182 protein-coding genes, 1 rRNA gene and 3 pseudogenes (2 of these 186 only partly in view) are annotated in these 211,431 nt (G+C 41.8%); 145 read left to right on the top strand and 41 right to left on the bottom strand.

The features are described from left to right. Positions 1-814 carry the 5' portion of a hypothetical protein gene (locus QPK24_RS03205; protein WP_285746111.1) on the bottom strand. 158 nt of this gene lie to the left of the window's left edge, so only the first 814 of its 972 coding nucleotides appear in the window; the start codon lies at positions 812-814; the stop codon falls past the left edge of the window. 186 nt (positions 815-1,000) lie between these two features. On the opposite strand from QPK24_RS03205, the gene QPK24_RS03210 reads away from it, so the two are divergent. Continuing rightward, a complete protein-coding gene (locus tag QPK24_RS03210; RefSeq protein ID WP_285746112.1) occupies positions 1,001-3,796 on the top strand; it encodes a stalk domain-containing protein in 2,796 nt (931 codons plus the stop codon). Between the two features lie 122 nt (positions 3,797-3,918). Here QPK24_RS03210 and QPK24_RS03215 read toward each other — a convergent pair whose 3' ends face one another. Beyond that, on the bottom strand, positions 3,919-4,944 hold the full coding sequence (locus QPK24_RS03215; RefSeq protein WP_285746114.1) for a PocR ligand-binding domain-containing protein: 1,026 nt from the start codon (positions 4,942-4,944) through the stop codon (positions 3,919-3,921). Positions 4,945-5,113: 169 nt separating this feature from the next. Here QPK24_RS03215 and QPK24_RS03220 point away from each other — a divergent pair, with 169 nt between their 5' ends. The 3 genes from QPK24_RS03220 to dhaK are packed head-to-tail and all read left to right on the top strand — an operon-like array spanning position 5,114 to position 8,181. After that, on the top strand, positions 5,114-5,248 hold the full coding sequence (locus QPK24_RS03220; RefSeq protein WP_285746116.1) for a hypothetical protein: 135 nt from the start codon (positions 5,114-5,116) through the stop codon (positions 5,246-5,248). Between the two features lie 36 nt (positions 5,249-5,284). Then, positions 5,285-6,418, top strand: a complete 1,134-nt coding sequence (locus QPK24_RS03225; RefSeq protein ID WP_285749062.1) for a glycerol dehydrogenase — start codon at positions 5,285-5,287, stop codon at positions 6,416-6,418. Between the two features lie 5 nt (positions 6,419-6,423). Beyond that, the gene (dhaK, locus tag QPK24_RS03230) at positions 6,424-8,181 is read left to right on the top strand and encodes a dihydroxyacetone kinase subunit DhaK (RefSeq protein WP_285746118.1); all 1,758 of its coding nucleotides are present in this window, start codon (positions 6,424-6,426) and stop codon (positions 8,179-8,181) included. Positions 8,182-8,251: 70 nt separating this feature from the next. Here dhaK and QPK24_RS03235 read toward each other — a convergent pair whose 3' ends face one another. Next, the gene (locus QPK24_RS03235) at positions 8,252-9,004 is read right to left on the bottom strand and encodes a DUF1129 family protein (protein WP_285746120.1); all 753 of its coding nucleotides are present in this window, start codon (positions 9,002-9,004) and stop codon (positions 8,252-8,254) included. A gap of 195 nt (positions 9,005-9,199) precedes the next feature. On the opposite strand from QPK24_RS03235, the gene QPK24_RS03240 reads away from it, so the two are divergent. Together QPK24_RS03240 and QPK24_RS03245 are read left to right on the top strand one after the other, a co-directional pair. Then, on the top strand, positions 9,200-10,030 hold the full coding sequence (locus QPK24_RS03240; protein ID WP_285746122.1) for an alpha/beta hydrolase family protein: 831 nt from the start codon (positions 9,200-9,202) through the stop codon (positions 10,028-10,030). A 102-nt stretch (positions 10,031-10,132) separates the two neighbouring features. Then, positions 10,133-10,915, top strand: coding sequence for a DODA-type extradiol aromatic ring-opening family dioxygenase (locus QPK24_RS03245; protein WP_285746124.1), 783 nt, complete (start codon positions 10,133-10,135; stop codon positions 10,913-10,915). Between the two features lie 72 nt (positions 10,916-10,987). On the opposite strand, the gene QPK24_RS03250 is transcribed toward QPK24_RS03245, so the two are convergent. Both QPK24_RS03250 and QPK24_RS03255 read right to left on the bottom strand, forming a co-directional pair. Then, positions 10,988-11,200: a hypothetical protein gene (locus QPK24_RS03250; RefSeq protein WP_160033759.1), complete on the bottom strand. Its 213-nt coding sequence runs from the start codon at positions 11,198-11,200 to the stop codon at positions 10,988-10,990. A 177-nt stretch (positions 11,201-11,377) separates the two neighbouring features. Beyond that, positions 11,378-11,905, bottom strand: a complete 528-nt coding sequence (locus QPK24_RS03255) for a DoxX family protein (RefSeq protein ID WP_285746128.1) — start codon at positions 11,903-11,905, stop codon at positions 11,378-11,380. 316 nt (positions 11,906-12,221) lie between these two features. On the opposite strand from QPK24_RS03255, the gene QPK24_RS03260 reads away from it, so the two are divergent. From QPK24_RS03260 to corA, 4 genes are all read left to right on the top strand, one after another. Next, positions 12,222-13,313: a DUF3048 domain-containing protein gene (locus QPK24_RS03260; RefSeq protein ID WP_285746130.1), complete on the top strand. Its 1,092-nt coding sequence runs from the start codon at positions 12,222-12,224 to the stop codon at positions 13,311-13,313. 458 nt (positions 13,314-13,771) lie between these two features. After that, entirely contained in the window at positions 13,772-14,389 is a 618-nt protein-coding gene (locus QPK24_RS03265) for a DUF47 domain-containing protein (RefSeq protein ID WP_285746132.1), read from the top strand. A gap of 20 nt (positions 14,390-14,409) precedes the next feature. Beyond that, positions 14,410-15,396, top strand: coding sequence for an inorganic phosphate transporter (locus QPK24_RS03270; RefSeq protein ID WP_285749064.1), 987 nt, complete (start codon positions 14,410-14,412; stop codon positions 15,394-15,396). Between the two features lie 306 nt (positions 15,397-15,702). Continuing rightward, a complete protein-coding gene (corA, locus tag QPK24_RS03275; RefSeq protein WP_285746134.1) occupies positions 15,703-16,662 on the top strand; it encodes a magnesium/cobalt transporter CorA in 960 nt (319 codons plus the stop codon). A gap of 151 nt (positions 16,663-16,813) precedes the next feature. Here corA and QPK24_RS03280 read toward each other — a convergent pair whose 3' ends face one another. Continuing rightward, on the bottom strand, positions 16,814-17,515 hold the full coding sequence (locus QPK24_RS03280; protein WP_285746136.1) for a hypothetical protein: 702 nt from the start codon (positions 17,513-17,515) through the stop codon (positions 16,814-16,816). 409 nt (positions 17,516-17,924) lie between these two features. Here QPK24_RS03280 and QPK24_RS03285 point away from each other — a divergent pair, with 409 nt between their 5' ends. The 4 genes from QPK24_RS03285 to rlmD all read left to right on the top strand — a co-directional run bounded on the left by QPK24_RS03285 (position 17,925) and on the right by rlmD (position 22,099). Beyond that, a complete protein-coding gene (locus QPK24_RS03285; protein ID WP_160033767.1) occupies positions 17,925-18,215 on the top strand; it encodes a YerC/YecD family TrpR-related protein in 291 nt (96 codons plus the stop codon). Position 18,216: 1 nt separating this feature from the next. Further along, complete coding sequence (locus tag QPK24_RS03290) at positions 18,217-18,990, top strand: sirohydrochlorin chelatase (protein WP_285746138.1); 774 nt, start codon at positions 18,217-18,219, stop codon at positions 18,988-18,990. Between the two features lie 272 nt (positions 18,991-19,262). Next, complete coding sequence (locus tag QPK24_RS03295; protein ID WP_285749066.1) at positions 19,263-20,144, top strand: diacylglycerol kinase; 882 nt, start codon at positions 19,263-19,265, stop codon at positions 20,142-20,144. A 56-nt stretch (positions 20,145-20,200) separates the two neighbouring features. Then, complete coding sequence (rlmD, locus tag QPK24_RS03300; RefSeq protein ID WP_285746140.1) at positions 20,201-22,099, top strand: 23S rRNA (uracil(1939)-C(5))-methyltransferase RlmD; 1,899 nt, start codon at positions 20,201-20,203, stop codon at positions 22,097-22,099. 299 nt (positions 22,100-22,398) lie between these two features. Here rlmD and QPK24_RS03305 read toward each other — a convergent pair. Then, a pseudogene (locus QPK24_RS03305) lies at positions 22,399-23,352 on the bottom strand (IS30 family transposase); the annotation flags it as partial. 787 nt (positions 23,353-24,139) lie between these two features. Beyond that, positions 24,140-24,292, bottom strand: a complete 153-nt coding sequence (locus QPK24_RS23560) for a recombinase family protein (protein ID WP_407082987.1) — start codon at positions 24,290-24,292, stop codon at positions 24,140-24,142. 982 nt (positions 24,293-25,274) lie between these two features. On the opposite strand from QPK24_RS23560, the gene QPK24_RS03310 reads away from it, so the two are divergent. The 4 genes from QPK24_RS03310 to QPK24_RS03325 all read left to right on the top strand — a co-directional run bounded on the left by QPK24_RS03310 (position 25,275) and on the right by QPK24_RS03325 (position 32,485). Then, positions 25,275-26,612, top strand: a complete 1,338-nt coding sequence (locus QPK24_RS03310) for a hypothetical protein (RefSeq protein WP_285746142.1) — start codon at positions 25,275-25,277, stop codon at positions 26,610-26,612. Further along, on the top strand, positions 26,605-28,629 hold the full coding sequence (locus QPK24_RS03315) for an McrB family protein (RefSeq protein WP_285746144.1): 2,025 nt from the start codon (positions 26,605-26,607) through the stop codon (positions 28,627-28,629). The genes QPK24_RS03310 and QPK24_RS03315 overlap by 8 nt, the downstream gene beginning before the upstream one ends. Further along, complete coding sequence (locus QPK24_RS03320; protein ID WP_285746146.1) at positions 28,613-30,463, top strand: DUF2357 domain-containing protein; 1,851 nt, start codon at positions 28,613-28,615, stop codon at positions 30,461-30,463. The genes QPK24_RS03315 and QPK24_RS03320 overlap by 17 nt, the downstream gene beginning before the upstream one ends. Positions 30,464-31,267: 804 nt before the next feature. Beyond that, entirely contained in the window at positions 31,268-32,485 is a 1,218-nt protein-coding gene (locus QPK24_RS03325; RefSeq protein ID WP_285746147.1) for a glycoside hydrolase family 27 protein, read from the top strand. Positions 32,486-32,722: 237 nt separating this feature from the next. Here QPK24_RS03325 and QPK24_RS03330 read toward each other — a convergent pair whose 3' ends face one another. Then, positions 32,723-33,535 (bottom strand): AraC family transcriptional regulator, encoded by an 813-nt coding sequence (locus QPK24_RS03330; protein WP_285746148.1) that lies wholly within the window; start codon positions 33,533-33,535, stop codon positions 32,723-32,725. A 358-nt stretch (positions 33,536-33,893) separates the two neighbouring features. Here QPK24_RS03330 and QPK24_RS03335 point away from each other — a divergent pair, with 358 nt between their 5' ends. From QPK24_RS03335 to QPK24_RS03360, 6 genes are all read left to right on the top strand, one after another. Next, positions 33,894-34,997, top strand: coding sequence for a DUF1648 domain-containing protein (locus tag QPK24_RS03335; protein WP_285746149.1), 1,104 nt, complete (start codon positions 33,894-33,896; stop codon positions 34,995-34,997). Positions 34,998-35,482: 485 nt separating this feature from the next. After that, positions 35,483-36,691, top strand: coding sequence for an MFS transporter (locus QPK24_RS03340; RefSeq protein WP_285746150.1), 1,209 nt, complete (start codon positions 35,483-35,485; stop codon positions 36,689-36,691). 324 nt (positions 36,692-37,015) lie between these two features. Continuing rightward, on the top strand, positions 37,016-38,413 hold the full coding sequence (locus QPK24_RS03345; protein ID WP_285746151.1) for an MFS transporter: 1,398 nt from the start codon (positions 37,016-37,018) through the stop codon (positions 38,411-38,413). A 62-nt stretch (positions 38,414-38,475) separates the two neighbouring features. Beyond that, a complete protein-coding gene (locus QPK24_RS03350) occupies positions 38,476-40,104 on the top strand; it encodes a glycoside hydrolase family 43 protein (RefSeq protein ID WP_285746152.1) in 1,629 nt (542 codons plus the stop codon). 118 nt (positions 40,105-40,222) lie between these two features. After that, a complete protein-coding gene (locus QPK24_RS03355) occupies positions 40,223-41,389 on the top strand; it encodes an ROK family transcriptional regulator (RefSeq protein ID WP_285746153.1) in 1,167 nt (388 codons plus the stop codon). Positions 41,390-41,816: 427 nt separating this feature from the next. After that, positions 41,817-42,785 (top strand): tRNA dihydrouridine synthase, encoded by a 969-nt coding sequence (locus tag QPK24_RS03360; RefSeq protein ID WP_285746154.1) that lies wholly within the window; start codon positions 41,817-41,819, stop codon positions 42,783-42,785. Between the two features lie 298 nt (positions 42,786-43,083). Here QPK24_RS03360 and QPK24_RS03365 read toward each other — a convergent pair whose 3' ends face one another. Beyond that, on the bottom strand, positions 43,084-43,686 hold the full coding sequence (locus QPK24_RS03365; RefSeq protein WP_285746156.1) for a hypothetical protein: 603 nt from the start codon (positions 43,684-43,686) through the stop codon (positions 43,084-43,086). A gap of 237 nt (positions 43,687-43,923) precedes the next feature. Between QPK24_RS03365 and QPK24_RS03370 the strand changes: the two genes are divergently transcribed. Both QPK24_RS03370 and QPK24_RS03375 read left to right on the top strand, forming a co-directional pair. Then, positions 43,924-45,081 carry a cobalamin-independent methionine synthase II family protein gene (locus QPK24_RS03370; protein WP_285746158.1) on the top strand — a complete coding sequence of 386 codons (1,158 nt, stop codon included), beginning with the start codon at positions 43,924-43,926 and terminating at the stop codon, positions 45,079-45,081. Between the two features lie 290 nt (positions 45,082-45,371). Next, positions 45,372-45,941 (top strand): SF0329 family protein, encoded by a 570-nt coding sequence (locus tag QPK24_RS03375; protein WP_285746160.1) that lies wholly within the window; start codon positions 45,372-45,374, stop codon positions 45,939-45,941. Positions 45,942-46,111: 170 nt separating this feature from the next. Here the strand turns inward: QPK24_RS03375 and hcp are convergent, their stop codons facing one another. Further along, positions 46,112-47,800, bottom strand: a complete 1,689-nt coding sequence (gene hcp, locus QPK24_RS03380) for a hydroxylamine reductase (RefSeq protein WP_285746162.1) — start codon at positions 47,798-47,800, stop codon at positions 46,112-46,114. A gap of 212 nt (positions 47,801-48,012) precedes the next feature. Between hcp and QPK24_RS03385 the strand changes: the two genes are divergently transcribed. The 3 genes from QPK24_RS03385 to QPK24_RS03395 all read left to right on the top strand — a co-directional run bounded on the left by QPK24_RS03385 (position 48,013) and on the right by QPK24_RS03395 (position 53,285). Further along, positions 48,013-49,035, top strand: a complete 1,023-nt coding sequence (locus QPK24_RS03385; protein WP_285746164.1) for a 2-oxoacid:acceptor oxidoreductase family protein — start codon at positions 48,013-48,015, stop codon at positions 49,033-49,035. After that, positions 49,032-51,329, top strand: a complete 2,298-nt coding sequence (locus tag QPK24_RS03390) for a thiamine pyrophosphate-dependent enzyme (RefSeq protein WP_285746166.1) — start codon at positions 49,032-49,034, stop codon at positions 51,327-51,329. Before QPK24_RS03385 ends, QPK24_RS03390 begins: the two co-directional genes overlap by 4 nt. Positions 51,330-51,650: 321 nt before the next feature. Continuing rightward, complete coding sequence (locus QPK24_RS03395) at positions 51,651-53,285, top strand: formate--tetrahydrofolate ligase (protein ID WP_285746168.1); 1,635 nt, start codon at positions 51,651-51,653, stop codon at positions 53,283-53,285. Between the two features lie 233 nt (positions 53,286-53,518). On the opposite strand, the gene QPK24_RS03400 is transcribed toward QPK24_RS03395, so the two are convergent. Beyond that, entirely contained in the window at positions 53,519-54,061 is a 543-nt protein-coding gene (locus QPK24_RS03400) for a GNAT family N-acetyltransferase (protein ID WP_285746170.1), read from the bottom strand. Between the two features lie 309 nt (positions 54,062-54,370). On the opposite strand from QPK24_RS03400, the gene QPK24_RS03405 reads away from it, so the two are divergent. The 7 genes from QPK24_RS03405 (at position 54,371) to QPK24_RS03435 (ending at position 60,837) form a co-directional block, all read left to right on the top strand. After that, entirely contained in the window at positions 54,371-55,537 is a 1,167-nt protein-coding gene (locus QPK24_RS03405) for a DUF4317 domain-containing protein (RefSeq protein WP_213535433.1), read from the top strand. A gap of 200 nt (positions 55,538-55,737) precedes the next feature. Then, positions 55,738-56,253, top strand: coding sequence for a DUF4241 domain-containing protein (locus tag QPK24_RS03410; protein WP_285746173.1), 516 nt, complete (start codon positions 55,738-55,740; stop codon positions 56,251-56,253). Positions 56,254-56,417: 164 nt separating this feature from the next. Continuing rightward, entirely contained in the window at positions 56,418-56,834 is a 417-nt protein-coding gene (locus QPK24_RS03415) for an Imm7 family immunity protein (protein WP_285746175.1), read from the top strand. Positions 56,835-57,221: 387 nt separating this feature from the next. Next, complete coding sequence (locus QPK24_RS03420) at positions 57,222-58,235, top strand: WXG100 family type VII secretion target (RefSeq protein WP_285746177.1); 1,014 nt, start codon at positions 57,222-57,224, stop codon at positions 58,233-58,235. A gap of 5 nt (positions 58,236-58,240) precedes the next feature. Next, positions 58,241-58,747, top strand: a complete 507-nt coding sequence (locus QPK24_RS03425) for a hypothetical protein (RefSeq protein ID WP_285746178.1) — start codon at positions 58,241-58,243, stop codon at positions 58,745-58,747. A 340-nt stretch (positions 58,748-59,087) separates the two neighbouring features. Further along, complete coding sequence (locus QPK24_RS03430) at positions 59,088-60,320, top strand: cation:proton antiporter (RefSeq protein WP_285746181.1); 1,233 nt, start codon at positions 59,088-59,090, stop codon at positions 60,318-60,320. A 28-nt stretch (positions 60,321-60,348) separates the two neighbouring features. Beyond that, a complete protein-coding gene (locus tag QPK24_RS03435; protein ID WP_285746183.1) occupies positions 60,349-60,837 on the top strand; it encodes a cation:proton antiporter regulatory subunit in 489 nt (162 codons plus the stop codon). A 134-nt stretch (positions 60,838-60,971) separates the two neighbouring features. Here the strand turns inward: QPK24_RS03435 and QPK24_RS03440 are convergent, their stop codons facing one another. After that, entirely contained in the window at positions 60,972-61,913 is a 942-nt protein-coding gene (locus tag QPK24_RS03440; protein ID WP_285746185.1) for a helix-turn-helix domain-containing protein, read from the bottom strand. A 225-nt stretch (positions 61,914-62,138) separates the two neighbouring features. On the opposite strand from QPK24_RS03440, the gene QPK24_RS03445 reads away from it, so the two are divergent. The 5 genes from QPK24_RS03445 to QPK24_RS03465 all read left to right on the top strand — a co-directional run bounded on the left by QPK24_RS03445 (position 62,139) and on the right by QPK24_RS03465 (position 68,951). Continuing rightward, positions 62,139-63,158, top strand: a complete 1,020-nt coding sequence (locus QPK24_RS03445; RefSeq protein ID WP_285746187.1) for a glycoside hydrolase family 88/105 protein — start codon at positions 62,139-62,141, stop codon at positions 63,156-63,158. Between the two features lie 12 nt (positions 63,159-63,170). Then, positions 63,171-65,345 carry a 1,3-beta-galactosyl-N-acetylhexosamine phosphorylase gene (gene gnpA, locus QPK24_RS03450; RefSeq protein WP_285746189.1) on the top strand — a complete coding sequence of 725 codons (2,175 nt, stop codon included), beginning with the start codon at positions 63,171-63,173 and terminating at the stop codon, positions 65,343-65,345. Between the two features lie 973 nt (positions 65,346-66,318). Then, the gene (locus QPK24_RS03455) at positions 66,319-67,473 is read left to right on the top strand and encodes a beta-ketoacyl-ACP synthase III (RefSeq protein ID WP_285746190.1); all 1,155 of its coding nucleotides are present in this window, start codon (positions 66,319-66,321) and stop codon (positions 67,471-67,473) included. A 271-nt stretch (positions 67,474-67,744) separates the two neighbouring features. Further along, positions 67,745-68,281, top strand: coding sequence for a sigma-70 family RNA polymerase sigma factor (locus QPK24_RS03460; RefSeq protein ID WP_285746192.1), 537 nt, complete (start codon positions 67,745-67,747; stop codon positions 68,279-68,281). Beyond that, complete coding sequence (locus QPK24_RS03465; RefSeq protein WP_285746194.1) at positions 68,265-68,951, top strand: DUF3600 domain-containing protein; 687 nt, start codon at positions 68,265-68,267, stop codon at positions 68,949-68,951. Before QPK24_RS03460 ends, QPK24_RS03465 begins: the two co-directional genes overlap by 17 nt. A 253-nt stretch (positions 68,952-69,204) precedes the next feature. On the opposite strand, the gene scfB is transcribed toward QPK24_RS03465, so the two are convergent. Both scfB and scfA read right to left on the bottom strand, forming a co-directional pair. Beyond that, positions 69,205-70,596: a thioether cross-link-forming SCIFF peptide maturase gene (gene scfB, locus QPK24_RS03470; protein WP_285746196.1), complete on the bottom strand. Its 1,392-nt coding sequence runs from the start codon at positions 70,594-70,596 to the stop codon at positions 69,205-69,207. An 18-nt stretch (positions 70,597-70,614) separates the two neighbouring features. After that, a complete protein-coding gene (gene scfA, locus QPK24_RS03475; RefSeq protein ID WP_160033811.1) occupies positions 70,615-70,764 on the bottom strand; it encodes a six-cysteine ranthipeptide SCIFF in 150 nt (49 codons plus the stop codon). A gap of 341 nt (positions 70,765-71,105) precedes the next feature. Between scfA and QPK24_RS03480 the strand changes: the two genes are divergently transcribed. From QPK24_RS03480 to QPK24_RS03505, 6 genes and pseudogenes are all read left to right on the top strand, one after another. Then, positions 71,106-72,449: a Dyp-type peroxidase gene (locus tag QPK24_RS03480; protein ID WP_285746198.1), complete on the top strand. Its 1,344-nt coding sequence runs from the start codon at positions 71,106-71,108 to the stop codon at positions 72,447-72,449. Between the two features lie 24 nt (positions 72,450-72,473). Then, positions 72,474-72,968: a hypothetical protein gene (locus QPK24_RS03485; RefSeq protein ID WP_285746200.1), complete on the top strand. Its 495-nt coding sequence runs from the start codon at positions 72,474-72,476 to the stop codon at positions 72,966-72,968. 166 nt (positions 72,969-73,134) lie between these two features. Beyond that, positions 73,135-73,965: pseudogene (locus QPK24_RS03490) on the top strand (catalase family peroxidase); the annotation flags it as partial. A gap of 241 nt (positions 73,966-74,206) precedes the next feature. Next, positions 74,207-74,824: a sugar O-acetyltransferase gene (locus QPK24_RS03495; protein ID WP_285746202.1), complete on the top strand. Its 618-nt coding sequence runs from the start codon at positions 74,207-74,209 to the stop codon at positions 74,822-74,824. Positions 74,825-75,118: 294 nt separating this feature from the next. Then, complete coding sequence (locus QPK24_RS03500) at positions 75,119-76,669, top strand: acetamidase/formamidase family protein (protein ID WP_285746204.1); 1,551 nt, start codon at positions 75,119-75,121, stop codon at positions 76,667-76,669. Positions 76,670-76,831: 162 nt separating this feature from the next. Then, the gene (locus QPK24_RS03505; protein WP_285746206.1) at positions 76,832-77,305 is read left to right on the top strand and encodes a hypothetical protein; all 474 of its coding nucleotides are present in this window, start codon (positions 76,832-76,834) and stop codon (positions 77,303-77,305) included. A 101-nt stretch (positions 77,306-77,406) separates the two neighbouring features. On the opposite strand, the gene QPK24_RS03510 is transcribed toward QPK24_RS03505, so the two are convergent. Together QPK24_RS03510 and guaD are read right to left on the bottom strand one after the other, a co-directional pair. Next, a complete protein-coding gene (locus tag QPK24_RS03510) occupies positions 77,407-78,759 on the bottom strand; it encodes a uracil-xanthine permease family protein (RefSeq protein WP_285746208.1) in 1,353 nt (450 codons plus the stop codon). 39 nt (positions 78,760-78,798) lie between these two features. Then, positions 78,799-80,163 carry a guanine deaminase gene (guaD, locus tag QPK24_RS03515; protein WP_285746210.1) on the bottom strand — a complete coding sequence of 455 codons (1,365 nt, stop codon included), beginning with the start codon at positions 80,161-80,163 and terminating at the stop codon, positions 78,799-78,801. 401 nt (positions 80,164-80,564) lie between these two features. Between guaD and QPK24_RS03520 the strand changes: the two genes are divergently transcribed. From QPK24_RS03520 to QPK24_RS03540, 5 genes are all read left to right on the top strand, one after another. Further along, positions 80,565-82,373 carry a sensor histidine kinase gene (locus tag QPK24_RS03520; RefSeq protein WP_285746212.1) on the top strand — a complete coding sequence of 603 codons (1,809 nt, stop codon included), beginning with the start codon at positions 80,565-80,567 and terminating at the stop codon, positions 82,371-82,373. Then, positions 82,351-83,547: a helix-turn-helix domain-containing protein gene (locus QPK24_RS03525; protein WP_285746214.1), complete on the top strand. Its 1,197-nt coding sequence runs from the start codon at positions 82,351-82,353 to the stop codon at positions 83,545-83,547. The genes QPK24_RS03520 and QPK24_RS03525 overlap by 23 nt, the downstream gene beginning before the upstream one ends. 30 nt (positions 83,548-83,577) lie before the next feature. Further along, positions 83,578-84,855, top strand: a complete 1,278-nt coding sequence (locus tag QPK24_RS03530; protein WP_285746215.1) for an ABC transporter substrate-binding protein — start codon at positions 83,578-83,580, stop codon at positions 84,853-84,855. 104 nt (positions 84,856-84,959) lie between these two features. Next, on the top strand, positions 84,960-86,591 hold the full coding sequence (locus QPK24_RS03535; RefSeq protein WP_285746217.1) for a glycoside hydrolase family 68 protein: 1,632 nt from the start codon (positions 84,960-84,962) through the stop codon (positions 86,589-86,591). A gap of 157 nt (positions 86,592-86,748) precedes the next feature. Further along, positions 86,749-88,278, top strand: coding sequence for a glycoside hydrolase family 32 protein (locus QPK24_RS03540; protein WP_285746219.1), 1,530 nt, complete (start codon positions 86,749-86,751; stop codon positions 88,276-88,278). A 147-nt stretch (positions 88,279-88,425) separates the two neighbouring features. On the opposite strand, the gene QPK24_RS03545 is transcribed toward QPK24_RS03540, so the two are convergent. Beyond that, positions 88,426-89,175, bottom strand: a complete 750-nt coding sequence (locus QPK24_RS03545; protein WP_285746221.1) for a class I SAM-dependent methyltransferase — start codon at positions 89,173-89,175, stop codon at positions 88,426-88,428. Positions 89,176-89,531: 356 nt separating this feature from the next. Here QPK24_RS03545 and QPK24_RS03550 point away from each other — a divergent pair, with 356 nt between their 5' ends. From QPK24_RS03550 to QPK24_RS03560, 3 genes are all read left to right on the top strand, one after another. Beyond that, on the top strand, positions 89,532-90,071 hold the full coding sequence (locus QPK24_RS03550) for a GNAT family N-acetyltransferase (protein WP_285746223.1): 540 nt from the start codon (positions 89,532-89,534) through the stop codon (positions 90,069-90,071). A 64-nt stretch (positions 90,072-90,135) separates the two neighbouring features. Next, complete coding sequence (locus tag QPK24_RS03555; RefSeq protein WP_285746225.1) at positions 90,136-90,528, top strand: iron chaperone; 393 nt, start codon at positions 90,136-90,138, stop codon at positions 90,526-90,528. Between the two features lie 185 nt (positions 90,529-90,713). Next, positions 90,714-91,913: a copper amine oxidase N-terminal domain-containing protein gene (locus QPK24_RS03560; RefSeq protein WP_285746227.1), complete on the top strand. Its 1,200-nt coding sequence runs from the start codon at positions 90,714-90,716 to the stop codon at positions 91,911-91,913. A gap of 80 nt (positions 91,914-91,993) precedes the next feature. Here the strand turns inward: QPK24_RS03560 and QPK24_RS03565 are convergent, their stop codons facing one another. Beyond that, on the bottom strand, positions 91,994-92,419 hold the full coding sequence (locus tag QPK24_RS03565; RefSeq protein WP_285746229.1) for a GNAT family N-acetyltransferase: 426 nt from the start codon (positions 92,417-92,419) through the stop codon (positions 91,994-91,996). Between the two features lie 251 nt (positions 92,420-92,670). On the opposite strand from QPK24_RS03565, the gene QPK24_RS03570 reads away from it, so the two are divergent. The 3 genes from QPK24_RS03570 to QPK24_RS03580 all read left to right on the top strand — a co-directional run bounded on the left by QPK24_RS03570 (position 92,671) and on the right by QPK24_RS03580 (position 95,540). Next, complete coding sequence (locus tag QPK24_RS03570) at positions 92,671-93,780, top strand: RNA-guided endonuclease InsQ/TnpB family protein (protein WP_285746231.1); 1,110 nt, start codon at positions 92,671-92,673, stop codon at positions 93,778-93,780. A 256-nt stretch (positions 93,781-94,036) separates the two neighbouring features. Then, complete coding sequence (locus tag QPK24_RS03575; RefSeq protein WP_285746233.1) at positions 94,037-94,927, top strand: phosphotransferase; 891 nt, start codon at positions 94,037-94,039, stop codon at positions 94,925-94,927. 43 nt (positions 94,928-94,970) lie between these two features. Further along, positions 94,971-95,540, top strand: a complete 570-nt coding sequence (locus QPK24_RS03580; RefSeq protein WP_285746235.1) for a GNAT family N-acetyltransferase — start codon at positions 94,971-94,973, stop codon at positions 95,538-95,540. 55 nt (positions 95,541-95,595) lie between these two features. On the opposite strand, the gene QPK24_RS03585 is transcribed toward QPK24_RS03580, so the two are convergent. Both QPK24_RS03585 and QPK24_RS03590 read right to left on the bottom strand, forming a co-directional pair. After that, positions 95,596-98,700, bottom strand: coding sequence for an MMPL family transporter (locus QPK24_RS03585; protein ID WP_285746237.1), 3,105 nt, complete (start codon positions 98,698-98,700; stop codon positions 95,596-95,598). Positions 98,701-99,200: 500 nt separating this feature from the next. Next, positions 99,201-99,827, bottom strand: a complete 627-nt coding sequence (locus tag QPK24_RS03590) for a TetR/AcrR family transcriptional regulator (RefSeq protein ID WP_285746239.1) — start codon at positions 99,825-99,827, stop codon at positions 99,201-99,203. A gap of 184 nt (positions 99,828-100,011) precedes the next feature. Here QPK24_RS03590 and QPK24_RS03595 point away from each other — a divergent pair, with 184 nt between their 5' ends. From QPK24_RS03595 to QPK24_RS03670, 16 genes are all read left to right on the top strand, one after another. Beyond that, positions 100,012-101,388, top strand: a complete 1,377-nt coding sequence (locus QPK24_RS03595; protein ID WP_285749068.1) for an MATE family efflux transporter — start codon at positions 100,012-100,014, stop codon at positions 101,386-101,388. 217 nt (positions 101,389-101,605) lie between these two features. Continuing rightward, complete coding sequence (locus QPK24_RS03600) at positions 101,606-103,225, top strand: Na/Pi cotransporter family protein (protein ID WP_285746242.1); 1,620 nt, start codon at positions 101,606-101,608, stop codon at positions 103,223-103,225. 158 nt (positions 103,226-103,383) lie between these two features. Beyond that, a complete protein-coding gene (locus QPK24_RS03605; RefSeq protein ID WP_285746244.1) occupies positions 103,384-104,421 on the top strand; it encodes an aminoglycoside phosphotransferase/kinase family protein in 1,038 nt (345 codons plus the stop codon). An 83-nt stretch (positions 104,422-104,504) separates the two neighbouring features. Beyond that, entirely contained in the window at positions 104,505-105,233 is a 729-nt protein-coding gene (locus QPK24_RS03610) for a CPCC family cysteine-rich protein (protein ID WP_285746246.1), read from the top strand. A 357-nt stretch (positions 105,234-105,590) separates the two neighbouring features. Further along, positions 105,591-105,905, top strand: coding sequence for a DUF2628 domain-containing protein (locus tag QPK24_RS03615; protein ID WP_285746248.1), 315 nt, complete (start codon positions 105,591-105,593; stop codon positions 105,903-105,905). A gap of 225 nt (positions 105,906-106,130) precedes the next feature. Continuing rightward, the gene (locus QPK24_RS03620; protein WP_285746250.1) at positions 106,131-107,159 is read left to right on the top strand and encodes a helical backbone metal receptor; all 1,029 of its coding nucleotides are present in this window, start codon (positions 106,131-106,133) and stop codon (positions 107,157-107,159) included. A 60-nt stretch (positions 107,160-107,219) separates the two neighbouring features. Further along, a complete protein-coding gene (locus QPK24_RS03625; RefSeq protein WP_285749071.1) occupies positions 107,220-108,173 on the top strand; it encodes a FecCD family ABC transporter permease in 954 nt (317 codons plus the stop codon). A gap of 2 nt (positions 108,174-108,175) precedes the next feature. Further along, the gene (locus QPK24_RS03630) at positions 108,176-108,949 is read left to right on the top strand and encodes an ABC transporter ATP-binding protein (protein WP_285746252.1); all 774 of its coding nucleotides are present in this window, start codon (positions 108,176-108,178) and stop codon (positions 108,947-108,949) included. A gap of 21 nt (positions 108,950-108,970) precedes the next feature. Then, positions 108,971-109,492, top strand: a complete 522-nt coding sequence (locus QPK24_RS03635; RefSeq protein WP_320416906.1) for a HugZ family pyridoxamine 5'-phosphate oxidase — start codon at positions 108,971-108,973, stop codon at positions 109,490-109,492. Positions 109,493-109,545: 53 nt separating this feature from the next. Further along, the gene (locus QPK24_RS03640) at positions 109,546-110,007 is read left to right on the top strand and encodes a DinB family protein (RefSeq protein WP_285746254.1); all 462 of its coding nucleotides are present in this window, start codon (positions 109,546-109,548) and stop codon (positions 110,005-110,007) included. Between the two features lie 306 nt (positions 110,008-110,313). Continuing rightward, positions 110,314-110,697: a hypothetical protein gene (locus tag QPK24_RS03645; protein WP_285746255.1), complete on the top strand. Its 384-nt coding sequence runs from the start codon at positions 110,314-110,316 to the stop codon at positions 110,695-110,697. 103 nt (positions 110,698-110,800) lie between these two features. After that, entirely contained in the window at positions 110,801-111,064 is a 264-nt protein-coding gene (locus QPK24_RS03650; RefSeq protein ID WP_285746257.1) for a B-box zinc finger protein, read from the top strand. A 61-nt stretch (positions 111,065-111,125) separates the two neighbouring features. Beyond that, positions 111,126-111,923, top strand: coding sequence for a prolipoprotein diacylglyceryl transferase (locus QPK24_RS03655; protein WP_285746260.1), 798 nt, complete (start codon positions 111,126-111,128; stop codon positions 111,921-111,923). A gap of 27 nt (positions 111,924-111,950) precedes the next feature. Next, positions 111,951-113,393 (top strand): radical SAM protein, encoded by a 1,443-nt coding sequence (locus QPK24_RS03660; RefSeq protein WP_285746262.1) that lies wholly within the window; start codon positions 111,951-111,953, stop codon positions 113,391-113,393. A gap of 146 nt (positions 113,394-113,539) precedes the next feature. After that, positions 113,540-114,115 (top strand): RNA polymerase sigma factor, encoded by a 576-nt coding sequence (locus QPK24_RS03665; RefSeq protein WP_285746264.1) that lies wholly within the window; start codon positions 113,540-113,542, stop codon positions 114,113-114,115. Then, complete coding sequence (locus tag QPK24_RS03670) at positions 114,112-115,233, top strand: DUF4179 domain-containing protein (RefSeq protein WP_285746266.1); 1,122 nt, start codon at positions 114,112-114,114, stop codon at positions 115,231-115,233. Before QPK24_RS03665 ends, QPK24_RS03670 begins: the two co-directional genes overlap by 4 nt. Positions 115,234-115,372: 139 nt before the next feature. Here the strand turns inward: QPK24_RS03670 and QPK24_RS03675 are convergent, their stop codons facing one another. Both QPK24_RS03675 and QPK24_RS03680 read right to left on the bottom strand, forming a co-directional pair. Further along, entirely contained in the window at positions 115,373-116,305 is a 933-nt protein-coding gene (locus tag QPK24_RS03675) for a HEAT repeat domain-containing protein (protein WP_285746268.1), read from the bottom strand. Between the two features lie 11 nt (positions 116,306-116,316). Then, positions 116,317-117,441 (bottom strand): ROK family transcriptional regulator, encoded by a 1,125-nt coding sequence (locus tag QPK24_RS03680; RefSeq protein ID WP_285746270.1) that lies wholly within the window; start codon positions 117,439-117,441, stop codon positions 116,317-116,319. 249 nt (positions 117,442-117,690) lie between these two features. Here QPK24_RS03680 and QPK24_RS03685 point away from each other — a divergent pair, with 249 nt between their 5' ends. The 7 genes from QPK24_RS03685 (at position 117,691) to QPK24_RS03715 (ending at position 124,390) form a co-directional block, all read left to right on the top strand. Further along, entirely contained in the window at positions 117,691-118,467 is a 777-nt protein-coding gene (locus tag QPK24_RS03685; RefSeq protein ID WP_285746273.1) for an SDR family oxidoreductase, read from the top strand. A gap of 47 nt (positions 118,468-118,514) precedes the next feature. Further along, the gene (locus QPK24_RS03690) at positions 118,515-120,044 is read left to right on the top strand and encodes an FGGY-family carbohydrate kinase (RefSeq protein ID WP_285746275.1); all 1,530 of its coding nucleotides are present in this window, start codon (positions 118,515-118,517) and stop codon (positions 120,042-120,044) included. 73 nt (positions 120,045-120,117) lie between these two features. Then, positions 120,118-121,446, top strand: a complete 1,329-nt coding sequence (locus QPK24_RS03695) for an MFS transporter (protein WP_285746277.1) — start codon at positions 120,118-120,120, stop codon at positions 121,444-121,446. Between the two features lie 304 nt (positions 121,447-121,750). Beyond that, positions 121,751-122,026 carry a hypothetical protein gene (locus QPK24_RS03700; protein WP_285746278.1) on the top strand — a complete coding sequence of 92 codons (276 nt, stop codon included), beginning with the start codon at positions 121,751-121,753 and terminating at the stop codon, positions 122,024-122,026. A gap of 276 nt (positions 122,027-122,302) precedes the next feature. Next, on the top strand, positions 122,303-122,623 hold the full coding sequence (locus tag QPK24_RS03705) for a nucleoside triphosphate pyrophosphohydrolase (RefSeq protein ID WP_285746280.1): 321 nt from the start codon (positions 122,303-122,305) through the stop codon (positions 122,621-122,623). 166 nt (positions 122,624-122,789) lie between these two features. Then, on the top strand, positions 122,790-123,863 hold the full coding sequence (locus QPK24_RS03710; RefSeq protein ID WP_285746282.1) for a WXG100 family type VII secretion target: 1,074 nt from the start codon (positions 122,790-122,792) through the stop codon (positions 123,861-123,863). Positions 123,864-123,883: 20 nt separating this feature from the next. Further along, a complete protein-coding gene (locus QPK24_RS03715; protein WP_285746284.1) occupies positions 123,884-124,390 on the top strand; it encodes a hypothetical protein in 507 nt (168 codons plus the stop codon). Positions 124,391-124,516: 126 nt separating this feature from the next. Here QPK24_RS03715 and QPK24_RS03720 read toward each other — a convergent pair whose 3' ends face one another. Both QPK24_RS03720 and QPK24_RS03725 read right to left on the bottom strand, forming a co-directional pair. Continuing rightward, positions 124,517-125,962, bottom strand: a complete 1,446-nt coding sequence (locus tag QPK24_RS03720) for a methyl-accepting chemotaxis protein (protein ID WP_285746286.1) — start codon at positions 125,960-125,962, stop codon at positions 124,517-124,519. Positions 125,963-126,272: 310 nt separating this feature from the next. Beyond that, a complete protein-coding gene (locus QPK24_RS03725; protein ID WP_285746288.1) occupies positions 126,273-127,091 on the bottom strand; it encodes a DUF4097 family beta strand repeat-containing protein in 819 nt (272 codons plus the stop codon). Between the two features lie 307 nt (positions 127,092-127,398). Here QPK24_RS03725 and QPK24_RS03730 point away from each other — a divergent pair, with 307 nt between their 5' ends. Genes QPK24_RS03730 through QPK24_RS03740 form a run of 3 tightly spaced genes read left to right on the top strand, consistent with a single transcriptional unit; the run spans position 127,399 to position 128,794 of the window. Continuing rightward, the gene (locus QPK24_RS03730; RefSeq protein ID WP_285746290.1) at positions 127,399-127,782 is read left to right on the top strand and encodes a hypothetical protein; all 384 of its coding nucleotides are present in this window, start codon (positions 127,399-127,401) and stop codon (positions 127,780-127,782) included. Next, positions 127,779-128,267, top strand: coding sequence for a hypothetical protein (locus QPK24_RS03735; protein ID WP_285746292.1), 489 nt, complete (start codon positions 127,779-127,781; stop codon positions 128,265-128,267). Before QPK24_RS03730 ends, QPK24_RS03735 begins: the two co-directional genes overlap by 4 nt. Beyond that, positions 128,234-128,794, top strand: coding sequence for a GNAT family N-acetyltransferase (locus QPK24_RS03740; RefSeq protein ID WP_285746294.1), 561 nt, complete (start codon positions 128,234-128,236; stop codon positions 128,792-128,794). Before QPK24_RS03735 ends, QPK24_RS03740 begins: the two co-directional genes overlap by 34 nt. 141 nt (positions 128,795-128,935) lie before the next feature. Here the strand turns inward: QPK24_RS03740 and QPK24_RS03745 are convergent, their stop codons facing one another. Then, a complete protein-coding gene (locus tag QPK24_RS03745) occupies positions 128,936-129,520 on the bottom strand; it encodes a GNAT family N-acetyltransferase (protein ID WP_285746296.1) in 585 nt (194 codons plus the stop codon). Between the two features lie 88 nt (positions 129,521-129,608). Here QPK24_RS03745 and QPK24_RS03750 point away from each other — a divergent pair, with 88 nt between their 5' ends. After that, positions 129,609-130,127, top strand: coding sequence for a hypothetical protein (locus QPK24_RS03750; RefSeq protein ID WP_285746298.1), 519 nt, complete (start codon positions 129,609-129,611; stop codon positions 130,125-130,127). A 185-nt stretch (positions 130,128-130,312) separates the two neighbouring features. Here the strand turns inward: QPK24_RS03750 and QPK24_RS03755 are convergent, their stop codons facing one another. Then, complete coding sequence (locus tag QPK24_RS03755; RefSeq protein WP_285746300.1) at positions 130,313-131,284, bottom strand: aldo/keto reductase; 972 nt, start codon at positions 131,282-131,284, stop codon at positions 130,313-130,315. A gap of 221 nt (positions 131,285-131,505) precedes the next feature. On the opposite strand from QPK24_RS03755, the gene QPK24_RS03760 reads away from it, so the two are divergent. Then, positions 131,506-131,697 (top strand): hypothetical protein, encoded by a 192-nt coding sequence (locus QPK24_RS03760; RefSeq protein WP_285746302.1) that lies wholly within the window; start codon positions 131,506-131,508, stop codon positions 131,695-131,697. A 127-nt stretch (positions 131,698-131,824) separates the two neighbouring features. On the opposite strand, the gene QPK24_RS03765 is transcribed toward QPK24_RS03760, so the two are convergent. Continuing rightward, positions 131,825-132,160: a nuclear transport factor 2 family protein gene (locus QPK24_RS03765; protein ID WP_285746304.1), complete on the bottom strand. Its 336-nt coding sequence runs from the start codon at positions 132,158-132,160 to the stop codon at positions 131,825-131,827. 253 nt (positions 132,161-132,413) lie between these two features. Between QPK24_RS03765 and QPK24_RS03770 the strand changes: the two genes are divergently transcribed. Both QPK24_RS03770 and htpG read left to right on the top strand, forming a co-directional pair. Beyond that, positions 132,414-133,730 (top strand): Imm26 family immunity protein, encoded by a 1,317-nt coding sequence (locus QPK24_RS03770; protein WP_285746306.1) that lies wholly within the window; start codon positions 132,414-132,416, stop codon positions 133,728-133,730. Positions 133,731-133,831: 101 nt separating this feature from the next. Further along, a complete protein-coding gene (gene htpG, locus QPK24_RS03775) occupies positions 133,832-135,718 on the top strand; it encodes a molecular chaperone HtpG (RefSeq protein WP_285746308.1) in 1,887 nt (628 codons plus the stop codon). A gap of 72 nt (positions 135,719-135,790) precedes the next feature. Here the strand turns inward: htpG and QPK24_RS03780 are convergent, their stop codons facing one another. From QPK24_RS03780 to QPK24_RS03800, 5 genes are all read right to left on the bottom strand, one after another. Next, on the bottom strand, positions 135,791-136,213 hold the full coding sequence (locus QPK24_RS03780) for a DUF1796 family putative cysteine peptidase (protein WP_285746310.1): 423 nt from the start codon (positions 136,211-136,213) through the stop codon (positions 135,791-135,793). Positions 136,214-136,406: 193 nt separating this feature from the next. After that, positions 136,407-136,673 (bottom strand): hypothetical protein, encoded by a 267-nt coding sequence (locus QPK24_RS03785; protein ID WP_285746312.1) that lies wholly within the window; start codon positions 136,671-136,673, stop codon positions 136,407-136,409. A gap of 133 nt (positions 136,674-136,806) precedes the next feature. Then, positions 136,807-137,340 (bottom strand): hypothetical protein, encoded by a 534-nt coding sequence (locus QPK24_RS03790; protein ID WP_285746314.1) that lies wholly within the window; start codon positions 137,338-137,340, stop codon positions 136,807-136,809. 299 nt (positions 137,341-137,639) lie between these two features. Then, positions 137,640-137,795, bottom strand: a complete 156-nt coding sequence (locus tag QPK24_RS03795; RefSeq protein ID WP_285746316.1) for a hypothetical protein — start codon at positions 137,793-137,795, stop codon at positions 137,640-137,642. A gap of 99 nt (positions 137,796-137,894) precedes the next feature. Beyond that, positions 137,895-138,872, bottom strand: a complete 978-nt coding sequence (locus tag QPK24_RS03800; RefSeq protein WP_285746318.1) for an NAD(P)H-binding protein — start codon at positions 138,870-138,872, stop codon at positions 137,895-137,897. A gap of 276 nt (positions 138,873-139,148) precedes the next feature. Here QPK24_RS03800 and QPK24_RS03805 point away from each other — a divergent pair, with 276 nt between their 5' ends. The 24 genes from QPK24_RS03805 to QPK24_RS03920 all read left to right on the top strand — a co-directional run bounded on the left by QPK24_RS03805 (position 139,149) and on the right by QPK24_RS03920 (position 165,560). Further along, positions 139,149-139,856 carry a response regulator transcription factor gene (locus QPK24_RS03805; protein WP_285746320.1) on the top strand — a complete coding sequence of 236 codons (708 nt, stop codon included), beginning with the start codon at positions 139,149-139,151 and terminating at the stop codon, positions 139,854-139,856. A 5-nt stretch (positions 139,857-139,861) separates the two neighbouring features. Next, positions 139,862-141,082 (top strand): sensor histidine kinase, encoded by a 1,221-nt coding sequence (locus QPK24_RS03810; protein WP_285746322.1) that lies wholly within the window; start codon positions 139,862-139,864, stop codon positions 141,080-141,082. 192 nt (positions 141,083-141,274) lie between these two features. Next, positions 141,275-142,528, top strand: a complete 1,254-nt coding sequence (locus QPK24_RS03815; RefSeq protein WP_285746324.1) for an ArnT family glycosyltransferase — start codon at positions 141,275-141,277, stop codon at positions 142,526-142,528. Further along, positions 142,503-143,255 carry a glycosyltransferase family 2 protein gene (locus tag QPK24_RS03820; protein ID WP_285746326.1) on the top strand — a complete coding sequence of 251 codons (753 nt, stop codon included), beginning with the start codon at positions 142,503-142,505 and terminating at the stop codon, positions 143,253-143,255. The genes QPK24_RS03815 and QPK24_RS03820 overlap by 26 nt, the downstream gene beginning before the upstream one ends. Continuing rightward, positions 143,239-143,790, top strand: a complete 552-nt coding sequence (locus QPK24_RS03825) for a DUF2304 domain-containing protein (RefSeq protein ID WP_285746328.1) — start codon at positions 143,239-143,241, stop codon at positions 143,788-143,790. Before QPK24_RS03820 ends, QPK24_RS03825 begins: the two co-directional genes overlap by 17 nt. Position 143,791: 1 nt before the next feature. After that, the gene (locus QPK24_RS03830) at positions 143,792-144,136 is read left to right on the top strand and encodes an EamA family transporter (RefSeq protein ID WP_285746330.1); all 345 of its coding nucleotides are present in this window, start codon (positions 143,792-143,794) and stop codon (positions 144,134-144,136) included. 229 nt (positions 144,137-144,365) lie between these two features. After that, a complete protein-coding gene (gene hemG, locus QPK24_RS03835) occupies positions 144,366-145,760 on the top strand; it encodes a protoporphyrinogen oxidase (RefSeq protein WP_285746332.1) in 1,395 nt (464 codons plus the stop codon). A 125-nt stretch (positions 145,761-145,885) separates the two neighbouring features. Further along, positions 145,886-146,053, top strand: coding sequence for a DUF3934 family protein (locus tag QPK24_RS03840; RefSeq protein WP_285746334.1), 168 nt, complete (start codon positions 145,886-145,888; stop codon positions 146,051-146,053). 286 nt (positions 146,054-146,339) lie between these two features. Beyond that, positions 146,340-147,989, top strand: coding sequence for a catalase (locus tag QPK24_RS03845; protein ID WP_285746336.1), 1,650 nt, complete (start codon positions 146,340-146,342; stop codon positions 147,987-147,989). 197 nt (positions 147,990-148,186) lie between these two features. Further along, on the top strand, positions 148,187-148,405 hold the full coding sequence (locus tag QPK24_RS03850) for a hypothetical protein (protein WP_285746337.1): 219 nt from the start codon (positions 148,187-148,189) through the stop codon (positions 148,403-148,405). Between the two features lie 70 nt (positions 148,406-148,475). Continuing rightward, positions 148,476-149,012, top strand: coding sequence for a hypothetical protein (locus QPK24_RS03855; RefSeq protein WP_285746339.1), 537 nt, complete (start codon positions 148,476-148,478; stop codon positions 149,010-149,012). 113 nt (positions 149,013-149,125) lie between these two features. Next, entirely contained in the window at positions 149,126-149,293 is a 168-nt protein-coding gene (locus tag QPK24_RS03860) for a hypothetical protein (RefSeq protein ID WP_285746341.1), read from the top strand. Between the two features lie 191 nt (positions 149,294-149,484). Beyond that, the gene (locus QPK24_RS03865; protein ID WP_285746343.1) at positions 149,485-150,006 is read left to right on the top strand and encodes a GNAT family N-acetyltransferase; all 522 of its coding nucleotides are present in this window, start codon (positions 149,485-149,487) and stop codon (positions 150,004-150,006) included. A 194-nt stretch (positions 150,007-150,200) separates the two neighbouring features. Continuing rightward, positions 150,201-150,824 carry a deoxynucleoside kinase gene (locus tag QPK24_RS03870; protein ID WP_285746345.1) on the top strand — a complete coding sequence of 208 codons (624 nt, stop codon included), beginning with the start codon at positions 150,201-150,203 and terminating at the stop codon, positions 150,822-150,824. Further along, positions 150,821-151,474 carry a deoxynucleoside kinase gene (locus QPK24_RS03875; protein WP_285746347.1) on the top strand — a complete coding sequence of 218 codons (654 nt, stop codon included), beginning with the start codon at positions 150,821-150,823 and terminating at the stop codon, positions 151,472-151,474. The genes QPK24_RS03870 and QPK24_RS03875 overlap by 4 nt, the downstream gene beginning before the upstream one ends. A 289-nt stretch (positions 151,475-151,763) precedes the next feature. Beyond that, complete coding sequence (locus tag QPK24_RS03880; RefSeq protein ID WP_285746349.1) at positions 151,764-155,171, top strand: pectinesterase family protein; 3,408 nt, start codon at positions 151,764-151,766, stop codon at positions 155,169-155,171. A gap of 232 nt (positions 155,172-155,403) precedes the next feature. Next, positions 155,404-157,761 (top strand): helix-turn-helix domain-containing protein, encoded by a 2,358-nt coding sequence (locus tag QPK24_RS03885; protein ID WP_285746351.1) that lies wholly within the window; start codon positions 155,404-155,406, stop codon positions 157,759-157,761. A 324-nt stretch (positions 157,762-158,085) separates the two neighbouring features. After that, positions 158,086-158,994 (top strand): ABC transporter permease, encoded by a 909-nt coding sequence (locus tag QPK24_RS03890; RefSeq protein ID WP_285749075.1) that lies wholly within the window; start codon positions 158,086-158,088, stop codon positions 158,992-158,994. 18 nt (positions 158,995-159,012) lie between these two features. Next, the gene (locus tag QPK24_RS03895; protein WP_285746353.1) at positions 159,013-159,885 is read left to right on the top strand and encodes a carbohydrate ABC transporter permease; all 873 of its coding nucleotides are present in this window, start codon (positions 159,013-159,015) and stop codon (positions 159,883-159,885) included. A gap of 28 nt (positions 159,886-159,913) precedes the next feature. Next, positions 159,914-161,410 (top strand): extracellular solute-binding protein, encoded by a 1,497-nt coding sequence (locus QPK24_RS03900; protein ID WP_285746355.1) that lies wholly within the window; start codon positions 159,914-159,916, stop codon positions 161,408-161,410. Positions 161,411-161,709: 299 nt separating this feature from the next. After that, on the top strand, positions 161,710-163,062 hold the full coding sequence (locus QPK24_RS03905; protein WP_285746357.1) for a sodium-dependent transporter: 1,353 nt from the start codon (positions 161,710-161,712) through the stop codon (positions 163,060-163,062). A gap of 191 nt (positions 163,063-163,253) precedes the next feature. After that, on the top strand, positions 163,254-164,294 hold the full coding sequence (locus tag QPK24_RS03910) for a hypothetical protein (protein ID WP_285746359.1): 1,041 nt from the start codon (positions 163,254-163,256) through the stop codon (positions 164,292-164,294). A 37-nt stretch (positions 164,295-164,331) separates the two neighbouring features. Then, positions 164,332-164,853, top strand: coding sequence for a hypothetical protein (locus tag QPK24_RS03915; protein ID WP_285746360.1), 522 nt, complete (start codon positions 164,332-164,334; stop codon positions 164,851-164,853). A gap of 71 nt (positions 164,854-164,924) precedes the next feature. Then, the gene (locus QPK24_RS03920; protein WP_285746362.1) at positions 164,925-165,560 is read left to right on the top strand and encodes a DUF975 family protein; all 636 of its coding nucleotides are present in this window, start codon (positions 164,925-164,927) and stop codon (positions 165,558-165,560) included. Positions 165,561-165,641: 81 nt separating this feature from the next. On the opposite strand, the gene QPK24_RS03925 is transcribed toward QPK24_RS03920, so the two are convergent. Then, positions 165,642-166,682, bottom strand: coding sequence for a serine hydrolase domain-containing protein (locus QPK24_RS03925; protein WP_285746364.1), 1,041 nt, complete (start codon positions 166,680-166,682; stop codon positions 165,642-165,644). 231 nt (positions 166,683-166,913) lie between these two features. On the opposite strand from QPK24_RS03925, the gene QPK24_RS03930 reads away from it, so the two are divergent. The 4 genes from QPK24_RS03930 (at position 166,914) to QPK24_RS03945 (ending at position 172,964) form a co-directional block, all read left to right on the top strand. Beyond that, the gene (locus QPK24_RS03930) at positions 166,914-167,786 is read left to right on the top strand and encodes a polysaccharide deacetylase family protein (RefSeq protein ID WP_285746366.1); all 873 of its coding nucleotides are present in this window, start codon (positions 166,914-166,916) and stop codon (positions 167,784-167,786) included. A 24-nt stretch (positions 167,787-167,810) separates the two neighbouring features. Then, positions 167,811-168,488 (top strand): YkyA family protein, encoded by a 678-nt coding sequence (locus QPK24_RS03935; protein ID WP_285746368.1) that lies wholly within the window; start codon positions 167,811-167,813, stop codon positions 168,486-168,488. A 171-nt stretch (positions 168,489-168,659) separates the two neighbouring features. Then, on the top strand, positions 168,660-169,541 hold the full coding sequence (locus tag QPK24_RS03940) for a radical SAM/SPASM domain-containing protein (RefSeq protein ID WP_285746370.1): 882 nt from the start codon (positions 168,660-168,662) through the stop codon (positions 169,539-169,541). A 93-nt stretch (positions 169,542-169,634) separates the two neighbouring features. Beyond that, a complete protein-coding gene (locus QPK24_RS03945; RefSeq protein ID WP_285746373.1) occupies positions 169,635-172,964 on the top strand; it encodes a DEAD/DEAH box helicase in 3,330 nt (1,109 codons plus the stop codon). Between the two features lie 197 nt (positions 172,965-173,161). Here QPK24_RS03945 and QPK24_RS03950 read toward each other — a convergent pair whose 3' ends face one another. Then, positions 173,162-173,398 (bottom strand): DUF896 domain-containing protein, encoded by a 237-nt coding sequence (locus QPK24_RS03950; RefSeq protein WP_160033935.1) that lies wholly within the window; start codon positions 173,396-173,398, stop codon positions 173,162-173,164. Positions 173,399-173,620: 222 nt separating this feature from the next. Here QPK24_RS03950 and QPK24_RS03955 point away from each other — a divergent pair, with 222 nt between their 5' ends. The 13 genes and pseudogenes from QPK24_RS03955 to QPK24_RS04015 all read left to right on the top strand — a co-directional run bounded on the left by QPK24_RS03955 (position 173,621) and on the right by QPK24_RS04015 (position 185,860). Continuing rightward, positions 173,621-174,688, top strand: coding sequence for a Delta(5) desaturase DesA (locus tag QPK24_RS03955; protein ID WP_285746377.1), 1,068 nt, complete (start codon positions 173,621-173,623; stop codon positions 174,686-174,688). A gap of 124 nt (positions 174,689-174,812) precedes the next feature. Beyond that, entirely contained in the window at positions 174,813-175,934 is a 1,122-nt protein-coding gene (locus QPK24_RS03960; protein WP_285749077.1) for a sensor histidine kinase, read from the top strand. Positions 175,935-175,950: 16 nt separating this feature from the next. Next, positions 175,951-176,550, top strand: a complete 600-nt coding sequence (locus QPK24_RS03965) for a response regulator transcription factor (RefSeq protein ID WP_285746379.1) — start codon at positions 175,951-175,953, stop codon at positions 176,548-176,550. Positions 176,551-176,772: 222 nt separating this feature from the next. After that, entirely contained in the window at positions 176,773-177,525 is a 753-nt protein-coding gene (locus tag QPK24_RS03970; protein WP_285746381.1) for a methionine ABC transporter ATP-binding protein, read from the top strand. Next, positions 177,522-178,193 (top strand): methionine ABC transporter permease, encoded by a 672-nt coding sequence (locus QPK24_RS03975; protein ID WP_285746383.1) that lies wholly within the window; start codon positions 177,522-177,524, stop codon positions 178,191-178,193. The genes QPK24_RS03970 and QPK24_RS03975 overlap by 4 nt, the downstream gene beginning before the upstream one ends. Positions 178,194-178,240: 47 nt before the next feature. Beyond that, positions 178,241-179,101: a MetQ/NlpA family ABC transporter substrate-binding protein gene (locus QPK24_RS03980; protein WP_285746385.1), complete on the top strand. Its 861-nt coding sequence runs from the start codon at positions 178,241-178,243 to the stop codon at positions 179,099-179,101. Positions 179,102-179,123: 22 nt separating this feature from the next. Then, positions 179,124-179,276: a hypothetical protein gene (locus tag QPK24_RS03985; protein WP_285746387.1), complete on the top strand. Its 153-nt coding sequence runs from the start codon at positions 179,124-179,126 to the stop codon at positions 179,274-179,276. Positions 179,277-179,337: 61 nt separating this feature from the next. After that, positions 179,338-181,242, top strand: a complete 1,905-nt coding sequence (locus QPK24_RS03990; RefSeq protein WP_285746389.1) for a PAS domain S-box protein — start codon at positions 179,338-179,340, stop codon at positions 181,240-181,242. A gap of 435 nt (positions 181,243-181,677) precedes the next feature. Next, on the top strand, positions 181,678-182,289 hold the full coding sequence (locus QPK24_RS03995; RefSeq protein ID WP_285746391.1) for an ECF transporter S component: 612 nt from the start codon (positions 181,678-181,680) through the stop codon (positions 182,287-182,289). Positions 182,290-182,325: 36 nt separating this feature from the next. Further along, a complete protein-coding gene (locus QPK24_RS04000; RefSeq protein ID WP_285746393.1) occupies positions 182,326-183,783 on the top strand; it encodes an ABC transporter ATP-binding protein in 1,458 nt (485 codons plus the stop codon). Next, the gene (locus tag QPK24_RS04005; protein WP_285746395.1) at positions 183,774-184,568 is read left to right on the top strand and encodes an energy-coupling factor transporter transmembrane component T family protein; all 795 of its coding nucleotides are present in this window, start codon (positions 183,774-183,776) and stop codon (positions 184,566-184,568) included. Before QPK24_RS04000 ends, QPK24_RS04005 begins: the two co-directional genes overlap by 10 nt. Before the next feature lie 122 nt (positions 184,569-184,690). Then, positions 184,691-184,890 (top strand): annotated as a pseudogene (locus tag QPK24_RS04010) (family 4 glycosyl hydrolase); the annotation flags it as partial. 541 nt (positions 184,891-185,431) lie between these two features. Further along, positions 185,432-185,860: a helix-turn-helix domain-containing protein gene (locus QPK24_RS04015; protein ID WP_285746397.1), complete on the top strand. Its 429-nt coding sequence runs from the start codon at positions 185,432-185,434 to the stop codon at positions 185,858-185,860. Positions 185,861-185,968: 108 nt separating this feature from the next. Here QPK24_RS04015 and QPK24_RS04020 read toward each other — a convergent pair whose 3' ends face one another. Further along, positions 185,969-186,763: a formate/nitrite transporter family protein gene (locus QPK24_RS04020; RefSeq protein ID WP_285746399.1), complete on the bottom strand. Its 795-nt coding sequence runs from the start codon at positions 186,761-186,763 to the stop codon at positions 185,969-185,971. A 512-nt stretch (positions 186,764-187,275) separates the two neighbouring features. Between QPK24_RS04020 and QPK24_RS04025 the strand changes: the two genes are divergently transcribed. From QPK24_RS04025 to QPK24_RS04060, 8 genes are all read left to right on the top strand, one after another. Beyond that, positions 187,276-188,211 (top strand): metallophosphoesterase family protein, encoded by a 936-nt coding sequence (locus QPK24_RS04025; protein ID WP_285746401.1) that lies wholly within the window; start codon positions 187,276-187,278, stop codon positions 188,209-188,211. Beyond that, positions 188,204-188,860, top strand: coding sequence for a glycerol-3-phosphate responsive antiterminator (locus QPK24_RS04030; protein ID WP_285746403.1), 657 nt, complete (start codon positions 188,204-188,206; stop codon positions 188,858-188,860). Before QPK24_RS04025 ends, QPK24_RS04030 begins: the two co-directional genes overlap by 8 nt. A gap of 273 nt (positions 188,861-189,133) precedes the next feature. Next, positions 189,134-190,462, top strand: coding sequence for an ABC transporter substrate-binding protein (locus QPK24_RS04035; protein ID WP_285746405.1), 1,329 nt, complete (start codon positions 189,134-189,136; stop codon positions 190,460-190,462). A 14-nt stretch (positions 190,463-190,476) separates the two neighbouring features. After that, the gene (locus tag QPK24_RS04040) at positions 190,477-191,592 is read left to right on the top strand and encodes an ABC transporter ATP-binding protein (RefSeq protein WP_285746407.1); all 1,116 of its coding nucleotides are present in this window, start codon (positions 190,477-190,479) and stop codon (positions 191,590-191,592) included. A 4-nt stretch (positions 191,593-191,596) separates the two neighbouring features. Then, entirely contained in the window at positions 191,597-192,484 is an 888-nt protein-coding gene (locus QPK24_RS04045; protein ID WP_236570554.1) for a carbohydrate ABC transporter permease, read from the top strand. A gap of 91 nt (positions 192,485-192,575) precedes the next feature. Next, entirely contained in the window at positions 192,576-193,403 is an 828-nt protein-coding gene (locus QPK24_RS04050) for a carbohydrate ABC transporter permease (protein ID WP_285749079.1), read from the top strand. Positions 193,404-193,449: 46 nt separating this feature from the next. Further along, positions 193,450-193,725, top strand: a complete 276-nt coding sequence (locus QPK24_RS04055) for a hypothetical protein (protein ID WP_285746410.1) — start codon at positions 193,450-193,452, stop codon at positions 193,723-193,725. A 186-nt stretch (positions 193,726-193,911) separates the two neighbouring features. Continuing rightward, positions 193,912-194,145: an excalibur calcium-binding domain-containing protein gene (locus tag QPK24_RS04060; protein WP_407082988.1), complete on the top strand. Its 234-nt coding sequence runs from the start codon at positions 193,912-193,914 to the stop codon at positions 194,143-194,145. Between the two features lie 107 nt (positions 194,146-194,252). On the opposite strand, the gene QPK24_RS04065 is transcribed toward QPK24_RS04060, so the two are convergent. The 4 genes from QPK24_RS04065 to QPK24_RS04080 form a co-directional block, all read right to left on the bottom strand. Further along, positions 194,253-194,450, bottom strand: coding sequence for a hypothetical protein (locus QPK24_RS04065; RefSeq protein WP_160033967.1), 198 nt, complete (start codon positions 194,448-194,450; stop codon positions 194,253-194,255). 370 nt (positions 194,451-194,820) lie between these two features. After that, positions 194,821-195,969: a mannitol-1-phosphate 5-dehydrogenase gene (locus QPK24_RS04070; RefSeq protein WP_285746412.1), complete on the bottom strand. Its 1,149-nt coding sequence runs from the start codon at positions 195,967-195,969 to the stop codon at positions 194,821-194,823. A gap of 38 nt (positions 195,970-196,007) precedes the next feature. Continuing rightward, complete coding sequence (locus QPK24_RS04075) at positions 196,008-197,975, bottom strand: PTS mannitol transporter subunit IICBA (protein ID WP_285746414.1); 1,968 nt, start codon at positions 197,973-197,975, stop codon at positions 196,008-196,010. Then, positions 197,972-200,107 carry a BglG family transcription antiterminator gene (locus QPK24_RS04080; protein ID WP_285746416.1) on the bottom strand — a complete coding sequence of 712 codons (2,136 nt, stop codon included), beginning with the start codon at positions 200,105-200,107 and terminating at the stop codon, positions 197,972-197,974. Before QPK24_RS04080 ends, QPK24_RS04075 begins: the two co-directional genes overlap by 4 nt. A 473-nt stretch (positions 200,108-200,580) precedes the next feature. Here QPK24_RS04080 and QPK24_RS04085 point away from each other — a divergent pair, with 473 nt between their 5' ends. Continuing rightward, complete coding sequence (locus QPK24_RS04085; RefSeq protein WP_285746418.1) at positions 200,581-201,000, top strand: organic hydroperoxide resistance protein; 420 nt, start codon at positions 200,581-200,583, stop codon at positions 200,998-201,000. Positions 201,001-201,153: 153 nt separating this feature from the next. On the opposite strand, the gene QPK24_RS04090 is transcribed toward QPK24_RS04085, so the two are convergent. After that, on the bottom strand, positions 201,154-201,318 hold the full coding sequence (locus QPK24_RS04090) for a hypothetical protein (protein ID WP_285746420.1): 165 nt from the start codon (positions 201,316-201,318) through the stop codon (positions 201,154-201,156). A gap of 166 nt (positions 201,319-201,484) precedes the next feature. Between QPK24_RS04090 and QPK24_RS04095 the strand changes: the two genes are divergently transcribed. From QPK24_RS04095 to QPK24_RS04125, 7 genes are all read left to right on the top strand, one after another. After that, on the top strand, positions 201,485-201,862 hold the full coding sequence (locus QPK24_RS04095) for a hypothetical protein (RefSeq protein WP_285746422.1): 378 nt from the start codon (positions 201,485-201,487) through the stop codon (positions 201,860-201,862). A gap of 427 nt (positions 201,863-202,289) precedes the next feature. Then, entirely contained in the window at positions 202,290-202,760 is a 471-nt protein-coding gene (locus QPK24_RS04100; protein WP_285746424.1) for a GNAT family N-acetyltransferase, read from the top strand. 346 nt (positions 202,761-203,106) lie between these two features. Next, the gene (locus tag QPK24_RS04105) at positions 203,107-204,660 is read left to right on the top strand and encodes an acetate--CoA ligase (protein ID WP_285749083.1); all 1,554 of its coding nucleotides are present in this window, start codon (positions 203,107-203,109) and stop codon (positions 204,658-204,660) included. Positions 204,661-205,010: 350 nt separating this feature from the next. Continuing rightward, positions 205,011-206,747: an ABC transporter ATP-binding protein gene (locus QPK24_RS04110; RefSeq protein ID WP_285746426.1), complete on the top strand. Its 1,737-nt coding sequence runs from the start codon at positions 205,011-205,013 to the stop codon at positions 206,745-206,747. Then, positions 206,740-208,581, top strand: a complete 1,842-nt coding sequence (locus QPK24_RS04115; protein WP_285746428.1) for an ABC transporter ATP-binding protein — start codon at positions 206,740-206,742, stop codon at positions 208,579-208,581. The genes QPK24_RS04110 and QPK24_RS04115 overlap by 8 nt, the downstream gene beginning before the upstream one ends. Before the next feature lie 725 nt (positions 208,582-209,306). Further along, positions 209,307-209,702: a hypothetical protein gene (locus tag QPK24_RS04120; RefSeq protein ID WP_285746430.1), complete on the top strand. Its 396-nt coding sequence runs from the start codon at positions 209,307-209,309 to the stop codon at positions 209,700-209,702. Between the two features lie 529 nt (positions 209,703-210,231). Then, positions 210,232-211,431: ribosomal RNA gene (locus tag QPK24_RS04125) — 16S ribosomal RNA — on the top strand; it runs 353 nt beyond the window's last position.

Genomic DNA, 211,431 nt, shown 5'->3' on the forward strand with positions numbered 1-211,431 from the left:
GAGCATTTGGCTGCATTGTGTTTTCCTCATAGGAGAAGAGAGGGGTATTGTTAAGTCCATAAAATACATAAAGTTTATAGTCGTTGAACAAGGTCTTTACCTGTCCTGAACGATTGGATGTTGGATATTCAAGCAGGAAATTCTCCTGAATTAACGCTCGGTTCACCAGTTCTTGATATCCGATGGTTAGAGCTGCATCACTTGAAGCATATTTGTCCGTTTCGGTCATCTGAATAGTGATATAGGCTGCTATATCGTCTTTTACATTATTCTGATATCGCTCGAATCTAGAATAGTCCATAGTCAAGTAATACATTCCTTCTGAAGTCCTCATTTTATAACCGCTGTTTTTTACTTCGATGAGCAGTTTTTTTAACTTTTGTGTCTTCGCCTTTTTTATAAGATTGTCTATATGATCATTTCGCTTATAAATTGAAGAAAGCTCTTTCTGAATCTCTTCGGGATAAAATTTCTGATCGAGGATGGGCAGTGCCTTAATCCGTGCATTTTCTAAATATAAGACCATCAGGCTGGCGTGATGCTGGGTTGTCTTTTCAATATTCTTGTTTAGATAAATGTCAGCGTCCCTTAGGTTATTTGCTTTGAGTAAGGATTGGAAGTTGTTCAGAACCTTGTCAGAATCTGAGGTGGAGACGGATGAGGCGTTTGAGGCGTTTGAAGCTGCTAGTGCAGCTTGAGTACCGATGAATTCTGCTCCAGGCAACAACAGTGCGGCACTGCTCAGCAGGATGATGGCTGTTTTTACTCTCTTTTTTTTCCGGTCAGCAACCTTACTTGGGATTTGAATCTTCATAATGGTCCCTCCTGAAAATGGCTTGCTGTTCATCTATTAACCGATAGACACACGATCGAAAGGGATAGGAAGAAAATATTTTTATGTTTTCCATTCCTTTTATGGAACTTTATCCCATCTACTTGCGTTATAAGATTGCTAAGCCATACCAAGTTAATAATCCAAATACTGGAGGTAACAATAATAATGAAAAAATGGATCTCCACAGCAGTCATTGCTGCCTTAATTACAGCAAGTGTTCCGCCTGTCGTGTCTCATGCAGCAGTCGCCATACAGATTTACATTGATAATGAGAAATTATCAGCTCCACAGCCCCCTATTATGAAAGGTGCCAGAGTACTCGTTCCACTTCGGTCTATTTTTGAAGGGCTGAACGCCAGGGTCGTATGGAACAATAAGTCGAAGACGGTTACGGCAACAAAAGGTGATCAGACCGTATCACTAAAGATCGGATCAAAGACGGCTACTATTAATGGCAATACGGTCTATCTGGATATTCCCGCCTCTGTAGTTAAGGGGAATACGATGGTTCCCATTCGTTTTGTAACGGAAGCATTGGGAGAAGAAGTGTACTGGAACTCACAGGCCAAACGTGTAGACATCGTAACAAAGAGTGATGATTTGTCTACTTCGACCATTACAACGAGTGTAGGTACTCAGTATGGTGACGGCCGGGATATAAAAGTAGACTTCACACCTTCGCAGAACGAAGGGGGAGTATACGAATACCGTGTCATGTTAGTCAAGGATACGAGTGCAGGCAACTTTACACTTAATGCAGCTATGAATATAACCTCTGCGAACTATACGGAAGTAAGCAAAAGAAATGGAAATGTGAGTGTCACTTTAGGAGAGAACACAAGAGATGTGAGCGGAGAAAAGATCAGAACCGGCGTAACTTACAAAGTGTATGTATTAACCGTTGGAAACGATGCTGCTAACTATGCCTCAATTCTTTCGTCCGCACGAAATTCAATTACCCTGACAGCAAAACCAGCGGTTCAAGCGGTAAGTGAACTGCGTGTCAAAGATGTTGCAAATAACGGAGATGGCCGTGATCTTCAGATTAGTTTCAAACAGCCTGGAACGACATCGGATATTAACAGCTACCGTGCCTTTATCGTCAAGACCAAAGACGCCTCCTCTTTTGATCTAAATGCAGCGAACCGTGCTTCGAGCAGTTACTCGACAGTCATCGGTAAATCAGGAAGTTCCGTGATTACGACTACACTTTCTTCTTCATCCCGTGATGTATCAGGGGATCTTATCAAGAATGGAACGGCATATACGCTGTTTGTTCTCTCAACTAGCACGAATACGAATGATAAACAGAATCGACTGTCCTCTGGTTCTTCGAGCATCACTTTGGACGGAAGTACAATGACTGCTCCTTCCATTACATCGGTAACTGACCGAAGTGATTACGGCGATGCACGAGACCTGCAGGTTTCATTCAACAAAACAGGTGACGAGTCAAAAGTAGGATTTTATCGGGTATTCGTAGTTCGTAATAATAACAGCTCTGCATTTACCATGACTGAAGCGAATAAAGTATCTTCTGGAAGCTATTATGATATTTCGAAGAATGGAAAAAATCAGACGATTACACTGCCGCAAAGCCTAAAAGATACGAGCGGGATTACGGTTCGTGAAGGAGAAAGCTATCGTGTGTTTGTAGCAGCGATGGGGAATCAGCAAGGAGGATATGAGAACTTATTATCATCTTCCTCTAATGCAATCTCCTTAAGTAACAACTCAGTATCACAGCCGGCAACGAATGTAGCGGTAAGTGATATTCAGGATTACGGAGACGGACGGGACTTACAGGTTACTTTTAACAAATCATCTGAAGAATCTCGCGTAGATCATTACCGTGTATTTGTAGTGAAGTCAGGCAATGCCGGAAGTTTCGACCTTTCTAGAGCGAATGGGATGAGCAGCGATCGGTATACAAGAGTAAATAAAACAGGCGGAAATCTGAAGGTTACACTCGCATCGGGAGCAAAAGATACAGATGGATCAGCGATCCGCAGCGGGGTGAGTTACCGGGTATTCGTACTTGCCGTAAGTAACCGCGGAGATAGTAAGCTAAATGGACTGTCATCTGCTTCTTCAGCAGTACAGTTGTCTTCAAGCAGTGTTAGACCTGCTTCTAATGTATCTGCGAATATCAAAGGAAATAATGGGGACGGCCGTGATGTGACGATCTCCTTCCAAAAAGCTTCAGATGAAACCGGAATATCCCGTTATCTGATTATGCTTGTGAGAGCAGATGAAGCAAGCCGCTTTGATCTTTCCGCAGCAAATCGTGTATCGTCAAGTAATTACACAGCAGTAAATAAAAACGGATCAAATATCTCAAAGCTTCTTGGAGAAGGAACTAGGGATATTAACGGCAATAAACTCGCTGCAGGTATCAGCTATAAAGCGTTTGTTCTCTCACTAGCAGATGGTTCAACCCGTTCGGACAATGCTTTATCTGATGGATCAAGTAACTTTACACTGAGCCAGCCTGCAGTTCAGGTAGATCAAGCGAGTATTACGAAGGTAGAGAATAGGCCAAATGGAAACCCCGCAATCCAAGTGAATTTCAATAAAGCCGGGGATGAAAAAGGTCTTTCTTTCTATGCAGTAATTGCTGTGAAAGCAGCTTCAGCTAGTCAGTTTACTTTGGATCAAGCGAATGCCTTGCCAAGATCACAATACACCTCCGTAAGTAAAACGGGTGGAAACGGAGTCGCCACGATAGATACTTCGGCGCTGGATTCAGAGGGGAGTTCACTGAAACCAGGAGTTAGTTACCGATTCTTTGTTCTATCTGTAGCCGATGGAGATAAAGCAACGATTAACAGTTTATCCCGAGCTAGCGATTCCATTGTCCTTGAAGAAATAACACCGATGAAAGAAGAAAAGAAAGAAGAACCGAAAGAAGAGCCGAATGGGGATAAGAAAGAAGAACCAAAGGAAGATAAGGGCAACTAGGGAGATTAGAAATAAGGTGATTTGAATACGAATTTGAATAGGGAATGAGGAATAAAAGCCGGGACCATGGACTATGGTTCCGGCTTTTATGCTTGCCTGTGTTTTATGAAAAGGGCGCGAGATCACCGAATCATCCTGCGATACACCGCTGGCGTTAGACCTTCTAATTTCTTAAATGTTTTAATAAAATATCCCGCATCCGTATATCCCAGATCCTCGCTGATTTGATGGATGGGAAGATTGGTTTCTTCAAGTAGCTGCTTTGCCCATTCCATTTTCAGCCTAGGTACAAAAACAGAAAAATTCTCTCCCGTTTCTTTTGTAAAGATTCGGCTGAAATAGCTTGGACTCACATGACATAACTTTGCCATTTCCTGCAGCGTAATATTCTCATTCTTGTGATGATAAATATACTCAAATGCCGGGGTAAGCAGTGGATTCATTGTCTGAAAATCATGGGTTGTGAATTTCTTGATTTTGCTGTCAATCATCGTGTTAACTAGCTCATGCTGCATGGCTTCCATATTTTTAAATGCTTTTACGGATGGAACGTGAGCCGGAACTGTAAGCGGCATGTCCTGTGACAGCGCCTTTTTATACATCTCAATGGTAGCATTCTTCTGAATGGATTCCTCAACAATATAAGTAGAAAGCTGAAGCAGCATCTCTGCCGCTTTGGCTACTTCATCGTAAGTAAGCTGCGGCAGTGCATTATATTCTTTTTCAAGTGCTTTAAATTTAGCCCGGCTTTCCGTATTCTCAGGACGATTCACAATCTGTTCAAGATATAATTCCTGATCCGTCAGTTTAATCTGTCCTGCCATAATTGCACCCACATACTGACCATCAACAAGGATCGGAATGGCTATATCCACGATATTGAAATGACAAGAATAAATGTAGGGTTTGTTCGTTCGAACCGCCTCTAGCCCGCCTCTGGCATCACATTTCTGGCAGTACTCAGACAGCACCTTGTCTTTGCGCACAGTTTGACAGAAAGGCTGACAATGACTGTGCTTCGTGACAGGGACACCTTTGTAATCCACCGTAATGATCGCCATTTTAGTTACAAGCGAGAGGGAGTCTTGAAGTCCATGCCATTTATCAATATCAATGATCTGACTCAGATGAAAGTGTACTGGTTTCATAGTGGTGTACTCCTAAAAATGAAAAATTGAAGTTAGATGCTTAATTTCTTCTTATAGTATAACTTTTTACAGGAGTGAAGTACATAAAAGTACAATTTATGACCGTTTAGTGCAAAAAAACACAATAAGAAAACGCTTTAATTAGTAATCGGAGTTCAATGTAATGTGATTGGGTAAAAAATATAATAGAGATATAGAAACCGGAATGATAGAGAAATCGAAAAAGGTAGAGGCAAAAAAGGAAGAGAAGCAAAAAGAAGATAGTGAAGGCAGAAAAGAAGATATTGAAGCAGAAAAAAGATAAAAGATAATTGAACTATTTTCCTAGGAGGTAATAATGATGAGAAGAGCTTTTATTAGTCCAACGAAATATGTACAAGGTGAAAATGAACTTTTAAATTTAGGGTATTTTATTCGCACATTTGGTGAATCCGCGTTACTGATTGCTCATCCCGATGATATCGCTCGTGTAAAAGAACAACTAAACACAACCGCAGATAAATTTAATGTGACTTTTGTTGAAGGTGGATTTGGCGGTGAATGTACCCGCGAGGAGATCGCTAGACTACAAGAACTTGCGAAAGAAAAGAACTGTGACTGTACGATTGGCCTTGGCGGAGGAAAAGCCATTGACACAGCGAAGTGTGTAGCTGAAGGGGAAGCTCTGATTATCGTACCAACCATTGCTGCAACTGACGCACCTACAAGCCATTCGGCAGTACTTTATACGGAAGATGGAGCATTTGATGATTACGCTTACTTCAAACAAAGTCCAAGTGTAGTCATGATTGATAATACGATTATTGCGAATGCACCTACTCGTTTCCTCGTTTCCGGAATGGGGGATGCTCTATCCACTTATTTTGAAGCAAGAGCAACAGCTAGATCCTACTCTAGTGTGAACGCAGGTCTTCCTTGCGGCGTACTTGACGGAAGCGCTCCAAAAGTAGTCGGTACAAAAGCAGCGCTTGCGCTTGCAAAACTATGTTATGAAACCCTGCTCGAAGATGGACTGAATGCGAAGGTGGCATGTGATTGCAACTTAGTAACTCCAGCGCTTGAGAATATTGTAGAGACAAACATCTTGCTGTCCGGACTTGGTTTTGAAAGTGCAGGACTTGCAGCAGCTCATGCGATCCACAATGGACTTACGGCACTGGAAGGCACACATCATTATTTCCACGGTGAAAAAGTAGCGTTTAGTACCATCGCTCAATTGGTGCTTGAGAATGCACCGAAAGAAGAGCTGGACGAAGTCCTTGCTTTCTGTGTATCCATCGGACTTCCCGTATGTCTTGCTGATATCGGCGTTGATACAGTGACAGTGGATGAACTGAAAGAAGTGGCAAGAAAAGCATGTATTCCAGAGGAATCGATTCACTCCATGCCATTCCCGGTAACCGAAGAAGCAGTGGTTGCTTCCATCATGGTTGCTGACCAAATTGGACGAGAATATAAACAAAAGTTAGGGTGAGCGATATGAAAAAAATAATGAATAAACCGGAAACACTTGTAAGAGAAATGGCGAATGGTCTCATTCTTGCTCATCCAGAACTTACATTTGATTCAAGATATAAAATCATTGCGAAAAATGAACTTAACCCGAACAAAGTCACGCTGATCAGCGGCGGAGGAAGCGGTCATGAACCGGCACACGCAGGTTTTGTTGGGAAAGGGATGCTTGATGTAGCCGTCTGCGGAGACGTATTTGCTTCTCCATCTCAGATTCAAGTCTACCAAGCGCTTCGCGGGTCACGCAGTGACAAAGGTACGCTGCTTATTATTAAAAACTACAGCGGAGACATCATGAACTTCCGTAATGCTGCCCATCTGGCAAGAGAAGACGGAATTACGGTTGACTACGTAAAAGTAGAAGATGATATTGCAGTGGAAGACAGCCTGTACACGGTAGGTAAGCGCGGTGTAGCAGGTACTGTATTTGTTCATAAGATTGCAGGAGCTGCCGCAGAACTGGGCAAATCACTGACAGAAGTTAAAGAAGCAGCACAAAAAGCAGCGGATCGTACGAAAAGTATTGGCTTTGCTCTAACTTCTTGTACCGTTCCTGCGAAAGGAAGCCCTACGTTCCAACTGAACGAGGATGAGATTGAATATGGAGTAGGTATTCATGGTGAGCCAGGGATTCGGCGTGAGAAAATGCTTTCTGCTGATGAACTCGCCGGCCGGATGGTTGAAGACTTGCTGAAACATATGGATCCAAATGGTCAAGATGAGTATGCTGTTCTCGTTAATGGCTTTGGAGGTTCACCCCTTCAGGAGCTGTACTTGCTGAATAACGCAGTCATGAGAGAGATGAAGGCGAGAGGCAAAAAGGTGATGAAGGTTCTCGTTGGTGACTATATGACAAGTATTGATATGGCAGGTGCATCTTTGTCACTGATGCAGCTTGATGAGGAACTGAAAAATCTGCTTGCTGTAGAGTGTGAGACACCGGCGCTGACCATGAGAGGACCTCTAACAGAAGTAATCTATACAGACAAAGTCGAAGAAGTTCAAGCAGATGCAGGTAAGAAAGCATCTTATACGGTGGAAACTTCCGAGGAATATTCAAAGGTAACTAATGAGCAATTCTCGCTGAATAATCTGATCTATTATATCGACAAGATGAGTGAGATCATTATTAAAAATGAGGGACCGTTCTGTGATCTCGATTCTCATGCTGGAGATGGTGATTTCGGTACAAGTATTGCGACCGGATTTAAACAACTCAAAAAAGAATGGGATCACGTACTAGAGAAAAGTTCCAGCATGTCTGAATTCCTTGATGCATGTTCTCTTATTATTATGGAGAAATGTGGCGGGGCTTCAGGTCCGATCTGGGGATCGGCTTTCCGCGCAGCAAGTAAGAGTGCAGGCGAGAAAGAAGTTCTTGGGGTGCAGGACGTTGCTGATCTGTTCTCTGCTGTAGTGAAAGGGATCCAGGATACTGGAGAAAGATCATTTGGACGCGGAGCAGTGGTGGGTGACAAGACACTCATTGATGCGCTTGTACCAATGGCAGATTCCTGGCAGAAGAGTGCAGAAGCAGGAGAAGATTTGAAGACGGCTTCCGAAAAAGCTGCACAAGCTGCGGTGGAAGGTGCGAAGAAAACCGAAGAAATCGTTGCTCGTATGGGAAGAGCAGGAACGGTCGGAGAACGAAGCATTGGATATCCAGATGCCGGAGCATATGCCATCGGATTTATTTTCACCGAACTATCTGAAGCAATAAAATAACGAGATCTTATCCTATATTAAGAGGCTGTCAACGTATCATTACCTATTGATACGTTGACAGCCTTTTGTTTTATTTTTTCCGTTTACGAACAAAGATGGGATAGATCAAGAAGAGAGCAATAAGTCCGATGATGAGAAATGTGATAGAAGAAAGCTCGATAATCGGAAGGACCTTTCCGAGTGTATATCCTAGTAGTAGAATCACTACAACGACGATGAGATATTTGAGCATAGATGCAAGCTGAAACCCTTTTTTTCTTACAGAGGATTGAACATCATCGGTCTCGTTATTGAAAGAAAGCAGTACCTGAATCAGTACAATGGCTCCGCCTGCGATAAGAGTTAACGTAAATAAGCTGATCCGAGTATAGGGAGCCGGGTCCTCACCGCTCCATTTTGTTACGAATCCGATAAATCCCATAAGTACAAAAACAATCGAAATTGCTGCCCAAGCTATCAGTAAATTGAATGAAATACCTCGGGTTTCTCCCTCTGTCGCAGAAGATGGATTTTCAGATTTCGTATCCTTTGGTGAAGTCTGATCCGTATCCGTTTGCGGTCTGTATTTCTGTTCTCGTTCTTTTATGTATCCTAGCGGATTACCTTCATAGATGGATTCAGGTGCATCCCCTTTGTTTTGTGCTTCTACAAGGCGCTTAGCAGCATCGAGGAGTAATTCTTCCTGCTTCTGTGCTGGAATAGACGTGTCACTGACATTCCTAGAGAAAGTCTCATAAAAGGCTAAGGTACTTTCCTTCATCTGTCCAAGGAACGTATTCCTGCGATTACGGAGCAGCATGATCTGTTTGTTGTTCGGTTTCATTTGTGTTCTCTCCTTCGGAGTACAGGCTCTGCTCATAAATTATACGGGAGGATATCTTAATTCGCAAAAATGGATACAGAAAAAGGTTTGATTGACTTTTTTAGCAGGTGGATGCTACACTAATTTTACCTTAATTCATATTAAACCTATCGGATTTAAATAAATAGATATATTTCATGCTTAGGAGGCATTTTTATGGAAAGACAAATCGTTATTCGTCACGGTGAGGAAGAACTGGCTGCAACGATTCATTATCCTGTTGTACCTGAACTGCAAGAAGGAGAACATCCTTCACGTGTACCGCTGATTATCATATGTCACGGCTTTGTAGGCAGCCGGATTGGTGTGGATCGTCTTTTTGTAAAAACGGGCCGAGAACTTGCGGAAGATGGATATTTAGTGCTTCGTTTTGATTACATTGGGTGCGGTGAAAGCAGCGGAGAGTATGGAGCAGAAGGTCTTGAATCGATGATTAATCAGACACGCACGGTTCTTGATTATGCCATCCAGTGCTGTGACGTTGATCCGAAGAGAATTACGCTTTTGGGACACAGCCTTGGCGGAGCAACAGCACTGCTTACAGCGGTGAGAGATAACCGTGTGAATAGATTGATCATGTGGTCCGCAGTAGGTTACCCGTTTAGTGATATCGTGAAAATTACGGGCCGCAGTACTTATGATCAGTCTGTAAAAGAAGGAAGCGCAGATCATCTTGGTTATAATTTTAGTCCGGTGTTTTTCAATTCGCTTGCTCAGTTCCAGCCGTTTCAGGAGGCTGTTAAATTCTCTGGAGATGTCCTTATTGCCCATGGAACAAGTGATGATACGATTCCGGTCGATTATGCTTTTTTGTATCAGAAAATATTTTGGATGCGTTCCACGGGGCGCTGTGATAAAGATATTATTTTTCAGGGGAATCATACCTATTCATCGGGACCAGAACGTGAGCAGCTTATCAAACGTACCCGTGCCTGGCTTGCTGAACAGAATCGGATCGATGAGGATTGGCAGCACTGGATGATCTGATGAAAAATTATGAAATTTTACCTGAAAATGATTGGAATTCTTACATTCTAGCGTTAAAATAAAGGGGCAACCATTATACCTGTGTCTGGAGGCTTGGCAGCGATGACCTTACCTACATTGTTTATAGCTCACGGTTCACCTACCCTGGCGTTAGAGGATAACGAGTATACGGCTTTCCTTAGAGAACTCGGTGCCCGTATGCCGGTTCCCAAAGGTATTGCCGTTTTTTCAGCGCATTTCGATGAGCCTGTGCAGACCGTATCGATGGACGAGCATCATTCCACGATGCATGATTTCTATGGTTTTCCTAGCGAGATGTATGAACTGGATTATCCGGCTCAAGGTGATCCTGAATTATCTACGAGAATATGCGAAATTTTTAAGGAAGCAAACCTTCCTGTAAAAGCACTCAAAGACAGAGGACTCGATCATGGGGTTTGGGTCATTCTTCGTCATATGTTTCCGGAAGCGAACATTCCGGTCGTTGCCTTATCTGTAGATTCACAGCGTTCTCCGGAGGAACAGTATCATATTGGACGTATGCTGGCCCCGCTTCGAGATGAAGGGATTTTACTGATTGGCAGCGGAGGACTAGTTCATAATTTGAGAAAGCTGAGACAGCAAAACGAGCCTGAAGCCTGGGCAGTGGAGTTTGATGAATGGGTTGCAGAGCGTCTTGAACAGTGGAACCTTAGAGAGCTGTTTGCTTACGAGAGAAAAGCACCTAATGCTCAGGATGCCGTTCCTTCCTATGCTTCAGAGCACTTTGCTCCTTTGTTCTATGTACTGGGCGCAGCGGATGCAGATCGAAAGGCGGAAAGAAAATTTCAGGCCTATCAATATGGCAGTCTCAGCCTCAACTGCTGGCAGTTTGGAACAACATAAGTCTTACTTTTATAAAATAAAACAAGGCATCCCGAATCTAAAGGGATGCCTTTCTTATCATTAACAACAGAATTACTTTTTGATCTCGAAGAATTCACATTCATTCCGTCCATGATAAGCAAGGTCGCTGACACTGGACTGAATCACAATCGTCTTCTGATCAAACCGAATAATCTGTCCTCCGTTATTGATCTGATGATTATCTTGAAATACTCGAATTTGCCTCTTGCCGTTCATGGCTTCTTCGAAATCAGCATCGGTATTCAGGCGGCGATTGACAGCCATATACACACCTCCGGGTGGTTTATTAGGAAACGTTAGATTTTTCTTTAACAGAAATTATAACATAGGCAAAGCGTGTTTATAGGCAAAAAAACAAGCTCCCCTATGCAGGGAACTTGTTTACTAAAAGATATGGTGATGTAAGGGAATCAATTCACAATAAAGTGAGTATTATTTTGATTAATAATTTTGCTGTGGTTTAATGTGAACTGCTTTGTCTTTATTTCTAAATTTACCAAACAGACCGCGGATGTAAGGAACCACCCAGTGATCAAGACCGATTTTACCTGCGTTAAATCCAGCAACCAGGATAAACATTTCAAGCAAGATCAGCTGTGCATTCGTGCTTACCGTACCCGAGAAGAGGAAAGCGAAGTTCATGACCATTGCCATCAGTACAGCGAAAGTAGTGAAACATCCAAGGATAAGACCAACACCCACAAGGAACTCACCAAGCGGTACAAGGACGTTGAATAGTCCTACATTCGGCAGAGCAAAGTTTTGGAGGAAGCTTCCCCACCAACCTTGAACGGTTGCACCCTCACCAGTCGAATTCGTGATCGCATAGCCGATAAAGCCGCTTGCATCAAAACCGCCGCTGGTAAGTTTAGCCCATCCGTGAGTCATCCAATCATATCCGATATAGATACGCAGTACCGTTAGTAACCACATTGCTACTTTATTTTCTCTAATCCACGTTGTAAACATAGAAACCACTCCATTCATTTTTTTAGTGTATTTAGTTATTACCGAGCATCCACGTTGCGGTTGCTTTATTGCTGAACTACTTTTTCTTTTTTTTTGCTATAAAAGTGATCACTCTTTCGATGTCTTTATATTAAAATAAAATCATCGTCATAGTTGTGATAATTTTCACAAACACAAAAATAAATTATTTACCCTCATCATTCATCCTTATTATTCTAAATTTACAACAAATAGGGACAAAACCTCTGCTGGTGTGCTTAAATAAATGTGATAACCATGTCCACTGAGGTGGACAAACGGAGGGGGAAAAGTCAGTTTGCATATAAAATGGAGACTTGCGGCATTATGGACGTTTTTATTGGTAGTGATTCTAACGACAGCCTGCGGCGCAGAGACACCAGAACTCGCAGAACCTTCAGACCTGGAATTGGCAGCACCAACGGAATCAATAGATTCAACAGATCCAACAGATCCGCCCCAAGAGAATCAAGAACAAGTCTATGCTTATACGGCTCCTTTAACGGGTATGAAAATAGAAGAACCTGCAGAGAAAAGGCCCGTTGCGGTGATGATTAATAACGCGCCCGCTGCTAGACCCCAGTCGGGACTAAGTCATGCCGATCAGATCTATGAAGTGCTTGCTGAGGGCGGGATCACCCGGCTGATTGCTATTTTTCAAAGTGACGGTACGACAGAAACGGTAGGTCCGATCCGCAGTATTCGCCCTTATCTAATAGAGATTGGAGAAAGCTATGGCAGTATTCTTGCTCATGCCGGAGGAAGTCAGGCAGCCTACTCTATTTTGCAAAACCAGGACAAGCCTTATCTCGACGAAATTTCGAACGCAGGTCCCTACTATTTCCGAAGCAGTGATCGCAAGGCACCTCATAATTTATATTCATCCCTGGATCAGCTGAGAGAAGCTGCTGCGAAACGGGGATATTCAGAAGAGAATAAATCACCTGTGTATAACTATTTAGAAGAAGGAGCCCAGGTGGAGGGAGAAGAAGCTCTCCATTTTGATATTACCTATTTAACTAACAGTTATAAGGTAAGTTATGATTATGACGAATCAACGAATACGTATCTAAGAAGCGTAGAGGGAAAAGAGGATATCGATGCAGATAATGGGGAGAGACTCGCCGCTTCCAACATTATCGTACTATCCACAGCGCATAAAGTACTCGACGATGTTGGAAGACTGAGTGTTGATCTTACTTCTGGCGGAGATGCGATGTTATTTCAGCAAGGGAAAGTGATTCATGCGAAATGGTCTAAGAAAACGGGGGATCTCATCCGTATAACGAGAGAAGGTAAGGAACTGCCGCTTGTGCCCGGAAAAACCTTCATAAGCATTGTGACAAATGTACCGCCGCTTAATGAACATGTCCTAATCCGTACACCTTAATATAAAGTAGAATCGAATCAATTTCATAATACCTTTAGTTGCTTTAATCAGGGGTATATATAGATCAAAATGGTTTTGTTTGTCTATATATAGTTACAAATTCATCATTTTAATGAGTTATGAAATTGATTCAATCACAAAAAAAATTATTCAATTTATTCATAAAACATGTTCTTTACAAAGCTAAGCCTCTTAGGTCCTGACGGATTAAAGGATTAGCTTATTTTCTTTGAAAGGAAGAACAAAGGGGAATAGATAGAAGTCAATGTTATACGTTATAAACAGTATTTGGATAATATGTGTCAGCACTGGTCAGTCTATGACAAAAGTTGAGGAATTCAATTGTAAAAATCGTTCGTTTTTGATGTAAACACAATGAAAAGTGTGATAAGATATCACTTGTTGTCATTTCTTTTCATTAAAATTTCACGTAATCTTTCTGTGAAGGGGATATAAAAATGGCTTTTAAGAAGAAAAAAGATATTTTTTTCGAGTCACTCGAAAATATGGCGAATACCGTTGTACAAGCTGCTGACTATTTTGCGCAGAACACCGGCGATTTAAGTAACATGGTTGAGTTCACTGACCAAATGAAAAAGTACGAGACCGAGTGCGACAACTATACGCATACGATCATCAAAGAGCTTAACAAGACATTTATCACACCGATTGAACGTGATGATATTATGGCTCTGGCGACAACACTTGACGATGTACTCGATGGACTTGAAGCTACGGCTTCGCGTTTCTATATGTACGATCTGAAAGAAGCGGACGAGTATATCATTCAGTTCTCCGAAATCCTTCGTGAGTCTGCTTACGAAATTCAGAAGGCAGTTCACCTCTTGTCACAGAAAAAACTGCTCGCGATCCGTGAGTATACGATTCGTCTGAACGATCTAGAGAATCAAGGAGATGAACTTCTTCGTATCTGTACTAAAAACTTGTTTGCTTCCGTACAGGATCCAATCGAGCTGATTAAGCGTAAAGAAATCTACGAGCGCCTTGAGACGACTACAGATTCCTGTGAACACGTTGCAAACTGTCTTGAGTCCATCATTATGCGGAATTCATAAGGAGTATGTGAGATATGGATATGGTAACTCCACTATGGATTCTAGGGATCGTCGTCTTCTTGGCTTTGGCCTTTGATTTTATCAATGGATTTCATGATACAGCCAATGCCATTGCAACTTCGGTATCTACCCGTGCATTGACGCCGCGTCGTGCGATTCTTCTCGCAGCCAGTATGAACTTTATTGGAGCCCTGTTATTTACAGGGGTAGCGAAAACGATTGGGGGAAGCGTAGCTGATCCCACGAAACTAGATAACGGAATTAATATTGTTATAGCGACGCTCATTGCCGCAATTATTTGGAATCTGGTCACTTGGTGGTTCGGACTTCCGTCTTCCTCTTCCCATGCACTGATTGGTGCACTAGCGGGGGCTGTATTTATCAGCGAACCTGGCAAACTGAACTGGTCAGGTTTTACCAGCATTGTAGAAGGGTTGATTCTGTCGCCGATTATCGCGTTCGCGATTGGATATGTGGTGATGACGGTTCTAAAATATATTTTTGCGAAGCGCAGTCCACATTCGGTCAATAAGGGATTCCGTACGGTACAAATTTTCACAGCTGCCCTGCAATCTTTTACGCACGGAACGAACGACGCACAAAAAGCGATGGGGATTATTACATTTGCCCTTGTTGCTGGCGGTGTTCAGGATAACATGGAAGTTCCGCTGTGGGTTAAAATTGCAGCTGCAACAGCGATGGCGGGCGGTACAGCCATTGGTGGTTGGAAAATTATCAAGACGATGGGTACGAAAATCTTCAAAATTGAGCCAATTAACGGATTTGCAGCTGATTTATCAGCAGCTTCTGTTATTTTCACGGCTACACTGCTTCACTTACCTGTAAGTACAACACATGCGATAACTTCTTCTATTCTCGGTGTGGGTTCTGCAAAACGTTTTTCTGCTGTTAAATGGTCCCTTGCAGGACGGATTGTAGTTACTTGGTTTATTACGATCCCGATTTCCGGGGTTCTTGCAGGTCTAATTATGTACTTGTTCTTCTAAACATCATAACTGCGATTTTATATATAGGAAGAACCCAAATCACTCGTAAAGTGTGGATACTTTATTACGAGTGATTTGGGTTCTTTACGCCTTTATGTGGAAAATGTTCATAACTCTGTGAATATGGGGACATTTTCCTGAAGATAATAGCATTATAGAAGTTATCCACTTGTGGACAGCCAGGGTGGGCTAGAGATCTTGTTAGTTTGTGAATAACATAGTGTTCAATTACAGGTTTATAGAGTGAAAGTAAAAACGAGTACATAACTTCTAAGAATGGACACGGGAAATGGAGGGGAAGCTCCCTTGATTCGTACACTGGCAATAACTCAGGAGCATGAGGTTGTCATGAATCAGCCGCTGCAGGAGATGAATCTTCAGGATTACACGTTTGTATGGGCTGACTTTAGCCGTCCAACGGAAGAAGAAACTCGGCTGCTTGCTGATTATTTTCATTTTCATCCTCTCGCTGTTGAAGATTGTCTGCATGTACTTCAGCGTCCTAAGCTTGATTATTATGATGATGTCTATTTTCTTGTACTGCACGCTCTTCGCATGAATGATGCAGAGCCGCTTGAGGTGGATTTATTTCTAGGCCCGAATTACTTGGTCTCCTATCATCATGATGAACTGGAGGAAATAAATCAGGCATGGGATTGGATTGCAGAACATGCGGGGGAACGAACCATTTGGAGTAAACCGACGGTTGCTGTAGCTTATACGGTGATGGATAAGCTGGTAGATGGGTATTTTCCGATTCTCTTTGCTATTGAGGATGAGCTTGGTGAGCTGGAGGGGCGAAGCAGTAATGAACCTGTTGATGAGCTCATGAATCAGGTGTTTATGCTCAGAAGCAGGTTACTGCGGCTGAGAAGGACTTTTGTACCGATGAGAGACTTGTTATATCGGGTAGTTCATTCCCACAGGATCCAAGGTGGAAGTGAGCATAAGCTTTATTTTATAGATATCTACGATCATCTGCTCAAGCTTACCGATATGCTCGAAGCAGACCGGGAAATGACAGCGGACCTCAGAGACAGTTATATCTCACTGAATTCGAATCGTATGAATAATATTATGAAAACACTCACTGTAATTACCACGATATTTATGCCGCTTACTTTGATTGCCGGGATTTATGGGATGAACTTTGATCACATGCCAGAGCTGAGGATGAAGTATGGGTATTTGAGTGTGCTACTGTTTATGGGACTGCTTAGTGCAGGAATGATTTTCTGGTTCAAAAAACGAGGATGGTTTCATTAACTCAGTAAAACTCTGCTACGAAGATAAATAGTAGAGTTTGATCGATCATTGATTGCTGTATGAAAGAAGGCTGGAAAATAGCACAAGAGCACCCATCTCTTAAGGTAAAAGAGGGTGCTCTTATGAGCTGTCTAGCAGGGAACCGCGAATCTTAATATCTTCGGGTTGCTGAGGGGTAGTACGCCTTTGTTTTGGCTTCTTTATTCTTTTTTTTACCGGAAGAGTTACTGCCCGATTTCTTAGAAGAACCACTTTTGTTTTTGGAATTTGATTTTTTTCTCTTTTTTCGCCGTTTCGGAGTATAATATTCTTCCTCATACAGCGGGGGCGGAGGGGGTGTGTTCTCTTGGGCTGCTTTTGCAGCTGCCGCAGCGCCGAACGGCAGAAGACCGGTAACCAGTTTGAACATAGGAGCCATCTGCTGAACACCGTTAACAACCCTTTGAACTTTACCCATTCCATCCATAATGCCGTCAATGCCGCCCATACGATCAATGAATCCTTTGATCTCTTTGAGATTGCCGCCGAGTCCGCTTAAGCTGTTAAGAATTCCGCTTCCTGCAGCAGCTTCTGCTGTTTCTGTAACCGCGGCCGCATCCTCTTGCGCTGTCTGATTTGCAGGATATACAGGGGGCTGCTGAGCATACATTTGGCTTGGATATAAAGGGGCTCCCTGTTGTTGAGGTACGACTTGGGGCTGATTATAGGACTGTAGAGAGTAAGGGGGCGTCGCGGGAACAGGCACGGGCTGAGTATTATTGTATTGTGGAATACCTGGATAGGGGGTATATTGCTGCGGGTCTCGTAACGCACGAGCCTGCCGGCTGCGTCTTCCATGGTATTGCTGAGACATGTTCATCACATTCCTTTGCACATGATTTACCACAGTATATGTAACAATCACCTATAGGGTTTTAGAAAAGCCGCCTTTTTCCGTGATAATCGCGGATTTGGGCCGCTGCCTACTAGATTGTGATGAGATCAAAACACACTCTTAACGGTCTAGATACACACAGGATGTGCACATCATGAACTGTGGATAAGAATTCTCGTATTAAGTTACAAGAAAAATGTGGACAAGTTTTTAAATACATTCGCCAGCAGAATTATTGTGTTATAATGTGTAGTGGTGCTGTGACAGGGAAAACCGAGTTACTAACGGTTTTATTCTGTAGCGCGTGAAACCGTTAACGCTTGAAATACCTACATAGGGTAGGTACAATGGAGAAAGTAATCAGATAACCTTAGGGGATGATAAAATAATGCAGCTGAAAAAGCTAGATGATAGAAGTATAGATCAATTATTTGAAGCGATTTTGACACTTAAAGATATCGAAGAATGTTATGTATTCTTTGATGACTTGTGTACAGTGAACGAAATTCAGTCACTGTCTCAGCGTCTGGAAGTGGCACGTATGCTGGGCAAAGGAAATACGTATAACCAAATCGAATCCGAGACAGGAGCAAGCACGGCGACAATTTCTCGTGTGAAACGCTGCCTGAACTACGGAAATGACGGGTATAAAATGGCGCTGGAGCGCCTCGGACGCTAGGATGAAACAGGGCGTTCTCATTATCAGCCATGGATCTAAGGATGCAGGCTGGACAGAACTTGTAGACGAGGCGGTAGGGCAGCTTACGTTTATGCAGCCTGCTCTTGTGGAAGCTTCTTTTCTCGAGAATGTAGAAGGAAGAGGAATTCAAGATGGGATTGACCGATTGGAAGCAGCAGGGGTAACGGATATTCTAGCAATTCCTTTGTTTGTTTCGGCGGGAAGTACGCATGTGGATGAGATTGGGTATGCTCTTGGCGCGAAGCCGTCCCCTGAGAAGGAGACGGATCTTGCTCCTTTTCGAATTTCAGCGAGACTGCATTTCGGATCTCCGCTTCATGATGATCCTCTGCTAGCTGATATGGTCTGGGACAAAGTGAAATCCTTCTCGGAGGACCTAACTCGCGAAGTTATTCTGCTCATTGGTCATGGAAGTCGCCATGATGGTTTCTTGCAGCGCTGGGAACAGGGTCTAGGAACACTTGCAGAGCGAGTGCAGAAGATCAGCGGCGCTGCAAAAGCAGATTATGCACTACTGAATCCAGATCAGGTCAAAGAACGTGCAAGTTACTGGCGAGAACAAGGATACCGCGTGATTGCGGTTCCGCTGTTTCTAAGTGCGGGTTATTTTACCAATGTAGTGATTCCAAAACGTCTTGATGGGGTGGAAGTCATCTACAGCGGGGAACAAACCTTGCTTCCGCATCCGCTGCTTCATACCTGGATTGAGAGACAAGTTGCCGCGATGCAGCAAGACATGATCTCTCATTCATAGAAAAGCACGGACAGCAGAATGAACCATAGAAGCAGTATTTGAATATAGTGAATACAAAATATAGCCTGGCTGATTGTCCTGACGTGATTACACGAATCAGATTTGTGACGACAGCTGGGTTTTTGTTGTATAATGAACTATCTGTGTCTGTACGTGGGATATAAGCATATAGGACACTAAAGAGCGTTTTTATTGGGAATACTTTAGAAGAAACTATGCTGCACAAAAGGAACGGATATTTGCTAAAAGTAGGTGGCGTAAGGATCATGACGATGAAAAAAGCGAGATTAATTTATAACCCGACTTCGGGCCGGGAAGAAGCGAAGAGAAGACTTGTATCTATTTTACAGCGTCTTGATGAAGGTGGAATTGAAGCTTCCTGCCATGCAACGACGGGCGAAGGCGATGCAACGAGGGAAGCCTCGGAAGCAGTCGATCGCGGCTATGATCTTATTATTGCGGCCGGTGGTGACGGTACACTCTATGAAGTGATTAACGGAATGGCTCAAAAAGAAAATAGACCGCCGCTTGGTATTTTTCCGCTGGGAACAACCAATGATTTCGCAAGAGCGCTGGGAATTCCCCGTCACTGGGAAGATTACTGCGACATGGTTATTCGTCAAGAGACCCGTCCCGTGGATCTTGGACTTGTGAATGATCGTTATTTTATAAATATAGCCGGCGGCGGAACGCTGACGGAACTCACATATGAAGTACCAAGCAAACTGAAGACAATGATTGGTCAGCTTGCTTATTATATGAAGGGCATGGAGAAAATGACGAACCTGACACCGCAGGAGCTGTATATCCGTGCGAATGGACAGGAAGATATCCATGATGAATTTATGCTCTTTCTCATCGCAAATACAAACTCGGTAGGCGGTTTTGAGAAACTTGCTCCCGGAGCTACGATTGACGATGGGCTATTTGATGTTATTGCTCTCAAGAAGTGTAATCTCGCGGAGATGATTCGCCTTGTTAGGCTTGCACTGCGCGGAGAGCATCTGAACGACAAGAAGATTATTCATTTTCAGACGGATTATATGGAAGTAAACTCCCCAGGTGAAGTACTGCTGAATCTGGATGGAGAACTGGGCGGACAGCTGCCCGCAACCTTCCGTAATCTGCCGCATCACATTCAAATTTTCAGATAAGAAAGATATGAAGAGAAAGTTGATCAATTTTACTATAGAAAGAGGAATTAACTTATATGAATACAAACCGCAGCGGACGTGGAAAAAGCCGCCGGAACACAGAGCGTGAGGGCCAGGAAATGACAAGTGCAGGGAAATCGAAAAATAATGCAGTTCGTCAGGACAGAGGGCGCGATAAGGCTGAGAAGTCAGGATACGTAACAGAGAAATCAGGTAACAAGGAAGTTCTAAGAATAGAGATGCGGCCGGAAGGCGAGGCATCTTTTTCTGCTGCTAAAGCGAGGGCAGAACATTTGGATAGTAGAGAAAGCCGTAAGACCGAGAAAAGAAGATCTGGAAGAGGACGTTCGGGCAGTAATCGCGGAGGCAAGGACAGGCCTGCTAGAGATATTGCGGCTGAGCTCGGTTTGCCGGTAGCGAAGAACGACGAGACCGTGATCGATATCATCGGTATGAATCATGACGGCGAAGGAGTTGGCCGTGCAGAAGGGTATACCTTGTTCGTAGCGGGCGCGCTTCCTGGTGAGAAAGTTCGCGTTAAAGTACTGAAAACAAAAAAACAGTACGGATATGCGAAACTGCTTGAGATTGTAGAAGCGAGCAAAGACCGTGTCTCTGCCCCTTGTCCCATCTACGCACAGTGCGGCGGCTGTCAGCTGCAGCATATGAGTTACGAAGGACAGCTTCACTGGAAACGCCAGATGGTGGTAGATAATCTGAAGCGGATCGGAAAGCTGAATGTAGCAGGGGAAGACAGAGGTAACGAAGTACGAGCTCACCAAGATGTGGATAATGTACTAGATACCGACAGCAGTCATCCACAAGTGGATAACCTTGGAGAAGGAACCAAAACTGTACACAGCAGTGGGGATAAAGCTGTGCATGAATGGATAAATACCCCAAATGCGTCTGCTGGAATTACCGTTCTCCCTACGCTTGGTATGGACGAGCCGTGGCGTTACCGGAACAAAGCACAGGTGCCGATGGGCGAGATGGAAGGCGGCTTAATCGGTGGATTTTATGCGAAAGGCAGTCACCGGATCGTTGATATGGAGCGCTGTTTAATTCAGCATGAGCATAACGATGAAGTTGTAGAGCGGGTCAAAGAAATCGGCCGCCGCGTTGGAATTAGAGCATATAACGAAGAGACAGGGCGCGGACTGTTGCGGCATGTTGTCGTGAAGAAAGCGTTCCGCACCGGGGAAATGATGCTGGTCCTAGTTACCAATGGAGACAGCATCCCTGAGAAGGATGAGTGGATTCGCGGTATTCGTGAACAGCTTCCGCAGGTGACAAGTATCTGTCAGAACGTCAATACGAAGAAGACGAACGTGATTTTTGGAGATGTGACCCGCGTCCTATGGGGCAGTGAAGTGATCTATGATTATATCGGAGATGTGAAGTTTGCGATCTCGGCGCGTTCCTTCTACCAAGTAAACCCGGTACAAACCGAGGTGCTTTACGGTAAAACGGTAGAATATGCGGGTCTTACCGGCAAAGAGACCGTTATCGATGCGTACTGCGGGATTGGGACGATCTCTCTTTTCCTAGCACAGCATGCCGAGCATGTGTATGGGGTTGAGATTGTGAAGGAAGCAATCGAGGATGCGAAGAAGAATGCTGAGCTGAATGGCATTACGAACGCAACCTTTGAAACAGGCCCATCTGAGGATGTTATTCCGCAGTGGAAAGAACAAGGCATTACGCCAGACGTGATCGTTGTCGATCCGCCGCGTAAAGGCTGCGATCCGAGACTGCTGGATACGATTCTAGAGATGCGTCCGGAACGGGTCGTGTATGTATCCTGTAATCCTTCGACACTGGCGAGAGATCTGCGTGTGCTGGAGGATGGCGGGTACCGGACGACTGAAGTTCAGCCGGTTGATATGTTCCCGCACACGGTGCACGTAGAATCCGTGGCGGTGTTGGTTAGGGATTTTGTAGATAATGAATAAACTCGTGTTATTCGTAATAAACTCGTGCTAAAAATCGAATAAAGACGTGATAAGATCGAGGAAGGGATGAATGGAGAAAGGGAAAAACCCAGACCCATCAAGCCTTTCCTCTGTTTTTATATCAAGACATTATTCAGATTATAATAAAGTCGTGATATAAAAAGTGGGGGAAGAAATCGAGAAAATGAGTGTTTTGTAGCAAGGGCTTATTTATACTGAAAAATGGGGCAGGATTTAATTCCTATGCCCCTGTATAAGTTTTTGATGAGCAGTATTGTAATATATTTGACGGATTGCCAATCCAAGTGCGACACTTCATACTCAAAAGATTCGTGGGCTGTTTTCCATCCTAAACATTTTCTTGGTCTGTTGTTAATGAGATGGAGGGCATGTTCCAATTCTTCATCACATACCTCTGCGAAGTCTTTTCCTTTTGGAAAGAACTCTCGTAACAAGCCGTTTCCATTCTCATTGGAACCTCGTTGCCAAGAAGAATAAGGATCTGCAAAATACACCTTCATACCGTGTGTTTCTTCTAGATTTCGAAAGCATGCAAACTCTTTACCTCGGTCCACAGTAGCACTCTGAAAGGTACCCACTGGGTGCTGTGCAGCGGCTACACCTACAGCAATTTCCATGGATAGTGCGGTACGATCAGGCATGCTGATGGTAGTGTATAGCCGTGTTTTTCGTTCGATAAAAGTAGCGACACAAGCTTTGCTTTTTCCTCGGCTAGAGACAACCGTATCCAGTTCCCAGTGGCCGAAGGTTTCGCGAGAACGAATCTCTGTAGGACGCTGTTTAATAGAAGTGCCTACAAGGAAGCGGCCTCGTTTTTCCTGAGGTTTCTGTCTCTTACCTTTATGTCTTAACTGCTGAACTGTAGTGCGAGTTAAACGGCCGTCATACAGCCACCGGTAAATCGTTTTGAATGAAACCATGGGCATATCTTTTTGAACATAGCTCATTGAAATTTGCTCAGGTGACCAGGTTTCCTGAAGTCTTCTCTCTATCTCTTCACCAAGTGCCTCAGTCCACTTTCCGCGTGAACTTTGGGCTTGGCGAAGGCACTGATACCGCTCATTTGAATCTACCGCTTGATAACCTTCTAAACGGTGATTTCGTTTTAATTCTCGGCTGATGGTAGAGTGGTGGCGGTCCAATTCACGAGCAATAGCTCGAGCAGACAATCCTATCTGAGAGAGTGCTTCTAGTTTACTGCGTTCAATTATGCTAAGATGTGAATAGCTCATGGACTGATTCTCCTGTGTGAATTTGGTGTGGTAACTTAATTCTACACGAATCAGGCCATGGGCCATTTTTATTTATTGAGTAAGGTGTCGCACTTCATATTACAATCCGTCATTTTAATGCTCCATCAGAAAGGACTTCAATCTTCTGAATAAGCTTCATTATAATTCGCTTTTGTATTATTCGCTTATCCTCGAAATCGAGATGTAGCAAATTCTTCACTTTATTTTCAAAGACTTGGATGTTTGTATCTAGGTCTTTTTCATATTTTACCTGTGTAATCAATTCGGCCTGGTGTTCAGAAAGTAATGCATTCTCATTTCTAACCAGAGCATTTTGAGTGCGTCATTCTTCTTGTGTAAGCTTTCCCTCATTCAGGTAATCAAGTAACCTACTCTATTCTTTGTTAGTAAGACTAGTGTGCTTTCAATTTTTCGTAACTCTTTGTCATGATTGTAAGCACTATATCCTGATTCTTTTTTGAACATCTCTACAAGCGTATGGGTATCAATCTTGTTTCCAGAAATCAACAACTTTAGAATTTTCTTGCCAAAGAGCTCCTGCATTGTTGCCCTCGACTACTGGCCTAGGTGTGGGGATACCTGTGTTATTTAGATATCTCGATAACTTATATGGTCCCATATTTTCGTAGAGATAAAGGTGGAATAGCTCCTTTACAATAGGGAAGTATCTCGGAACAAGCTCTAAGTTATTTCCATTCTTAATATAACCGAACGGAGGAAGGGAACCGTTAAAGTTGCCTTTAGCTGTCTTTTCACGCCTACTAAACTAAACTCTTTTCAAATTGACTTCACTTTCTTGCTGAGCGACAGACAAGTGAATTGAGAACATCAACTCTCCATCGGCTGTTCTAGTATCAATGTTTTGTTTTATGAAAATCATCCCGAACCCCAGATTGTCTAGTTCAAGCTTTATGTTGATTCCATCTTATAAGCTTTTTTAATTACTAAAGGATCTAGTTCCCTAACATTCCCGTTGTACTGGCTTTGACCACCAATCCATCCAATGACAACACCTTCATCATTGATTAATACACGACTTATTCTATTATCTTGTAATGATTCAAAAACTTCATTAATTGCCACTTCAAATTAGGACCAAGATTCAAAACTTTCCTGTAATAGAGTAGCTGTTTGATTAAATTTCTTTTTGTCATCTTTCAATAAATCAATAATTTTCATCTGTACTATGATGAGAGGAACTTTATTTTTCGTATGCACCATCATCTGCTTTGTCTCTACGATCTTTTTCGATCTAGCATTCCACGACCAAAATCTGCACAAGTGAGAGTTTAGTAGTACTGATTCGTTGAAGAACAGCTAAATGCTCATCCAAGCTTCGAAAGTTCTTTTGCCAAATCATATTGAACTTTTTATCCTTAACATTGGTTATAAGTCCCTTTATAACGAGTTTTTTTGAAGTTGTTCCTGACGTGATTCGACAAAAGTCGGAGACAGTCCAACCTCTTTCCAAAGTATATTTGAGAAAAGTCCTTACGATTTTCAAACGAATATTTCTGTTCTTCTTTGTCTGTAGTACATATATTACGTATTTCATGCTTTATTAGGTACCTAATTTACAGAAAACTGTCTTGTTTGGTGGGGTGAAAGGAGGAGTGTACGGTTCATATGTACTAGCGAAATCTTATATATGAAAGTGAACTCATACGCATCTATACAAGCTTAGCTAAAGATATTCCATGAAAACTGACAAAATGATATTTTAGGAAAATATCCGATATACAAATTATAACAAATAAATGTTTTGATTACATTTTCTTTATGAATTAGTATAGTTAAAATTACCCACAAAAGAGGTATAATAGAAACAAGGAGGTGTTCAAATTAATAAGATATTATTGATAGAAAACGAAATGTAGAGGGAACTGGGAGGATGGTAGTAGTTGTCAGAAGTAATTGATTTTTATGTCAGTCTCTTGGACGATAAAAGTGCAAATGAAATCATTAATAAATTTAAGGAGACAGTTCCAGGGTTTTCAAAGCAGCCGCCATTAAAGTTGAAGAAGAAATATATCAACCAGATATTTAAACGTCAAACACCTAAAACAAAAAAACTGAAAACGGACCCATTTCTTCAACACTTTTATAATGGTCATGATCTTAATGATTTATCGGAAGCGACATCAAAGGAAGAGTTTTTAGCACGCATATCTTCTAAAGAAATACCTGATCATTTAAAGGTAGCTTTGACTATTAAATATGATATTAAGCTTGTTGAAGAGATATTGCCTGAGCTGCAGCGAAAAGTAGAAAACAGTGAGAAACTATTCGATTTTACTTTAGAGGTTAAAACAGATGAGGAAGCACTTAAGTTATTAAGTCAGGATCTATATCTTAATGATCAGCAAAAAGAATATCTTTTTAAGTCAGCTTTATTATTGTTGTCGAGTGAACAAACTAAACAATATAAGATAGAGCTCAATAAAGTGAAAAAAATGTCGCCCAAGGAATTTTACGCTTACTATCAGAATATTCAGAATCAAGGTTTATCGTCAATTGCTTATGCAGTTCAACATGATAGTTTGGATTATCTTATTAGTTATGGGTTAGTTTTTAAGTTTTTATATGAAATAGCTAGAAAAGGGAAAGAAGCGGTAGACGAATTAGAACAATTACAGATTCATAAGACTAAACTTCAGGAAGTAGAAAAATCATTAAAAGAACTTAAAGTGAGATTCAAAGCTGCGGATGAAGCGAATAAAAATATTGTTGTTGTAAAAAAAACAGTTAATACCCTCCAGAAAGAACTCGAGAATATGAAGGATATGCTTGCTGATAAAGAATTGGAGATTGCACAGTTAGGTGACAACAATAAGTCTCAAATGGAAGAGCAAAAGGTGCTATATCAATCTATGATGCAAACAAAAGATCAAGAAATTCTTAATCTACGTCGTCAATTAGAGAGTTGGAAGGTAGATGTAGCAGAAAAAATTAATGGTTTTTGTGTGCTTTACGAGTCATCAGACGTATCATTAGCTCAATATCTATTTCCAGAGGTGATTTTTGTTACTTTTAAAGATTGGGAAAAACAAAAAGATTCTCTTATTAAGAATGGTCTTACCCGAATATACATTCAACAAAATGGAATATCATCAAAAAAAATGTTTGCTCTACAAAAATCGTTAAAGGGAATGCTCTATTCCACTTTTGTTATACATGATCATAAATCATTAATTGAACTTTTATCCATTTGGAAGCGGGGAGAAGAATCGAATGTTTAGACTTGATCCAGAAGAAAAAAGACGTTATTCTAATATATCCCAATGCCTAATGCTTGGTACGTTGACAAGTAAAGACAATTTGAATGGTCCAACAGATGAACCGGTTATGCCACGGGGACATTCCAACAATCCGCAATTTTTTATTAAACCAGTATCTCCAGAACCAGTTCCATTATTAGAATTAAACGATATGTTACTTGAACGTAATTTAAGTCCACTCTATATCGGTTTAACTGATAATAACCTCAGGTTTCCACGTAATTTTTATCCGGCGGGATATACCTATACTTATGATATAGACAAACGTATTGAGTCATTAAGAAGTCGATTAGAAAACAAATTAATTGTATTTCGCCCCCAGGTTAATTATATGACGGCTGCGGATGGGTACTCGGAGAAAATATTTAAAAATTTGGAGATAAAAAATATAGATGAGGGTTATAAAGAAGGGGCCGAGTATGTATCTGTTCCAAAACTGACGATGGGTATAAGTTCATGGGAATCATCTCTTCAGTCCGGTAAGGCTCTTCGCTTTCAGGATTATTATTTTCATGCGGAAGGACCGAAGTATGTAATTTGTGGAGAGTATCTATATAAGCTGAATGGTAATTGGAAAGATTCAGTTGATCAAGGATGGGCTTACGAATCATCACTTGAAACCGTAGAAAGAGTTAAAATTGATCCGGATGCTATCTCTGAGTTTCAAATTTATGGTAGTGATAATTTAGTTTTCCTAGATAGAAAGTATTTATATGAAACAAACTCTACCTTTACTCAGGTTGGAAACTCAGAAAAGGAACGTTTGGATGTTAAACAAGACATTACAATCGGTACTTCTTCTCAGCAGAATAATGAGAATGAGGTTGATCAAGATGAAATTAATTATGATGATCTAGAAAGTCAGTTCCTCGAGCACTTAAAAACACTAGGAGAATCGAAGGGACTTTTCTATCATATGAATGACCTTGTGAATTTCCATGTGAGTGTGAAAACTAATCCTATAACCGTTCTTGCTGGCATGTCGGGTACAGGGAAATCTCAACTAGCTTTACTATACGCAGAGGCCATGGGACTTAAACAAGAGAAAAACACTCTTCTAGTATTACCTATAAGTCCAAGTTATACAGAACCAAGTGACTTACTGGGATATCTAAACGCTTCTACAGGTCTGTACGTACCTTCAGATACAGGCTTTGTAGAGTTTTTAAAACATGCCAAAGATCACCCTGAACAAATGCATATAGTTGCTTTTGATGAGATGAATCTAAGTCAGGTAGAATACTGGTTCGCTCCATTTATTAGCATTTTAGAGTTACCAGAAAACCAGGAACGGAAATTGAGACTATACAATAAGGAAACGGCAACCTGTCACAATCGATCTAATTATCCTGATTCGATTGAAATAGGTGATAACATTGTATTTATCGGTACTGCGAATATAGATGAAACAACAAAAAATTTTTCGGATCGTTTTTTAGATCGTGCTAATATCGTAACACTACGGAAATTATCTTTTAGCTCTCTGTTGGAGCGGGAGTTAGTCGAGCCTACAAAGCCCCTTATTTCATTTGGGTCAAAAGATGTCTTTACAAATTGGAGTAGTAAAGATCTTGCGATAAGTGCATTTAGCTTAGAAGAGTTGAAATTCTTCGACGAGATTCATGACATAATTCAACTGTATGATTATCAAAAGGGAGTATCACACCGTGTTATTAGAAAAATAGGGGAATACTTAAATTCTATACCACTAAATCAACAAGGCAAGCCATACCTAGATCGTAAGATAGTAATTGATCTCCAATGTAAACAACGTATTCTTACTAAAATCCGTGGTTCTTCTGAACAATTCCAGAAGTTAATTGGAGTTGCGAGTGAAAATCAAGGTAATGTGCAACAAAGTGAATTGTTTGATCTTTTCACGAGTGATAGAGCAAGAGAAATTAGCGATTTTGAGTTTACACTTTTAGAAATACATCGGAAAGCTCGGGAGATGGCGATCCATGATTATGCATCCTAAAGTGTTCATTGGTAGACGCTTTAATCATGAGAATTGGAGAGACGCTGAACTTACATTAATAAAATATGAAACCGAAAGTTTATTTCCATCTGTGGAAATAAATGAATATCAGGCGATCCGGATTAGGTTTGAATCAGAAAGTACTTCTGATCGGTTATATGTTGATCGATTTGACAGTGACGATATATTAATTCTTGAACCTGGAAGTGAAGAAGAGTTAGTTCAAATCCGTGATATTGATCACATGCCGGCCCCTGGTCATTACATGGTTCGCCTTGAAACAACGCAAGGAACTTATCATGGAATGTATACTATTAGAGGTAGCAACTTCGATGAAGATCGTTTATTTTTTCTTAGAAACTATTTAGAACAAAAGGTTTCAGGTCTATCTTATGATCTTGTAACAAGACGTTTTGGTGCCTACATAGACGAAGGTCAATCTTCTGTTCATATACTCAATGTATATCGGCACATACAAGAAAATTACTCAAAATTAAAGCACGCTCTTGAATCAATAATAGAATCGCCTTCTGAACACATCATGCAGCAATATAACATTCGCTCCGTTTCTAAGAAGCCAGATATAAAAAGTCAACGTTGGCTTGCTATGAAGGGTGGTCGGAATAACTCTAATCTAGACCGTCCTGAACATTATTATGAAAGACATGCCGTATTAACAAAGAATGTTCCTGAGAACCAATGGCTTAAATGGTTCCTTGTATTCTTAAAACGCAACTTAAAGGGCCTTGAGAATGGATTTAGAAAGCGTTATGAATTGCAAATTAATAAAATAGACCAATCAAAAAGTCGTCTTCAGCAAGTAAATGATAGTTTATATCGTTATGATCAAACTACGGTGAAATACGGAAATGAGAAAGTGGTGAGACAACTTAGGAATGAAAGAGATGGTATTACAAGAACGTTAATACAACAGAAAGACGAAATTGCTAAAACAAAAAATGAACTTCATAAAATATTGAAAATGGTCAGTATGTTCTCAAGGTACTTAGAAGATAGTTGGTTAAGCGATATAAAATATATACCAGTATTTAAAAAGCCTCCCACATTTGTGCTTCGAGATCAACGTTATTCAGTGATGTATCGTTTGTACAAAGAAATTCATCTTCAGATGAAACGGAATTCCTCAAATAGGGAGAGCACGTATCCATATAATCGCTCTTCAAAATTGATGGAGGTTTACTCTACTTGCTTAGTAATTGATATTTTCAATGATTTAGGTTTCGAATGGGAGACAGGATGGCTTGCCGACCACTCCCAGGAGCGATTTATTGGAGAATTGCTGACAGGTGAGAAGATGACCTTTGTTAAAAATGGCTACAGAGTGGATCTTGTATATGATCAAGAGTTACCAAGGCGTCTTAATGAAGATGAATATGGGTTTATAGCAAATATTCATAATAGACCTGATATTCGGTTGGATATATATGATAAGACTGGTAAGCTTGTTAAGGCCTTAGTTATTGAAGTCAAATATCGTAAGTACAGATATTTGTGGAATACACAGTTCAATCGGGAGACAGATGATTTTATTCAAATAAGTGATTACAACCGGATACTATATCGTTGTCCCATTGAAAGGAACCGTACCAGTAAAATAAGTAAGGTTATTGCACTCTATCCCAAACAATTAAATGGGGTTGCTTTTGAACATAAGCACGATGGAAGTGTAACTTTTATTCAAATAGAACCCGTTGATCCAACTACGAAAGAATTACCTTTTGGATATGAATATCTAAAGGCTGAGATTAGTCAATTTATCAATCAAAACATGCTCATACACAAAAATGAAGAGGTAGGGGCAATTTTACTGTAGGTCTATAATATTAAAGGGATACCCAGTATCAAGGCTAACTATTAAATTAGCTGGTAAAGTGATACGGTGGACTGTATCCCACAGAAACGCCCAATTTGTATAAATAGAAGCAAACAAATATTGGCTATATTAATTTAGATAATTTTAGACCTAACAAAAGCTAGATCATTGCAAAAGTACGATTTGGCAGACTTACGGGGCATATTGTATAAGATTTGTTCTCACTGTCGAATCGAAACATGTGGAATCGGTGGCTTTGTTGGTGAGGGATTTTGTAACCAGTAAATAAACTCATGCTATTCGCTATAAACTCGTGCTAAAAATCGAATAAAGACGTGATAAAAGAGAGGAAGGGAAGAATGGAGAAAGGGAAAAACCCAGCTCCTTCAAGCCTTTCCTCTGTTTTTATATCAAGACATTATTCAGATTATAATAAAGTCGTGATATAAAAAGTGGGGGAAGAAATCGAGAAAATGAGTGTTTTGTAGCAAGGTTTTATTCATACTGAACAAATATAAAAAAGAACGAATTTCATAGAGTGGAATTCGTTCTTTTTGTTTTTCTAAGTTTGAATAAAAGCATGCTTTCAGTTCCACTTTTATATCCCATAACTGCTTGTAATTTTTCGCTGAACTAAACTTAGTCATAAAAAAACTGCACCTCAAATGTTAGATAGATGACTAACATTTGGGGGCATTTCAATAGACGGGTGGTTTTGTTTTTCTTCATCGCTATTAAAGAAGATTCAAAGCAATAAATGTCCATATAGAAGCAACTTCTTGCTATAGGCATGGATAGGAGGAAATGATTAGACTAGTGGCATACATACGGAATTATACGCCGGAAAGGGATGGAGCCACTATGGATAAAATGCTTGGCTTGACACCAGCAATGGGATGGAATTCTTGGAACACGTTCACTTGGGATATCAATGAACAACTGATCCGAGATGTAGCGGACGTATTTGTGTCGGAAGGCTATAAAGATGCTGGGTACGAATACATCGTCATAGACGATTGCTGGAGCTTAAGGGAAAGAGATGAGGAAGGAAGATTGGTGCCGGACCCTAAGAAATTCCCTAGCGGAATGAAGAGTCTATCTGATTATATTCATTCCAAGGGGCTAAAGTTCGGCATGTACTCTTGTGCGGGAACCCATACCTGCGCCGGATATCCAGGAAGCTTCGAGCATGAGTTTCAGGACGCAACAACCTTTGCAGAATGGGGCGTAGATTTTCTGAAATACGATTATTGTTTTAAGCCACGCAATATGTCTGGGGAATTACTTTATAAAAGAATGAGTCTGGCCCTTAAAAACTGCGGTAGAGACATTCTTTTCTCTGCATGTAATTGGGGGGAAGACGACGTATATCAATGGATTAGGGAATCTGGCGCCCACATGTACCGTTCTACCGTTGATATACAGGATAACTGGGAGTCCATCAAAAATTTGGCGATTTCCCAGCTTGGCAAGGAATGCTACACGGGGTCCTTCTGCCACAACGATATGGACATGCTGGTCGTAGGGATGTACGGCGGCAGCAACAGCGGTTTTATCGGCAACAAGATCGGCGGTTGTACGGACAATGAATATAAAACCCACTTTGCCTTATGGAGCTTAATGGGATCCCCGCTAATGATCGGTAGCGACATACGCAAAGCGAGCCAGGCTACAAAAGACATTCTGCTGAACAAAGATATTATTGCGATCAATCAGGACTTGGAAGCTCGCGGGGCCTACCGTATTAAGCCGGAACCCAATTGGTTCCATACGGATGAAACTTTTATGCTGGTAAAGGCATTAACTAACGGGGATGTGGCCGTAGGTCTTTTCAACCTGAGCGATAGCCAAAGGGAACTGCCTTTGTTATTCTGGGATATCGGGGTTCCTTATGCATCCGGCGTTTCACTTTCACTGTACGATTGTTGGGAGCATAAGGAACTTGGCGTATTCAAGGAAAGATTCAATGCCATCGTGCCGGCTCATGATTGTATGATCATCCGCGCAAAGCTGGTGAATTAACCTTGAATCCCCAGATATGCAAAGAGTGTGGAGCCCCATTGATGGCAGATGATATCGCCATTTATTCCAAACTTGTGACAAGGTATGCGAAGCAGTTTCTATGTATCGATTGCCTGGGCAAAGAGTTAAAATGTGGCCGGGAACCCATCGAAAAGCTGATCAGATATTTCCGGGAATCGGGAAATTGCGTACTATTCCGCTGATGCCTCGGGTCAGGGGGGGCGTTGTGCATCATAGTCAAGCTTCCTCTTTCCCACTGGAGGCAAGAGCATTCTTCTTCATATACTCGGAAGGAGAGTAAGAGGTTGCCTTCTTAAACACCTTGGAGAAGTAGAGTTGATCCTGATAACCTACAGACCAGGCAACAGCCTTAATCGAAAATTTCGATGAATGCAGCAATGTACAGGCTCGCTTAATTCGAATGGCCTTCAGATAGCTTAATATGGACATTCCGGTGGCATCCTTGAACAAACGAAACAAGTAGCTTCGTTCAATACTGACGTACTTGACGATATCAGAAACCGTCAGCGTCGCTTTCCAATAGTTGTTCTCGATATATTCCTTGGCAGATACTACATAGTCGTTTTTCTGGAGGACCTTCTCCTGGGGATAGTGCTCCATGTAATAAGATAATAACAAGTGCAGGCAAGCACTCGACCGTTCTCTTTGAAACGGCGCCATACCTGTAGCCTCGACCTGATGAAAAAGCGGCTCCAGGTCGACGGGACTTTCCGTCACTACCGGCTTTTCGTGGGTAAGCTTGGTCATGGATAAAAGGCGCTGCGATTCGGTGCCTTTGAAGTCTACCCATACATATTCCCATGGATCCTGGGGATCGGGATAATAGTATACTTCGGTATTCGGGAAGATCATGAAGCTTTCGCCCCGAGTCAACTTATAGGTGGCATGGCCAACCTCATAAAACCCAGTTCCGCGGACCACGTAATGCAGTGAGAAAATATCACGGACACCCCTCCAATGATGTTGATTGGGGGGTTTTTGTCCGCTGTCTGTACATATCAAATCCTCAGGGAGAAAGACCGAATTCATAAGAAATTGCCTCCGTGTCGTTTTCATGTATACATATCTTTTGCAAAGAATTATACCTAGACGGCTCATTGTTATGCGTTGCGGAGATAAGATTTTTACTGGCTCGGTGTTTTCCTAGAAATTTTTTCGAATTGCTTCATGAAGTGGGTCTCGTTCTCATATCCGTAATCTTTGGTTTTAGCATAAACAGGGAGTGAACTATTTTCAAGCAGGTATTTGGCATACTCTAGACGGCCGTTAATCATATCAAGCGAAACCGGGCATTCGATATTCAGATATGGAAAAATGTTGAATTTCAACCTTGTATTCACTAAAAACGATTATAATTAAATTTATTGTAGATGAGGAGGCAAGTGATATGACGATAATGCCTGTTTTAATAATGATTTGTGTATTTATACCTGCCATTGTACTCATGGTAAGCATGCCTTATTTAACAAGAGAAACGATTAGTTTTGGAGTCACCGTGAGCGCTGTGCAATTCCACAGTGAGCCTCTGCGCCAGACGCGGAGATCTTATGTTAGGATTAGTGCGATTTTACATACCATCCTACTCATTGTTTGTATGATCAGCCTAATATACAGTGATGAACAATCCAAACAACAAAGCTGGGTCATAACCACTTATTCACTCACCATGGTCGTAATCTCCCTAGTCATAAACATTAGTTATCATTTTAAAATGAAAAGTCTACTACCTGCGCTGCCTATTGCTCCAGAATCTTCGATCTTGGCAGTAGACACTGGTTTTCGGAAAAGAAACATTGGTTTGTCTAGTAAATGGTTCCTTATTCCTGTCTTAATTATTGTAGTTAGTATGGTAACAGTGCAACGCAACTACGATTTAATTCCTGATCAAATTCCAATCCATTACAACAGCAGTTGGAAGGTCGACCGCTATGCCGATAAATCATATAGTTCTGTGTTTATGCCTACATTAATGCAAGTGTTTATCACACTTTTGTTCCTATTTGAGAATTGGAGTATTCGTAGAGTGAAGCAGCAGGTTCAACCCAAGGATCCGAGCCCTTCCATCAGACAAGACGTAACTTTCCGTCGTGCTTGGTCCTGTTTTATGCTTACAGCAAGCATTTTAATCGTTATCCTGCTTTCCGCCGTGCAGCTAAACATGATCTCTCTGCTTAACATCAATTTTGCTATCTCTATTATCTTAATTAGTATAGCCTTTATTAGCCTATCCTTCTTCGCTTTATCGTTCTGGGCTGGTCAAGGCGGAAGCCGCTTGGAGCAATCTGCCGATAGATCTAATGTCAGACCTGTCCATGATGATGATAAATGGCTGTTAGGTATGATTTATTTCAATCGCAAGGATTCAAACCTACTCGCTCAGAAAAGGTTCGGAGTCGGATGGGGATTAAATTTTGGTCACCCAGTAAGCTGGCTGACTTTGATCGGGATTATCGTACTGCTAGTTATGGTGAGAACAAGGTTTGGAGGATAGTACTCACCGGACTGATATAAAAAGTGGGGGAAGAAATCAAGAAAAAGACCGTTTTGTAGTGGGAGTTTATTCATAATTGAACAAAAAGAAGGAAACTAAACATGCACTGGTGCCTTGTATAAAACTTCAACCGATTTCAAAGGGAATTGGTGTCTATAAAATTTTTATTGAGAAATATAGATGGCTCTGATAAAATAACTTTTGAAATAATTACCTTTAACACAGTCCAGAGAGGCTGAAAAGGGCTACTTGATATATTAAGTTATTAGATTATTAATATCTTTGTTTATTCATGCCCTTTTGTCTATCTGATGAAAGGGTATTTATTTTGCTCGTTAGCTGTGATGATACAACTAACGTATCTCTTTTAAAGGAAGTCCAGAGAGGCTGAAAAGGAGAATGAGGAATTTATACATAAAAAGATAAATCCATTCATTCAAATGAAGAGAATTATTTCATCTAGAACACACTTGGAGGATTGTAGAATGGATTATCGTAAAAAAACCGTGGTCGCATCGGTAGCAGGTTTAACATTAGAAGGCATGGACATCATGTTTATCTCATTTGCGATGACAATGATTATTTCAGAATTTAACATTGATTTAGCAACGGGAGGACTTATTTCTTCTATAACGAATGTAGGGATGTTATTAGGAGGAATTATTTTCGGAATTTTAGCAGATAAGTATGGAAGGGTAAAGGTCTTTACGTATACCGTTATCTTGTTTGCAATCGGTACAGCTTTAACTGGACTCGCCACTAGTATTGAACAAGTATATTTATTTAGATTTATTGCAGGAATCGGTGCCGGAGGAGAATATGGAATTGGTATGGCACTGGTTGCAGAAGCTTGGCCCAAAAATAAACAAGGACGTGCATCTTCATATGTCAGTGTTGGTGCTCAATATGGTGTGATTTTAGCGGCATTACTAAGTGCGATCATTCTTCCTACTTTAGGATGGAGAGCATTGTTCTTTGTTGGTGTAGTACCTGTTATTTTCGCATTTATCGTTAGGAAGAACTTAGATGAATCACCTGAGTGGCTCGCTGCTCAGAACAATAAAAAGGCTAGTATGAAAGCTGAAAAGAGTAAGCTGACACAATTGTTTGAAACGCCACGAACAGCAATGACGACAATTTCTTTAATCATCATGGCAACTGTTCAAATTGCCGGTTATAACGGATTAATGATTTGGCTGCCATCGATGCTGCAAAAGTCACAAGGTTTATCTGTTTCAGGCTCTGCTATTTGGACAATTAGTACGGCCGTTGGCATGATTATTGGTATGTTAACCTTTGGACTATTCTTAGATCGATTCGGAGCGAAGCGTGCCTTTGGCCTCTTCCTGATCGCCTCTGCATGTGCAGTGTTTTTATACTCTTATGCGACGGGTAGTATAGGGGTATTACTTGGCGGCGCGATTGTCGGTTTCTTCTCCAATGGAATGTTCGCTGGATATGGAGCGTTGATCGGTAGTCTTTATCCCGTTCAAATTCGAAGTACGGCAACAAACACAATCTTTAATTTTGGCCGAGCAATAGGCGGTTTTTCACCAATACTTGTTGGCTACATTCTACAGAATTATGATATGAAAGTTGCAATGCTCTACTTAGCAGGTTTATATTGTATTTCCTTTATTGTCATGCTAATGCTTAAAAAAGATGATTTAGGGAAAGTGAACGAAACTATATAACAAAGTAAGTTTTTAAACCATCAATTGAAAGGCATCTGCTTTTTAATTGGTGGTTTTTTGAATGGGTTCCGCATAAGAAGAAGTAATAGCGATTCCTATGAGTGGTACGGATGCATTGATGATGACCTTGAAATATGGGAGAAAAACGCTGGAAGTCAAATGTGATTATATTAGAGATTCAATAACGTGTAAAAATACTAAGGCCGTTTAAGCAGGTAAGCATACCATATCAGAGGTATTTAGTTGCTCCGTCGAACCAACTATGGTAAAATCAAATTGCAGAAAACGCTTTCCAGCATCATGATGAGCTAAGGAGGACAACTTATGGAATCGAGTATGACAAGAAACAATGAAAGGGGCTTTTATAAACTATCCAGATTGCAACGTATAGGATTTGGTTCTGGTGATTTGGCACAGAATCTCATTTATAATACGGTATCAACGTATTTATTGTTCTTTTACACCAATGTATATGGACTAGATCCTAGAGCTGCAGCTGCGATGTTCTTAGTTGTACGAATTATTGATGCTATTTGGGATCCAATTGTTGGCGCAGTTGTGGATAAAAATACCACACGCTTTGGTAAATATAGAGGTTACTTAGTATTTGCTGGATTCCCGTTATCAGTGTTGGCCGTATTAGTATTTTGGAATGGTTATTCCGGTAGTTTAATTTATGCGTATGTGACTTATGTTGGGTTATCTATGCTTTATACCTTATTGAATGTACCTTATGGTGCACTAAATGCTTCATTAACTCGTGACAATGACGAAATTACGAAATTAACTTCAACACGTATGTTCCTTGCTAATCTTGGTGGTCTTGCAGTTGCCTATGGAGTGCCCGTACTCGTTAAGTTGTTCTCTTCCGATGGTACATGGGATACGAAATCAAGTGCTTCTGGCTGGCTCATAACAATGGCTATATATGCAGGTGTCGGTTTTCTTATCTTATTGTTTTGTTTTACTCAGTCGAAAGAAAGAGTTGTAATGGATGATTCAAAGCAAGATGAAGTCAAGATTTCAGATTTGGTGACTGAATTTAAACGAAATAAACCATTGCGAATTCTAGCCTTCTTTTTTATAACCGCTTTTGCCATGATGTCGATCGGTAATGCAGGCGGAGCCTATTATATGCAGTATGTTGTACAAGCATCAGATTATGTTCAGTGGTTTAATGCACTAGGGTCCATACCGGCATTTATCTTTTTACCTTTAGTTCCTAAAATCAAGAAAGCAATCGGTAAAAAAAGTATGTTCCTGGTGTTCTTAAGTATAGCGATTATTGGGATGTTCTTTATATACTTTATTCCAAATCCACAAGATCATATTACATGGGTTCTAATTGCTCAATTCATTAAATCTACGGGCGTAATTGTTGCAACCGGATACATGTGGGCATTAGTGCCAGAAGTGATTTCTTATGGTGAGCTTCAATCAGGACGGCGTATTTCGGGAGTTGTGAACGCTTTAACTGGATTCTTTTTCAAATTTGGTATGGCGTTAGGCGGTGTTGTTCCTGGCTTTGTTCTAAGCTTTACAGGGTATGCAGCTGGAAGTGAAGTACAATCTAGCTTTGCTCAACAAGGAATATTATGGTTAGTTGCTGTTCTGCCTGCTATCTTGTTAATTCTTGCTATGATTATTATTTCTAAATACGATTTAACGGATGAACAAGTTTATGAAATTAATAAAGAAATTGAGGCTCGCCATAGTATCTAAGAAATGGTCAATATTTTAGTCGATTTCTTACTAAATAATAGAGGTATAGGGAGGAAATTTTCATGCAAATTAATAATCCAGTATTAAAAGGGTTTAATGCAGATCCCTCAATTATAAGAGTTGATGATACTTACTATATTGCAACTTCTACATTTGAATGGTTTCCAGGCGTTCAGATTCATGAATCTAAAGATTTGGTCAATTGGCGGCTTATCACTCATCCGCTTTCCACGAAGGTGCTGCTAGATATGAAAGGAAACAAGGATTCAGCAGGTATATGGGCCCCTGATTTATCCTATGCTGACGGAAAGTTTTGGCTTGTTTACACTGATGTAAAAGTTACTGAAGGCGCCTTCAAAGATATGACCAATTATTTAACTACTGCTGAAAACATTAACGGTCCATGGAGTGATCCAATCAAGTTAAATGGAGTGGGTTTTGACGCTTCCCTGTTTCATGATGACGATGGAAAAAAATATCTTGTCCAAATGGAATGGGATCATCGAGAATATCGTCATCCTTTTAACGGAATTAAACTTACGGAATATTCGGTTGAAGAAAAGAGAATGCTTCCTGAGACTGCAAAGATCATTTATATGGGAACCGATGTTAAATTAGTAGAAGGTCCTCATATCTATAAGTTGTTTGGACAATATTATCTATTTTGTGCGGAGGGAGGTACGGTTTATTCTCATCAAGAGGTAGTTGCTAGGTCTGCAGAATTATTTGGTCCTTATGAAACACAACCTGGTGATGTATTTTTGACTGCATTTGATGCGCCTAATAATGAGCTTCAAAAATGTGGACATGGATCGTTAGTAGATACTCCATCAGGAGAATGGTATTTTGCACATTTGACGGGACGCCCATGGCATCATGATACAGAATCGATCCGTGATCCGCGCGGCTGGTGTACATTAGGAAGAGAAACAGCAATTCAAAAGGTAGAGTGGGACGATCATAAATGGCCGCATATCGTAGGCGGCAAGCAGGGAAGTCGTTTTGTTGAAGCCCCTAAAGGGTGTGTTGAAACAAAATATGCTCCGACCTATCCAGAGAAGGATGATTTTGACTCCGATACTTTAAATATTAATTTTAATACCTTACGAGTTCCATTTGATGAGAAAATAGGTTCACTTACAGAAAAGCCTGGAAATTTGCGCTTATTTGGCAAAGGCTCTTTAACAAATGAACATGAACAGTCTCTTGTAGCAAGACGTTGGCAATCCTTTTATTTTGATGCTCAAACAGCAGTAGCGTATTCCCCTTTTACATTTCAGCAGATGTCTGGACTCGTAAATTACTATAATACGAAGCATTGGTCTATGATTCACGTAACTTGGAATGAAATCAATGGACGAGTCATTGAAGTGACTCAGAATGATCGAGGAGTACTCACAAGTTTCCTTAAGGATAAAGCCATTAAAGTACCTGATCACGTTGATTATGTGCATTTTAAAGTGAAAGTTAGAAAAGAGACCTATACCTATGCCTATTCTTTTGATAATGAGCATTGGACTGATATTGACTTGACGTTGGATGCAGCAATTTTGTCTGATGATTATGTGGTTCAATCCTATGGAGGATTCTTCACTGGAGCTTTTGTTGGAATGGCTAATGTTGATTATTCCGGTTATGAATTGCCAGCAGACTTCGACTATTTTATGTATAAAGAAATTGAAGAAAAATAAAATAGAATCGTGAAACTAAGAAATAGTTGGGAGAGTAATCTTTCAACTATTTTTTTAGATAACTTGTCCAATATGCTATACTTCTAACTGAACAATATTTGAAAGGAATTATAATTAAATGATTAAGAAAACTGATCAGGATGTAATGAGAGAAAATAATAAAAAATTAGTATTAAAAACTTTATTTGATACTGATCAGACATCTAGAAGTTCAATAGCTGACAAAATCAATCTTCAAAAATCCACAGTTTCTTCTATTGTTCGTGAGCTTCACAACGAGGGTTTAATTGAAGAGTTAGGAATAGGTGAAGCGTCTAATATTGGCGGGCGAAGACCAAACTTAATACGCTTTAATCGCAAATATGGGTTTGTACTGGCGTTTGATATGGGAGTTAAACATTTAAGATACTCCATAAATTATATCAATGGTGAGCTCATTCATCATGATTCCATCAAAATTTATACGAACAAAGCTAAAGATATCTTTGCAGTCATGAAAGATATTATTGTAAATTTGAAAATTGATGATACCATTCATGGATTAATAGGAATCGCTATTTCTGTGCATGCGCCAGTTTTTAATAATCAAATTTTGTATAGTCCCTTCTTAGATTTTCAAACCTTTAATTTAATCGATGCGTTAAAGGAACTTATCGATGTTCCTGTCATTATAGAAAATGAAGCAAATCTCACTGCTATTTATATCCGAGACTTTTATCAGCATGCTCATAAAGTTCAATTTGATAATATTCTAGCCATCAACATTCATAACGGAATCGGTGTAGGAACGATTATCGATAGGAATTTGTATAAAGGCTTAAATGGTTTGTCTGGTGAGATTGGGCGATCGATTATCATTTCAGATAATAAAAAGAAACGCCGATTAGAAGAAGTATATTCTGAAAAAGCAGTGCTCGACCAGATTAGTAAATTGAAAAACATCCCGAACTTTACTTTAGAGGACTTTATTATACTAATGGATAAAAAGGATGAGCAAGTAACTGCGATTATGAAGGAATGGGCCTCAGCTATCGCACAAATTACTTACAATTCAGTACAATACAGTGCACCAGACGCGGTGTTTCTTTCATCTCGGTTTATTGCCTTCTTCCCATATTTATTAGACGAGATCAATAAAGAATATATGGCACTTGACCCACGCGGCGCAACTCAAGTTATTTCCATTGATGACCATATTCATAGATTAACATTGCTCGGCGGAGTGGCTTTAATTTGTAGAAAAATTCTTGGTTTAGAATTGTATGATTTATTTTTCACGGAGTAATCTGTCCGTACTTTATCATAAGAAATGTTTTCTAGGATTTTGAAACAGTAGCTGTATACAGAAAAAGCTACATATAACTCGAAAATTCAAAAAATGAAGAGTCCTGGTAAGGGCTCTTTTTCACTTTTGAAAAAAACGGATAAGAGATGAGAGGAATTCAGAGGATATGCTTCTGTTTTTGTGGGATTTTTTTTCGACATGACGACGATCGCCTGAAGAGGACCTTGTTGATGATAAATGAATAAAGCTAGGGTATACTGTAAAATGATCTAATACATTAACTTGAAAGTTCACATAGATGCTAGTTCCTATTAGGGATGATCGCTTAGTCTATTAAGTATGTGTTAAAAATATAAAAAGTTTCCGTATTTATTTTGAAATATCATTTGGAGAGGTACCTATAAATGAAAGGATATGAAATTTAGATATGTCAGATAATTTTTGGAATGATTTACCTAAACCTTTTTTCGTATTAGCTCCAATGGAAGATGTAACGGATGTCGTATTCCGTCATGTGGTAGCTAAGGCAGGCAGACCTGATGTGTTTTTCACGGAATTCACAAACGCAGAGAGCTACTGTCATCCAGAAGGAATGAAGAGTGTTCGCGGACGCTTACTGTTTACAGAGGATGAGCAGCCGCTAGTTGCCCATATTTGGGGGGATCAACCTGAGAATTTCCGGCGAATGAGTATCGGCTTAGCGGAGATGGGCTTTAAAGGAATTGATATTAACATGGGCTGTCCGGTCCCAAATGTCGCACAAAGAGGGAAAGGCAGCGGCCTCATTCTTCGTCCAGATCTTGCGGCAGAACTTATTGAGGCGGCAAAAGCGGGCGGACTGCCGGTAAGTGTGAAAACACGCCTTGGCTTTAAGGAAGTAGACGAGTGGAGAGAATGGTTAACGCATATTCTAAAACAAGATATCGCGAACCTTTCTATTCATTTGCGTACAAGAGATGAAATGAGCCAGGTCGATGCGCACTGGGAGCTCATTCCGGAGATTAAGGAATTACGTGACCAAATCGCACCGAACACATTACTTACCATTAACGGCGATATTCTTGACCGTCAAATGGGTCTGGACCTGGCCACTAAATATGGTGTGGATGGCGTGATGATTGGGCGCGGTATTTTCAAAAATCCATTTGCCTTTGAGAAAGAACCAAAAGAGCATAGCAGTAAGGAGCACCTGGATCTCCTAAGATTGCAGCTGGATCTGCATGATCAATATATAGAAGTATTACCTCGTTCCGTATCAGCGCTTCATCGTTTCTTCAAAATATATGTCAAAGGATTCCGTGGTGCAGGCGAACTCAGAAATCAACTGATGAATACGAAATCAACAGATGAAGTACGTGCATTGCTTGATCATTTTGAAGCAAACCATATGGAATGATACCGGACGGTAGTTTGAATTGATTATAGTAATTTTTTTCTCAAAAATATGGTTTTTCGTCCTGTGATAACGGTTATGAGCTCTCAGAAGATGTACGATGGGCGACGATTAAACAAGGACAATGTGCTGCTCAGTAATTTGGGTAAGTAATATGTAACTAAGTTAAAGAGAAAGTAACTTCTCTCACTCAGACTGTCGATGTATTTATCGGCAGTCTTTTTTATGAATAGAAATTGCACCGATTATACTCATCGTTTTTCACATATTTACTATAGAACACTCTTTCGAGCAAATCTTATTATACGCTGTTCTTAAATCCATCAAGCATTCTCTTGGTCTCTGCTAAGGATCGAAGCTGAACAATATCTCCTCTTTCATCTAGTGTAAAATGTCCCTTGAAAGCATCTGGCATGGCGTGATATTGTTTTTCCTCCTGTTCATACGCCTGAATAAAACAATCATATCCATATTTATCTACTAAATAGGGTAAACCAAAAGCAGAACGAAGCAGCTCATATTCTTGATAGTTATATGGTGTGCTTTCAGGGCGCTTCATGAGAATTTCTGTGAATTTAGACATCAGTTTCTCGACTTCGTTCTCAGTCGCATACTTTGCATATCCTCGAATTGCAGTCAATCTCATATCTAGATAACGCTCTTTTTTAAAAGCTTTGAAGAAAAAATCTTTTAAATTGATTTCCTCACAAAATACAAGAACCTTCAATATGGTGTTGCGAATGTACAAATTTTTGGCTGAAAAATATAGTTCTGTTAAAAAATCAACATCTGTACTTGTTAACTCTGTATCCTTACATTTTTCCAATAATTTTTGAAAATCGCCTTTGTTTTCAAAGCCCTTTTTGTGAGACATTTTCTTAAGTTCTACAATGATGTTTGTCATTTGTGTTCCTCCCATCCTATGTTTTTCCTGAGTATACAGCATTTATGTGGAACAAAACAGTTCGTCTATATTACTTGTCCTCCAAGAAAATGATAATAGCTATAAGGTAATCTCAGTTTCTTGTTATAGCTTTTAACTATAACCAGGTATTCCTTTTAGGTGTTATGTGGATCGTATTCCTCCATGCTAGAATCAGAGCAATACATAAAGAGAGATGTTAACTAAGGAGGATTTTACATGTGCAATAGATTTCAAATCGTAGGCAGCTTGCTGCGTCCATCGGACTTATTAGAATATAAACATGAGATTGAACACCGTGATGATATCACTTATCCTTTTTACCAAGATTTCGAGGGATATGAGCAGTGTGAGACGGATGCAATTAAAGCCGTAGTTGATAAAGAAATTAAAAATGGTGTATCCATTCTTACCGATGGAGAGTATTCCAAATCGATGTGGCATTTAGATTTTGTCTGGGGCTTTGAAGGAGTTGACCGCTATATTGCGGATCATGGATACTTTTTCAGAGATACGGATGGAGCTTCCAAATATGAGACTCGAAAAGATATTGGACTACGTATTACAGGCGAATTAAGCGGTAAAAACCATCATTTCATTCAAGTGTATAAAGAGCTGCAAGCCGCTGCGGGTGACCATGAAACGAAACTGTGCGTACCATCACCATCCCATATTTTTGGGGAATTGTCTTGGTCAGATAACATTGGCGGTGCGGAAGCTGTTTATAAAGATCGACATGAGCTTAAAGAGGGTCTCGTTAAAGCTTATAAGGAATTTGTAGAGGATTTTGCTGCTGTAGGAGGAAAAATTCTGCAATTCGACGATTGCCTATGGGAGCTATTTGCAGATGATAACCCGAACTCTCCTTATACGGGTGAGAACATTGATCAAGAGGAAGTGCAGGCTCTTGCTGCGGAATTTATCGACATTAACAATACCATCATTGATTATGGTCACAGCTTAGGTCTCAAAATGTGGACACATAACTGCCGCGGTAATTATGATTCCCGGAATATGGGCGGCGGCTCGTATGCCAAGATTGCGAATCTGTTCTTGAAGCAGCTGAAATACGATCGCTTTTTCCTTGAATGGGATGATGAACGTGCAGGCTCGCTTGAGGCACTTGCCGTATTCAAAGATAAGCCTGAAACAGAAATTGTACTTGGATTGTTGTCTTCCAAAACGAATACGCTTGACGATGAGGCTCGTGTGATCAGAATGCTTGATGAAGCATCGAAAATCATTGATAAAGATCGCTTATTACTTTCTCACCAATGCGGATTTGCGTCTTGTGATGGCGGTAATGAACTCACGGAAGATGAACAGTGGGCGAAAATTAATCAAGGACAACGTATTGCAGCGCAATATTGGGGTTAGTTGAACCATTTTCATTATACCTTGGGTTGCTTTAATCCTATGTAAACTAATGTAAAGAGGGAAGTGGATCCTCTCACGCGGACTGTCGATGGTACTTATCGGCAGTCTTTTTTCTATGCATAGACGAACGTGCTGTAAATTAAATAAAGATATGATAGAATCGGGGGAAGGTCTGAATGGACGATACAGTGTGTTTAAGTTAGAGAATGTCTCGTCATACGACAAGAAAGCATAGAAAGCCGGGCAACCGCAAAAATAGGTAGGTTAGGATTTAAGGAATAGGAGGATCTATGTCCTGGAGTAAATTGAAGAAAGAACTGGAGAGTTTTCTCTCTCCTGCGTTAGTTGGAAGGGTCGAATACCGTGCAACAAGTTATCATTATTTACTTGGTAAATCAGGGAATTGTTACATTGCCGTTGATAAAAAGAATGTGCTCAACATGAGTGATCCAAATAACACGATCAGATGGTATCAGACAGACCAAGAAATAAAAAGTGATTCAACTCTGGAAGTCCCCGTTAGCAATGAAGAGATTGAAGCGGTCAGACAAGATACGAAGGGAACCGTTCCCGAAGATCGTTTAATCGTAATTGCAAGAAAGAGGAAGATATCTGAACTTGCTAAGGAGCTTATGACAGCCCAAGCAACTTTAACTAAATCTAATTTTGTCGTTGCAGCGACCAAGTACTTATCTACTTCCATAGAGGATAACCTAGAAAGTAATGATATCTTATTGAATGTATTCGCATTAATCGATAGACGAGTTGGGAAGAAACGAATTCTAAACATGTCTGAGAAGATAAAGTTAAAGCATCCCATTGTGCAGTATTTTTATGAACTGCGGCGCAGTACATTATAATAAATAACATTCATTAAAGAATAAAAAGAAGACAACAAGAGGGTTAACTGTCCCCCAATTGGATAGATTTTTTTCAATGGTCTATTCTGCAGGGGACAGTTTAAGTCCTGTGTGTCTTCTTTTTTTGTGTTCGTTTAGAAAATTGTTTGGCAATAAATACAGGTTTTTTATTAGGCACCTAGGAACATTTTCATGTCATCTTCTACATTAGTAATCCCGCCGATTCCGAAGTTCTCTACGAGTACTTTGGCAACGTTAGGTGATAGGAATGCAGGAAGCGTAGGGCCAAGATGAATATTTTTGACGCCAAGATACAACAGGGCAAGCAGCACGATCACTGCTTTTTGCTCGTACCAGGCAATGTTATAGGAAATCGGCAGTTCATTGATATCCTCAAGTTCGAATACTTCTTTTAGTTTCATAGCGATAACGACCAGGGAGTAAGAATCATTGCATTGCCCAGCGTCTAGAACCCGCGGAATTCCGCCGATCTCGCCTAGATCCAGCTTATTGTATTTGTATTTAGCACAGCCTGCGGTCAGGATGACTGTATCTTTCGGAAGCTCGGCTGCAAAATCGGTGTAATAATTGCGGGATTTCATCCGCCCGTCGCAGCCGGCCATGACGAAGAAACGGCGAATCGCACCGGTTTTTACAGCATCGACAATTTGATCAGCCACGTTCATCACAGCAGCATGAGCGAAGCCGCCAATGATCTCGCCTGTTTCAAGTTCGGTTGGAGCTGGGCATTGTTTTGCTTGTTCGATCAGCGCAGAAAAGTCCTTTGGAGCACCATCCGCTCCTTCTGGAATATGACGGACGCCTGGGAATCCGGTGTTGCCTGTTGTATAAATACGTTCCTTATAACTATCCTTCGGCGGAACGATACAGTTGGTTGTCATGAGAATCGGTCCATTAAAGGCTGCAAACTCGCTAGTCTGCTTCCACCAGGCATTTCCGTAATTGCCTACAAAATGCTCATACTTCTTGAACGCTGGATAATAGTGAGCAGGGAGCATTTCACTGTGCGTATACACGTCCACGCCGGTTCCTTCCGTCTGCTTAAGCAGTTCTTCTAGATCTTTCAGATCATGACCGCTGATGAGAATGCCGGGCCGGTTTCTAACCCCGATATTTACCTTCGTTATTTCGGGATTTCCGTACACGGAGGTGTTTGCTTCGTCAAGCATCGCCATGGCGTTTACACCGTATTTCCCCGTTTCCATCGTCAAAGCTATGAGATCCTGCATTTCAAGGCTGTCGTCAAGCGTAGCTGCAAGTGCACGGCGCATAAATCGGTTGAGTTCGTTGTCATCCCTCTCCAGATGAAGTGCATGGTACGTATAAGCTGCCATCCCCTTGAGTCCGTATGTAATTAATTCGCGCAGCGAGCGGATGTCTTCGTTACGCGTGGAGAGGACACCAACCGTACGTGCTTTTTCATCAAAAGCAGCCTCGGTATCCGCTTCCCACACAGCAGCATCCGGGAGACTCGCAGCCTGGTCTGGAAATTGTTCATTATAATAGCCACGCACCTCGCCGCGGAGCGCAAACGATTCTCTTATTTTTCCTACAAAAATCTCGCGATCAAAGTTGGCGTTTGTAATCGTTGCAAACAAGGAGTCCATGATAAACAGCGATACGCGCTGTTCAAGCACTTCTGGCAGCCGAACATCTAGACTGAGAAAAGAGATACCTTTCAGCAGATAAATCAGCAAATCCTGCAGGTTCGCCACGTCATGCGGTTTACCGCATACCCCGATAAGGGTGCAGCCTGTTCCTTTGGATGCTTCCTGGCATTGAAAGCAGAACATGGATGGCTGATGCTGTATGGTCTGCTCTGTCACGTTGTTATTCATTATCTTTCCTCCTGTTTTCATGTCATTCTTTATCGTTTGATTCAGTATACGCTTGCCCTTCAATTGGACTGTCAAAAGTCAGTATACCCTGCTGCCAAGGCTGTATGGGTGATTGGAATCACTATTTCTAAGGCTGTGACTAAAATCACAACCCCTGCTCGTTTCTTCTTTTAAACTGGTATCATTGACCCTAGAAGAAATGAGGAGAGAAGATGTCGATTTTACCTCAAAAAAATGAACTGGGATTTTACGAGATCCGTCTTGAATCCATCGGCGGGCTTGGTGCCAACTTAGCTGGAAAAATGTTGGCCGAAGCTGGAGTGACTGGCTCTGGTCTGAACGGTTCCAATTTTTCTAGCTATGGTTCGGAGAAAAAAGGTTCACCGGTAAAGAGTTTCGTAAGATTCTGTGATCCAGACGTGGAAATCCGCGATCACAGTCCCATTGAACAGCCGCATGTAGTCGGCGTATTTCATGAGGCATTATATAAAACAGTTGATGTAATAAGCGGATTAAGACCGGACGGAACGGTGCTTGTGAACACAGCGCGAGAACTATCCGAAGTCGCCGCAGATCTGAACATGACGCAAGGTACGGTGGCTGCGATCGATGCGCTGAGAATAGCTGTTGAGGAAAAAACGAAAGTCAATACAGCGATGCTTGGTGCCCTGTTCCGGATTTGCAGTTTCCTTAACCCGGACGATATGCGGCAGGTTATCCGTAAAACGTTTGAGAAAAAGCTGCCACATCTCGTGGAAGCTAATTTGCGTACTTTTGATAGAGGATATAATGAAGTCCAGTTTCTTTCTTTAGGAAATGGCACAGAGCTTATGGATGAGGCGGCCTTCGTAAGACCGCAGCCCATCCTCGGATATGAAACCCAGGAGCAGGGCGGAATACTGAAGGTTACAGCAAACAGCGTACTGAAGGATCTTAGCAGCTCAAGGCAAGGTTATTTGCCGGAATACAAGCAGGAAAACTGCATTAGCTGTGCCGCCTGCGATACGGTATGTCCGGATTTCTGCATCGTATGGGAACAGAAACCGGATAAACGCGGCAACCTGCAGATGTTTATGAAAGGGATCGATTATCAGTACTGCAAAGGCTGCCTAAAATGTGTGGAAGCTTGTCCAACGAGCGCTTTGTCCGCCATGTTGGAAGAGCCATATTATGCGAAGCAACACCGGGTGCCGCAATCATTCCCCTATATAACTGCGGAGGGAGTTAAATCATGAACATGCAAATGACAGAAATAACGGGGCAAAAGATGCCGGCCGCTCAAACTGCGGTCTTTGAATCAGGCAACGAAATGGCAGCTATGGCTGCTGCCCAGATCAACTATCATATCATGGGTTATTTTCCAATAACGCCGTCTACAGAAATCGCTCAATATCTTGATATGATGGGTACGCGAGGTGAACACGATATCAAGCTGATTCCAGCTGACGGTGAACACGGCTCTGCCGGGATCTGTTATGGTGCAGCTGCTGCCGGAGCACGGGTATTTAATGCCACTAGCGCGAATGGGTTCCTTTATATGATTGAACAGCTTCCTGTACAGGCAGGTACTCGATTCCCGATGGTGATGAACCTGGTAACGCGAGCGGTCAGCGGGCCACTGGATATCCGAGGGGACCATTCCGATCTTTATTACGGCCTGAACACCGGCTGGGTAATACTGACGGCGCGTTCGCCGCAAGCAGTATATGACCTTAATATCATGGCGCTGCGTATTGCTGAACATGAAGACGTACGTCTGCCGGTTATCGTGGCTTATGACGGATTTTTCACATCGCATCAGAAACGCCGGGTGCAGATATTTACGAACCGGGAAACCGTGCAGGAGTTTGTAGGGGAGCAGGCGCCAGCATTCCCGCATGTGCTGGACGAGAACAATCCGATCGTCGTTGGAGCTTATATGAACGGTGACGATCTGATCAACAACCACTATCAGCAGTCAAACGCGATGTACCGTGCGGGCGAGGTGTTCAAGGAAGTGGCGGAGGAGTATGCGGCATTGTCCGGAAGATCCTATGCGCCGCTAGATTTGTACCGCATGGAAGATGCGGAGGTAGCTTTGTTCCTGCTCAATTCGGCAGCAGAATCCTCTAAAGACGTCGTAGACCGGCTGCGTGAAAAAGGGATTAAAGCGGGCGTAATCAGCCCGAATATTATTCGTCCATTCCCGGCAAAAGAAATCCGCGACGCGCTGACAGATGTCAAAGCGCTGCTTGTGGGTGAACGTGCCGATTCTTATGGTGCGAATGGCGCTAATCTGACGCATGAGGTCAAATCGGCCTTGCAAGATTTACGCGGACCACAGCCGATTGTGCTTTCCCGCATATTTGGCCTTGGCGGGAAAGATTTTTACGCAGATGATGCGGAAGCTTTCTTTGCCTTAACGATCGAGGCAATGGAACTGGGCTATGCAAAGGTGCCGTTTGATTATTACGGCCAAACACCGGGAGATGAGGCGAAAAGACTGCAGCCGGTTATTGCGCCAATGAATGGCGACAGCTATAAATCCGGTCTAATCACCGTAAAGGTGGATGAAGCGACAAACAAGCTGGCTGTTAGAGTACCGCCGATGCGGGCGCTTGCCGCTAAACCGAAGCGGTTTGCTTCGGGTCATGGAGCCTGCCCGGGCTGTGGTATTTTCCCGGCACTGGAGCTCTTTTTCAAAGGGATTGAAGGCAATGTCGTTACTTTATTCCATACCGGCTGCGCTTATATCACCACAACAGGTTATCCGTATAACTCGCATAAACAGAGCTTCATTCATAACTTGTTCCAGAACGGGCCGGCTACATTATCCGGTACAGTAGAAGCGTTCCTGGAGAAGAAACGCCGGGGAGAAATTGAAGTTCCCGAGGATTTCACATTTGTCATGGTCACCGGGGACGGCGGCATGGACATTGGAATGGGTTCAGCAATCGGGACGGCGCTGCGGGGCCATAACCTGATCATTCTAGAATACGATAACGAAGGCTACATGAATACGGGAGCACAGCTTTCATATTCCACTCCTTTAGGACACATGACCAGTACGTCTGGCGTTGGCAAACAGCAACAGGGGAAACACTTCCATCACAAAGATACGGTGCAAATGATGGCAGCAGCGCATATCCCTTATGTATTTACTGGGACAGAAGCATTCCCTCAGGATCTTGTGAAAAAGGCGGCAAAAGCACAGTGGTACGCCCAGAATGTAGGTACCGTCTACGGCAAGCTGCTAATCACATGTCCGCTGAACTGGAAATCGAGCGACAAGGATGGAGAAAACATCGTCCGTGCGGCCGTCAATTCATGCTTCTTCCCGCTGTATGAAGTGGAGCAGGGAGAAACGAATATCACGTATGATCCTGACGCGAAGAAGAAACGCATTCCGCTCGCTGACTGGCTGAAATATATGGGCAAATCAAAACACCTGCTTAAGGATGAAAATAAAGAAATGCTTGGCGAATTTGAAAAAGAGGTGGAGCGTCGCTGGTCGATTCTGAAAGCGAAGCACGAGAATCCGCTGCTTTAATGGCCGGTAGAACATTCGCGGAGTACCAACGGTGAGTGGCTAAAGTGCTGGTTACAGCTGGGGCTAAATCACTGGCTAGGTATAGTAGGGGAGGTAGCTAGCTAGCTTTATTCCTAATCTGTGCCCTCTCTTTAAAAATGAGCCTGTACTAAAATCGCCTCAAGATGGTTACCTATCTTGAGGTGTTTTTTTTATAATATAGGAGGAATAACGGTAAAGATAGAGAACGACCGGATGTAGAGAAAGCAGTACTTTGAGGGCTTGTGCATTCATGTTAACATTTGGATAGTGAACTTAAACAGGAGAGGTATGAAGGCATCTATGAAACCAATTACAGAAGTTGCAGCAAAGCTAGGGCTGGATATGGATCAGCTTGAACTTTACGGAAAGTGGAAAGCAAAGTTATCCAAGGATGTATGGGAATCCATCTCACACCGCCCAGACGGAAAGCTTATTCTTGTGACTGCGATGAATCCAACGCCAGCAGGGGAGGGCAAGACGCTCACAACGATTGGACTCACACAAGGATTGAACCGAATTGGACGAAAAGCTGCTGCCGCACTGCGTGAGCCATCACTCGGACCATGCATGGGAATGAAAGGCGGAGCGACCGGCAGCGGAAAAGCACAGATTGTGCCGGCGGAGGACATTAATCTCCACTTTACAGGAGATATCCATGCAATTACAGCCGCCCATAATCTGCTCGCAGCACTCATCGATAACCATATTTTCCAAGGAAATGATCTCCGTCTTGACCCGGCTCGTATTGTCTGGAAACGGGCCCTTGATATGAATGATCGGCCGCTGCGTCAGATCGTCATTGGTATCGGTGATAACAACGGCACTGTGCGCGAAGATGGCTTCCTTATTTCGACGGCTTCGGAAGTAATGGCGGTGCTGTGTTTAGCTGAAGATATGGATGATTTAAGAGAGCGGCTGAGCAGGATCGTCGTGGCATACGATATGGACAAACGGCCAGTAACGGCGGGTGAGCTTCGGGCAGTAGACGCGATGTGTGCCCTGCTTAAAGATGCAATCCATCCAAACCTGGTACAGACAATTGAAGGCGACCCAGTGTTTGTTCACGGCGGGCCGTTTGCGAATATTGCCCACGGATGCAGCAGCATACGGGCTACTCGTCATGCTCTCAAGCTTGCGGATTACGTCGTGACTGAAGCAGGATTTGGTGCGGATCTGGGCGCGGAAAAATTCATGGACATTAAGTGTCGTATGGGGAATCTGCAACCTTCAGCTGCGGTCATTGTCGCGACTGTACGTGCGTTAAAATACAATGGTGGTGTGCCCAAGCAGGAACTCCTCACGGAGAATGCCGAGGCGATACATACCGGATTCAGTAACTTACGCCGCCATGTGGAGAACATGCGTACTTTCGGTGTACCGGTAATCGTTGCAATTAACCGCTTTGCGGCAGATACAGAGGCAGAGCTGGCGCAGGTTATGGATCTCTGTGCAGAGCTTGGTATGAAGGCGATTGTCTCCGATGCCTGGGAGCTTGGCGGGGAAGGCTGCCGCGAGTTGGCGCAGGAAGTGGCGGAGCTGGCTGACGGATCGGCAGCGGATACGTTCGAACTGCTTTATCCTGAGGACATGCCAATTACGGAGAAGATTGAGACGATCGTTACGCGAATTTACCGCGGAGCTGGAGTCAAATATCGTCCGGCTGCGAGGCGAGCATTGCAGGAATTGGAACGGCTAGGCGTGCATGACCTTCCTGTCTGCATGGCGAAGACACCATACTCGTTTACAGACCGTCCTGCCGTGCTTGGAGCGCCGGAACAGTTCACGATCGAGGTGCAGGATATCCGGTGGTCGGCCGGCGCAGGATTCGTTGTCGTTCTGACCGGGAAAGTAGTTACGATGCCGGGGCTGCCTGAAGAACCAGCAGCATGGCGCATAAGGCTGGATGAGGCGGGACATATCGAAGGTTTGTATTAATATATAGGCAGGGTTAGACAGCTGTCCTTCGTAAGTAACGATTTTGAATTTGAATAGATAATTTTGAATAAACGATTTTGGTAGACAGTTTAATGCTTTCTGCACACATTGGCATATAAAATGAGGTGTTTCATAGCAAAACGGGGAAGGATGAATGGAGTTGGGATAAGCCAAGATCCATTCATTTCTTCCCCTATTTTTTATAGCAACATATGACTTCAGTACACCCACGTTTATCTATTTGCAGTTTCTAACCATTCTTTTTTAAGTATCGCATACTGGAAGGTGTTTTCGTATTTAGGTGTTCCGTCTTCGTATTTGGTGAACGAAATGAATTCCAAGAAACAGCCCTCTTTTCGCATACCTAATCTCTCACATAACTTCTGGGATCTATAGTTGTCGTCTTCCACGTAGGCATACACTCTTCTCGCTCCTTGTTGTTCGAAGAGATACTGTAATAAGGCTTTCGCGCTTTCACTTGCATACCCTTTACCCTCGTATTTCTGATTAAAATTCCATCCCACATTATAGGTGTCAGGTTCTTCTTTCATAGTGAATAACTCCCCGATCAGATCGCCGCCATCCTTCAGGCAGACAGCAATATAGGAGTCATCTTCACTCTTTTTATTAGCATTAGAGATGGCTTCTTCCCATGTTGAAATTTTATCGCCAAGGAAACAATTCACTCTGGGATTGGATAAATACTCAAGCATGCTCTCCGCATCTTTTTCAGAGAAATTTCTTAATAATAGTCGGTCAGTTTCTATATTTTGCATAAAAAGGCTCCTTTTGAAGTTGAATATATCAATTATAATACTACTATTGATCCAATTGTGATGCCCGTACTATTTACCTCCTATGAGTGTGTTTTTATATGATTTTCGATAAGGGTAAATAACATGCGATCTTTAACATATTAATTCATTTTGACTGTCTTGGACTTACGGCATACTTGGTAATATTGGATGGAAAGCCTCTGTTACATTCCTGAAAAGAAGTAACATAAACCCCGCTTCTAGCGAAGGGGAGGTATATCGTTTATACTGATAAAACCAATTTAGTTCTTAGGAGATGTTTGACGAACCATGAACAAGAAAGAAGTCGCGCACATACGTAAGCAGTTTAAGATGGACCATGATTTACTGAATATTTACGATATTCTTAACGTGTACATTATGAAGGAAACAAACGAAGTATATCACTGGGAGCGGAATCCTTTTGAATTAGTCGAGCGAGAGAAACAGGAGCTGCACATGGGTAATTTTAAAAAACTGCTCACTGGTGAATTAGATCAGAAGTTGTTCGAACTTAAATTTCAAGAAGAAGCAGAGGAACCAGCGCAGGTGCTGTTACACCAAGCTTTAGTAACAGGTGATCCCGAAGAATGGCAGGACCTTATGCTCCTGCTCGTAGATAAAATGTTGGTCGATGCCAAATATGAACGGGATACCGTAATTACGTTCGTGCGTGGACAGTACTACTTGCCGACCAAAGCCAGAAATGAAGAAGCTGAGGAGAGCGGGAAAGACGAGGTGTTCGCACATCCGTTCATCCTATGCAGTGTGAATTCTACGGAGAAGCAGAAGAAAACACTCTTATTTGACTATGTGGAGAGAGAATATAAGTACAATGTGAATGTAGATCCGATTATCAAGCTCAGTTCGCCGGAGCAAGGGTTCTTTTATCCTAGCGTGACAGACAATTACTCCGATGTGAACCGTATTTTGTACTGTACGGGGAAATCGAACTTTCCAGATCCGCATTTCATCGAACAGGTCTTAACTGCCGAAAGGTCAGTGACGGCGCTGGAAGAGAGAGCGATCTTCGAGGACATCGTGAAGGAAGTAGCGGGTGAAGAACTTGATGCTTCTACCATCGCACAAGTATACGAAGAGATTCAGTATGTGATTGAAACGAACGAGGAAGAGGAAGAACCACCGAAGCTGGATTATAAAGATTTAGAACGTGTCCTGACGGTAAGCGGCGTAGAGGACGTAACACCGGAGAAAGTGGAGCGGGCATTTGAAACAATTATTGATGATAGGAACTATGAGCTGAAAGCGAGCAGCGTTATGCCGAAATATACCACAAAATCGATTAAAATCGATACCAAGGTAGCCACGATTTCGGTGAGCCCGCAGGATTTAAAGTATGTGAAACAGGTGAATTTCCAAGGGAAACGATGCATCATGATTGAGGTCGATGAAGATGTCGTGATCGAAGGATTCACGCTTAGTACGGAGACGTTGTAGATTAGTTTTTTATGTCAGATGTAAAGTTAACAGCATGAATAATTCCAAAGCGATGCTTTAAATAAATTTTTTAAAAATAAAACGGAGCTCCCTCACGAGGTTGCTCCGTTTTTTCGTCTATATTCTGAAGGGAATATTAAGGAGGAAGATTATGTTAGAATAAAAATCATCAAATCGCAATTATTTGGAGGTAATCTCTCTTGATCATTCAACTAGGTAATTTCGAAGTGAATTCTGGGCAACTGGTTGTTGCTGACCCTTGTTATGAACTAGATACCAATACCGTTATCATGGGTGTGTTAGAGCTTGCTGCGAATGGTACTTGGAACACGGAAGTAGAGAAGGTGGAAATTCCAGATTGGGGTGAAGCTAATGCTAAACTGACGGCTTATCATCAATCGGTTGCTGAACAGGGAACATTCTTGGAGTGGATCAAGTGTCCCTTTGTGGTTGGGGTGGATAGCGGACAGGCTGGGATTTTTGATAGTAACCATTACCGAATTCCTGATGTGGCTAATCACAGCGGTAATGCTGATACAGATAGCGAATGGTATTTAGCCTGTTGTGATATCACCGACAATGGGGAAGAAGCGGGTGTTCTGACGGGTGGCGTTGTATCTCGTACCGGTATGGGTGATGGTGCTTACGGTGTGTATAAAGCAGTTAATGGGCAGAGTCAGGTAGTTGGTGTGAAGATTGTGTTTATTAGGAATTAACTCTCTACTAATAAGACTAAATAAAAAACAAGCGCAAACGGCCATGGAAGGGTATCCTTGTATGGCCGTTTTATTAGGATACACGACAATAAGTGCAACCCATGACTGCCAATCTGTAGAAGGAAAAGATATCTATTTTAATGAAGGGCTAGAGAGGTGAAAATATGTACCAATATCATGGTTGGGCAGTCATATTAGAAAGTACTGGTGACGAGGTAAGTAATGAAAAAGAAATAAAGATTGTTGAAGCAATTAAAAAGTACATTGAAGATTTGCAGCTGAATGTAGATGTATTAGATATGAAGGCGGTAAATGGACAATATCATCTTTGGATGACGGGATTATGGAATCGTGAGCCTTCATTAAAATTTAGCCCTGTAGAAATAATGAAGGATATAGGGATTATTGCACCTGGCTCATATGGAATGCTCTATGTATTTAATGATGAGCATCCAAAACATTTTAATGAGTTTAGAGTATATGCTCTTGCAAGGGGGAACGTGGAAGAGAAAGGTGACCCATTTTTGTCACCACTAATACCCGTTGTAACTGATGACATTGAAGCAGCTGACACGGAGTAACACGAGAAACTGCAAGATGCCCTCCACCTCGTTATCATCAGACCCTAATAATATTTAGAATGGAAAACAGCTTACGAATCTTTTGAGTACGAGGTGTCATCCTTGGCTTGACTCTGCCAACTGAATAAAAAGCAAGCGCAAACGGCTATGAAAGGGGAATCCTTTTATGGCCGTTTAGTTAGGTATATATCATACTGAGAAATCGTGGTGCCACTATAATAAGCAGTATAGGGCTACTTAGCTCTTCAGAACTATTATTGAAATAAAAAGTCTGAATCTTTCAGAATCTCCTCTTCAATTCCATCAATATGAAGGACTCCGGAATCTTTCGCTGATTCCATATTATGGATAAAATATAGAATTAATGAAATGTTGGAGAGGATGCGGATGTCTAGAATACTTGTTCCGCCTGAGGTGCTGATCCGAGTTTCGGATGAAGCTGCAAGGGCTGCGGAAGAACTAGAAACGATCAAAAGCTTTTTGGACCAACAGATTAGGGGCTTGATGGCATCCTGGGATGGGACGGCAAGTGCCCGATTTTTCGTGGATTTTCAGCGAATCAACTTCGAAATGAATAAAACAATTGAACAACTTAGAATCATTAGCCAGGATTTGAAAAGCATTGCCCTCCGATTTATTCAGGCAGATGAAAGCATAGAACATTGGAATACAGCATCTGCTGCAAGCAACAACACCGAAGTAAACACGTTTCAGGATCATGCAGAGGATTTTTGGCAGGGGTTTCAGTCTGGAGCAAAGTCTATAGGGAGTTCGTTGATAGATACAGCTACATCTTTGGTTGAAGACCCACTTAGCACAGTGGGAGATATGGCCTATAATGCAACCATTGGAACCGCAGAAGAAATCATCGATACTGCGGTTTGGGGAGGCAAAATGATCTTCGATGCAGACACGCGGGAGAAGTTCGCCGAAGATGTTGAAGATTCGGGCGGTACATCCAACTATTTGGGACAACAGGCTGCCGTTTTTCTGGCTGGCTTGACCACGCGACGGATTGGCCTCAAGGCTCATCCTAATTTCAAGCATGATTCGGGTGGAGATGGAGGGAAGAGTACTGGGGGGATGATGGGTACTGGTGTTAGTCATGAAACCATTATTAACTCAGCAACACAGGCTAAAAAAGGTGGAGAGACTGTTGTAGGACATGCTCTTCAAAAACATGCAGGGAGAAATCCTGAAATTTGGGGTAAAGTTAAGGGTGGTTCAGACCAAATTAATCAGACAGCAAAGAAGCATTTGGAGGGAATTATTAATGCTCCGGGGGATTTTGTTAAAGTTACAAACGATAGGGGAATCACATTCCTAGAAAAGAAATTACCTGATGGTCGGGGAGTAAGACTAAATAAAGACGGAACATTTAAGGGCTTTATTGACCAATAGAGGGAGTGGTTCGTTTGGAAAACGTTGAAATTATACTAGAGGACTTCCGAAAAGATGAGTTAGATAAGTTAATTTCTGATGAACTTAATATTGACTTAGTGGAGGTGAAGTCCTCCCATTTCTTTGACAACAAAAGTGGAGCAGATATTGAATTTCATCAAATCAAAAGTTTCAAGGACGTACTTTCACCAATTGGAACGGGAAATGTTTTTCTGAAACAAATGGAAATAGGATGTAGTTTAAAAGATGTGCTGATAATATTTTCCTTTGATGAAGAAATTGGAGATATTACATTTAATTTTTCCGAGAATGAGCTATACGAGGGCAAGAGTTCAGATGTAAGGCTGAACGTCAAAAAAATATTAGAAACTCTAGTAGATCTAAAAGATAAATTCAATATTCCAAATATCAGGATCGGTTTTGAGCCTGCATCTGACGATGATACTTGCTTAGTGAAAATTGGTCAGGAAGTAGTTGATTTTGAGAGTGCCGTAGAACGTATTTTGAGCTAATACCCGAGACCTTGAAGGACATACACACCCTATTATGATTCTTTTATTGGTGGGGCTACCCAGTGCCGACTGAACCCATCATTCAACCTATAATGCATTTAGAGAAGTACTTGATATCCATATCATGATGATAAACTTTCAAAGGCTTATTCCAACTTATAATGAGTAAAGAATAAGCTTTTTTGCATTGTTAATAAAAAAATCAATGTCCACCCGATTTCAGCCTCTAAAAAAGTTTACAAAAGTTCACTAATTTATAAAATGGGTGGAAAATTTAATGTTATAATGGAAGTTGGTCTGCTGAACATGAACATGATACATAGGAGGGAGATGAAGTTGTATGGACCATATGATTTTCGAAGTTGGAACCGCTTTATTACTTATTGCGATCTTTTCACTGATTGCAGGTAAATTCAAGTTTTCAATCATACCCTTTTTAATTGTGTTAGGGATGATCGTTGGGCCGCACGCCCCGACACTAGGGTTGATTGATTTGACCTTCATTGAAAGTAATGAAGTGATCGCCTTTTTAGGTCGGATCGGGGTTCTGTTTTTATTATTTTATATAGGACTCGAGTTCTCCGTATCTAAATTAATTAAATCAGGCCGCAATATTGTGTTTGGTGGAACGGTCTATGTTCTGATCAATTTTATTATCGGTTTAGCTTATGGTTTCATGGTGAGCTTCCCGTTATATGAAACGTTAATTATTGCAGGGATGTTATCTGTATCCTCTACGGCCATTGTGGCAAAAGTACTCGTCGATTTCAGACGGACGGGTAACTCTGAGACAGAGCTTATCCTGGGTATGATTTTGTTTGATGATTTGTTCCTCGCTGTTTTCCTATCCGTGATGTCTGGTCTACTCCTAGGGGGAGCAACGTCTATTGGTGGTATTCTGCTATCTGTAGCACTCTCAATGGGGTATATGTTACTATTCTTCGTCATTGCAAGAAAAGGAACGCCTTTGCTAAATAAGCTGCTTAATATTACATCCAATGAAATATTCATTATCGTTGTATTCTCACTTTTGTTCTTTATCGCTGGTTTTTCCGAGACTCTGCATGTAGCAGAAGCGATCGGGGCTTTATTATTTGGGTTAGCTCTATCGGAAACAACCCACAGTAAGAGGATCGAACAGCTCGTGGTTCCGTTCCGAGATTTCTTTGGTGCCATCTTCTTCTTCAGCTTTGGTCTAAGTATTGACCCGTTAACACTGGGTGATGCGGCATGGATCGCCATTGGGGCTGTTGTGTTAACAATGATAGGGAATATTCTAGCAGGAATGATCGCTGGACGAAAAGCGGGACTATCTCATAAAGCTTCGACCAATATTGGTCTTACGGTGATGGCTCGGGGAGAGTTCACGATCATAGTAGCTAATTTAGGGATATCAGCTGGTTTGTTACCGATTTTAAAACCATTTTCGGCACTATATGTGTTAATATTGGCTATTCTTGGTCCACTACTAGCGAAAGAATCAAAACATATCTATAATGGCTTAAATAAACTGTTTAGATGGAACCAAGTAAAGGAAAAACCGAAAGAGGAAAAATGGAACGAATCCATCTGATCTTTTTAAATAATGGAGGTATATAAATATGGGAACTATAAGAGAATCTGATCTTCCTGGAATAGGAAAAAAGTATCAATTGGAAGCGAATTCAGGCAGTAAGATCGTGGTAGTCATCCATAATGATGGAAGAAGAGAACTCTATCATTTTTTAGATGAGGATCCAGATGAATGCATCTCTCAAGTAAGCTTGGATGATGAAGAGTCCAGACAGATTGCTTCGATTATTGGAGGCATGCAGTACAAACCGAAGGCACTTGATACGGTTCAAGTAACGCTTGATGAACTCGTCATTGAATGGTGCAAAATAGAGCCGCACTTTAAAAGCATTAATAAAACAATCGAAGAATTACATGTTAGAGCCCGCACGGGTGCAACGATCCTTGCTATTGTAGAGAAGGGAAAACAGAAGATTAATCCTGGCCCGCAAGATAGACTGATGCTCGGGATGACGCTTGTTGTAGCGGGAGAGAGAAAACAAATTAAGCAGCTGAATGATCTATTGTTAGAAGGGTAATGAAGGCTTGGTGGCACTGATATGAAAAGTCGATATACGCTAGTTAATATCGTCATAAATGAACGACAAAAGACGCTTAGGAATCAATCCCTAGAAGCGTCTTTATTTTGTATATTTTACTTTTTACCTTTAGACTATACCCACCCCGTAAACTCAAGTATAGACGCATTCGCGGATTGTGCTTCTGATTGCACCCCTTTACGCCACTGTTTAGGAGACTTCCCCATAAGTTTGGAAAAACAACGATTGAAGCTGGATATGGACTGAAATCCGACTTGCTCAGATATAGAAAGAATGGAATCATCCGTACGTTTTAACTGCTTGCAGGCTTCTTCAATCCGGGTACTGTTTAGAAAATCGAGAGGAGAGGTTCCCATCATTTCATGGAACTTTCTACGGAAATGAGTAGGGCTTAAATGGCATAAATCGGCTAGAAAATTGATAGTGATCGGTCTCATGTAATTTTTCGTGATATATTCCAGAACCGGTGAAATAACAAAATCACCTTTCACATTTTGCTCGGTTTCTTGATTTGCCAAGGGGAGACTCATGGAGTGAATTCTAAGAAGTTCGATATATAAAGATAATAGTAAGCCTAAGGCACTTTCCTGATAGTGAGTATTCTGCTGTTTCAGTTCTTCTACAACCGACGTCGCAAGGGTATAAATCTTCGGATGGTTCTCTTTGTTAAATATACAGTTCATTCCCTTTAGCATCTGCAGGTTGGGTTCGAAGTTATGGTATGCACCTTTAAATGAATACCTAAAGAGGTCTTCCGGCGAAAAAAAGAGATAGGACCAGCGACTGGCTGTATTTGGTGAACTATACGTCGTATGAGGGAGATACCTCGGAATGAAGGTTACATCGCCGGCTTGAAAAGGGATAGACTCTCCTTTGATCTCCATAAAGCCGCTGTCTGAATGACAGATTCCAATCTCCAAATGGTTATGAAAATGGAGATGCTCGCTTTTGATATCAGAAATCTTCCAGCGTTCACCGCTTAACAGCAAGATCGGGAAGTTGAGAGGCAAGCTGTAGTGACGGTATTCAATGACCGGTTTCTTTTTTCTGGGCATACTCCATACTCCCATTCCGTTGATTTGTGCCTAGTATAGGCTAACAATATTCCAATTTCAACCTTATATATGCTATAAAGGGTTGAAAATGCGTAGTTTTTATTTGAATATGCTTAGATATAGCCCAACAAAGCGGTTTACAATAGTTATATTAAAGCGCTTCCATTGGTGTCGGATCGCTCTCACTCACCACTTAAGATGTGTACGAACGAGAGGAGAATACAGATGCTTCAATTAAACTATGACAGAGAAGAGATCATAAGGATCATCGACAACGTCGTCAAAAAAACAATGGCAATGGATTTAACATGGGACTGGCCTTGCGGTGTGGCTTATTATGGGGTATCCAGAGCCTATCAAACAACAGGGAATAAAGAGTATCTGAATATGCTGATTCATTGGGCAGATGAATATATCGAGCTTGGCCTGCCGCATTGGACGGTAAACACATGTGCTATGGGGCATATGCCGATCACATTGTATGAAGAAACAGGGGATCAGAAATATTGGGATATTGTGATGAGCAAGGTAGATTATCTCCAGAACCATGCGCTCAGGTTTGGGGACAATGTTCTGCAGCATACGGTATCGGCGAATAATGATTTTCCAGAACAAGCTTGGGCGGATACTTTGTTTATGGCGGCATTTTTCCTGCTCCGTGTAGGAACCAAATTGAAAGATGAGGCAATGATCCAGGATGCCCTCAATCAATATTACTGGCATATCAAATACCTGCAAGATCCTAGCACGGGTTTTTGGTACCACGGCTATAACAATGTCAATCAGGATCATATGTCTGGATTTTTTTGGGGAAGAGCGAATGCTTGGGGAGCTTATACGATGTCACAAGTGAAGATACTTTTGAAAGACTGGTATTTGTATCCTCAGTGCATGGACGTGGAGTGTTCGCTTCGAGATCAACTTGCGGGGCTAAAGCTTGTCCAGACGGAGAACGGCTTGTGGCGGACCATACTTGATGATATGGAATCTTATGAAGAAGTGTCTGCCTCTTGCGGTATTGCAGCTGCAATGATTAATAACGGTAACCCGCTGCATACCAAATATGTGCAAAAAGCCTTGAATGGCATATTAAACCATATTACCGAAGACGGCCGAGTACTCGGTGTATCAGGCGGTACAGCGGTGATGAAAGACCGGGAAGGGTATCGTAATATTCCAAAAGACTGGATTCAGGGCTGGGGCCAAGGCCTCGCACTTTCTTTTCTATCCGATATGCTTACATAGGAGGAATTAATCTTGTCTAAAAAAACAACGGGATCCTTTACTCTGCCAGGAGAATCAGGTTATGAGACACTTACGCTACAGTTAGCGGAGCGGTGGGGCGCTGATGTGATCCGTGATAGTGACGGTACGAAATTATCCGATGAGATTATTAACGCAGGATACGGTATTTATTCGACGATTTGTATCATCAGAGATCATAACGAATGGGCAAGAAAGAATCTCGATAAGCTGCAGCAATGTTTTTTAATTACGGGTGCGAAGGTCGCTGTACAAGATTATATCTCGATTTATCTAATGGAAGATTTCTTTGACGAACAATTCCGAGTAAATGACTCCAAAGAAGCGCTGAAGTATTGGCAAGTGTATGACCGGACAACAGGGGAAGAAGTTCCTAGAGAACAATGGAATTATGAAAGAGAATCAGGAAATGTAGTCATCAGCGGAATTACCCCTTGGCATAAATACACAGTAAGCTTCATGGTCTACCGGATCTGGGAAGAGATCTCCATGTACAATCACACAACGAATCATTGGGACAAAGAGCATTTGATGCAGATCGATCCGATGTATGCGGATACGCAAAAGTATCTGCTGGAGTGGATGGAAGCTTGGTGCGAGCAGCATAAGGAGACAACCGTTGTTCGGTTCACCTCTTTATTTTATAATTTCGCCTGGATTTGGGGCAGTAATGAACGCAATCGCCATCTGTTCACAGACTGGGGGGCCTATGATTTTACGGTAAGTTCAAGAGCACTGGATCTTTTTGAAAAGAAATATGGATATTCGCTTACAGCCGAAGATTTTGTGAATGGCGGAAAATATCGCGTCAGTCATATCCTAGCGGAGCAGCGGAAGCTCGACTATATGGCATTTATCAATGATTTTGTCATTGATTTCGGGAAGCAATTAATTGATATTGTCCATAAGCATGATAAGCTTGCGTATGTTTTTTACGATGACAGCTGGGTGGGGATGGAACCGTACAATGATCGCTTTCAGGAATTTGGATTTGATGGAATGATTAAATGTGTATTCTCTGGTTATGAAGCAAGGCTTTGTTCCGGTGTGAAAGTAGATACGCATGAGATACGGCTGCATCCTTATCTTTTCCCGGTTGGTTTAGGCGGGCTTCCTACTTTTATGGAAGGCGGGGACCCAACGCTTGATGCCAAAAAGTATTGGATCAATATCCGGCGCGCTTTGCTGCGTGAGCCGATTGACCGGATTGGACTTGGCGGATATTTGCATCTGGTAGAGCCGTATCCCGATTTTTGCGATTACATTGAGAAGATTGCGAATGAATTCAGAGAGATTAAAGAGCTGCACGATAAAGGAAAACCGTATCATATCAAGACAAAAGTAGCGGTTCTGCATAGCTGGGGCAAGCTGAGAGCCTGGACATTGTCTGGACATTTCCACGAAACCTATATGCATGATTTGATTCATATTAATGAAGCTCTATCGGGACTGCCGATTGAAGTTCAGTTCATTGATTTTGAAGATATCCGTCAGGGCGTATTGCAAAATTGTGATGTAGTCATTAATGCGGGATCTGCCGGTTCAGCGTGGAGCGGTGGAGGGAACTGGCATGACCACAAGTGTGTGGACTTACTGACGAAATGGGTGTATGAGGGCGGTACTTTTATTGGAGTTAATCAGCCATCGGCAGTAGAAGGGCACGATACCTTTTTCAGAATGTCACACGTTCTCGGTCTGGATGAGGATACCGGCGCAAGGGTGGCTCATGGAAAATGGACTTTTGAAGCTTCGGACGAGCATGGCTTCGTACCTGAAGGAGCAAGTATAGCACCAAAGAATAACATTTATCTCACGGACGGATCAGCTGCAGTCGTGGGTGAAGTGAGTGGAATGGTAACTCTGTCTACGCATACCTTTGGAAAAGGGAAAGGGATTTACCTTCCTTCCTTTGAATTCAGTTTGGAAAATACAAGATTACTGCTGAACATCATTCGTTATGCCGGAGATGAGTTACATGAGACGAAATATATTACGGATAATTTATATACAGAATGTACTTATTACCCAGAGAGTAAGATATTAGTTGTGATTAATAACAGTGATGAGGTTCAGAGGACAACGATTGATACGGAATATGGAAAACAAACCATGGAGCTTGAGCCGTATGACACGATTATTAGAACGATTGGTGAATTAGTGATTAAATAAACCGATGAAAAGTGATCGGATAGGAATACACGTTGATTAATCCAAAGTCTATCTATAAGGGATGTGCTTCACATTCAAGTAAAGCCTTATAGGTAGACTTTTATTATGTAGGTGATTCTCCTCCTGTTGCCAGCTATCTTCACAGATTTTTTTGCAATATCTATTTTATAGATGATGATTTCTTCTTATCGCTAAAACAGAACGTAAACTTAGACAAGCCATTTGAATAGACAAAGAGGGTAAACCGATCTAGTGCCAGCAATTAACAAAGTTAATAAGATGCGATGTACTTTGTTTTGTATTAATGAGGTAGTAATGAGAGTGAGCAAGTGTAGTGATCTTTTTGGTTATTAGGTATATAATTATAAAAAATATATGTAAAAATATACTTAAATGGTTTTAATTTTAAAATGTAGAGAAGGGAAATGTTTATGAAGAATAGAGCGGCCTACGTTATAATTGCATTGATTCCGTTTCTGATGATAACCGGAATTTTGTGGATGCGGAATCTATCCGAAAAAGGAATTCAAATCATGCCGTATTCGATTGCTTTTTGTGTTATGCTTACCGTTTTATTTTTCTCCTTGATGTATTTGTTACGAAGAAAAGTTTGATGTTGGAGATTATTAGAGCTGTAAAAAAAGGTGAAATAATAAAAGAGAAATCAGGTAGGGCGGAGAGAAGGCGGATGAGCTCCATGCAGGCCTTTGAAAAGGATTTACAGGTTTAAGAACTCCATTGTTGCGAGACAAGTATTTGGACAAACTATTTTCAGCTCTACTATGCTATTAAATCGGATAAGGACATGTTGGTACGAATTAGGTACTGTCATGTCCTTTTATCATTTTGATGAAATAATACGAATGATGCTCTCTCATATACTGGAAGACTACTTCATTTGGAATAAAGAGTGATATTTTTTCTTGAGAGGGAATATCTATAACTAGTAATAAATTTAATAGTGAGGTGCTATATGAATTCTGTCTATATTACAAGTTTAGGTAAGTTCCTTCCAGGCTCTCCCGTTAGCAATGATGAAATTGAAGATTATCTTGGCAAAATAGGAGGTAAGACATCCAAGACCAAGCGGATTATTCTGGAGAAGAATCAAATTCGTTATCGCTACTATGCGATGAATAAGGAACAAAAGAGTATATATTCCAACACAGAAATGGCTTCCTTGGCTATTCGTGATGCACTCAATCGGAATGGGAATGTGGAAGAACATCAGATTGGATTCCTAGCGGCCGGTACAACAAGAGCTGACTTACTCCTCCCTGGATTTGCAAGTATGGTACATGCCGAGACTGAATTACCTGTTATGGAAATTTCATCGCATACGGGGTTATGTGCCAGTGGAATGCACGCCCTCAAGAATGCTTATTTACATATAAAATCGGGTGAGAATACAGTAGCAATCTCATGTGCCAGTGAGTTTCTGAGCCGGGAATTTAAACATACAAAGTTTGAAGCACAAAAGAATTATGCGAACGGTCGAGTACCATTTGATACGGATTTCTTAAGATTTATGCTGTCAGATGGTGCAGGTGCAGCGGTACTGCAAAATGCTCCTTCCCAGGAAGGTCAGTCGCTGCGAATTGAATGGATAGACAACAAGTCTTATGCGAATCAATACGATGTTTGTATGTATTCAGGAATGGATAAAGAGAGCGGTATCTCTTCCTGGCTTGATTATCCATCTATTCATGAAGCGGCAGATCAAGGAGCCCTTAATCTGAAGCAAGATGTGAGGCTTGTTAATGAAATTACAAAGGTGGGAACGAATCAAATCCTGGAGCTGATAGAGGAAGGTAAGATTAATCCCGAAGCAATTGACTGGATGGTCTGCCATTATTCATCTCATTTTTTCAAAGAGGAAATATTTCGGTTGTTTGAGCTGGGTGGAGTGAACATCCCTGAAGAGAAGTGGTTTACGAATTTATATACGAAAGGTAATACCGGATCGGCTTCAATCTATATTATGCTTGAGGAATTGCTGAATTCGGGTCGTTTAACAGAGGGAGAGCAGGTGCTGTGCGTCGTTCCCGAAAGTGGGAGATTTCAAAGCTGTATTATGATGCTGACCGTTATGGGATCTCCATTGGAAATGAACGATTACAGAAACTAAACGATGGCATGAAGTAAAGGGATAGAATTTACAAAAAGAAAAGAAGGTAAAGGGAAAAGGATAGATGAACAGGAGTAAAACCTGTATTCATCTATCCTTTTTTGCTCAGTGATAACCTTGTTTATTACAATGCTATTTATTGACCTAGTAATAGGTTAGGTTATATTAAATGTTAAATAAGGGAAATACATAAAAATTTTCAAAAAAATAAGCCAAATTACCTTCCCGTCTATCTAATAGATGTAAAACAAAAACGAAAGGAGGAAATGCGATGAAACATGAACGTTTAGTAAAGAAAGCGCAAAAAGGAAACGATAAAGCCTTTTTACTTCTTTTTCAGCAGTATGAAGCAGATATTTATCGAATGGCCTATGTTTATGTGAAAAATAAAGAAGATGCACTAGATCTTGTTCAAGAAGTGGCCTATCAGTCGTTTAAGAATATCAGTACTTTGAAAAAACCAGAGTATTTTAAGACTTGGCTCATGAAAATTACAATCAATTATGCACTGAGCTTAATCAATAGAAATAAAAAAGTGATCCCGTTACATGCAGACTTTGAAGTGCCTGCTGGGACAGAAGATGAAGATATTGCACTTACGATATCTTTAAATAAGCTGATTGATACGTTGAAAGAGGATGAGAAGAGTGTCATTTTACTAAAGTATTACGATGATCGCACACTAAAGGAAATTTCAGAGATATTAGATATTCCGCTTGGAACCGCAAAGTCTGTTCTTTACCGCGCTCTAGGTACGCTTCGTCAACAATTAAAGGAGGAGGCAGGTATTTATGGGTCATCATATTAAGCAAGAGTTATCTAATATCGAAATCCCTGTGGAGCTTCATGAAAGAAGTAAATTGGGTGTTCGTAAGGCAAAATCTGAAATGGGCAGTATACGGAAGCGTTCTTCTAAAAAAAGATGGGTGATCGCTGGTATTGCTGCTTGCTTAGTGATCCCAACCAGTGCATTTGCTTATCAAGCATTGCTAGTAGATGATATCTATGGTTCCTTTGAGAATCTGAAAAAACATGGGATTCATATTACAATGGAAGGTTACTTATTAGCTAATGCAAAATTAAATCAAGCAAAAGGTAACCTAGGAAAAGAAGAATTCAAACAATTTAAAGATGCATTACACGTAATTACAAATGCAAAAATTGAATATGGCGATAAAAATGGAAACATCGATTATTCTCAAGTACCTGCAGAACAATTAGAGAAAATGAAAGTATTATTGAGCGAAATTCAACCCTACTTTGACAAAATAAACGGACTGCCCTCAAGTAAAGAGGTGCTAACAGCAGAAGAATACGAACAGTACATGCAAACTTTAATCACTTATGAAACGATTCAGGCAAAACTAGGGCTCTCTAGTATTAAAGAAATCAATGCAGTTCCTGCAGAATTCAGAGAGGAATTCAGGAAAGCTCGAGACTACTTAACTTATGTATACGAAAAACAAGCTGGAAATTGATGATCCTAGCCTTCTTTTCGGAACTCTGCTTGTAAAGTTTTTATATCAAGACTGAGAATTTATCATCAAGCCAATGCCCATCACTAATCTCCTTTGTGTGGCTGCAGCAGCAGCCTTTTTTCTTCGTGTAGAGCATTAAATTCAGGACATGGAATAGCTAACAAAAAAACAAAGTACACCACATATAAAGTGTGATGCACTCTGTTATCTTTTCTATTATTTCCTCTATCTAGTTAAACCCAAAGATGTAACTTTAGGAGGTACTCTCCATTGCTCTCATCGACTCAGCAACCTTCACCATCATGGAGCATTCCACCCGCTTACGGAAGACGTCACAGCTAAAGTCATAAGTGCCGTTGATCGAACCTGTTGCATGCAGAGCATTGGCAGGACAGCCGCCGCTGCAATAAAGTTTCGCCCAGCAATATTTGCATTCTGGTTTTGAGTAGCAGTTGCTCTCTTTGAACTGACACTGCAGATCTGTCCGTGTGATGCCATCCCACAGATTGCCCATGCTGTACTCTTCATCTCCGACGAACTGGTGACAAGGGAAAAGCTCGCCCCATGGCGTTACCGCAAGATATTCCGTTCCCGAACCGCATCCCGTAATTCTTTTCTGGATACAAGGTCCTTCGGAGAGGTCCAGCATGTAATGATAGAAGGTGAAGCCTTCGCCTTGTTCATCACGGTTGATCATTTCTTTAGCGAGAATTTCATACTGGTTATAAATTTCCGGGAGATCTTTTTCGGTTAGTGCATAAGGCTCCCGGGGATCACAGATAACCGGCTCCATCGAGATTTTATCAAAACCAAGGTCTGCGATATGAAAAATATCATTTGTGAAATCCACATTGTTCCCCGTGTAGGTTCCCCGCACATAGTATTCTTGGTCTCCGCGCTTTTGAACGAATTCCTGAAACTTCGGCACAATATGGTCATAACTGCCTTTTCCATTCACCGTTGTACGCAGCCGGTCATGAACTTCTTTTCTTCCGTCCAGACTGAGTACAACGTTGTACATTTCCTGATTTAAAAATTCGGTAACTTCATCGTTCAGCAGCATGCCGTTTGTCGTAAAGGTGAAGCGGAATTTTTTCTTATATTCTTTTTCTTTGCTTCTGGCATAAGCGACAATCTGTTTAACGACTTTCCAGGCCATAAGCGGTTCGCCGCCGAAAAAGTCTATGTCTAGGTTCCGGTGATGACCTGAATTCTCTAGAAGGAAATCAATCGCTTTTTGCCCAACCTCATAACTCATGATTGCCCGGTTGCCATTATATTTCCCTTGACTCGCGAAGCAATAATCGCATGATAGATTACACGTATGTGCGACATTGAGGCATAGCGCTTTCACATATGTTTTTCGATTTTTTAAATCCATGGAGAGATTCTCATACGGATCGCTTGTAAAGAGCTGTCCTGAATCTTTGAGTTCCTCAACAGCGGCGATTGTATCCCGGATGTCTTCCTCTGTAATATCCGCATCCTGTTTATATTCTTCAAGCATTAACCTCAGAATTTCTTCTGGAGGTGTCTGCTCATATAGCTCAATAATTTTATATGCCAGGTCATCAACAACATGCACCGAACCGCTGTAGGTATCGAGCACGATATTGTATCCGTTCAGTTGATATTGATGAATCATTCTTAGTATCCAAGCTCCTTACTTGTTCATTGGGTTTTCACAACGCTGGTTAGCAACCCCGCAAGAAGTCTTGCAAGCGGATTGGCAAGAGGTTTGGCAAGCGCCGCATCCGCCGTATTTTTCAGTATCCATTAGTCTGCGAGTACTTAGTGTTACAATTCTTTTCATCATGATAACTCCCTTGTCTTAGATTCATTCAAAAGTAACAAAATGATATGTACTTCAGTGAATTATGGTATCTATAACGAAGGGGAGAGATCAATCAAATAAATCACACCTAGAAATCATTAGTATGGAAGCTTCCTGAGAAGATGAGCCGGTCCGTTGGGATCGGCTTTTTGGCATGGTGCCCCCCGGAAGTCAGGGTTCTAACTCGTCTTGCATACCGCTATGTAGGGAGTCTTACCTGGTTAACTATCTGAGGGAGGTTTAATTAAATAGAAGAATTGATGGGAAAATTGGCGCTCTTTTTAAACATTATGATTACGCATCTAAGAACAGAGGGAGGGGTGAACGTCATAGACACAGAACAAAAAGAACTAAATTACGATGACATTCAAGGAATCGTTTTACAAGAACGGCCAACCCCTTATGTAGGAACTTATGTACTGTTATCCATCGACCACCTGCAGGATGGGAAAGCGATGCTGCAGCGGCTTCTCGATGAAGTAACATCAGCTGGAGAGTGGAGTAAACCTCACGAAGGTGCTTGGGTCAATGTTGGTTTTACTTTTCGCGGGCTGCAGAAGCTAGGGGTTCCTCAGGATTCGTTAAACAGTTTCGACAAAGAGTTCCGGGAGGGCATGGCTGCCCGGGCCGCAAAGCTAGGCGATGTGAACGAAAGCAGCCCGGAACACTGGGAAGACCCGCTCGGTACTGACAAAGTTGACGTGGCGCTTGCTCTGTTTGCGTCTACTGAGGAAGCGCTCCATCAGGCAGAAGAAGCAGCTCATCGAATTCATAGCGACTTACGGGGTATATCGGTTATTTACAGGCTTGAGGTCGGTATGAATCCTGACGGTCGTACGCACCTTGGCTTCATGGATGGAATTAGCAACCCGAGAATCCAAGGAAATCATATACCGAATGCGGTGGGACAGGAAGATGAGATTAAAGCCGGTGAATTCCTGTTCGGATATGTAAACGAATCCGGTACCGTAACCAAGGGCCCGGAACCGGTAGAACTGGGTCATAACGGTTGTTACCTCAGTCTTCGTAAACTCCATATGAGAGTTGCGGCTTTTCGCCGTTATTTGCGGGAGCATGCCGATCATCGGGATGATGAAGAACTTTTGGCTGCAAAAATGGTGGGTAGATGGCCAAGTGGTGCCCCTTTAAGTCTGGCCCCGGAAACGGATGATCCAGCACTCGGGGAAGATATCCACCGCAGAAATGCATTTACGTATGCGGATGATCCGAAAGGTTTCAAATGTCCGGTAAGCTCGCATATTCGGCGTGCTTTTCCACGGGACAGTTTGCAAGATTTTGTAGTTAATGTGAACATTCATCGGCTGCTTCGGCGGTCGACAATGTATGGTCCTGTACTGCCCGAAGGGGTCATGGAGGATGACGGACAGGATAGAGGAATTATTTTTGCAGGAATATGTAGCTCATTGTCTCGGCAGTTCGAATTTATCAAAACGGATTGGTTAAATGGAGGCAATTTCGCCGGCATATCAACCGAAAAAGACCCGATTACCGGAAAAAATGAAGGGGAAGGGATATTTACGATTCCAGACAAGCCTATTCGTCACCGAGTAAAGGAACTTCCCAGTTTCTCCATTACTAAGGGCGGCGAGTACTTTTTCATTCCCAGTATGACGGCAATACGGTGGATGGTGGAGCTGGATTAACATCATATCTAAGGAGGAATTAACATGAAAGAAGAACAAAATCAGACGAATCCGATTACTAGCGCTGGACGAGCAGGTTTGCGGGAAGGTGAGATATCCGAACTTACGATTATTGCGCCGCTTAAAGAAGGGGGTGCAGATCGTCTTCGTGAGAAGTTGAAAAAAAGCGCTTCGAGACAAGCCGAGACAATGGCGCGGATCGCGACCGTTCACGATATGCGTTTTGTGATTTTTGATAATGACACACGCTTGCTATTTGCGACAGCTTACGATGGCGATTGGGATAGTTATATTGATGACTTTGGAACCGAAATTCCGGATTTGTTAAATAATATGTTTAATGAAGTGGTAGACTTTCCGGGAATTGAATCTGCGGAAGCGAAAGACTACATCGCCAAATATCAGGTAACTGCATCCGGTTGGTACAGTGCTTATCCTGATGCTACGGTCAAAGATATTTGGCGCGGTCAGCGTATGATGAAGTCCTGGAATGACCTATTAGACGCTTCACAAAGCTAGAAAAAAGGGGATGATGATATCCCCTTTTTTGTTTTGATAAATGACAAAGAGGTGAACGAAAATGGATAATAAAAATGTTGAACCATCTGGACTTGCTGCTGAAGCCGTAGACTCCATTGAGGAAGTAGCAGGTAAATATCCAAGTTACTGACGTGCGCACGCGAAAGGAGTCGTTTATCATGCGGTATTTACTCCTAACGGACAAGCGGTATCTTTAACGACTGCTCCCCATCTGCAAAATCAAGAGGTGCAAGCTCTTGTGCGCTTCTCCAACAGCTCGACGAATCCATCCATACCGGATGTTTTTTCACCCGCGAAAGGGATGGCTGTTCAGTTTGAATTGCCTGATGGGGGCGTGACAAGTTTGGTCACGATTACATTGCCGATCTTTTTTGCCAAGACACCCCAATCCTTTATTGATATCTTAGGCACGATTAAAGAAAATTCAGTTGAGGGTGCGACAACGGCAGACAAATTTAAAGCGGTCATGGAGAAATATGAGGAAAGCCGAGCCGGGCTTCAAGCTGTTAAGATGCTGCAGCCTCCGCTCAGTTTTGCTACCAACCGGTATCATTCCATTCACGCTTACTATTTCATCAATGGCAATGGCGAGCGGCAGGCTGTTAAATATGAGTGGGAACCGGAAGCGGGGCTGCATTTTTTAACGAATGAAGAAGTCAAAGCGCAATCGCCCAATTACTTGGAGGATGAACTAGCTGAGCGGCTGTCAAAAGGGCCTGTAGCATTTCAATTATCTGTAGTTCTAGGGCAGGAGGGAGATCCGGCAGATGATCCAACCTCTGCTTGGCCGGAGGACCGAGAACGAATTGTGGTGGGTGAGTTATCAATCACCGGTATAGCAGACGAGAAAGCCCAGGATCGTGTTTTTGATCCAACGGAAGTTCCTGCGGGTATCGAATGCTCGAAAGATCCAATTTTAAACTTCCGCCACGATGCTTATTCGGTGTCACATGACCGCAGGAGTCAGGGTCAATAATTGTATAAACGAATTATTACATGAGGTACGTGCCAGAACAGACTATTTTTCTAACGATAGGGATGCCCTTCCTTTTGAAGTGCATCCTTTATTTTTAGAATGTTTTTATTTTAGCGATTTACTCATTGTAGGTACTTTCATTTATTCGCAACTCAGAAGATTTTTAGAAAGAGTTGTAATGATCCTACTATTCAAGATAAGCTTATCCAGAGTACATATTCACCAAGAAAGGCGTGATCATATGAATATATATGAGAAAATGCATTCAGGCGAAATTTATAGTTGCACCGACGAAAATTTGATGAATAAACAGATGAAATGCTTAGAAAAGCTCTATGATTTTAATGCAACCCGTCCATCTGAAGGTGAAAAGCGCCAAGCGCTTTTGAAAGAAATGTTTGCTGAGATTGGAGATGACTGCTATATCGAGCCTCCATTTCATGCGAATTGGGGTGGGAAACATGTGCATTTTGGAAGCAATGTGTATGCTAACTTTAATCTGACGATGGTAGATGATACGCACATCTATGTGGGAGATTATACGATGTTTGGTCCAAATGTAACGGTTGCTACGGGAGGCCATCCCGTTCTGCCCGAGCTGCGTGAGCCTGTAACACAGTTCAACATACCCGTTCATATCGGCAGGAATGTATGGATTGGTGCAGGTGCTGTGATTCTTCCAGGTGTAAAGATTGGTGATAATACCGTGATCGGTGCGGGCAGTGTGGTAACCAAGGACATTCCAGCAAATGTGGTTGCTGTTGGGAATCCTTGCCGTGTGCTTCGCGAAATCAATGAGCATGACAAGGAGTACTATTATAAAGATAGAAAAATCAATATAAAAATGGATACCGTTTAGCAAAACGAATAAGAAGTCACCAATAAGAGAAGTCGCCAATTGGGCGGCTTCTTTTTGTCTTAAGATTAGAATTCCTTGGCTCAAACCACATTTTAGAAAAGCTCACATACTCGTATTTCCGTCTCTTAATCACTTTCTTCATGCTTAGAACCCTTCGAAAACAAAGTAGTTGATCAAAAATTAAATTCAGCCTAATAAAAATGTTTATATTGTTCATGGAAAAACCGTTTGATATAATCAATCCCATATTAAGTAAGAAAAAGTAACATATACTAAATATTGAGGGGATGAATTATGAAAAAACGTCATTTATGCAAATTTTATGTTGCCTTATCCATGTTTCTTTTGGTCAATCCCAGTTATGGAGTTAGTAATGCTAACGCAGATAAGGTGAGCAGTATCCCTAAAACCCACTATCTCGCAGCAAATGCAGATAATATCCGCTGGGGGAACATCGGAGTAGGCAAGCCTGTCCTTACCGTAAACTCCGGGGATATGGTTACCGTCGAGACAGTGACCCATCATTCTGGGGATGATTATGAACGAATGATCCAAGGGGATGAAGGAGTAGAGGATATTTATCACTGGAACGAAACAGAACAAAATGTGGAAAATCGTGGACCGGGTGTACATATTATGACAGGGCCCATTGCCGTCGAAGGAGCAGAGCCTGGAGATGTACTTGAAGTAAAGATACTCGATATGAAGCTGCGTCCAAATGGGAATGAGCAGTATGCAGGTAAGACCTATGGTGCCAATGTTGCTTCAAAATGGGGGTACTTATACGGTGAGATGATCGAAGAACCAATGAAGCGTGAAGTGATAACGATCTATGAGATGGATTCCGCTGGGGGAACAGACTATGCAAAAGGATTGTACAGTTATAAATGGACACCTCAAACAGATCCGAATGGAAAAATACATCAGACGATGGATTATCCCGGCCTTATCGTTGATCCGAATACAATTGAAAGAAACAATGACGTATTAAAAGATGTTCAGATTCCGGTAAGACTTCACTTTGGAACGATGTGTGTAGCACCAAAAGAAGCAGATATTGTGAACTCCGTTCCTCCATCCTATTATGGCGGTAATATTGATGATTGGCGTGTTACCGAAGGAGCTACCATGTACTATCCCGTTTCTGTTCCTGGAGCACTCTTGTCTATCGGTGATCCGCATGCGGGGCAAGGAGATTCAGAACTGAATGGAACTGCAATTGAAACTTCATTAACAGGCGATATTCAGATTATTTTACATAAAAAAGCATCGCTAAATAACAAGTTAAGTGACCTTAACTTCCCGCTGCTTGAGAATGAGAACGAGTGGGTCATCCATGGATTCAGCTATGCGAACTACTTAGAAGAACTGGGAGAAAATGCTCAGCAGGATATTTATAATAAATCATCCATTGACAAAGCAATGAAAGATGCGGCCTTGAAGACGAAGGCTTTCCTGATGAAAGGAATGAACTTAACCGAAGATGAAGCATACTCTTTTATGTCCATATCCACCGATTTCGGCATAACACAAGTCGTGGATGCCAACTGGGGCATTCATGCGGTAATTCAGAAAAAAGTGTTTGGAGAATCAGAGCGTAAACTCGTGCAGCTGCGCACAAGTTTTGAGCAATTCGGTTCAGTCGTGGAATGGGAGCCAGCAGCAAGAAAGATTACCATCCGTTATAACGGGAATACGCTGACGGCGGAAATAGGAGAAAAGACAGCCGATTTTAATGGAGAGAAGATTCAGTTGATTGCACCTATTGAAATGATAGATAAACAGGCTCAAGTTAGCGAGTATTTTGTGAGTTTTTATAAAGCGAAAATGACCATCAAGATGTGAACGATAACCGTTGGATTGCTGTTTCAACGTGGGGGCGAAGAGAAAGTATTAATTATCGAATACACTTCGATGCAATGAAAGCTTTCGAAGGAATGATCGGTTCGACCGGGAATAATATACTTATCTAAGAAAGTTTCTTTTACCATTGAAGGAGGGGGTGGCATGCGTCAGTCTATTATCATCCTGCTTTGCTGTACATTGCTTATAGTAACGGGATGTGCTCCTAGTAAAGAAATTCGTAGCGATAAAGTGAAAGTGTTTAAAGAACGTATGCTGTCCACCTATGAAAATATAGAAGAGCTGTCCATCCTGTTTACGGAGACGACAATGGTATTTCGTTACGTGATAAATAATGAGGATGAAAAGAGACAAATTTTCGAGGACAGTCGTAATTTTTTTCTGAGCAGTGAAGTTCAGGAAGGAATCGTAAAGGGACTATTTGTAAAAGAGCATGCTGAACGAAATTTTTCATATCCAGATGTGGAAATTTCTTTTTCGCTAGGCAGCAAGCAGTTGACTGATTCCAAGTATACGGCGAGCTACTATGGTTCGAATACGGACCCGGCCGTCGTTGATCATTATGACACTTGGTATTATTTCACTAGTGATGGTGAAGTAGCGCAGGTAAAAGAATAGGAAAACGCGTAAGAAGCTAATCGTATGGAGCAGCTTCTTACGCGTTTTGAAGTTAAAGAGTATAAATTAGATACATTTTTAAATTGGTATAGTATTCTATCTTACTTTGCACTCGGCAGTATTTTATTAAGAACAATCGCGGTAACCGAGGCAACCAGAATAGGAGAGCCCAAGATATACTGCACGAAAGTAGGCATGGAAGATAAGAATTCATCAGGAATGAGCACTAAAGCAAGTGTGAAAATCATCGGAATCGCAATAATATACATTTCTTTTTCGCCCATGGTTTGATTCTTGATTACTTGCAGTCCGTTAATAGCGATAATTCCGCAGATGATGGCGAATACGCCGCCGATAACTGCTGATGGAATCGAAGAGATGAGAACTGCAAGTTTACTGAGACAACCGAAGAGGACAAACCATCCTCCTACCGCGAGAAAGACGCGGCGGCTTGCAATACCGGTGATCGAAATAATTCCTGCATTTGTGGAATAACCAGTAACCGGAGTCGAACCGAGCAGGGAAGCAACCAGGCAGCTGATTCCTTCGCCTACTACACCTTGGTTAATATTCTTATCCGTTAACGGCCGATCAATGACGTTACTGATGGCAAACCAAGTACCTGTTGTTTCTGCCATGAGTACGAGATAAACAATGACCATTGTAATAATCGCTGAAAGATTGAAAGAAAATCCGAAATCTTTAAAAGGAATCTGCGGCATGCTGAACCATTTCGCATTAGCGACTGCTGAAAAATCCAGAACGCCCATAAAGCTTGCTGCAATACATCCAGCGATTAATGCCATAAGTACGGATGTGATTCGGAAGAAAGCACCTTTTTTACCTAAAAGAGAACCGAGAATAACGAAAAACATAAGTACAGCACCAGTAATCAGTGCTAGCAGAACATTTTGCTGAATGGTAGCACCGGAAGCATCATAAATATTATCTTGCAGTGCAACAGGCAGTAGTGAAAGTCCTACGTTAAAGATAATCGTACCGCCTACGACAGGCGGAATGAAGTTTTTGACAATCGTATTATAAACACCGGTAAATCCTAGTCCGATCACAAGCAGCGAACCGACCAAACTTGCACCCAGCACGGAACTCCAACCTAATTCCCCGCCGCCGCTAGCAGCATAAATACTGATGATCGCACCCAGCGGAACATAAGAAGGTCCCTGGGCCATAGGCAGTTTCATACAAAAGTAGGATTGTACGATCGTTCCGATCCCCGCAGCAATAAAAGTAGATTGAATCAAAGCACTCGACTGATTGGATTGTAATCCAAGTAATATTGCGATCAGAAAAGGCACCACATAGATATCCATAGCCAGTACGTGTTGTAAACCTAGGAAAGCAGATTTTAAAAATGGTACTTTTTCATCGGGTAAGACAGTTAGATGTTGCGACTTCATTTCAGTATTACCTTGATGCTCTACTTGTGTTTTCACTCTGATGCACACCCCGGATTTTCTCTATTTTTTCAATGCTTAGCGTGTATGAACTTTCTCGCCTTGTACCCAAACTTCACGGATATGTTCAGGCCGTACAAGGTACATCATTTTTTGGAACACATCATGTAAGTCTTCATTTTCATTAAAAATAGGCAATCTAGCCGTAGGTAACTTCGTATCGATAACTTGTACATCCCATACATAATTCTCTTCAATACGACCGATCGGCAGGCTGAGGCTTTCTCCGCCGCCGGCTGTCGCCAGATAGAATGCTTCGTTAACTGTAATCCGTGAGTCCGGAACGCCGCGATTCTCCGCAGGAATGCTAGGATTCACACCATCTTCCAGCATTCGGGATGAAATGACCGCTTGTCTTATGTTATCGAACAGACTTGGAGAGAAGCCTCCGGAAATATCAGATCCGAGGCCGATCTCAACACCCTTGGAGTGGAACTCTTTAACAGGGATGACGCTGTTCGCAAAATAAGCATTAGACACAGGACAATGGGCGATCGCCGTTCCGGTCTCAGCGAATAATTCGACATCATCGTTATCCAGGAAATTGCAATGAGCCATGACCGATTTATCACGAAGCAAGCCAAAATCATTCAGAGCAAAAGCATCGTTTTTATTAAAACGATCTTGTACATAACCATGTGCCCAATCACTTTCACTGCAGTGGGACTGAACATAGGTATCGTATTTCGCTGCAAGCTCTCCGAGGCCTTTTAACCCTTCATCTGTACAGCTTGGAATAAATCTTGGTGTCACGACAGGATAAACGCCTTGTTTAGTTGTTTTGGCTAGTTCCTGTACAGCGATAATAAATTCTTCCGTATCAGCTAAGGCTGTCTCAGTATTAGCGTCCCGATAGATTTCTGGATTGCCTTCTGGGTCATCCATGACGACTTTCCCTACGAGACCACGCTGACCTTTACTAGCGCAGATTTCTGCAAGCAGAATACTTGCTTCCTTGTGTACCGTGGCGAAGTAAAGAGCAGTGGTTGTTCCATTAGCCAGCAAGGTGCTTACCACATCATCATAAACTTCCTTCGCAAAATCGAGATCCGAGAATTTAGACTCCAGCGGAAAGGTGTACGTGTGTAACCAATCATATAGCGGGATGTCTAGCGCAGTTCCTGATTGAGCCCACTGCGGCGCATGTACATGCAGATCGACAAAACCAGGCAAGAAATATTGCCCTTCCTCTAGGGAATGGAAGTTAGGTTTTCCTTGATATGCATCTAGTATGGTTTGATATTCTGCGTCATGAGGCGCTACAATATTTTTGATAATTCCATCTGTATTAATACAGAAAAGGTGATTTTTTAAGATCTCAATTTCTTTAGGAGACTTACTGGTAAATGCAGTGCCTTGAAATATTTGCTTATAATTCTTCATACTTACCGCCTTAATGTTCGTTTTTATGATGTATTTTGTTATTATAATCTGTGAAAAATGATTAGTCTATAATAATAGACTGTCAGGGAGAAGTTTCGTCTTGTGAGCAGTAATGGTAATTACCATTGGCCGGTTGAGGGTTTTAAATACCCCATCTAGTGAACTTTTAATAGGGTGCGTTGTTTCATCTGAATTCGAATTGGGTAATGAATCGTAAAAGTTTGTCCGGAGACAGTTGTAATAGATCGGGTGAGTGTCACATAAACACGTCATAACTATGGCTATGAGAATAGTAGAATTCTTTGTGAATACTTGCTGCGTGCAGCAAGTATTTATTTGGATACACCGACCATTTTAATCAACTAGACATTAGAACATGTCTTCATATAAAGGAGTATGTATTGTTGAAGAGCATCCAGAATCGCTTACTAATCTTGCTGCTTGTATTTATCATTCTTCCTTATTTCCTCTCCGTCCTTCTGGTCTATCGGCAGACAAAGGAAAACGTGGAGCGGCATGAACTCCAGAACAGCACAGAGCAGATGCAGCAGGCATCTATGGATTTAGCAGCATATTTTGATGAAATTCTGAGTCTTCCTTATCTCTTATATCGAAATCCGGATTTATTTCGCTTCTTTGAAGCGGGATTTGAAGACTCACCTTATCTAAAACTGCGTGATATTAAAAAAGATATGATTCATTTTTACCTGATGAGAAGTGAGTTTCGTCAGATTCGATTTTATATCGAAGCAGAACAGACCTCTTATTCCGTCTATAACGCTATGCTTAGTTCGGGCAAACGCGATCCGGAACTATTGAAACAAGCCTCCATTCAGAAGCTCATGGATTCAGAAGTGCACTATGTTATTGAGCCCCCTCATCCAATTGTGAACTATAACAATACTTCCATTTTGCCAGAATCTGATCAAACGATGGTACTTACCATACACCACAAAATTATGGATACCCTGACGAATGAGTTTCTTGGAATCATTACAATAGATATGGATCTGGACCAAATCGCGAGTCTGGCAAATCATGTGCTTGCAAAAAATGAAGCGGTGGTTTTGTCTGATAGCGAGGGGCACATTATATACACGAGTGAAGATAACTGGACAGGCAGGGCAGTTCCGGCTGAACTAGCAAATATTATTTATTCTTCTTCATCTGGAACAACATTTTCTGATGGAAATATTATTTTTACTAATTCACTTCAAGTGCCAATTGAAGATTGGTATTTTACAAAAATCACCTCAAGTCAATTATTATTTGAGAGCGTGAGAACAACAGCCTATACCAACATTATGGTTGGTGTCCTTGTGGGAGGTCTCGGTATGATTATGGTAGCCGTTATTTCCTACTATGTTACACGTCCGATCAAACTGCTCAGCCAAAAGGTACAAAGCATAGAAGCAGAGAATCTGAATGCTCCATTTAACGATAAACGAGAGGATGAAATTGGGATCCTGGAGCGAAATATCAAAGATATGATGAACCGAATTAATCGACATATTGACCGGGAATACAAACTTGAGATAGAAAATAGAAAGAATCAGCATCGGGCATTAAAGTCACAGGTTAATCCGCACTTTCTATTTAATGCACTGCAATCTATTGCAACGGTTGCTCTTCTATCTGATTCACCTAAAGTCTACCAGCTCATCAACTCTCTATCTAGAATGATGCGCTACTCTATACGAGTCGATCAAAAAGCAACGATTCAAAGTGAAGTAGAGTATGTCAAAGCCTATCTGCATCTTCAAGAGGAACGTTTTCAAAATGACTTTAGTTACTCACTTGAGATTCCAGAAGAAATTCTGAAAGTGCCCGTTCCGAGTATGATTTTGCAGCCACTCGTTGAAAACTTTTTTAAACATTGCTATGACAAAGGATATGAACAAGCCTGCTTACATATATACGGCGAAATTCAGGGCGAGAATATCCATCTAGTCGTTGAAAATAACGGAAATAGTATGACAGCGGAGGAACTGGAATTATTACGAAATAATATTTATGCAGTCGTAAGTGAAGAGAACTATGCACTACAACATATCGGTTTAAAAAACATTCATGATCGCTTGGTTCTTCATTTCGATCAGTCAGCAGGAATCACAGTAGACAACTTGCAGGGAGAAGGGTTCTCCGTACGGCTGGTGATTCCACTTAAGTATGAAGGAGGAGTAAGACATGAAGGCTCTTATCGTAGATGATGAGAATAATGTAAGAAAAATCATTCGTTTCTTGGGACAGTGGGAGAAACATGGAATCACAGAAATTTTTGAAGCGAAAAATGGGTTCGAAGCGCAGCGGATTATTGATCTGGAATGTCCAGAGATTATTCTGACCGACGTGAAAATGCCTAAGAATAATGGTATTGAATTTATCGAATGGCTGGGAACTATATCTTACCCGGGGAAAGTAATCATGATTTCCGGATTTGATGACTATTCTTATATGAGAAAAGCGTTACAGCATGGATGCGTCGATTATTTAATGAAGCCGATCGAAGATCAGTTATTGAATGAAGCTTTAACAAGAGCGGTAAATGCCTGGAAACTGGAAGAGGAAGAACGCCGCAATGTAGAATCCGGTTTTTATGAAGAGGTAAAATCATTTCGTTTGAACAGAGAGATTACCTCCGCTTGTCACGGAGAAAGTTTCGATTTGAATGCAATTGCTTCCTCTCTTCCACAAGCGGATGCGTACGATCTTACGTTATTGTATTTTCATCAAACGCATCACTCGGAACCTTACATACAGCATCTGAGCCGTGAACTAGATGCTCGAGGACTGGGGAATGCATATACCCTGCAGAATGACCCGCATGTGAGTATGATTCTATCGGTAGTGGGTGAGTTCTTTGAGGTGGAAGAATGGATTACACAACAGTTTGATATTCCCGTACGTTTGGTCAGTGGGTATTCCATCCGTTCATTACAAGAGATTGCTTCCTCCTATCAATCTGCACAGAGGTCTATGGCAGAACAAAATTACAGAGCAATTCACCGTTTAGCAGATCTTGATGATGCAAGACGCATGCAAGATATTGTGACTTTTGTTGAAGAACACTATACAGAAGAATTAAGTTTGGATAAGCTGTCCACCCGGTTTTTCCTAAGCCGTGAACACATCTCGCGGCGATTCAAACAAAAGGTAGGGGTGACACTCTCGAGTTACGTAATCCAGTTACGAATTAATCAAGCAAAACAGTGGTTAATTGAAACGGACGAGAAGATGTACTCGATTGCTCTGAAGCTCGGATACCAAGATGAAATTTATTTTTCTAAATTGTTTAAAAAGCACGTAGGTATGACACCTATTGAATATCGAAATGTGGAGCGGAAAAATAGGATAACCAGCGAAGTCAGAATGGCGAATGTATAAGTATAGACAAGCAGAAGTAATGGAGGAAACATGAAGCGAATAGGAATTCTGATTATGGCAGGGTTTATTACCCTGTCTCTTTGTTCATGTGGAAGGGACCTCGTTTCACAGAAGGAAGCAAAACCTCTCGAAGCAGAACAGACAATCACTTTAGAGATCCTGAATCCCAAAGTAGAGATTGCGACCGAGTTCGAGAAGATGGCAGAGGTATACGAAAAGGAAAATCCACATGTAAACGTTGAAGTTTTAACTTATGGCGGGGGTGCAAGCTACCTTAGGGAATTGAGAGCGAGATTTGCTGCTAATGCAGGCCCTGATATTTTTCCAAACGGTGGTTATGAAGAAGCTAAGGCATGGCAAAGGTATCTAGAGGATTTATCGGATCAGCCATGGGTGGATCAAGCCTATGATCAGGCACTTGAGCCGATGACAATAGATGGGAAAATATATGGAATACCGATCAATTTTGAAGGCTACGGCTTCATCTACAATAAAGACCTTTTTGCTAAGGCCAAGATTGATACACTTCCTACTACATTTACCGAATTAAAAGAGGCAGCTGAAAAATTACAGGCCGAAGGGATCACGCCTTTTACCGTGGGATACGGAGATAATTGGTTTTATATCCTTATGCTCAATATTGCTTTTGCTCAGCAGGACAACCCAGACGCTTTTATAGAGGCCTTAAATGAAGGGAAACAGACCATCCGTGGGAATAAAGAGATCCAGGATGTCATTCAAATGCTGGACCTCACCATGGAGTATGGTAACCAAGATTATGAGACGATTGATTATAATACCGAGGTGGAGCGGTTTGCAACAGGTAAATCAGCGATGTTAAAACAGGGCAACTGGGTGGAGCCTAAAATCAAGGGAATATCACCTGATATAAATATTGGATTTATCCCTATGTCGATTAATGATCGTGAGGAAAATGATGCTCTGCCATTTGGAGTTTCGAATAATTGGGCTGTGAATAAGCTGTCTTCACCCGAAGAGAAAAAAGAAGCAAAGAAGTTTTTGAACTGGATGGTATCTTCGGAACAGGGGAAAAAGTTTATGAGAGAAGAATTTCATTTTATTCCTGCATTTAAAAATATAGAAACAAATGACTCAGATTCACTCGCGAAGGATCTAATGCGTTATGTAGAGGATAAAAAAACCTTGTCCTGGAATTGGTTTAAATTTCCGGAAGCGACAAGAGATGAGTTCGGCTTTGCGATGCAAGCTTATGTTCGGAAGCAGATAAGCAGAGATCAGCTGCTTGATGAGCTTCAATCTTCATGGGAAAAGTATACGAAGAAATAGACAAATCAATATAAGCCGCAAAAGGCATCAATGTAAGACATGTTTAAGATGACCCGCTTTTATTACAATGAGTTTAAAGTTAATTTATAAAAGAGGAGTCAGTTATGAATTTTAAAAAGATGATGAAACAATCAGTAGTACTATCCTTGTCCGCTTCTTTATTGGTTAGCGGCGGGACATTGGCATTCGCAAAAGGAAACAATACGGATGCAGGAGAAACATACGGATTTTCCCATATCACTCGTGCCGATATGCTGAAAATACCTGCACAACAAAACAGTGAACAATTTAAGGTTCCTGAATTTGATGCGTCCACGATTCAAAACATTCCTTCAGCAGTGAAATATGATGAGAACGGCAATAAAATTGAAATGGACGTTTGGGACTCTTGGCCGCTGCAAAATGCGGATGGGACTGTAGCGAACTACAAAGGGTATGAAATTGTGTTTGCTTTAGCGGGTGACCCAAAACGTGGATCAGATACATTCATTTACATGTTCTATAAAAAAGCAGGCGAAACTTCGCTTTCCAGCTGGAAGAATGCCGGCCGAGTATTTAAAGATAGCGATAAACTTGTACCAGGCGACACTCTTCTAAACGATCAAGCGGAAGAATGGTCTGGATCTGCAACAATGACTTCCGATGGTAAAATTCGCTTGTTCTACACGAATCGCCAAGCATGGGCTCCAGAACGCGGTTTTTACGGAAAACAAATTTTGACTACAGCTCAAGTCAATGTATCAGCGCCAAATAAAAACACGCTGAAGATTGATGGTGTAGAAGATCTTAAATCGATCTATGATGGAAAAGACGGCGAGATCTATCAAAACGTGGAATCTACTGGTTTTAGCCAAGGTGACTACAACGATAACCATACCTTAAGAGATCCTCACTACGTAGAGGACAAAGGTCGTAAATATCTTGTGTTTGAAGCAAATACAGGGAAAAAGACAGGATATCAAGGGGCAGAATCTCTCAATAATCCAGCTTATTACGGTGGAACGAAAGCTTTCTTCGAAGCGGAAAGAAAGAAACTGCTGGAAAGCCCAGTAAGAGCATTTGCGGAAATCGCGAATGGAGCACTTGGTATTATTGAACTTAATGATGATTATACATTCAAAAAAGAGTTGAAACCTCTGATCGCTTCTAATACCGTTACAGATGAAATTGAGCGTCCGAATGTATTTAAATTAAGAGGTAAATGGTACCTGTTCACAAGTTCCAGAGGATCTAAAATGTACATTGATGGAATCGATGATGAAGACATCTACCTGCTAGGGTATGTATCTAATTCATTAACGGGTCCTTATAAACCACTGAACGGTACTGGACTTGTACTGCATCAAGATCTAGATCCTAATGATATTACTTGGACATATGCTCACTTCGCAATTCCACAAGTGAAAGGTAATAATGTAGTCATCACAAGTTACATGACGAACAGAGGATTCTTTGAAGATCATCACTCTACTTTTGCGCCAAGCTTCTTATTGAACATTAAGAATTCTACAACTTCTGTAGTGAAGGACAGCATTCTAGAGCAGGGTCAAATTACAATTTCTACAGATAATCCAAACAAACCGAATGGTAACTCAAACGGAAATGGTAACTCAAACGGAAATGGTAACTCAAACGGAAATGGTAACTCAAATGGAAATGGTAACTCAAACGGTAACTCAAATGGAAATGGTAACTCAAACGGAAATGGTAACTCAAACCATAACCATTCAAAATAAACCAAATAAAAAAGAAATGTAAGTAGTGAAAAGTAAATGCGGATTCTATATCGCATTTACTTTCTTTTTATCTATGGGTTTTAACAGCAATAGTTCAGAGGCAAAAGTGGGGATATAGTTGAATGTAATTGAGAAATTGAGGAGAAGTAAGACGGGGATGTTCATTTTTTTCGCTTGTTGTTTAATCGCATTAGCACTAATCACTTATACCGCAGTTAATAACGATAAGGAAGCTACTATTCATCCGTTTCCAGAGGGAAGTGTTCGTCCCGGATATCATTTTACCGTGCCTGATAAATGGAAAAACGACCCTCAGAAGCCGATCTATTTTGATGGAGAATACCATTACTATTATCTTTATAATAGAGATTATCCTGAGGGAAACGGTACAGAATGGAGGCATGCGACTTCTGTAGATTTAGTGGAGTGGGAAGATAAAGGCGTTGCCATTCCCAAATACACGAACCAAAATGGAGACCCATGGTCAGGCTCAGTTGTTATAGATGATACAAACACAGCAGGGTTTGGTGAAGGTGCAATTGTAGCAATCCTGACACAGCCCTCGGCAGATGAAGGAAAGCAGGAACAATTTTTATGGTACAGTACAGACCGCGGTCAAACGTTCCAACCGTATGAAGATACTCCTGTTCTCGCGAATCCGGGAGTGAAAGATTTCAGAGATCCAAAAGTAATATGGGATCATGAATCACATAAATGGGTGATGACGCTGGCAGAAGGCACAAAAATTGGATTTTATGAGTCCGATAATTTGAAAGAATGGCATTATACAAGCAGTTTCCATGCCGAAAATATCGGAGTTTTAGAATGTCCTGATCTTTATCAGTTACGAGCGGATGATGGCAACCTAAAGTGGGTTCTTGGTGTCAGTGCCAACGGCAAATCTACTGGTCAACCGAATACGTATGCCTATTGGATTGGAGATTTTGATGGTGAACAGTTTATCCCGAATCAGACTGAGCCTCAGTGGCTCGATTACGGTTTTGACTGGTATGGTGCGGTAACGTTTGAAGACGGAGTGGAAAGAGATCCATATAATCATCGGTATGCGTTAGCTTGGATGAATAATTGGGATTACGCACAGGTTACACCTACCCTCGAAGAAGGTTTTAACGGTACAGACTCCATTGTCCGTCAGATTAAGCTACAGGCAGAAGGAGATAACAAGTACTATTTAGTATCCCAACCCATTGAAGTATTAGAGGAGTTAACAAGTTCAGCGGATGCATTTGAACATATCGAAGTGGATGGCTCTACAACACTTAATGTAACAGGAGACATGTATCAGCTGGAGACAGATATCTCTTGGTCGGAGATGAAGAATGTAGGACTCAGACTTCGAGAATCCAGTGATAAGACGCGCCATGTAGACGTCGGTGTTTTTGTAGAAGGCGAGTATTCTTATGTGAACCGAGCTTCAACAGGGCATCCTGATGAGAGTAACCGATATGTAGAAAGTACCGCACCATTTAATGGGAACAACAAGAAGGTGCATTTAAAAATCCTCGTTGATAAAACAAGTATTGAAGTTTTTATTGATGATGGCAGGGTCGCTTTTACGAATGAAATTTTTCCAAATGCAGGTGATCGAGCCATTACCCTTTTTACAGAAGGCGGGACTGCCGTTTTTAGCAATGTAGTCATCAAGCATTTTAACAAGATGAAATAAGAAAAAAGACCGCAGCAAACTAGGCAAAGCTAGTTTGTCTACAGTCAAAGAGGGACGGGGGACTTATGCGAGTACCCCCACGAGTACCCTTTTTATCATGAGCGCTTTTATGATCTCTTGAGTGTTTTTATGCTCTCCTGAGTATTTTTATTTCCGAGCTGTGATCATAAATCGTGATGAATTGGTCATTATTCCTATGTCGGTCTGATTGTCCCTAATCCATTGCTCCAAGATTTGAAAATCATCTTCGGTTTCTCCAAAGTTAGGAATAATCGGCGTATGCTTCAGAAGAAACAATAAGTCTTCCGGCGTCTGATAATATTCGGTAACGCTAGCTTCAACGGCCTTGATATCCGTAAAGCCAGCTTCCCTTAGTTCCGTAATATACTGATTTTTTAAAGTCCCGTTTTTCTTACCGAATGCCTGACCTCTCCCAAATGCCTCTTTTATATTCACTTTATCATTTTCGCTTACTTGTTGAGTTAGAAAAATACCGCCTGGAGCTAACACTTTAGCGATTTCATTTGGATCGAAGCATGAGTGTCTAGAAGAGACGACCTGAAAGAAATGGTTAGGAAAATCAAGCTGTTCTGCATCCATCTGCAGAAAACGGACATTAGGTATGCCGGAACTTACCGCATTTTTAGTTGCGGTCTCCATCATTCCTGTGGAACGGTCAATCCCGACGAGAAGGAGTGCAGCATCCGCGATGGAGAGGATTGCTTCGCCGCCGCCCGTTCCGATATCAAGCAGGAGATCTGACTTCTTCGTTACTTTTGTTACTTCATTATAAAAGTCCCACGGTAATCCTTCGGAGACACATTTCATCTTACTAAAATCCCAGCCAATGCGTTTTCCTACTTTATCATAAAAATCTTTGTATTCGAGTGTATTCATTGTTTTCTTCCACCTTTCAAATGGAGGTTCATAACAAGCTAGAGAAAGAACAGCCCCATATCGTTCAAATACTTAGTTACTGTGGACAAAAGGACAGACGTGTCCCTTGACAGCTGGTACGCGTTTTTATCCAGCCCGGCAACTAATTACTTCGAACCCTGCGGAAGTTCATCCCATTCACCTCATTCAAAAGATTCATTCCATTATATCTTATTTAAGTTTCTTTAATCCAGTAAATTACTTCTCCTTGTTCGGTTTTACCCAAGTATTCGTGAAAGCAGGTCTTATTCTTCGGGTATACTTTTAGAGTACGATGAAGAGTAGGGAGATTGTCCCCAAAAAGGAGATATGGAAATATGCATATGATCATTAGAAAAGAAGAAGCGAAGGATTATGAAGCCGTAAAGAAGATAGTACAACGTGCGTTTGAATCTATGGAATTCAGTGATAAAAAAGAGCATGAACTCGTTGCCAGGATCCGTACATCGGAAGCGTTCATCCCTGAATTATCTTTAGTAGCGATAAATAAAGAGAATGATGAAGTCATCGGGCATATTCTTTTTTCAAAAATTAAAATCGTGGGTGAAGGAAAGACAGCAGAATCTCTAGCACTTGCTCCTGTTTCTGTACTACCCCAATATCAGAATCAAGGTGTCGGTAGAAGGCTTATTGAAGAAGGAATACAAGTAGCGAAAGAGTTGGGGTACGGTTCGGTTATTGTTTTGGGTCATCCCGAATATTATCCGAAGTTTGGATTTAAAAAAGCATCCCTATGGGGAATAAAGGCACCATTTGAAGTTCCGGATGATGCATTTATGGCACTAGAGCTTAGTGTAAATAGTCTTAAGGATCAATCCGGCGTAGTAGAATATTCGGTAGCATTTTTTGAAGCATAACAATAACGTCTGTAAGGTATTACGTTATAAGTAACTATTATAGGGATTGGGGGCGATATCTATCATGGATGAAAAGAAAACGAAGGTTGAGTCGGTTGATGAATATATTTCTCAGTTTCCAGCTGAGATCCAAGAAATCCTTCAGAAGCTCAGAAAGGTAATAAAAGGAGCTGCCCCAGAAGCAGTGGAAAAGATAAGTTATCAAATGCCTACCTTTGCGCTGAGTGGGAATCTAGTTCATTATGCTGCTTTTAAAAATCACATTGGCTTTTATCCGGCTCCAAGTGGTATCGAGGCTTTTAAAGAGGAATTATCCGGATATAAGGGGGCAAAAGGTTCTGTCCAATTTCCGCTGAATCAGGAACTTCCCTATGAATTAATCAGCAGGATTGTACAGTTTCGAGCCGCTGAGAATAAAGAAAAAGCAGCAGCTAAAAAGAAAGGTAAGGAAAAGTAAGATTACGGCTGTATGGACAGTTGACCTATTGTCATATTTTACCTCTATGTAAAAAGTTACACAAGTGTTGAAATCTCTTTTGTGTGAGGTTACGATGGCTTATGATGGGCTCGTTTCATTATTTTGGAATGAGAGGAGAGAGTTCTCTTTCCCTGAAAAACTTACAACTTAGAGGAGAAGACTGCATGATGAGAAAGAAATTTGGGCTTCTTATGTTATCTCTGCTGATGGTATGTACCGTCCTTAGTAACGTGGCCCCTGCCAGTGCGGCAACTAAAAAGATCCAGGTATATCTAGATGGGAAGGTAATGAGCTTTTCTATTTCCCCTGAAATCAAAAATGGAGTCACTTTCGTACAGTTCCGTCCCTTATTTGAAGCCTTCAATTACACTGTCGCTTATAATAATGCGGCTAAACGAATTAATGCCAATAACGGTTCGACGAAAATTCAGCTGACGGTTGGACAGAAATCAGCTTATATTGATGGAATGAAGACAAGCCTTTCCGCGGCACCTTACATAACCAAGGGAAGCACGCTTGTTCCGCTTCGATTCGTAGCAGAAGCAACGGGTTATGATGTGAAATGGAATCAGCAGAACAAAACGATTCACATCTCAACTGGAATTGCGGATAGCAAGGTAAAAGCACAAGTCACCGAATTTTTCAAAAAACAGCAAGCGGCAGAAAATGAACGGAGTTTGGCGAAAGCGATGCAGCTGATTCACCCTGATGCTCCTTATTATGAGGAGATTAAAGAAGAATACCGCGATCAATTTCTTTCCAAAGCAAAAGTGGTCTACAGCAATGTAAATAACATTGAGGCGTATGGGGATGACATTTACGCGACCGTTACTCGAACACGAAGTTATATCAGCGGTCCATTCTTCTGGGATTCGGTAGAAACCTATGAAGTGAACTTGATGAAAATGCCGAATGGTACGTTAAGACAGTATGATTTGTACTACGAGGACTACTATTATGCAGCTGAGGATCTCATCGGCACTCAAGTTCAAGTACCAGTAGATACGGAAAAAGCAATCATGGAGACCATAAATAACCAATACCAAGGATTTAACGAAAAAAATACAGCGTTACTTCTCTCCTCGATGGACCCTTCATCTGCACTCTATGAGATGATGCAAGCTATGATTGATGAGGGTCTCCTAAAAGCAATTAATTTTGATATGTCTGCGAAATTTATGAGTGTCATTAAGTACACCGGGAATACTGCGATTCTGTATGCAGAAGAAACAGACAAAATTTTGAAATTAGATATGGAGAGCTTGTACTATCTCGTGAAAAATAAAGAAGGAAACTGGCTCATTTATGATACCGTTGATATTTCAAGCGTTGAAGATGAATTCAAATACGACGTACTTTCGTAATTATTGAAATCTGAATCTTGGAGAAAGCCCTGCAGAACTGCAGGGCTTTTCTTATAATGATTAGGAAGTTGCGTATCCTGCTAACTTTTCAAATCCTTTTTTAAGTAATAGTGAGTATGACCGCCTGCATTATTGATAGATCCGTATACTTCATAGCCATATTTCAAATAGAAGTCGAGTGCTTGGAAGCTAAGGGTATCGAGTTTAATGAAATCGCATGATTTCTGCCTGGCTATTTCCTCGATCTCTAACAATAACTTCGAGCCATAACCAAGTCCGCGAATCTGTTCATCCAGAATTAGATAGTGGATCTCCAGCCAGTTCCAGCAAATATCTCCCACAATTCCACCCAGCGTTTCCCCGTCTTCGTTTTTTACAAATAGGTTCAATTCTTCATACCGATTACTCAGTTCTTTAGAAAAGTGAGCATGATTAAATGCAATCAGCTTATTACGTACATGGGTCCTATCTTCATGACTATGTTCAGCAGAAATCTGCAGTTCCATGATTCATCACTCCTTTGTATCATAATATCAGATCTTTCAAATCTCATAAGAACTTACCTTATTTCGAGCGTAACGGGAAAGTAAAAAATGTTTTATATTCATGTTTCGGCGTAGATACCCGTGACTTTAGTCATGGGAGGAAGCGCCGTTGGTGGAAGCCAACAGACCTTCTGTAATTTGGCTGTAATTTTTTTATTTTCTTTCACTAAAGTATCTGATATCGTATTATTAGTGAAAGATGGTGAATCTAGTTGTCTACAATTACTGCAAAGATACAAATTTACGTTTCAAGTGAACAAGTTAACTCACTTTCAATTACGACAAATGCATATCGCAAAGCCTGTAATTGGTTATCTGCGAAGGTGTTTGAAACAAAAGAATTAAATCAAGCTAAGCTCAATTCAAGTTTTTATTCTACCTTGAGAGAAAATTTTCACTTAAAAAGTCAAATGGCGCAATCGGTTATGAAAACAGTTATTGCTCGTTATAAATCCGCTAAATCCAATGGCCATGAGTGGTCGTTAGTCACCTTTAAGCAACCTGAGTATGATTTAGTTTGGAATCGTGATTATTCCCTTAACGAGAATCGATTTTCTGTAAACACGTTAGACGGACGTTTGAAATTTCACTTTGAAAAACAAGGCATGAAGCATTACTTCGATGGCACTTGGAAATTTGGAACTGCAAAGTTAGTCCACAAATATAACAAGTGGTTTTTGCATATTCCTGTGACAAAAGACTTTGAAAAAATTAGCAACACAGGCATTAATAACGTTGTCGGTATTGATTTGGGCTTAAACTTCTTAGCTTCAACTTATGACAGTAAAGGGAAAACTGAGTTTTTTAAAGGCAGAATCATTAAGCACAAACGAGGACAATTCAAAACACTTCGTAAGCAATTGCAACAACGTAAAACCCCTTCTGCTCGTAAACGTCTAAAAAAAATTGGTTCAAGAGAAAACCGTTATGTTCGTGATGTTAATCATCAAGTAACAAAGGCACTCGTTGAACAATATCCAAAAGGGACGTTGTTTGTATTAGAAGATTTAAGCGGCGTTCGTAACGCTACCGAAAAGGTGAAAGTGCGCAACCGGTATGTAAGCGTCTCATGGGCATTCTATCAATTTCGTGAACTACTTGAATATAAAGCCGTATTACACGGACATAAAGTAATGATAGTAAACCCTAAGTACACTTCTCAAACATGCCCTAAATGCGGACATGTTGATAAGCGCAACCGTAACAAAAAACAGCATACTTTCGAGTGTCGTAATTGCCATTACAAATCAAATGATGACCGTATTGGTGCTATGAACCTGTACAGAAAAGGCGTGGAAGCCATGAGTGCAGTTACTAGTTAAGCATGTCTTTTCTAGTAGGGGCGAAGTCAACCGTCCTTATGTTCCAACATTCTAAGGTAGGAGTACCAATAGGTACGTCTGCACTACTGGTTAGGAATAAGTTTAAAAGGCTTGTATGAAATACAAGCACCGTCTACATTGTAGACGGAGACAAGCTCGTGACTTTAGTCATGAGTTGTTGACTTGTACCTGATTTTCAAAGGTATCCTAAACTCTCTAAGCGAATGTAACAAGGATACGACAAATAGGCTATAACATGGAGAAAAAAAAGGAGCTGAGATCTCTGTTACGTGACATGGAATGGATACAGAAAGACCCTTTACTGGATGAGTTGTTAGCTCAAAATCCACCGATTATTGTACAGCCCATGACTCAAGGAATGGAAGCAGAAGTAACCAAACTATGTATACAGGATAATCGTTTTATTCTGAAAGTGTGGAACAAAGTTTCTAAGCCGAATATTGATTATCAGTACCGATTGTTATCAGGATTATATGAGCAAGGTTTACCTGTATCGAAGCCTCTGGGGTGGGGAAGAAAACGTTCTGAACAAAAGGAACAAGTACTGTTTACCTATGATGATGGCGGAGAACTACAAGATTATAGTGAAAAGAAAATGCAGGAGATCGCGGCTCTTTTATATCAGATTCACCAGGTGAATGTGGAGAAACTACTTCCGCTGACACTTCCTAAATACGATTTTTTTGCTTATTATTTTCCCGATCTTGATCAGCATCCGGATCTATTAGCTGTGGTAACTGAAGTGGCATCCGTAACTTCTATCGAACACTGTCATTTCATTCATGGTGATTTTCACTTAAATAATTTGGTAGAGAAGGATGGACGTATGACGATCATTGACTGGACGAATGGACAGCTTGGTGATCCGAGGTTTGACTTTTCCTGGTCTCTTTTTCTAAAGCGAATCTATATGCCTTCTTTCCTTGCCGAAGCTTTCTCTAATGCTTATCTCTCCTTACATCCTATTCAAGAGGAAGACAGAACTACATTTGAAGCTATCGCTTATTTGCGCTGGATTCTGCTTAACCGGTTTGCACAAGGACCGGAAGGAATAGACCTCATGAAGAAAGCAAACGACATTGCTGCCCGTAATCCGTTCTTAAAAGATCTAAACTTGCAGGGATAGGCCGGAACGTAGGAAGAATAAGATGAATGACAAGGAGGAGAATATGGATCCCATTTTTGACTCGTTTCCTATTCTGAAATCAGAGATTCTTGTACTTAAGAAAGTAGAAGAGGAACATGTGGATGAATTGTTCGAAATATACAGCAATGACGTGATATTTAGATACTGCGGAATCCTTCCGAGACATAACAAAGACACGGTAAGGAAAATGGTCGGGCACTTTGAGCGAGACTTCAATAAACAGACCCGTGTAAAGTGGGGGATTTTTGCTAAGGATCAGCAGGATCGGCTGGTTGGTATTATTGAGGTATTTGATCTTAATCGCAAGGTGAACATGGCCATGATGGGTTACTTCTTAGCAGAGGCTTATTGGGGCAGGGGATATGCAACGGAAGCGGTTCGCTTGGTGCTTGAATTCCTGTTCCTGCGCGCAGGTATTAACCGAGTTCAGGCAGATGTGATGCCGCAGAATGAAATCTCCAAAAAGGTGCTCCTGAAAAACGGTTTTATAAAAGAAGGTACTCTCAGACAAGCAGCACTTTGGTCCGGCAAAGGGGTAGTGGATCGGGAAGTATTCGGTATATTAAAAGAGGAGTATTGTCTCTCAAAATAAAACAAAGAAGCAGAGCCTATGATAGGCATCTGCTTCTTTTAACAACTGTATGTCGTTATTGATGCAACGTATATTTCTCATTTGCAGCTGTGTTTTTTCTCTTGCTGAATGCGTTAGGCAGCATAATTAAAGCAGGTACCAGCATCGGAAGTAAAATGAAGCAGAGTACAAGGAGACCCGCAATGACTGCAGAAGCCAGTTCAATCAGCAGGACAAGTCCTGATGGGATGAGTGTGGCAAAGGTGCCGCCGAGTATAATCATGGCGGAGATGATGACGCCGCCAATATTTTTGGCTGATTCCACGAGTGCTTTTGCAGGGTCCAGTTCCCCGTATTCTTTGTAGCGCATCATGAAGAAGATACTGTAATCGACTCCGACCGCCACAATAATGATGAAGGAGAAGAAGGGAACAAAGGATGATACGCCGTCAGCACCGAGGATCTGATAGGTAACCAGGTTCGTTGCAGCCATGGCAACAAAGTAAGAGACAATTAGAGACAATACAATATAGATGGATGGCAGAATGGAACGAATGACAAACAGCAGTACAAGGAATACCCCGATTATTACGATCACTGCTGTTCCGTTAAATGACTCCAGCTGTACTTTATTGGTGTCATAAGTTGTTGAGCTTGGTCCTGCTGCTCCAAATACTGCTCCGTCTAGTACGGTTCCTTTAAGTCCCGAAGCAACGGTATCGTTAATCTCTTCAATGGTGTCCATCGCTTTCTTGGAATAAGGATCATCATTTAAAATAACCATCAATTTCGTAATTTTACGATCTTCGGACATGAAATTATCAAGTACCTGGGCAAAATCTTCTCCTTCGAGCGCTTCTCTAGGAATGAAGAATGTTTTCGAAGATTCAAACTGCGTTAGGAATTCATTGGTTTTTCCAAGTCCCTCCGAAATATCTTCAAGCCCATTTCCACTTTGATGAAGTCCATCTTTTAATGAAGTTAGACCGCCGGAAAACTGAGATAAACCGTTACTCAGTTCTTTTTGTCCCTGGTTCACTTTAGCCAAAGCGGCATTTAATTTATTCATATTTGCAGCAATCTCATCCGCGCCGCCAGCGCCTTGATTCAGGCCAGTGCTCAGTTGTTTTGCTCCGTTTTCTAATTCCTTGAGGCCGCTGAGGATTTGTCCCTGAGCACTGTTAATTTGATTCAGACCACCAGCAGCTTGTTTGAAGGCACTATTAAGCTTGCCATAGTTCTCGTTGAGCTGTGTCAGTCCACCAGCCCACTGGGCGATGCCGCCTTCGAGTGCCGCACCCTGTGTCTTCAGCTGCACATAGGTATCATCTGATGTTAGTTCACTATGGGCAGCACCGAGGGCCGTAATCAGTCCGTTAATCCCTGTCATACCTTGCTGAATAGCGGGCAGCTGCTTCGCTAGTGATTCATATCCACTGCCAAGCGCCGTATATTGTTTTTGGATCTCACCGAGTCCGCTAGAGACTTGTGCTGAGCTCTTTTGTATGGAAGATAGTCCAGTGCGAATCTCGGAAATCCCCGAAGAAAGTCCGGTTGCTCCGGAAGCACTGTCACTTATACCGCCTCCAAGCTCTTTCACCGCATCTGTCAGCTGCTGATAGCCTGATGTAATCTCTCCCGAACCGGAAACTAGCTGATCTACTTCGGAAAAGTCAGGTGTAGTGAGTCCTGCTTCCATCTGTGAAATTCCATCTTGGATCTGATCGACCCCGTCCCTAGAAGCTGAGATTCCATCCGTTATAGCTGAGGTCTGGTTATCGGTATACAAATCCGGAATTTCCTCAAACTGCGGCTGCGTTACACTCGATACGCTGTCAACTCCTTCAAGCTGATTAAGGGAGTGGGTAATGGAATCAATTACAGCCAGGGCATCATTGTTATCCAGCCTCTCATCATTTTGAATGACTACATTCGTAGGCAGCGCCTGACCTTTACTGAAGTTTTCTGCGACAAGGCTGAACCCTTTTGTTGAAGGGTAGGCATTACCGAGTTCTTTCAGCTGATCAAAAGAAAGCGTCTGTTTGCTGAACATGAGCACAGGAACCATGATAATTATAATAAGCGCGGTAGTAATCACCGGATATTTTACTGATATGGTAGCGAGCTTGGTCCAGAACTTGCTGTCTTTATGGCCGTTATTTTGTTTGGCAGGCCAGAATAGCTTTTCCCCAAGTGTCTTCATAAAGAAGGGGGTCAAGGTATAAATCTGCACAATTAATACAATCGCACCAATGGCAACCACGTTCGCGGATTTGTAAATCCCAAAGTTTGAGAAACTGAGTGCAGCAAACGCAATAAATACGGTTAATGTACTGTAAAGAATGGTTTTGCCTGCCGTTCGGAACGTAGTGAAAATAGCTTCATCAATCGTTGCACCATGAGCAAGTTCCTCTTTAAAGCGGTTGAATAAAAGAATGTTGTAGTCGGTACCGATCCCAAACAGAATGAGGACAAGCAGCATCTGCGTTACGCTGGTGATCGGGAAATTCAATTTTTCAATAATTTGTGCTGCAATGCCCATGGATACGAGATAGGTAATCCCCACCGTTAGCAGCGAGATAAAGGGTATGAGCAGTGAACGGAACATAATAATAAGAACGGCCAGAATGAACACAACGGTCAATAAAGCACTTTTTTCTACACCTGCCGTTGTTGCTTCTAAATAATCGTTCTGTATAAAATCTTCACCGCTTAGATAATAATCAGTATCTATCTCAGCGAGTTCTTGTTCAAGTTGTTCCTTAATAACGGCAACTTCACGATCTCCTTTATCGAGACTGAAGCTGACCATAAGGGTCGTTCCATTCTCGGAGAGAAGAGAGGATTTCGCCTCTGGGGTAGAAAAAGGATCGATCATATCGTGCACACCGAGTTCAGCACTATGATCTCGTATGTTCTCTATACCTGCTTCAATCTGAGTCAGATCCGTATCAGACAGTTTATTTTCATTATGAAAAACAATAATATCGCTTGTGCCTTGATCTCCTGTCATTTCTTTTAGCAGCTCACTTGCTACTTTGGAAGGACTGTCTTTGGTGAGCGGATCTTGGCCTCTCTCATGCAGAATCGCGTTGACATCTGGCTGAAATACAGTGAGTAAGCTTGCGCTAACCAGCCAGATGGCTAGAATAAGCCAGCGCCACTTTAGTATCTTTTGCATTCGAACATTAACTCCCTTGATTATGGAATAGTGGCATTGCTTGAGGTATAGAACATTAGTAAACAGGCGTTCATTATAATGCTAAAAAAAGAGATGTGCTTTCTATTAAAGATTAAATCATTTGAGACGCACCAATAGATTAGGATTTCTCCCCATCCTTCATTCACTCTGAAGAGGTGAATCCAAAAGATTGGAATAGAGCCCAATTATCCGCTCGGCAGAGGTGGACCTATTGGCTTGGAGATACCCCTAAACAATGATCCACTCAGCTGAGATGAACTATTGTTTAGGAGTACCGCAGTTGGAGAGAAATTCGGGTACTTCTAAACCTTCACTCACTCGTAGAGAAGAGGCTAAGATTTGGAAGTACTCGCAAACCTTCATTCACTCGTAGAGATGAATCTAAGCTTTGCGAGTACTCGCAATTTTTTTATCACTAATTAAGATGATTAAAAGAATTGCGATTACTCGCAAACCTTCATTCACTCGTAGAGTTGAATCTAAGCTTTGCGAGTACCGCAATTAATTTTCTCCGCAATCCCCACGGAGAACACCTGCAGCAGCTCATCAACAAGATATTTAATAGTTGCTCCATCCCGGTGATCACGGAGAATTAGGCATACCCCTTCAATGATGGTGACGGCTAGCATTTGGATAGTTAATTGATCTTCAGGGACCAAGTCCGTTGTTTCCCGAGTAACCTTAAATACCTTCTCAAGAATCTGAATAACAATCGCAATAAGATCCTGTTTTGCCGATGCGTAAGCCGAACCTTCACTTAAGGTTAATAAGATTTTGATCTCTGTACTTGAGTCTTTCAGCAGTTCTACAATGGTCTCATCCACCATTTTGATATACTCGAATACCTCGTCACTGTGAATGGTGAAGGTATTCTCTATTTCTTCCTTAATTGCAATGGTGTACGAAATAAACTGCTCATGTGCACTGCCCATCAGGGCCTGGAATAAATCATCCTTGTTCTTAAAATAGCGATAAATGTTACCGGTTGTTATTCCCGCTGCAGTCGCAATTCGTCTCATCGAGGACTGCGCATACCCATATTGTTCAAATTCAGATAGGGCTGCGCTTAGAATATTATTTCGGATTTCTTCTTTTAAGATTTGCATTAATGAACACCTGTTTACTTTTATTGGAATAACGAAAGTATAGTCGAAAAATGGACTTTCTGCAATCATTACCACAAAAAAAGAAATACTTCACGACCCATACTCGCATAATCATGCTATACTATTGGGCGATGTTGTAAATACACAATGAAAAAGAGATGATCCTTTGAGTAATCTAGTTCCTATGTATAGAGAAAAATCTAATACATTCTTGAATAAATATTTTACTGGAAAGACGCTTGATTTCAGGCAGATTATCGCGATTATTATCCCGATATTTGTGGATCAGGCTTTTATTATTTTAATGGCGCTGCTAAATACAGCGATGATTGCATCATCGGGCGTTGCTGCAGTAAGTGCCGTGAGTATGGTCGATTCGATCAATATTTTTCTCGTTAACGTATTTGTTGCGGTAGCCACAGGGGGAACCGTCATTGTTGCTCAGTATAAAGGGAGCCGCAATGAGGAGATGGTATCGAAATCGGCTACACAGGCCATTACGGCAATAGCGATTCTTTCCATAGTCATATGCGGGCTGGTCATTACTTTCCATAACCCTATCCTGAATTTATTATTTGGTAAGGCGGAGGCAGAAGTTTTTGAGAATGCTCGAGTCTTTCTTATAGGCAGCTGTATTTCTTATCCGTTTATTGCGATATTTCAGGCCGTAACCGGTGTTCTACGCGGGGTAGCAGAGACGAAGGCTTGTCTAGGCTTGTCACTCATCATGAACCTTACGTATCTTGGACTGAATATTTTGCTTATTACTATATTCGATATGGGAATTATGGGTCTCGTTATTTCCATGATTACAGCACGGGTGCTGGGCATGTGTATCTCGATGTATTATCTGATCAAAATAAACCAGACTCTAAAATACAAGATCAAAGAAGCTCTAAAACTGGATTTTTCAATTCTCAAAAGGATTATGGCGGTAGGCATTCCATTTGCCGCTGAGCAGATGTTCTTTAACGGCGGGAAACTGCTTACTCAGACGTTTATTGTTCAGCTCGGGACGTTAGCTATTACCGTAAATGCAATCAGCGGCTCCATATCGCTCTTGTTTCAAATTGGGGGCAGCGCGCTTAGTATCGCCATTGTCACCGTAGTTGGGCAGTGTATTGGTAATGGCAATATACCGGACGCAAGGAAATTTATTAAGTCGTTCATGGGCTTGTCGACAGCATTTTTTATTTTGGTTGCTGCTATAATCCTTCCGCTGTTTCCGTTCATCGTGGGATTATTCTCGCCGCCGGCTGAGATTGTACCTGATATCTTTGCACTTACACTGCTGATTGCAATTGTTCAGCCGATCTTTTGGTCTATTAGTTTTATCCTTCCTTCTGCACTGCGTGCAGCTGGAGATTCAAACTTTACTTCTTTAACTTCGTTATTGTCAATGTGGGTTCTCCGTGTATTTTTAGGATACTTCCTAGGAATTACGCTAGGACTTGGAATTATGGGGGTATGGATTGCTATGGTCACGGAGTGGAGCATTCGTGGGGTGATTTTCTGGATTCGTTTCCGCGGGGACAAATGGTATCGTCGTAAACTGATCTAATCTGATATTTTCATTGGAGAGGGCTGAATTGTCAGCTCTCTTTTTTTGCATTCAATAACATTTATCACACTCATATTAACAACATCTTAAGTATTTTCCTTATTTTGTACTAAAAATATCATAAAATGTCTAAACTTGAATTATTCATTTCGATTCGTGAGTATGATAAATTAAAAAAGGTTTGTACGGACCAATAACTGAGGGAGGCTTTCATATATTGGATTGGCAAGAGATATTGTTTAAGTTTGTCGGGGGACTCGGCATCTTTCTATTTGGTATCAAATTTATGTCAGACGGACTGCAGAAATCAGCCGGAGACAAAATGCGCGGGATTTTGGAAAAGTACACCACAAATCCGATATTGGGCGTTCTAGTTGGAATTATCGTTACTTGTTTAATTCAGTCCTCTTCTGGGACGACAGTAATGGCAATTGGACTTGTAAACGCTGGACTTATGACACTTAGACAAGCAATTGGGGTTGTACTTGGTGCGAATATCGGTACAACAATGACTGCTTTTATCGTCGGGATCAAAATTGAAGAGTATGCGCTGCCTATTATTGCAGTAGGTGCCTTCTTTTTATTTTTCCTGAATAAGAAGAAATTTCAATACATTGGCCAAGTCATCTTTGGTTTCGGGATGTTGTTCCTTGGACTATCTACCATGAGTGGTGGAGTGAAACCGCTTAGGGAATTGCCCGCTTTTACTGATTTTATGATTCAAATGGCAGATCAGCCTGTACTTGGACTTCTTGTCGGTACCATCTTTACGATGGTCGTACAGAGTTCAAGTGCAACGATCGGAATTCTGCAGACGATTGCGGATGAAGGGATGATCAGTCTCAGCGGATCTTTGCCGATCCTGTTTGGTGACAACATCGGGACAACGATTACAGCGGTGCTCGCATCTATTGGTGCGTCGATCGCAGCAAGACGTACGGCGTTAGTACACGTTATTTTTAACGTTTGCGGAGCCATCATCTTCACGCTTCTGCTGCCTGTCGTACTTTGGGTCGTGCTGTGGATTGGAGAAGGCGTGAATATTCGGATGCAGATTGCATATGCCCACGGATTGTTTAACGTGACGAACACCCTTATCTTCCTGCCGCTGATTCCTGTACTCGCATGGATTGTAACCAAAGTCATTCCAGGCAAGATGGATGAGATTCAGTTTAAACCGATCTATCTCGATGATCGTCTACTTGCCACACCAGCGGTCGCATTAGGACAAGCTCAGCATGAAATTGTGCGTATGGGTCAGTATGCAAGAGAATCGTTGCAGGATGCAACGAAGTTCTTCTTTGATCGGGATACGAAGTATGCCGACCTTGCCTTGCAAAAGGAAGAGCTTATTAATGAGCTCAATCGCAAAATTACGGATTATATCATTCGAATTCACCAGAAGAACGGACTGCCGGCAGGGGAGTCGGAAAAAGCTTCTGGTTGGTTCCAAACCGTTAGTGATATTGAGCGAATCGGTGACCATGCGGAGAATGTAGTAGAACTTGCGGAGTTCAGTATCAATAACAAGATTTTGTTCTCGGAAGCGGCTACGAAAGAACTGCAAGAAATGATGGAAGTGGCAGATCAAACGGTAGAGAAGGCGCTCGTTGCTCTGGAAGGACAGGACACCGAGGCAGCTAAAGCCGTGTTGGAACTGGAAATGAAGTTGGATGACCTTGAAGTTGTGTTCCGCAAAAATCACATCATTCGTCTAAACCAAAATATCTGCTCAAGCAGTGCAGGAACCATTTATTTGGACTTGCTTACGAACCTTGAACGGATCGGAGATCATTGTAAAAATATTGCTCAGTTCGTGCTTCACGAACAGCACTAAAGAAGAAGGAAACCGTTCTTTCGGCGATAGCTGAAAGGGCGGTTTTTTGTGTCGATCTTTTCTATGCTAGACGACAAATATCAAGTCCTAAAAAGAAGGAGATCTATATGATGAAAGAGAAATAGCAGCTAATATAGTACATAGGGGGTTATTACATTATGAAGATAGAACGGAATCATATTTCCGACATCTTAGCTTTATATCGTATGACGGATCCCATTACAGAACTAACCTATTTTATTGAACGATATTATATCGATCCGAATACTTCTACCCCTTGTGTCAAAGTGATTGTAAAAGCTAATTTTGAAAATGCTGATTCGGTTGTAGTGAAATGTATTAATGAGGAAGAACATCCTGGTCATATCATTGAACAGCAAAGTGTTTTCTCCGAACATATGCGCACGAACGGGATCATTACGCCAAGAAGATATCCAGCAGCTGGAGAAGAACAGGCGTTATGTTTAACTTACTTTATAGAAAATACTCCTCTCATCGTATCAGTGGAAGAATATATTGGAGAGGAAATTCGAAAAATTGATCTCCGCACCGCTTATAAAATCGGAAGATTAATGGGGGAAATGCACCGAATTGCGGAGAGAGACAATCTACATATGGAAGCAAACTCTATCTTTGACGTCATCGGATACAATGAAGCCAGTGGATATAATCGTTTCAAAGAGCTTGGAGAAGCAGGTCATCTACAGCTGGATAAGTATCAACAAATTACAGAGATGTACGAGCATAGAATGAAGAATTTACATACCGTGTGGTCAGGACTTCCAAGATTTGCAACGCAAGGAGATTACTCTATTAACAACTTAACATGGGTCGGAGAAGAGATCGGAATTTTTGATTACAATATTGCTGGTGAAGCGACTTTGGTTGGAGACATGGTAACAGAAGGATTGCTCACTGCATATGAGATGGATTTAGCAGAAGGGCTGACCAGGGAAGATAAGCTGAGGTTATTTGATTCATTTATTGATGGTTACCGAGACATGAGGAAACTACATGATGCTGAGCGGAGAGTACTAAATGATCTATATGCGGTGGTGTCCTCCATGTGGTTTACGAGCATTCGTTACCATGAAGATTCATTGGAGAAACTGTTGGAACGTGCGGAGCTAGATAAAATAAATACTCTTCTCGAAGAGATGAAGCAGATACTCAGCCGAGATTATTTTAGAGTTTAATACCAATATATTCATGGTTATTCATGTCCTCATTCGGTAAAATGTTGTCTTTAGCAAGATTTACTTCAGGGGGAATTAGAGTATTGGTAATCAAGTGGCTTGTAATTGCAGTTTGTGTGTACATATTGATTGGTGTCATTTACGCTTATCGATTTATATCTAAAGAACTTCCAGAGTTTTTGGGGAATGAGATGAATGAAGATGACGAGTATTTTGCGATAATGAACAAGACTCAGAACGAAACGCATGTTTATATGGAAGAATTAAATCAAATGATCGGAAAAAAGGGGAGTAAGGTTGTTCACTTTCTAATAGGTACGATTCTCTGGCTTCCATTAGTAATTGATACGGAGATAAATTCGAGAAGAGATGCTGCGAAGTGGATGGAGGATGAGGAGTTCTATAACCATGATGAAGAGGAAATAGATCCGAAACGGTTCCCTTGTCCATGTTGTGGTTATCCCACACTTGAAATCCAGAATTATGGATACGAGGTTTGTATGCTGTGCGGATGGGAAGACGATGGTCAGCGAGATGATCAGGCTGATAAGGTATGGGGTGGAGCTAATCAGGAGTATTCACTTACAACTGCGAGAGGAATTTTCAAGCAATATTTCCTTGGTTACTATGATAATAAAGTCTTGAAATCACAAAAAAGAGAAGCAATTATTCATGCTAATAAGAGACTTATGGAGGCCTATGATCAGCTTGAGAAGCCGGAAGATTGGGCTACTGAAGGGATTCCATTAGGAACCGATAAGAAGTGGGAAGAAGTATTTAAATATGAAGCAGCTCTCTGCACAATCAAGTAGCAAATAGTTAAGATAAACACAAAATAATATAATTCTAATGGATCCCTCAGATGATCGGCTGATTGCGATGTTTACAAACATGCAAACACAGATGATGATGAGGGGTTTTTGTAGTTTTTAGGATCTAATAGAAATAAAGATATGGGGGAGATAACTGAAATATTTTTACATGTTTTAATGAATTATTAGGGTGGTGTTTCTAAAATTACAGATTGATAAAACCGATATATTAGGAGAATTAACTATAAAAAGATGTGTTTCGTCATTTAGTTATACATAAGGCCTATATTGATTGAAATGAGATCAGTTTTATTTCAAATGACAAGCCGCTTTTTTACAAGAACAGGGGTGCACGTGGTGAGAGTCGTGGTAGCTAATGAAGCAGGAGTAGGAAAAGACGTTAAAGTAGGTTTTAGCTGGACAACATTTTTCTTTGGTTTCTTTCCTGCATTATTTAGAGGAGATTTAAAGTGGGCAGCTATTATGTTCATTCTTGAAGCTATTTTTGGATCCTTTACACTGGGATTTGGAGCATGGGTTTGCGGCATTGTATTTTCTTTTGTTTACAACAAGATTTATATTAAAGAACTTTTGGAAAAAGGATATCGCCCTGTGAATGAGTCCGACCGTGTAGTCCTTGAGAGTAACGGTATTATCTCTAGAATAGCGTAAACACCATAAAAACCTTCTAACGAATCCATCGTTAGAAGGTTTTTTGCATTTTATTCATGTACAGAGAAAGAACAGGTGTGAAGAACATAAAAACATAGTGAGATTAATCCATGGGTAAGCAGGAAAAAGTCCATTGATAACCATTATCAACCAACATATAATGATAATCATTATCAATTACTCGTCTACATAGAGAGATAACAATAAATCAGGGGGCATGAAGGTATGAAGAAGGTTTCGTCGTTGAAATTAGGAATTATCGCTTTAACCATGGTTGTTATGGTGGCGTGTGGGAATCAGGAAGGGGCCGGCAGTGAGACCAGTTCTGATGCTCAGCAGCAAGCAGCCGCAGATACAACAGTAACAACGGGATCGGAAGATACTACTCCAGCAGCAGATGAAGCTGCTGCAACGGTTGCGGTAGACGAAGCATTAGTAGAAGAAATCTTGTCTCAATTTGATAATAAAACACCGAGTACGACCGTAACTTTGTCAGTAGCCATCACAGAGTTATTTAATGACTTAGGATTATCGCTAGAAGGTGTACCGACTACACAAAGCGAACTGCCAGCAGCTTATCAAGATGTACAGAAAGTAGGATCATCTCATCAGCCGGATCTTGAAATGATCGCAAGTCTAACCCCTGATGCGGTACTGGCACCGGAATCGATTAAAGACAGCATTAACAAAATGCTGGAGCCTTCTGGTTTGAAGGGGGCATATCTCCCTGTTGATTCATTAGATGGACTCAAAGCTTCACTGGTTGCCATAGGACGTCTTTATGGCAAAGAAGCCGAGGCAGAGCAGGTGCTGAGTTCTTTTGCTGAGCAGGAATCGGAGATTTTGAAATCAGTAGAAGGAAAAGAAGCTCCATCTGTTATGTTCTTATTCGGTTCCACCGATTATCTCATGCTGATGAATGAAGATACGTTTGCCGGCAGTCTCGCTAGAAATCTGGGAGCAACGAATGTACTTACGGATACAATGCAGTCCACCGAGACGTATGTTCCTTTTAATATGGAAAGTGTAGTAGAAGCCAACCCGGACGTGATTTTACTTGTAGCCCACGGCGACGCTGAAGCGGTAGCGAAGAAGTTCGAGGAAGATGTGAAGAAGAACGGCGCATGGGAGAAAATGAATGCTTTCAAGAATGGAAAAATGAAAACACTGGATTACAACTTGTTTGGTGTTGCTTCCCTGTCCAAAACGCCTGACGCTTATCAAGCACTTTCCTCCGTTTTGTACGGGGAATAGGGGGATTATGAGCTTGTGAATACAACAGGGCAGCAGAGAAGTCGGAAGTTCCTTCTTGCAATGACGTATCTCATCTTACTGATCATTATTATTCTTGCTATCGGCATCGGAAGCGTGAGGTTGTCTCCTGCGGAAGTCCTTCAGACTTTAACCGGATCGGGAAGTGAACAATGGAACACCATCCTATGGAATATACGTATCCCCCGCGTGATCCTCGCACTCATCATCGGGGCCAATCTAGCAGTTTCGGGTGCGCTGCTGCAAGCGGTAATGCATAATCCGCTGGCAGACCCTGGACTGACTGGCGTTTCCAGCGGTGCTGCGGTTACTGTGCTTTTTATCATGCTGGTCATGCCAGAGTTATCTTCGCTTATTCCTATTGCAGCTATTGTCGGCGGAGGGATCGCTGCAGCGATGGTTTATGGATGGGCCTGGACGAAGACGCATGGGATAACGCCCATACGCATTATTTTATCAGGGGTAGCGGTGAATGCAGTATTTGGCGGAGTTATCGGACTGTTGTCTATTCTCTATAGTGATAAATTACCTGCTGCGCTCTCATGGATGAACGGGAGTTTATCGGGAAAAGGGATGGATACGGTGTTAACAATTCTACCTTATTCTGCGGTGGGATGGATTATGGCACTCCTATGTATACGGCAGGCGAATATTTTACGGCTTGGAGAACAGGCAGCACATAATCTCGGTCAAAACATAAATCGGGTGCGGATTACGCTTTCTTTTGTTGCTGTCTTTCTTGCTTCTGTCTCTGTCTCCATGGTAGGGCTTGTCGGCTTCGTTGGACTCATCGTTCCGCATATGGCACGTATGATGATCGGTTCGGATTATAAATACAGCCTTCCTTTTAGCTTAGCACTGGGAGCTGTCGTATTGATTGTAGCCGATACCATCGGCAGATCGATGTTTAGTCCGCTTGAAATTCCGGCGGGTATTGTAATGGCGATGGTCGGAGGGCCTTATTTTCTCTATCTGATGCGTAAAGGAGGGGCATAGCATTGCTGCAAGTAGAATCGGTACATGTACATTACGGAGAACGGCCAATTGTTCAGAACCTGTCGCTTACCGTTCAAAAAGGAGAAGTTGTCTCCATCATCGGACCGAATGGGTCAGGGAAATCAACATTGCTCAAAAGTATATCCGGCCTTATTCCTTACGCAAGCGGCACAGTGACCATTGATGGTAAGGAACTCCAAGAGATGAATGTCCGAGAAGTGGCGAAGCAGCTATGTATGTTGTCTCAATCAAATGTAAGCCCTATGGATATGACCGTTCGAGATTTGGTTGGTTTTGGACGGATGCCGCATAAAAAATGGTACGAACAACTCACTCAGGAGGATCGTGAGATCATTCAGTGGTCACTTGAACAGACAAATATGACAAGGTATGAACACCGTTTGGTTCATTCCTTATCAGGCGGGGAGTCAAGAAAAGCTTGGCTTGCCATGGCTCTCGCCCAGCGTCCCAAGCTGCTATTACTCGATGAACCGACTACCTATCTGGATATTGCGCATCAACTGGATGTTTTGGAGCTTGTGAAGACACTGAATAAGGAACTTGGGATCACGGTAGTTATGGTGCTGCATGATCTGAACCATGCGAGTCTATACAGCGATAAAGTATGTGTCATTCAGAACGGGGAGCGAAAAGCATACGGAACCCCGAAGGATGTACTAAACCAGGATTTAATTCGAAGTGTATACGGTGTAGAAGTGGAAGTAGAGATAATGAACGAGAGAAAACCAAGAATACACGTACTTCACAAAATATAAATAGAGCAGGTGGAGAATTAGATGATGAATATGAATCGAATCAATATGGAAGAAGTGAAAAATAACTATTTACAATTTGCAGGTGAGCTGAGATCGCTCATGTTAAGTACGTTAGATGAGGAAGGGAAGCCTTTCATTTCTTATGCTCCTTTTGTAGCGCATGACAATAAAATGTACATCTATATCAGCCGCATTGCAAATCACTATCATTATATGGATAAACGTCCGCAAGTGGACGTGATGCTAATTGAAGATGAAGCAGCTTCGGGTAATTTATTTGCAAGACAGCGGGCTCGTTTCCCTTGTACAGCGAAAAATGTGGGAAATGAGGGATACCCGGAAGTATTTGCTCTGTTCGAAGAAAAGTTTCCAGCGAAACTTGTAACGATGCTGCGGGGACTCGATTTCAACTTGTTCGAGCTTACTCCCAAGACAGGAAGATACGTGGCAGGCTTTGGTCTTGCTTTTGATCTAGACCTTGCCGGAGAACAGATTGAACATGTAGCCCGCGATGGTCATGCCAGCAGTGCAGCAGCGAAATAAAGGAATAACCCGGTAATATGATATCAAATTGAAACAAGGAGGAGAGAAAGAAAATGTCTACCTTTGCTACGGTCATGCCCGTATGGAATGCAATTCAAAGCCGTTTTCTAAATACGGTGAAGCAGCTAACTACAGAGGAACTCGCACTTCAAATGGACGATACTTCGATTGGATATATGCTCAGGCATAATGCCGAGGTAGAGTATATGTTTGCCGCATGGTTTTTTAATAAGCCGATGCCGGAAGATCTTGTGATTCATACCCACCGAGGGGCTGCACGCAGTAAAGAAACATTTACAAATCTTGCAGAGCTCGTATCGTTTTTAGAGGAGTCTCAAACCTGGCTTATTGCGGGAATGTCGGAGCTGCCTGAATCTGAGTGGAACGAGATAAAAAAATGTCCTATTGGCGACTCCACACCACTCGAAGCCGTAGGAAGGCTTATGTATCATACAGGAATTCATGCAGGACAGATTTCATTTATAATGAAGCTGCATGCAGCAAAGCAGGTATAGGAATAGAGAAGATTAGGAATTGAAGTAAGTATGGTCTAGACAGATAAAAGTTGGTAAAGAGTGAGAGAGCCTATAGATCAGGCAGATTGATGAAAATAAAAAGATAGATAGATTGAGCCCGGGAGAACCATCTCTCGGGTTCTTTTGTATATTCAAGCAGAATAATTATTTACAGGTAAATCCATTTTACAACTCATGAAAATATGGAAATAAAGCTTTTATATATCCAGTATATGGATTATTATGGTACATAATCTGTTAGCTCTAGCTAGGTTCATAGCCTATAGGAATGAAAAGGGGGTGATCGTGATTGTATTCAAGTTTCGGCCCATCATGGTTGTGCTTGGCATCATTATAATTATCCTGCTCGCATTAGGATTTCAAAAAATATACAACCATAACATGGAGAAGAAAATGAATAATCAAGTCATTATTGATCAGGCCAAAATTACAGCGGTGGAGCATCTAAAAGAAAAATATGAACTTGATGTGGAAATAACGGGAGAACAAATACTGCCGACTTATGTAAGTTACAGAGTTAGTTTTGAGGGGAATGTAATCGGGAATAAGGATCAACACTTTAACATATCTGTCAATTACAAAACAAATGAGGTTTCGAATTTTGCGATGAGTCCTGAGCTGGTTGATGCGATCAAGGCGAAAGGATACGATCCTTTTATTAAAAAATAAATGGAAGGCTTCTCATTTGAAAACGAAAGGCACACCATTTTCAGCGTAATATCAAAAGTAAAGTTCCATTGAATAACAATACTTATCAAATAGAGGTGAAGTGATGGCGGAATTTCTCTGTATGAACCATCCGGATCAGCAGGCTGTTGCTCAGTGTAGAAGATGTGGTAAGCCGATCTGTGAGAACTGCTATGACCCAGCGACGGGGTATTGCCGTGATCAGTGTATCAATAATGGAGCAGTTTCTTCTGTTCATGAGCCTAAGAAAAATATTCTTTTGCAAGTCATTGTGGCAATCTTAGCAATCATTGGAGGACTTGCCATACTCTTAATTACGATATGCGGTGCCTTTTTGTTATCGTACTAAAGGTATTATGAAAATGATTCGCTAATGTTAGTTATTACTATCGATGTCTAGGAGTGGACTGATGGATTTTCCTGTGTATCTTACTATTGGGTCCTTACGGATTCACCCCCATGTACTATTTGAGTCCCTTAGCTATTTTATTGGATTTAGGGTCTATCTATGGACAAGAAGACCGAGCGGGATGTCTGCCCTGATGAGCCTGCAAATCTTAGCAGGTACGATTCTGGGTGCAGCGATTGGTGCCAAGTTGCTGTTTTGGCTTGAAGACCCGGTCGCTACTTGGGAGCATCTTAGTCAAGGACAACTCTTATGGGGCGGAAAGACGATTGTCGGGGGGTTACTCGGAGGACTGATCGGGGTGGAACTTACCAAGCGCTGGGTAGGATGGTCCCAATCGACGGGGGATGATTTTGTGTATCCACTGATGCTCGGTCTTTGTATAGGAAGGATCGGATGTTTCCTTACCGGCCTTACAGATCATACCTATGGTACGCCGACAACATGGATTACGGGTGTGGATTTTGGAGATGGGGTGGCTCGTCATCCAGCGCAGCTCTATGAGATTTTCTTTCTTATTATCTTAGCTATACTGCTGATCCCGCTTAATCGTCAGAGTCGTGGTAAAAGCAGCACATCTACTCAAGTAAAGTATGTATCTGGACGGATGTTTCAGTGGTTTATGGCAGGATACCTATTGTTTCGTCTAGGGATTGAATGGATCAAACCAACGCCGCATCCGTACCTCGGACTGAACAATATTCAGCTTGCCTGCATCGCTGGTGTGCTTTATTATGCTTGGCTTATTTATGGCAGGAAGAAGGTAGGTCATCAAATAACGAGTACGAATATGCAAGCCTAATCTGTATTTAACAGGAGGAGCGATTTCATGCCTAACCGTCCTTATCTCTATCACGAACTGACCAACAGTATATGTACGACCTGTTATCGCAAAGTAGAAGCCAAGGTAATTGAAGAAGACGGTAAAATCTACATGGTCAAAAGGTGCCTCATTCACGGACCGGAGAAAGTGCTGATCTCCACCGATGTAGAGTATTATCACCGGACTCGTCAGTTTATTAAGCATTCAGAAATGCCGCTCGTGTGGAATACTCCGATTAAGTACGGATGCCCTTATGACTGCGGATTATGTCCAGATCATGAGCAGCATAGCTGCCTAACCTTACTAGAGATTACCGATCACTGTAATCTGCAGTGTCCGATCTGTTTTGCAGAATCTTCACCGCATCGTACCTCGTACCGGTCACTTGCACAGATTGAATTTATGTTAGACCGCATTATTGAAAATGAAGGCGAAGCAGACATCGTGCAAATCAGCGGCGGCGAGCCGACGACACATCCTGATTTTTTTGAAATTTTGGATATGTGTAAATCGCGGCCCATCAAACATATTATGGTGAACACGAATGGAATTCGCATTGCACAGGACCGGGAATTTGCCCGTAAGTTATCTGAATATGCTCCTGGATTTGAGGTTTATTTGCAGTTCGACAGTTTTGAAGCACATGTACTAAAAGAGCTGCGCGGGGCAGACCTGAGACGGATACGCCAGCAGGCAATTGACCATTTAAATGAATTTAACATCTCTACAACCTTAGTTGTTACGCTGAAAAAGGGCCTTAATGACGGAGAGATCGGTGACATTATTCAGTATGGTCTTCAGCAGAAAGCCGTTCGCGGAGTCACCATTCAGCCTATTCAGGCGGCAGGGAGACTCGAAGGATATGACGCTGCAACAGATCGTTTGACGGTGAGTGAAGTGAGGCAGATGATCATTGACCAGTCGGGAGTATTTGACGAAGATGATATTTTGCCGGTTCCATGTCACCCGGACTGCCTCGCCATGGGATATGCGCTGAAGCTTGGCGGACAAGTTATTCCGCTGACCGGAATGATTGATCCTGACATTTTACTTGAAGGGGACAGCAATACGATCGTATTTGAACAGGACCCGGTGATCCGAGATAAAATGTTCGAGCTATTGTCGACCGGCCACTCGCCGGAGTCTTCTGCTCTTTCGCTGAAAAGCCTGCTTTGCTGCCTGCCGCTCGCTGCTGTTCCTGAAGAGATTACGTATGACAACGTGTTCCGGGTGATCATTATGCAGTTCCTTGATGCACACAACTTTGATGTGCGCTCTGTCAAAAAGTCCTGTGTTCACATTGTCCATCCTGATGGACGAATCATTCCTTTTGATACTTATAATTTGTTCTATCGGGACGATAAGGAAGAGCTGCTGAAAGAACGGAAAAATGAGATTGTAACCGCATGGGATCGAGATACCAAGGTCGTACCAGTGAGTGAGAATTAGATTTTAGGATAGAGTAGGGTCGGAGAGCAGAGATGCGATCCGGCTTTTATTTTTGTGTGAAGATTTTATCGGAATTATTTTAATGTAATGTCACATTTCAGAACTATGAATTGTTATATAGGCGTGGAAAGGAGGGAGAGGCACCTTTGAACTCTATACAGCGGAACAGTGCAGATGATCGTGAACAATTACATTTAGATCATATGATCCAGAGGATACAGCAGGGAGAGACCGAGCCCTATAGAGTCATTGTCGAGAAGTATCAAAGGCAAATCTATGTATATTGTTATTACTTATTAAAGCAGACCGAAATGACACAGGATGCAGTCCAGGACATTTTTATTAAGGCGTATGAGAACATAGCAAGCTACACGAGACCTGGTTCCTTTTCAGCATGGCTCTACAAAATTGCGTACAACCACTGTATGAATCTCAATAAAAAGAAATTCCGAGATGTAGAGCTGCTCCAATTCTTTAAGAATACTTACTCGGCAGAACTGGCATACAAGAAGGATACCCAAAGCAGTGACAGATTAGAAAAACTAATGGATCATCTTTCTTTTGATGAAAAACATATTCTGCTGCTTCGTGCAGTGGAAGACTACTCTTATGATGAGATCGGACAAGTCATGAATATTAAAGCCGCTACGGCGAGGAAGAAATTTGAGCGCATACGTAAAAAACTGATCAAAAGGAATGGGGAAGGGGGGCTGCGTGTATGAAGAATCATTTACATAAAAAAGAGGAACCCATAGATCAGGTCATCCGAATGATACGAGAAAAAGAGGCTCCTATCGATCTTACGGATCTAGTGATGGAGGTGATTTATCAAAATAAAACAAACCGCAGGGGGCGAAAGAAGATGTGGAGGAAAATCACGGTTTCAACGGCTATAGCGGCTTCAGCAGTCATGGTGATAGTAGGGAGTGGATTTGTGTCACCAACGATGGCGGGTTCGTTGCAGCAAATTCCGGGAATAAAGAGTATCTTTGCATTTGTGGATGATCTTGGACTGAGAACAGCATCAGAGAAAAAATTAGCGGCTACCCCAAATGTTAGTGTGGTTCGAGGGGATACCACATTTACGGTCCCTGAAATCATCTATGACGGCACGAGGGTATCCCTCAGTCTAGTACGTACGACGCAGGATAATTCAGATGAGACAGGAGAGAAGCTGAACGAAGATCTAAGCGGCTATACGCTGCAGATCAACGGTAGAGATATCCATGAGTTTGCGCCTAAATATGGTGAGATACCTAGATTTTTTCATCCTGGAGCATCTGAGAATTCTGTGATTTTGGAATTTTCCGATTTGCGAAATCAAGAAGGAACACCTTTTCCTGATTCGTTCATTCTTACATTAAACCTGGAAGTTAAACCATTTGAGGATCCTGTTGTTATACATATCCCCGTTGAGAAGACGAAACAGGACATCGTTGATATTTCTCCTAATGAGACCAAGACCCATGGAATCTATACCATAACTTTAGAAAGAGTAGAACTAACACCAATAACGACAAATATCACGACTCATTTCGTTCTTCCGGAAGGAATGAGATATGATCCGCTAACAAACGATTTGGGTTACGATGTGTATGATGATGAAGGTAATGAGCTGAGAATAGTTAGTGGAAATGGGAGAGGTCAGGCAAATAGCTCTGGAATGATTTCAGATCTCCGGCTAGAACCTTTTACTACGCTCCCGTCTAAGATCATTATCAAACCTTATCAAAATATATATAGTGACACCGAAAAAGGTAATTATAAGTATGATGAGGAAGGGAATGTGATGAAAACCTATTTTCCTGAACTAGAGTTTGAAGTGGAAATTGAGAAATAGTTAATCCGAAGATGGGATAATGACAAAACACCCAAAAAACCTGTCCGCACAATAGCAGAAAAAGAGCAATCTATAAAGAATAGGTTGCTCTTTTTCGTTGGTGTTTTCTTTTTTATAAACAAGACGGTTTGATTTTTAATTATGTGACGATCTTCTTAACCATGTCTTTCTCTTCATCAAAAAGATAGTCCCACTTTTTCGATATAATCCATTCAAATAATTCTTGAATGTGGTTATATTTTTCTCTATATCGATTTAGAAATTCAAACGCAGGCACTAATTCATTGCTTTCTATTGATCGCATTCTTTTTAACATCGTTTTTACTCGTTGATAGACAGAGTCTATCGCCGTTTCATCTCCATGATTCTGAATTGCTAACAAAGCATAATATTTAACAGCAGGAGAGCGATCTTTCATCGCTTCAATAAAAAGAGGCAGAAATGTGGAATCTCCCAGTTGATCTAGGGCACTAAGAGCAGAGCGTCTCACTTCGCCTTTTGGATGTTTCATTAAAGGAAGAAGATAAGGGACCGAGCGGGTTGCCCCAAGATCACAGAGAGAACCGATTGCATAAAAAAGATCATATTCATCTTGTGATGTAGTAATAACTTGGATTAAAGCCTCTTCCGCGGCAGAACATTTACATTTACTTAAAGCTTGAAAGGCGGAGTGACGGACTAACCAGCGAGGATCATCAATAAATTGAAGGATAGGCGCACAGTTAGAAACTTCCTTTTGCTTGGCGAGTTGAGAGAGAATACTGTCTAAAGTATACTTGTTTTTTTCTGCTTCGAGTCGTTTTAAAAGAATATGGACTACGCGTGGATCACCTGTATTTACTCCAATGTTACCGAGCACAAAATAAATATCTTGTTTCAAGGTTTCTTTTTTTGCCTTTTCTAATAGGTTACAGAGGATCGGAATAAGTGCAATACGATCTAATTTTTCTGCTTTTCTAGTTGCATTCCAAGCAGGTGCACCTTCACTCGTGGAATATCCTTCCTCTTCTATATAAACGAGTCCATCTCCCGCCATATCGTTCAATAGGTTTAATAGTTGTTGTTCATTCATTGTTGAAACTCCTAAATCTCATTTAAAAAGGATTGAATAAAAGTAATGGCAGCGCCATTAGAAACTCCATTTTCAGATGAACGGCTAATATAAATAAATGGCTCATTGCTAGGAAAAGCGGTGCGCTCATAAACTTTCTCATGAAGAAGTTGAATATCATGTTCTGTTAAGTAAGGAGATATATGACCGCCCAGAATAAATTCTCTATTAATGACAAGATGAATATTGTTGATCGATAGTGCTAAATGATCTAAGAATACATTCCATCTTTCCATATAGGAAGGGATTCCAGAACGTAACTGTTGGAAGAAAAATTCTAACGATTCATCTTCTTTTAATAGCGCACTAACAGAACATAGTGTTTCCATACATCCTGTTTTTCCGCAGTAGCAAAGAGAACCACGTGGATCGATTGTCATATGTTCTACCGTGCCGCTATGTCCTTCATTCCCCATATAAATTTGGCCATTGATAATGATGGCTCCCCCAAGATGCGTACCAATCGACAGATAGACAGCATCGTCAATATCTTTCCTGATCCACAGTTCCGTGGTTGCAGCACATTTGGCATCATGAAAAAAACGGCAAGGATAATCAAGGTGCTGTGAAAAAACAGAAATGTGGAGCCCCGTACAATTTAATATTTTTCCGTAGGTAATGTTTTGTCCATCTGCTGATGTTAATGCTTGTATTGCAAAACCAACACCCAAGACTTGCTCTTGTTCGATCATAAGAGAGGAGATGAAAGCTTGTACAGCTTGACTTACTTGTTTAAAGTAACTCTCTTCATTTGCGTATGTAAGTGACAGGTTGGTTTTATGAAAAACAACACCGAGCAAATCTACTGCGGAAATACAAATTGTATTTCTTTGAATTTCAACCCCTATGCTGACACGAGCCTGCGGACATAATGCATATGCCGTTGCACGTCTTCCAACCGAGGATTCAAATTGCCCGTTCTTTTCAATCAGTTTTTCCTTTTCTAAGCGAACTAAATTTTGAGTTACAGTTGGCAGACTCAGATGAAGTTGATTTGCGATTTCTTGTTTTGAAAGCTTCTCATTTTGATAAATAAGATGATAAATCGATGAGTAATTACTTTTCTTTATATCCCTAAATGTAATGTTATGATCCATAACTAAACCCCATTATACAAACGACTTTTATAAAATTCCTTTAAATATAACATAGCTATCGGATAAATAACAATTTAGAGCAAAATGATGTGACTAACGAATCATAAAATTCATACAATGAGTGTGAAATAAGTCGCTGTTTTTTTATGGAAGGTTGACTTGTCTTATAAAGCGGGTATATTATGTAAATTGATTTTATTAATCTATTTAATAAAACAGCTTTACAAAATAGAAAGGGGAAATAGATTTATGGGAATTATTGAAAAAATGAGATTAGACGGAAAGAAGATCTTCGTTACAGGCGGTGCGAGAGGAATTGGCAAAAGTGTTGCAACCGCTTTCTGTGAGGCAGGAGCCGATGTAGCTATCGTGGACCTGGATTTTGAAGAAGCAAAGAAAACAGCTGCCGAACTAGAAAGTAATCATGGAATTCAGGCGATTGCTATTAAAGCGGATGTCACAGATCCAGAAGATGTGAATGCTATGATGGAAAAAGTGCTGGATGCCTTTGGACGGTTGGATGTTGCTTTCTGTAATGCTGGAATCTGCATGAATATACCTGCTGAGGATATGACATATGAACAATGGAAAAAAGTAATCGATATCAATCTTACCGGGGTGTTTTTAACGGCTCAAGCTGCTGGAAAAGTGATGTTAAAGCAAGGCGGGGGTTCCATTATTAACACGGCTTCGATGTCAGCACATATCGTAAATGTACCGCAGCCGCAGTGTTCTTATAATGCTTCTAAAGCAGGTGTCATCCAATTGACAAAATCTCTAGCGGTAGAGTGGGCGACTAGAAATGTGCGCGTGAATAGTATCAGTCCAGGCTACATAGGAACAGAACTTACGTTAAATTCCCCAAGCTTACAACCATTAATTGAACAATGGAATCAAATGGCTCCTCTTGGCAGAATGGGAAGACCGGAAGAACTACAATCCATTTGTGTTTACCTTGCAGGGGATACGAGCAGCTTTACTACGGGAGCAGACTTTGTAGTGGATGGCGCTTTTACTTGCATCTAATCTAATAGACTTAAATAAAGAAACAATTACATCAGGAGGCGACATCCTTGTTCTATTTACTCGGCACAGATATTGGAACATCCGGTACCAAAACCATCTTAATGGACACAGAAGGCAACCTCATTGCCCAAGATTTACAGGAATATGATGTGCTTACACCAAGACCTTTATGGGCTGAACAGTGGCCGGATGTATGGCTCGAAGCAGCGAAGCTTTCTATTAAAAACACAGTGAAGAAGGCAAATGTTCCGGCAGATAAAATACGCGGAATCGCGATTAGCGGTCTGTACGGAGGTTCTGGAATTCCGTTAGATGAAAATATGGAGCCTGTTAGACCTTGTATGATCTGGATGGACCGTAGAGCGGAAGAAGAAACCAAATGGGTTCTAGACACGATTGGAGAAGAAAAACTATTAGATATTACCCACAATGGAGCAGATCCTTACTATGGCTTTACCAAAATATTATGGATGAAGAATAATGAACCGGAAAACTGGAAAAAAACGAAATTATTTTTGCCACCAAATGATTACGTTATTTATAAATTGACCGGAAACATTGCGATTGATTATTCCTCAGCGGGGAATATTGGCGGTATTTTTGATATGAATAACAGAACATGGTCTAAAGAAATGATGGATGCCATGGGTATTCCTATGTCGATGATGCCGGAAAACATAGTAGAATCGACAGATATTATTGGAGGACTGACAAAGGAAGCTGCATCTGAATTAGGGCTCTCTGAAGGAATGCCAGTGATTGCAAGCGGTATTGACTGTGGTGCAGCGAATATTGGTCTTGGTGTATTTGAATCTGGTATTTATGCAGCCGCAATTGGAACTTCCATGTGCGCAGCGTTAATTTCGGACAAACCCATTAAGGGAAAGAATCTCATTGTCTGGCCTTATCTATATGATGCTCAAAGACTTTCTTATTATTTTGCCGGAGGTGCCACAGCAGGAGCAATTGTGAAATGGTTCCGTCAAACCATGTGCCAATTTGAAGTGGAAGCCGAGAAAAATGGTGGAGAAAATGCCTATGATGTATTGAATAAACAAGCAGCTGCGATTCCAGTTGGCAGCGAGGGCCTTATTGTTCTTCCTTACTTCATGGGGGAAAGAAGCCCAATCTGGGATTCAGATGCAAAAGGAACGATGGTTGGACTTACGCTGGCACATACAAAGGCTCATATCTACCGTGCATTTCTGGAAGCGGTTGCGTTCTCACTGCGTGATGCAATGGAAGCAACGGGGGAGAACTTAGGTGAATCTATTATCATCGCCGGCGGTGTAACGAAGTCAAAACTCTGGAGACAAATCTTTGCCGATGTGACGGGTTATTCCGTTGTCTGTCCGATTCATGATGTGGAAGCCAATATGGGGGATGTAATGCTTGCCGGAATTGGTACAGGACTTCTATCGTATGAGGACGTGAAAAAGTGGCAGGTACTGGATCAGAAGATTATGCCCGACCCGCAGAACCATGAAAAATATAATGAATATTACCGTGTATATAAATCGGTATATCAGAATTTAAAGCAAGATATGAAAACGTTATCAAGATTATCGAAAATATAGAGTAGTTCACATGGATTTTTTCATGAGATCAGGGAAAGTGACATCGATAGATTAGTAGGGACGGAGTGAAAATATGTCTAAGTGGAAAAAAAGAATTGGTTACGGGATTGGCGATCTAGGATGTAATCTTGTGTTCAGCACCATGGGTTCCTATCTGCTCTTCTTTTATACTGACGTTTTTGGAATAACAGCAGCAGTGGCAGGTACGTTAATGTTATTAACGAAAATAATTGATGCTTTTGCAGATACCGGCATGGGATTATTAGTAGATCGAACACATACCCGATGGGGTCAAGGAAGACCTTATTTTATCATAGGTGCTATTCCTTTTGCTGTATTCACGATTATGACTTTTATTGTGCCTGATTTCAGTATGACAGGGAAAATTATATGGGCCTATGTCACGTATACCTTGCTGAACATTGCCTACTCGGTTGTTAATATACCATTAAATACAATCGTACCCAGATTAACTTCAGATAACCATGAACGTAACTGGTTAGTATCGACAAGAATGATCTGCGCATTACTTGGAACCGCTTTAGTCATGTCCATTACCATGCCGATGGTAGATTTCTTTGGACAAGGTGATGAACAAAGAGGTTACTTAATCACAATGAGCATCTATGGCATCATGGCGCTTATCATATTTGTGATTACTTTTATGAGTACCAAAGAGGTTGTTCCGCCAACCATCCATCCTGGGAAATCTTCCTTCAAAGAAGACTTTAAGGGATTGACCGGTCAAGCTGCCATATTTTTTATCGTGAATTTTCTCTACTTCGCTCTTTTTGTTATACGAAATACGACTGTAATTTATTATTTTACTTATAATTTGAATCGTCAAGATTGGCTTACTTTTGTTGGGCTATTCGGAATTTTATCGGGTCTGCCTATGCTCATTATTTTACCTTGGCTTCAAAAGAAGATGTCAAAAAGAAATATACTGCTATTAAGCACGATCATTTACATCGTAGGAGATTTGCTTATTTATTTCGGAAAATCCTCATCGTTTTTAGTCATAGCAGGGCTTGCGATCACAGGGCTTGGTATTTACGGGATTTTCGGAGTTACATTTGCTATCCAGCCCGATATTATTGATTATTCAGAGTATAAAAAGAATAAAAGTATATCTGGGATGATTGCAGCGATTCAAGGTTTCTTTGTAAAAGTAAGCTTGGGACTCGGGAGTTTCTTAATTGGGGTTGTTCTAAAAATGGGGGGCTATGTTCCCAACGCCACACAAAACTCAACAGCACTCAGCTATATTGAACTCTGCTTTATTTGGGTGCCGCTAATCATTTGTCTGTTGATTGGAATTACCATGTGGTTCTACAAACTGGATGATCAGCGGGCAGCGATGGATGTAGAGCTTGAAAGACGACGTGCACTTATTCAATAAAATGTTTATATAAAATTATTACTAGCTTCCTTGAGTATAAATCAAGGAAGCTTTTTCCTTTTTATGAAGTACATAAGATAGAGATTGAATAGAAGTTGAAGGAATAACGACCGATGTAATATTTTCCATTATTTGATAGGATTTATTCACCTTAACTAACAGTGAGAGTGAAATCCTTATGGTGAAAATAATGGTCTCACCTGACCAGCTGATGGAAGTTGTCAGACACTTCTTAAACCAATCGTCAGGAATTTAGAATTCTAACTAGCTTCCCAATCATTAAATAATAGTAGGCGGGATAATCTTGAATGACGAAATGAACTTTATAACTTTTAAGTATTTTCTTGAATGTTATTTTAATCCAAGTGCTAACTATGATGAGTTAGATAAACTCATGGTTGATTTTAACTCATTTGAAAATGTGGGACACCGTAAAAATCTTCATTCAGAGTTATTAGTTCTTCAGCTAGTGAAGTTCAGTATTATGCAGGAGTTTGTAAGAAAATATGGTATGAGAAAAATGGATGACGAGAAACTGAAATGGTTAATTCAGCGGATGTTAGAAAAGTTAACACGTTGAAAGCCAAAGCACAGTTGAGCAAAAATCGCTCTCTGTGTTTTTGTGTTACATTCATAATAGAAGTGAATTTTTTTAACATCCAAATGGAGGTGTCCATATGAAGGCAATGAGAGTTACTAGTACACTTAGTTGATCGAACAACTATAGAATCTTGATAATACGTACGAGACTTGCTTTTCATTGATAGATAGGAGTGGATTTTTAGGAAACCATGTTTTAATAATTTCATGAGTAAGATTAATGTTAGATTGAGATCGAGAGGAGACTGATATAAACGTGCCAACCTATAATAAGCTAGTAAGGGATTTAATTCCGAATATTATCCAATCTCAAGGGAAACGATGTAAGACTTTAATTCTAGACCAGAAAACTTACAAATCAGCGCTGAGAGCAAAGCTGGAAGAGGAACACAGGGAATATCAAGAAGCGGAAACAGATGTACTAGCTAATGAAGAATTAGCGGATTTGCTAGAGGTTATTTACGCACTGGCTTCGGTTCATGGTATTAGTGAAGAGGAACTAAATAAGATTCGTAAAGAAAAGGCGGATCAGCGAGGTGCATTTAAAGAAAAGATATTTCTCGTGGAGGTGGATTAGTAGAGTCAGTGATGAAAGACGTATCTATTAATTGTCTGAATTTTCCTTTTTATGAAGTACATAAGATAGAGATTGAATAGAAGTTAAAGGAATAACGGCCGATGTAATATTTTCCATTATTTGATAGAATTTATTCACCTTAACTAACAGTGAGAATGAAATCCTTATGGTGAAAATAATGGTCTCACCTGACCAGCTGATGGAAGTTGCCAGACACTTCTTGAGCCAGCGTCAGGAACTGGAACGGATGTGCAATCAATTAGACAAGCAAATTTACTTTATAAGTGAAGGCTGGTCAGGGGCGACAAAAGAAAGGTTTTTTCATGAGTATTTATCGGCCAGGCAATCCATGGGTGTGACGATGGAGAAAATTTCGTCGATTGCCCAGCAGCTGAACTTTATAGCCAGGAGTTTTGCTGAGGCGGATGGAGAAGGAGGATCGGCGATCGTTATGCCTAGCTTACCCCCAAAAGTGGAGGCAAAGCTAGAAAGTGCTGTTGACTATATATTTTCTGGTTTTAGGGGAGTAGGAGCTACAATAGAAGGACTCTTTAATAATGTAGTAGGTACGGGAAAGAGTTTATGGGAGAACCCCTTTGGAACAGCATATGATATAGGATATGCATTTACAGTTGGGAGAGTAGTCGATGTTTGTATAGGTGCACGCTTCGCATGGGATTACGCCTGGGGGAGTGGAACCGCAAGAGCTGATGCAGAACAGTTTGTAGAACAAATGAAGCAAGATATAGAAGAAAAAGGTACAGGGTATTATGCTGGCTATGTAGCAAGTCAAGCTGCTGCTTATTTAACGATAGGGAAGCTGTTGAAGGGCAAGAATAGTGAAATAGGCGGTTCGGGTGGAAAAGGTAAGACCAAAGACTCTAGTGAGGCAAGAAATACTGAATTATCGGATGTTGAAATAAAATATCCATTAAGTACAACGAATAAAAAGCATATTAACAAACATAATATTGAGTCTATTGCGCAACAATCAAAATATCTATCTGATGACCAATTGGCAGATAAATTAGAATCTAGTTTTTTCAATCCTAAATGGAGTAAAGAGGAGATAAATAAATATGCTGAAATAGCTTATAACCATCTAAAAAGTCAAGGAAAAACAGGTCATCTGACTTATGAAATAGAAGGAGAAATAATAGAAGTTTTTATTCATCCCGATGGTCAATTTGGTACAGTGTATGGAAGACATAAATTCACAGTAGGGGATATAAAAAAATGACTCGATAGGGTGGAGAATAGATGTTCAAAATCAGTTATAAGTTATTTGAAAGTGAGGATGTAGAGGGAAACGAATTAAACGGGACAGAGGGATATTTTCAGTTTGAAATTGATAATGAAACTTACGGTATTTTTATAACTGAAGAGATTGATAATTTTACAGTTTCAGTTTATTGGTGGTTGTACTATTTTTTAGAAGCCGTAAGACTTCTGAAAACAGAGAGATATGTTTTAATAAGTGATATCGAAAAATCTAATATTTGGATTGAACTAAAAATGGAAAAAAATATAGTGGAGATAAGTAAGGTATCTGCTGATAAACCTGAAGGAAGTGGAGCAATAGAAACGAAAAAAGTGCCGAATTTAACATATCCGTATTGGAAAGAAAAAAGAGTTATTTATGAGGACTTGAAAAAAGAAGTAATAGATAAAACTAAGCTATATGTGGAAGAGTTAAGAGTATTAAATAATGAAAGTAATAAAGAAATTTTGAAAATGGAAAAATTAATTCTAGAGATTGAAAAATAAAGAGGGAATTTATATAGAATGACCGAAAGGTAGCGAGACCGATGAGAGTCTAGCCTAAGACTACATGAAAAAAACTCTTTCCAAAGCAAATAACGTGGAAAGAGTTTTTCTTATTCATCAACACACTTATCCCTGCAAAACCTTATTCAAACTTTGTGTCGTTTCATTGAGCTTTACAATACTCTCCACCATATTAGTAACTCGTTCCTGCTGCAATTCAGCGCTGGCAAGTACTTCTTCTACAGAAGCAGCAGATTGCTCCGTCACAGAGGATACTGAATTTAGTTCGTCATTAATTCGAGCAGAAGCCTCTTGCAGCTGACTATTGAGGTTCTGCAGGTGAACAGCTTGCTCCATCACTTCGGTAGTGTTGAGGTCAATATTCGTGAAGAGTGCTTCAATAATATCAGTAGAAGTCGTTCCTGCCATCGATGCTTCTTTGCCTTCGGAAATACGTAGGGCGGCACTGCTTACATCTTTCTGAATGGAGGACAAAATTTCGGCAATATCGGCTGATGACTGCTGGGTAGACTGGGATAACTTACGAATTTCAGCAGCAACAACGGCAAAGCCTTGTCCATGTTCACCTGCACGTGCGGCTTCAATGGATGCGTTTAGAGAGAGCAGGTTTGTCTGTGTGCTGATCTCCTGAATAGCGGTGAGAATCCCGCCAATTTTCTTATTTTCATTATTTACTTTTTCAATCATGTGTGTTGTATCTTCGACGATTTCAGACACGAGGTGAATCAGAGAACTGAGCTCAGCAACTTGAATCTTTCCATCCTTCGTTAACTCCGCGGCTTTACGAGCCCGGTCGCTCGTTGTGTTTGAAGCATCAGATGTTCTTTGCACGGATTCATTTAACTCATGCATTGCGGAACTAATGTCAGATACACTGCCGGCTTGCGATTCCATTCCCGTTGATATTTCTTGAAAAGCAAGCAGCACCTCATTATTAATCTTTCCTGCCATATTTGCATTTTCGTTAAGTTCTGCTCCCGACGTCGTAATTACATTAGATACTTGCCGTACTTCGGTCATGAGTAGTTCCATCTTTTGTCGTGCCTGCTCCGATTCTTGCATGCTTGATTTTATATTTTTCAACATTCGTTTTCCAATGGTGCTTTGACCGAGCATAGTTAGCCAAGTGACCCAGTAATAAGCATTGGAGCCGATCGTATCTTCACCCACATAGATAGCGTAGCAGAAATAGTTAAGCACGATGAGTCCAATGATTCCATTGAGCAGCAGCGGTTTCATATCCATATAAAGAGAGGTAAGAGCCAGTCCTAGAAACATAATGACATAATCTGAAGGTGATTTACTTGCATACATAAAGGTAAAACAAATCACATTAAATCCAACAGCCACAAAATACATCGTTTGTTTCACATACCACTTCTTGAGATAGAAGAGAGTGCATATTGCTGCTACGGGAATGGCTGTGCACAGGATCGCGAGAATGATATCCAAACTTCGGTAACTTGCGGCGAGCCCAAGAGCAGTGCAAATCCATAACAACCTAACCATAAGTCCATTTCTTTTATGCAATTCACTTAATTCTTGCGTCATTTCTTTTTCCTCCCGCGTTAGGTGATGATTTATATTAGGGACCACTTGTTATAGAAATGTTCCTGCAACGTTTACGCGTTAGTTTCGCTCTTGTGAAAGGTTCGCCATATTCGTAGGTAAAACGAACTCTATAATAAAGGCCTATGTTACTATATCGTCTAATTCACCCTCACATCTTAGTGTAAAAATTTAACTCTGCAATGAGATTTTATATAGAGGAATGAGTAATTAAAATCCTTCTATGTATTTATGCAAAAAAACACCTAGCCCTTTCATTTAAAAGGGTTAGGTGTATAACGAATTATATATTTTACTGATATACTCGGACAATTCCTGCTCCTGTTACGAGTCTTGCCTCATTAGCTCCGCTGCCGATGGTATGGTCTGGTTCAGATGACGCTGTTTGTTCGATCACTTCTCCAAGCAATTCAAGTTTGCCTGAGCCTGTTCCGGCAAGGAAGGTAAATGCTTCTGGGGTATCTGTTTGAAAGAAGATATCGCCTGCACCCGATTCGGCATTCAGCTGACTTGTACTCACTTGTTTCATATCAAGGTTACCTGCATCCGTTTTGATCTCCATCGTTTTGGTGTTTAACCGTTCCACTGTAATATTACCGCTTTGTGTAATGAGTGAAATATGTTCATATGCTTTTTCAGGGATAATAAGCGTGAGATTAAGTTTTACATGATTCGGATTCGCACCTGTATGATTGGAATTGGCATCGATGTCACCCGGTACTCGTACCTCTGCAATCAGCGTTTGGCTGTTCGTTGACAGAACTAGTTCGGGGGCAGTCTCTGCATTTATCTCTTCATTATTTAGTGTAGCTGTAATGTGGTCCGTATTTTGCTCCATTTTGATGAAAATATTACCTATGTAGTGCTGACTTACTTCAATTGAATGAATATCTGCTGCATTTAATTCTTTGGTATACGTACTTCGTCCAGCAGATGAAGTGGTAGGAGGATTCACTGCGTTATCCTGATTCGAATCTTGGCTTGGATGAACAGCGGTATCATTTTGAACGGAAGAGTCGTTCTGAACAGGAGAATCGTCATTAGTATTCTCTTTATCGCAGGCACTTAGGAGCAGCATTGTGGCGAATAGGGCAAAAAATAACTTCTTCATGTCACTTCACTCGTTTCGTATGTAATTAGTTGGGGCTCATTGTTTACATCTATCAATGTCTATCAATGTATACCCATAAACGACAGATTTGATTGGCTGTACCTACAGAGGAAACTTGGAGAATTAGCGGATAACGCAGATACCCCAATTTCTTCTAAACAAGGAATCATAGGAAGAAAATAAGATAGTGATAAAGATAGCGACCCGTTTTGCAAGGGTGTTTTTTTGAGGGTTTAAATTCCAAACCAACAATATAAATGTATAATAATGGAATATAGATTGTGGATCAGGAAAGGAGAGGGATCGTATGGAACAGCAGAATGAAGAGAAGCCTGAGCAGCCTGGCGAAACCATACCGAAAAAGGTTGAACCGCTTACGGTCAGTGAACTATTCACCTTGGGGCGAAAACCAGCAGAGGATTTGGTATATCTCTTATTTTGGACTGGAATGATTGGGGTTTTATACAATGCTTTTGTATTCGGAAAATATATCTCATTGACCTTCACCCTCATGAATACATTTTCAAGTGATTTTTATGAAACTACGACTACAGGGGGAGATCATGTTCTTCTAGGTTTTGTTGCAGGTGCAATTGGTTTTGGTGTTCTGTTCGTTCTATGGAAAGTATGTTGTGAGCTGTTGCTCCTTATATTCAAGTCTCTTCAGAAATATGTAGGATCGAATGATTGAAAATGAGAGGTCTCACATTACTAATCATTTTGGTATTTATGACGACGGCATGCAGTAATCACACATTACCAAAGGTAGACTCCCCAGCTGGTGAATTTCTAATAGAACAAGGTTATGAAATCATTCAGCAAGAAGACATAGTGTATGAACATAGGCTTGAAAAAAAAGACCTGACGCAGCTGCCGCATCAAATGTATTGGAGTGTTCAATCTGTCGATGCCGCTTCGTATATCGGGAAAATAATTTATACTTCTAAATTCTATGTTAAGAATCATCCGTTAAATCAAGCTCCTTCTAACCTTAAGGGCCAAACAATCGTATATGTAATGCAGACGGAGAATGAGGTAATTGGCGGGTACAGTTTACCTGACCTTGATGATCCTACAGATGGCTCGGTGTATTCACTAGATGGACGGACACTGGAGGAGTTCTCGGGGATGGACTTTGGAACATGGAAACAACAGTGGGACAGCAAGTACAAGTAATTACTTACTATATAAATACGCTCTGCGTAGATGTAAAGGATGGCCTACCTATGAACCATTTAAAATTTATACCAATGAGTCAAAAGCACGCAAAAACCATCGCCACATGGACATACCCTGAACCTTATTCACTGTACAACATGGATGACGATGAAGAGACTATAGAGGAACTAACGGGGGGCAATTACTACGCCGCACTTGATGAAGAAGAGCAACTTATCGGGTTTATTTGTATAGGAGAAGCGGCAAGGGTTCCGGGAGGATATGCAGCCAGAATTTATAATAATGAACAGCAAATCGATATAGGTTTAGGGATGAGACCTGATCTGACGGGAAACGGGCAGGGTGGATTGTTTTTAAAAGAGAGTATTTCATTCATCCGTAATCTCTCGAATTATTCGTCATTACAGCTCGTTGTTGCCACATTCAATGAACGGGCTATGAAAGTATATGAGCGAGCTGGATTTCATAAGGGACAAACCTTTCTTAGCAGAGATAGAGAATTTTTAGTCATGAATCAAATATAATTATCAAAAAACTGCACCTCTATGTTAGAAGCGTCTAACATAGAGGTGCAGTTCAGCCCATTAACGACTCTTTTTACTTAGATACCGCTTTAGCATATCGATAACATGGACTATTTATGGTCTGTTTAGCGGGGGAAATCTTTAAAATTCTTTCCCTCGTATTTTTGAGAAAAGCATGGTGTCCGACAACTTCCCATAGACATCCAGACTGTCTCCGCGTAAAATTCCTTCAAGGACAAACCCGTTCCGCTCGGCTACCTTCGCGCTTTTCACATTTCTTGCGTCACAGCGAATTTCGATCCGGTTAGCCGCGAGTTCACGAATTGCGTAGTTGGTTATGGCTTCTACAGATTCACTCATATAGCCTTGACCTGCATAGGAGCTTCTAAGCCAGTAACCAATTTCAAATTTGCGAACATCCCAGTCAATCCGGTGCAGTCCGCTGCTTCCGACCAATTGTCCATTTTCTTTGGAGAACAGCATGAGTCGTAAATCGGATCGCTTCAGAAATTTCAGATGTGCCTGCCTGATATTAATTTCCGAGTTCTCGGGGGTAAGCGAGTCATTCGCAAAAGGCATCCATGGACGCAGTTCTTCCATGCTCTCCTGAACCGCTTCATAGGAGGCAGCGCCATCCCCATATTTAGGTGCACGGATGATCAGCCTTTTACTTTCAAAGGATTCTGGAATCGTGAGCATGATCTTTTCTGTAGTTTCATGGGTCATATTGCTAGCCTCCAGTGGAAAAATTTCTCATAAACATAACATGGAATGTATTTTACTGGCAATTAAATTATTTAGGAGAGTTGATAAGTTGTATAAGTACGCAATTACAAAATATAATCCTCATTTCCGCGATGAAGAGGGAAGATATCTAAAGGAAGATTGGATTGCTATTAGTGACATAGGTAAGTTGTTTGATGGTGAGATGCTGACAGCTGACCATTATATGAAAATAGAAGACAGTTATATTCAAGCCATACAGATGGTTATGGAATATATGAAAATACCATTTTTGATGGTTAATCAAGTCGCGAGAAGTTTTTCTTACGATACTTTTATGGAAATGAATGAACAATATCGTGAACTCTATTCTAAGGAATTACTAGAAACTTATACTCATATAAAAGACTTAGATGAGCTTGATAAAGAGCAGGTGGGTTCTTTTTGCAGATTAGTTTTGCGTGAAGATATGTGGGCTAAAGTATATTATCCTAGAAGAATGAAGGTCTTTATCGCATATGACTATCTGATGGGAATTCATACCTCAAAGTCGATTGAGACTATAATTCCGTTAATCGAGCAACTGGGATTGTTTGTTGAAGAACACTAACCCTTCTAATAACTTGAGGGCAGCAAAATCATGTATCAAATAAAATGATTTCTTTCGTTAGATTCACCCGATGTTATACATAACCAAAGCAAAGTAACCCACTCGCTAGTTTTCACTGGAGTAGGTTACTTTTTTTGATTACAATGCTAATTCAAATGCATCAAAGGCACTTTGTGCAGATCTACCTAAATACGATACGTCGCAAAAGGTTTAGCATGAATAAACGGTTCACTGATCTGATCCAGCTCAGCACCGAGATCTGAATTCATATCAATCTCAAGGCTTTTGATATTATCGTCTAGCTGCTCTGTCTTTGTCGCACCCACAATAACGGTAGAGACCGCTGGACGGTTCATAAGCCAAGCAACAGATAAAGCACTCGGGGAGTAACCATGGGAAGCGGCAAGATCACTTACCTTACGTCCAAGCTCCAAATTATGCTCTTCTAGGAAACGGTTAAAGTTCGGATCCGTCTCGGCACGGGAACCAGATGGAGCGCTGTTTTTGTTCGTATACTTCCCTGTCAGAATTCCCCCTGCAAGCGGGAAGTAAGGGATGATTCCAACACCTTGGTTAAGACACATCGGAACGAGTTCAAGTTCGGGTGTACGATCCGCTAGAGAGTAACTGGTCTGAGTAGATACATAGCGCACGAAATTCCGCATCTCGCTAATACCGAGTGCCTTCATAATCTCCCAAGCAGCATAGTTAGAAGCGCCGATGTAGCGTACTTTACCGGAACGTACCATGTCGTCGAGTGCCCGAAGGGTTTCTTCTAGAGGTGTGTTAGGATCAAAGGTATGAATCTGATAGAGATCCACATAATCGGTTTGGAGTCGTCTCAGGCTGTTCTCCAGCTCAAGCTGTAGATGATAGCGGGAAGATCCACGCCCGTTAGGCTTATCGTCTTTGACAAGACCTGCTTTTGTAGCGAGTACGACTTGATCTCGCTTCCCTTGCAGGGCTTGTCCAATGATTCGTTCTGATTCGGTTCCTGCATAAATATTGGCTGTATCAATAAAGTTGATACCATGATCGATGGCGTGATGGAGAATACGGGCAGAGGTTTGCTCATCCGCTCTCTTACCAAAAGAATTCGTGCCAAGCCCAAGCTGTGAGACTTGAAGTCCACTTTGACCTAGATAGTTATATTTCATTAGAACAATGCCCCTTTCAAGATCTTCGGTAGGATTAGTCAGAAATGATCTATAGACATTAAGTATATTATTTCCAGAGAACGAGAGCAAAAGAGATAAGAAGAATAGGGAAATAAACCCTCATTTATAGCAGGAAGAAGCTCTTTAATAGAGTCCACTTATGAATTGATTCAGTAGATCATTAATTTTTAGTATAGAATGGAAAAAAGGAGGGTGTATGTATGATAATCGTAATTCCCTTACTTATTATATTTTTAACTATGGGCATCAATTTCCTTGTGAAGTCAAAAAAGGATTCTGCAAATAAAGGCTTCTATCAATGGATAGGAATTTCTTTAATTGTAATGGTCATCTTTTTTGTTCTGCTTTCTTCCTATCAATTCATTGCTCCGGATGATCATATAGGACATTAGCAGCTACCAGCATCTTTAAGTGGAGTAATCGATGTTCTGAAATGAAGAAATTCTTACAAAGAAAGGTAAGCCCCCGATCATTTATGACTGGGGACTTACCTCTTTATTTTATATCTAGCTTGATGAATTAACCGATAAAACGTACATGTGTGATCAGACCATCTTCAACACGGTAGACAGGAACAGCATACAGCAGATCTGTTCTTCCGCTATGTCCGCTGACTTCTTCATGATCGATGACATAAGGACCGTTCACAATCCGAGTCAGAATCTTCGCATGCAGCTCAGGACTTACTTCAAATGTCTTCGTATATCTAGCGCGAATCTCTTCTCTGTTCGTTTGTTGCACGTTGCCCGCAGCATCTTCAATAACACAATTGGGATGATAAGTACGGAGTAAAGCTTCAATATCACGTGCATTGTAAGCTTCAAGCTGAGCATCAATAACTTGGGTGATCGACATAGGAAAGTCTCCTTTACGTATGGGAAGATGGGTAGATAAAGAGTTCATTTGTTCAGAATATAACAATTTTTACCACACCAATCAACTACTATTTTAAAGTGGTAAAGTTAGCTTCAATAAACTTTCTAATCTTTTCATTCTTCTTCGTAGTCTCATGATACTATGGACATTAAAGGTGCAGTGTATTAATGACATTCAGCTTTATGAAAATACTTACACAGGCATTAGGACAATAATAAGGAGCTGGATTTACATGATCTTATCAAAAGATACCCATAAGCATATTACAATTGGACACATGACGTTATTTATTCCTGATTATGACCTGGATCGCTACATATTCATAACAAGACTTGCGAACCTATTCGGAGTACAGACGAATACACAAGCGGGTCTCCAATTGTTAGAGAAGATTCAGGAAGAGGAAGAAGGGTTGCTGGACCGAATTACCTTTGAATATGACGATGGGGGAATTATGGTTCATGCTAGCGAGGACCAAGCGGAGGCAATCCTTCAAGTCATTTTCTTGGCGCATGATCTCATGGTTCCGCCTTATCAGATGAACCTATCTAATGAAGAAAAGAATAGTGTAATCGAGTACTGCAGAAATTGGGTTAGACCAACCCTGCAAACATGCAAGACTGGTGACGTATTTACGATCCCTTTGATGAATGAGGACTATGCCTACGGACAAGTAATAGGGGAGACAGCGGAGAAGAATCCGGTATGTGCCCTTTTTGAATGTTGCTCGGAAGAGGTGTTAGATCCTTCTTATATCGTAAATCAGCGTCCCATTGCCATTTTACCGTTAGCAGGCGACAAAATACATAATTTCACCTTTCAGGTGATTGGAAGTGCTCCCGTACTTATTACCGGAGAAGGAGCCGTATCCGAATATCAAGGAAGAAAGATCAAACGTTTCTCCGATTCTTATTTTACCGAATTAGCAAATGCTTATTATGGACTTACAGATTGGGATGATCCAATGCAAGACTATAAGGCGTTTCTCTTACCAGGAGTAGAAGGGCCATACAATAACGCTTTAAGACCAGTGCCGAATACGGTGATTGATGTCATTCCCGGTGAGCGCATTGGAAATCTCTATCTTGGGATGAGCGAGAAAGAATGCAGTGAGGTGTTGGAATCCTATAGGAAAGAGCATCTAAAAGGTCTTTGGAATTATTCGCTTAATGATGTTTTTCGTATCGACTATGATCCGGAGGGAAAGATCTCTTTTATAGAGATGGTCACAGGTTATGAACCGGAACTTCTTCAAGTCCGTATCCATTTGCCGGAACAGAAGGTGGATGCTTTTCACACGAAAGCTAAGATACTGATTCCGATGATTGATAATGTATCGCCTTATGATCGGTCCGAAGAGGATAATGGGTATGCTTATTATTTTAAAGAGTTAGGACTGGCATTGTGGCGAGGAAATGTAGTTGAAGAAGAACAGATGGAGGAAGCATGGTATAAGGAAATGGGTGCTGAAAATCAGCAGGACGAGCTGCGGTTTATGTACTTTGAGACGGTCAGTGTGATGGTACCAGGTTACTATAATCAGTCCTAAAACTTGACATTAAAAAATGGAATATGGTATATAAAAGGAAGACTTAGCACTCTCTTTATTAGAGTGCTAAAATAGGTTAACGAGTAGAAGGGAGACTATTCATGGCAACGAAACAATTCCAAGCGGAATCCAAGCGTTTACTTGAAATGATGATTAACTCCATTTACACCCAGAAAGAAATTTTCTTACGGGAACTGATTTCTAACGCAAGTGATGCGATTGATAAAATGTACTATAAAGCTTTGGTGGAAGATCAACTGACTTTCCAGTCCGAAGACTACTTTATTAAGATTACGGCGGACAAAGAAAACCGCACTTTAACAATTTCCGATACAGGAATCGGGATGACACAAGAAGATCTGGAGAATAACCTCGGGATCATCGCGAACAGCGGTTCTTTTGCGTTCAAGAACGAGAACGAACTGAAGGAAGGACACAATATCATTGGTCAGTTCGGGGTTGGTTTTTACTCTGCATTCATGGTGGCTGACAAGATTACCGTGATTACAAAAGCATGGGGAAGCGAGCAGGCTTACAAATGGGAGTCCGAAGGCGCAGATGGATATACCATTGAATTAGCAGAGAAAGACAGCGTGGGAACCGATATTATTCTTCACATTCGTGAGAATACAGAAGAAGATTCTTACGATGAATACCTTGAAGAGTATCGTCTTAGAACCATCATCAAGAAGTATTCTGATTTCATTCGCTATCCGATCAAGATGGATGTGAAGACGCAGAAGCCGAAAGAAGATGCTGAGAACGAGTTCGAGGAAGTTATCGAAGAACAAACCGTGAACAGCATGGTACCGATCTGGCGCAAAAATAAAAATGAGCTCACAAATGAAGATTATGAGAACTTTTATTTTGAAAAACGCTATGGTTTCGATAAGCCGCTGAAACACGTTCATATCAGTGCAGACGGTGCAGTTGTATATAATGCCATCCTGTTTATACCGGAAAAAACACCGTTTGATTACTACACAAAAGAGTACGAAAAAGGTCTTGAACTCTACTCTAACGGTGTTCTTATTATGGACAAATGCGGTGACTTGCTGCCAGATTACTTCAGCTTCGTGAAAGGGATGGTAGACTCCGAGGATCTATCACTCAACATTTCCCGCGAACTTCTGCAGCATGATCGTCAGCTGAAACTGATTGCGAAGAACATTAAGAACAAAATCAAATCCGCACTTCAAACGATGATGAAGGATGAGCGCGATAATTACGTGAAGTTCTATGAATCCTTCGGCAGACAATTGAAATTCGGTGTATATAACGACTACGGTATGAATAAGGGTGATATTCAAGATTTGCTCCTGTTCTACTCTTCTAAAGAGAAGAAGCTTGTGAGCTTGGCTGAATATGTATCCCGTATGCCGGAAGAGCAGAAGTATATCTACTACGCAACAGGTGAGTCTGTAGAACGTATTGACCGCTTGCCGCAAACGGAGCTTGTAGCCGATAAAGGATACGAGATTCTGTACTTCACAGATGATGTGGATGAGTTCGCCATCAAGATGCTTCAGAACTACCAGGAGAAAGAGTTCCGTTCGGTATCGAGCGGTGATCTTGGATTTGAAGCGGATGCAAGTGAGCAGGAAGCGGAAGCGAAAGAAAATGAGAACAAAGAATTGTTCGAACAAATGCAAGAACTGCTTGGCGGTAAAGTGAAGAAAGTCAAAGCTTCCAAACGTCTGAAGTCTCATCCGGTTTGCTTGTCTGCTGACGGTGAGATTACGATTGAAATGGAAAAAGTGCTGAACGCGATGCCAAATGCAGATGGACAGCAGGTGAAAGCCGATAAAGTGCTGGAAATCAACGCAAACCATGAAGTGTTTAATTCACTCAAACAAGCATTTGAGAACGATAAAGAGAAGTTTGCTGTGTACACTAGCGTACTGTACAATCAAGCACTTCTAATTGAAGGCTTGCAGGTTGAAGATCCTGTCGCTTTCACTAATGATATTTGCAAAATTATGGCGTAAAATCAATTCATCAAAAGCCCTTCCTTTATGTAAGCATAAGGAGGGGTTTTTCCTTTTATATGTCTAATCAGCTTAATCTTTAAATGGCGGATAGCTTACAGACCAATGTTGATTCGAAAGAACCGGAAAGTCATGGACTGAAATGATGTTATACAGCGTATCCCGGACAAAATAAGACTTCACTAAGGTATTGTCATTATCGGCTGAGAAGGCAGGCAGGCCATCCTTTAGATAATAATGTGTTTCTTCCAGTAAGGTCAGGTTTTCTAGTTTCATAAAGTTCTGAAATTTGTTTTTATATAGTTTATTAACCTCAGTTAATGAATAAGAAATCATCCAATCGAGAGGCATAGAGAATTTTCTCAAACTAGTTCTTTGTAGATTTATAGCGGGGGCACAAGACATGCCTAAACTTACGATGAGTTCATAGCTTTTCTTTACGTCTTGTAAGTTCATGGAGTCACCCATTTTCTGTGAAATTTCGTTTCTATTCAATTATATACAAAACCCCCAATAATGTTTGGGCATTCAGAACAAGGGAGCTTCGTTATCCGGACCTAGATCATGCCAGACGGTTCGGCGGAAATAGACGAAGCTTATACGATAGAGAGCTTGAAACCAACGCAAACCAAGGCTACGCGGCAAAACAGCCCTGTCCTTAGCAGGACGGGGCTGTTTATCATGAGAACTAACTATTATCAACGATAAAGAAGGCGATAACGAAGATGACAATATAAAGAGTAATCCCAATTGCCATCCATAGTAAGGATGCTTTCGCATAATTGGACTTGTTCGGGTTGGTAGAGCTGCTAAAAGCCCAAATAAATAAAAATATGAGGTTCACGAGCGGGATAGCCATCAGAAAAGCAACAAGCATCCAACTTTTCACGCCTACCACTGGGGCTTCCGGAGCATCATACGTTTTCGGTGTAACATGAGGATCATTATCTAACACTTTTCTTCATCTCCTAACTTATGTATTTTTCTGTGTATGACCAATTTCATATGCACATTAAAAATTCTATGAAATCAATCCGTTATATAAAATACCACTTAATTGTAAAAAATGACAATACTTTTCACTTATTTTATTTTAACCTCAGGGCGTGTTCTCCTGATGCTGTATGGAAAATAAGATGTTTTTTATCTTTCCACGTAGGATCATTCATTCCAAGTACATCTTCAGCGGAGTCGTATTGTCTAAAATCCATATAACTATAACGGTTGTTGAGTTCTTTCAATAGGAGGCCCCCCAGCATGGACTGATAAAAGTCATAAGAATACATGGTTTCTCCTAGACTAGTTGCAGAGTATAGAACGACTACAGCTTCATTTCCGATCGGTGAGTGAATGGTTGTATAATGTTCATCATTGATTGCATGGCTGAAGTACAGAATGAGAAAAACAATAATAACTCCAGGCACAAATGCAGCAACAATGGTATAAATCTTAGCTATGATTCCCATCGACAACAGCACAATACTGTTGAAAATAAACATAGATAATACTAGACTGTCCGGTGGAAATAAGCGGAGATAATAGCCCATGCTATGTAGTACAATAAGCATCACATCTATACCAAGAAGTATGGAAATTATTTTACAAGTCCCCTTACGGGTCATAGGATAGGATGTGCCCTCCGTCTTATGATCTATATCTATATCTTGCATGTGCTCTTTTGGTGATTCATTTTTGCTGCTTTATACTCCAGATGATCTCGCTTGTTCAGAGAACCCAGCACCCTTCGCTGTAAATAACATGATCTTAAGATATAAACACTACATACAGAAAATGGTTACACTAAAAATACATAGCTGTTTTATTCTTTTAGAGCTTAGATATGATATTGACGCGTAAAACAACGTCAAAAAGACCGCACTATTTAGATAGGCGGTCTTGTATGAAAACTTATGATTTGGAATTAATTCTTTTTGTTCGGATCAGGAAGGTCACGAGGGTTCCAGTTCTCCGCTTGAGGCTCAATATCCTCATGTTTTTTCACTTTTTCCTGCTGCTCAGGGGAATTGTTTTTGCTATCGTCTTGATTGCGTACTTGATCTCCTGTTTGTTGTTGCATCTGAATTACCTCCTTAACATGATTAACGTTGATTTCGACATAATAATAGTTACCCGATTAGACAGTACTCAAACATGAAGGGCACTTACCTGAAGGGTGTCATTTGTTATGCTGGCTAAGCTGCTTAAGGTGAAGATCAAAAGCTTTCATAACCCACAGATGAATGGCAGCCTGAGAGTACTTATAGATAAACCAAGGTAATGAAGGTACATAATCATGAATCGCTGCGATACATTCTCTCGAGTTTGGCAACTGTAAAAATTCAAGTCTCCCCTTATCAACTTCCCGCCTATTCACCAAAATTCCGCCTGTAATTCGGTATAGAGCATGAGATGAACTGCTTTTCGTTTGATCATAGGTTAGTTCGAGCATTGGAACTTTTATGGCCCTAGGAAAAATGCGGACATTCTGATCTTCACTTCTTGTAATCCGAAGGAACGGTTTCGTAATACGTGACAGCCACTCGGTGTAATAATGTAGAACCCACTGTGCATTTTTTCCTTCCGGTAAACAGAGCCGCTGTACGGATCTCACATCTGATTTCATAGATTTTTTCGCTAAACCCATCATTGAATAAGGAGTAATCGACGGACTATCAAACGGTTCTATCCAAAAGGTAACAGCAGGTACACCCGATGAGCTTAAGATCTGCTCTACTTCAAGTCTGCTTTGCAAGTGACGGGATCTGTCGTCTTTGTTATCTATCTCCGCCGGGGGCATGGTGCTGATATATATGATTTTTTTCATCTTGTTCCGCTGTGCTGCTCTGGCAAAATGCCCTGCTAAGATCGCATCCATATCCTCAGATCTGCCCTGAGTTAGTTTGGCGGAAGAATAAATGAATTGACTAATATAAATGGCATAGTCAGCTCCTCGCAGTGCTTCTTCCACATCGTCATAGGAGAAAAAGTCACAAGGGCGCCAAGTAACATGCTCTGTATCTTTATGTAGGTCAGCCCGTCCAGATAAGGCGATGATATGGTAATTCTTTTGTAGCTCGGTCATTAGATACTGGCCGATATGTCCTGATGCGCCGGTAAGGGCAATGACGGGACGATAATGCTTTTCTTGATCCATTGGGTTGTTTCTCCTTTGTTATTGCTTAACTGTTGATTTCACTACCTTTGTTTCCATCTTAACTTCCGATGAGCGGTATAAAAAGCGTGAGATTGCTTATTCTAAAGAGAATCATCTACAGGAATTTTAAGCTAATATTAAGATGTTTGTGACCGTAATATTAAGGTTTCTGGTTTATAATGCGATATGAGACAATTTCATAACTCATTCAAATGAGAGTCATTTATTAAAGTTTAATCATAGATTTTAGAATATTTAAAGAGGTGTGAATGCAACATGTCCAGAGAAGCAATCTTACTTGTTGATGATGAGAAGGAAATTATTGAACTTATTGAAATTTATTTAAAGAATGAAGGATACATAATATTTAAGGCTTTTAATGGGGTGGAAGCCCTCGAAATACTGCGCCACAACCCAGTTGATTTAATTATTCTTGATGTCATGATGCCACAAATGGACGGAATTCAAGCATGCATGAAAATACGAGAAAAAAATAATACTCCCATTATTATGTTATCTGCAAAAAGTCAGGATATGGATAAAATTTCAGGCCTAAGCATTGGTGCCGACGACTATGTTACTAAGCCTTTTAACCCGCTTGAACTGGTTGCCCGGGTTAAATCACAGCTTCGCCGGTACAAGATGCTCAATAACCGCAGTGATTCGGGCGATGATGAGATTGTGATTGACGATCTTGTCATTAATACGGCTACGCATACCGTGACGGTGGGGGACCAGGAAGTGAAGCTGACGCCCCGCGAATTTGATATCTTAAAGCTTCTGGCCGTTAATCAGGGAATTGTCCTAAGTATGGACAAAATATATGAGGAAGTCTGGAATGAGCCATTTATGGACTCGAAAAATACGGTCATGGTACATATCCGTAAGCTCCGTGAAAAAATTGAAAAGGATACGCAGCATCCTGCTTATATTAAAACGGTATGGGGCATCGGCTACAAAATGAGATCTGCAAAGGAGATGTAAGGGATATGAATACCAAAGTATACATCAGTATTCGTTGGAAATTCCTTGCCCTTTTTCTTGGATGCATGGGACTCACACTGCTGTTTGTGCTGATTGGGGGGCTGCTTGCTTCCTATGTTCTCAAACTAAACCCCTATAACGTGCCCCTGGCATGGATCATCAACCATGTTGGTTCTCAACCTACCATGCTTATTTTTGGAACAATATTTTTCATCACTTTATATATCTTTGTGACCCGCCCGCTTGTCTTACGTGCGAAGGAGCTTGCAAGCGTTCTTGAGGAGATGGCGGACGGACGGCTTCATACGACTGTAAAGGTGAAGGCTTCTGATGAACTGGGTACAATCGCAGGTAACATCAACAGCGTATCTGAACAGATTCATACGTATCTGGAGGAGATTAACCAAGGCCTTGCGAAAATCGCTAAGGGGAATTTCGAGCATGAAATTCCGGTTAGAGAAAACCATGAGCTTGGCCTAATTGCACAGAGTATCAACGCGATGAGCGAACAGCTGAATCGTTCCATTCAAGAAGAGCGAAACGCGGAGAAAACGAAGAATGATTTAATTACTGGTGTTTCCCACGACCTTCGAACCCCGCTTACTTCCATACTCGGATTCTTAGAAATCATTGATAAAGACCGTTATACGAGCGAGGTGGAACTTCGCTATTACATGAATATTGCGTATGAAAAATCACTTAGTCTCAAAAAACTCATCGATGATCTATTTGAATATACCCGTATTAACAATGGCATGCCTCTTCATTTACGTGAACTGGATGTAACAGGACTCATTGAGCAGCTGGCTGAAGAATTCGTTCCGAGTCTGGAGCAGGCGAACATGGTCATTCGCACACATGTACCGGATCATCGGGTGATGATTAAGGCAGACGGGGACCAACTTGTTCGGGCCTATGAGAACCTCATTTCTAACGCAATTAAGTACGCGAAGAGCGGTAAATATATAGACATTTATATTGAAAAAAAAGATGGACAGGTTGTTGTACGTATCTGTAACTATGGGGAACCTATTCCGAAGCGGGACCTTCCTTATATCTTTGAACGTTTCTACCGCGTCGAACAGTCTCGTTCGAAAGAAACGGGTGGAACGGGTTTAGGACTCGCGATCACCAAGAGTATCTTTGATGTGCACGGGGGTGAAATCTCCGTAGAAAGCTCGCCTAGACAGACGGTGTTCGAGACTCGACTGCCCATCTTGGAATAGCCTAACGACTGTTTAAAATAAATCAATGAAAAACTTAAGAGTTTGTTAAGCATTTAGATAAAAACCGTTAAGAAGTGTCTTGTAGTCTTGACTTTAACAAGAGGAAAGAAAGCAAGCGGCGAACGCCACTTCCTCTGACATATTTACTTCAGGAAGGAGCAAGACTTACAAATGGACAAGGTGGCATCTAAGATGCTTACACATAAAAGAATACTGCTGATAACGATGATCGTATTGATCTTCGCACTGGCTGCTTTTGTAAGACTCGACTTTCTCGTCTCGGTCAATCATAAAGTGTCGCATGATACAGTGAATTACGACATTATGGTTCGGCAGCTGCTGGAAGATGGAATTTATGCTTATAAGGATACGGAGCCAAACGCCCAGGTTACGCCGGGTTATCCGCTTTTTATGGCGGCAGTTTATAAGATGGTCGATTATCAGCATAATGATCCCTTTCCGTACATTCGGTATATCCAAGTCGGTATTAGCCTTGTTACCTTGGGGCTGATTTATTCCATTGCCCGAAAACTGGCGGGCCAAACGGTGTCGATCATTGTACTGCTCATAAGCGCAGTATATCCTCCGTTCATTTGGAGTAACGGCGCAGTGCTGACGGAGGTGCTGGCATGCTTTTTCTTAATGCTTTATATCCGCCTGCAGCTTCAGGCGTTTGAGAAGAAAACAAGAACCCTCGCTCTGCTTAGCGGTGCGGCAATGGGCTTGCTTGTGCTGACGCGTCCGGAATTTTTAATTCTAATTCCAGCGGTTTATGTGTTTTATTACTTTTGGAAAAAGAACTTTAAGCTCACACTGAAATTACTGCTGTTCACCTGTATTGGTACCGGGGTTGTTCTCTCACCTTGGGTGATCCGCAACATGGTAACACTGAACGAGGTCGTTATTGCTTCCACACAGGTCAATCCATTTGCGGCAGGTACTTATCCAGATAAAAACTATGATGATGGACTGGTAGACCGTCACGGTAAGACTCAAATGGAGGTCGCAAAAGAGCGGCTGAAGATCGGTTTTACTGAACACACCTGGACCTTTGTAAAATGGTATACCGTTGGCAAGATAAAATATATCTACTCCAATATGTATTTTGGCAGCGGTCATACCCCAACTTACAGTGTACTTCCAAGTCCGCTCGGCAGTATGCTTCATTTAGCACTTGTCTATTTTTGTCCGGTCGCTTTGATTGCTGCTGTTCGGAAATGGAGAAAGCCGCTCACGCTGCTTACGCTGATCGTTGTGGTTATGACGGTGACACGCTTAGCATTTGTACCAGAATACCGATATAACTACACTTCCATGCCACTGATTATTATGCTGGATACGGTGGTCGGCGTCGCGATCATACGCTGGTTTTGGAATAAATACGTAAGACCCTCACATTCACAGAAAGGAGCTGTTATCTATGACGAATCAACCAACCATTCATAATTCTTCGCTCAAAGTACTTGTCATCGTTCCTGCTTATAACGAGGCGGAAGGCATTGGGCAAGTGATTCGCCAGATTCGTCAAGATATCCCTTATGTGGACGTGCTGGTCATCAATGACGGATCAAGTGACGACACCAGTCGGATCGCGAGAGCTGCAGGTGCGAGCGTTATCGATCTGACCTGCAATCTGGGCATCGGTGGAGCCGTGCAAACGGGTTACCGCTATGCGGCTGAACATCATTACGATTATGCGGTGCAGATTGACGGGGATGGGCAGCATAATCCGAGTGATCTGAATCGGCTGCTGGATGCGATCCTTGAGACAGGAGCGGACATGGTCATTGGTTCTCGCTTTATTACAAAGGAAGGGTTTCAGTCGACCTTTGCCCGTAAAATGGGTATCGGTCTACTGTCTGCCCTTTTGACCCGGCTTACCGGTCAGTCTGTAACCGACCCAACTTCAGGGTATCGTTTTTGCGGGAAACGGGCGATTTCTCTGTTCGCTCGCGAGTACCCGACCGACTACCCAGAAGTAGAAGCACTGATGCTCTTGTATAACCGGAAACTCACCTTTGCTGAGATTCCTGTCATCATGAAGGAACGTCAAGGCGGGGTATCTAGTATCTCGGCGATGAAATCCGTGTACTATATGTCCAAGGTGATCCTATCTGTCTTACTCATGAAAACCATGAAAAAGAGAGCGTGGGAACATGGCTATGAATCTTAATGTTTACTTTGTCAGCTTTTGTATCAGCTTAGCGTTTGCCGCTACGATTCTATATTTAATTCGCAAGCGAAAACTGAAGGAGCAGTATGCACTGCTTTGGCTTTTGATGAGCGCGATCATGATGGTGTTATCTTTATTTCCGTCCATTTTGGATAGGCTGGCGGTACGCATTGGTATTTTCTATGCTCCGTCGCTGCTTTATTTGCTGAGTGTGGTTGCCATACTATTCATTCTGCTGCATCTGACGATCACCGTATCTTCTCTAACGAACCGGGTCGTCGTACTGACGCAAACGCTTGGGCTTACGGAGGAACGTATTCAAAAGCTCGAAAAGCAGGTCGAAAAAGCAGCAGTGGTACAGGGATTAACTACAGCGGAAGAGGAGGAACAAGGGATAGCCATACCTGACTTCTCGCCATCTTCTGAGCTGCACCTTAAACGTAAACAATCCTATGACCAAGTTTGCCCTTCATCTCTAGCCCCTGATGTTCATGGTGTTCCCCCACAGGATCCGAGCAGGGAGGAGATCCGGTAAGATGGCTTATATTATGTTATTGCTCAATATATTACTGCTTGTCTCTGGCCAGATTGTTTGGAAAATGGGGCTTGAACAGCAGGGAGGCATTCAGCTCGGCAATTTCGTGTCCGTCTTATTTTCACCTCTAATCCTGCTAGGCATTCTGTTTTACGGCTTGGCTACAGGGCTATGGTTTATTGTTCTCTCCAAGCTGCCGCTAAGTGTAGCCTATCCGCTGCAAAGCCTTGCTTATGCGATTGGAATCGTGGCCGCCTGGTATATCTTTGGGGAAAGTGTCCCCCTGAATCGCTGGATCGGAGTGGCAGTCATTGTGATCGGTGCGGCTATCATTGCTGCAAAATGACGGTACCGCTAGACTAATTAGTGCTTGCGCGGAGCATTTATTCATCGAGAGAATCTGCATCTGTCTAATCCTTACGTTGAGAAAGCAATCAACATGATAGGATGGGCAGATGCTTTTTTATGTTCCATTACGTTTTGTCCTAAGAACGAACAGGCAGGGTATGGTATACTTTATTCCATCATTTAGATGTTAAATAACCATATACTTTAGATATAGTAGGTGAGCGTTTGTGAAGACAATAGCTGTAATTGGAGGCGGCATTACCGGATTATCCGCAGCCTATACCTTGCAAAAAGAAATGGAGAAAAGAGACTTTGCTGCTCGTGTTATTTTACTTGAATCGGGCAGTCAGCTGGGCGGCAAGATTTGTACTGCTCACGATGACAGCTTCACGATGGAGACGGGAGCAGATTCTATTGTCACTCGTAAAAAACATATTTTCGAAGTCATTGAAGAGTTAAAGCTTACAGAAAAAGTGGTTTATAACGAGACAGGGACTTCTTTCATCCACACGGATGGAGAGCTCAAGCAGATTCCGGAAGATGCGATGTTTGGGATCCCGATGAGCATTGAGTCTCTTGCAGAGACCACACTGATATCTCCCGAAGGAAAAGTTGCCGCTATGAAAGACCTTTACACGCCCAATGAGACGTTTACAAAACAGGACTCGCTTGGGGATTTCCTTGAGGCATTTCTTGGTACGGAATTTGTGGAAAAGCAGATTGCACCGGTGATTTCCGGGGTGTATTCGGGCAATATTCATGAACTGACTCTTGCATCAACGATGCCTTATTTATTGGATTACAAAAATCAGTATGGGAGTCTCATCCGTGGCCTGGATGCTCATCGAAGCGAGCTGAAAGGTCCCAAAGAAGGCAAGAAATTTTTATCTTTTGAAGGCGGAATGTCTGAACTTATAGATGCCTATGAGCGAGAACTGACGGATGTAACCATCTGTAAGAATACGGCCGTTACCAAAATCGTTCATGGACCGCAGGAAGGAACCTATACTATTTCCATTTCTGATGGAGAAGATATAAGTGTAGATCAGATCATTCTAGCTGCGCCCCATAAGGCAGTAGCAAATATGCTTCAGCATGAAGAACTAAATCACGATTTTGAACAGCTGCGCAGTTCTTCGATGATCAGTATCTATCTCGGGTATGATGTACCAGATGAGCGGCTTCCGGCGAATGGGACCGGATTTATTACTTCTGATAGCAGCGATCTCATCTGCAACGCCTGCACTTGGACGAGCCGTAAATGGAAACATACTTCGAAGAAGAGTAAGCTGCTAGTCAGACTCTTTTATAAAAGCATAAATCCAGCCTATGAACAGATGAAGGATATGTCACAAGAAGAACTGCTGCAAGCAGCAGCAGAAGATGTACGGAAAAGTCTTGGTCTGTCCGAAAATCCTGTTTCTTATAATGTAAAAGTATGGCATGAGGAAATGCCGAATTATCACCGGACTCATCATCAGTTGGTTCGTTCACTGGAAGAGAAAATGTCAGCACACTATCCAGGTATTTTTCTCGCTGGTTGTTCTTATTACGGCGTAGGTGTTCCAGACTGTATTGCAAATGGGGAGAAGACTGCTGCGAAGGTAATAGAACAGCTATAGAAGGACACAAAACTCATGGTTTGGCAGGGGAAGAAGAATCCTAGATCTTCATGTCTTTACTGTACTTATCGCTATTTTTCCTGTATAGTTCAGGCATAACATAGGAATAGAGCTGGAGTGATTCGATGAGTAAGGCAAAAGGTAAGGGCGGAACAGGAAGAGGTACAGGAAAAAAAGGATGGAATCGTTGGCAAGCAGGCGAACGCCGCGCTAACAATTCTCCTAAACCATACAAGAGTAAAGGGACAAAGAAAACAGAGAATAGTGAAGCCGGCTCAGCCGATCATCGCTAATTTTTATGACATATGAGATTGATAGACATAAACTAAAGAACTCGCCGTTTCGGCGGGTTTTTTTTGTATGAGCAGACAGTGAATGTGACCTTTATTAAAGAATGATGAAGATCCGGTGTAGAAGGAGAATTTTTGATGAATTAGCTTCTGTGAACGGTTCATCTATAACGGAGTCAGTGTAATGAATATTGCAGAATAATAAGTATGAAATGGGACTCGTTATTCTCGTTAGCATCCTTCATTCTACAAGGCTTGAGGGACTATTTTAATTAGGGAGGTTTACATTTTGGCAGAAGATAAGAAACAGAACAAGACAACCGGACAAGATGTGAAACGAGAGACACTAACCACCCGCCAGGGACATCCGGTGACGGATAATCAAAACATCCGTACCATCGGCAATAGGGGCCCTGCAACACTTGAAAACTACCACTTTATTGAAAAAATATCTCACTTCGATCGAGAAGAAGTGCCAGAGCGTGTGGTTCACGCGCGTGGAGCCGGCGCATTTGGATATTTTGAGACCTACGGTAAAGTAGGAGATGAACCTGTAGAAAAATATACGCGTGCGAAAGTTTTTTCGGGTGCAGGTAAGAGAACACCGCTTATGGTTCGTTTCTCCACGGTGGCAGGATCCAAAGATTCACCCGAGACAGCACGAGATCCGCGCGGATTTGCCGTAAAAATGTACACAGAAGAAGGTAACTGGGATTTGGTAGGGAATAACCTGAAGATTTTCTTTATCCGTGATGCAATGAAGTTTCCAGATATGATTCACGCCTTCAAAGCAGATCCAGCTTCCAATGTAGCGAATCCTCAGCGGATGTTTGATTTTGTTTCCCGTTCGCCTGAAGCTACTCATATGATTACTTTCTTATTTTCACCATGGGGTATCCCGGCTACATACCGTCATATGCAGGGCTCTGGTGTAAATACTTATAAATGGGTGAATGACAAGGGTGAGGCAGTTCTCGTGAAGTACCATTGGGAGCCGAAACAAGGCATTCGTAACCTAACGCAAGAAGAGGCAGATGCTATCCAAGGGAAAAATGTGAGTCATGCGACACAAGATTTGTATGAAGCGATCGAGCGCGGGGATTATCCTGAATGGGAGCTGTATGTACAAATCATGGAGGATGATTACCATCCTGAACTGGATTTTGATCCGCTTGATGATACCAAACTTTGGCCGGAGGACAAGTTCCCGTGGCTTCCGGTAGGCCGCATGGTTCTAGATCGTAACCCGGTAGATTATCATGCAGAGATTGAGCAAGCTGCTTTTGGTACGGGAGTTCTGGTTGATGGCATGGACTTCTCGGATGATAAAATGCTGCAGGGACGTACCTTCTCCTACTCGGATACGCAGCGCTATCGTATAGGTGCGAACTATCTTAAATTACCAGTAAATGCACCGAAAGTACCTGTACGGACGAACCAACATCGCGGACAAATGGATATTCGTGATCCAAAAGAGTCGGGTGACAATCCGAATGTTAACTATGAGCCATCCATGATTGGAGGCTATCAGGAGGCAACTAGTGAAGGTCGCCCTCAGCACCGCCCAACGTATAATGCGGAGGCGATGAGTGCTCCTATTGACCGGCCGAACAATTACGGTCAAGCAGGTGAAACCTATCGCAATTTTGAGGACTGGGAACGTGATGAACTCATTAAGAACTTATCCGAAGCACTTGCCGTCTGTGACAAACGAATTCAAGATGCCATGATTGAACACTTTACTGAGGCGGATCAGGACTATGGCCGTCGTGTGCGGGAAGGGCTTGAGAAGAAACGAAAAGAACTTGAGGATACGAAAATGGATAACAAGCTTCCGGGCCGTGAAGCAGGCCAATCCAAATATCGTCAAGGTTCCCTAGCCGAGAATGAAGCGACAGCAGATGCAGTGAAAAACAGCCGCGAAGCGGATCCATATTAAAATTGTAGAGAGCAAGTTATAAGTGGTTGCCATATTATCAGTTAACTGATAATGTTGGCGGCCATTTTTTTGTTTTGAATTTTACTCTGATGAACATGAACCCTTAGTTCAGGTAACAACAGAATCCGCTTTTTTATTTGCTTTAGGTTGTAAAATAGCCATTCATATTTCCTTTCTTAGTAAAGGAGGAATGAGCAATGGAAAATCTAACCTTGGAGGAAATGGTCTATCTTATTACGAATATAGGTTTCCCAATGGCGGTGTGTGTTATTCTACTTCGCTATGTGCTGCAAACCATCGGGTCACGTCTTGATAAACTAGATAGTTCTTTACTAAGACTTAACCGGAGCATCAGAGAGCTGGATACCGAAACGAAGGCAAAACATACAGCGTCTGAACGGAAAAAGGAAGAGTGATGAGACTCATTTCTGTTATACTGGGTCTTTGACTAACGTACTCCATTCCGAAAGGTTGATATAAAACAAGATGAGAAAACCATTCCTACAAATAAGTTTAATGGCAGCAGGACTGATTTTGTGTCTGTCGTTCCTGTCCGCATGTGACAATGAAGCGGCTGAATCAGATGTTCAGGCTTCTCCTGCGCAGCAGGATAAAATCATTTATAAGCTGGAAGAAGAGAATGAAGTGGACCTTGCTAAAAGGGATGAAGAAAAGGAGCAGATCAATAAAGTAAGCACCCTTGTGTATTCACATATGGAACAGGAGGGGAAAGAATTTACAGGAATAGCTGAGTTCTCAAACGAATCGAATGAGCCGATCACTATTGAGATGAGACTGCCGCAAGAAGCAAAGCAAGCACTGTCGAAGCCAAGCATCTCCGTGCTTGAAAGAAAATTAAAAACAACTGTTTACGAAGTTTCATTTTCGGCTAATGAAGATTTCTTTAAAGATAAACCGAATACAGAAGTTTTTTATGAGCTCAAATGGAAACAGCTTATAGGCGATACGATGCATACGATTGTAAGGTTTGAAAGTTCGGTAGAGACAAGCGATTTATTCTAGTCTGTTTCCATAATATTACAGAAGGTAATCAACTCTTTGCGTTTCGAATTCTGTAAGAAGGGTAATTTTCAAACAAGAAGGTAACCATACTACTTACGAAGGAGGAAATGATCATGTTGAAAAAAAGAGGATTGTTGTTAACAGCTGTTGGTGCTGGAGTGACATACTTGATGAGAAATAAAACGGCACGTGATAAAGTGTTTAACACGGTATCCGGTATGATGAGAAGTTCGCGTTCTTCCCACGGTGGACGAAAATCACCGCGCATTGACTTGAACTAGTTCGTTGACTTGAACTAGTTCGTTGACTTGAGCTGGGAAGATCGGTAAAAGATAACTCGGCCACACTCGTGGTACGGGTTATTTTTTTGCTTCCGTACTCGGCAGAACTGGATAAGCTGCACGTCAAATGGTAGACTGGTGCTAACTTACGTGAGGAAGAATGAAGGGAACAACAAGAAGGAAGTGACTTTATGAGCAAGATTCAGCCCCCTGTGTTTGAACAGGTGTATAGCATTATGGAGGAATCGTTTCCTCTGATTGAATATCGCACGTTTGAAGGACAGCAAGCTTTGCTTGCGAATCCAAGCTATCGACTGCTCACCAAAGAGAATGACCTGGGTGAGGTCATCGCCTTTCTGGGCGGGTGGGAATTTGATGAATTCTGTTTTGTAGAGCATATCGCTGTAAAACCATCTATTCGCGGCGGCGGGCTGGGTAAGCAGCTGATGATGGACTTTATAGCACAGATGAATAAGCCGGTCGTGCTTGAAGTGGAACTGCCGAATGAAGAAATAAGTAAGAGAAGGATTGGATTTTATGAGCGGCTTGGTTTTCATCTGAATTCTTATCCCTATGTGCAGCCGCCGCTTCGAGCGGGACAACCCGATTTTCCTCTGATGGTAATGAGTTATCCAAATCTGCTTACAGAGGAGCAGTTTCAGTCTTACCGGGATACCCTGTACGCAGAGGTATATCAAGTAGAACCAAAGTAGAGAGCAACTAACTTTCAGACCATTTTCCAGTGTAACTGCATGGGGAATGGTTTTTTGCTGTTTATATCATTTTTGTGGATTGGGAATTGTCATGTTTTCTTCCTTTTTTTAATCGGTCCGAAAAGAGATATTCTGTGATACAATAAACTCTCTATGACGGTAATATCGGTTACGAATATAACAGGAGGATTCACATGACAAAAGGCATGTTTATTGCGGTTGAGGGTCCAATAGGAGCTGGAAAAACGACGCTGTCGTCCATGCTTTCCAAGGAACTAGATATCCCTTTATTAAAAGAAATCGTAGAAGAGAATCCGTTTCTCGGAAAATTCTATGAAAATATAGATGAATGGAGCTTTCAGCTCGAAATGTTCTTTTTGTGTAATCGGTATAAGCAGTTGGAAGACACGACGACGAACTATATCCAGCATCACAAAAGAGTTATTTCCGATTATCATATCTATAAAAACTTGATTTTTGCACAGCGCACGCTGAAGGGTGTCAAAAGAGAGAAGTATCGCAAGATCTATCACATCCTTACTGATGATCTTCCGAAACCAGATCTTATTATATATATCAGAGCGAATCTTGATACGCTGCTTAAACGTATTGCGAAACGCGGTCGCTCTTTTGAACAGAAGATGGACCCTGCTTATCTTGAACAGCTTATTATAGATTACGATGAAGCAATGACGTCTCTTGCTGAGAGAGAGCCAGATACAAAAATTATTACAATTGACGGTAATCAGATCGATTTTGTCGCAAGTCCGGAGCAATTTGACCTGATTGTGTCTGAGATAAAGGAGTACATTCAATGAACGACTATAACATCCCGCAAAATGCTTTGATTACGGTGGCGGGGACGGTAGGTGTAGGAAAATCTACCTTAACTGCTGCACTTGCGGATCGACTTCATTTCAAAACCTCTCTAGAGAAGGTGGATCATAACCCTTATTTGGAGAAGTTTTATCATGATTTTGAGAGATGGAGCTTCCATCTGCAAATTTATTTTTTGGCTGAACGTTTTAAAGAGCAAAAAAATATTTTTGAAGCAGGAGGAGGATATGTTCAAGATCGTTCGATCTATGAAGATACCGGTATTTTCGCTCAAATGCATGCAGATAAAGGCACGATGAGTGAAACGGATTTTGAGACTTACACAAGCTTATTTGAAGCAATGGTGATGACTCCTTATTTCCCTCATCCCGATGTACTTATCTATCTCGAAGGAAGCCTTCCATCGATCTTGAACCGGATCAAAGAACGCGGCCGCGAGATGGAAATTCAGACAGATCCGTCCTATTGGGAAGAGATGCATGGACGCTACGCGAAATGGATTGGTGAATTCAGCGCTTGTCCTGTGCTCAAATTAAACATTGATGAGTATGATGTGCATGATCCTGCTTCCTTAGACAGCATACTCACGGAAGTTGGTAAGACGATTACTAAGCATCGAAACAATAAGTAAATCTAGGAATAGGCTCCTCTCGGCATACGGGGTATGAGAGGGGTCTTTTTTTGTCCTAATGTAGTGATGTGCAGATAGGAGCAAGAAGTATGCAGTAAACAACTTATTTGATAACGCTTACATAAAAAACCGTATTCTAATTCGGGAGGTTGCTTTAGATATATAGCTTGTAAGTGTTGTCTGACGGATAATGAGGAGAATCTCTGAGACAACAATCATGGATAGTCAGATCAGGGAGGTAAGGAGGATGTAAAGCAAAGAAGCTATTCATTTGAGGAGGGATTGTTTAATGAAGAAAAAATTCAGTGTGCTGCTTGTTCTATCGCTTATTGCATCAATGCAGCCAGCTGCTGCGAAAGCGTCTGATGTTTCGTCCGAAGCATCAGCTCTGCGGTCAGTGAACGCAAGCAGTGACAGCTTCCGTTCTTCGGAAAAAAGCGAGATACCGACTGACTCAGTCGGAACGATCTATGTGGTAGATGATAACTTTGAAGAGGTTGAACTCGGTGCTACCCCTGCAGATTACGTAGTTCTACCCGATCCACAGGATGCCGACCATACCGTGACGGTGGTAGATACTCCAGCAAGTTCAACAGGGAATTCATCAGCAAAGAGTCTAAAAGTTTATGATAATGCGCCTGTAAATACAGAGTTCACTCGGCAGTTTACAAAACAGACAGGTGCCTTTGTTGTAGAAGCTGACGTCATGTCCGAATCATGGCCGGGGACTTCCATTTTGCTTCAGCTACAGGATGAGACAGGTACTAAGATTCCGCTCTCTATTGAAATTCGGAAACCAACGCAGCCAGCGGCAGAAGGGACGGATACTTTCGTATATAAACGCAGTGGAGCCGACTATAAGCTTGCAGACCATCCGGAAAATAACCGCTGGTATAACATGAAGATCGCGGTGGATATCACGGCACAGACCGCCGATATCTATATTGATCATGTGCTTAGTGCAGACGATGTACCGCTTCAAGCGGATATGCGAGATAGTGGAATCAGCCGCATTATGGGGAAAATGCCGGGAAGCGGCAAGGGTACGATCTATTATGACAACCTAAAAGTGTATAACGAACCTGTAGCATCTCCAAAGGGACTTAAAGCTTTGCCTGGCAATGGAAAGGTTCAACTCGATTGGCAGCCGGCTGCTGGAGCTGCTTCTTATACAGTGAAACGCAGTCAAAAAGATGGCGGTCCTTACGAGATCCTAGCAAAAGGACTGAACGAATTTAGCTATGTTGATGAAACCGTAAAGAACGAAGTCCATTATTATTACGTAGTGACTGCAACAGGACCCGCTGGAGAGAGCGGCTTATCTAATCAGGCCACAGCACTGCCGAGCGAGAGTGCAGTGAAACCGGATGTTCCAAGCGGACTTACCGCTGCTACCCGAAGTGGTCAGATCGATCTGAATTGGCAACCGCTAACACAACAGGCAGTGACCTATACGGTAAAACGCAGTCAGACCATGACCGGTCCTTTCGAGATCGTTGTCAGTAAAATTAGCGGTTCCTCTTATCGAGATTCCGGTCTAATAAATGGACAAGTATATTACTATACGGTATCTGCATCAAGTGTTGCTGGTGAGGGACCAGGTAGTGAACCGATTCAAGTTACACCGGTGCAACAGCTGAGAACACCGGAGATAACAGGCGAAGGTATCTCTCAGGGTGCTCTTATTTCTTGGTCTGCTGTCGATGCAGCTGAGAGCTATTCCGTACAGCGAGCGGTATACGCGAATGGACCATTTGAGGAACTAGGAATTACCAAATCCACATCCTATACCGATACGAATGTCATTAGCGGCAAGCCCTATTATTATCAGGTAGTCGCCAGAAATCAGGATTCGCGCAGCTTAGGATCAGAAGTGGTTGTTGTGAAGCCTCAAGAACGCGACGGGTTGCCACTGGCAGGACCTCAGGAGGTTAGGATCATACCGAGCAATGAACAGCTGACCCTGAAATGGGAGCCTCTGGCGGGAGCTGATACGTATTCGGTAAAAAGAAGCTTGTCTGAAGACGGCTCTTATTTAACCATCGCGGATGGTTTGACAGAGACTTCCTTTACTGACACAGGCCTTACGAACGGAGAGTCTTATTACTATATTGTATCTGCTGTCATCGGTGGAGCAGAAAGCGCAGCTTCCCTTCCCGTTCGTGACATTCCAGCTCGCCGTATTACCGTAGCACTAGACGGAAGCGGAGATTATCAGACCGTACAAGAGGCCATTAATGCAGTACCAGATCAGAATACATCCCAGGTAATTATTTATATTAAGAACGGCATATATCGCGAAAAATTGGTCCTTCCGGCTACAAAACCAAATATTCGGATGATCGGGGAGAGCAGGGAAGGTACCGTTCTTGTGTATGGCGACAGTGCGAGTACCCCGGGAGCAGACGGCTTGCCCATGGGAACTTCCAATAGTTCTGGATTCAAGGTACTGGCTAACGACTATTCAGCAGAGCGATTAACGATTATGAATGATGCTGGAGATGATGCCGGTCAGGCGGTTGCCTTGTATACCAAAGGAGATCGTATGACATTCAGGGAAGTCAATCTAAAGGGTTATCAAGATACCTTTTATGCCAATGATGGTCGTCAGTATTTTGTAGACAGTTATATTGAAGGAGATGTTGATTTTATCTTTGGCGGAGCCACTGTTGTTTTTGAGAACAGTATTATTCACAGTCTGAATGATGGTTACGTCACAGCGGCATCCACCCCGGAAGACAAACTAGGTTATGTATTTTTGAATAGCCGATTCACTGCAGAACCAGGACTTACAGGTACAGTTCCTTTGGGACGTCCGTGGAGACCTTATTCTAATGTATATGTCATTAACAGTGAACTCGGTGATCACATTGAATCAACGGGATGGGATAACTGGAGAAATCCTGCGAATGAACTCACCGCCCGCTATGGAGAATTTGCAAGTTATGGACCTGGGGCAAATCCAGCGGCAAGATACGCTTGGTCAACACAGCTAACATATGAGGAAGCATCTTTGCTCACTCCCGAACATATTCTGTCTGGGAATGATGGATGGAACCCAGCCTCTATGATTGCCGTTCCAGACGGTGATGCAGCCTTATCCTCGATCATCATTGGCGGCCAGCCGCTGCCAGAATTTGATGCAAACCGGTTATCTTATGAAGTTACAGTGGGAGCTGGTGAGGATGTACCTCTACTAGAAGCCGAGGTTCGTTCTGCATATGCCAAAGTGGACATCATACAGGCGGGTGGGGATTCAAAGCAGGCTTTTATTACGGTTACTGCACAAGATGGAAGTGAACGTGAATATAAAGTTCAGTTTACTACACAGGAACAAATTGATCAGACCCCGCCGCTGCTCAATCTTTCCGTTGATAAGCCGGTATTGTACCCAAGGGGCAACAAGCTGGAGGAGATTAAAGTAACGGCTTTTGCGGAAGATGACCTTTCTGGAGTAGCGAAGATCAATCTAGTATCGATTACAAGCAGTGATGAAGATCAACATGAAGGACACCAAAGAGCTGATATTCAAGAAGCAGAGTTTGGTACTCCTGATTTTGAATTTATGCTCCGTGCTGAGGTAAAAGGCGGGTTGAAAGAACGCATATATACGATTGTATATGAAGCAATTGATCATGCGGGTAACCGGACACTTGCTGAAACAACAGTAACAGTAAAAAAAGAAAAAGAAAATTAAATTCATTTAAATGATGAGGGTTGATGAAGGTAGAGGTATCCCGTTTGCTTACATGCAGACAGGGTGCCTCTATTTTTGTATACAACGATTTGATGCAAGTAAAAAGGAGTCATTTAAGACATGTCGAATGAAATATACATAGTAGAATTTGACATTAATTAGTAATTATTTTGAATAGATTTGTAAACGCTGCCATATTAATTAAGCTTGAGTTAGAGGTGGAGGGTGAGTTATGCGCAACTATTGGATCAAGCTTTTGGTGTTCTGTCTTTTACTCGGTGCGGTACCTACCCTATTTATCGGCCTGTTTTCTTACATCACAGCTTCTCAAGATGTTAAGGATAAAGTACAGGCAGCCAATATGCTTATGTTACAACAGACTGAAATGCAAGTAGAGCAAATGCTGCATACGTTAGAAGATTCCGTCACCCAGTTTGCAAACACAGCTTTGGTTCAGGAAGCCTTTCATCAATCCCTTACCAACGAAGACTTTGTTACCGTTCGAAAGCTTACGAATGAGATGGCGAATCTGCGGTCTTCAGCTGATATTAAAGATGCGTATATTATTCAATTTGAAAAAGAATGGGCACTTCATTTTGCTGCACTCCGAAAGCTTCAGGACTTACCGAATCTAGATGAATTTGAAGCCTATGCAAGTGAATCTAAGGGGCTGATGTGGAATACAAGAGCAAAAACTCAACCTGCAGCTCAAACGGAGCTGGGCAGTGATGACTCAATGGATGCGCTGGAGGTTCCCGAAGAAACGATCAGTTTGATCTATAAGCTGCCTTTACTCGCGGGTACGGATAAACCGGAAGGCATGATTGTTGTTCGGGTGATGTCAGATGAGATCAGAAGCGTGCTGACGAAGAGTAGGGAACTCGGAAACAGCTATATCCTTGATGCTTCAGGCCAAATGTTTCTCTCTTCCGCTTCGGAGAAAAGAGAGTATGCAGAGATTAGCCATGCCATTAGGGAACAAATAAGGATTACATCTTCTTCCAGTGGTTTTTTTAACACAAAGTCAGGCGGCCAGAAGCTTGGAGTGAGTTACCGTGTTTCTAGTTACAATGACTGGGTGTACGTATCTGTTACCTCAATCGCTGCTGTAACCAAGGAATCCCAGTCCATCGGTCTCATGACGATCGCTGTTTGTGTTTCTATCCTGCTTCTAGTAGCGGCAATTTCATACTTTGGCAGCCAGCGTATGTATAAGCCAATTCGTTATCTAACGCAGCTCACTAGAGAAGCCAACGAAGAAGCAGGCATGATAGAGCAGAAGGATGATTTAGTGCTGATTCAGGAAGGTATTAAGGCACTGGCTTCTACCAAAAGTAAACTGAAACACGTAATGCAAGGACAAATTCGGCATTTACGCGAATTTTTTGTGATCAAACTTTTCACAGGGCAAATGTCGGAGGAAGAGTTGTTACAGCGCTCTGATATGTACGGGTTTCCAAGAGAATGGAAGCATCTGCTCGTCTTTGCCATTCAGATTGATGATCTTTCCTACACGAGGTACGCAGATGAGGATCGTGAACTTTTATTATTCGCGCTAAATAATATCGTAGAGGAATTGCTGCCCCCTGATCGCAGATTTAGTCCCGTTTTGCTTGGTGAAACTCAGATCACATTGATTGCGAATCAGGACGGAAGCAGAGAAGAAATTTTAGAATATGCAGTCGAGCAAGCTGAAATGATACAAGCTAAAGCAAAGGAATATTTACAGCTTCAGATCAGTATCGGGGTGAGCAGACCTTTTCAAAATATCGCAGATGCGGTCATTGCATATGGGGAAAGTCTGGAAGCGCTGCGCTGCAGAAACAGCCTTGGTTCCGGCATGATTGTCTGTGTTGAAGAAATCGACAAACGTGCGTCAGGCGAAACAGCAGTATATGGACATCTCAAACCGCTTGAAGAGCAGATGGTACACTCCTTACGGGAAGCAGATCTTGAGAAAACCATGGGGATGCTGGACCAGTATTTGTCTGCTGTATTGCACAAGAACAGCTACGTCAAAGAAAGACGAATTCTACTTTTGCAGCTGATAATGCGAATTCTGCAAATTGTTCAAGAACAAGGAATCCCGGTCCATAAGATCATTGAAGGAGAAAAAACGATTGAGCGATTCCTAAAACTACAGACTCACGAGGAGATTAGGTCATGGTTTGAGCATCGGCTGCTTACACCGATTGTAGATATCCTGCAAGAACGGCAGGAGAGTCAGTTTGTCAGCGCAGCTGAAAAAATGGTGTCCATTATCCATGAACGTTATGATCAGGAACTCACACTCGAAGCGATTGCAGCAGAGCTTCATTTTCATCCGGTGTATTTAGGGCGTGTATTTAAGAAAGAGGTAGGGCGTACCTTTAGTGATTACGTAAGTGAGTTCCGAATGAAGATGGCTAAACACATGCTGGAGACGACAAACATGAAAATTTCGGAGATTGGTGAGAAATTAAGATATAAAAACATCAGTGCCTTTATTCGGGCATTTCGTAAAATGTACGGATCAACGCCAGGCCAATATAGAGAAGAGCGAAGCAGTTCACAAATGGCTGCAGAAGGGAAGTCTGTAGATCATGCCTGAAAAGAGGGAGGATTCACCTTCTTTTCTTAGAAGCAGCATACCGAAATTTTCGGGGTGCTGCTTTTTTATATAAGCAGTAAAAACGATAAAGTTGTACCCTGCACATCACTGGTTGCCTGCTGCGCATAAGTACGGTAATGACAGGTATTATCAGCGGTATTTGATTAACCTGCTGTGGAGGTTGCCCCGTAGGTATAGCTTGCACTGATTCCTGAATGTCATAATCAGGTCACCAAGCGACAAAGGAGGTAAATACCGCAGATGAAGAGCGAATCGACGTTACATAATCCGGATCAGGTAGATGTATTCGTACCTAAATCTAAGATGAAGGGTGCGGTCATGCGTGATCTAATCCGGGATCGATGGTTGTATTTCATGTTAGCGCCGGGTATAGCTTACTTTATTATTTTCAAGTATGTTCCCATGTACGGCATTACGATGGCTTTTCAGGACTATCAACCTTACCTCGGTTTTTTTGACAGCCCATGGGTAGGTTTCAAGCATTTCGAAAGATTTTTTGGTGAACCGCAGTTTTGGATGTTATTCCGTAATACAGCAATCCTTGCGCTATATAACTTAATTTTTTTCTTTCCGCTCCCTATTGTGCTTGCATTGATGCTGAATGAGGTCAGGTCTTCTTTTTATAAAAGATTTGTCCAAACCTTAGTATATATTCCGCATTTTGTATCATGGGTTGTAGTAGTAGGTATATTCTACATGCTCTTTACGACGGAGAATGGACTGATTAATGAATTTTTATTCCAATTAACAGGTAAGAAAATCGCTTTTCTGCAAGATCCAGAATGGTTCCGCTCAATGATCGTAACGCAGTCTATATGGAAAGAAGTCGGCTGGGGGACCATTATCTTTCTTGCTGCACTGGCTGGCGTAGATCTTCAGCTGTATGAAGCAGCGAGAATGGATGGAGCAGGGAGATGGCGTCAGTTGTGGCATATCACTCTGCCTGCGATTAAAAGTACCATTGTTATTTTGCTCATTCTTCGGCTTGGTAATTTCCTCGATTCCGGTTTCGAGCAAATCTTCCTGATGCTGAACCCAACCACTCGGGATGTAGGTGAAGTGTTTGATACGTACGTCTATGTGAAAGGGTTGACCCAGGCGCAGTATAGCTACTCTGCAGCTGTTGGATTATTCAAATCAGTTGTGGGACTGGTCCTTGTCGTCTCGGCAAACTGGCTGGCTAAACGGTTTGGTGAAGAAGGCGTTTATTAAAGGAAGGGGTCAAATGCAATGAAACAAGATAAAACCATCGGAAACCGGCTGTTTGATATCATCAACAACTCACTGCTGCTGTTTGTGGCTTTAGCATGCTCACTGCCTTTTATATATGTAGTCGCTGTCTCTTTCACGAGCCCAGCTCAAGTGGCTCAAGGCGGAATCATTCTATTTCCGAAGGAATGGTCACTCTCGGCGTATCGTTACATTTTTTCTACCGATACATTGATGCGAAGTATGATGGTTTCAATCTACATTACAGTAGTCGGTACGTTCATTAACCTGGTATTCACTTCACTCATGGCTTATCCATTGGCGAAAAGACATCTTCGCGGACGCAGGACAATTATGATGGGAGTACTGTTCACGATGCTGTTCGGCGGCGGACTCATCCCCACTTACTTTGTCGTAAAAGCGCTCCATTTAACGGATACCTTATGGTCCTTAATGATTCCTACGGCAATCAGTGCTTTTAACCTCATCGTGCTAAAAAATTTCTTTCAACAAATTCCTGATGGACTGGAAGATTCCGCAAAGATCGATGGATGTAATGATCTGGGCGTTCTTATTCGGATTGTCCTGCCTTTATCTTTACCGGCGATGGCGACTTTTGGTCTGTTCTACGCCGTTGGACATTGGAACCAGTTCTTTAACGCAATTCTTTATATCAATGACAATACAAAATGGCCTATTCAAGTCTTACTTCGTGAGATCGTGATTCTCGCATCCGGCCGCATAGGAGACACCAATATTGATGACGCGGAGATCCAGCCGCTGACGATTCGAATGGCGGTCATCGTGTTTGCTACACTTCCTATCTTGGTCGTATATCCGTTCCTGCAAAAACACTTTGCTAAAGGAGCAATGCTGGGCTCAGTTAAGGGTTAAATTATCATTTGATATAGGGGGAAAAAAGATGAAGAAGAAAGTTCATTTGTTGTCCGCTTCCGTTATGACTGCTGCACTGGTATTATCCGCATGCGGCGCGGGAAAAGAAGCTGCCGTGCTCGATGGAAGTAAGCCTTATTCACTGAAATATGTTGTAAATCAGGTAGGGGAGATTCCGACAAAAGGAAATGAGATCGAGAAAGCCATTATGGAGTACACGAATACTGATCTTAATATCCAGTGGATCCCCGCGTCTGCTTATGATGAAAAAGTGAATGTAATGATTGCATCAGAAGAGCTGCCTCAGCTAATCAAGCTCGGATATAATCCCACAACGATTGGAGCTCTCAAAAATGGACAGTTTTGGGAAGTGGGACCTTTTATCAAAGATTACCCTAACCTGGCAGCACAGAGCGAGGAATTCTATCAAAACATCAGCGTAAACGGTAAAATATACGGAGTACCTTTGTTCCGTGACCTCGGAAGGGCAACGCTGCACTACCGGAAAGACTGGCTCGATACACTTGGGCTGCAGGCTCCTGTTACCCTGGATGACTGGTATAATGTGATGAAAGCGATTGCTAAGAAAGATCCAGATAAGAACGGAAAAGACGATACGTATGGCCTAGTATTTGATAAAAAGTATAATCAAGAGGCAGCCTCAACACTGACTCGACTCGCCGTCTCCCAAGGTGCGCCTAACAAATGGGCAGTGGATGAAGAAGGTAATTTCACACCGGAATTTATGACCGAGCCTTACTTTGAAACCATGAAACTGGTAAAGCGTCTGTATGAGGAAGGTTTAATCAATCAAGATTTTGCAGTCGTAGACACAAGCGAAATTGATAAGTTATACGAGTCAGGCCGTGCGGGAATTCGTTTCTCCGGAGGGAATGCCCAGTCTTGGCAGGATAAAGTGATCAAGAACGTTCCAGAAGCCGTGATTGATGTGGCTCCAGTTACCGGTCCCGAAGGGCGAAGACTCCCTGGAGAGACAGGCAACGCAGGATTCCTGGCGATTCCTAAGAAGACGGTAAAAACAGAAGAAGAAATGAAGCTGATTCTAAAATTTGTTGACCAGTTGATGGATCCAGAAATGGCGACTCTTTTAGTTAAAGGGGTAGAGAACAAACACTGGAAGGATGCAGGTGATGTAACGGAGGTACTGGACCGTGATGCGGATCTGAAAGAAGTGAAGCCGTACCGTGATACGATGCCGAACCGTAACGAAAACTATAATATTGAAAAGCTGGCCAAACAGCCAGATCTGTTCCGTAAAAGCCAAAAGTTTGTAAAAGAAAATGATGAGTTTATCGTGCCTAACCCTGCGTTGACTCTAGATTCTGCAATCTATTCGGAGCGGGGTAAGGAGCTGGAACTGATGACCACTGATGCACAGACGAAATATATTATGGGTCAAATAGATGAAGCTGGCTGGCAGGCAGCGATCGAACAATGGAAGAAGCAAGGCGGCAACCAATTGATGGCTGAATATAAGGAAGCTTACTTGAATATTAATAAATAAGAGACAGGCAAGTGTGATAGAGATAGAGATAGAGGCAGTTAAACACTGTCTCTATTTATTGTTTTGATGAGATGTAACAAAGTCGAAAAATAAGATATATCTTAAAAAATGAAATAAATAGAAAAAACATTTTCGTTTTGATGTATTTTCATGTCTCTTGTTCAGGTAAAAAGACTTATTCGTTATTTAACATAACATTACATATATACGTTTAAAGTTCTATCTTGTATAATACATTATTATTTATTTAGTAGTTAGTCATAAATATGAGTACGGATTTAACCGAGATGGAGGGCTTCATGGGACCAATTAACACAAATGAAAAAGGCACAGGAACCAGCGAACGGTTCTCTTCTTCAAAAGGATTTATATTAGCCGCAATCGGCAGTGCAGTTGGACTCGGTAATATGTGGAAATTCCCTTATATCACAGGGGAAAATGGAGGCGCAGCCTTCTTCCTATTATTTATTGCATGTCTGGTTGCAGTAGGACTTCCTGTTCTGCTTGCTGAGCTGTCAATCGGCCGGGCGGGCCGGGGAAGTGCAGCTTCATCCTTCGTAAAAGCAGGGGGAGGGAGAATTTGGGGAAAACTAGGATTTATCTCCGTAATTGCTCCTTTCCTAATCATGACGTTCTATATCTTAGTAGCTGGCTGGACTCTTCACTATGCAGTACTGTCCTTTAGCGGGCAGATGACGGCGGGAGTAGATTTCGATGCTCAGTTTGTTAAGTTTACAGGAAGTTACTTGCCTTTAGTCTGGGCATTTGTTGCGATGGCGATCGTTGCTTTGGTTGTTATAAAAGGGATATCTGGGGGAATTGAGAAGTTTAACAAAATACTCATCCCTGGAATGCTTGTTCTGCTTGTCATTCTTATGATTCGTTCGATCACACTGCCAGGTGCGATGGAAGGCGTGAATTTCTTCCTGGCTCCTGATTTCTCAAAGCTTACTCCAGAGGCCGGACTTGTTGCACTCGGACACGCTTTCTTCTCTTTATCTTTGGGAATGGGTACTATGATTACGTACGGAGCATTTGTGGATCGGAACCAATCGCTAGGATCAGCTACTCTTGCTGTAGGTGTAGGTGATTTGATCTATGCTTTCATAGCAGGTCTGATCATTTTCCCGACAACATTTGCTTTTGGGATTGATCCAAGTTCCGGACCAGGGCTTGTATTTGTAGCTTTGCCGGCTGCTTTCTCAGCGATGCCGCTGGGCTGGTTGTTCGGAGGTCTGTTCTTTGTTCTGCTGGCAATTGCCGCGCTGACTTCTCTAGTATCCTTGCTTCAAGTACCCGTTACGCATGCGATGGAAAAATGGAACTGGAGTCGTAATAATGCAGTGTGGATTATTTCTCTGCTGATCTTCTTGGTGAGTATTCCGTCAGCTCTTTCCATGGGTCTGATGAAGATTAATATCGGGGAACGAAATTTCTTTGACTATGTAGATTTCTTTGCTTCGAACTGGCTGCTTCCTATTGGCGGACTCATTGTTACTCTATTTGCGGGATACTTTTGGAAGACGGCTGCAAAAGAAGCAGGCCTTACGACAAAATGGTTCCGTATCTGGCTGTTCATGCTTCGTTATGTAGCACCAATTCTGATGATTTTTGTATTCTTACATTCAACTGGAATTCTAAAATTCGAATAAAGCAGAAACAAAAATATAACGAAATGTAAGGCTTCCCTTTTCTTATAGGGGAGCCTCTTTTCATTATCTTATGAAGATGGATAGCAACAAACAACAAATTTCGACAATTATCTCTGCGTGCATCTGCTATATTGAAAATACATCTTTGAAAGATAGGGTGAAACTGTTCCTTCGAGAGGGGAGTTTCTACAATGAAAAGTTTGCGAAGAATGGAGTTATTGACCATAAGTCTGCTGATGATTGTATTGACTTTGATTACAATCATTTTGTTTTATATCCAGGGTAAAGAGCGTACCCCCATAGATCACAGAAGTCCGGAGACAACCTCCGAATCCTATGAGACTAAGCAGTATGCTTATTCAGAGGAAAGTGAGGATCAGGTAAAGGAACCAGCGAATCCTTATTTTCCCAATGATCTTGCTGTGCCGCTGACGTCTGATCAAGGCAGAATTAAAGATCAGATTTCTTTTGCGATACATTCAATCCGAAAGACAAGCATTTTGATCCATACGAATGAGGGTGAAAAAACGTTTAGCACCCCGCCCCAGAATAACAGTATGATACTCGAAGCATTTGGCAGCATTAATTTATCCACTGCCAAAGCCGATATTCCTGAACCATCTAATGAGGAGATTATTTATATTCGTTTTCATGCAGAAGATGTAGTGTACTCAGTTGCTTATGATCTGAATAGTAACACCTACCTTCTAGGTGGACAAAGGTATTATGCTGCATATAACACGATAGTATATATGAATTTATTTTGCCGGCCCAGCACCATCTTAGCTACGCTCGGTGAAATGAGGATGGCGGATATGGAGACGGAAGATCCCTCCGAATATGTACTTAATAAAAGTGCTCATTACAAGGCGAATGAACTGAAGGTGCAGAATCAGAACTTTGCTGAATGGGATGATCAGATCAAGGGAGATCCTAAGTACATACAGAAGATGCATTTTTATTCGATTTGGGAAGACAAAATCAAGACCATTCTTGTAGACGAGAAAAATGGTGTTTTATTTACGGGTTTAAGTGTCTTTTTTACGAATAGCGAAGTAGAGACGGCTGATGGAATATCCATTGGCAGCAGCACGTATGATGTGGTAAGCCGGCTCGGAGAGCCTAGTAAAATGACCAAAAGTAGATGGAGCTACCAGGTGGATGAAAAGCATTATCTACATCTGTATATCAAAGACAAGAGAGTTCAGTATATGTCACTTTCATTTCTTTAGGCTGTAATCTTGATAGGTAATGTGGAAAGGAGCTATTATGTTTGACCCTACTGTTTTTGATAACTTAAAAGTAGCACTGGAGAATGAGCTGTATGATATGGACAATTTAGATCAGCGTATTCGCATTACGGGCAGAGTAGACCGGATGGAACTCGCGGTGATGTCACGATTATTTCGGATCCAGTTTCAATTAACGGACGATGACCTGATTACGGGTGAAATCGAACTTGCAGCTTCACTGCAAGAGCTGGCCTCTGAAATTTTGGAACAGAAGGGTGCAGAGCCAGGCTGTGTACTGACCATCAGATACATAATGCCAATATCAAACCCCGATAAAAACTGTCCGCAGATTCAGCAGGTGATAGAGAAAATTTGGCCAAATCAGACGCTGACCCAGACAATTAGTTACGTATACGATCCAAGGAAGTTATCGCCGATGCTCAGTACAACCGAAATATTATTCCCTCGGAAAATTAACGAAGAACAGATGAGTGATATTCCAGAACTAGCACTCTATGCCGTGCAAACGGTTCAGGAGCTGAGAGACCAAATAAAGTAATCTTTACGCAAGGTTCCCTGTGCTGAATAACCGTGCTATAATCGAGTTTTGACAGGAGGAATGAATAAATAATGGGCATTATGAAAATGAAACGCCGCTCACTTGATGCGCTGAAAGGAAACTGGGGAAAAGCCATCTTACTAACGGTCCTTATCTCCATAATTACCGTACTTATCCCAACAGCGATGGATATGCAAAGAAGTGGAGGGGTTGAGTCCTGGGTTAACGATGAGGCACCTGGGTCCCTTTTTAGTTTTGTATATGAGATTGTATTAATGCCGTTTTATGTCGGCGTAACATGGTTTTACATCAATCTTATTAGGAAAGAGAAAGCGCAAATCCGTAATATTTTTAAAATATACCAAGACGGTAGATTAACCTTAAAGTTAATATGGACGTATATTGTAATGATCTTCTTTATCCTATTATGGACTCTGCTGCTCATCGTTCCAGGAATTATTAAAAGTATTTCTTATTCACAGACGTTGTACGTATTAAGGGATCATCCTGAATATTCAGCAACCCAAGCGATCACAGAGAGCAGAAGACTTATGAACGGATATAAGTGGAAATATGTTCTGTTCCTTCTTAGCTTTATTGGATGGTTTTTGTTAACAGCAATCACTTTTGGACTTGCTTGGTTCTTTGTAGGACCTTATTTCTCAGCAGCACAAGCTGTATTCTATGATGAACTCAAAGAACAATAGATTACCTTGCGTTACCTCTTACCCTAAGACTTTTTAGAAATGAAAAAGCTGACGCCTTAGGAAACTGAAGTTCCTAAAGCCTCAGCTTTTTTTAATCCCTTGCTTTGCCGCAAGCAGAAGTTCCATCCCCATGGTAGTCGGGTTTAGATGGCTGTGATTACGAATATTTGCTAAGATCACAACACCAAAAGGCAGATCAGGACGAAAACCGATGAAACTTTGATATCCATGAGTGCCAGCACTGTGATAGAGGATTCCTTCTTGTGCATTCTGATGCCAGCCTAACCCGATTCTGAGCTGGTTATTTTTTTGGAAATAGTTTTTTTGGGTAATAGAATAAATATCAAAAATTTCCCTATTTGGATGTACACCCATATGAGCGGAAAGAAAAGTCAGCAGATCACTAGCTGTAGAACGGAGTGCACCCGTACCGGGAAAATCATGCAGCTCTATTGGTGGAGCAGCCAGGCGTCCTCTGTATCCAGGAACGAGTCTTGTCATCCCTTCGTTTGTGAGATGAATAGAAGTGTCTGGCATTTCCAAGGGGATGGTAATCATGTCTTGTACAGCATGCTCATAGGAAGTCTGCATCTCTGTAGCAAGAATATGACCAAGCAGACCGATTCCGGCATTGGAATAACGGTAAGTCTTTCCTACACTTTCCGCGGTAGCGCGCCGTAAGTAGAAAGCAGCTTCAGACAAATTGAAAGTGGAACAGGAGTCACGGCCTTTCTCAGAATCGAATAAGTTACGGATTTTTCTCCAGATTTGCTTTTCCGGAAGACCCGAGGTATGCGTCGCCAGATGACGAAATGTAACCGGTGAGTCGGGAGGGAGAAGCGGGATATATTGTCCTAACGAATCATCGATATCAAGGAACCGGTCATGATGTAAATGTGCTAGTAATGTCGTCGTGAATAGTTTTGTAATAGACCCGATTTCATAGATTAGTTCACTGTAGTTTGTCGTAGTATAGGGCTGGATATCACCTATTCCATAGACTCGTCTTTCGTTTCCGTACACGGTTCCAATAACAAGTACGGACTCTTTATGTTTGTTATAATAGGTTTCGAGATTCCGATTAACCATACTTTGGATGATTTGTGACAAATACGGACTCACGATTCGGTATGCTCCTTTGGAAAAAGTTGTATGTAGTTATTACGTTTATTTTATCTGAATTGTAACCTCGTTGTCATTCAACAGATAGGGAATTCCTTTAATCTTATATCTGGGGCTAAGAAATAACCACAAATTGTGACAATTCCTCTTTTACGTCAAGTGGAATCGACAGCGAATGTAGAAGACTATCGCGTAAAAGAATCTATTATATTATAGAAAGAAGTGACAACCTTGAGAAGACAACGGAAACAAAAACGCCCCGTATTTCGGGGAAGACAAGCAAGAAGAAGAATTCGTTATGATCGAGTATTGATCGCCGCGTTTATTTTGGCACTCTCAGTTTTTCTCATTTGGAAGATTGGAAGTTTTGCTTTAGATCGATTCCCACAAGTGGCAGAATCCTCGGTGGAAGTACAACAACCTAGTATGCTAGGGGGATTTACCGTTGTACCGATGGCGAAAAAAGAGCCTGTTCGGTTTAAGGGTAAAGTTCAAAAAGTTGCATACCTCACTTTTGATGATGGTCCAAGTAAATATACGAATGACATTCTTGATGTTCTTAAAAATAATAAAGTACAGGGAACTTTTTTTCTGGTAGGGACAGAAATACATAAACATCCGGATGCAGTGAAGCGAATGGTAGAAGAGGGCAGTTATCCCGGGATGCATACTATGACTCATGAATATAAGACCCTATACAAAAGCGGAAGTTCTGCCAACTTTATAAAAGAAGTGAAGCAGGAACAAAAGATCATTCAAGATTTGACTGGATATAAACCGTTTTTGGTTCGTGCCCCATTTGGCAGTGCTCCGCAGATCGACGAAAAGTTCCGAGGCGATATTGCAAAAGCACAGTTTAAGCTGTGGGATTGGACCACAGATTCTATGGATTGGGATTTGCCGGGTAACCCGAAACAAGTCATTGCCAACGTAAAACGAGATGTACACAAGGATGTGGAAGTTATTTTATTCCATGAGAAAGAGCAGACGCTGGAGGCACTTCCTGAGATTATCAAGCATCTGAAAAAGAAAGGGTATAAGATTGAAGTCTATAACCCGGAGAATCATCTTGTTATGAATTTCAAAAATGATTTACGTTTATAAATAGACACAGGAGGATTTAATTTTATGTGGTCAAAAGGGAAGCTGGGTACTCTGCTGATCGTATGCATGGTACTCCTTGCAGCCTGCAGTAAAGAGGATGCGCTGAATACGATGAAAACCATGGAAGATACGGTGAACACAGAAAATCAGATGCAGGAGCATCTACAGCAGATTGCGAATTTAGAAGGTCAAGATTTAGAGTTATATGATCTGATTATGGAGCAAGGGAAAGAGGCGGATGCGAAGCTGGATGATTTACTAGAAGATGCCCTTACGCATGTAGATGATCGCAAAGAGCACCTGGAATCAGCTAAACAGATTATGGATGAGGCCAAAGTGAAAAGTGAGTCTTGGAGATCGGCTTTGGATGTCTATCATAATGATGCGAAAGAGCAGGAAATGGTTCAAAAGGCAGACCAGCTGTGGAATGATTATGAAGCGCGTCAGGCGACATTCGGTGAGTTTTATGAGCAGTACAATAAGAGCCTGGCAAAAGATAAAGAGTTGTACGTCCTGCTGGAAGAACAAGATGAAGCCATTTCATTATCCAAGCTGAAAAGCAAAGTGAGCGAACGTAATAAAGCTTTTGCGAAAGCGAATAAATTGAAACAGAAATTCAATCAGGAAACGTCTGTTTTTAATAAAGAACATGAAAGTTTTGTAGCAGAAATGCAGGGGCACTTATCTAAAAATAAAAAATAGACAGGTCGAGGGCAGTCCGCACATCGTTGTGACTGTCTTTTTTATGGGCGGTCTTCAATTACATGCTGAATTCCTTCGTAAAACAGCTCTAAACGGAACTTCTACTGGTCGTATAGAGCGGGCTTCTTTATAATGTAAGTTATAATAGATAACAGATTGGAGTACATGGGCTTGAAAACATTCAAGAAAGTTTATGTTGAGATTACAAGTATCTGCAATTTAGCGTGCAGCTTCTGCCCACAGACGAAGCGACAAGCAAAGTTCATGGATTTGAATACATTTAATAACATACTTGATCAAATTAAACCACATACCCAACATATTTATTTGCATGTAAAAGGGGAACCTTTGCTTCATCCAAAGCTTGATCAGCTCCTTGATGCAGCTGATGCGAAAGGCTTTAAAGTCAATATGACGACAAATGGAACGTTAATAGAAAAGGCGAGACATCGTATTTTAGGGAAACCTGCAGTGAGACAAATGAACTTCTCTCTTCATAGTTTTGATGGTCATGAGGGAAGTGAGGATCGCGAAGGATATCTCTACCGTATCATTGAATTTGTAAGAGAAGCAGTCAAACAAGATATTATCGTTTCGTTCCGGCTTTGGAATCTAACTGAGGACAATATGACAAATTTGCAAAAACAACGGAACCGGGAAACACTAGATATATTGGAACAGGAATTTGGACTCGATTTTAAGATTGAAGAGAAAGTAACACCGGGCAGCGGTGTGAAAATCGCTAAAAACATATATCTGAATCAGGATCATGAATTTGAGTGGCCGAGTCTTGCTGCGGAAGAAGATGATGGGAAAGGCTTCTGTCATGGACTTCGTACACAGGCAGGTGTGCTCGTAGATGGAACCGTTATTCCATGTTGTCTCGATGGAGAAGGGGTAATTAACCTCGGAAATATCAATGCAACCCCATTCTCTGAGATCGTGGAGAGTAAACGTGCGAATGATTTATTTTATGGGTTTTCCCGCCGTGAGGCAGTGGAAGAGTTATGCCGTAAATGCGGTTATCGCAAACGTTTTGGTGCCGGTGCATAAAACTGATGACAGCCTCTGTCATCATGTTATTAAAGGCGTCCTTAGGGACGCTTTTTCTCATAGACTGAGGATAAGGAAAGGGAAGTATATCGAATGAATATTATGCTGAATCGACGAAAAATAAAACTGCTTTGCGGTCCCCGCTTCTATGAGCAAGGAGAATACACGTATGATTCAGGCAGTGTAGGAATGATCTTATCTGATTCAGATAAAGGACAGTTCCGAGCTGTAGTCAAAGACGGGACCAAGAATAGATACGATGTTGAAGTGAACTTAGATCGGAATGGAGATGTACTGGCCAGTTGTTCATGTCCAGCATTCCCTGTACACGATTACTATTGCAACCATATAGCGGCTGTACTCATTCAGATTAGTTATTTGCAGGAGGAAGGTACGGCTAAAGTCAGCGCTTATCCATCATTGCTGTATAACCCGGATCTTGAACTGCCGGAGGGGTACTTAACGCCAAGGATTCAGCGTGCAGATACCTCTGAACAGGCAGAAAATCAGCGAGCAGAAGACATTCTTTCTTTGTTTAGCAGCAGTCCACGTATTTCGGCGGCTGCTGCAAATACCATTTTGGATACAAGAGAGCGGCTGTCGGTCCAGTTTATTATTAAAACCGTTCCTTATGGATTTCATAAGCAAATGCTTGGTCTTGAGATGAAACTGGGTCCTAAACGATTATATATCGTGCAGCAGGTAAAACAGTTTTTAAGTCGTCTAGCGCGCAAGGAATCACATGTGTTCTCCAAACATTTCACGTATGATCCTGAGGTTCATTGCTTTTTGCCTCAAGATTACTCGGTCCTTGCTGAACTCATTCATCTAGAGCGTCAAGAAGAGATGTATCTGGAGTCACTAGGCGGATATCCGGGAATAGGAAAAGCCCGCACACAAGATCGAATGCTGCTGATCCCGCCGCTGGCTTGGGAGAAAGTTGCTCCGCTACTATCGAGAGCCGGAGATGTTTATGTACAGCAGGGAGAGGAACTGTTCAGCAGTTTTTCGCTGCCTGATCAGACGCTTCCTCTTGATTTTGAATTTTCGAAAGCGTTAGATCACAGTGGATTTCAGCTGGAAATACCGGGACTTCTTCAGATGATCGTTCTAAGAGATTATTCTATGGTGCTTCATCGCGGTGTTTTTTATAAGATTCCAGAGCAATCTGCTCATCATTTAGCAGGACTTAAGGATAAATTAGCAGCTAAAAAATCTCCTGTACTTCGTATTCCTTCCGAGCAGATGGGACCTTATATGGAGAAAGTTGTACCAGGACTTATGCGCCTTGGCCGCGTGCATGTGGGGGAAGAAATTTCGAGTCAGATGGTAAAAGTTCCGCTTAAAGCTCGGCTGTATTTAGACCGAGTGAGAGAGAAACTGCTCGCAGGGCTTGAATTTCAGTATGGAGATGTCATGATTAATCCGCTGGAGGAGAAAGAGCGTACTCCGGCAGGCCGTATCCTCGTTCGTGACAAGGTGCAGGAGGAACAAATCCTGCGGCTCATGGAAAGCAGCAGTTTTGCAAGAACGGAAGCAGGATATTATCTGGAAGATGAGGATGCAGAGTTTGATTTTCTGTACTACACCATGCCTCAGCTTGAGCAGCTTGTTGAGGTGCTTGCCACCTCCGCGGTAAAAGTGAGGGTTGTCACCGCACCGGTGATTCCTTTCATTCGTGCTCATTTGGATGAAAGAACGGACTGGCTTGAATTCAAATTTGATATCAAGGGAATCCCGGATGATGAGATCAAAGAAGTATTAACGAGTGTGGAGGCAAAACGCAAATATCACCGGCTCAGAAATGGAGCGTTACAGCCGCTGACAACTCCTGAGTTTCAGGAAATGGTGAGGCTGATGAATGAGATGGGATTCCGTAAGGGAGATTTAAGCAGAGGAGAAGCCAAACTTCCTGTGTACCTTGGTTTGTCACTGATGGACAGGCAATCAGAGCAGATTGAGATAAGCGACACCCTCCAGCAGTTCCTTGAAAATCTCGCCCATCCTGAGAAGATGAACGATCCGGTACCTTCCTCTCTGAATGCGGAACTTCGTGATTATCAGAAGACAGGCTACAGATGGATGAAAATGCTGGCTTCCTATGGTTTCGGCGGAATTTTGGCTGATGATATGGGACTTGGAAAAACCCTGCAAAGCATCACATTTATTCTGTCAGAGATAGACACCATGCGCGAACACAACATGCCGGCACTCATCGTGTGTCCCGCTTCGCTTGTATATAACTGGCATAATGAACTTAGCAAATTTGCTCCTGGTCTTCGAACCGTCATTGCAGATGGAAGCAAAGGAGAACGGGGAGATGCCATTCGTCAGATGAGTGAAATAGATGTGGTCATTACCTCGTATCCACTGCTTCGAAGAGACGGCAATCTGTATGCGAAGCAGCAGTTCCATATCCTCGTTCTCGACGAAGCGCAGGCATTCAAGAATCATTCGACACAGACGGCACAATCGGTCAAACAGCTTTCAGCAAAACATCGATTTGCACTCACCGGTACTCCGATCGAGAATAACCAGGAAGAACTATGGTCCATTTATGATGTGGTTTTTCCCGAATTATTCTCCGGAAGAAAAGCTTTTCAGGAGTTGTCTAGAGAATCGATTGCGAAGCGGATCCGTCCATTTCTGCTGCGCCGGGTAAAATCCGATGTACTGCAGGAACTGCCTGATAAAATCGAATCTCTGCAAGCTTCTGAGTTATTGCCAGAGCAGAAAAAGCTGTACATTGCATATCTAGCTAAGCTGCGGCAAGAGACGGTAAAGCATTTAAATGAAGAAGGATTTCAGAAGAACCGTATTCGAATTTTAGCAGGGTTAACGAGACTGAGACAGCTTTGCTGTCATCCGGCTTTGTTTGTGGAAGGATATCAAGGAAGTTCTGCGAAGTTTGAGCAGCTGATGGAACTAATTGAGGAGAGCCGCAGTGCAGGAAAACGAATCTTGTTATTCTCTCAGTTTACCGAGATGCTCGGAATCATTGGCAGAGAACTTGGATATCAAGGAATTCCGTTCTTCTATCTGGATGGTCAGACACCAGGACAAGAAAGAGTGGAACTCTGCGAGCGGTTTAATCAAGGTGAAAGTGATCTTTTCCTGATCTCGCTGAAAGCAGGCGGGACAGGGCTTAATCTGACGGGTGCTGATACCGTGATTTTGTATGATTTATGGTGGAATCCCGCAGTTGAAGATCAAGCAGCAAGCAGAGCACACCGTATGGGGCAGAAAAAGGTAGTTCAAGTCATACGTTTAGTGACCCAAGGAACGGTAGAAGATAAAATGTATGAACTTCAGCAGCGCAAAAAGAATCTAATCGAAGAAATTATACAGCCTGGGCAAGAAGCCGTTTCCCCGCTCAGTGAGCATGAAATTCGTGAAATTCTTTCAATAGAATCAATTTCATAACTCATTAAAATGATGAATTTGTAACTATATATAGACAAACAAAACCATTTTGATCTATATATCCCCCTGATTAAAGCAACTAAAGGTATTATGAAATTGATTCAATATAGTGTTAAATAAAAAAAGGATAGGGACAGGGCATAATTGCCTTGTTCCTATCCTTTTTGATCTATAACGAAATATATCCGCATGAAGCTTTAGTTAAGCTTCGATTTATTTTGTTGTTGCTCAATTTTAAGCTTTTCTGGTGTAACATCTTCACCATTGGGATCAACAATGGTAAGCCCGGAAATAGTGGACATCACTTGTCCGCGGATAGCTTTCAGATATTCTTTACGCAGGACTTGCTGCTCAGCAAGCTCTTCCTCAGTCAAGCCTTCTGTTTTTTGCTTGCGGCTCAGTTCGTTAATTCTATTAATTGAAGGGATGATCATTCTTATCTACCTTCCTTTCATGTAACAGTTGTATATGACAGTTTACTTGAAGTATTAGTAATATGCAACCTGAAGATTAAAAAATGGGCGAGTTCCTTTTGTCAATGGAGCATGACATTTATCATACATTATCACTGACGTTTATGACTTACCCATATGACAGTCTCCCCATATAATTAAGGTATTATATGCGTAGAGCTTACGCGTGAAGGAGTTCATGCCATGTCTGCATCCTTTAAAACTCAATTAAAAAAAGAAGTAGCCCCTTATGAGAAAACAGAACTGAAATCCAGTATCATTCAAATGATTAATACATTGGTACCTCTTTTTTTACTCTGGTATCTAGCCTTTGAAAGTCTCACGGTTTCCTATTTTATAACTTTGCCTCTATGTCTGATCGCTGCCGGGTTTGTCATTCGTGCGTTTATTATTTTTCACGATTGCTGTCATGGGTCTTTCTTTAAAAGCCGCAAGGCGAACGATATCGTAGGTACACTGCTTGGTGTCATTTCCCTTACTCCTTATATGCAGTGGAAGTATAGTCATTCGATGCACCATGCAACCAGCGGTAATCTGGATAAGCGAGGAACAGGCGACATCTGGATGATGACAACCGAAGAGTATCAGTCATCTAAATGGATGACGAAATTGTATTACCGCTTGTATCGTAATCCCATTGTTTTGTTCGGAATCGGCCCGATCGCTGTATTTTTGCTTCAATATCGTTTTAATCGGAAAAATGCAAAACGTAAAGAGCGTATGAATACGTATTTAACGAATCTGCTGATTGCAGCCGTTTACGCTGCTTTGTGTCTTATAGTAGGCTGGGAAGCTTTCTTACTGATTCAAATCCCTGTCTTTTATTTTGCAAGTATGCTGGGCATCTGGCTCTTCTATGTACAACATACTTTTGAAGATTCCTATTTTGAAAATGAAGAAGATTGGTCTTATGTTCAGGCAGCCGTAGAAGGCAGCTCATACTATAAACTTCCTAAAGTATTGCAGTGGATTACAGGAAATATTGGTTTCCACCATGTGCATCACCTAAGTCCAAGAGTGCCGAATTATCATTTGGAGGAAGCACATAATGCGACACCTCCTCTGCATAAAGCGACGACCATCACCGTGGCAACCAGTCTAAAGGCCATGCGGTTCCGGCTTTGGGATGAGAAAAGCAAACGTTTTGTCACCTTTAGAGAATATAAGAAAGTGCTTCGTGAGCAGAAGCGGGCGCTAGCTCTTAATGAGATCCGCAAGGATCAGGTATCTACTTCAGCGCCTGTCAGTTAAAGCACAGGATATGATACAATATTTCATAAGCTAAAAATGAGAGAAATGACTATAGATGCTTGGAATCTATAGTCATTTTTTCTTGATATTTCTGAATAGAAGCAGGTGTGAGTTCGTGAGTATGATGCATCGTTGGCAGGACGTTTTCCGCAAGAATACGGGTCTTAATCCGTATGTATGGTTAGTATGTTTCATCCTCCCTTTTTACTTTATCATCGGCTCCTCTTCCAAAGGATATGTCGTGTTTGGTATCCTGGCGATTATGTTGTTTTTTGCATCTAATTTGCTGGGTCTTGTGATGAAGGGGTGGCCGGTATATATCTGGTATGGGCTGCAGATCGCCATCTCTATTTTAATGGCAGTTATTTTTGGATTTGTTTATTTCTCTTTATTTCTCGCTTTTTTTATTGGTACGATTCAAAATAAAGCCGGCTTTATTACGTTATATACCATTCATTTAGTCGGTACCTTTGCCACTATCAATTATTTGCTGGCGTCCGCTAATCTTGTCGTGATCACACAGCTGCCTTTTGTACTGATTAGTATGATCGCTGTTATTCTATTGCCTGTCAGTACATATAACAAGAATAAACAAGACGCGCTTCAGGGTCAGCTAGAAGATGCGAATAAACGGATATCGGAACTGGTCAAACAGGAAGAAAGACAGCGGATTGCAAGAGATTTACATGATACACTGGGGCAAAAGCTTTCGCTTATTGGTCTCAAGAGTGAACTGGCGAGTAAGATGATCACCCGTAATCCAGCTCGAGCTCAGGAAGAGATGAAGGATGTAACACTAACAGCGAGAACCGCTCTTAAGGAAGTAAGAGAGATGGTCACCCAGATGAGAGGTACCCGGTTTGAAGATGAATTGTTCCGTATTAGGCAGATTCTGAAGGTTGCGGACATCGAGCTCTTGATCGAAGGAGAAGATAATCTGACAGGGGTCTCCCTTATGGCAGAGAACGTGCTGGGTATGTGCCTGAAAGAAGCTGTTACGAATGTCATTAAACATAGTGAAGCAAGTATATGTGAGATTAGAATCCAACCGGATCATACCGAACTTGTTATAACCGTAAGAGATAATGGAAAAGGGATGAAAGACGCGCCTGAACGAATTCGCGGTAACGGACTTCGGGGAATGAAAGAACGGTTGGAATTTGTTAACGGCAGTCTTGCGATCACCTCAGAAGAAGGGACCAAGCTGCGAATTGCAGTGCCCCGGGCCGTTCAGCGTCAAATGTGAGAGGAGTTTGAGTGATATGATTCGTATTGTAATTGCTGAGGATCAGCGGATGCTGCTTGGAGCCCTCGCCTCCTTACTTGATTTAGAAGAAGATATGGAAGTCATTGGACGGGCAAATAACGGTGAAGATGTGGTTAACCTTGTCAAAGAACATGGGCCGGACATCTGTATTATGGATATTGAAATGCCAATCAAAAGCGGACTTGATGCAGCGGAAGAAATGAAGGATCTAGATGTAAAAATCGTGATCCTGACTACGTTTGCTCGCAGCGGCTATTTTGAACGGGCACTGAAGGCGGGCGTCAGCGGATATTTGTTGAAAGACAGTCCGATTGAGGAACTAGCACAAACGATTCGAAGTGTTATGGCGGGAAGAAGAATCTATGCAGCGGAACTTGTTGACGAAGGATATGGGGAAAAAAACCCGCTTACGGAACGAGAGAAAGCCGTACTGGAACTAATCGCTGATGGCAAAAACACGAAAGAAATTTCCAATGAACTATACATCACCACAGGAACGGTAAGAAATTATGTGTCCGTCATTTTAGACAAGCTCGGTGTGGGCAACCGGATTGAAGCTATTAAGCATTTTAAAGAAAAAGGCTGGTTTAAATAAGAAAATAGAGCTTTCATTAAATTGGAAGCCGTATTCCTCTGAATTTCTTAAGAAAAATTAGAGTCAAATCCCTATCAATATGGTATGATTTGAAAGTGCGAAATGAAATTGACAAATGTGAATTTATCATTTTTAAGTAGTACGATGATCGAAATACATGCTCGCACGAGACGGATGTCTTGCGCGGGTTTTCTTTATGTCAATATTGAAGGAGGAATAAGCTTGATATCGCTAGACCATGTCAGCAAGAGTTTTGGTTCTAAGAAGCATGGAGAGCGACTGACGGTAGTAGATCATGTTTCGCTACATATCGAACAGGGCAGTATTCATGGCATTATCGGGGCAAGCGGCGCTGGCAAATCAACACTGCTTCGCATCATGAATTTGTTGGAGAGACCCGAAGATGGACAGGTTTATATCGGTGGACAAGAGCTTACGCGGATGAGGGAAAGGGAGCTCAGACAAGCAAGAAGAAAGATCGGAATGATTTTTCAGCACTTTAATCTGATTGAGAACCGCACTGTTGAGGGGAATGTAGCCATTCCTCTTGAGCTTGCCGGTGTGAAAAAGGCGGAACGTATAACTCGGGTACACGAATATTTGCGTTTTGTGGGTCTTGAGGACAAGGCAAAGCAGTATCCTGCGCAGCTTAGCGGGGGACAAAAACAGCGGGTGGCCATTGCAAGAGCACTTGCCAATGAACCTCAGGTACTGCTATGTGATGAACCCACCTCTGCGCTTGATCCGAAGACGACTTCGGGTGTGCTCGAGGTACTTAGACACGTTAATGAAGAATTAAAGATTACGATCGTTATTGTGACGCATGAAGTACCGGTTGTCGAACGTCTGTGTACGGCCGTATCTTTTATGGATGCAGGGAAGATTGTACGGACGCTTCCAATTCAGGAAGGGGCATTACCACCTGATATGCTCGCCTGGTATGAAGAGCAGGAAGCAGGTGACAGCGAAGGATGAATTTTTATGAGACATATATAGCGAAGTACGAAAGTGAAATGTGGGAAGCCATCGGACAAACCTTTTTCATGGTTGGCGTCTCCCTGGCGGCTGCGATCCTAATCGGACTTCCGCTGGGAACACTGCTGTACTTAACGCGAAAAGGACAGAAATATGAGAATGTTGTATTATTCACCATACTTGACGTTATCGTAAATATCATTCGTTCATTTCCATTCTTGCTGCTCGTGGTCTTTATGATTCCATTGACTCGAATGATTGTAGGCACCGCTCTAGGTACAACTGCCGCCTCTATTCCGCTTGCTGTTGTAGCTATCGCAAGTTACTCTAGGCTCGCTGAGCAGTCGCTGCTTGAAGTGCCGAAAGGTGTAGTTGAGGCTGCGTCCTCGATGGGAGCAAATCTCTTTCAGTTTATTTATAAATTTTTGTATGTTGAAGCAAGAGCGGGATTAGTACGCGGATTAACGTTGTCTGCGGTCAGCTTTATTTCCTACTCCACGGTTGTCGGTGTCGTTGGGGGCGGAGGAATTGGTGACTTTGCTATCAGATACGGGTATCAGCGGTATGAAACCGAACTTATGGTATTCACCATCGTCATTATGATTGTATTCGTGCAGCTTATTCAGTATTTGGGGAATCTTTTGGCACGTACTCTGGATAAGCGTTAATAAGTGCAATGTTTTGCTTTTGAATATAAGGAAAAGAGGAATGTCAGATGATGAAGTCAAAAAAGAATGGCCTGAAACAATGGTTTGGACTTGCTATGCTTACGGTACTTATGTTGACTCTAGCTGCTTGTGGTTCTAAGAGCAGTGACGGGGGTGCTCAAGGAGATTCTACTGCTTCTCAAGAAGGGGAGATGCAGCAGATCAAAGTAGCCAGCAGCCTGTCTGCGATGGTCGATATGATGGAAGCGATAAAACCGGTGCTTGAAAAAGACGGGATTCAGCTTGAAATTGTGAGTGTATCCGATAATATTCAGCCTAATGAAGCTCTAAAGAATAAAGAAGTGGATGCGAACTTCTTCCAGCATAAAGTGTTCATGGAGCAATATAACGAAAATAATGATGCAAACCTCGTCATGGTTACACCTATTTATCACATTATTTACGGTGGTTACTCTAAGAAATACAACAGCATTGAGGAGTTACCAGAGGGTGCAACGATTGGAATTCCGAATGATCCAGCCAATATTGGACGTTCCCTTGCGATGTTTGCTGAGAATGGAATGATTACACTGAAGGATGGTGTGGGTATGGATGCTCTTCAGTCGGATATTACGGGCAATCCTAAGAACTATAAGTTTAAAGAAGTAGATCTTCTCATGCTTGGCCGTGCTTATGATGATGTGGATATGGTTACTCTCTATCCTGCCTATGCGTCACCGCTTGGTTTAACACCTAAGGATGCGATCGTCACTGAAACGCTGGATGAGGAATTTGCAATATCGCTGGTTGCACGTGAAGACAACAAAGACTCTGAAGCCATTCAAAAACTGGCAGCTGCACTGACAAGTGATGAAGCTAGAAAATTTATTGAAGAGAATCATAAGGATACAATGATCCCTGCATTTTAAATCGGATAAGAAGAGAGATGACATGCCTTTTATGGCACATAGGTCATCTCTTTTTTTTGTGGGGATTGATAGCGAAAAAGAGAGGAAAAAGGAAAAATCCCGCATTGCTTTTTATAAAATGCGTATTTTAACCGTTTTTTACAAAAATATTGATCAATATGGCAGTTTTTCATAAAACAACCCGTCCACAAGTCTTCTCACTAGTTGTATAATAGTCCATGTGAGGAGGTGCTGAGATGAGTGACCTGGAGCGATTAGAGAATATAAATTTAGTAGAGCACATTTTTACTCAAGCGCCTGTTGGGGTTGCATTCGTATCACTAGACGGTAAATGGATCGATGTGAATCCTGCAGCATGCCAAATCATAGGGTTTAGCAGAGAAGAGCTTATTACGCTTCCTGCACTTGACTATATACTATCAGAAGCTATACCGCCAACTGAGCTTGCACCAAAGATGTCTTCTGGTTTCGAGAATGAAAAACAATACCTACATAGAAACGGTAATGTGGTCTGGGCTTGTGTCTATATATCTTTATATTGTGATCAACAAACGGGAGAACCTGCCTATTACATTGTTCATATGATAGATATCACCAGCAGCAAGGTCGCAGAACTGAAACTATTGGAGAGTGTAGAAAGGTACACATCGCTCAAAAAGTATAATCATGATGCGATTATTTCTTTTGGGCTGGACGGAATGATCATCAATGGCAACCAAATGGCAGAACAACTCACGGGATATGCAATTTCTGAATTAATTGGTACTCGAATTTCGCGTATTGTAGGGGAAGAAGCCATTGCTAATCTTGCTTTTGTAGATCAGGAGTATACGGCAATTGAGCGTGATATTAACGTGGTACGTCATAAGGATGGACATGTGGTGGAAATACTCGCTACGCTCGCTCCTATTATTATCCATAATCATAAAGTCGGTTTTTATCTTATTGCGAAAGATATGACCGAACAGAAACGGCTTATTATAGAAAAAGAAGCTGCGGAAAGAACGAACAAAGCAAAAAGTGAATTCCTGGCGATGATGAGTCATGAGATACGTACTCCAATGAATGGTGTCATTGGAATGACCGATTTACTGCTGGAGACAGAGCTGTGTGATGAACAAATGCAGTATGCATCCATCATTAAGCAGAGCGGGGAAGCGCTTCTAACGATTATTAACGATATTCTTGATTTCTCCAAAGTTGAATCGGGAAGAATGGAGCTATCGATCGAACCGATGCAGTTAAACACGATTGTTTCGGATGTTTACTATCTAAATCTGCCAAGAGCTAGGAATAAAGATTTACATGTAGAAATATCAATCGATGAGAGAATTCCTGACAAACTGATGGGCGACGGTAATAAGCTTAGGCAGGTTTTAATTAATCTGCTCAGTAATGCGATTAAGTTTACACAGAAGGGAAGCATCTCTTTATCTGCCAAGAAGATCGACCAAGACGATGATGAGGTGTGTCTTGAATTTGAAGTTTTGGATACGGGTATTGGGATTCCAGAAAGTAAAGCAGACAGACTGTTCGAACCTTTTTACCAAGTAGATCATTATATGACAAGACAAATCGAAGGAACGGGACTCGGTCTTGCAATCAGCAAGAAGATGGTAGAATTGATGGGCGGAGAGATAAGGTATGAGCCTAGAAGAGACCAATCTGGCTCACGTTTTGTGTTTACCGCTTATTTCTCCCTGCAGACCAACCTCGATTTTATAGAGGATAGGCATATTCAAAGAAGCGATGATGAAATAGACAGCGGGCTTCGTATTCTTGTTGTAGAAGATAATGAAGTTAATCAGATTGTCCTTGTTAAAATGATGAATAAATTAGGTTATAAGGCTGTCGTTGTACCTAACGGAAAAGAAGCACTGAAAGCTTGTTTAGAAGAATCCTATGATATCGTGTTTATGGATATTCAAATGCCGGTCATGGATGGAGTGGAATCTACACGCTTGATTCGTGAACAGCTAGCAGAGGATCGTCCTTATATTGTGGCTGTAACAGCACATGCGATAAAAGGGGATCGGGAGAAATATATGTCCTTGGGTATGGATGAATATATAAGCAAGCCATTAAGTATGAATTCATTATCCGAGGCTATCGAGAAATTTAAAACTCTACGATTGCATTAGATCCCGTACATGTTCCTTCCCGGCCCATTACTGGATACACTCCTTGTAGCTAAGAGCAGAAGGAGCACAGACCCTTATAAATTTATAGAAATAATTGCCAATAAATCATATTTCATGTACATTGTAACTAACTTAAAAAGCATGAACGGGAGCTTGATGAAGTCAGGCTGAGAGAGCGGCCTTATGCCGCTGACCGTAGATCTGATCTGGGTAATGCCAGCGTAGAGAACGAATATCGCGAATCGTATGTAAGAACAAATGTGATGCATGAATGTAGAAGCAGCCAGCTGAATGTGATGATGTGGGGTAACCCTACAAGCTATTGCTGCCGATGCAAGTGTGTCCTTTGTCTTTTAGATGCGAATACAGATGCGTCCTTACCTGGCCTGCCCGAATTGGGGAGGCTTTTTTTATATTCTAAGGAGGAATTTGTACATGTTGCAGACAAAAGGGGAACGTTTAAAGTCAGGGCGCAAAGGGCTTACATTAACTGATATTCTAGTTACCATTGTGCTTGCCGTTGTATTTGGAATCATCTACAAGATCTGGGGACCTACTTACGATCTAGTCAAACCGTTCGGACTCCATGCGGAACAAATGATTTATGGCATGTGGTTTATGGCAGGGACCTTTGCTTTTCTCGTCATCCGTAAACCTGGTGTCGCTCTACTAGCAGAGATTGCGGCTTCAACGGTAAGTGCCTTTCTAGGAAGTGAGTGGGGGATTTCTACGCTGATCTATGGTGCGGTACAGGGGCTTGGGGCTGAACTTATATTTGCACTTTTTTTATATCGAAAAGTGAATGTATGGATTACGTCACTTGCTGCCATCGGCTCAGCAGCCGGATCTCTAATCCTCGATTTTGGGTATGGTTATATCGATTCTCTGCAAACGTGGAGTTATGCGCTGCTTATTGGACTGCGATTAGCAGGAAGTATTGTGTTAGCCGGAATAGTTGCTTATTCACTGTATAAAGCATTGGAGTTAACGGGGGTAACGAAATCCCTGAGAAAGACGACGAAAGAGGATATGGAGGCACTGCATTAATGTGCTCTTCTATAAATGGGTCCAGTGGAGGGCAATATGATGCAAATAAAGGAGAAAGCACACGTTACTCAGCCGCCAGCAGCGGTAGCTATTGACGGTCTGCGTCTCAAGTTTCCTGGAGAATCTCAGATCTGGTTTAATAAATTATCTGTAACCATAAACCAAGGAGAGAAAGTGTTACTGCTTGGTGCGAGCGGCAGCGGGAAGTCAACACTGCTTCAAGTGATGAGCGGACTTATTCCTCACTCCATTGATGTACCGATGAAGGCGGACCATCTGTGTATTCCTGATCATCCTGGGATTGTATTCCAAGACCCAGATACTCAGTTTTGTATGCCTTATGTAGATGAGGAGTTAGCTTTTGTGCTAGAGAATCGTCAGGTTCCCCGGGATGAAATGCAGGCAAAGATTAGAGCACTTCTAAGTCTTGTTGGACTTGATTTACCTGACTTACATACACCGGTGCAAGCTCTCTCCCAAGGCATGAAGCAGCGTCTGGCCATTGCTTCGGTACTTGGAGTAGAACCAAGTGTCCTTTTTCTAGATGAACCGACAGCACTGCTGGATCAGCAAGGGACGATGGAAATATGGGATACGATCCGAGCAATTACGGAAGATCGCACGGTGATTATCGTTGAACATAAAATTGATTATATCCTTGATTATGTAGATCGGATTATTGTCTTAACTTCCGAAGGAGAGATCATGGCAGATGGCGGGGTCAAAGAGATCTTCCGTCAGCATCAGCAGACGATCACGAATTATGGAATCTGGCATCCGGGAATTTGGAAGAACCGTCCTAGACCTTCTAGGCAGGGAATAAACATTGCTGCTGAGAAAGAGGCAGAACCGCTTCTATTGCTTCAGGACTGCATGATTCATCGCAGCAACAAGCCTGTTATTCGAGCAGAGGAGCTGCAGGTCCTGCCCGGTGATTTTATTGGAATTACGGGACACAATGGTGCGGGGAAAAGTTCATTTTTGCTCGGATTAATGAAGCTTCTCCCCATCACGGGTACGTATTTCGTAAACGGCATAGAGCTCAAAAATACGAAGCAAGCAGCACAGCATATCGCCTATGTATTTCAGAATCCAGAATTGCAGTTTATTACGTATTCCGTATGGAACGAAGTGGAGTATTCACTGCTTTTTGAGCCCATATCGAAGGAAGAACGCCAGGCACGGGTGAAAGAACTGCTGCGAAGGTTCCATCTAAACGGATTAGAGAACAGGCATCCTTACGAGTTGTCCCTTGGGCAAAAAAGAAGGCTGAGTGTCGCTTCCGCGGTCGTTCGGAATCCCCGTGTATTACTGCTTGATGAGCCTACATTCGGGCAGGATGCAAGGAATACATTTGCGATGCTGGATGAACTTGAACGATTGCGAAGCGAAGGAACAGCCATCATCATGGTGACTCATGATGAGGAAATCTTGGCTAGGTACTGTACATCTGTATGGCAGGCAGCAGAGGGGAGAATCACTACTTGCCACTAAATATCCCATACCAAGAAACTTGGCTGCACCGGGTTAACCCTGGGTTTAAACTCCTTACGTTTGCTTTGATGTTTCTTGTGGTCATCCTAATCCATAATCTCAATATGATGATTTATTTAACAATCACTATGCTTCTTCTCTTAATCGGTTCCGGTCATCCTCCGCTGCGTTTACTCCTATATGCATCCCCATTTATTCTGGTATTTATATCGACATCGACGGGCATGATGTTTTTTGGAAAAGGAGAAACAACTTGGTGGAAATACGGCATTATTCATATAACCGAAGAGAGTTTTTTACGCGGGGTTCATCTAGGCTGCAGAGCTTTATCGATGGCTGCAATCGGCTTGTTGTTTGGGCTGACAACAAGGCCTGTGCGCTTGTTCTACTCTCTGATGCAGCAGTGGAGACTTCCGCCGAAATATGCGTATAGTTTTCTGGCTGCGATGAATCTGATCCCGGTTCTAATCTACGAATTTCAAACACTTCGGCATGCTTTGATGATCCGAGGAGGAGGGAAGCAAACACCTAAGTGGAATATATATGCGCTGATAAAATCGTATGCGATTCCGCTTTTGGCACAAAGTATTCGAAGAGCGCAGCGGATCGCCGTGGCGATGGAGGCGAAGGGGTTTCAAAGTGAGAATAAACGGACGTACTATTATCATATTGGATACTCAAACCGTGACATTTGGTTCATTGCTTATTTTATAGGGGCGGTTGCATCCGCTTATGGACTTGGTCTTACGGTTCCTCTTGTAGCGCATGCTGTGGATGTGAGATAGCTGAGATAGCGGGTAGTGAGATAGAGACAAACGAGAATAATATGCGAATTTTATGCGTATGTAGAAAAAAGAAGTCATGTTGTTGATAAAGCTTCCTATCTTGCAATTGCTGCATAGGGGAAGCTTTTCATGATGTGAATAAACATAATCCGGATATGGTAACCGAGTTGTGCCAGCAGGGTGTTATAGTAGTGGATTAACACGGACGGATTCTTCGACAACTGATCGGCACAAAGCTTTGAAAGACGCAGAATATGTCATTTGTACGAATCGTGTCGGCGAGTTGGAGGCTTTTGCAATTCATGTCGATATTCCTCAGAAATTATTTTTGATGAATTATTCTCTACAGAAATGAACTCCATTGTTCGATAAAAAAGGAAGAGGGTAAGATGGATTTATCTAAAGGAAATAGAGGGAAATATATACAAATGATTGGTGTGCTGTTACATTAATAAAAAAGAAGGTATAGGAGGAAATAAGATGAGTCGACGTATAGATATGGTTATTATGTTTGGTTACTTGTGTATCCTCCTGTTCGGTGTAGTAGTAAAAGAAATTCCAGCTTCATTTGGAACGAAAGGCTAACACAGCATCAAAGAAAAGAAGAAGGAATAACCATAAAAGTGATACATAGGATGACAGAAGAGACTGTATTTCTATTTATGAAATCAGTCTTTTTTTGTAGACTAAGGAATGAATTGACCACCAGATGATTCAAGTCTATAATATTAACATAGCTGTTAAGTTTACGAATAGATTCATTTTTTAAGGCATATTTTAAGTATAGATTGCATTACATAAGGAAATAAGAACAACATGAACATTTAATATAATGCTAAAGAGCAAAGGAAGGATTAGTAGAAATGATTAAGACTGAAACCGCTTACCGTAGAGCGAATGAAAAGCTGAAAGACCACAAAGCCTATATCGCAAATGAGAAACTTCGGTTAGAAAGTATGGGTCTGAGTAAAGACCAAATTTCACACGCTGTTCAGCCGCTGCTTGCTTTTAAAGGGGAGCTTGAACAAGATATTCAACATTACGAAATGATTAAACAAGGAATTTTCCTCCCGATTGAGACGATTATGGAAGTCGGTAAGAATCTAATTGCTCATCGGATCTATATGAACTTATCTCAAGCTGAGCTTGCGAAAAGACTAGGGGTGTCAGAAGCACAGGTATCAAGAGATGAACGGAATGAATATGAAGGAGCAACGACAGAGAAGATCCAAAGTGTGATGAATGCGCTTGGTTTAAAAACAACCATTCATATTGAAACGGCAGCAGTGTAATAAGGAAGTAGGGGACTAAGTACGGACTGCCCCTTGTATAGAATGAATGCATAAACAGGGTGTAGGAACATTAGATGTTCCCGCACCCTGTTTCTCGTTACCCGTAGATTAGTGTTGTATTTCTTCTTCATCCTCAAACGGCTTATTGATATAGTAATAGAAATATCCCATCATAAATACGCCGCCGACCATATTACCAATGGTCACTGGAATTAAATTGTGAAGTACGGCTCCAACCGTGATCGTTTCCGAATGATCCAGCACAAGGGCGATCGCAAAGGTACACATGTTAGCAATACTATGTTCATAACCTGATATAAAAAAGCAGAAGACAAAGAGGACCATCGCAAATAGCTTCGCGCCATTTTCCTTCATGAACATCGGTACAAAAAAAGCGAGACATACAAGCCAGTTACATAGAATAGCACGGAAAAACAACTCCACTATGGTAGCATCCAGCTTATGCTCCACAACATTAAGCAGGAACGAGTTAACACTAGGAGAAGCGTAGAGATTCGTTACATCAATGAGAAACGCGAATACCAGGGCACCAAGCAGGTTACCCGCGTAGGTGAGTCCCCAGAGCTTATAGACGGTTCTCCATTCCATTTTTTTCTTAAGAGCTGCATAAGTAAAATAGAAGGTATTTCCCGTAAATAGATCCGCTCCCCCATAAGCAATCAAGATGATCGCTGCTCCAAATGTAAGTGCGGCCATGGGGTAGGCTGCCGGTGAATCTGCTATGTAAAAATAGTTACCTGTCTTAAAAGCAACAATTACTCCGAAACCAATGAACATACTGGCAAGCATTGCCCGCAGAATGTACATTTTCCAATCTTTCTGGTAGACTCTTTGCTTTTTCAGCGCATATTTCTCAACTTGTCGTAAACCTTCTGCTTCCAAATGGATCCCTCCGTATTCTGCGAAACAAATAGTAAATCGATAATGATTTCCATATTCTCTACAAGATTATGTCCAGGTTCAAGTCATTGTATGTATTTCTAGTCATCAGGAAAGTAATTTAAACGGAAGAAGGCAACACCTTTATAATGCGTTTAGTGGCCTCAACTAGAGTATGTAAATGCAAAGATTTTGCTTCAAATGATGCAAATAATAAAAGGGCGCGAGTGTGTATTCGAGCCCTTCTTCCTATATATACCACTATCATAACAGATGACACACTATATTGCGTAAATATGCAAACTTCTTCCAAAAAGATGGTGTGAGAATATATCTGTCTATAAAATTTACAAACACAGACTTTAATTTATTATTTTTAACACAATTTGATTTAAATGTAAACACAGATTAGCTAGAGATACATATTTACAAAAAACACGACAGGATAGAGATCACAGATAACATTCTCCTTCTATACTTCATTACAGATCAACTCAAAGGAGAGTGTCAAGACCATGAGGATCGCGTTGATAGGTGACTTACATTATCATGAGGCAGACCAAACACTTGGTAACTGGGTAGAAGCAAGAGATGCATTTTATAAAAACATGCTCCACCATTTTTTAAGCTCTGAAGCCGACCTCTATATATCACTTGGGGATCTGACGAATCTCGGAACAACGAGCGAACTGCGAGAAGTTTACGAGATTATCCATTCCTATGAACGCAGGTTCCATCATGTTTTGGGTAATCACGATACGTACACTCAGCCTAAAAAAGAAATTCAAAAACAAACAGGGCAAGCCTGTTATTACTCGATAACGATGGAAGACTTCATCCTTGTATTTCTAGATACAACAAGAGAGATGGATGTAAGGAACTGGGGAGGCTGGCTTGACGAGGAGCAACTAAACTGGTTTGAACAAGTGGTCCAAAACTCAGGAACAAAGCCGACGCTGGTCTTTGCACATCACCCGGTCTATTTAACAACGACAGGTTCAGATCGTGAAAAGGGATCCATTGATCCTTCTATTGATATGTGGCGTATTCTCCGCCAGAAAAAAGGAACAGGGATCTATTTTAACGGACATACGCATGTCGATTCAATTATGGAACAGAATGGTTGGACATTCATTCAGCTGTCTGCTTGTCTGGATCAGCATGCCTATCGTATTGCGGAAATTACAGGAGAAGAAGTGCGGGTTCAGGCTGTCGATATTACAGATTCCACACTCGCTGACCAGTTACCTGATATTTTTACTTATATGAATCATTTTAGAGCCACTCCCCATGCTCGCGGAAAACAGGAGGAACGGGAATGCTCTGTGCAGCTGCTGGCTGAGCGATGGAACGAAGCAGATTTATTCGAAGCATTGGAAGCGGAGCTGACTGAAGAGGACCTGCAAATCAGTGCAGACAAAAGACGCGGGGGAGATAAAGCGCATGTCTAACCGTGTATCTCAGCTAGTTATAGGGGCAGACAACACCAATTTTTTCGCTAGAAAAACAAAACAGCAGCATGCTGTGGAGGATCTGCTAAAACGTCTATCCGAGTATCGTAATGTAGCGTCCATTCGGGATGTACGCTATCTTGAAACCGCGCTTTCTTATCGAGATCAACTGAGTGCAGTATTCCTTCTTACTGGAAGCATTGGTGTCATTAAAAGTTATGTGGAATTATTTCAGAAGCATCATATTCCGGTCTTCGTGCATGTAGAGAAGATCGGGGGGCTTTCTTATGATCAGCAGGGGCTTGAATATGTAGCGAATGCCATACGGCCGGACGGGATCATTACCACGAAGATTCAAGTCGTTAAGAAAGCACAGAAATTAGGGCTTACTACCATTCAGCGATTCTTTCTAGTCGATTCTGAAGGTCTTGGCAATATTGCGCAAAGTCTCGCTCAAGTTGAACCTGATATTATCGAGATCATGCCGGCACGTATTCCCGAGGTGCTTCACAAGGTGAGAGAAATGACAGACATTCCCGTCATCTCCGGAGGACTTCTGCGAAAAAGAGAGCATGCGGAAGCCTGTATTTTGGAGGGGGCGACGGCCATTTCTTCATCTAGTCAGCAGATGTGGGAACAATCATTCTAAGAGCAGTTTCCTTCCAATCTAACCTATAAAGTTTATCCTTACTTAACATGATTCTTCAATTCGGTTAACAGTAACGTCTTATGATGAGAAGAGATAAGAGAACTAACGTATTTCCTGACAAGTAAATAAGTACCCGGGTTGGAGTGATGGAGAAACCTAATCGGATCAAGAGAGCCTGTAATTGGCTGTTCTTGGTCTGATCGAGGTTTCTTTTTGTTATATCAGGCAGCTGGGGTTAAATTCGTGATGTTCATTCTAAGGAGGATACAAAGGATGAGAAGAGGAAAGAGACGGAACTTATTAACACTGGTACTAGGAATGAGCGTTTTGCTTACTGCTTGCGGTACGGATTCAGGAGGCAGCAATGTAACAAGTACGGCAGGTGCTGCCCCCGGGAACAGCGGAAATACGGAAGAGAAGATACAGATTAAATACTGGTATGCCTATGGAGAAAAGATTGAAGAGGCAAAACAAGAATTAGTCAAACGTTTTAATGAGTCTCAGGATCGAATCGAAGTCGTTGCTGAGTATCAAGGTAACTATGATGATTTACATGCCAAGGTACAAGCTGCTTTTGCTGCAAACAATGCACCGGCCGTATCCGATCTAGAGATTTCCTCCACAGGGACCTTTGCGAGGTACGGTATGATCACAGACCTTACTGCTTTAGCAGAACAAGATAAAGAAAAACTGCAGATTGACGACTTCAATCCAGGCTTAATGGGGAATGCCTATGTGGATGGCAAGCTATACGGGCTGCCGTTTATGCGCAGTACACCGATTATGTATATGAATGTCAGCCTTCTAGAAGAGGCCGGGCTCGACCCCGCTGGACCGAAGACATGGGACGAATTCGAAGAGTACGGCAAAGTGCTGAAATCAAAAGGGAAAACAGCAATGACGATGCCTACAGATATCTGGTTCTACGAGGGGCTTGTAGCACAGTCTGGTGGTCAGGTATTAGCGGATGATGGGAAGTCTGCGTTATTTAACTCTCCTGAAGGTGTTGCTCCTGTAGAGTTCTGGAAGAAGTTAGCCGGCGAAGGAATCATTAAAATTCCAGTAGGGGATGAAGCCGGAGCAACAGCAGAAAAAGACTGGGCTAACCAGACATCTGCGTTTCGATTTGGTTCAACCGCAGGGGTTGCCGGTGCTATTGAAATCTCACAGGGAAATAACTTTAAATTTAACACGGCCTTTATGCCGGCGAATAAATCCTATGGCGTTCCTACAGGCGGCTGTCAGCTCGTCATTACATCAAAACTTAGTGAAGCAGAAACAGCGGCAGCTTGGGAGTTCCTTACCTTCATGACAACGGCTGAAAGTACAACATATCAGAGCAAACACACAGGATATTTACCTACGCGAATCTCAGCACTTGAAAGTGAAGAACTACAATCGCTCTATAAGGAATATCCGCAATATAAAGTTGCGGTAGATCAGCTGGCTTATGCCAGACCTCGTCCAATGGAGACGGCGTATCCCGAAGTTGCGAAGATCGTAAAGAATGCTATTGAGAAAACATTGCTTGATCCTAAAATCTCTGCTCAGGATGCGATGAACGAAGCCAATGAGAAAGCCAATGCACTGTTAAGTAAATAAAAGGAGTGGAGAAGATGGGCCAAATTGAACTAAAAGGAATCAGTAAGTTTTTTAAACAGGAAGAGGTAATCAAGGACCTTGACCTTACGATAAAAGATGGTTCATTTACGGTGCTTGTCGGTCCATCTGGCTGTGGTAAATCAACAACGCTCCGCATGATTGCGGGGCTTGATGACCAGTCCAGCGGAGATATTTTTATTGATGGCAAGCGAGTGAACGGAGTGCCTCCGGGTATGCGTGATGTGGCGATGGTATTCCAAAACTACGCACTTTATCCAACGATGAGTGTTCATAACAATATTGAATTCGGACTGATTAACCGGAAGATTCCGAAGAAGGAACGGGAAACGCTGATTGCGGATATCGCAGAAATTGTAGGCCTGAGTGATTATATGAAAAAGAAGCCGGAGATGCTCTCCGGCGGACAGCGCCAGCGTGTCGCTCTTGCTCGCGCTATGGTTAAGAAACCAGAGGTCTTTATTCTCGATGAGCCGCTCAGTAACCTTGATGCGAAGCTCCGCCATCAGATGCGGACAGAGCTTATTCAGCTGCATAAAAGGCTGGGGACGACGTTTGTGTATGTAACCCATGATCAGGTAGAGGCCATGTCTATGGGCGATGAGATTGTCATTATGAATAAAGGAGTCATTCAGCAAGCGGCTTCCCCCATTGAACTGTACCATAATCCAGCAAACCGGTTCGCTGCTCAGTTTATTGGAACACCTGCGATGAATATTCTGCCTTATAAAGGGATTCATTTTCCCTCCTTATCGGCAAAAGGCAAAGAAGAGATTGGTCATTTCGGATTTCGTCCTGAGCACGCACAGCTGCATGACGGGTATGATTTAAAAGGAGAAGGCCTTAGAATCAGTGGAGAAATCGTAACCAGGGAAAGTCTCGGAGCAGAGAGTATATATCAGATCCAATCAAGCTTCGGTATGTTTTCCGTTAAAACATTCCTTACTCCTCTTATGATGAATAACATGGTTACCGTGACGATTCCATATGAGCAGTTGTACTATTTTGACCTTAGCGGGAAGAGGGTAAGACAAGCGGAATATAGAGCCGCTGCCACTCCAAATGGAACGCCTGCATCTCTTGAACTCATTTCGGTGAGCGGGGGAGGCTAGAGGTATGATGAGTTCGACATCAAGCATATGGCATAAGCTTAGACCCTATGGAATGGTAACACCGGCACTAGCTGTATTTGGAGTTTTCTTCATTTATCCTATTTTTTATATGATCTATCTCAGCGTGTTTGACTGGAATTTTGTCAGCCCTACAAAGGATTATGTCGGTTTGCAAAATTTTTCGGCCTTATTGTCGGATGATGAGTTTCGTCAAGTCATACTAAATACGACAATATACACCGTTTCTACGGTTCTTCTCACCCTTAGTATTTCTTTACTGCTGGCTCTTTGGTTAAATCGTTCCGGAGCTTTCTATGGATTTGTCCAAGGGGCCATATTCAGTCCGCATATTATTTCTTTAGTCTCTATTTCACTATTATGGAGCTGGCTGATGGACCCTGAGTATGGGCTGTTGAACTGGGTTATCAGTTTATTTGGATTTGGGCCATTAGAGTGGTTATCCCACCCAGATACTTCCCTCATGTCACTCATTCTGGTTGCCGTGTGGAAAGGGATCGGATTTAACACCCTTGTCTTTATCGCTGGTTTGCAAAGCATTCCGCAGAGTATATATGAAGCGGCTGCACTGGATCGTTCCAAACCATGGCGTACGTTTATGAGACTAACGCTGCCCATGCTATCCCCAACGCTGTTTTTCCTGGCGATTATGAGTATGATTGGTTCCTTTCAGGTGTTTGAGACGATTGCCATTATGACACAGGGCGGGCCGGTAAATTCCACAAACACCTTGGTCTATTACATTTATCAATATGGATTTCGTTTCTTTAAAATTGGCTATGCTTCAGCCGCTGGGGTAATTTTGCTGGTGATTGTCGGGATTCTTACCCTGATCTATTTCCGGCTATTATCCAAAAAGGTGCATTATCGGTAACAGGGAGAGGAGGCTACTTATGAATGTGCTTGAACCAGCAGCAAGAGTAAAACGCACATCCACGGATAGAGTGAAAGAGGAAGCAAGCAGTATGAAGGTCTTGAACAGTCTCCTAAAAGTCGTTAACGTGATTTTAATGGGAGTACTCGTTCTTATCTTCGCTTTGCCCTTTGTCTGGATGGTGTCCACGTCACTGAAAACACTGCCGGAAACGATGATCTTCCCGCCTGAGTGGATTCCAGCAGCCCCGCAGTGGCAAAACTTTATGCAAGCCTGGAACTCGGGACCGTTTCTTCACTATTTTATGAACAGCGTAATGATCTCCGCAGGCATTCTGCTGCTGCAGATGATTACCATTATTCCTGCGGCGTATGCGTTTGCGAGATTTGAGTTTAAGGGATCAGGTATTTTGTTTGGACTTGTCATGGTCACACTAATGATTCCTTCTCAGCTTATTTTCTTGCCAGTCTATCTTGAACTTAGTTCCTGGAATCTGCTTAATACGCATCTTGGGCTGATTCTACCTTTTGCATCCAGTGCATTCGGGATATTTCTTCTGCGCCAATCATTCAAGCAAGTGCCAAATGAACTCATTGAGGCAGCTCGTTTAGATAAAGCAAAAGAGTGGAAGATCATGATAAAGCTCATGATTCCTATGGCTCGTCCTGCACTTATAACCTTCGGATTGTTTAGTTTTATTAGTCACTGGAATGATTATTTTTGGCCGCTGGTGATGACAACGAACGAAACGGCACGGACCCTTCCGCTTGGGATTGCCAAGATTCGAGAAACAGAAGGACTAACCACCTGGAATGTGCTTATGGCAGGCAATTTGATACTTGTTGTCCCCATTCTGATTATTTTTTTCTTTGCACAGCGTTCGATTATTAAAGCATTTGTATATAATGGTGTGAAATAAGGACATATGTATATGGAGACAAGCTGTTTTCAAGTGACTAGACTCTATGGTTAAATGGTATCCGGAGGTGATTCATATCCTGAACCCGGATAAGAAAAAACGTAATCCTAAGTTTGTTATAGCGGAGGCTGTTGTTACCGCCCTCGCCCTAATTTTATTAATTATATCGTTAGTGAATTCAGGTATTTCTCTTGGCTGGTTTTTCCTCAGTATGTCTGTGGTCTACGCTATTCGGTATTGGGAGCTTCGATCATGGATACAGGTGCTTTCTATGGTAATTTTGGCTTTAGGTGCTGTAAGTTTGTTTATGTTGGGACAATAAGTGAGTAACAAAAAAAGAAAAAAGAGACAGAAAAAAGAGACGAAAAAGCCCTTTTAAAGGGCTTTTTTCTATTTATTTCATTTAATTTCCTTTTAGGTTAGTTTAAAATAAATAATGATGTAGTATACATATCGTATCGGAGGTAGCGTGTAAATGAGAAAAATGCTAAAAGTGTTGCTGGTAACTATGGTTTCTGTTTCCATATCGTTTGGGGTAATGGGTGAGATCCATGCGGCAGGTGCAAAGAAGTATAAGAACTGTACGGAGCTGAACAAAGTGTATAAAGGCGGAGTGGCCAAGTCTTCTTCCATTAAAAATAAGGGAGGCAAAACGAAATATAAACCGCATGTTTCTGCATCGCTGTATGAAGCTAATAAATCAAAAGATCGGGATAAGGATGGGATTGCTTGCGAGAAATAGAAGCATAGGAGGAGAGAATCCATAACAAAAGCCGATATTCGCTCCTTATCAAAAGAGTGGACATCGGCTGATCAAGTGAAAATGAATGTAGGATAGAGATTTAAAGTTCAAAATGGGACAGGAATGAGCGTAGAGCAATGTCTAATTTCCTGAAAAGGAATACTGACAATACCTTGTGTATGTTTTAGACGAAGCTTCTTATAAGGAAGCTGAAGACTTACGACCCCAGAATAGACAGATCCATCGGTTAAAGAAAGATGTACAGAATAACCTTTTTGCTCAGCAATTTGTAGTTCTTTCATCATAGAAATTCCTCCGTTCGCTTTTGATTAGTTCATAATAACTATGTCGGTAGCAGGAAGAAAAAAGTGAAGACATATTTTTGTAACCGTTTTCTTTAAATATAATGGAATTCCCTGAGCGAAAACAAGGTGTAATTAGTCCTGTTTATCATTTAAATATACTTATAGAATACCCAAATGGACAAAACAATTAACATAATTGCGAAAAATCTTATGTACAAATATCAATCTCATCACTCATTAAAACGATATATTTGTAACGACATATAGACAAATAGAACCATTCTAGCAGAGAAAGCTGCACTAAAAATATATAAAAAGCCGTCACCCTTAGAGGATGACGGCTGAGCTATTCAGCTTCATATAGCATCTATTAAGCTTTGGAAGTCTTCGCATATTCTTCACAGATAATACGGTGATCTTCACTGCCTTCCGTAAATCCAGTAACAGAGGATACAGTAGCTTCAATGCCTTTTTGGGCAATTTGCTCTTGCAACTCTTTAGACTGCGGATCTTGCGGATTATCATAATGGAATGCAGCTGCAATACCTTTTAGAAGAGCAGCATGGCCAAGTCCATATTGAATCGCCATATTCGCAGGACCTACTAGACGATCAGCAGGACCGAGCTTACGAAGCGGCTCACGACCTACACGAATTACTTCATCGCGAATATATGGGTTTTTAAAGCGTTTTTCAATCTTATCAATGTATTTATAGTGTTCTTCTTTATCAAAACCATGTTTCTTAATCAGGGCATCGCCGCTTTCTTCCATTGCCTGACGAACCACTGCGCGAATCTCATCATTATTGATTGCTTCTTCAATGGTCTCCATACCAGCCAGGTAACCAAGGTAAGCGGTAATTGCATGACCTGTGTTTAGTGTGAACAGTTTACGCTGCACATAAGCAAGCAGGTTATCTGTCAATTTCATACCTGGAATTTGAGGTACTTCTCCTTTAAGGGAAGGCTCTTCTACGATCCATTCGTAGAAAGACTCCACACCAACATCAAGCATGTTCTCACCTTGGTAAGGAGGAACGATACGGTCTACTGAACAGTTAGCAAAACCGACATTCTCCTCAGCATACGCCTTACCTGCTTCAGACAAGTGAGTGTATACTTGTTCTTCTAGGTGTTTACTTCCACCGACCATATTCTCACAAGCAATGATATTTAGAACGCCTCTGCCTGCTTCTCTGCGAGCTTCAATCCCTTTAGCAATCGTAGAAGCAATGATTTTGAGAACATTCGGACCTACTGCAGTCGTTACAATGTCAGCTTCAGCCACTTCGTTCACGATATCTGGACCATTTGAGAGAACACCGGACACATTCGTGATTGTTTCTTGTCTTTGCTCCAGATCAAGAATATGGATTTGATAGCTTTTTTTCTCGTTCAGTTCATTGATCATTTCTTCATTAATATCAGCAAACACGACATGGTAAGAAGCTTGAGAGAGCAGGGCGCCGATAAAGCCGCGCCCAATATTTCCTGCTCCAAATTGAATTGCTTTTTTCATATGAAAAACCCGCTTTCGTTTTGAAGATTTAGTATGATTTATTCCCCGAAAATACTGTAGATTTCATTAGTATCTTTGGACTCAGCCAGTCTAGTTACGGTAGATTCATCTTCAATCGCTTCTGCAATTTTCGTGAGAATCTGTAAGTGCTCTCTGCCAGCTCCAGCGATCCCAATTACGAGATATGCACGGCCGCCTTCGAATTCAACACCTTCTGGATATTGATGAACCACGATACCGCTTGTTTTAATTTCTTTCTTCGCATCGCCGACTCCATGAGGAATCGCTACCCCGTTACCGATGTAAGTCGTTGCTACCCCTTCGCGTTCAATCATGGCATCCACATAATGCGGTTTTACATAACCTGCTGCAACAAGGGATTCACCTGCACGGCGAATCGCATCTTCCTTACTTACGGATGGAAGCTCTAGTACAATGTTTTCTTTACGTAGTACGTCGCCGCCTTTTGTTTCTTCCGAAGTTTCATTCACTTCTTCAGGCACGGCTTTTTCTGCTGCACCCGCTACATCTTCTTTTGCATAGTCAGGTACAGGAGACGCACTTTGTTCATGTTTTGCTTTTAAGTCGGCAATTAATTTGTCATAAATCGGATTGTTAACAAAGTTATCGATCGAGACGTGAATTGCATTTGGTGCTTTTCCTTTTGCCCGTGGAGTCAAGTTCTGTTGTGTAACAACAATATCTGCATCACCTGGGATATTCTCGATGGCTGTGTTTGTTACCTCAATCGACAGACCGGCTGCTTTTACTTTTTTACGGAAAGAAGTAGCACCCATCGCACTTGAACCCATACCAGCATCACATGCAAAGATGATTTTCTTGATTTCCGCTTTGTCATTCAAGTTAGCTGCAGGAGCATCAGTGATCCCTTTACTGCTTTTTTTCATACCTGCTACTGCTTCTTTTGCTTTTTCCAGATCTTGTTCATTTGTAGAAGATTTGCGTAAGAATATAGATGAGAGCAAGAATGATACTACAGTTGATACGAGAACACCTGCAAGAATAGGAAGATAAGAACCTTTTGCTGACATCGCCAAGATCGCAATGATACTACCTGGAGAAGAAGCAGCGATGAGACCTGCATCAAGCATATTAAATGTGAATACACCAGCCATACCAGCCACGATGACGGATACGAACATAATTGGTTTCATCAGGACATACGGGAAGTAAACCTCATGAATTCCGCCAAAGAAATGAATGATTGCTGCACCCGGTGCTGATCCTTTGATGGAACCTTTACCGAAGAAGCAGTATGCAAGCAGTACACCAAGACCAGGGCCTGGGTTTGCTTCAAGCAAGAACATGATGGATTGACCCGTTGTTTCTGCTTGTTGAATACCGATAGGGCTCAAAATTCCATGGTTAATTGCATTATTTAAGAACAAAATTTTTGCTGGCTCGATAAAGATGGATACCAGAGGGAGAATACCCCAATTCAGCATCGCATCTACGCCAGAAGCCAAAACGTTGGTAAATGCGGCTACGACAGGTCCGATACCGTAAAGTCCTGCAATAGCGAGAAGCATACCGATAATACCGGCAGAGAAGTTGTTAACAAGCATTTCAAAACCAGAAGGTGTTTTGCTTCCAACATATTTATCAAACTGCTTGATTACCCATCCGCCGAGCGGACCCATAATCATGGCACCGATAAACATCGGAATATCTGCTCCGACGATAACCCCCATTGCGGCAATGGCACCGAGTACCCCGCCTCGATGATCGTGAACGGCTTTACCGCCGCTATAAGCAATCAGCAATGGAAGGAGGTATTTAATCATTGGATCCACAAGGGATGCCAGTGTAGCATTTGGAAAATAACCTGCCTCAATAAAGAGAGCAGTCAGAAGCCCCCAGGCAATGAAGGCACCGATATTCGGCATAACCATTGCACTTAGAAAGCGACCAAATTTTTGAGTTGCTTGCTTGATGTTGCCCGCTTTTTTAGGGACAGATTCGCTAGTTGCTTCCAGCGTACTCATATTTGTTCAACCTCCATTGTGTATTGTTCCATTTTTCGTAAATATAAATCTTTCAAAATACCTTGAATTTCTTTTGTTAAGGCAGCTTGGCGAGCTACACTTAAACGAATAGCAAAGCCAGGACGGTCTATCAGGGATTTGCTGACTTCACTTGCCGCTTCCAGATACGTACGTTCGCTTTGTTTTGGAGCTAATAAAATGATGGCAGCATTGAGATTTGCATCATTTTCTGTGCCATAGGTCAGCGGTTCCTTAAAGCGCATAATACCTAGAGCTAAACGATGAATAACGGTCGATCTGCAGTGTAGAAGAAAGATTCCCTCAGTAGAAAGGATCGTTTCTCCAAGTCGTTCCCTGTCATGAAGTTCGAGGCTGAGCGTTGAAGCTTCTTCCTCTTCGGCCGTAAACTGCCTAGCAATCTTATCAATCAGCTCATGAATCGTTCTAGATTCTACCTGATCTTCAATCACTAAATTATTCATGAGATCTTGGATGCCTTGAATCAGATTCTTTTGCTTTTCGAGCGTAGCTGGTAAAGAAGCGGAAGCTTCGTTTGAAACAGGCTGGATTTCTGGTAAAGGTTCCAGATGTTCCAACGCAGTTTTTACGTTTTTGATATCTGCTTCTCCAAGAAGGGGCGATACCTTAACGACCTGCCTTCTGCTTGATAAATCTACTGTGGAGATAACAAGATCGACTTGTTCATCAAGCTCACTAACCTCTGCAGCAGAGATGGCATCAACAACTTGGAGAGAAGGGAACTTCTTTCTTATTCGGGTTTGGAGAAGACTAGAGGTGCCCATCCCGTTCGCACATACGATTAAGACACGAACAGGTCGTTCTCTAAACTTAACTCCTGCATACTCCGTCATCGCTCCGATGTGGAGAGCAATGTAACCGATTTCTGCTTCCGGGACAGGCTTATCTAGATAATCTTCTAGAACTTTAGCGCACTTTTTGGCTACCTTATAAGTGGTAGCGTATTGCTCCTTAATCTGAGAGAGCAAAGGGTTGCGTATATCAAGACCAAGCCTTAACCGCTCAATAGCAGGGCCAAGATGACTAATAAAACCATAGAAAAGCTTGCTGTTGCTTTTCAGTTCAAAACCGGTTTCCGCTTCTGCTTCTTTAAGAATTTTTCGCGCCAGGCGAACGAGTTCGAAACTGACATTCTCATAGGCTGCTTCTGACTCAGCTTCGGTTTGAATCCTAGTTTCAGCACCCTTTAGGTGCATCGTAATATAGCCAACTTCATCTTCGGGAATCTCTAGTTCAAGGGATTCTTCTAAGCGCTTTACAAGCATGTGAGCTGCCTTGAAATCAGGGTGCAATCGCAGTTCGCTAAGTACGCTTGGGGGAATAACAATACGTTGTCCCTTTTTGATTCTCTCGATTGCCAGAGCAAGGTGGACGGCAAGTCCAATAAAGGCGCTGTCTGTCAGCTTCATCCCGGTTCTTTCTTCGAGTTCTGTCAAATTCTTCTCAATCATCACAATCGTGCGATCTTCAACAAGATTCAAAAGACGGTTTCGGATATGTTGTTGAATTCGACCTATTTTTTGACCGCTTTCATTTAGAGGGTCGCGAACCAGACGAATAAGTTCATACTCATCCACACTTTCATGAAGCAAATGAATGAGTGCGGCCCGGTAATCTTTCTCCGTGCCTTCTACATAAATTCCATATCCAGGTTTACGCATTAACTTAATATGAAAGGCTTCAAGCCAGCCTTCTATAAGATCCAGATCGTGGCTGAGCGTACCTTCTGTAACCTTGAATCTTGATGCAAAATTGAAAAGTTTGATCGGTTCAGAACTCAGCAAAAGCTCACTAATAATAAAATATCGGCGTTCCTCTCGGGAATAACTGGCGGGTGCTTTAAAGGTTTCGAGCACGCTACGAACAGATTCGAAAGCAGATGGTTCTCCTTCAAGCATAAGACCAGCCCCGGGTTTACGGTTGAGCGTAAGAGCATAATCGCTGAGCCATTCTTCCATAGCTGACAGCTCGCGTTTAATCGTTTTTTCACTAACATCCAATTCATCTGACAGCTCACGTACGGTTACAAAGCGGCCTGGCATTGCAAGAAGAAACCGGGTCATTTGAACCGTTCTTTCAGTAGGCTTCTTCATGAATCCACGCTCCTTGTAAAAAGTATACGAAAAACAAACTGGCCAGAATTTTAGAAAACGATATCAAAATGCAGCTTGAAATTATAAGGTTTTTTACTGGAGTCAATAAAAATTGTAATCAAAGCACTTGACAAATTCAAAGGAAAGATACTGGGGTTTGACCCCTACAACCTAGGGACATATTTAAAAAGGACAGAGATAGTGTTCGTTAATTGAGAAAATGTTATTCAGCATTTCTGAAAAGCGGAAAGAGAGTAAAAGTCATTCATTTTTAAAAAAGGGTTTACTTTCAATATTAGATTGTGTACAATTGAATTGTTGGTAATTAAATATTTTTAAAGTTAATTAAGTTGAGTTGGAATTAATACGAAGATGAATTGAAACTAGAGAGAATCAAAACTTACGAGAAGCGAAACTAGAGAGAATCGAAACAAGAAACAAAATACATGAGTAATCTAAAGGAGAAGAAAACGATGAAAACATTATATGAGACAACCGTAATTAACACAGGTGGACGCCAAGGATTTGTACAATCTCCAGATAATACATTCTTGCTGGAAGTTGCATCCCCGCCTGAACTTGGAGGAAAAGAAACAACAGCGACTAATCCGGAACAATTATTTGCTGCGGGATATAGTGCTTGCTTTAACTCTGCGCTGGAATTCCAATTGAAGAAGAATCAAGTAAAGATTGAGAAGAGCACAGTAACCGCGACGGTGATGTTAAAAGCAGATCCTGAGGATAACGGAGTTAAACTAGAAGTCGAACTGAACGTTCGTATTGATGGATTGGATGAGGAAACAGCACAGAAGTATGTGAAACTAGCTCATGATTATTGCCCTTATTCCAAAGCCATTAATGGAAATGTAAATGTTACAGTAGGTTTGGAATAAGCCAGTTATTTTCAATAGAAGAAACTGGTTAGAACTAACAAGTAATATCAATAAAAAAGACCGCAGGCAAACTAGTTTAAGCTAGTTTGTCCGCAGTCAGAAATGGATACCAAAGCGGTATCCATTTTTTGTTTGGGACGAGTACTGGAATTCTTACGTTTCCCATTGTTCCTGTTCTTTTTTCTTTTCGATGTCCTGACGCCATTTTTCATCTCTCTCAAGAGCCTCTTTCACATAATCTCGCGGTGGAATTTTAGCATTAATGTTAAGCAGCAAGAAAATAATAATGACTAAGAGTAAAAGTATCAAAAATACCATTTTGCGCCTCCTTATTATAGGTTATAACCATGGAGAGAACGATGATTCTGTGTTATAGTAGCTTTTCATTTCAAGATGATTACGTGGTTATTTTTGTCATTTAAACTTAATTATACCATTTTAGTATAGTCTACAAAGAGATATGTTTTAGAAGGGGAGAAAAGAAATGAATAAAGGAATGATTTGTACCTTCTTATGTGCGGTTCTCTTATTGTTTCAACTCGAAACTGCTGAAGCACAGGAGGCAACGAGCAGCAAGGTACAAGCAGATCGTATTAGTACGATTTCTACTAAGATGGAGCGGGTAAACATCCCTGATGAGGGTAAGGAATTGTCATTATCTAACGAATTAAGGGAACAGATAATGGATAAGTACGGTCTTGAACCGCCAGAACCAGTAAAGCCGAAATATACAAGTGACTGGGGCATAATCTATGGTGATATTAGGATGAGTTCTGGAAAGCCCGCGCTTCAGCTGGGACCGAATGCCTCGAGAGATCTGGCTAAGCTATTTACGTACATAATAATGATCGCGAATCTATAACTAGGATTACAACGTAAAATCCAAAATCCCTCTGCCATATCTTCAAGGTTACTACCTTATCAGATGATCAGGGGGATTTTTATCTTGCTATAGATTCTTTCTTTTTTATAATTTAGGTTACCAGTTGAGATGAAACTATAAAAAGCTGGCCATCATGCCGCCAAGCATAGACATGACAAGAGAACTAACTATTTTGTAGATTAGATAGAAGAAGATCAGGTTAGCAAATTTATATAAAGATGCGGTTCATCTCATCATCGCAAGTTATTGCAAATAGACAGCGCATTAGAACATGCCAATAAGACCATTATCCGAGTATACTTATAGAAAAATAAATTCTAAAAATACCTGCTCTATGTCGAACAGTTTGCTGCGTAACAATATTCTTGTTCCACATCAATACAAAAAAATAGCGGAGGTACGTCTTATGCCCGATATGCTTGTGAAACTATATGATTTGCCTGAAATAGAACCACTAAGAAGTTATGAACAGCGTACAGGGGTTACGATCCGCCGTGCGATTGCACCAGAGAAGCATGTTGTCGCTGACTGGGTGGGAAAGCATTTCGGTAAGGGATGGGTAAGTGAAGCGGAAGTTGCTTTTTCCAGGTTGCCTATTACCTGTCTTATTGCGGTAGAGAACGGTAAGATGCTTGGATTTGCTTGTTATGACGCTACGGCTAAAGGTTTTTTTGGTCCTACCGGAGTGGATGAGAAAGAGCGTGGACGCGGAATTGGGAAAATGCTGCTGCTGTATGCATTGGATTATATGAAGCAGGAAGGCTACGGATATGCGATTATCGGAGGAGCTGGACCGGCCCCATTTTATGAAAAAACAACGGGTGCTACCGTTATTGAAGGTTCTGTTCCTGGAATATATAGAGGGATGCTCTCGTAAGAGTGAACTGCATTGCACTGTACTGAACTGTACTGAACTGCACCGCACCGCACCGCACCCATTTACTCTATTGTTATTGTACGGTCAAAGTATAGGTAAGATGTTCATGCCCCCTTATTATTGCTGAGATGAGACAATCTTAGCAAAGATAAGGGGGTTTGTATGGACACTTAGTCTGCTGTATTCCTTGCTTTTTTGTCTTCACCAGGCAAAAAAAGGGAGATAAGAAATCTATTTATTAGCACCAGGTACTAATAAATGTTATAATGGTCCTAATACCTATATGACATTAAGGAGACGATGGAGCGTGAATTACGAGCACTGGATTGCACCGGAGTACTATAATATGACATCAGAAATGGAACATCATCCGGCTGAAAACGTAGCACTCAAGTGCTTGGATGAGCATGAACATGAAGAGGAAGTTACTTATGGAAATTTGCTGAAAAAAGCAAACCAAGTTGCAGGCGGGCTTGCAGATCTTGGTCTTACAAAAGGTGACAAGGTACTTGTTATGGTACCTAGAAACGTAATTGCGTACGCCATATATATCGCTTGTTTGAAACTTGGCCTTGTTATTATTCCTTCTTCTGAGATGCTGAGAGCCAAAGACCTTTCTTACCGGCTTGTCCATTCAAAAGCTCGTGCTGTCATTGTATGGTCCGGTGTGACAGACGAAGTTGATAAGATAGAAGAAACGATTCCTTCCTTGGATTACCGAATTGCGGTAGCTGCTAAACCAGGAGAAGAAAAAGCGGGATACCATATGCTGAATCAACTGATGGAAGGACAGCCAGAGGTACGTAAGGCGGTGGATACACACCGGGATGATATCGCCATTCTGACGTACACCTCAGGTACAACAGGCAATCCTAAGGGAGTTGTTCATACTCACGGCTGGGGTTACGCTCATCTTCGCATTACTTCGTCATGGCTTGATATCAAATCGCAAGATACGGTGTGGGCTACAGCAGCCCCTGGATGGCAAAAATGGATTTGGAGTCCGTTCCTATCTGTACTCGGAAATGGAGCAACAGGATTTGTATACAGTGGTTCGTTTGAACCAAAACGTTATTTACGGTTTTTGCAAGATTACAAAATTAATGTACTTTGCTGTACACCTACCGAATATCGGCTGATGGCAAAACTAGATGGACTTGGTCAGTATGACTTATCCAGCTTGCGCAGTGCCGTATCTGCCGGTGAGCCGCTGAACCTTGAAGTGATTAGCAGCTTCCAGCGCCATTTCGATATAACAATTCGGGATGGTTATGGCCAGACGGAAAGTACGCTTTTGATCGGTAACCTGAAAGATATGCCTTTCCGTAAAGGTTCGATGGGGATGTCCATGTCTCCAGGACTTGTTCAGGTAGTCGATGATGAAGGACAGCTGGTTCCACCTGGAGAAGTAGGAAACATTGCTGTTCATAGAGAAATGCCAGCCCTTTTCAGTGCCTATTATTTAGATGAGAATCGGAAGCAACAAAGTATAAAAGGGGAGTATTTCCTAACAGGAGACCGCGCAAGCATCGATGAAGAAGGGTACTTCTGGTTCGAAGGCCGCGGAGATGATATTATCATCAGCTCGGGCTATACGATTGGACCGTTTGAAGTGGAAGAAGCACTCATGAAGCATCCTGCGGTGAAAGAATGTGCTGTCGTAGCAAGTCCAGACGAGACCAGAGGGCATATCGTGAAGGCCTTCATCGTGCTGCAAGACGGCACCACAGGTTCCAACACTCTCATTAAAGAAATTCAGCAATACGTAAAAGAGATAACAGCACCTTATAAATATCCACGTAAGATTGAATTTATTAGTGACTTACCCAAAACAAGTTCAGGCAAGATTCGCCGGATTGAGCTTCGTAATCTAGAGAAACAAAGAGTAAACCAGGCATGATATATAAAAAAAGAAGAGTCTCGATTCCAAATTATATGGAATGAAATGACCTTTATCATAATTCAAAGGCTGCCTAGATCATCTCGGCTGCCCAGAACGCAGGTAAACTTGTCCAAATAGTTTACCTGCTTTTTTTTTATTTTGATAAGACCGAAATGAATTGAATTGAATTGAAAGTCGAACTGAATGTATCTTAATCTTCGTTCTGAATTTTACGGTTTAATTTTCGTGGAGTGAAGAATGAGGCGGATGTATGCGCTATAATATGGATAATAGTGTATGATTTAGGGTATTAGTGGAGTAGAAATATTTAGATTATGACTATATGCTTCAAAGTCGGAGGAATGAATATGGCCCTAGTGTTTACTTATTTACGGAAATACCGGGTAGCCGCAATCGCCGCACTCTTTATGCTGCTGCTCGAGCTTATGGTAGAACTGATTCAACCTTATCTCATTCAGAAGATTATTGATGATGGAATTCAGCAGGAGAACCTGAGCGTGGTATGGACATGGGGTGGATTTTTGCTCGGTAGTGCGGTAATCGCCTTTGTAGCAGGGATTTCGAGTTCTTTTTATGCAGCGCATGCGAGTCAGGGTTTTGGATCGGATCTTAGGGAAGCTTTGTATGAAAAAGTACAGGCATTTTCTTACGCGGTTTTTAATCGTTTTGCTACCTCTTCACTTATAATTCGGCTTACTGGTGACATTACACAAATTCAAGACACGGTATTTATGAGTTTGCGCTTTGCAACAAGGTTACCGCTGGTGGTCATCGGCAGTGTCATTATGGCACTGATCGTCAACGTGAAATTGGGATTGTTTCTAGCGGTCACGGTACCCATCCTGCTCATTTTTATTTTCTTCATTATGAAAAAGGTATCGGTTCTCTTTAGGAATGTACAGAATCGGCTGGATGAAGTGAATGGAGTAGCGCAGGAAAACCTCATTGGTATACGGCTTATTCGTGTGTTTGTACGTATGGGTCATGAGGTAGAACGGTTTGGCCGTTCCATACATAAGTTAATGACTTCAACGATGTCAGCTCAGCGTCTCGCAGAGACAACCATGCCTTTTATTATGCTTCTTATGAATGCAAGTGTTCTGCTCATCTTATGGTTTGGACGCAAAGAGATTGTCACAACGGGGAGTGCTTCCCTCGGGGAAGTCGTCGCCGTGATCAACTATTCCGTTCGTACAATGGGAGCATTATCGATGCTGTCATGGATCGTAGCAACCTTTTCCCGGGCCAATGCTTCCGTAAACCGGATTCAGGAAGTGCTGCTGATGGATCCGGATGTGTACGATACCAAGGAGAGTTCAAATTCCTCTAAAAAAGTAACATTGCAAGGAGCTATTGAGTATAGAGGGGTTCATTTTCATTATCCAGAAGGAGAGCTGAATGTTCTAAGTGATATTTCATTTCAGGCGAAGCCTGGTGAACGGATCGCTATTATGGGTGCCACGGGATCGGGGAAAACTTCGCTGGTTCAGCTGCTCCTCAGGTTATATGAGCCAAATGAGGGGACAATTACGATTCAGGATCAGAATATTCAAGAGATACCGGTGGAACAACTTCGAGACGCGATTGGTTACGTACCGCAGGAAGCGGTCCTATTTACCGGTTCCGTACGTGACAATATCGCTTGGGGCAATCAGAGTGCCAGCCTTGAGGAAATGGAAGAGGCTGCTCGCAAAGCTCAAATCCACGATACGATTCTCTCCTTGCCAAATGGCTACGATACCATGCTTGGTCAGCGGGGTGTCAACCTGTCAGGCGGACAAAAACAGCGTCTATCTATTGCTAGAGCACTCGTTCGTCATCCGCAAATTTTGATTCTCGATGACAGTACAAGTGCGCTCGATGTGAAGACGGAAGCCGCCCTTTTAGATGAACTTAATGAATTATCTTGTACAACGTTTATTATTACGCAAAAAATATCATCTACTTTATCTGCAGATCTCATTTTACTGCTTGATGAAGGAAGACTGATTGCGAGTGGTACACATGAGCAGCTGCTTATCGAATCATCTCTATATCGCCGAATCTATGAATCCCAATACGGACAGGAGGCGCAGCATGCTTAAACAACTAGCCGAACCGTTTCGTCAGGAGCGTTCCGAGGCACTGAAAGATACAAATCAGCTTGGACAGGGAACCCGGAAAAAAGCAGTCAAAGCGAAAAATTGGTCGTGGACACTGCGCCGAATCTGGGATTACCTTGCAAAAAGAAAGCTGAAGCTGATTCTGGTACTTGTTATGGTCGTTCTCACTTCTGCGTTAGCACTGCTTGGGCCGTACCTTATTGGTACGGCGGTAGATACGTATCTCGCGGGAGAGGGAGATCGTACATGGGTGTACTTTTTAGTGGCGCTCGGGGGTGTTTATCTTCTTCATCCACTCTTTGCTTTCTTGCAGAATATTTGGATGATTGAAGTGGCTCAGGAAACGGTGTACCGGATGCGACATGATTTATTTGAACATCTTCATAGACTGCCTATTCCTTTCTTCGGCAAACGTCAGCAAGGCGAGATTATGAGCAGACTGACAAACGATATTGAAAATGTCAGTGCAACCTTGAATGGTTCCATTATTCAGATTACATCCAGCATTTTGACACTCGCAGGTGTCGTTATTGTCATGCTGACACTGAGTCCGCTCCTCACGCTGCTTACTTTTACCGTTGTTCCTTTGATGGCCCTAGGTATGCGCTGGATTACCAAACGGACGGGTCCTTTATTTAAGGAACGTCAGCGTAATTTGGGAGAACTGAACGGATATATTGAAGAAACCTTGTCTGGGCAGCGAATTATTAAAGCTTTTTCTCAGGAGGAACGAGTTCTTACTGCGTTTAAAGAGCGAAATGATCGAATTCGTCTATCAGGATTTTGGGCCCAGACGATATCGGGGTTTATTCCCAAGCTGATGAATGGGCTGAACAATCTTAGTTTTGCCATTATTGCAGGGATTGGCGGGATTATGGCAATCTCAGGTTCGATTAGTGTTGGGGTCATTATTATTTTCGCTGAGTATGCTCGGCAGTTCACAAGACCGCTGAATGATCTCGCAAACCAGTGGAATACAATCTTATCTGCGATTGCAGGAGCGGAGCGAGTCTTTGAAATTATGGACGAAGACCCTGAGGTAATAGATGAAGCTGGAGCTAAGAAATTAGGTCATGTAGAAGGTGCCGTGAAGTTTGAACATGTTTCTTTTGGCTATGAAGAAAAAGGAGCTACTCTTCAGGATATTTCTTTTGAAGCCAAACCAGGGGAAATGATTGCACTTGTTGGACCTACAGGGGCAGGTAAAACTACGCTGATTCAGTTAATTTCGAGGTTTTATAGTCCTGATCAAGGAACGATTACCGTAGATGGTCAGGATGTAACGACCATACAGCGGAAGAGTCTGCGCTCTCATATGGCTTTTGTACTGCAAGATTCATTCCTTTTTGAGGGAACGATTCGTGAAAATATCCGCTATGGTCGCTTGGACGCTAGCGATGAAGAAGTAGAGGAAGCGGCAAAGATGGCGAATGCTCATTCTTTTATTACTAGACTTAAGAATGGCTATGACCAAGTACTTCATGCTGATGGGAGCGGGATTAGTCAGGGTCAAAAGCAACTGCTCGCTATTGCCCGGGCAATGCTCGCGAATCCTGCTATGCTTGTTCTTGATGAAGCGACCAGCAGTATTGATACGGTAACGGAGATTAAGATTCAAGAAGGATTGCAGCGTCTGATGCAGGGCAGAACCAGCTTTGTTATTGCTCACCGGCTGAATACAATTCGCCAGGCTGACAAGATTCTTGTGATGCAGCATGGGAGGCTGATTGAGCAAGGGTCGCATGAGGAGTTGCTGGGGGCGAACGGATTTTATAGTGAGTTGTATCATGCGCAGCTGAAAAAGAACGTGGTGTAATAGGATTAGCGTAAGTGGGATGGGAAACGGTGTTCACGAGCCCTGTGCTCCACTTGTTTTGTCTGGACGAGGTATTGCTCTGAAGTAGAAGGTCCAGCCAAAGCCAAAAGTCGCCCAGATCTCGAGATCACCTAAATCCCTGAAGTTACGCTTTTGGAGTCTGCAAAGAAGAGAAGGAAAAACAGCTCCCCCTGATACTGGGGTGAGCAGGGGACGACGTTGCTTCTTTAAGGAAAGCAACGTGTCTAATGAAGGATGATTACTTGTTCGTGGAAGGAGAAATACGGTGTTCTGTGGTTAGTGTAAGTGGATGGGGGTACAGTATTCGCGAGATCTGTGATTAGCGTAAGTGGAATGGGAGTACAGTGTCACGAGCTCTGTGATTAGCGTAAGTGGGATGGGAAACGGTGTTCACGAGCTCTGTGCTCCGCTTGTTTTGTCTGGACGAGGTATTGCTCCGAAGTAGGAGGTCCAGCCAAAGCCAAAAGTCGCCCAAATCTCGAGATCACCTAAATCCCTGAAGTTACGCTTTTGGAGTCTGCAAAGTAGAGAGGAAAAACAGCTCCCCCTGATACGGGGGTGGGCAGGGGACGGACGTTGCTTCTTTAAGGAAAGCAACGTGTCTAATGAAGGATGGTTACTTGTTCGAGTGATAAGGGAAAAGTATATCTTTATTCAACCAATTGTTAAGTTAGAGAGGGGAGTTCATCATATTAAAATTCTGTATGAATAGTCTGGTTTTTTTATTGCTCCTTGGATTAGTAGCTTGTGGAGGTGAGTCTAACCCCAAGTTACCTACACCCGATCAGGTAATACGAGATGCTGAGACGTCAGCCTCTAACATTCTATTAGGTGATGCAGCAGAGAAGGATGAAAAAATCCTTTTAACGCCTCTAATTTTTGACGAATGGGAAGTGAAGTTTACAGAGGGTAAGGAAGGAGTGAAAGCGGAAATCACTTCCATTATCGGCGATAAGCTGTGGGTTTCAGATATGAAAAAAACAATTACACTTCATTACGTGTTGAATGAATCCACACAGTGGGAAGTTCAAGGAGTAGATGTAAATGATCCTGTCACTCGTGTAATACCACGTAGTAAACAAGCAGCAGGATCTTTCTAAATTTTCTAGACGGTTTAGTATTACGTTAAACGTGTTCAATAAAACAATGAGGCAGCCGATACAATCATCGACTGCTTTTTCATTTTTCAAAATAGAAGGAGTTCTATATAGAAGAAATAGATTGTGATGATGGACTTGTATACTGCATTCATAGCATTACAAATATGGGTATTAATTTTTTTGAAAAAAGTACTTGCATAATTAATATCAGCATGGTATATTCTAATTCCGGCCAAGAAGTTAGCCAGTAAGCAACACACTGAATAACCAAGCAACTTAACGAAGTTGAATGAAACTTCTAAAAAAAGCTTGACACTCTGAACCGGAAATGATATGATATAAAAGTTGCTGACGACGAGAGTTGTTAGTGAGATTGATCTTTGAAAACTGAACAACGAGGAGTTTTACGAAAGTAAAACTCGAGAGTGAATCAATACAAATTCAATTTGTTGGTCATAACAAATTGAATAGAGAACTTTAAGTTCTCGTCAGCATTTTCTAAATGAGCTTATCGCTCTTTTCAATAACTTTATTGGAGAGTTTGATCCTGGCTCAGGACGAACGCTGGCGGCGTGCCTAATACATGCAAGTCGAGCGGAGTCGGGTGAGAAGCTTGCTTCTCTGAGACTTAGCGGCGGACGGGTGAGTAACACGTAGGCAACCTGCCCATAAGACTAGGATAACTACCGGAAACGGTAGCTAATACCGGATAGGTTCTTCTCTCGCATGAGAGAAGAAAGAAAGACGGAGCAATCTGTCACTTATGGATGGGCCTGCGGCGCATTAGCTAGTTGGTGGGGTAAAGGCCTACCAAGGCGACGATGCGTAGCCGACCTGAGAGGGTGATCGGCCACACTGGGACTGAGACACGGCCCAGACTCCTACGGGAGGCAGCAGTAGGGAATCTTCCGCAATGGACGAAAGTCTGACGGAGCAACGCCGCGTGAGTGATGAAGGTTTTCGGATCGTAAAGCTCTGTTGCCAGGGAAGAACGTCCTTGAGAGTAACTGCTCAAGGAGTGACGGTACCTGAGAAGAAAGCCCCGGCTAACTACGTGCCAGCAGCCGCGGTAATACGTAGGGGGCAAGCGTTGTCCGGAATTATTGGGCGTAAAGCGCGCGCAGGCGGTTATTTAAGTTGGGTGTTTAATCCCGGGGCTCAACCTCGGGTCGCACCCAAAACTGGGTAACTTGAGTACAGAAGAGGAAAGTGGAATTCCACGTGTAGCGGTGAAATGCGTAGAGATGTGGAGGAACACCAGTGGCGAAGGCGACTTTCTGGGCTGTAACTGACGCTGAGGCGCGAAAGCGTGGGGAGCAAACAGGATTAGATACCCTGGTAGTCCACGCCGTAAACGATGAATGCTAGGTGTTAGGGGTTTCGATACCCTTGGTGCCGAAGTTAACACATTAAGCATTCCGCCTGGGGAGTACGGTCGCAAGACTGAAACTCAAAGGAATTGACGGGGACCCGCACAAGCAGTGGAGTATGTGGTTTAATTCGAAGCAACGCGAAGAACCTTACCAGGTCTTGACATCCCTCTGACCGGTCTAGAGATAGACCTTTCCTTCGGGACAGAGGAGACAGGTGGTGCATGGTTGTCGTCAGCTCGTGTCGTGAGATGTTGGGTTAAGTCCCGCAACGAGCGCAACCCTTGATCTTAGTTGCCAGCACTTCGGGTGGGCACTCTAAGGTGACTGCCGGTGACAAACCGGAGGAAGGTGGGGAT

This window comes from Paenibacillus polygoni (assembly GCF_030263935.1).
GTDB lineage: Bacteria > Bacillota > Bacilli > Paenibacillales > Paenibacillaceae > Paenibacillus > Paenibacillus polygoni.

Coding starts and splice junctions, on each gene's coding strand:
- QPK24_RS03210 (WP_285746112.1), top strand. CDS start 1,001: ATGAAAAAATGGATCTCCACAGCAGTCATTGCTGCCTTAATTACAGCA.
- QPK24_RS03215 (WP_285746114.1), bottom strand. CDS start 4,944: ATGAAACCAGTACACTTTCATCTGAGTCAGATCATTGATATTGATAAA.
- QPK24_RS03225 (WP_285749062.1), top strand. CDS start 5,285: ATGAGAAGAGCTTTTATTAGTCCAACGAAATATGTACAAGGTGAAAAT.
- dhaK (WP_285746118.1), top strand. CDS start 6,424: ATGAAAAAAATAATGAATAAACCGGAAACACTTGTAAGAGAAATGGCG.
- QPK24_RS03235 (WP_285746120.1), bottom strand. CDS start 9,004: ATGAAACCGAACAACAAACAGATCATGCTGCTCCGTAATCGCAGGAAT.
- QPK24_RS03240 (WP_285746122.1), top strand. CDS start 9,200: ATGGAAAGACAAATCGTTATTCGTCACGGTGAGGAAGAACTGGCTGCA.
- QPK24_RS03245 (WP_285746124.1), top strand. CDS start 10,133: ATGACCTTACCTACATTGTTTATAGCTCACGGTTCACCTACCCTGGCG.
- QPK24_RS03250 (WP_160033759.1), bottom strand. CDS start 11,200: ATGGCTGTCAATCGCCGCCTGAATACCGATGCTGATTTCGAAGAAGCC.
- QPK24_RS03255 (WP_285746128.1), bottom strand. CDS start 11,905: ATGTTTACAACGTGGATTAGAGAAAATAAAGTAGCAATGTGGTTACTA.
- QPK24_RS03265 (WP_285746132.1), top strand. CDS start 13,772: ATGGCTTTTAAGAAGAAAAAAGATATTTTTTTCGAGTCACTCGAAAAT.
- QPK24_RS03270 (WP_285749064.1), top strand. CDS start 14,410: ATGGTAACTCCACTATGGATTCTAGGGATCGTCGTCTTCTTGGCTTTG.
- QPK24_RS03280 (WP_285746136.1), bottom strand. CDS start 17,515: ATGTCTCAGCAATACCATGGAAGACGCAGCCGGCAGGCTCGTGCGTTA.
- QPK24_RS03285 (WP_160033767.1), top strand. CDS start 17,925: ATGCAGCTGAAAAAGCTAGATGATAGAAGTATAGATCAATTATTTGAA.
- QPK24_RS03290 (WP_285746138.1), top strand. CDS start 18,217: ATGAAACAGGGCGTTCTCATTATCAGCCATGGATCTAAGGATGCAGGC.
- QPK24_RS03295 (WP_285749066.1), top strand. CDS start 19,263: ATGAAAAAAGCGAGATTAATTTATAACCCGACTTCGGGCCGGGAAGAA.
- rlmD (WP_285746140.1), top strand. CDS start 20,201: ATGAATACAAACCGCAGCGGACGTGGAAAAAGCCGCCGGAACACAGAG.
- QPK24_RS03315 (WP_285746144.1), top strand. CDS start 26,605: ATGTTTAGACTTGATCCAGAAGAAAAAAGACGTTATTCTAATATATCC.
- QPK24_RS03320 (WP_285746146.1), top strand. CDS start 28,613: ATGATTATGCATCCTAAAGTGTTCATTGGTAGACGCTTTAATCATGAG.
- QPK24_RS03325 (WP_285746147.1), top strand. CDS start 31,268: ATGATTAGACTAGTGGCATACATACGGAATTATACGCCGGAAAGGGAT.
- QPK24_RS03330 (WP_285746148.1), bottom strand. CDS start 33,535: ATGAATTCGGTCTTTCTCCCTGAGGATTTGATATGTACAGACAGCGGA.
- QPK24_RS03335 (WP_285746149.1), top strand. CDS start 33,894: ATGACGATAATGCCTGTTTTAATAATGATTTGTGTATTTATACCTGCC.
- QPK24_RS03340 (WP_285746150.1), top strand. CDS start 35,483: ATGGATTATCGTAAAAAAACCGTGGTCGCATCGGTAGCAGGTTTAACA.
- QPK24_RS03345 (WP_285746151.1), top strand. CDS start 37,016: ATGGAATCGAGTATGACAAGAAACAATGAAAGGGGCTTTTATAAACTA.
- QPK24_RS03350 (WP_285746152.1), top strand. CDS start 38,476: ATGCAAATTAATAATCCAGTATTAAAAGGGTTTAATGCAGATCCCTCA.
- QPK24_RS03355 (WP_285746153.1), top strand. CDS start 40,223: ATGATTAAGAAAACTGATCAGGATGTAATGAGAGAAAATAATAAAAAA.
- QPK24_RS03360 (WP_285746154.1), top strand. CDS start 41,817: ATGTCAGATAATTTTTGGAATGATTTACCTAAACCTTTTTTCGTATTA.
- QPK24_RS03365 (WP_285746156.1), bottom strand. CDS start 43,686: ATGACAAACATCATTGTAGAACTTAAGAAAATGTCTCACAAAAAGGGC.
- QPK24_RS03370 (WP_285746158.1), top strand. CDS start 43,924: ATGTGCAATAGATTTCAAATCGTAGGCAGCTTGCTGCGTCCATCGGAC.
- QPK24_RS03375 (WP_285746160.1), top strand. CDS start 45,372: ATGTCCTGGAGTAAATTGAAGAAAGAACTGGAGAGTTTTCTCTCTCCT.
- hcp (WP_285746162.1), bottom strand. CDS start 47,800: ATGAATAACAACGTGACAGAGCAGACCATACAGCATCAGCCATCCATG.
- QPK24_RS03385 (WP_285746164.1), top strand. CDS start 48,013: ATGTCGATTTTACCTCAAAAAAATGAACTGGGATTTTACGAGATCCGT.
- QPK24_RS03390 (WP_285746166.1), top strand. CDS start 49,032: ATGAACATGCAAATGACAGAAATAACGGGGCAAAAGATGCCGGCCGCT.
- QPK24_RS03395 (WP_285746168.1), top strand. CDS start 51,651: ATGAAACCAATTACAGAAGTTGCAGCAAAGCTAGGGCTGGATATGGAT.
- QPK24_RS03400 (WP_285746170.1), bottom strand. CDS start 54,061: ATGCAAAATATAGAAACTGACCGACTATTATTAAGAAATTTCTCTGAA.
- QPK24_RS03405 (WP_213535433.1), top strand. CDS start 54,371: ATGAACAAGAAAGAAGTCGCGCACATACGTAAGCAGTTTAAGATGGAC.
- QPK24_RS03415 (WP_285746175.1), top strand. CDS start 56,418: ATGTACCAATATCATGGTTGGGCAGTCATATTAGAAAGTACTGGTGAC.
- QPK24_RS03420 (WP_285746177.1), top strand. CDS start 57,222: ATGTCTAGAATACTTGTTCCGCCTGAGGTGCTGATCCGAGTTTCGGAT.
- QPK24_RS03430 (WP_285746181.1), top strand. CDS start 59,088: ATGGACCATATGATTTTCGAAGTTGGAACCGCTTTATTACTTATTGCG.
- QPK24_RS03435 (WP_285746183.1), top strand. CDS start 60,349: ATGGGAACTATAAGAGAATCTGATCTTCCTGGAATAGGAAAAAAGTAT.
- QPK24_RS03440 (WP_285746185.1), bottom strand. CDS start 61,913: ATGCCCAGAAAAAAGAAACCGGTCATTGAATACCGTCACTACAGCTTG.
- QPK24_RS03445 (WP_285746187.1), top strand. CDS start 62,139: ATGCTTCAATTAAACTATGACAGAGAAGAGATCATAAGGATCATCGAC.
- QPK24_RS03455 (WP_285746190.1), top strand. CDS start 66,319: ATGAATTCTGTCTATATTACAAGTTTAGGTAAGTTCCTTCCAGGCTCT.
- QPK24_RS03460 (WP_285746192.1), top strand. CDS start 67,745: ATGAAACATGAACGTTTAGTAAAGAAAGCGCAAAAAGGAAACGATAAA.
- QPK24_RS03465 (WP_285746194.1), top strand. CDS start 68,265: ATGGGTCATCATATTAAGCAAGAGTTATCTAATATCGAAATCCCTGTG.
- scfB (WP_285746196.1), bottom strand. CDS start 70,596: ATGATTCATCAATATCAACTGAACGGATACAATATCGTGCTCGATACC.
- scfA (WP_160033811.1), bottom strand. CDS start 70,764: ATGAAAAGAATTGTAACACTAAGTACTCGCAGACTAATGGATACTGAA.
- QPK24_RS03485 (WP_285746200.1), top strand. CDS start 72,474: ATGAAAGAAGAACAAAATCAGACGAATCCGATTACTAGCGCTGGACGA.
- QPK24_RS03495 (WP_285746202.1), top strand. CDS start 74,207: ATGAATATATATGAGAAAATGCATTCAGGCGAAATTTATAGTTGCACC.
- QPK24_RS03500 (WP_285746204.1), top strand. CDS start 75,119: ATGAAAAAACGTCATTTATGCAAATTTTATGTTGCCTTATCCATGTTT.
- QPK24_RS03505 (WP_285746206.1), top strand. CDS start 76,832: ATGCGTCAGTCTATTATCATCCTGCTTTGCTGTACATTGCTTATAGTA.
- guaD (WP_285746210.1), bottom strand. CDS start 80,163: ATGAAGAATTATAAGCAAATATTTCAAGGCACTGCATTTACCAGTAAG.
- QPK24_RS03525 (WP_285746214.1), top strand. CDS start 82,351: ATGAAGGCTCTTATCGTAGATGATGAGAATAATGTAAGAAAAATCATT.
- QPK24_RS03530 (WP_285746215.1), top strand. CDS start 83,578: ATGAAGCGAATAGGAATTCTGATTATGGCAGGGTTTATTACCCTGTCT.
- QPK24_RS03535 (WP_285746217.1), top strand. CDS start 84,960: ATGAATTTTAAAAAGATGATGAAACAATCAGTAGTACTATCCTTGTCC.
- QPK24_RS03540 (WP_285746219.1), top strand. CDS start 86,749: ATGTTCATTTTTTTCGCTTGTTGTTTAATCGCATTAGCACTAATCACT.
- QPK24_RS03545 (WP_285746221.1), bottom strand. CDS start 89,175: ATGAATACACTCGAATACAAAGATTTTTATGATAAAGTAGGAAAACGC.
- QPK24_RS03550 (WP_285746223.1), top strand. CDS start 89,532: ATGCATATGATCATTAGAAAAGAAGAAGCGAAGGATTATGAAGCCGTA.
- QPK24_RS03555 (WP_285746225.1), top strand. CDS start 90,136: ATGGATGAAAAGAAAACGAAGGTTGAGTCGGTTGATGAATATATTTCT.
- QPK24_RS03560 (WP_285746227.1), top strand. CDS start 90,714: ATGATGAGAAAGAAATTTGGGCTTCTTATGTTATCTCTGCTGATGGTA.
- QPK24_RS03565 (WP_285746229.1), bottom strand. CDS start 92,419: ATGGAACTGCAGATTTCTGCTGAACATAGTCATGAAGATAGGACCCAT.
- QPK24_RS03575 (WP_285746233.1), top strand. CDS start 94,037: ATGGAGAAAAAAAAGGAGCTGAGATCTCTGTTACGTGACATGGAATGG.
- QPK24_RS03580 (WP_285746235.1), top strand. CDS start 94,971: ATGGATCCCATTTTTGACTCGTTTCCTATTCTGAAATCAGAGATTCTT.
- QPK24_RS03585 (WP_285746237.1), bottom strand. CDS start 98,700: ATGCAAAAGATACTAAAGTGGCGCTGGCTTATTCTAGCCATCTGGCTG.
- QPK24_RS03590 (WP_285746239.1), bottom strand. CDS start 99,827: ATGCAAATCTTAAAAGAAGAAATCCGAAATAATATTCTAAGCGCAGCC.
- QPK24_RS03595 (WP_285749068.1), top strand. CDS start 100,012: ATGTATAGAGAAAAATCTAATACATTCTTGAATAAATATTTTACTGGA.
- QPK24_RS03605 (WP_285746244.1), top strand. CDS start 103,384: ATGAAGATAGAACGGAATCATATTTCCGACATCTTAGCTTTATATCGT.
- QPK24_RS03620 (WP_285746250.1), top strand. CDS start 106,131: ATGAAGAAGGTTTCGTCGTTGAAATTAGGAATTATCGCTTTAACCATG.
- QPK24_RS03625 (WP_285749071.1), top strand. CDS start 107,220: ATGACGTATCTCATCTTACTGATCATTATTATTCTTGCTATCGGCATC.
- QPK24_RS03635 (WP_320416906.1), top strand. CDS start 108,971: ATGATGAATATGAATCGAATCAATATGGAAGAAGTGAAAAATAACTAT.
- QPK24_RS03640 (WP_285746254.1), top strand. CDS start 109,546: ATGTCTACCTTTGCTACGGTCATGCCCGTATGGAATGCAATTCAAAGC.
- QPK24_RS03650 (WP_285746257.1), top strand. CDS start 110,801: ATGGCGGAATTTCTCTGTATGAACCATCCGGATCAGCAGGCTGTTGCT.
- QPK24_RS03655 (WP_285746260.1), top strand. CDS start 111,126: ATGGATTTTCCTGTGTATCTTACTATTGGGTCCTTACGGATTCACCCC.
- QPK24_RS03660 (WP_285746262.1), top strand. CDS start 111,951: ATGCCTAACCGTCCTTATCTCTATCACGAACTGACCAACAGTATATGT.
- QPK24_RS03670 (WP_285746266.1), top strand. CDS start 114,112: ATGAAGAATCATTTACATAAAAAAGAGGAACCCATAGATCAGGTCATC.
- QPK24_RS03675 (WP_285746268.1), bottom strand. CDS start 116,305: ATGAATGAACAACAACTATTAAACCTATTGAACGATATGGCGGGAGAT.
- QPK24_RS03680 (WP_285746270.1), bottom strand. CDS start 117,441: ATGGATCATAACATTACATTTAGGGATATAAAGAAAAGTAATTACTCA.
- QPK24_RS03685 (WP_285746273.1), top strand. CDS start 117,691: ATGGGAATTATTGAAAAAATGAGATTAGACGGAAAGAAGATCTTCGTT.
- QPK24_RS03695 (WP_285746277.1), top strand. CDS start 120,118: ATGTCTAAGTGGAAAAAAAGAATTGGTTACGGGATTGGCGATCTAGGA.
- QPK24_RS03710 (WP_285746282.1), top strand. CDS start 122,790: ATGGTGAAAATAATGGTCTCACCTGACCAGCTGATGGAAGTTGCCAGA.
- QPK24_RS03715 (WP_285746284.1), top strand. CDS start 123,884: ATGTTCAAAATCAGTTATAAGTTATTTGAAAGTGAGGATGTAGAGGGA.
- QPK24_RS03720 (WP_285746286.1), bottom strand. CDS start 125,962: ATGACGCAAGAATTAAGTGAATTGCATAAAAGAAATGGACTTATGGTT.
- QPK24_RS03725 (WP_285746288.1), bottom strand. CDS start 127,091: ATGAAGAAGTTATTTTTTGCCCTATTCGCCACAATGCTGCTCCTAAGT.
- QPK24_RS03730 (WP_285746290.1), top strand. CDS start 127,399: ATGGAACAGCAGAATGAAGAGAAGCCTGAGCAGCCTGGCGAAACCATA.
- QPK24_RS03740 (WP_285746294.1), top strand. CDS start 128,234: ATGGAAACAACAGTGGGACAGCAAGTACAAGTAATTACTTACTATATA.
- QPK24_RS03745 (WP_285746296.1), bottom strand. CDS start 129,520: ATGACCCATGAAACTACAGAAAAGATCATGCTCACGATTCCAGAATCC.
- QPK24_RS03755 (WP_285746300.1), bottom strand. CDS start 131,284: ATGAAATATAACTATCTAGGTCAAAGTGGACTTCAAGTCTCACAGCTT.
- QPK24_RS03760 (WP_285746302.1), top strand. CDS start 131,506: ATGATAATCGTAATTCCCTTACTTATTATATTTTTAACTATGGGCATC.
- QPK24_RS03765 (WP_285746304.1), bottom strand. CDS start 132,160: ATGTCGATCACCCAAGTTATTGATGCTCAGCTTGAAGCTTACAATGCA.
- QPK24_RS03770 (WP_285746306.1), top strand. CDS start 132,414: ATGATCTTATCAAAAGATACCCATAAGCATATTACAATTGGACACATG.
- htpG (WP_285746308.1), top strand. CDS start 133,832: ATGGCAACGAAACAATTCCAAGCGGAATCCAAGCGTTTACTTGAAATG.
- QPK24_RS03790 (WP_285746314.1), bottom strand. CDS start 137,340: ATGACCCGTAAGGGGACTTGTAAAATAATTTCCATACTTCTTGGTATA.
- QPK24_RS03795 (WP_285746316.1), bottom strand. CDS start 137,795: ATGCAACAACAAACAGGAGATCAAGTACGCAATCAAGACGATAGCAAA.
- QPK24_RS03800 (WP_285746318.1), bottom strand. CDS start 138,872: ATGGATCAAGAAAAGCATTATCGTCCCGTCATTGCCCTTACCGGCGCA.
- QPK24_RS03805 (WP_285746320.1), top strand. CDS start 139,149: ATGTCCAGAGAAGCAATCTTACTTGTTGATGATGAGAAGGAAATTATT.
- QPK24_RS03810 (WP_285746322.1), top strand. CDS start 139,862: ATGAATACCAAAGTATACATCAGTATTCGTTGGAAATTCCTTGCCCTT.
- QPK24_RS03815 (WP_285746324.1), top strand. CDS start 141,275: ATGCTTACACATAAAAGAATACTGCTGATAACGATGATCGTATTGATC.
- QPK24_RS03820 (WP_285746326.1), top strand. CDS start 142,503: ATGACGAATCAACCAACCATTCATAATTCTTCGCTCAAAGTACTTGTC.
- QPK24_RS03825 (WP_285746328.1), top strand. CDS start 143,239: ATGGCTATGAATCTTAATGTTTACTTTGTCAGCTTTTGTATCAGCTTA.
- QPK24_RS03830 (WP_285746330.1), top strand. CDS start 143,792: ATGGCTTATATTATGTTATTGCTCAATATATTACTGCTTGTCTCTGGC.
- QPK24_RS03840 (WP_285746334.1), top strand. CDS start 145,886: ATGAGTAAGGCAAAAGGTAAGGGCGGAACAGGAAGAGGTACAGGAAAA.
- QPK24_RS03850 (WP_285746337.1), top strand. CDS start 148,187: ATGGAAAATCTAACCTTGGAGGAAATGGTCTATCTTATTACGAATATA.
- QPK24_RS03855 (WP_285746339.1), top strand. CDS start 148,476: ATGAGAAAACCATTCCTACAAATAAGTTTAATGGCAGCAGGACTGATT.
- QPK24_RS03860 (WP_285746341.1), top strand. CDS start 149,126: ATGTTGAAAAAAAGAGGATTGTTGTTAACAGCTGTTGGTGCTGGAGTG.
- QPK24_RS03865 (WP_285746343.1), top strand. CDS start 149,485: ATGAGCAAGATTCAGCCCCCTGTGTTTGAACAGGTGTATAGCATTATG.
- QPK24_RS03870 (WP_285746345.1), top strand. CDS start 150,201: ATGACAAAAGGCATGTTTATTGCGGTTGAGGGTCCAATAGGAGCTGGA.
- QPK24_RS03875 (WP_285746347.1), top strand. CDS start 150,821: ATGAACGACTATAACATCCCGCAAAATGCTTTGATTACGGTGGCGGGG.
- QPK24_RS03880 (WP_285746349.1), top strand. CDS start 151,764: ATGAAGAAAAAATTCAGTGTGCTGCTTGTTCTATCGCTTATTGCATCA.
- QPK24_RS03885 (WP_285746351.1), top strand. CDS start 155,404: ATGCGCAACTATTGGATCAAGCTTTTGGTGTTCTGTCTTTTACTCGGT.
- QPK24_RS03890 (WP_285749075.1), top strand. CDS start 158,086: ATGAAGGGTGCGGTCATGCGTGATCTAATCCGGGATCGATGGTTGTAT.
- QPK24_RS03895 (WP_285746353.1), top strand. CDS start 159,013: ATGAAACAAGATAAAACCATCGGAAACCGGCTGTTTGATATCATCAAC.
- QPK24_RS03900 (WP_285746355.1), top strand. CDS start 159,914: ATGAAGAAGAAAGTTCATTTGTTGTCCGCTTCCGTTATGACTGCTGCA.
- QPK24_RS03905 (WP_285746357.1), top strand. CDS start 161,710: ATGGGACCAATTAACACAAATGAAAAAGGCACAGGAACCAGCGAACGG.
- QPK24_RS03910 (WP_285746359.1), top strand. CDS start 163,254: ATGAAAAGTTTGCGAAGAATGGAGTTATTGACCATAAGTCTGCTGATG.
- QPK24_RS03915 (WP_285746360.1), top strand. CDS start 164,332: ATGTTTGACCCTACTGTTTTTGATAACTTAAAAGTAGCACTGGAGAAT.
- QPK24_RS03920 (WP_285746362.1), top strand. CDS start 164,925: ATGGGCATTATGAAAATGAAACGCCGCTCACTTGATGCGCTGAAAGGA.
- QPK24_RS03935 (WP_285746368.1), top strand. CDS start 167,811: ATGTGGTCAAAAGGGAAGCTGGGTACTCTGCTGATCGTATGCATGGTA.
- QPK24_RS03945 (WP_285746373.1), top strand. CDS start 169,635: ATGAATATTATGCTGAATCGACGAAAAATAAAACTGCTTTGCGGTCCC.
- QPK24_RS03950 (WP_160033935.1), bottom strand. CDS start 173,398: ATGATCATCCCTTCAATTAATAGAATTAACGAACTGAGCCGCAAGCAA.
- QPK24_RS03955 (WP_285746377.1), top strand. CDS start 173,621: ATGTCTGCATCCTTTAAAACTCAATTAAAAAAAGAAGTAGCCCCTTAT.
- QPK24_RS03960 (WP_285749077.1), top strand. CDS start 174,813: ATGCATCGTTGGCAGGACGTTTTCCGCAAGAATACGGGTCTTAATCCG.
- QPK24_RS03965 (WP_285746379.1), top strand. CDS start 175,951: ATGATTCGTATTGTAATTGCTGAGGATCAGCGGATGCTGCTTGGAGCC.
- QPK24_RS03975 (WP_285746383.1), top strand. CDS start 177,522: ATGAATTTTTATGAGACATATATAGCGAAGTACGAAAGTGAAATGTGG.
- QPK24_RS03980 (WP_285746385.1), top strand. CDS start 178,241: ATGATGAAGTCAAAAAAGAATGGCCTGAAACAATGGTTTGGACTTGCT.
- QPK24_RS03985 (WP_285746387.1), top strand. CDS start 179,124: ATGCCTTTTATGGCACATAGGTCATCTCTTTTTTTTGTGGGGATTGAT.
- QPK24_RS03990 (WP_285746389.1), top strand. CDS start 179,338: ATGAGTGACCTGGAGCGATTAGAGAATATAAATTTAGTAGAGCACATT.
- QPK24_RS03995 (WP_285746391.1), top strand. CDS start 181,678: ATGTTGCAGACAAAAGGGGAACGTTTAAAGTCAGGGCGCAAAGGGCTT.
- QPK24_RS04000 (WP_285746393.1), top strand. CDS start 182,326: ATGATGCAAATAAAGGAGAAAGCACACGTTACTCAGCCGCCAGCAGCG.
- QPK24_RS04015 (WP_285746397.1), top strand. CDS start 185,432: ATGATTAAGACTGAAACCGCTTACCGTAGAGCGAATGAAAAGCTGAAA.
- QPK24_RS04025 (WP_285746401.1), top strand. CDS start 187,276: ATGAGGATCGCGTTGATAGGTGACTTACATTATCATGAGGCAGACCAA.
- QPK24_RS04030 (WP_285746403.1), top strand. CDS start 188,204: ATGTCTAACCGTGTATCTCAGCTAGTTATAGGGGCAGACAACACCAAT.
- QPK24_RS04035 (WP_285746405.1), top strand. CDS start 189,134: ATGAGAAGAGGAAAGAGACGGAACTTATTAACACTGGTACTAGGAATG.
- QPK24_RS04040 (WP_285746407.1), top strand. CDS start 190,477: ATGGGCCAAATTGAACTAAAAGGAATCAGTAAGTTTTTTAAACAGGAA.
- QPK24_RS04045 (WP_236570554.1), top strand. CDS start 191,597: ATGATGAGTTCGACATCAAGCATATGGCATAAGCTTAGACCCTATGGA.
- QPK24_RS04050 (WP_285749079.1), top strand. CDS start 192,576: ATGAAGGTCTTGAACAGTCTCCTAAAAGTCGTTAACGTGATTTTAATG.
- QPK24_RS04055 (WP_285746410.1), top strand. CDS start 193,450: ATGGTTAAATGGTATCCGGAGGTGATTCATATCCTGAACCCGGATAAG.
- QPK24_RS04060 (WP_407082988.1), top strand. CDS start 193,912: ATGGTTTCTGTTTCCATATCGTTTGGGGTAATGGGTGAGATCCATGCG.
- QPK24_RS04065 (WP_160033967.1), bottom strand. CDS start 194,450: ATGATGAAAGAACTACAAATTGCTGAGCAAAAAGGTTATTCTGTACAT.
- QPK24_RS04070 (WP_285746412.1), bottom strand. CDS start 195,969: ATGAAAAAAGCAATTCAATTTGGAGCAGGAAATATTGGGCGCGGCTTT.
- QPK24_RS04075 (WP_285746414.1), bottom strand. CDS start 197,975: ATGAGTACGCTGGAAGCAACTAGCGAATCTGTCCCTAAAAAAGCGGGC.
- QPK24_RS04080 (WP_285746416.1), bottom strand. CDS start 200,107: ATGAAGAAGCCTACTGAAAGAACGGTTCAAATGACCCGGTTTCTTCTT.
- QPK24_RS04085 (WP_285746418.1), top strand. CDS start 200,581: ATGAAAACATTATATGAGACAACCGTAATTAACACAGGTGGACGCCAA.
- QPK24_RS04090 (WP_285746420.1), bottom strand. CDS start 201,318: ATGGTATTTTTGATACTTTTACTCTTAGTCATTATTATTTTCTTGCTG.
- QPK24_RS04095 (WP_285746422.1), top strand. CDS start 201,485: ATGAATAAAGGAATGATTTGTACCTTCTTATGTGCGGTTCTCTTATTG.
- QPK24_RS04100 (WP_285746424.1), top strand. CDS start 202,290: ATGCCCGATATGCTTGTGAAACTATATGATTTGCCTGAAATAGAACCA.
- QPK24_RS04105 (WP_285749083.1), top strand. CDS start 203,107: ATGACATCAGAAATGGAACATCATCCGGCTGAAAACGTAGCACTCAAG.
- QPK24_RS04110 (WP_285746426.1), top strand. CDS start 205,011: ATGGCCCTAGTGTTTACTTATTTACGGAAATACCGGGTAGCCGCAATC.
- QPK24_RS04115 (WP_285746428.1), top strand. CDS start 206,740: ATGCTTAAACAACTAGCCGAACCGTTTCGTCAGGAGCGTTCCGAGGCA.
- QPK24_RS04120 (WP_285746430.1), top strand. CDS start 209,307: ATGAATAGTCTGGTTTTTTTATTGCTCCTTGGATTAGTAGCTTGTGGA.